The 162,365-nt window shown below is 40.0% G+C and carries 133 protein-coding genes, 1 tRNA gene, 1 other RNA gene and 1 riboswitch; of the genes, 46 read left to right on the top strand and 89 right to left on the bottom strand.

The features are described 5' to 3' along the window. The 7 genes from HMPREF1320_RS04595 to HMPREF1320_RS04625 all read left to right on the top strand — a co-directional run. A partial coding sequence (locus tag HMPREF1320_RS04595) for an IS30 family transposase (protein WP_009417300.1) occupies positions 1-343 on the top strand: 343 nt, incomplete at its 5' end. Positions 344-459: 116 nt separating this feature from the next. Continuing rightward, the gene (locus tag HMPREF1320_RS04600; protein WP_009417595.1) at positions 460-801 is read left to right on the top strand and encodes a TM2 domain-containing protein; all 342 of its coding nucleotides are present in this window, start codon (positions 460-462) and stop codon (positions 799-801) included. Continuing rightward, positions 802-1,209, top strand: a complete 408-nt coding sequence (locus tag HMPREF1320_RS04605) for a DUF2752 domain-containing protein (RefSeq protein ID WP_034554152.1) — start codon at positions 802-804, stop codon at positions 1,207-1,209. Beyond that, positions 1,206-1,637, top strand: a complete 432-nt coding sequence (locus HMPREF1320_RS04610) for a hypothetical protein (protein WP_009417672.1) — start codon at positions 1,206-1,208, stop codon at positions 1,635-1,637. The genes HMPREF1320_RS04605 and HMPREF1320_RS04610 overlap by 4 nt, the downstream gene beginning before the upstream one ends. Further along, positions 1,637-2,449: a M48 family metallopeptidase gene (locus tag HMPREF1320_RS04615; protein WP_009417621.1), complete on the top strand. Its 813-nt coding sequence runs from the start codon at positions 1,637-1,639 to the stop codon at positions 2,447-2,449. The genes HMPREF1320_RS04610 and HMPREF1320_RS04615 overlap by 1 nt, the downstream gene beginning before the upstream one ends. 2 nt (positions 2,450-2,451) lie before the next feature. After that, positions 2,452-2,862: a Holliday junction resolvase RuvX gene (gene ruvX, locus HMPREF1320_RS04620; protein WP_009417678.1), complete on the top strand. Its 411-nt coding sequence runs from the start codon at positions 2,452-2,454 to the stop codon at positions 2,860-2,862. A 5-nt stretch (positions 2,863-2,867) separates the two neighbouring features. Continuing rightward, positions 2,868-4,916, top strand: a complete 2,049-nt coding sequence (locus tag HMPREF1320_RS04625) for a S9 family peptidase (RefSeq protein WP_009417597.1) — start codon at positions 2,868-2,870, stop codon at positions 4,914-4,916. A gap of 86 nt (positions 4,917-5,002) precedes the next feature. Here HMPREF1320_RS04625 and HMPREF1320_RS04630 read toward each other — a convergent pair whose 3' ends face one another. From HMPREF1320_RS04630 to HMPREF1320_RS04650, 5 genes are read right to left on the bottom strand one after another with little or no spacing between them, the layout of a single operon-like run. Beyond that, entirely contained in the window at positions 5,003-6,400 is a 1,398-nt protein-coding gene (locus tag HMPREF1320_RS04630; protein WP_009417593.1) for a BT_3987 domain-containing protein, read from the bottom strand. A 55-nt stretch (positions 6,401-6,455) separates the two neighbouring features. Next, positions 6,456-7,712, bottom strand: coding sequence for a DUF1735 and LamG domain-containing protein (locus tag HMPREF1320_RS04635; protein WP_009417634.1), 1,257 nt, complete (start codon positions 7,710-7,712; stop codon positions 6,456-6,458). Positions 7,713-7,724: 12 nt separating this feature from the next. After that, positions 7,725-9,110, bottom strand: a complete 1,386-nt coding sequence (locus tag HMPREF1320_RS04640; protein WP_009417663.1) for a glycoside hydrolase family 18 — start codon at positions 9,108-9,110, stop codon at positions 7,725-7,727. An 18-nt stretch (positions 9,111-9,128) separates the two neighbouring features. After that, on the bottom strand, positions 9,129-10,787 hold the full coding sequence (locus HMPREF1320_RS04645; RefSeq protein ID WP_009417608.1) for a SusD/RagB family nutrient-binding outer membrane lipoprotein: 1,659 nt from the start codon (positions 10,785-10,787) through the stop codon (positions 9,129-9,131). Positions 10,788-10,805: 18 nt separating this feature from the next. Beyond that, positions 10,806-13,832, bottom strand: a complete 3,027-nt coding sequence (locus HMPREF1320_RS04650; protein ID WP_034554157.1) for a SusC/RagA family TonB-linked outer membrane protein — start codon at positions 13,830-13,832, stop codon at positions 10,806-10,808. 904 nt (positions 13,833-14,736) lie between these two features. Here HMPREF1320_RS04650 and HMPREF1320_RS11510 point away from each other — a divergent pair. Further along, positions 14,737-14,913: a CAL67264 family membrane protein gene (locus tag HMPREF1320_RS11510; RefSeq protein ID WP_002675432.1), complete on the top strand. Its 177-nt coding sequence runs from the start codon at positions 14,737-14,739 to the stop codon at positions 14,911-14,913. 86 nt (positions 14,914-14,999) lie between these two features. Then, complete coding sequence (locus HMPREF1320_RS04655) at positions 15,000-16,574, top strand: NADP-dependent glyceraldehyde-3-phosphate dehydrogenase (protein ID WP_009417614.1); 1,575 nt, start codon at positions 15,000-15,002, stop codon at positions 16,572-16,574. A 61-nt stretch (positions 16,575-16,635) separates the two neighbouring features. On the opposite strand, the gene HMPREF1320_RS04660 is transcribed toward HMPREF1320_RS04655, so the two are convergent. The 6 genes from HMPREF1320_RS04660 to HMPREF1320_RS11515 all read right to left on the bottom strand — a co-directional run bounded on the left by HMPREF1320_RS04660 (position 16,636) and on the right by HMPREF1320_RS11515 (position 19,220). Beyond that, positions 16,636-16,709 (bottom strand) — tRNA-Arg (locus HMPREF1320_RS04660). 19 nt (positions 16,710-16,728) lie between these two features. Beyond that, positions 16,729-17,178, bottom strand: a complete 450-nt coding sequence (locus tag HMPREF1320_RS04665) for a GatB/YqeY domain-containing protein (protein WP_009411286.1) — start codon at positions 17,176-17,178, stop codon at positions 16,729-16,731. 69 nt (positions 17,179-17,247) lie between these two features. Then, positions 17,248-17,814: a gliding motility lipoprotein GldD gene (gldD, locus tag HMPREF1320_RS04670; RefSeq protein ID WP_009417699.1), complete on the bottom strand. Its 567-nt coding sequence runs from the start codon at positions 17,812-17,814 to the stop codon at positions 17,248-17,250. Between the two features lie 81 nt (positions 17,815-17,895). After that, on the bottom strand, positions 17,896-18,198 hold the full coding sequence (locus HMPREF1320_RS04675) for a hypothetical protein (protein WP_002675425.1): 303 nt from the start codon (positions 18,196-18,198) through the stop codon (positions 17,896-17,898). Positions 18,199-18,249: 51 nt separating this feature from the next. After that, complete coding sequence (locus HMPREF1320_RS04680) at positions 18,250-18,939, bottom strand: ComF family protein (protein ID WP_009417648.1); 690 nt, start codon at positions 18,937-18,939, stop codon at positions 18,250-18,252. 11 nt (positions 18,940-18,950) lie between these two features. After that, on the bottom strand, positions 18,951-19,220 hold the full coding sequence (locus tag HMPREF1320_RS11515; RefSeq protein WP_198006261.1) for a hypothetical protein: 270 nt from the start codon (positions 19,218-19,220) through the stop codon (positions 18,951-18,953). Positions 19,221-19,529: 309 nt separating this feature from the next. Here HMPREF1320_RS11515 and HMPREF1320_RS04690 point away from each other — a divergent pair, with 309 nt between their 5' ends. From HMPREF1320_RS04690 to HMPREF1320_RS04700, 3 genes are read left to right on the top strand one after another with little or no spacing between them, the layout of a single operon-like run. Continuing rightward, entirely contained in the window at positions 19,530-21,080 is a 1,551-nt protein-coding gene (locus HMPREF1320_RS04690; protein WP_009411283.1) for a glycine--tRNA ligase, read from the top strand. Between the two features lie 18 nt (positions 21,081-21,098). Continuing rightward, a complete protein-coding gene (locus tag HMPREF1320_RS04695) occupies positions 21,099-21,701 on the top strand; it encodes a PAS domain-containing protein (protein ID WP_009417684.1) in 603 nt (200 codons plus the stop codon). After that, positions 21,698-22,735, top strand: coding sequence for a phosphatase PAP2 family protein (locus tag HMPREF1320_RS04700; protein WP_009417677.1), 1,038 nt, complete (start codon positions 21,698-21,700; stop codon positions 22,733-22,735). Before HMPREF1320_RS04695 ends, HMPREF1320_RS04700 begins: the two co-directional genes overlap by 4 nt. 6 nt (positions 22,736-22,741) lie before the next feature. Here HMPREF1320_RS04700 and HMPREF1320_RS04705 read toward each other — a convergent pair whose 3' ends face one another. The 3 genes from HMPREF1320_RS04705 to HMPREF1320_RS04715 are packed head-to-tail and all read right to left on the bottom strand — an operon-like array spanning position 22,742 to position 25,840. Beyond that, positions 22,742-23,182, bottom strand: coding sequence for a deoxycytidylate deaminase (locus tag HMPREF1320_RS04705; RefSeq protein WP_009417611.1), 441 nt, complete (start codon positions 23,180-23,182; stop codon positions 22,742-22,744). Then, positions 23,145-24,071 carry a bifunctional riboflavin kinase/FAD synthetase gene (locus tag HMPREF1320_RS04710; protein WP_009417594.1) on the bottom strand — a complete coding sequence of 309 codons (927 nt, stop codon included), beginning with the start codon at positions 24,069-24,071 and terminating at the stop codon, positions 23,145-23,147. The genes HMPREF1320_RS04705 and HMPREF1320_RS04710 overlap by 38 nt, the downstream gene beginning before the upstream one ends. After that, positions 24,068-25,840, bottom strand: coding sequence for an AMP-dependent synthetase/ligase (locus tag HMPREF1320_RS04715; RefSeq protein ID WP_009417714.1), 1,773 nt, complete (start codon positions 25,838-25,840; stop codon positions 24,068-24,070). Before HMPREF1320_RS04715 ends, HMPREF1320_RS04710 begins: the two co-directional genes overlap by 4 nt. A 433-nt stretch (positions 25,841-26,273) precedes the next feature. Between HMPREF1320_RS04715 and HMPREF1320_RS04720 the strand changes: the two genes are divergently transcribed. After that, positions 26,274-26,630 (top strand): DUF6567 family protein, encoded by a 357-nt coding sequence (locus tag HMPREF1320_RS04720; protein WP_002675412.1) that lies wholly within the window; start codon positions 26,274-26,276, stop codon positions 26,628-26,630. Between the two features lie 481 nt (positions 26,631-27,111). On the opposite strand, the gene glmS is transcribed toward HMPREF1320_RS04720, so the two are convergent. The 9 genes from glmS to HMPREF1320_RS04765 all read right to left on the bottom strand — a co-directional run bounded on the left by glmS (position 27,112) and on the right by HMPREF1320_RS04765 (position 38,890). Continuing rightward, complete coding sequence (glmS, locus tag HMPREF1320_RS04725) at positions 27,112-28,953, bottom strand: glutamine--fructose-6-phosphate transaminase (isomerizing) (RefSeq protein WP_009417592.1); 1,842 nt, start codon at positions 28,951-28,953, stop codon at positions 27,112-27,114. Between the two features lie 29 nt (positions 28,954-28,982). Next, entirely contained in the window at positions 28,983-29,435 is a 453-nt protein-coding gene (gene coaD, locus HMPREF1320_RS04730; protein ID WP_002675408.1) for a pantetheine-phosphate adenylyltransferase, read from the bottom strand. Between the two features lie 17 nt (positions 29,436-29,452). After that, the gene (locus tag HMPREF1320_RS04735; protein WP_009417707.1) at positions 29,453-30,430 is read right to left on the bottom strand and encodes a D-alanine--D-alanine ligase; all 978 of its coding nucleotides are present in this window, start codon (positions 30,428-30,430) and stop codon (positions 29,453-29,455) included. A gap of 14 nt (positions 30,431-30,444) precedes the next feature. Beyond that, a complete protein-coding gene (der, locus tag HMPREF1320_RS04740) occupies positions 30,445-31,749 on the bottom strand; it encodes a ribosome biogenesis GTPase Der (RefSeq protein WP_009417649.1) in 1,305 nt (434 codons plus the stop codon). Positions 31,750-31,808: 59 nt separating this feature from the next. Further along, positions 31,809-32,732: a DUF4300 family protein gene (locus tag HMPREF1320_RS04745; protein WP_034554187.1), complete on the bottom strand. Its 924-nt coding sequence runs from the start codon at positions 32,730-32,732 to the stop codon at positions 31,809-31,811. Between the two features lie 4 nt (positions 32,733-32,736). Beyond that, positions 32,737-33,282 (bottom strand): protein adenylyltransferase Fic, encoded by a 546-nt coding sequence (gene fic / locus HMPREF1320_RS04750; RefSeq protein ID WP_009417697.1) that lies wholly within the window; start codon positions 33,280-33,282, stop codon positions 32,737-32,739. A gap of 2 nt (positions 33,283-33,284) precedes the next feature. Continuing rightward, positions 33,285-33,812, bottom strand: a complete 528-nt coding sequence (locus HMPREF1320_RS04755) for a GNAT family N-acetyltransferase (protein WP_034554160.1) — start codon at positions 33,810-33,812, stop codon at positions 33,285-33,287. Between the two features lie 110 nt (positions 33,813-33,922). Beyond that, entirely contained in the window at positions 33,923-36,391 is a 2,469-nt protein-coding gene (locus tag HMPREF1320_RS04760) for a M1 family aminopeptidase (protein ID WP_009417620.1), read from the bottom strand. 99 nt (positions 36,392-36,490) lie between these two features. Beyond that, positions 36,491-38,890, bottom strand: a complete 2,400-nt coding sequence (locus HMPREF1320_RS04765) for a TonB-dependent receptor (RefSeq protein ID WP_009417617.1) — start codon at positions 38,888-38,890, stop codon at positions 36,491-36,493. Between the two features lie 782 nt (positions 38,891-39,672). On the opposite strand from HMPREF1320_RS04765, the gene HMPREF1320_RS04770 reads away from it, so the two are divergent. Beyond that, positions 39,673-40,647: a lytic transglycosylase domain-containing protein gene (locus HMPREF1320_RS04770; RefSeq protein WP_009417606.1), complete on the top strand. Its 975-nt coding sequence runs from the start codon at positions 39,673-39,675 to the stop codon at positions 40,645-40,647. Between the two features lie 16 nt (positions 40,648-40,663). Here the strand turns inward: HMPREF1320_RS04770 and murI are convergent, their stop codons facing one another. The 6 genes from murI to HMPREF1320_RS04800 all read right to left on the bottom strand — a co-directional run bounded on the left by murI (position 40,664) and on the right by HMPREF1320_RS04800 (position 47,275). Next, positions 40,664-41,473 carry a glutamate racemase gene (gene murI / locus HMPREF1320_RS04775; RefSeq protein ID WP_009417701.1) on the bottom strand — a complete coding sequence of 270 codons (810 nt, stop codon included), beginning with the start codon at positions 41,471-41,473 and terminating at the stop codon, positions 40,664-40,666. A gap of 101 nt (positions 41,474-41,574) precedes the next feature. After that, positions 41,575-42,108 (bottom strand): OmpH family outer membrane protein, encoded by a 534-nt coding sequence (locus tag HMPREF1320_RS04780; protein WP_009419153.1) that lies wholly within the window; start codon positions 42,106-42,108, stop codon positions 41,575-41,577. 30 nt (positions 42,109-42,138) lie between these two features. Then, a complete protein-coding gene (locus tag HMPREF1320_RS04785; RefSeq protein WP_009417703.1) occupies positions 42,139-43,233 on the bottom strand; it encodes an OmpH family outer membrane protein in 1,095 nt (364 codons plus the stop codon). A gap of 69 nt (positions 43,234-43,302) precedes the next feature. Beyond that, entirely contained in the window at positions 43,303-45,837 is a 2,535-nt protein-coding gene (bamA, locus tag HMPREF1320_RS04790) for an outer membrane protein assembly factor BamA (protein ID WP_034554163.1), read from the bottom strand. A gap of 4 nt (positions 45,838-45,841) precedes the next feature. Then, the gene (locus tag HMPREF1320_RS04795) at positions 45,842-46,564 is read right to left on the bottom strand and encodes an isoprenyl transferase (RefSeq protein ID WP_009411260.1); all 723 of its coding nucleotides are present in this window, start codon (positions 46,562-46,564) and stop codon (positions 45,842-45,844) included. Positions 46,565-46,579: 15 nt separating this feature from the next. Next, positions 46,580-47,275 (bottom strand): DUF6089 family protein, encoded by a 696-nt coding sequence (locus HMPREF1320_RS04800; RefSeq protein ID WP_034554165.1) that lies wholly within the window; start codon positions 47,273-47,275, stop codon positions 46,580-46,582. Positions 47,276-47,562: 287 nt separating this feature from the next. Between HMPREF1320_RS04800 and HMPREF1320_RS11100 the strand changes: the two genes are divergently transcribed. Next, on the top strand, positions 47,563-47,742 hold the full coding sequence (locus HMPREF1320_RS11100) for a hypothetical protein (RefSeq protein ID WP_111973044.1): 180 nt from the start codon (positions 47,563-47,565) through the stop codon (positions 47,740-47,742). Positions 47,743-48,194: 452 nt separating this feature from the next. Next, complete coding sequence (trxB, locus tag HMPREF1320_RS04805; RefSeq protein ID WP_009417680.1) at positions 48,195-49,136, top strand: thioredoxin-disulfide reductase; 942 nt, start codon at positions 48,195-48,197, stop codon at positions 49,134-49,136. A gap of 111 nt (positions 49,137-49,247) precedes the next feature. Here trxB and HMPREF1320_RS04810 read toward each other — a convergent pair whose 3' ends face one another. The 12 genes from HMPREF1320_RS04810 to HMPREF1320_RS04865 form a co-directional block, all read right to left on the bottom strand. Next, positions 49,248-51,170, bottom strand: coding sequence for an LTA synthase family protein (locus HMPREF1320_RS04810; protein ID WP_009417635.1), 1,923 nt, complete (start codon positions 51,168-51,170; stop codon positions 49,248-49,250). A gap of 11 nt (positions 51,171-51,181) precedes the next feature. Beyond that, the gene (locus tag HMPREF1320_RS04815; protein ID WP_009411254.1) at positions 51,182-51,484 is read right to left on the bottom strand and encodes a hypothetical protein; all 303 of its coding nucleotides are present in this window, start codon (positions 51,482-51,484) and stop codon (positions 51,182-51,184) included. Next, the gene (surE, locus tag HMPREF1320_RS04820) at positions 51,472-52,242 is read right to left on the bottom strand and encodes a 5'/3'-nucleotidase SurE (RefSeq protein ID WP_009417643.1); all 771 of its coding nucleotides are present in this window, start codon (positions 52,240-52,242) and stop codon (positions 51,472-51,474) included. Before surE ends, HMPREF1320_RS04815 begins: the two co-directional genes overlap by 13 nt. 100 nt (positions 52,243-52,342) lie before the next feature. Beyond that, a complete protein-coding gene (locus HMPREF1320_RS04825) occupies positions 52,343-54,670 on the bottom strand; it encodes a family 20 glycosylhydrolase (protein WP_034554167.1) in 2,328 nt (775 codons plus the stop codon). Between the two features lie 17 nt (positions 54,671-54,687). Next, on the bottom strand, positions 54,688-56,154 hold the full coding sequence (locus HMPREF1320_RS04830) for an aryl-sulfate sulfotransferase (protein WP_009417655.1): 1,467 nt from the start codon (positions 56,152-56,154) through the stop codon (positions 54,688-54,690). 49 nt (positions 56,155-56,203) lie between these two features. Beyond that, positions 56,204-57,001, bottom strand: a complete 798-nt coding sequence (locus HMPREF1320_RS04835; RefSeq protein ID WP_009417713.1) for a hypothetical protein — start codon at positions 56,999-57,001, stop codon at positions 56,204-56,206. A 760-nt stretch (positions 57,002-57,761) separates the two neighbouring features. Continuing rightward, entirely contained in the window at positions 57,762-59,291 is a 1,530-nt protein-coding gene (locus HMPREF1320_RS04845; protein ID WP_009417619.1) for a hypothetical protein, read from the bottom strand. A 128-nt stretch (positions 59,292-59,419) separates the two neighbouring features. After that, the gene (locus HMPREF1320_RS04850) at positions 59,420-60,919 is read right to left on the bottom strand and encodes a hypothetical protein (protein ID WP_009417654.1); all 1,500 of its coding nucleotides are present in this window, start codon (positions 60,917-60,919) and stop codon (positions 59,420-59,422) included. Positions 60,920-60,937: 18 nt separating this feature from the next. Continuing rightward, on the bottom strand, positions 60,938-62,611 hold the full coding sequence (locus HMPREF1320_RS04855) for a RagB/SusD family nutrient uptake outer membrane protein (RefSeq protein ID WP_009417616.1): 1,674 nt from the start codon (positions 62,609-62,611) through the stop codon (positions 60,938-60,940). A gap of 12 nt (positions 62,612-62,623) precedes the next feature. Next, on the bottom strand, positions 62,624-65,668 hold the full coding sequence (locus HMPREF1320_RS04860; RefSeq protein ID WP_009417674.1) for a SusC/RagA family TonB-linked outer membrane protein: 3,045 nt from the start codon (positions 65,666-65,668) through the stop codon (positions 62,624-62,626). A 295-nt stretch (positions 65,669-65,963) separates the two neighbouring features. Next, a complete protein-coding gene (locus tag HMPREF1320_RS11105) occupies positions 65,964-66,089 on the bottom strand; it encodes a FeoB-associated Cys-rich membrane protein (protein WP_009417601.1) in 126 nt (41 codons plus the stop codon). 8 nt (positions 66,090-66,097) lie between these two features. Further along, a complete protein-coding gene (locus tag HMPREF1320_RS04865; RefSeq protein WP_002675347.1) occupies positions 66,098-66,781 on the bottom strand; it encodes an SIMPL domain-containing protein in 684 nt (227 codons plus the stop codon). Positions 66,782-67,426: 645 nt separating this feature from the next. Here HMPREF1320_RS04865 and HMPREF1320_RS04870 point away from each other — a divergent pair. Continuing rightward, a complete protein-coding gene (locus tag HMPREF1320_RS04870; protein WP_009417637.1) occupies positions 67,427-68,431 on the top strand; it encodes a virulence RhuM family protein in 1,005 nt (334 codons plus the stop codon). 4 nt (positions 68,432-68,435) lie between these two features. After that, positions 68,436-71,192, top strand: coding sequence for an excinuclease ABC subunit UvrA (gene uvrA / locus HMPREF1320_RS04875; protein WP_009417639.1), 2,757 nt, complete (start codon positions 68,436-68,438; stop codon positions 71,190-71,192). 55 nt (positions 71,193-71,247) lie between these two features. Here the strand turns inward: uvrA and ric are convergent, their stop codons facing one another. Next, the gene (gene ric / locus HMPREF1320_RS04880) at positions 71,248-71,973 is read right to left on the bottom strand and encodes an iron-sulfur cluster repair di-iron protein (protein WP_009417691.1); all 726 of its coding nucleotides are present in this window, start codon (positions 71,971-71,973) and stop codon (positions 71,248-71,250) included. A gap of 865 nt (positions 71,974-72,838) precedes the next feature. Beyond that, positions 72,839-74,299, bottom strand: coding sequence for a leucine-rich repeat domain-containing protein (locus HMPREF1320_RS04885; protein WP_009417650.1), 1,461 nt, complete (start codon positions 74,297-74,299; stop codon positions 72,839-72,841). 331 nt (positions 74,300-74,630) lie between these two features. On the opposite strand from HMPREF1320_RS04885, the gene HMPREF1320_RS11520 reads away from it, so the two are divergent. Further along, complete coding sequence (locus HMPREF1320_RS11520) at positions 74,631-74,807, top strand: hypothetical protein (protein ID WP_198006260.1); 177 nt, start codon at positions 74,631-74,633, stop codon at positions 74,805-74,807. 461 nt (positions 74,808-75,268) lie between these two features. Here the strand turns inward: HMPREF1320_RS11520 and HMPREF1320_RS04890 are convergent, their stop codons facing one another. Next, complete coding sequence (locus HMPREF1320_RS04890; protein WP_009417668.1) at positions 75,269-87,436, bottom strand: T9SS type B sorting domain-containing protein; 12,168 nt, start codon at positions 87,434-87,436, stop codon at positions 75,269-75,271. Between the two features lie 1,246 nt (positions 87,437-88,682). Between HMPREF1320_RS04890 and murD the strand changes: the two genes are divergently transcribed. The 8 genes from murD (at position 88,683) to HMPREF1320_RS04930 (ending at position 98,410) form a co-directional block, all read left to right on the top strand. Continuing rightward, positions 88,683-90,017 carry a UDP-N-acetylmuramoyl-L-alanine--D-glutamate ligase gene (murD, locus tag HMPREF1320_RS04895; protein WP_009417704.1) on the top strand — a complete coding sequence of 445 codons (1,335 nt, stop codon included), beginning with the start codon at positions 88,683-88,685 and terminating at the stop codon, positions 90,015-90,017. A gap of 2 nt (positions 90,018-90,019) precedes the next feature. Further along, positions 90,020-91,252 carry an FtsW/RodA/SpoVE family cell cycle protein gene (locus HMPREF1320_RS04900; protein WP_009417633.1) on the top strand — a complete coding sequence of 411 codons (1,233 nt, stop codon included), beginning with the start codon at positions 90,020-90,022 and terminating at the stop codon, positions 91,250-91,252. A gap of 25 nt (positions 91,253-91,277) precedes the next feature. Further along, positions 91,278-92,315: a ferrochelatase gene (hemH, locus tag HMPREF1320_RS04905; RefSeq protein ID WP_009417698.1), complete on the top strand. Its 1,038-nt coding sequence runs from the start codon at positions 91,278-91,280 to the stop codon at positions 92,313-92,315. Between the two features lie 79 nt (positions 92,316-92,394). Continuing rightward, a complete protein-coding gene (locus HMPREF1320_RS04910; protein WP_009417624.1) occupies positions 92,395-92,940 on the top strand; it encodes a CopD family protein in 546 nt (181 codons plus the stop codon). A gap of 175 nt (positions 92,941-93,115) precedes the next feature. Continuing rightward, on the top strand, positions 93,116-94,825 hold the full coding sequence (locus HMPREF1320_RS04915; protein ID WP_009417687.1) for a 1-deoxy-D-xylulose-5-phosphate synthase: 1,710 nt from the start codon (positions 93,116-93,118) through the stop codon (positions 94,823-94,825). Between the two features lie 541 nt (positions 94,826-95,366). Continuing rightward, on the top strand, positions 95,367-96,386 hold the full coding sequence (locus tag HMPREF1320_RS04920) for a DUF3078 domain-containing protein (protein WP_009411224.1): 1,020 nt from the start codon (positions 95,367-95,369) through the stop codon (positions 96,384-96,386). A gap of 3 nt (positions 96,387-96,389) precedes the next feature. Continuing rightward, positions 96,390-96,983, top strand: coding sequence for a thymidine kinase (locus HMPREF1320_RS04925; protein WP_009417664.1), 594 nt, complete (start codon positions 96,390-96,392; stop codon positions 96,981-96,983). A gap of 143 nt (positions 96,984-97,126) precedes the next feature. Continuing rightward, positions 97,127-98,410 (top strand): MFS transporter, encoded by a 1,284-nt coding sequence (locus HMPREF1320_RS04930; RefSeq protein ID WP_009417605.1) that lies wholly within the window; start codon positions 97,127-97,129, stop codon positions 98,408-98,410. Positions 98,411-98,522: 112 nt separating this feature from the next. Here HMPREF1320_RS04930 and HMPREF1320_RS04935 read toward each other — a convergent pair whose 3' ends face one another. Further along, positions 98,523-99,965, bottom strand: a complete 1,443-nt coding sequence (locus HMPREF1320_RS04935) for an arylsulfatase (protein WP_009417705.1) — start codon at positions 99,963-99,965, stop codon at positions 98,523-98,525. A 675-nt stretch (positions 99,966-100,640) separates the two neighbouring features. On the opposite strand from HMPREF1320_RS04935, the gene HMPREF1320_RS04940 reads away from it, so the two are divergent. Next, entirely contained in the window at positions 100,641-102,932 is a 2,292-nt protein-coding gene (locus tag HMPREF1320_RS04940; protein ID WP_009411219.1) for an inorganic phosphate transporter, read from the top strand. A 77-nt stretch (positions 102,933-103,009) separates the two neighbouring features. Here HMPREF1320_RS04940 and HMPREF1320_RS04945 read toward each other — a convergent pair whose 3' ends face one another. Next, entirely contained in the window at positions 103,010-104,200 is a 1,191-nt protein-coding gene (locus HMPREF1320_RS04945; RefSeq protein WP_009417626.1) for a phosphoglycerate kinase, read from the bottom strand. A 186-nt stretch (positions 104,201-104,386) separates the two neighbouring features. On the opposite strand from HMPREF1320_RS04945, the gene miaB reads away from it, so the two are divergent. Further along, the gene (gene miaB / locus HMPREF1320_RS04950; RefSeq protein WP_009417630.1) at positions 104,387-105,835 is read left to right on the top strand and encodes a tRNA (N6-isopentenyl adenosine(37)-C2)-methylthiotransferase MiaB; all 1,449 of its coding nucleotides are present in this window, start codon (positions 104,387-104,389) and stop codon (positions 105,833-105,835) included. A 76-nt stretch (positions 105,836-105,911) separates the two neighbouring features. On the opposite strand, the gene HMPREF1320_RS04955 is transcribed toward miaB, so the two are convergent. The 26 genes from HMPREF1320_RS04955 to HMPREF1320_RS05075 form a co-directional block, all read right to left on the bottom strand. Further along, positions 105,912-106,415: a metallophosphoesterase family protein gene (locus HMPREF1320_RS04955; RefSeq protein ID WP_009417715.1), complete on the bottom strand. Its 504-nt coding sequence runs from the start codon at positions 106,413-106,415 to the stop codon at positions 105,912-105,914. Further along, the gene (gene rnc / locus HMPREF1320_RS04960) at positions 106,412-107,170 is read right to left on the bottom strand and encodes a ribonuclease III (protein WP_009417665.1); all 759 of its coding nucleotides are present in this window, start codon (positions 107,168-107,170) and stop codon (positions 106,412-106,414) included. Before rnc ends, HMPREF1320_RS04955 begins: the two co-directional genes overlap by 4 nt. A 7-nt stretch (positions 107,171-107,177) precedes the next feature. Beyond that, the gene (fabF, locus tag HMPREF1320_RS04965; RefSeq protein ID WP_009417598.1) at positions 107,178-108,425 is read right to left on the bottom strand and encodes a beta-ketoacyl-ACP synthase II; all 1,248 of its coding nucleotides are present in this window, start codon (positions 108,423-108,425) and stop codon (positions 107,178-107,180) included. A gap of 97 nt (positions 108,426-108,522) precedes the next feature. After that, a complete protein-coding gene (locus tag HMPREF1320_RS04970; RefSeq protein ID WP_002675303.1) occupies positions 108,523-108,759 on the bottom strand; it encodes an acyl carrier protein in 237 nt (78 codons plus the stop codon). A 175-nt stretch (positions 108,760-108,934) separates the two neighbouring features. Continuing rightward, positions 108,935-110,023 (bottom strand): beta-ketoacyl synthase N-terminal-like domain-containing protein, encoded by a 1,089-nt coding sequence (locus HMPREF1320_RS04975; protein ID WP_009417671.1) that lies wholly within the window; start codon positions 110,021-110,023, stop codon positions 108,935-108,937. A gap of 17 nt (positions 110,024-110,040) precedes the next feature. After that, positions 110,041-110,898 (bottom strand): NAD-dependent epimerase/dehydratase family protein, encoded by an 858-nt coding sequence (locus tag HMPREF1320_RS04980; protein WP_009417622.1) that lies wholly within the window; start codon positions 110,896-110,898, stop codon positions 110,041-110,043. Positions 110,899-110,999: 101 nt separating this feature from the next. Beyond that, entirely contained in the window at positions 111,000-111,371 is a 372-nt protein-coding gene (locus HMPREF1320_RS04985) for a DUF2809 domain-containing protein (protein ID WP_009417662.1), read from the bottom strand. A gap of 38 nt (positions 111,372-111,409) precedes the next feature. Next, the gene (locus tag HMPREF1320_RS04990) at positions 111,410-112,066 is read right to left on the bottom strand and encodes a DUF2461 domain-containing protein (RefSeq protein WP_009417632.1); all 657 of its coding nucleotides are present in this window, start codon (positions 112,064-112,066) and stop codon (positions 111,410-111,412) included. 295 nt (positions 112,067-112,361) lie between these two features. After that, positions 112,362-112,889, bottom strand: coding sequence for a membrane protein (locus HMPREF1320_RS04995; RefSeq protein WP_009417708.1), 528 nt, complete (start codon positions 112,887-112,889; stop codon positions 112,362-112,364). 52 nt (positions 112,890-112,941) lie between these two features. Beyond that, on the bottom strand, positions 112,942-113,388 hold the full coding sequence (locus tag HMPREF1320_RS05000) for a hypothetical protein (RefSeq protein ID WP_009417604.1): 447 nt from the start codon (positions 113,386-113,388) through the stop codon (positions 112,942-112,944). A gap of 52 nt (positions 113,389-113,440) precedes the next feature. Next, positions 113,441-113,884: a hypothetical protein gene (locus HMPREF1320_RS05005; RefSeq protein ID WP_009417717.1), complete on the bottom strand. Its 444-nt coding sequence runs from the start codon at positions 113,882-113,884 to the stop codon at positions 113,441-113,443. Positions 113,885-113,894: 10 nt separating this feature from the next. Further along, positions 113,895-115,517, bottom strand: a complete 1,623-nt coding sequence (locus HMPREF1320_RS05010) for a C10 family peptidase (protein WP_009417613.1) — start codon at positions 115,515-115,517, stop codon at positions 113,895-113,897. An 82-nt stretch (positions 115,518-115,599) separates the two neighbouring features. Further along, positions 115,600-116,733 (bottom strand): clostripain-related cysteine peptidase, encoded by a 1,134-nt coding sequence (locus HMPREF1320_RS05015; protein ID WP_009417683.1) that lies wholly within the window; start codon positions 116,731-116,733, stop codon positions 115,600-115,602. A 15-nt stretch (positions 116,734-116,748) separates the two neighbouring features. Next, positions 116,749-117,063, bottom strand: coding sequence for a hypothetical protein (locus tag HMPREF1320_RS05020; RefSeq protein WP_009417641.1), 315 nt, complete (start codon positions 117,061-117,063; stop codon positions 116,749-116,751). Positions 117,064-117,112: 49 nt separating this feature from the next. Next, positions 117,113-117,565: a hypothetical protein gene (locus HMPREF1320_RS05025; protein ID WP_009417710.1), complete on the bottom strand. Its 453-nt coding sequence runs from the start codon at positions 117,563-117,565 to the stop codon at positions 117,113-117,115. A gap of 51 nt (positions 117,566-117,616) precedes the next feature. Continuing rightward, on the bottom strand, positions 117,617-118,084 hold the full coding sequence (locus tag HMPREF1320_RS05030; RefSeq protein WP_009417673.1) for a hypothetical protein: 468 nt from the start codon (positions 118,082-118,084) through the stop codon (positions 117,617-117,619). Between the two features lie 99 nt (positions 118,085-118,183). Then, the gene (locus HMPREF1320_RS05035) at positions 118,184-120,346 is read right to left on the bottom strand and encodes a TonB-dependent receptor (RefSeq protein WP_009417625.1); all 2,163 of its coding nucleotides are present in this window, start codon (positions 120,344-120,346) and stop codon (positions 118,184-118,186) included. A gap of 95 nt (positions 120,347-120,441) precedes the next feature. After that, positions 120,442-120,532, bottom strand: a riboswitch (TPP riboswitch). A 44-nt stretch (positions 120,533-120,576) separates the two neighbouring features. After that, positions 120,577-121,881, bottom strand: coding sequence for a branched-chain amino acid transport system II carrier protein (gene brnQ / locus HMPREF1320_RS05040; protein ID WP_009417706.1), 1,305 nt, complete (start codon positions 121,879-121,881; stop codon positions 120,577-120,579). Between the two features lie 39 nt (positions 121,882-121,920). Further along, positions 121,921-122,802 (bottom strand): SDR family oxidoreductase, encoded by an 882-nt coding sequence (locus tag HMPREF1320_RS05045; RefSeq protein WP_009417647.1) that lies wholly within the window; start codon positions 122,800-122,802, stop codon positions 121,921-121,923. Between the two features lie 77 nt (positions 122,803-122,879). Then, complete coding sequence (locus HMPREF1320_RS05050; RefSeq protein WP_009417596.1) at positions 122,880-123,170, bottom strand: hypothetical protein; 291 nt, start codon at positions 123,168-123,170, stop codon at positions 122,880-122,882. Positions 123,171-123,439: 269 nt separating this feature from the next. Further along, positions 123,440-124,243 (bottom strand): CPBP family intramembrane glutamic endopeptidase, encoded by an 804-nt coding sequence (locus HMPREF1320_RS05055; protein ID WP_009417645.1) that lies wholly within the window; start codon positions 124,241-124,243, stop codon positions 123,440-123,442. A 38-nt stretch (positions 124,244-124,281) separates the two neighbouring features. Further along, positions 124,282-124,449 (bottom strand): hypothetical protein, encoded by a 168-nt coding sequence (locus HMPREF1320_RS11470; RefSeq protein ID WP_009417675.1) that lies wholly within the window; start codon positions 124,447-124,449, stop codon positions 124,282-124,284. A 243-nt stretch (positions 124,450-124,692) separates the two neighbouring features. After that, on the bottom strand, positions 124,693-125,865 hold the full coding sequence (locus HMPREF1320_RS05060; RefSeq protein WP_009417600.1) for a helix-turn-helix domain-containing protein: 1,173 nt from the start codon (positions 125,863-125,865) through the stop codon (positions 124,693-124,695). A 188-nt stretch (positions 125,866-126,053) separates the two neighbouring features. Further along, positions 126,054-126,456: a transfer-messenger RNA gene (ssrA, locus tag HMPREF1320_RS11115) on the bottom strand. 542 nt (positions 126,457-126,998) lie between these two features. Continuing rightward, the gene (locus tag HMPREF1320_RS05070; RefSeq protein WP_009417603.1) at positions 126,999-127,775 is read right to left on the bottom strand and encodes an SDR family NAD(P)-dependent oxidoreductase; all 777 of its coding nucleotides are present in this window, start codon (positions 127,773-127,775) and stop codon (positions 126,999-127,001) included. Further along, positions 127,772-127,999: a hypothetical protein gene (locus HMPREF1320_RS05075; RefSeq protein WP_009420217.1), complete on the bottom strand. Its 228-nt coding sequence runs from the start codon at positions 127,997-127,999 to the stop codon at positions 127,772-127,774. Before HMPREF1320_RS05075 ends, HMPREF1320_RS05070 begins: the two co-directional genes overlap by 4 nt. Before the next feature lie 99 nt (positions 128,000-128,098). Here HMPREF1320_RS05075 and HMPREF1320_RS05080 point away from each other — a divergent pair, with 99 nt between their 5' ends. The 3 genes from HMPREF1320_RS05080 to HMPREF1320_RS05090 all read left to right on the top strand — a co-directional run bounded on the left by HMPREF1320_RS05080 (position 128,099) and on the right by HMPREF1320_RS05090 (position 130,005). Beyond that, a complete protein-coding gene (locus HMPREF1320_RS05080) occupies positions 128,099-128,431 on the top strand; it encodes a MerR family transcriptional regulator (RefSeq protein ID WP_009417607.1) in 333 nt (110 codons plus the stop codon). Next, entirely contained in the window at positions 128,431-129,510 is a 1,080-nt protein-coding gene (locus tag HMPREF1320_RS05085; RefSeq protein WP_034554176.1) for a winged helix DNA-binding domain-containing protein, read from the top strand. Before HMPREF1320_RS05080 ends, HMPREF1320_RS05085 begins: the two co-directional genes overlap by 1 nt. A gap of 75 nt (positions 129,511-129,585) precedes the next feature. Beyond that, on the top strand, positions 129,586-130,005 hold the full coding sequence (locus HMPREF1320_RS05090; protein WP_009417659.1) for a hypothetical protein: 420 nt from the start codon (positions 129,586-129,588) through the stop codon (positions 130,003-130,005). 81 nt (positions 130,006-130,086) lie between these two features. Here the strand turns inward: HMPREF1320_RS05090 and HMPREF1320_RS05095 are convergent, their stop codons facing one another. The 4 genes from HMPREF1320_RS05095 to HMPREF1320_RS05110 all read right to left on the bottom strand — a co-directional run bounded on the left by HMPREF1320_RS05095 (position 130,087) and on the right by HMPREF1320_RS05110 (position 132,628). Beyond that, positions 130,087-130,509 (bottom strand): organic hydroperoxide resistance protein, encoded by a 423-nt coding sequence (locus tag HMPREF1320_RS05095; protein WP_009417696.1) that lies wholly within the window; start codon positions 130,507-130,509, stop codon positions 130,087-130,089. A 132-nt stretch (positions 130,510-130,641) separates the two neighbouring features. Next, entirely contained in the window at positions 130,642-131,484 is an 843-nt protein-coding gene (locus tag HMPREF1320_RS05100; protein ID WP_009417642.1) for an aldo/keto reductase, read from the bottom strand. Between the two features lie 9 nt (positions 131,485-131,493). Next, on the bottom strand, positions 131,494-132,351 hold the full coding sequence (locus HMPREF1320_RS05105) for a carboxymuconolactone decarboxylase family protein (protein ID WP_009417640.1): 858 nt from the start codon (positions 132,349-132,351) through the stop codon (positions 131,494-131,496). A 37-nt stretch (positions 132,352-132,388) separates the two neighbouring features. Further along, entirely contained in the window at positions 132,389-132,628 is a 240-nt protein-coding gene (locus HMPREF1320_RS05110) for a hypothetical protein (RefSeq protein ID WP_009417615.1), read from the bottom strand. 189 nt (positions 132,629-132,817) lie between these two features. Between HMPREF1320_RS05110 and HMPREF1320_RS05115 the strand changes: the two genes are divergently transcribed. After that, positions 132,818-133,621 carry an AraC family transcriptional regulator gene (locus HMPREF1320_RS05115; protein ID WP_009417610.1) on the top strand — a complete coding sequence of 268 codons (804 nt, stop codon included), beginning with the start codon at positions 132,818-132,820 and terminating at the stop codon, positions 133,619-133,621. Between the two features lie 90 nt (positions 133,622-133,711). Here HMPREF1320_RS05115 and HMPREF1320_RS05120 read toward each other — a convergent pair whose 3' ends face one another. From HMPREF1320_RS05120 to HMPREF1320_RS05170, 12 genes are all read right to left on the bottom strand, one after another. Next, positions 133,712-134,068 (bottom strand): TfoX/Sxy family protein, encoded by a 357-nt coding sequence (locus HMPREF1320_RS05120; protein ID WP_034554179.1) that lies wholly within the window; start codon positions 134,066-134,068, stop codon positions 133,712-133,714. Positions 134,069-134,074: 6 nt separating this feature from the next. Further along, entirely contained in the window at positions 134,075-134,545 is a 471-nt protein-coding gene (locus HMPREF1320_RS05125) for a DinB family protein (RefSeq protein WP_034554180.1), read from the bottom strand. A 76-nt stretch (positions 134,546-134,621) separates the two neighbouring features. Beyond that, complete coding sequence (locus HMPREF1320_RS05130; protein ID WP_009417638.1) at positions 134,622-135,191, bottom strand: Crp/Fnr family transcriptional regulator; 570 nt, start codon at positions 135,189-135,191, stop codon at positions 134,622-134,624. Positions 135,192-135,298: 107 nt separating this feature from the next. Further along, the gene (locus HMPREF1320_RS05135; RefSeq protein ID WP_009417686.1) at positions 135,299-135,583 is read right to left on the bottom strand and encodes a hypothetical protein; all 285 of its coding nucleotides are present in this window, start codon (positions 135,581-135,583) and stop codon (positions 135,299-135,301) included. A 160-nt stretch (positions 135,584-135,743) separates the two neighbouring features. Next, on the bottom strand, positions 135,744-136,205 hold the full coding sequence (locus tag HMPREF1320_RS05140; protein WP_009417599.1) for a DUF302 domain-containing protein: 462 nt from the start codon (positions 136,203-136,205) through the stop codon (positions 135,744-135,746). 8 nt (positions 136,206-136,213) lie between these two features. Further along, entirely contained in the window at positions 136,214-137,389 is a 1,176-nt protein-coding gene (locus tag HMPREF1320_RS05145) for a carboxylic ester hydrolase (RefSeq protein WP_009417689.1), read from the bottom strand. 7 nt (positions 137,390-137,396) lie between these two features. Beyond that, complete coding sequence (locus tag HMPREF1320_RS11525) at positions 137,397-137,567, bottom strand: hypothetical protein (protein ID WP_009417712.1); 171 nt, start codon at positions 137,565-137,567, stop codon at positions 137,397-137,399. A 167-nt stretch (positions 137,568-137,734) separates the two neighbouring features. Then, positions 137,735-138,955, bottom strand: a complete 1,221-nt coding sequence (locus HMPREF1320_RS05150) for an RNA polymerase sigma factor (RefSeq protein WP_009417658.1) — start codon at positions 138,953-138,955, stop codon at positions 137,735-137,737. 1 nt (position 138,956) lies between these two features. Beyond that, positions 138,957-139,301: a YciI family protein gene (locus HMPREF1320_RS05155; RefSeq protein WP_002666814.1), complete on the bottom strand. Its 345-nt coding sequence runs from the start codon at positions 139,299-139,301 to the stop codon at positions 138,957-138,959. A 149-nt stretch (positions 139,302-139,450) separates the two neighbouring features. Then, a complete protein-coding gene (locus HMPREF1320_RS05160; RefSeq protein WP_009417694.1) occupies positions 139,451-140,455 on the bottom strand; it encodes an MBL fold metallo-hydrolase in 1,005 nt (334 codons plus the stop codon). Between the two features lie 186 nt (positions 140,456-140,641). Beyond that, positions 140,642-141,211 (bottom strand): hypothetical protein, encoded by a 570-nt coding sequence (locus tag HMPREF1320_RS05165; RefSeq protein WP_009417657.1) that lies wholly within the window; start codon positions 141,209-141,211, stop codon positions 140,642-140,644. 296 nt (positions 141,212-141,507) lie between these two features. Next, entirely contained in the window at positions 141,508-142,470 is a 963-nt protein-coding gene (locus HMPREF1320_RS05170; RefSeq protein WP_009417669.1) for a transporter, read from the bottom strand. Between the two features lie 170 nt (positions 142,471-142,640). Here HMPREF1320_RS05170 and HMPREF1320_RS05175 point away from each other — a divergent pair, with 170 nt between their 5' ends. From HMPREF1320_RS05175 to purL, 13 genes are all read left to right on the top strand, one after another. Further along, positions 142,641-143,633: an outer membrane beta-barrel protein gene (locus HMPREF1320_RS05175; protein WP_009417627.1), complete on the top strand. Its 993-nt coding sequence runs from the start codon at positions 142,641-142,643 to the stop codon at positions 143,631-143,633. A 6-nt stretch (positions 143,634-143,639) separates the two neighbouring features. Then, on the top strand, positions 143,640-144,461 hold the full coding sequence (locus HMPREF1320_RS05180; protein ID WP_009417666.1) for a carboxypeptidase-like regulatory domain-containing protein: 822 nt from the start codon (positions 143,640-143,642) through the stop codon (positions 144,459-144,461). A gap of 105 nt (positions 144,462-144,566) precedes the next feature. Then, complete coding sequence (locus HMPREF1320_RS05185) at positions 144,567-145,034, top strand: DUF192 domain-containing protein (protein WP_009417629.1); 468 nt, start codon at positions 144,567-144,569, stop codon at positions 145,032-145,034. Positions 145,035-145,121: 87 nt separating this feature from the next. Next, positions 145,122-145,679 (top strand): RNA polymerase sigma factor, encoded by a 558-nt coding sequence (locus HMPREF1320_RS05190; RefSeq protein ID WP_009417693.1) that lies wholly within the window; start codon positions 145,122-145,124, stop codon positions 145,677-145,679. After that, the gene (locus HMPREF1320_RS05195) at positions 145,666-146,352 is read left to right on the top strand and encodes an anti-sigma-K factor RskA (RefSeq protein ID WP_009417656.1); all 687 of its coding nucleotides are present in this window, start codon (positions 145,666-145,668) and stop codon (positions 146,350-146,352) included. Before HMPREF1320_RS05190 ends, HMPREF1320_RS05195 begins: the two co-directional genes overlap by 14 nt. A gap of 14 nt (positions 146,353-146,366) precedes the next feature. Next, positions 146,367-147,431 carry a membrane protein gene (locus HMPREF1320_RS05200; RefSeq protein ID WP_009417702.1) on the top strand — a complete coding sequence of 355 codons (1,065 nt, stop codon included), beginning with the start codon at positions 146,367-146,369 and terminating at the stop codon, positions 147,429-147,431. A 145-nt stretch (positions 147,432-147,576) separates the two neighbouring features. Then, positions 147,577-147,879, top strand: a complete 303-nt coding sequence (locus tag HMPREF1320_RS05205) for a hypothetical protein (protein ID WP_034554183.1) — start codon at positions 147,577-147,579, stop codon at positions 147,877-147,879. Next, positions 147,864-148,190 carry a type II toxin-antitoxin system RelE/ParE family toxin gene (locus HMPREF1320_RS05210; protein WP_002675218.1) on the top strand — a complete coding sequence of 109 codons (327 nt, stop codon included), beginning with the start codon at positions 147,864-147,866 and terminating at the stop codon, positions 148,188-148,190. Before HMPREF1320_RS05205 ends, HMPREF1320_RS05210 begins: the two co-directional genes overlap by 16 nt. A 491-nt stretch (positions 148,191-148,681) precedes the next feature. Beyond that, on the top strand, positions 148,682-152,923 hold the full coding sequence (gene glgP, locus HMPREF1320_RS05215) for an alpha-glucan family phosphorylase (RefSeq protein ID WP_009417676.1): 4,242 nt from the start codon (positions 148,682-148,684) through the stop codon (positions 152,921-152,923). Positions 152,924-153,127: 204 nt separating this feature from the next. Further along, on the top strand, positions 153,128-154,495 hold the full coding sequence (locus tag HMPREF1320_RS05220; RefSeq protein ID WP_009417644.1) for an OmpA family protein: 1,368 nt from the start codon (positions 153,128-153,130) through the stop codon (positions 154,493-154,495). Positions 154,496-154,593: 98 nt separating this feature from the next. Beyond that, the gene (gene uvrC, locus HMPREF1320_RS05225) at positions 154,594-156,384 is read left to right on the top strand and encodes an excinuclease ABC subunit UvrC (protein ID WP_009417711.1); all 1,791 of its coding nucleotides are present in this window, start codon (positions 154,594-154,596) and stop codon (positions 156,382-156,384) included. A 523-nt stretch (positions 156,385-156,907) separates the two neighbouring features. Continuing rightward, on the top strand, positions 156,908-157,705 hold the full coding sequence (locus HMPREF1320_RS05230; RefSeq protein WP_009417651.1) for a Fic family protein: 798 nt from the start codon (positions 156,908-156,910) through the stop codon (positions 157,703-157,705). A gap of 43 nt (positions 157,706-157,748) precedes the next feature. After that, positions 157,749-161,417 carry a phosphoribosylformylglycinamidine synthase gene (purL, locus tag HMPREF1320_RS05235; RefSeq protein ID WP_009417679.1) on the top strand — a complete coding sequence of 1,223 codons (3,669 nt, stop codon included), beginning with the start codon at positions 157,749-157,751 and terminating at the stop codon, positions 161,415-161,417. Positions 161,418-161,653: 236 nt separating this feature from the next. On the opposite strand, the gene HMPREF1320_RS05240 is transcribed toward purL, so the two are convergent. Further along, a complete protein-coding gene (locus HMPREF1320_RS05240; protein WP_009417609.1) occupies positions 161,654-161,992 on the bottom strand; it encodes a hypothetical protein in 339 nt (112 codons plus the stop codon). Positions 161,993-162,365 lie beyond the last annotated feature (373 nt).

Below are 162,365 nucleotides of genomic sequence, written 5' to 3' on the forward strand. Positions count from 1 at the left end.
GAAAGCTAAATCATTAGCAGATGAACTTATAGATATGACCTTGCCTTACAAAAACTATATAAAGACAATTACTGCTGACAATGGTAATGAATTTTCAGACTTTAAGCGAGTTGAAAAGAAATTGAACCTACAATTTTTCTTTGCTCATCCTTATAGTTCTTGGGAGCGAGGTCTTAGTGAACACACCAATGGTCTTGTACGGCAATACATACCAAAAAACACTGATTTTAAAGATATTACAGATAAAGAAATTAAAAAATATCAATATAAAATTAATAATAGACCAAGAAAAGTATTAGATTTTGAAAAACCTAAAGATTTATTCTATCAGAAAGTAATCTGAAAAATTGCACTTGATGGTGGAATGGGCGGTATAACTTTTTTTGTTAAAATATTAGGCAATATCAAAAAAATGCTGTAATATTGCGCCATAATTTTAATCTCATAATTTTACACACTATGGATGCACAAAAAGTGGATATGTTTATCGTAACTAATGGTAAATTTTTCAGACCTGAAATCGTTCCTCAAATTCGTGAAAAGCTTCTTTCTTTGGACGAATCAAAATGGGTAATGCTACAAACGATACAATTTAAAGACCCTACAACTTCTCTCCTCATTTCTATTTTTGCAGGACATTTGGGCATTGACCGTTTCTACATAGGCGATGTAGGTATGGGAGTTGGTAAATTACTTACTTGTGGTGGTTTGGGTATTTGGACGATTGTGGACTGGTTCCTAATTATGGACGCTACAAGAGACAAAAATGCGGAATTATTAGCTTCAGCACTTAGTTACTAATTGACGACTAAAAAGTTCTATACTTTCATCACACTCCTATGTCTTGCCTGTTGGGGGTGGCTACTTAGCCACTATGTTTTTCACGGACAGGACATAGGGGTTACTGTTTGTGCAATAAAGAATGTTACGGGGTACCCCTGTCCGTCGTGTGGTACCACGCGGTCGGTTGAGGCTTTTTTTGAAGGACACTGGGGAGAGGCGTTACTGACCAATCCGCTTGGGGTATTGGCATCGGTATTACTTATCATTACTCCGTTATGGTTACTTTATGATTTATGCAGAAAGAAAACTACTTTGCAGGGAGCTTACATAAAGTTTGAACAATTCTTTAAACGCCCTTACGTGTATATTCCCTTTTTTATTCTCATAGTGCTGAACTGGATTTGGAATATTTATAAAGGTTTATGATAGAAACTAAACAATTAAACGAACGCATCAGCGATGGTGACAAGGAGCGCGCTGCCAATAGCTATATAATGTCAATAGTGGCTATTATGGCAGGAATGCCTTTGCCTATCATCAATCTACTGGCTACCATATTCTTTCTGGTGGCACATCGCAAAGGCTCTTTTTTTGTGCGTTGGCATTGTTATCAAGCCTTCGTTTCACAACTCTTCTTATTTTTTGTAAACACCACTACTTTCTGGTGGACTGTATCAATAGTATTGGGGAGTAATTTAGTAACTAATGCTTATATTGCTTGGCTGATTATAGCCTTTATCTTTAATGTTTATGAAATTATAGGCACGTTTTATTCTGCCATAAAGATACGCAAGGGCGAACATTTATCGTGGTGGTTTTACGGTGATATTGTGGATTTAATAGTGAAAAAATAATGAATAAAGTAATATCAAGAGGCACTATTTTACTGTGTATTTTCTTTGGCGGTTGGTTTTTACTGCAACAAGTAAACTGGTTGGAGATTTTTAAGATTAACCCGCTGATAAGGAATGAATATGTGAAGAAAATAGAGGTGAAACTGGGTGAAATGATGTTTGAGGACTTCACGAGCAGAAACTCGGTGGTAGACGATAGCCTTGCAGTAGCGACTATCGACAGTATGGTGACCAAAATATGTAATGCTAATAACATCGACCGGAAGGAGCTGAAAGTGTACTTATTAGATAGTGAAGAGGTAAATGCTTTTGCTTTGCCTAATCACCAACTGATGATTTATACAGGACTTGTAAAAAAGACCTCAAGCCCAGAAGCCCTTTGTGGGGTGATTGGGCACGAGCTGGCGCATATTGAAAAGGATCACGTAATGCAGTCGCTTGTAAGAGAATTAGGGATAGGCACTTTGTTTGCTATTATTTCGGGGCGGTCAGACCTTTCGATGATTACAGAAGTAGGCAGAATCGTGTCTTCGAGTGCTTTTAACCGAAATATGGAAAAAGAAGCCGACCTTGTGGGACTTACCTATATACAAAATGCGAAGATAGACCCTAAACCTTTTGCTGAGTTTATAGGGGTGATAGATGATAAAAATACTCCGCCTTCGGCATTTAAATGGGTAAGCACTCACCCTTTCCCAAAGGATAGGAAAGAGTATTTGCTACAAAATATCAGTAAACAGCGAACTAACTACAAGCCTGTTATCTCTTCATCTACTTGGGAGACATTCAAGGAAATCATAGAGGAAGAATAATTATGCGACTCTTAGCTATAGACTACGGAACCAAACGCACAGGCATTGCTGTAACCGACCCTCTGCAAATCATCGCTTCGGGGCTTTGCACAGTAGAAACCCCTACCCTACTGGCTTTCCTAAAACAATACACTGCCGAGGAAGCCGTAGAAGCCTTTGTGATTGGGCAACCTAAACGAATGAACAGTGAGGATTCCAGCGTAGAGGCTGAGATACAAAAGTTTATCAGTAAGTTACAACAGGAGTTTCCAGAGATACCTATCCACCGTCAAGACGAGCGGTTTACCTCCAAACTTGCTTTCCAAACAATGATTGATAGCGGACTTAAAAAGAAACAACGTCAAAACAAAGCATTGATAGATGAAATAAGCGCGACTATTATCCTTCAAAACTTCTTAGATAAACAACATTAAATAATATGACAACTCCTCCTAAAGCTAAACAACGCCCCCATATATTCACCGAATTTGGCAACAAACGCACTGATAATTACTATTGGTTACGCGAGCGCGAAAACCCTGAGGTTATTGCTTATTTAGAAGCCGAAAACGCCTATTATCAGGCGCAAACAGCACACACCAAACCTTTGCAAGAAACGCTCTTTGCCGAAATGAAAAGTCGCATCAAAGAGAACGACAGTTCTGTGCCTTACTTTTACAACGGTTATTGGTATCAAACTCGTTATGAAGAAGGAAAGGATTACCCTATTTATCTGCGCTACAAGGAAACGCTCGATGCTCCAGAAGAAGTGCTTTTCGATTGTAATGTGATGGCTAAAGGCAAAGCCTACTTTCACCTCGATAGCTTTGCCATAAGCGACGACAACCAGTGGGCGGTTTTTGGGGTGGATACTGTATCTCGCCGGCAATATACGTTGCAAATCAAGAATCTCAGCACAGGTGAAATACTGCCCTATAAAATCAAAAATACCAACGGACAAGCGATTTGGGCAGCCGATAGTCGTACCATTTTCTACGTGAAGAACAACCAGCAAACCCTGCGTTCTTTCAAAGTATACCGCCATATTTTAGGTACTGACCCCAAAGACGATGTACTGATTTTCCACGAAAAAGACGATACTTTTGATGTATTCGTCTACCGCGAGAAGTCTCGCAAATACCTTGTGATAGGCAGCGAGAGTACTCTTACATCTGAATATCAAACCTTGAATGCCAATACCCCTCACGAGGCTTTCAAAGTATTCCAACCACGCACACGTGGCTTGGAGTACGATATCGCTCATTATGAGGAGTATTTTTATATTCTCACCAATAAAGACAGTGCGACCAACTTCAAACTGATGCGTACCCCCGAAAGTGCTACAAAATCAGAGCATTGGGAAGAGGTAATAGCCCATCGTCCCGAAGTACGCCTCAACGATATCGAGATTTTTAAAGATTTCTTAGTAGTCGAAGAAGTGTACAACGGCTTAGAACGTATACAAATACGCTCGTGGGATGGCTCAAAAACGCATTACCTCCCCTTTGATAGCGAAACTTATACTGCCTATACTACTCAAAATGTAGATTTCAACACCGAATGGTTGCGCTACAACTACCAATCATTAGCTACCCCTGCCTCTATTATAGAATATAATATGCGCACTGGCGAAGAGCTCCTACTAAAAGAACAAGAAGTATTAGGCGGGAACTTCAACAAAGATAATTATATAGAAGAACGCCTTTGGGCAACTACCCCTGACGGAGTGAAAGTCCCTATTTCGCTCATCTACCGCAAAGACATAGTGAAAAATGGGCAAAATCCTTTGTTACTGTACGGTTATGGATCGTACGGAGTAACCATCAATCCTTATTTTTCTACCACCCGTTTGAGCTTGTTAGACCGCGGTTTTATCTATGCTATTGCACATATCCGCGGAGGAGAGTATTTAGGTCGCCAATGGTATGAAGATGGCAAACTCCTCAAAAAGAAAAACACATTTACCGATTTTATCGCTTGTTCTCAGTTTCTCATCGCCGAAGGCTACACCTCTCCCGAACATCTATTTGCCGAAGGTGGCTCGGCTGGAGGTTTGTTAATGGGTGCCGTAGTGAATATGGCACCACAATTGTATAAAGGCATTATCGCCTCTGTACCTTTTGTAGATGTGGTAACCACAATGCTCGACGACAGTATTCCGCTCACTACGGGCGAATACGACGAGTGGGGGAATCCTAATAACGAGAAATATTACAATTATATGCTCTCCTATTCGCCTTACGACCAAGTGCGAGCCCAAGCCTATCCAGCAATGTACGTGAGTACCGGTTTGCACGACTCACAAGTACAGTACTGGGAGCCCGCCAAATGGGTAGCCAAACTGCGAGAACTCAAAACCGACGACCATCCGCTATATTTAGACACCAATATGGAAGCTGGTCACGGCGGTGCCTCAGGACGCTTTGAAGCCTTAAAAGAAACTGCAAAAGAATACGCTTTTTTATTGGAATTAGAGGAAAATAGATAAACAAAAAAGGAATGTTTGTGTAAACATTCCTTTTTATAAAAGATACTACTCTATTAAAAATAAAATAGCATTTTATTTAATTTTTACTACTCTTCGTAGAAATTAATTTCAGAGAATCCCATCCAATAAGAGGAAGCGTTTTCATCATTAACAAAGTTTCCTACTGATAGACGTATAAGAGGAATAGCTTTTTTAAAGGTTATTACAATATCACCACTACCGTTATAAGTTATAGTTCCTTGATATTGCTCACTTCCTTGTGTCATACCAGCATACGCTGATATATTTTTCACTTGGTTCCCTGATATAGGTTTCAATACTACTGATTTTATAAGTCTTACTTTAGGAAAAGTAAAGTAATAATAAGCGCCATCTCTCACATAAGAATAGGTATTTTCATCTCCATCTAATAGAAATCTTGGAGAGTAATATATGTCTCCATAATAAGAAGCGATAATACCTTTTCTATCTATTATTTTACCTGATGGTTGAGTGCCCACTTCTACATTATCATTTGATGAGACTAACTCTTTAATGTCGAAATTCACAAAGAGTTTGTTATTACTCAATTCTTGTTCATTGCCTGAAGCATCTTTTACTACATATTTGAGAGGTAATGCGTATTCTCCCTTATTAGTAAAAGAATCTTCATTTAGATTGAAAGTAAGTTTTTTGCTTAACGCATCGAAATTATCTTCGGGGAGAGTTCCTTCAACTCCTGCAGGTGCGAGGGTTCTACCACTTAGCACAGCACTATCATCGCGCACTAAGGCTACTTTAAGTTCTGTTGGGAGTTCATAGCTACTCTTTATAGTGAAAGCGACTTCCTTATCACTATTCCCTATATAAACACTACCATTGTAGTAGCCTAAAAGTTTGGAAACAACTTTAGATTCAGCAGTGATTTTTATTTCTTCAGGGAAGACTTTTAGTACAAATACATCTTTTCCTTTAGGAAGTGTAAGACCGCTATCGGTTATTTTTAAGGCGTAAGGCAAAATAACTTTTTTGTTAAAATTAGAGTTATTGCTAATAGTAAGCGTGAAAGTAACAGAAGTTTCACCTTTGCTAAGGGTTTTGGTAGCTTCGCTCAACTGAACAAGGTTAGCATCACCTAATTCAAAACCTGAATAATTAGCTTTTACTTTGTCGTAAGCTGATGCATCGTAAGCAAATGATACTTGAACATCCTTATCATAAGGTTTATCAAGCAATCTTACTTCTACTTCCTTAGTGTAATTTCTATTGATTGTAACATTACCAAAAGAAAGCATTGGCAGTTCGGCCACAGTAGGACGCAAATAGATATAGTTAAGACGAGGGTCATACCCTAATTGGGTACGAATATCATCGTCTTCTATTTTTTTATCAATTTGCCACGTAGTGCTTTCGTTTTTCTCGATAGTAATCTCCTCTTTTTTACAAGAGACTAAAACAGTCAAACAGAGAGCAACTATTAAACTATTGAATATTATTTTTTTCATTGTATTTATTTTTTTAGAGGCTACTCTTTTATAGAATAGTCACATTGTTATTATATTATTCTGTTTCTAAACCTACAGCAGGAAATTTTATATTCTCTTTCCATTCTACAGTAGGTGTAAAGGTTGCTTCATCAATATCGGATACATAAGAAGGACCATCTTGTATTCCATCAGGAGAAGATGCAGTACCTTTTCTATAGATAGTAGTATTGTCATACTTACTCATATCTTTAAAACCTTCTTTTTTGTTGATAGGTAAATAGACTATCAATCCTTTACTATCTGGGTCGGCAGGCAAATATAAACCATCTACGATTTCAGCATCGGTAAGTACTCTGTTCCATACTCTAAATTCACGGAAATAGCGATTAGCAGAGTAAGATGTTTGAGTATTTTCGATATTGATGCGCATACCTGGAGAAACTTTTAAGCTAGGGCGTTGATAGGTTTTGACCAATTTACCATTGATATACAATTTAAGGAAAGAATCCTTGTAAGTAAAGGTGATTTGTACCCATTTTTTTATAGCAATATCAGTAGTTTCTGCCCAGTCGTCGGGGCTATCTCCCCCACCATTTTTCACTTGTATTTTACCAGCATCGATACGAGTATAAGGTAACATTTCGCCTTGGAAAAGCGACATATTTACATTAACTCGATTATAAGCGTGGAATTCTTCAAATAAGAACATCCCTTGTATAGTAAATTCATCACTTCCTTGAACATTGTCGGCTACTTTTACTCCTAAAGCATAACCTTGTTTTATTAAAGCTACTGAAGTTTTAAACGGACGATTAAGGGCTACTACTACATCCTTATTAGAAAGAATAGGCAAAGAGGCAGAAACAATACGTAATGGAATAGCGTATTTAACTCCCATTGGGAAAGTGTTGTCATCCAACGGACGTACTCTCACTCCTACTTGCACAGAGGCTTGCCCTGGTTTCAAAGTAATATTCAAAAGACCATTAGTAGATTTGTTCGCTGTGTTACCTTCTTCATACAATTCGTATTCTGAAGCGGGCAACATTTTGTAATTAGTGGCATTTTTCTCGTTGTATTCGGGAAAAAAGTCGGTAGCAGCAATGGTAATAGTTTCATTGCGTTCTCTTAAGTTAGACATACGCACTTCAAACTTAGTACTACCCGATTCAGTAGATTTAGCAAAGCTCACACTAGCATTGCTGCTATTCATATATACAGCTGAAATACTTCCAAGACTATTATTATTGTTATTGTCTAATTTTTCTTGACAAGCGGTGAGTCCTAAGAATAGAACTACACTCGCTAATTTTATGATTGTATTTTTCATTGCAATAAAATATTAAGGGAGAATAATTGTAGGTTCCTTTTCTTTATATCCTGAGTAATCAGGACGTGGATTAGCTATACGGATAGCTTCACGAGTCCAAGCATAGTGCAAATATTTACGTTTAATATTATTTTCTTCAAGATACTTTCTAAAGTGAGGGTCACTTTCATTAGTTACAGCGTAATCACTTTGTCCGTGGTATGCTGCTAACCCCCATACCTTTCCTGCTCTTACAGCTTTACCTTTACCTATCATTACATTAAATTTACCTGCTTGATAGTTAGCTCCAGCAGAGTTATAATACTTACCACCCAACTCACTTAATACAGGAGTAGACCAACCTGGTGAAGGAGTTTCATCTTCAGAACCATAATTTTGCAAGAAATGCTTGTCAAAATATTTTTCCATAGTTCCTGTTTTGAATATAGAGGCAATGCCTTGTGGAATATCACAACAGAAATAATAACGTTTGGTAAGATAGTTAGCTGGCAAATAAGATTTGAAACTATTAATATACTCAGCTTCTTTAGGGTGAAATCCTGGCGTACTTGCTGTAAATAAAGCTTTAATATTAGCTTCGCGTTCTGCTTGGGTAGTTACTGCTCTATTAGCTCCTATAGGACCAAAGTATTTAGCCATTTCTTTTACGAATTTGGCAATATTCTCGTACTCACCATTAGCTTCTTTTACCATCAAAGGAATTTCTTTTTTGGCAGCTTCTCCTGTAAGAGTGTTATTGTGGTCACCCCCTGTTTCCCAGTCTACATCATAACCATCAAAATCCATAGCGATGATATAGCGCGCTAACTCACGAGCATAGATCTCTGGCCATTGGTTATAGCATTCAGCATAAGGATATTTGTTATGAAAGTCTTGACTACCTGACACTCCTTCTTTGGTAGTGGGTAAGCCTAAACCTACACTTGGAGTTTGCCAACACATCAAGATAGAGCCTCCCTTTTTGTGAAAAACCTCAATATCTTTCTTGTGAAACTCAGTAAGGGTTTCGGGGCGCATATTAGTACCTCCCCAAATAGAAAGCGCTACTATCGAGTCGGGTACAGCTTGTAACCAGCCACGTGCAATGCCTTTTACAGGTTGCCAAGTAGGCCCATCAAACCAAAAATATACCATAGGCACCTGACCGCCAGCTTCACCTGTATTGAGCCACGCTTTTTGTTTGTACTCGCGGAGCTGAGCCCAATAGGCTTCAAGAGCTTTTTTGTTCTCTTCAGTACGTTCGGCTTCAGCGAGCCATTTAGCAGCGTCTCTTTTGTTCTTTAAGTCCTCTAATGCCGCTCTTTCAAAATCTTCGGCATTCGACTCTATTTCTGTCCACTTACTACAGCTTGTAAGTCCGATAGTAAGGGCTAATAGTGTGTATACAAATTTTTTCATCGTATTTTACTTTTAAATTTATTTAGTTTTTTTGTCCCACCATACGTTAGTAGCAGCGTTATCAGTACCACCTAAGAGGCTTTGAGCAGCTGTAACGTTTTCTCTGTTTTGTTTAAATTCATTTTCAGGGAATGGGAAACGACGCATACCGAAATCTTTACCAGAAGCAGGGATATTTTGCACTCCTACATTGGTTCTGTTTAAAGCGGCTGTAAACATACGAGGGTAGCCCGTACGACGCCATTCACTCCAAGACTCGAAACCATTAGGATAGTTAGCGAGGTATTTTTGAGTGATAATTTGCTCTAAATGGTCTTCAGTACTACCGCTGGTGAGCCATTTTTTATCAATAGTGCTCGCTGCACTGATGTTGTAAACAGAGTTTTTAGGGTCGGCATAGTTAGCGGGTTGAGCGCTGCTATTGTAATAGCTTTGCGCTTGAGCAGCAGTTAAACCATTTTCGGCGAAAGATACTTCAATACCTTTTTTGTACAAATTTTCGGCAGTATCGTTAGTATACCATCCTATCAAAGCAGCTTCGGCGAGTAAGAATTGTACTTCGGAAGCGCGCAACCAATAGGTAGGAGTAGTTTGTACTACAGTAGGTACTGAGAAGTTTTTGTAGACAGCTACATCGGTGGTAGGGTCGATACCAGAGCGTACAGCGTAGAAATCGGAGGTTTGAGTATCGGCAGTTGCTTTGGTAAAGTATTTAGCCATACGAGGGTCGTTATATCCTTTTAGATAAGAATAGATAGTCGCCCCCATTTTAAGCTCTCCATAACCTAACATAGTTACCAAGGAATGGTCGAAAATATATTTACTAGAGGTTACTAACTTACCTGCTTGAGAATCGTCTTCAATAAGTCCACCAAGATTCGTAGTAGCTTTGATTACATATTGTTGAGCGAGCGCTTGGTCGGCAAAGCGTACGCGCATTGCTAAGCGCAACATCAATGAATTGGCTAAGCGTATCCATTTAGCAGTATCACCTTGGTAGACAGGGTCGAAGTTTTCTAACACTTTGTTGTTAGCTCCATATTGATTGAGTATGGTTACTGCATCGTCTAATTCTTTTAAGAAAGATTTGTAAACTTTTTCTTGGCTATCGTATTTAGCTTTGATTTTACCAGGTTCCATATCACTATAAGGGATAGGACCAAAGAGGTCGGTAGCGCGATGCATAGCCATTATTTTTACGATTTGTGCTAAAGAATAAGCAGCTTGGCTTGTCAAATCTTTAGGGGTATACACCAATTTACCATTTACAGTTTGGACATTGTGCAAGCGGTTTTTAATCTCAAAATAAGGGTTCATCACTTTTGTAATAAGTGTAGAGAAAGTACCATTGGCACGGAAGTCGGACACATAGTAACTGGTTTGGTTATTACCATTATCCCAGTGATTACGCCCTGGAGAGAAGTAACCTACCCAGTTATCAGTACTCATATTTTGTACTACTTGATAGTCGTTAGCAGGGCCAACACCTACTCCTGTAGGGATCGGGCGTTGTACCAGCTCGGTAAAATATCCACCAGAGGCATAGCCACCACGATTGATATCTTCATCGGTAGGTTGTGTTTTATTAGTATTTACATCGGCAAAATCTTTAGTACAAGCGCCGAGTAATATACCTGATAATGCTACAACTGCTATATTTTTATTGAATATTTTCATTGTTTTGTCGTTTTTGAATTAGAATTTAATTTTCAAGCTCGCACCGTAAGTAGCTGCACTTGGAGTCATAAAAAACTCAGTAGTAGCATAGGTACCTACACCATAAGTAAGTTGAGGGTCGAAAGGAGCTTTGTTGTAAATCATCCAAAGGTTAGTACCAATGGCACCAATTGTTACGCTTTTTACTTTATCCCAGAAGTGTTTACCATCTATAGTATAGTTGAGAGATACTTCTTGGAGGCGTACATTAGTAGCGTCGTAAGAGTAATAACCAGGAAGGTCTTTAATGGTATTGTAGTATTTTTGAGCGTCGTATTTTTTACCGTTCACTACTACCCCACGGTTATCACGAGCATCGGCAGAAGCTTTTGATACTCCATAAGCATCGAGCATAGGTTGTGTACCTGCTAAAACGATACCTCCAAAGCTACCGTTGAACAAGAAGCTCAAATCGATACCTTTATAAGAAAGGGTGTTGCGCCATCCCATTTGGAAATCGGGGGTAGAACGACCTAATTTTACTTCTTGAGTTTTATCAAATTTGTATTGAGAAGCTTCTTCGATAAGATCACCGTTCACATCGCGGAGCAATACACCTCTTACTACAACATCGGACATACTACCTCCTTCGCGCAATACAGTGCTACCTTTGCGCACTTCGGTAATATCAAATAATTCACCTGTGAAAGGATTGTGGTAACCGCGAACTAATTCTTTTATTTCGTTCACATTGCGTGAATAGGTAAGAGTAGAATTCCAGTTGAGTTCTTTGTTAAGGAATTCTTTATTGTAATTTACTGACAACTCAATACCGCGGTTTTCAACGTTACCTGCTTGCAAATAGAAAGAAGAGTAGATAGAAGAAGCGGACAATTGTTGTTCAAAGAATTGATTATAAGTGTTAGATTTGTACAAAGTCAAATCTACTGACAAGCTATTACCGAACAATTTGGTATTTAAACCAGCTTCCCAAGAAGTAGTGCGTTCAGCTTTAAATTCTGGATAAGGATATACCTTATTAGTTTTCAAGCCGTCGGCAGTAAGTTCGTGAGTAATAGTACCTGGAGTAATACCTGTTTTGCTGATAGGAGAACCTACCTCAGTATATGAACCGCGTACTTTCAAATAGTTGATAAACTCAGGCAATTTTGTCATTTGAGAAATCACTGCTGAAAGCCCTACAGAAGGATAGAAGAATGAAGGTTCGGCAGAGTTTACCAGTTGTGAAGACCAGTCGTTACGACCTGTAGCAGAGAGGTATAACATACCTTTATAGCCAAGTTCAGCACTTGCGAATACCGCTACGTTTTTAGCGCGAGAATAGCTCTGACCTGAGCCTCCTCGTTGAGGGTCGAAGTTAGTTGTTGAGAAGAGGTTAGGCAAACGGAACAACACGCCTCTTGCTGAAAGACCTGTGCTATAACGGTCGTTATAACTTGAACCTACGTTAGCTGTTAAAGAGAATTTTTCGCCAAAGTTTTTATTGACGTTAAACATTATATCGGCATAAGTTTGCTCATCTTTAGTTTGGGTATTAGCATAAGAACCGTTGTTGTTAGGCCCCCATTCAGTTTTCCAACCGATTAAGAAGTTGGTAGTGCTGGCATATAGTTTTTCTTCAGCAGTACCGTAGTCGTTATCTAAACGCACACGCCCTGTAACATTCAACCAATCGAGGATATCGTATTTCAAAGAAGCCGACATCATATAGCGTTTCTTGTTGTTCAAAAAGAGTTCTCGGTTCGCCACCCAATAAGGATTTTCGGAGAAGTAACTGTCAACTCTATCAGAATAAGGTTGGTATCTTTCATAAATACCTCTTGAAGGGTTGTAGCGTTCATAAGCTTGTACATCGCGATAATCCATACTGCGTGGCATTAAATACAAACCTACTAAGGGGTTGAAATAACCACCTCCCGCCATCATATTACGGCTACCTTGGCGGATAAAGTTACCACTTACATCTAAGTGCAATTTATCTTTAGCAAAATTAGCAGTATTGCGCACCCCTACATTGTAACGATAGTAAGCATTGTTAGGAATGAGACCTTCGGCATTGGTTTGTGCAGCCGATACAAAAGTTTGGTTTTGAGCGTTCCCTGTAGAGAAGGTAACAGAGTTCATAAAGTTTGTACCTGTATTGAAGAATTTACGAGGTTCGAAAGTAGAAGGTGTTGCTAATTTAGCACCCCAGCTTTTATCTCCATTGCTACCATAAGTATTTTGGAATTCAGGTAATAATATAGGAGTCATCAACTCTACACTGCTAGATAGGTTTACTTCAGTTTTACCCTCTTTACCTTTTTTAGTGTTGATAAGGATTACCCCGTTGGCAGCTTCACTACCGTACAAAGCTGCTGCCGAAGGACCTGTAAGTACGTTGATACTTTCGATATCCTCAGGGTTGATATCTGAAATACCTTCTCCTCCACCTGGGCGACCGAAGTTATTACCTCCGCCATCACTTTGTTTGTTGAAGAGTGGCACCCCATCAATTACATAGAGCACACCGTTATTACCGTCCAATGATTTGAGACCGCGCATTACCACTTTGGTAGAACCACCTACCCCAGAAGAACTACGTTGGATATTCACCCCCGCTACTTTACCGTTGAGGCTATTTACCACGTTCACGTCTTTCACTTTGGTAAGTTCTTCCGACTTCACTTGTTGTACGTTATAACTCAAGGCTTTTTCTTGGCGTTTGATACCCAAAGCGGTTACCACTACTTCACCAAGTTGTTGTGCTTCTTCTTGTAACACCACATCTAAAGTAAGAGTACCGCTCGCTTTCGTAACTTTTCTTTGGAGAGTACTATACCCCAAGAAGCTGTACTCAATAGTTTCATTGGCAGCTGCTTGTAGTTCATACTTCCCGTCAAAGTCAGTTGAAACACCACGTGTTGTACCTTTAATCACAACACTTACACCTGGCAGTGGCATACCATCACTGCCTGTAACCGTACCAGTTACTTTCGTTTGTGCCATTAGCGCACCGCTAAACAATGCAAAAACGAACATTAGCATTGATATTTTTACTTTCATTACTTTATTGAATAAATTAATTTGGGCGCAAAATTAGGAATATTTTAACATAGCGCAAATTTTTTACCTTATTTTTTTTCTTTTTTTTCTCTTTTTCTTTATTTCAAAAACATATATTATTGATAATCAAATAGAATCAAAAGTACTAATTTTATATTTTTCTCCTTCAAAAATCTTCAAAGATTAAAAAAGACTCCTATTTTCGCTTATTTTATTAAAGAGACACTCATCTTATATAGCTACTTTTTAAATATATTTAATTATTACGGTTAAAATAGTTTACACATTAACTTAAAATCTTTTTTCTAAATCAACACTCCATTCTTAATATTTTCTTAAAACAAATGTTAAAGTCTTCTCCCCTTCATCTCAGCGTCATTTCATCACTCCCTTTCAAAATCGCAAACCACTATTCTTCTCCCCTTTTCCCGACCATACACCTTACCAAAGTTTCTAATTGCTTTTCGTACTACAACCTTTTACAAAGTCAAAAACTACCAATAATACTCTTTTTATCTCTACCTTATCTTTAACTCAGCTTCACTTTTTCTTCGTTCATTCTTCGTCTTTGCATCGCTACAATTCCCCTTTTGGAGGTAGCCAGCGATAGCTGGGTATGTGTAAGGAGGAGGTTACCTTTGTCTTTTCTATATCTGTCCGTGTAACTCACTCTGTCTTTTATTCATTATAGACCCACTGTAGACCCACTGTAGACCCACTGTAGACCCACTGTAGACCCACTCATTATTCAATTATTCTATAAGCTTTGTACAATCCTCCCCCAATTCCACCATTAACCACTAACCACCAACCATTAATCATTGACCATTAATTCAAAAATTTGTTCATTTGCTAATTATTTTCTACTTTTGCCTACTGATAACTAATACTTGTAATCATAATAATGAATAAAAATGCTGTATTAGGGTGGGCAACCCTCATAATGATAGTAGTAGGCTTAGGGCTTATCGCCTTAGGAGCCTTCAAATACAACGAAGTAGCAGGCTTTGGATTCGGAGCGGTAGGCATTGGCTTTTTCGCTATTGCTTGGGTATTCAACGCCCTCAAAGGAAGAGTATGACAATTTAATAATTTATTAATGTGATAATTAGCAAATGTACATACCCTACTCATTTGCTAATTTACTAATTTGCTAATTAAAAAATTATGAATATACCAGAACAATTTCAAGTAAAACCCTTTCGCCAAGACACTTACCTTATCGATGGCGAACTCCGTGAGTGGAAAGGTGAGTTCACCAATATCTATTCCACTATTTCTTCTACTGAAAAGTATGAACGCACCCTCTTGGGTAGCGTGCCTTCGTTAGGCAAAGCTGATGCTTTAGAAGCCCTTCATTCGGCTACTGAGGCTTATAACAAAGGTAAAGGTTTATGGCCTACAATGAAAGTAAAAGACCGTATCTCCGCAATGCTTAAATTTGTAAAACAAATGGAAAAGCAACGCGATGAAGTCGTAAAACTGATGATGTGGGAAATCGGCAAAAACCTGGACGACTCGCGTAAGGAATTTGATCGTACCGTAGAGTACATCTACGACACTATCAATGCTTATAAAGAACTCGACAACCAGTCGTCTAAGTTCGTACAACGTGATGGAGTCTATGCCCTTATTCGTCGTGGCCCCTTAGGGGTTGTACTCTGTTTAGGCCCTTATAACTACCCACTGAATGAAACCTTTGCACTGATTATCCCTGCGCTTATTATGGGCAACACAGTGATTTTTAAGCCCGCTAAACACGGGGTATTACTCTTCACACCTCTATTGGAAGCCTTCCAAAACTCCTTCCCTCGTGGGGTGATCAATATTCTTTACGGACGCGGTCGCACCGTTGCACCACCCATTATGGAGAGTGGTAAGGTAGATGTATTGGCACTCATAGGCAACAGCAAGACAGCTATTGCACTGCAAGACCAGCACCCTAAGAAAAACCGCTTGCGCCTTGTCTTTGGGTTGGAAGCTAAAAACCCTGGGGTAATACTTCCTGACGCCAATCTTGATTTGGCAGTAAACGAATGCGTGAAAGGAGCTTTGTCTTTCAACGGACAGCGTTGTACAGCACTAAAAATCCTCTACGTGCACGCCAAGATAAAAGATGAGTTTCTCAAGCGTTTCGCCGAAAAGGTAGATGCGCTCAAGTTCGGTAATCCGTGGGACGAAAAAGTAGCTCTCACTCCCCTACCCGAGGTCGATAAACCTGCTTTCTTACAGGAACTCATAGATGATGCTCTTGCCAAAGGCGCTACTATTCAGAATAAAAAAGGTGGTCAGCGCACTGATAACTTCATCTTCCCTGCGGTACTTTATCCCGTTACCAAGGAAATGCGAGTGTATAACGAAGAGCAGTTTGGTCCCCTTATTCCAGTAAAACCGTTCTCCAATATCAACGAGATTATAGATGAGATTTCCGATTCTAAATACGGACAGCAAATCAGTCTGTTTGGCGAAGACCCACACGAGCTCTCCCCTCTCATCGATATGTTGGTGAATATGCTCTGCCGTGTGAACCTCAACAGCTTGTGTCAGCGAGGCCCCGATGTATTCCCTTTCACTGGTAGAAAAGACTCTGCTGTGGGTACCCTAAGCGTACACGATGCCTTGCGCTCGTTCTCTATCCGCACTTTTGTATCGTTCCAAAACAACGACTACAACGACAGGATAGTAGAGAACCTCCTCCGCACCGGCGCTTCTAACTTCATCAACACCGATTTCATTTTATAAAGTATATTTATAAGGTATATAAAAAAGCAGGTTGCTAATTAGCAACCTGCTTTTTTTTCCGTGACCGCAAGAGGAGTCGAACCTCCAACCTTCAGAACCGGAATCTGATATTCTATCCAGTTGAACTATGCGGCCTCTTTTAAACTATATATTACTAAGACAATAATCTCTTTACAATCTCCGAAATGAGCTTGCCATCAGCTTTGCCTGCCAATTGTTTGGTGGCTACACCCATTACCTTGCCCATATCCTTAGGCGTAGTAGCGCCCACTTGGTTAATAATCCCTCTCAGAGCAGTTTCTACTTCTGCTTCACTGAGTTGAGCCGGTAAGAACTTCTCTATCACCGCCATTTGGGCTAATTCAGGCTCAGCTAAGTCATTCCTACCTTGCTGTGTGTACAAAGCCGCACTGTCCTTGCGCTGTTTTACTAATTTTTGCAACAGTTTAAGCTCATCAGCTTCCGAAAGTTCTTCGGCAGCCCCTGCTTCTGTTTTGGCTAACAAAATAGCCGATTTAATAGCTCTCAACGATTCTAATGCCACTGTGTCCTTGGCTTTCATCGCTTCTTTGAGAGCCTCCATTACTTTAGTTTGTAAACTCATAATTTTTCAGTGTTTTGTGGGGCAAAAGTAATGCTATATTTATAAACTGCCAACTTTTACCTCTATTTTTTATTTCCAACGGAGGCTTTCCATTATCCTCCTCACATCTTTTTCTAAATAATTACTCGCAGGTTGTACCGAATCGTAATTAGGAACCACCCTAAAATACACCGAACCTGATATAAAATGACGCACACTATCGGTAGCGTAAAACTGTGCTTGCGAAGCTGCATTGCCATACACTTGGTAAAACATACCGTATACTTTGGTCGTATCGTTCACAAACGCTGTCGAAACAATATTATCTGCCTTAATCGTATGGTCATAAGTAAACTTCTGTGCATCACTCAGCAACTGACGAATATTGCCATTCACATTTTTATAAGTGAGATAAACCGTAGCCTTCATCGCAGGATATTCTATATTAACATCACACGAATGGGGCTTGTACTTCAATTCCGATAGCGTATTTACCTCAAAAGTAAACGGACAATTAGGCAATTCAGTTACTTTCTGATACGATGCTTGCGGGTATTCCAATCGCAATACCCCCTTAGGCTTAGGCAATATATCAGTACCACAAGCTACTAACAATAGCACTACACTACTCAACAGACTATAAATAAGTTTTTTCATACATCACACTAATACCAAAAAACCTCAGCCACTTATGCTAAGGTTTTTCAGTGTAAAAAAGTTTTTATAATGGGTGAAAAATTATTCTACAGGTTTTTCTTCTGCTTTTACTTCTTTTTTCTCACCGCCTTTTTCGTGGCAAGACTTTTTGCCATCTTTCTTACCGTCTTTTTTGCAACAAGATTTCTTTTTGCCATCTTTATTGCACTCTTTTTTCTCGCCGTCTTTATCGCAAGATTTCTTCACTTTCACTCCTCCGTTACCATCTTGGTCTACGATAAGGCTTTTAGCGATTTGATTTACATTAAGGGTCATAGCCCCTACATTAGTACTAAATGCAAACATTACAAATGCTGCAACAATTAATTTAAAAGTGTTCTTCATACAATTTTATATTTAGTTATTAATTTTCTGTTTATCAATATATTTCCATTCTTATCCCAACATCGCATACCCCATTGTAGCAACGCCTATTTCCACATTAGGTACGGTTTTCAGTAGCTCATAACAGTTTGTGAGCGTAGCTCCTGTGGTCACCACATCATCTACCAAAAGCACCTTCTTGCCTTCTATTCTATGAGTGTTTTGAAGAGAAAATATATGTTCACTCTCCTTCAAACGTCGCCACACTACTTTTCGGGTTTGCGTAGTATTAGCTTCAATTTTCACCAATACATCATCTATATAATCGATGTGTAATACCGAAGCCAATGTCCTGCCAAACAAGGCGACTTGGTTGTATCCTCGCTTGCGTTCTTTACTTTTGTGTAAAGGCACAGGCAACACCACCTCAGCCTGCTGAAATAGGGGCACATTCTTTATCTTTTCACCGAGCCATTGCCCTAACCACTCCCCTATCTGCTCTTCTCCTTTGTACTTCAAAAGATGTATCAAATGTTGTGCCATATTGTCCTTTTTAAAGTAAAATAATGCAGTAGCCGCAAACACTTCGCACTCTTCTGTTAGTCGCTGGGTAAACAAATTTTCCGCCTGCAAATGAAAGTTCGTTTCTTCCAACTTTTCTCTACAATTTACACACAAAAAATGCTCGCCTGTAACCAATAATTTTCCACAACCCCTGCAATAAGCAGGTGATAACACCGAAAGTATATCCGATAAAATCATAATTCTTTTAGCTAATAGGTCGTTAATAGCTTCCTCTTAAATCCGCCTCCTCTCCTTCCGTTCTTCGTTCTTTGTTCGTTCATCGTTCGTCTTTTGTTCATTATCTGCCCGTGCGGCTCGCACCTGCCCGTGTGGCTCGCACCGTTGTTTATTGGTTTATATGTATGAACTTTGCCAAAGTTTGAAACTTTGGCAAAGTTGAAATCCACTAATAACCTTCTTTTTATCTCTGCCTTAGCTTCAACTTTCCTCCTACTTAGGTTCGTTGTTCCTTCGTTCATCGTTCGTCTTTTGTTCGTTGTAGACCCACTGTAGAGCCACTGTAGACCCACTGTAGAGCCACTGTAGAGCCACTGTAGACCCACTGTAGACCCACTGTAGACCCACTCTTTGTCCATCTGTCCTATAAGCTTTGTATAATCCTCTCCCAATTTCACTATTAACCATTAATGATTAACCACTAACCATTAATCTAAAACTTTTTCGGCAAAGATACTCCTTTTTCCAAAAAATAATAGTACCTTTGTCCAATTATTTTTGATCTGAAACAAAACTTAATCTATTTTTACAACTGAAAATCAATTGAATATATGGCAAATACAGACGATCAATTCAAAAAAGTTATTGCTCACGCCAAAGAATATGGCTTTATTTTCCCTTCAAGTGAAATCTACGACGGTCTTGGTGCCGTGTACGATTATGGTCAAAATGGCGTTGAACTAAAAAAGAATATCCGCGAATATTGGTGGCGCGCAATGGTGCAGATGAACGAGAATATTGTGGGTATCGATGCTGCTATCTTTATGCACCCTACTACGTGGAAGGCTTCTGGGCACGTCGATGCTTTCAACGACCCTCTTATCGATAACAAAGACTCTAAAAAACGCTACCGCGCCGATGTGCTCGTAGAAGATTATGTCGCTAAACTCGACGATAAGATTGAAAAAGAAATCGCTAAAGCTCAAAAACGCTTCGGCGATGCTTTCGACCGCGAGCAGTTTATAACTACCAATCCTCGTGTGTTAGAATACAAAAAACGTGGCGAAGAAATATTACACCGCTTGGGTAAATCGCTTGAAAAAGAAGACCTCGCCGATGTAAAAGCCCTTATTGAAGAACTCGAAATTGCCGACCCCGAAACAGGTTCACGCAACTGGACAGATGTAAAGCAGTTCAACCTAATGTTCGGCACCAAAATCGGCGCCTCTGCCGATGCCTCTATGGATTTATACCTACGTCCCGAAACCGCTCAGGGTATTTTCGTTAACTTCCTAAACGTGCAAAAATCCGGACGTATGAAAATTCCTTTTGGTATCGCCCAAACGGGTAAAGCCTTCCGCAACGAGATTGTGGCACGTCAGTTTATTTTCCGTATGCGCGAGTTCGAACAAATGGAAATGCAATTCTTCATCAAACCAGGTACCCAACAACAATGGTATGAGTACTGGAAAGAAACCCGCCTCAAATGGCACCTTTCGTTAGGAATGGGAGAGGAAAACTATCGCTACCACCCACACGAAAAGCTCGCCCACTACGCCGATGCTGCTTGCGATATCGAGTTCCGTTTTCCTTTTGGTTTCAAAGAATTAGAAGGTATCCACTCTCGTACTAATTTCGACCTCGGTAACCACGAAAAGTATTCAGGCAAAAAAATGCAATACTTCGACCCCGAAGAAAACAAGAGCTATACTCCTTACGTACTCGAAACCTCTATCGGGCTCGACCGTATGTTCCTTGCAGTATTCTCCAACTCATTGCAAGAAGAAGCATTAGAAGGAGGAGATACTCGCACCGTATTGCGTTTGCCTTTTGTGTTGGCACCTACCAAAGTAGCCGTATTGCCATTGCTCAAAAAAGACGGACTTCCAGAAGTTGCCGAGCAAATAGTAAATGAGCTAAAATACGATTTCAATGTAGCTTACGACGAAAAAGATGCAGTAGGTCGCCGTTATCGTCGCCAAGATGCGGTAGGTACACCTTTCTGCGTAACCGTCGATCACCAAACTTTGGAAGACAACACCGTTACCTTACGCCACCGCGACACTATGGAGCAAGTGCGCATTGCCATTCCCGAATTGCGTAACACTATTGCCAAAGAAGTGGATATGCGCAATTGGCTTCACAAATTAGATACGAAGTAAGAGATAAGAGGTAAGAAAATGACTGAAACTCCAACAATCAAACGTCCCGTGCCCATAGACGAAGAAGTGTTGTGGGATAAAACCACTACCCTGATGAGTCGTACCAACAAGCACGGACATATAATGGAAACCAATAAGGCATTTCAGGAAGTATCAGGCTATACTGAGGCTGAGTTGTATGACCAGCCTCATAGCCTTATCCGCCACCCCGATATGCCCAAGGTAGTTTTCAAAATACTGTGGGAAAACCTCAAAGGGCATAATAATTTCCACGCTATCATCAAGAATCTCTCTAAAAGCGGGCGCTTTTACTGGGTGATTACTAATTTTGAAATAGTACGCAATGAGCAAGATGAGATTACTGCCTTTGTATCACACCGCAAAGCTTTGCCTAAAGCACTTATCAGCGAGCATATAGTCCCTTTGTACGAACGTCTTTTAAAGATAGAAAAAGCCAATGGTTTGGAAGTAAGTGAACGCTATTTCAACGGCTTTTTAGAAGACCGTAAAACTACCTACGATGCTTTCATTCGGCAATTGCTCAAAGAAAACGCCGAAGAAATCAAAGCCTTCTACAACAACGAAAACACCGATAGCTTTTTAACAGAACTCATTCGATGAAATACTTTTTACTATCCTTTCTCCTTTTCTCCCTATATCCTGTTACAGCACAGGAAAACGACTCTATTCCACAAACTACATTGGATAGCATTGCAAATGCTTTGCAAGGCTCACACCCATCTGAAGCAGATTTATCAGGCAAACAATATAAAATCAATGATAATCTAACCTATGTATACCAAAAACCGCGTTTTGTAGATATCTTCAACAAGATACCACGCAACATAGGTAAATCGGCGGTCGAGATGGTGTCTAAACCGAACTATCCTTACGGATTAGCAGCTATTGGTGCTACTGCGGCACTTATCCCTGCTGACCCTTGGCTCATTAGAGAGAGTAGAAATTTGGGAGAGAATTTAGGTCTAAATGAAGCACATACCTATAAGAAGTTAGGTTTTTTGAAGATTATTCCCGCCGATGTAAACTCAGCAATGTACTTTATTGGCAATGGTACGACTTTTATTATCATTAGTGGGGGAATGGCTACTTATGGTCTTATCACAGGTGATTATCGCGCCAAAAGTACTGCTATGCAGATATTAGAAAGCATTATCGTATCGGGGGCATTTGTACAACCTATCAAGCGACTCACAGGGCGCGAGAGTCCGTTTATAACGGCAGACGACGGGCGTTGGCACAGTCAGTGGACGTTTGCTCCCAGCTTTAAAGCTTACCAAGAGGATACCCCTATGTATGACGCTATGCCCTCTGGACACCTCACTACTGCAATGTCAGCACTCACAGTGATTGCCGAAAACTACCCCGACTACAAATGGATAAAGCCCGTAGGTTACACAGCTTTAGGTTTGATGTGCTACGAGATGATGCAAAGTAAAGTACACTGGGCTTCCGATTACCCTATTGCCCTATTTGTGGGCTATATCACCGGTAAAACGATTGCTAACAGACGCATCACCAAAATAAGAAAAGAAGAAACTTTTTTAGTTAATAAAGTAAAATATAGTTGGGAATTCTGTACCTCCAACACTTGGGAAGGATATCAGCTACTTGGAGTAAATATTAAATTTAAGTAAAGAAGATTATTGACTTACCTCTTCTAAATGGACGACTTCTACACCTGCTTTTTCGAGAAAAGCTAACCCTTCGTTGTCGCGATAGCCTTCCTTATACACCACCCGCTTAATCCCCGATTGGTAGATAAGCTTACTGCACTCTTTGCAAGGTGACATTGTGATATAGAGCGTCGCTCCTTCTGACGATTGAGTAGACGAAGCTACTTTCATTATCGCATTAGCTTCGGCGTGAAGTACATACCAATGGGTATTGCCTTCTTCATCTTCACAACAGTTATCAAAACCAGTAGGCGTACCATTATAACCGTCAGAAATAATCATACGGTCTTTTACTATTATAGCTCCTACTTGCTTGCGCTGTGAATAAGACAATTTTGCCCATTCCATCGCCATACGCATATAAGCTTTGTCATAACGCAATTGCTTTTCTCGCTGTTGTTTCGTCATCTCGTAATTGTTTTTTAAGAAGTGCTACCGAAGAAAACTTTCGTTCTTCACGTAGGTATTTTACAAAATATATTGTGAATTCACGGTCGTAAAGGTCGCCGTTGAAGTCAAAGAAATACACCTCGATAGAAGCCCCTTTGCCTTCGATAGTAGGGTTCTTGCCAATGCTCATCATTCCATATACTTTTCGTCCGCCAATGTAGCTATACACGGCATATACGCCATCTTTGGGAATGAGTTTGTAGTCCTCAGTTACTTGTATATTAGCCGTAGGGTAGCCTAAGGTACGCCCCAATTTGAGTCCGTGTACCACCGTGCCTGTAAGGCTGTAAGGAGTCCCGAGGTAATGCTCAGCAGTAGTCACGTCGCCTTTATTCAACGCTTCTCTGATTTTGGTGGAACTCACCGACACTTCATCTACTTCTTGCACCGATATTTCTTCTACAGCAAATCCATACTTTTCGCCAAATAAACGCATATCGTTTATATTTGCGGTACGATTGCGCCCAAAACGGTGGTCGTAACCAATAATCACCTTTTTTACATTGAGGTGCTGTACCAAAATAGTACTTACGAACTCCTCGGCAGTAAGTTGAGCAAAAGCCTCATTAAAAGGTTGCACCACGAGCAAATCGACGCCTAATTGCTGGAGCAGTTGCTTTTTCTCTTCCAAAGTGTGGATGAGTTTCAAACTTTTGTCGTGTTGCACTACCATTCGCGGATGCGGAAAGAAAGTGAATATTGTTGCTAAAAGTCCTTCTTGGCGAGCTGTTGTTACTACCCTTTCAATGATTTTCTGATGTCCCAAATGCACACCATCGAACGTGCCTATGGTGAGCACCGTAGGTTGGTGGGTAGAAAAAGTAGTAATATCGGTTATTTCTCTCACTTATTGTAGAACTTATTGTAAATATCTATATATTTTTCTTTGATAACGCGTCGTTTAAGTTTGAGGGTAGGGGTGAGATGACCGCCGTCTATCGTCCATTCATCGGGGGTGAAATCAAAAAGTTTTACTTGTTCCCACTTGCCTAAATGATTGTTTACCTTTTCTACCTCTTTCGCAATACGGTCGTGAACGGCTTGATTTTGTATAATCTCTTCGTTGGTCTTTCCTAATTTCACTTTATGACGGCGTGCCCATTCTTTTACAAACGGGAAATTAAGCTGAATAATAGCAGCTGGCATCTTTTCACCTTCGCCTACTACCATTACATTCTCGATGAAACGAGAGAGTTTCAATTGGTTTTCTATTAGCTGAGGCGATACGTATTTACCGCCTGAAGTTTTGAAGATTTCCTTCTTGCGGTCGGTGATTTTAAGGAAGCCATCAGCATCAAGCTCGCCTATATCGCCTGTGTGGAAGAAACCATCGGTGATGTTTTGATCTGTTTGCTCGGGGTCTTTATAGTAGCCTAACATTACGTTCTCGCCTTTCACGAGTATTTCACCGTCTTCGGCGATTTTTACATCTATATTCACAATAGGTTTTCCTACGGTACCTATTTTCCAATATCTACCCGATTCACGGTTTACTGCAATAACGGGAGCGGTTTCGGTAAGACCATAACCTTCCATTATTTTGAGTCCTGCGGCAGAAAACACTTTCGCCAAACGCGGTGAGAGGGCAGCACTACCTGAGACAATCATCTGTATGCGTCCGCCTAAGGCTTCACGCCATTTACTAAAAATGAGTTTGCGTGCTAATTTTAGCTTAAACTGATACCAAGCGCCATTAGCTCCATAAGGTTCGTACTTGAAGCCCAAATTGAGTGCCCAAAAGAAGAGTTTGCGTTTAATACCTTTGAGTTCAGTGCCTTTCGTAAAGATTTTGTCGTAAATCTTCTCTATGAGTCGGGGTACTACTGTAATGATATGCGGTTTTACCTCACGCAAGTTATCACTGATTTTATCGAGAGATTCGGCAAAATAAATGCTTAGACAATCGTACTGATACAAATAGGTGAGCATACGCTCAAACACGTGACACACAGGCAAAAAGCTGAGTGCTGTAGAGCCTTCGGTAATAGGCAAACGGTCTTGGCAGTTCAGTATGTTAGAGATGATATTCCAGTGAGAGAGCATTACCCCTTTTGGGCGGCTGGTAGTGCCCGAAGTGTAGATGATAGTAGCTAAATCGTCTTTTTGTATGCTATCTTTGCGTACCTCCACTTCAGCTTGATTGCTCTCATCGGCGCCTAAATCAAGAATTTCTTGCCAATGGTGGGCATAAGGTACATCGTTGAAGGTAAAAATAGTTTTTAGATGAGGCAATTTATCTTGGATAGAAGAGATTTTCTCCCATAGTTCTTTATCGGAAACGACACAGTATTTACATTCCGAATGGTTGAGAATATACTCGAAATCCTCTAAGTTGATAGTGGGATAGATAGGTACATTCTGTGCGCCTACTTGTAAAATCCCGATGTCGAGCACGTGCCATTCGGTGCGATTAGTACTTGAAATGACCGCTATTTTATCATTTTTTTCAATGCCTAAGCGCAATAAGCCTCGGCTTACGGTATTTACTTTTTGGATATATTCAGCGGTAGAGGTTTTTGCCCACTCACCGTTGTATTTGGTAGCAAAAGCGACCTCTAAAGGATGTTTAGATTGTTGATAATAAGGTATATCGAATAAACGATTTACGGTATTCATTGGTTTAAATTTTTGTTACAGAGGGCAAAAGTAATAAATAATTACGAAATACGAAATACGAATGACGAAAAAAGGGAAAAACTTTATTTTTCTGGAAAAAAATTGTCTTTTATCATTTGTAATTTACAATTAATTCATACTTTTGCACCAAATAAAAACAATTGAGATATAGAAGAATAGAAAAATACACATAAGATTTAAAGAGAAAGTTGTTAATATTCCTTTTAAAAAGAATCTGGTAAATTCAATAAAAAAGCAGAGGTGAATTAACAAATAGTTTCTCGCCCCACAAGGGCGTGAACTGTTTTTGTTACATACCTGTTTTTGGGCATACCAGAGCCTTTTTAAAGTGTGAACAAAACATTCACGCTTTTTTTATGCTCTAAAAGTTGCCCTTACTCATATCGTAACATTAAAATTAAATCAATAACAAATGAAAAAAATCGTTTTATTCAGTGCTTTGGCACTACTGTTAGCGAGTTGTGGAGGTACAAGAGAGTTATCACACAATGTAAACAACCATACTACTCAAGTGGTATTGGCTAAAAATAACTTTAAAGTAGTAGAACACGTGAAAGGAGAAGCTTCTAATCAATATTTTCTTATTGTAGGAGGTGGAAGACGTGGCTTGGTAGAAAAAGCAAGAGCTAAAATGCTTCAAAATGCCAATTTGGTAGGCTCTTCAAGAGCGGTTATCAATGAAACTGTAGAAATACATTCTTTCTTTTTCTGGTTTGGTATGCAATACACAGTAACTGTTTCAGCTGACGTAATCGAATTTACTGAATAGTAAAACACAAAAAAGAAGCTGTTCAAAAAGTTTTATTTTTATAGGGGCGTTTACAAGCGCCCCTATAAATGTAATGTCAATGAGATTGACTATCAATGATTTCAACTTTGAAAAAGTCATAGCAAGACAAGGTGCGAGCTACACGGGAGACGAAAACTTTGGCAAGGTATAACGGCAGTAAGATAAACGAAGAGTGGCTCTACAGTGGCTCTACAGTGGCTCTACAACGAACAAAAGACGAACCTAAATAGGAAGTAAGTTAAAGCTAAGATAAAACTAAAAAGAAGGTAGTTAAGGGATTTCTATTTTGGTAAGGGGCGTAGCGCGAAGAGCGGTTAGAAACTTTGGCAAGGTATATAGTACAAAAGCAAATAAAAAAGAGAATTTTGTTATATCGAGCTCACTTCAAACAAAAAAAGAGTCAATTTGTAAGTATACAAATTGACTCTTTTTTTAATTGAGAAATTAGGAAATTACCAAATTATTCTACGGTTACTGATTTGGCTAAATTACGAGGTTGATCGACATTGCAACCGCGCTTGATAGCGATATAATAGGACAGCAACTGCAAAGGTACTGAAGCTAAAATAGGGGTAAGCGCCTCACTGATTTCGGGTATTTCAATCACGTGGTTTGCTAAGCCCGCCATTTGGGTATCGCCTTCGGTTACTACGGCTATAATTTTACCTTTGCGCGCCTTTATCTCTTGTGCATTAGAAACTACCTTATCATAATGTCCTTTAGACGGTGCGATGAATATCACCGGCATATTCTCATCGATAAGGGCGATAGGTCCGTGTTTCATCTCAGCAGCTGGATAGCCTTCGGCGTGAATATAGGATATTTCTTTGAGTTTTAAAGCCCCTTCCAAAGCGGTAGGGAAGTTAAAACCACGACCTAAATACAAGCAATTGGTAGCTGTTTTATAGCTTTCGGCTATCTCGGCTATCTTGTGATCGACTGTTTTGATAGTGGTTTCGAGCAACTGAGGCACACGTTCTAATTCCTTGCAAAGACGGTGATAGGTTTCCGAACTGAGGGTACCCTTCTTATGTCCTAAATGCAAAGCGATAAGGGTAAGCACCGTGAGTTGGGTGGTAAAGGCTTTGGTAGAAGCTACCCCTATTTCAGGACCTGCGTGAGTGTAAGTGCCTGAATGGGTGATACGCGCAATTGATGAACCTACCACATTGCAAATACCGTAGATAAAAGCCCCTTTTTCTTTCGCTAATTTGAGGGCTGCTAAGGTATCGGCGGTCTCGCCTGATTGTGAAATAGCAATGACGATATCCCCCTTATTGATAATCGGATTGCGATAACGGAACTCTGAGGCGTACTCTACTTCTACAGGAATGCGCGCGTATTCTTCTAACAGATATTCACCTACCAAGCCTGCGTGCCACGAAGTCCCACACGCTACAATAACGATGCGTTTGGCATTGAGGAAGGTCTCTAAATGATTATCTATTCCTGATAGTTTGGTAGAGTGGTTGGGCAAGAGGCGACCGCGCATCGTGTCTTGGATAGACTTAGGCTGCTCGTAGATTTCTTTGAGCATAAAATGGTCGTATCCGCCTTTTTCAATGGCTTCGAGGTTGAGTTTGAGTTGTTGTACAAACGGACTCACCTGCTCGTTACTGTCTATTTTAATCACTTTCAACGGTTTGTTGAGGTGAATGGTAGCCATTTCGCCATCTTCTAAATACACAGCATTTTGGGTATACTCTATAAAAGGAGAGGCATCGGAAGCGATGAAGAACTCTCCATCACCTACCCCTATTACCAACGGACTACCCAAGCGAGCTACTACTATTTCCTCAGGTTTACTTTCCTCCATTACAGCAATGGCAAAAGCACCCACCACCTCGTTGAGTGCATAGCGCACGGCAGTCTCTAAATTGACGTTTTCTTTTTCTTTGAAGTATTCGATGAAGTTTACTAATACCTCGGTATCAGTATCAGAATGAAATACAAACCCCTCTTTGATAAGGTTTTGCTTGATACTTTCATAATTCTCAATAATACCGTTGTGTACAATGGCTATTTTGCCAGAATTAGAGCGGTGAGGATGCGAATTAATATCGTTAGGCACTCCGTGAGTAGCCCAACGGGTATGCCCCATACCGCAACCATAAGTAGGAACATTTTCCCCTGCTTTGGCTACCAAATCGGATACTTTGCCCTTGGTTTTTTCTCCGTAAAACTGGTCAGCGTTTAAGATAAAACCTGCGCTGTCATATCCGCGATACTCTAAGCGTTTTAACCCATCAATCACGATGGGAAAGGCGGCGCGTTTGCCTAAATAACCTACAATTCCACACATATTTTTAAGTTCTTTTATTATTTATTAATTTATACTCTTACACTTTCGGGCACTAATACGGTATAATCACCGTGATTGCGAATGACATCGCGCACAATAGACGATGATATAAACGAAGTTCGCGCTGCCGTAAGTAAAAAGACAGTTTCTATTTGAGATAATTTGCGGTTAGTGTGTGCAATAGCTTTCTCAAACTCAAAGTCGGCTGGGTTGCGCAAACCTCTGAGGATGAACTGAGCATCGATTTCTTTGCAGAAGTCTACCGTAAGTCCTTGGTAAGTAGTAACTTTTACTTTGGGTTCATCGGCAAAGGCTTTTTCGATAAACTCTTTGCGTTGTTCTACCGTAAACATATAATTTTTGTCGCTATTGATACCTATGGCAACCACAATTTCATCGAATAGGTCTAAAGCACGTTTGATAATATCGTAATGACCTAAGGTAATGGGGTCAAACGACCCTGGAAATAAAGCTCTTTTCAATGATTAACGATTAATGGTTAGTGATTCAATACTCGTTCTATTTCGCTTTCGAATAGTTCTTCAAGGCTAATACCTGCTACTTTAGCTTGTTGAGGCAATAAACTAGCTTCTGAAAGCCCTGGTGTAGTATTCATTTCAAGTAAATAAGGTGTGTCGTCTACGATGATGAACTCACTTCGGCTGAAGCCTTCCATTTTCAACAATCGGTATACACGTTCAGCCAAGGCGTTAATTTTAGCAGTCATTTCGGCAGAAAGACGCGCAGGAGTAATTTCTTGCGACTTGCCGTTATACTTAGCATCATAATCGAAGAAATCATTCTCGGATACAATCTCAGTCATTGGAAGAACTTTTATTTTCCCGCCATAGTTGATTACCCCGATAGAGATTTCAGTACCTTTCAAGAAACTTTCGATGAGGATTTCGTCGTCTACTTCAAATGCTTTGTCTATATACATAGGCAGTTGAGCCTCTTCATATACTTTATACACTCCAAAACTACTCCCTGATTTATTAGCCTTCACAAAGCAAGGTAAGCCTACTTTGGCTACAATATCAGCAGTGTTGTAGTCTTCACCTTTGTTGAGATAGTAAGAAGGGGCTGAAAGAATGCCAAAAGGTTTGAGTACTGATAGCATATCGCGTTTGTTGAACGTAAGAGCCGAAGCATACATACTGCATCCTGTGAGCGGTAAGCCAATCAAATTGAAATAGGCTTGCAAATAACCGTCTTCACCTGGGGTGCCGTGAATGGCATTGAAAACAGCATCAAAAGTAATTTTACGCCCGTTTACTGTTACCGAGAAGTCGTTTTTATCAATAAGGTGTTCGTTGTTTTGAGCATCTACATACACCCATTTATCGCGGTCGATACGCACGGGGTAAGGTACATATTTATCTTGGTTGAGATGTTTGGCTACTACTGCAGCACTCTTTAAAGAAACGGGAGCTTCATTAGAGTAACCTCCCATTATGATTGCTATATTCTTTTTCATTTTTTTCAATAGTATTACTTCTGACGGAAATACACATCAATAGGTACCCCGTTAAAATCAAAGTTCTCACGGAGTTTGTTTTCTATAAAACGTCGGTAAGGGTCTCTTACATACTGTGGCAAATTAGCAAAGAAAGCAAACTGTGGCATAGGTGTAGGCAACTGGGTACAGAATTTTATCTTGATGTATTTTCCTTTGATTGCAGGTGGTGGGTAGTTCTCAATAATAGGCAACATCACCTCATTGAGTTTGCGAGTAGGGATACGCTTGGTGCGATTGTTGTAGACTGCTACCGCAGTTTCTATGGCTTTGTAGATACGTTGCTTATTCAATGCCGATACAAACAAGATAGGCACATCGGTGAAAGGTTCTATTTCTTTGCGGATAGAAGCTTCGTACTGTTTAGCCGTGTTGTTTTCCTTCTCTACCAAATCCCATTTGTTTACCAATATCACTATGCCTTTGCGATTGCGTTGTGCGAGCCAGAAAATATTGGCATCTTGGCTTTCAAAACCACGTGTAGCATCAATCATCAAAATGCACACATCGGAGTGTTCAATAGCGCGAATAGAACGCATTACTGAGTAGAACTCTAAGTCCTCTTTCACTTTGGCTTTACGACGGATACCTGCAGTATCAACTAAGTTAAACTCAAATCCAAAGCGGTTATATTTAGTGTCAATCGCATCGCGTGTAGTGCCTGCAATATCAGTAACAATATAGCGGTCTTCGCCTATAAGAGCATTGATAAAAGATGATTTACCCGCATTAGGTCTCCCTACTACGGCAAAACGCGGTAAGGTATTTTCTTCTTGTTGTTCTTTTACTGGTAAGAGCGCTACCAAGTCGTCTAACAATTCACCCGTACCGCTACCATTTACACTTGATAGGGCGTAGAGATGTTCAAAACCTAAGGCATAAAACTCGTGCATATCGTTGCGACGGTTGTTGCTATCTACTTTGTTTACCGCTACTAATATCGGTTTACGGCATTTGCGCAACAACTCAGCCACCGATTCGTCCATACCGGTAAGTCCTTCTTCTACGTTTACCATAAAGATAATCGCATCGGCTTCGTCTATGGCTAAGGCAACTTGTTTGTTGATTTCTTTCTCGAAAGAATCGTCACCTCCCGCTAAGTAACCACCTGTATCAATAACTGAAAAAGAGACCCCGTTCCAGTCGGTTTTACCATAATGGCGATCACGTGTTACGCCACTTACAGCGTCCACTATAGCCTCACGGCGTTTTATCAAACGGTTAAAAAAAGTGGATTTACCTACATTCGGTCGTCCCACAATGGCTACTATAGCACTCATAATACACCTACTTATTTTTTGCAAAGATAGAAATTAATTGACAAATGACAATTATCTTCTTACAATCGCTGTTCTTTTTTATATGGATTGGGGCGATATCCGTCCATTAAAGCATCGTTTTCCATTATAAACGGAATGGCATTGGGTTGCTCCCATTCTACATCATATCGGTTCATTAAGTAATCACTGAGCTGGGTGCGATTCTCTAGTTTTATTACCTGATAGGGTTCTTGAAAAGCGAGTTTTTCGATAAAGAGCAGCTTGCCGTCAAAAGGTACTAGTACCCCTACGTGTCCTACAAAAAGAGTGTTCTCCTCTGGGGTGATTTGGGAATGGAAGACTGCCGAAATAAGCGATGCCTTAGTAGGGTCGTTTTTATAACGGAAATTGATACCGCGTTCTTTCCACGCTTGTTGCATCGCCTGCAAATGAATGTTTACATCTTTGGTATTAGTAGTGGGCACCTCAGTAAAGAGGGTAAAAAAGTTATTTTCTTCCTCAGGGGTAAAGAACTTCTTAGGGGTATTATGCAAGGACTCACGGTCTATAAAAAGCACCTCATCTTCCTCTTTGCTAGCAAACTTTTTATTTGTGGGGAAAGCAATTAAATCACGCAAGAGGGTGAAAGAGGTAAGACGACAGTTATAACCTTGAAACATAGGGTATTTAGCCGTCCAAATGCTTTGTATAGCAACCTCATCATACTTAGGTAGCAAGCTGTCAATAGTAACAAATCCTTTGGGTACTAAGCCTGCTTTATCGCCTACTGTTTGGTTGAAAAGGGCTACACTCTCCAAAAAAGAGGCTACATTTTGCTCAGCTATTCCCGCTGCTGTAAGGGCTTTTTGCACTTCATCTTGGGTAGCGGTATCTACTAAATTAGAATAAGTGAGAGTAACTGCTGTATTTTCAGTTGTTGCTTTCTTCTGCTGGCAAGAAATTGCTACCAAAGAAAGAATAGTTATCAATAGAAGTCTTTTCATTGTTTTAGTCATTACTTTCATAATAATAAGATTGTTCTATACCTTTAAAAATTACTTCACGGTCGTTTACTTTATCAGTAAGGGCAGGTTGCAACAAAAAGCGCAATTCCAAATCGTTGATAGGGCTACGCTCCATTGCTTGGAGATAAGGAGCTTTATCTATCAGTTGCCAATTCACTACTTTGCTTAAGCGTTTTTTGAGTATCAAGTCGAGCCATATACGAATAGCACGTCCATTGCCTTCCATAAAAGGGTGGGCAATATTCATCTCTACGTATTTGGCTACAATTTCTTCAAAAGTATTTTCAGGCATTTGGTCTATTACGGGTAGGATAGCGTGCAAAAACATCGCATTAGCAAACTTAAAACCGCCCTTGCTGATGTTTAGCCGACGTATCTCACCTGCAAAATCGTAAAGCCCCTCAAAAAGATAGCAATGTATCTCGCATAATCCTTTAGTGGTACCTACTTCTATTTGCTCTATAGTCCCACTCTCAAAAAGACGATAGGCATTTTGTAAACTTTGCGCGTCGATTTCTTGAGTATTCATCTTCAATTTTCTCTGTTTAATGTATATATCAAACTTGTATGTCTCTCCCCTGTGAGTGGAAACAAGAAATCTTCAATGGTATGATGGTAACGGAAGCCACATTTTTCAAGTACTCGCTGTGAGGCAATATTTTCCTCGTATGCGCCTGCCCATAGCTGGGTAAGGTTCACCTGTTCAAAAGCATATTGCAGTACCCTTAGGGTAGCTTCAGTAACATAGCCCTTACCCCAAAAGTCTTCTCCAAGCCAGTAGCCTATTTCAGCTTCATTTTCGCTTACAGGAAGATTGCTCTCTCCTTGTAAAAGCAAGCCTATACTTCCTATGGGAATGTTGTTTGCTAAACAAATAGCAAAACTATGAGACTTGCTAAGGACAACCTCAATAATCTTTTGGCTCTCTTCTACACTTTTGTGAGGGTTCCAACCGCACCGCTTGCCTATAATAGGATTGTGCGCTTGTGCGTATAAGGCTTCGGCATCTGTTGTTTTCCAGGGACGAAGCAAAAGACGCATTGTGTGAAGTGCTTCCATAAACTTAAATATTTTATAAATAGACTTTGCCAAAGGTGCGAGCCGCACGGGCAAATAACTTGGCAAAGTTTATCATTAACCATTAACCACTAATCATTAACCACTAACCACTACTTAAACATTTCTTTAATCTCTTCCAACATCTTAATCTGTTTTTTTACCGATTCAGTTTGGTTTAAGCCGCGTTTGATAGTGATTCCCTCGTCCAATACGTTTTTGAGCATCTCTTTAGCAGCAGGGTTCTCCATATCTTTAGCGATTTCTTTGAGTGATTCAGCCAATAGCTCCACGTGTGAAGTATTGTCTAAGTGCATTGCCCACTCATAGCCTTTTTTGAAGTTGACAGCTGTTTCAGGATTGTCCTTTTCAAAGAAAGGATAATATATAAAATAAGGAAGTATCGCAGGGAGATACTGCTCCATTTGGTTGTCTACAATTACTCCTGATAATCCCGCTAATTGGTCGGTATCAAAGTCTTTAACACTTCCTTTTTCAAGTATACTCTTAGCGCGGGCGGGCTCAGTACGAGCTATCCCGTTAATAGCAGCATTCTTAATAGCCCCCGAAGGAGTTTCAAGGTATTTTTCAAATAAAGAAACGTATTTGTTTTTGTCTTTTGAGGTAGCTAATACCCATATCGCTGCCGATTTAGCTAAGTTCTTAGGGTCAGAAGACGCAATCTTTTCTACCATTGCTATTTCTTTGGCATTGAGTTCATAATTAGCGAGTTTTTGTAATGCTTGTATACGCACTTGGAAAAAGGGGTCTTTAAGAGCAGCGAGCAAAATATCTTTGCCGTCAGGAGCCATTGGGGCACTTACCGCTTGCATTCTGCTCTTGAGCGATTTAGCGCGTTGCATTTGGTACAAATACTCTGCCCACGTTTTTTGGTATTGCTCATCTATCAGCACCACACCTTCGGGGTTGATATCTATCAACTCTGGGGCTTTCTTCATTGCGAAAGTAAAAGTATTTTCTTTACGAGCATCTACCCAAACACTATAACGCTCTGCCTTGCCATTTCTGTAAATATCTATATCCAACGGAAACTGAAACAAGAGGTCTTCGCTTTGTGTTTGAATGATTTTTAAGGTCAATTTACCATTACTAAACGTCTTTTCTACATTCACAGTAGGGTTACCATTGCCAAAGTACCATTGGTTGAAGAACCAGTTCAAGTCTTTACCGCTCACTTTTTCTAACGAAAGACGTAATTGGTGAGCTTCCCCCGTGCCGTATTCATTTGTTTTGAGGTAATCGGTAAGCCCTGCAAAGAAAGCCTCATCACCAAGATAATTGCGCAACATATGCAGGATAGCCCCGCCTTTGTTGTAAGATACCAAATCGAACATATCCTCACGTGAATCATAGCCAAAGCGCACCAAATCTTTTGCAAAATCATTGACGCGGTGTTGATATTGAAGGGTGTTATTGCTAAGGTGGTATTCTGCGGCATCTTTGCCGTATTTGTGTAACAACCACAAGTATTCGCTATAGTTGGCAAACGACTCGTTTACGGTGAGATTCGACCAGCTTTCGGTAGTTACCAAATCGCCAAACCAGTGGTGTGCCAATTCGTGTGCGATAATAGGCTCCCAATAGTTTTGGTCAGCCAAAGCTTCTGCGCTCTGATAAGCACTCTCGGCGTGGCTTACAGCCGTAGTGTTTTCCATTGCTCCACTCACAAAGTCGCGCACTACCATTTGGGCGTATTTAGCCCACGGATAATCATAGCCAAAACGCTCAGAGAAGAACGTAATCATCTCGGAAGTATTTCCAAATATCTGTTTTGCAACAGGCTCGTATTCCTTTTCTACATAGTATTCAATAGGCACCTTACTGCGCCAAGGTGTATCTTTTACTACGGCAAACTCTCCTGCCCCCATAAAGAAAAGATAAGGTGCGTGAGGCTTGTCCATCACCCAATAGTCGGTGCGCATATTGCCTTTCTTATCACTGCTTTTTAGCACCCCGTTAGAGAGGGTAACAAAGCTATCGGGCACTGTCATTTCTATTTCTTGAGTAGTCTTTTGGTTGGGCTTGTCGATGGTAGGAAACCAGCACGAAGAGCCTTCCGTTTCACCCTGCGTCCATACTTGGCGCATAGGCTTGTCGGCTTCTCCGTTAGGGTTGATAAAGTAAAGCCCTTTGGCATCGGTAATCGCACGACTGCCCTTATCGGTTACCTTTTCAGGCTGTGCCGTATAGCGAATGTACACGGTATAGGTCTCCCCTTTTTGGTAAGTTTTGTTGAGTTTTATTCTCAACATATCATTCTTATAGCTATAAGAAAGAGGCTGTTGCTTGCCGTTCTGCTCCAAAGCCACCTTGTGGATAAGCATAGCCTTTGCATCGAGGATAAGGCTATCGGTAGCATAAAAATAAGGAGAAGCAGTAAGCCATTCTTCGCCGTTGAGTGTTTGGTTAGTGAAGTTAAAATCTACCTTCAATTTCGTGTGCTTTAAGGCAGTTTTCTTCTCAGGAGTAGCACGATAGAGGCTTCGCCCCGAAGTATCCGTCTGTGCAAAAGTGTAGCCCGAAAGTAATAGGGCAATAATAGTAAAAAGTGTTTTTTTCATTAGCTTATTTTATTGCCTTGAAAAATATATTTCCAAGGGATAATTTCAAATGCAAAGATATAGCTTTTTGCCATTATAGCGAAATAAAACACCAAAAAATCACAAACGTTGTACTTCTTCCAGTTCATTTACGTGTGCCTCTTTAGCTTTTCCAAATTGGTAAGTGAGGTTCAGTCTAAGCTGTCGGCTTTCGCTATTGCCGTAAGCATAAAGGTCTAAGTTAGGCAAATGGCTCTCGCTGTCCCAACGTTGGGTGTGGAAAATATCGGTAAAACTAAAGGTAGCCGTAAGACGATTATTTAAGAAAAGGCGTTGCAAACCGAGGTCTATACCTCCTGACGATTTAGCTATCTCGTTGATGCCTGCTAATCTGCGCGAATTGTAAACTGCCGTGAGTTCACCTTTCAGTTGCCAAGGCAAGCGAAAGTAATTTTGCATCGTTAGGCTATACTGCCAACGATTGAGGTGTAACTCAGTGCCTTCTAACACAGTGCCTTTGTTCTCTATATAACTGAGGTTAGGGGTAATAGTCGTCTGACAGCCTTTGCCCCAGTTGAGTTCTTGATAAAGCGAAAAAAGTAAATGGTGCTGGCTACCTATGTTCTGAGGGATAGAAATAATCTTATTTTGCTGAAAAGGTTCACTAATACTGCTAAAAAAATCAGTAGAATAGCTGTAAGCCATTGTAAAAGATGTCTTTTTATACGAAGCCGAAAAAGTGAGTTTTTGTATCTTCTCAGGGGCTAAAAACGGATTCCCTTTCCAATACGATAATTCGTCTAAGAGGTATTCAAACGGATTGAGATTCTGGTATTCAGGTCGGTTGATACGCGTGCTATAACCTGCAAATAGTTGTAGGTCATCATTGCATTGGTATTGCAAACTCAGGGTAGGAAAGAAATTGGTATAGTGCTTTTTGTGTTCTTGTTGGCTATTTGCACTGCCCGCAACGGGCAATAGCAGTCCCTTAGAAAAAGTGGTCTCGTTGCGCACACCCACCTCAGCATTCAAGCGTTCGGTAATAGGGTAGTGATACTGGGCATATACGGCAAAAATACGTTCTTTGAAATCGAAAGCATTGGAGCGGTTTACATCTATGATATTGTGGGTAGGCAAGTGCTTGAAGAAATGAAAACTATTATCCGAAAATACTTGTGAATATTTAGCACCTGCTGTAAGACTTCCTCCCCATAACGGTAGCTCCGAACGAAAAGAAGTAGCAAAGATATGTATCTTACGGTCGTTTTCGGAGAGGTACATCTCGTGAGAAAGTATAGTACCCTCAGGCGAACGGTAAGTGTTGGGTTGCCAATTGCCCGAGCCCCCATCAAAGAAAGCGTAATCTATGTCCAACTGATAGCGTTCGTTATCCGAAGGAGTAAACGTGTAGTAAACATTGGCACTGTATCGATTGGCTTTTTGCATAAAGTAATCGTTATAGCCCGATAGCGTCTTTTCCAATACATTAGCAGCATTGAAAAAGCGGGTAGTCGTACTGGTAGTTCCTTTGCCAAATAACGTGTTGGCAGAGAGTTGCACCCCTAAGGTATGTTGTTCATCGGGCAAATAATCATAGCCAATATGCCCTGCAATCGTTTTGCGCTTTTCGGTATCATCGGTAGGACTTTCGTAGCGCAAGCCATTTTGTAGGCGCTCACTGCCGTAATCCATTGCGTAATGCCCCAACTGATGATTGTAACCCAAACGCAAGATACCCTTCTTCACGCTGTGTTGCAATTGGAGTTCTGTATTCTGTCGCAGATTCCACCAATACGACACCCCGTTATTTAAAGAGAAGAACGTGCCTTCCACCGTCTTTTTGTCTAATACTATATTCACCGCTCCTGCTCCTCCCTGTGCCTCATATTCGGCTGGCGGATTAAGTAATAATTCCGTTTTCTTGATTTGCGCCATTGGAATAGATTTCAGGTAGTTCGCCAAATCGTCGGGCTGCATATAAGTAGGCTTCCCATTGATGAGCACCAACACATTGCTTTTTCCGCCAATGCTCAGGTGATTTTGGTTGTCTACCACCACATTGGGCGTACTTCTCAGTGCATCAAGTGCCGTACCCGAAGAGTGTGTTAGGCTGTTTTTAGGTGAAAACACTATCTTGCCTTGCTCCATATACACAGCAGCTTTCTTCTGAGTAGCTGTAAGTACTACTTCTTCCAAATCTACCGCAGTGCTAAGTGCAATAGCAAGCATATCAATATTCTTGTCTAACAGAAAAGGCTCTCCCGTATACGACAAATAATCACCCGTACTTTCAATATAAATGCGCAACTTACGAGGAGGAGAAGTAAAGCTAAAGAGTCCGTTAGCTCCCGTAAGAGGTTCGCTTACAATAAGGTTCGTATCAGCATCTAATACTTTAATAGCTACTTTGGGAATTCCCTCAAGCGAAGCGTTATGGACGAAGCCTTTTACAGTGTATTGTGCTTGAGCAGAAAGGGTAAGCTCACAAAAAAGAGCAAGAAAGAAAATAAAACTTTTCATTAAAATATTGTATATGGCGAATAATGGTGCAAATGTAAAATAAAAAACACACTCCATAAAAAGAATTAACTTATTTTATTGTTTTACTTTAACAAAGTTTCACATTCGTCCTTCGTCCCTCATCATTCGTCATTTCTCCTCTTTTCCCTCGCTACATTCCCCCTTTTCTGTCATACTTCCCCCTATTACCTATGCCCTAAGACTCCACACCACCCCATTTTCTCATTTTCAAATTTGCTAATTCTCTAATTTCTCTTCCCCTTTTTCCGTCCCTACATTCCCCCTCTCCTTGGGAGAGGGACGGGGTGAGGATTCTCTTTCTTTCGCCTCGAAACCCCGTTTTTACCGTTTTTAGCCTTGTTGTATTATATTATGAACCAACTATTTACATACCCTTTCTATACCAATCGTCCAAGATTCGTATAAGCTTCCTATAAGCTCTCTATAAGCTAACCCCACCCATCTAATAGCCTTTTTTCATCAAAATTCCTCTTAATCTTCTTCCGAATCTCTCCGTTTTCTTCCGAAAGTTCAGAACTTCTCTAAGATTCTCCAAAAACTCCGACGAACCTCTCTCCCCATTTCACAAGGCGTAGGCTTGATTTTGTTTAAAATTTGTTTAATTTCTGAGGCACAGCCTCATTCCTCTAACTCAAACTCGCACCTCATTTCCTCATTTGCTAATTTTCTAATTCTCCAATTCTCTAATTTTCTCATTTCTAACATTATTTGGTATTAAAGAATTATTTACTATCTTTGCCCCAATCTATACAAAAGAAAAAATGATGAAAAGAACGATACAATATTTGCTCACAGGTGGAGGAGTAGTTTTGCTCTCTGGTTTTTTGGTCAATGCAATGTCAGTTAAAAAAGAAGAAAACAACATCTACGAACAAGCAGAAGCCGAAGTAGCCCAGAACCCTCTTTCAGCTCAAGAAACTCATCATAAAAGCGATTTCTCTAATGATTACAGAGTTTTTGCCATCGATTTACCCGAAAAATTAGACTTTGCTGGTGAAAGAGTACCTTTGGAAGACCCCGATGTACACGAGCGCTTAGACCGAGAGCTTATCGTAAATACCTATTGGCAATCCAATACTTTGTTGGTGCTCAAGCGTGCTAATAAGTACTTCCCTATCATCGAACCTATCCTCAAACGCAATAATATCCCCGATGATTTCAAATATTTAGCCATCATAGAAAGCGGACTCACCAATGCGGTATCACCCTCCGGTGCAAGTGGCTTTTGGCAACTTATGAAACCCGCCGCTCAAGAATACGGCTTAGAAGTAACCGACCAAGTAGATGAGCGTTATCACATAGAAAAAGCTACCCAAGCTGCCTGTGATTATTTAAACAAAGCTAAGCGCAGTACAGGTTCGTGGACGATGGCTGCCGCTGCTTATAATGCCGGTATCTCAGGAATGAATAAGCAAACTTCTTTTCAAGAAACTAATAATTATTATGATTTATGGCTAAGCTCCGAAACTTCACGCTATGTATTTCGTATTTTAGCCCTAAAAGAGATAATGAAGCACCCTAAGAAGTACGGCTTCATCTTCGAGAAGAAACATTTGTATAACGAACTGCTCACTTACAATGTAATGGTAGATTCTACCATCGAAAATCTCACCCAATTTGCCAAGAGCCAGAACATTACTTATAAAGACCTAAAACTATACAATCCTTGGCTACGCGATAAAAGGCTAGATAATATAGATGGCAAAGCGTATTATATCAGGATTCCCAAGAAATAGTTTTTAAGAATAAATATTAGAAAGTAGAAATTTTCAAGTGTTTGACATTCTTGGGCGCAAACTGTTGCAATACTTCTACCTTGCCATTAGCAAGCCAAAGGTGTTGTGTCTCTGCAGTAGCATCATCGTTCAGTAAATGATGTTGAGAAAGTATATTGCGCGTTTGTTTAGCTACCGCATACCCCGAATCTATTACCTTTATGTGTGGAGGAATGAGTTCTTGTATTTGTGGTAACAAATAAGGGTAATGAGTGCAACCTAACACCAAATAATCAATCCCTTCGGCAACCATAGGTAAGAGGTATTTGCGTAATAATAGCGTCATTTCAGGACTTTTTATACGTCCCGCTTCTATAAGGTCTACTAGTCCCTCCCCTACTTGTTCTATAATTTCCACTTGCTCTTCTTGTTTAAGGTGCTCACTGGTTTTAGCAAAAAGGTCGCTGGCAAGTGTACTGCGGGTTGCTAATACCCCTATTTTCTTAGTAACACTCTGCAAACTCGCAGGTTTTATAGCAGGTTCTATTCCTATAAAAGGTACTTCTTTATATTTATTCCTCAAATACGATATAGCATTGGTAGTACCCGTATTGCACGCTACTACTATAATTTTTGCATTATTTTCTAACAGAAAACGCGTATTGGCATCGCATAATGCAATGATTTCTTCCTTAGTCTTCTCACCATAAGGAGCATTTTTATTATCTGCTATAAACAGGGTATTCTCATTAGGCATTAGCGCGTTTACTTCTTTCCAGATAGTAGTCCCCCCTACTCCAGAGTCAAACAAACCAATAGGTGCTGTGCGTGATGTTGAGTGAATCATTTTAAAATAAGGTTCTTTTCAGTTGCAAAAATAAAAAAAAGTGTTCACTTAGCGAACACTTTTCATAAGAAAAAATATCTAATAATTTAAAAATCTACGAACTAAAATCCTAAGTCCTTTTTAACTGTACTGTAAAGGTCATCTCCTGTAGCTACAATCACGCTTGAGCCTGCACTTGAATCCAATACGTACTGAAGTCCTTTTTGCTTAGCAATTTTCTCAATAGAGCTTTTTACCTTTTTAAGCAATGGCTCTACCAATTCTTGTTGCTTTTTCTGTAAATTCTCAGCAGCAGTTTGTTGTGTTTTACGGATATTTTCTTCCATAGTTTTAATTTCCTCTGATTTTTTGAGGAATTCTGCTTCACGAGCTTTAAGTTGTGCCTCTGTAAGAGCAGCAGCTTCATTCTGATACTTTTGAGCCTTAGCTTGCAATTCTTTAATAGCTGCTTGAATATCGTTCATATATCCTTGCTCCATTTTCTTTAATTGTGACTCTATTGATTTTCTTTCAGGCATTTCTTCTAAAAGTTTTTGCACATCAATATGAGCGATTTTCACTTGTGCAGTAAGCATTGTAGTAGCTCCTAAGAATAGAGCCAATGCAATCATCAACGTTCTAATGTTTCTCATCATCTGTTTGTAATATTAGTTATTTAAAAATTTTTACTGATTTGTTGTAGGCGTTTGTGTTCTCGCCTCTTGTTGTTTTTTAAGGCGCTCGGCTTGTTCTTTTTCACGTTGCACCCTTTGCTCTTCAAGTTTCTTTTGGCGTTCAGCTATTTCCTTCTCACGCTGTTCTTTCTGTTCTTGTAACTTCTGTTGGCGTTCGGTTTGTTCTTTGTCGCGTTGCGCCTTTATAGAATCGCGCTGTTGTTGGAACTTCTGCTGACGCTCAGCTTGCTCTTTCTCACGTTGTGCTTTAAGGGCATCGCGCTCTTGTTGGAATTTCTGTACACGTTCGGCTTGTTCTTTTTCGCGTTGCGCTTTAAGGGCGTCTCGTTCTTGTTGGAACTTCTGCTGACGCTCGGCTTGTTCTTTCTCGCGTTTCGCTTTGAGCTGTTCGCGCTGTTGCTTCATTTCTTCAGTCTTGCGCAAACGTTCTTGTTCGTATTGTACTCGGCGTTGCTCACGTGCTTTTTCAGCTTCTTTACGTTTCTTAACACGTTCTTCTACAAACTCAAAATCATAGCTTTCTTTTAAGAGCTGAGCCATATCCTTATTTCTATCTTCGGCATTGTCTTTCTTTTTCAAGGCACGAAGCACTACTTTACTCAAGTTATGTTGTTCATTAGAGAATAACATAGTGGCGTCACTCTTCTCAAAGATAAAGTCGTATTTACGCATCTTGCCTATCTCTTGCACTATATTGAACACTTGGTCTTGGATAGGCTTAGCAAGCATAAACTTTTGGGTGATATACTCTCCTTCCTTAGCATCAAACTTCTGCTGTTTATAGGCATTCAAGTTGTATTCTAACAGAGCTATTTCTTCTTCTTTATCTTTGATAAGCTCGGGAGTAAGTAAAGCTTTCTCAGCTTCTAACTTATCTTTTTCAGCCTTTATCTTTTCTTGGCGTTTGGCTATTTCAGCCTCCCATTGCTCTACTTGTAAGGCAAACTGCTGGCTTGCTACTTTATAATCTTCGAGGTGTGATAATATGTAATCCATATCCACATAGCCAATACGAGATGGCTTTTGTGCATAAGTAAAACAGGCACTACACAATAGTACTATAAATAACGCTTGTAGTTTGTTCATAACATTTATCAAATGTATATACTACTTTTTAGCCTTCTCTTTTCATAAAAGAAAATATCGTGCCAAAAATTAGAATTGTTGTCCAAAAATAAAGTGTGTTTGCCAGCCACTGCGGTTATTGCTATTGGCAGGGTTATCGAAACCATACCCAAAGTCAATACCCAGCATACCGAACTGTGGCATAAAGAGTCGCAATCCTAAACCTGCTGAACGCTTAATCTGGAAAGGATTAAAGTTCTCTAATCCATTGTGTACATTACCTCCTTCGGCAAATACTAAGCCATAGATAGAAGCCATTGGTTTAAGAGTAATAGGATAACGCAATTCCAGAGAGAACTTGTTAAACACAGTCTCGCCATCATCGGCGGAAAGGGCATAGTTTTCATACCCTCGCATTTGTATGTTTTCACGTCCGTCCATCGAGTAATAGCCTAAGCCATCGCCTCCCATAAAGAAACGTTCAAAAGGTACTATACCGCGTTTACTGTTATAAGCTCCCAAATAACCAAAATCAGCACCAAACTTTAATACAAATTTACTGTAAATATTGGTATACCAAGCTGAGGTAAATTTAAGCTTATAAAACTCTAACCAGTGAAAACGCTCTTGGTCTATCTGTGCTATTCTTTCAGAATCGCCGTTATTAGATGCTGTTTCACGTTCTTCAAGCAGTTTGCCATAATCTACCTTATTGAACAATGAGTAAGGAGGGGTAAGCTTCGCACTAATAGTAAAACTACTTCCTGACATTGGATAGATAGGGTTAGGACCACTTGAGTTACGCGATAGCGAAATAGTATAAGCTAATGAATTAGAGTTACCATCTTTAAAAGTGAAGAGTCCTAAATTAGGATAATTCTTCAAATCATAATGCTGATAGCTTAAAGTATGAGCGATTTGGAAATAATCATCGGGGACTCTCAAACGTTTGGCTAAACCTACGCTTATTCCGGTGATATACACACGTTTACTCTTATCTACATCATAGCTCCTGTAACTATACCCGAACTGTTCGGTTCTACTAAATGATACTGAGAACTGCACAGGCTGTTTACCTCCCATCCAAGGCTCAGTGAATGAAAACCCATAAGTACGGTAGTACCTACTTATTTGGAAACTGAGTGATAGTGCTTGACCGTCGCCCATAGGCACTGGGCGATAGGCCTTAGGGTTGAACAAGTTGCGAATAGAAAAGTTATTGAATGAAAGGGCAAGTGTACCTATGAATGAGCCTCCACCGTACCCTCCTTGCAACTGCACTTGGCTTGAACCTGTTTCGGTGAGTTTATATTCTATATCTACGGTTCCTGCATTAGGGTCGGCATTTTTAAACTCTGGATTGATGTTTTGAGCATCGAATAGTTGCAACTGCCCTAACTCACGAACGGTACGCACTACGGCATCTTTGCTATATAGATAACCAGGACGTGTGCGCAACTCGCGATAAATTACATAGTCGTTAGTCTTTTCGTTACCTGTTACTGATATTTTATTAAAATAAGCAGGCTTTCCTTCTACCACGCGTATTTCGAAATTGATAGTATCATTTACCACTGAGGTTTCTACAGGGTGTATTTGCGAGAAGAGATAACCACTATTTTGATATAAATTGGTTATATCTTCGGCATCGGGTTTGGTATTGTCTTGAATGCGTTTTTTGAGCAATACTCCGTTATATACATCGCCTTTTTTGATACCCAATACTTGATTGAGTACACGGTCGTTATAGACTGAGTTTCCTAAGAAGCGGATATCACCGAAATAATAACGCTTCCCTTCTTCTACTGCTATTTTAAGACTTACGTTACCGTCTTTATTTTTAATAAGTGTATCGTTTACCACACGAGCATCGCGATAGCCTTTTTCTTTATAGAAATCTACGAGGTTTGTTAAATCTTCGTCGTAGTCTTTCTTAACATATTTGGAGCGTTTCCAGAAACGACCGAAACGCACTTGTTTTGTCTTTTTGAGCTTCTTGCGCAACTTGGCTGAGGTGAATTGCTGATTGCCTTCAAAAGTAATTTTATCGATTTTTACCTTATTACCCCTATCGATGTGAATGAGCATATCTACACCATTGGCATCGGTAGTATCTATTTTGGTATCGATGGTTACTTTGGTGTTGAGATAACCATCTTTTCGATATTTATTAGTGATATAGTTTTTAGTATTAGCAATAAGGCTTTCGTTTACCTTTACTCCTTTTTTAATTTCGGCATCTTTAAGGAGGGTTTCTGCTTTTTTCTGTCCGATACCTGTTACTTTTACATCGACTAATGAAGGTGTTTCTTTGATAGCTAACTCTAAGAATACGGTATCACCTTCTACGCGCTTGATATAAATATTAATATCGCTAAACAACTTATAGCTCCATAGCTTATGAATGATGGAGCTGAATTTTTCACTGGGGATTTCGATTACATCACCTACTTTCAAACCCGAAGTAGTGAGGATAGTTTGTTCGTTATAACGTTTTGCGCCAGTAACTTCAATGCCACCAATTGTATATTTTCTTCCTTTTCCTAATGATATTCTATCTTCTTCTTGTGCACTTACAAGGCTTACAAAAGCCAAGAAAGCAAGCAATAAAAATTTTTTCAGCATAGTTTTACGTAAGTTGTTCGCTTGTTTTTCCAAATCGTCTTTCTCTATTTTGATAGTTTGACAGGGCTTCTTCTAAATGTTTTTTTGTGAAATCAGGCCATAATACTTCAGTAAAATAGAGCTCGGCATAGGCTATTTGCCATAATAAAAAATTGCTGATGCGCTCCTCACCGCTGGTGCGGATAAGTAAGTCTACATCGGGTAAGTCGTAGGTGTATAGGTGTTTTTGTAGTGTTGTTTCGGTAATTGTATTAGCAATAAGTGTGCCTTCTTTTACTTTTGCTGCAATTTCTTTTATAGCAGTTAGGATTTCTTCACGTGCTCCATAGTTGAGGGCTAAGGTAAGGGTAAGCCCTGTATTGTTTTTGAGTTTATCGATAGAAGCAAGTAGGGCTTCGCGTGGTTTAGGAGGGAAACGGTCTAAATTGCCAATGGTTTTGAGGCGTACATTATTCTTGTGCAAATTATCAACTTCCTTTTTCAGGAACTTTACCAATAGTTCCATTAGGGCTTTTACTTCTAAGGCGGGTCGTTTCCAATTTTCGGTAGAAAAGGCAAAAAGAGTGAGGTATGGAATACGGTGTTCCACACAATATTCCACTACTTGTCGCACAGTTTGCACTCCTTTTTCGTGACCATAGGCTCTGAGCAAGCCTTGTTTTTTTGCCCAACGCCCATTACCGTCCATTATAATAGCCAGATGCTTTGGATAGTTTGTAATCTCCATTGGTTTTAAGTGAAATTATCTACAATAGCAAGGCCATTCGCCGAAGGTGTAGGTAAGGGTAAGACCTGAGAAGGCGTACCAGTCGTAACTTCTTCCTATGTTACCGAATGTAAAGGATTTTCTTTCGGGTGCACTACCATCGACGTTGTTAGTAAGGGCAAAACGGAAAGCTACTTCACCTCCTAAAACAAGCCTTCGAGTGATTTTAGCTTTAAAACCAAAAGCTACGGGCACAGCCACATCGAAGTCGCGACGTGTAGTATCGGTAGCTTCAACGGGTTTGGGAGAGGAGGGGTCGAAGTACAAATCGTCGTGCCAAAGCCCAGCTATACCTACGAACACATAGGGGGTCATAGGCATATCGAGCAAATTGCCGATTCTGTAGCTAAAGAAATTGAACTCGGTGCCTACTGCCAAATCGGTAATATCACTTGAATAAGCGAACCCTCGGTTGCGTTTACCAGGGATATCGGATTGGACGTCGTTAGCTCTAAGTTCGGACTTAGTAACCTGCACACGAACTGCCATACGTTCGTGGAAATTCCATTTATATATCCCACCAAAAGCGATTTTGTTAGGATATAAATAATAGGTTCTACCAACATCTGAAATGGGGTTGCTTCCACCTAAGAAAACACCGATTTCGTGTTGCTGTGCCGATGCCATATGCATCGCCAATAGTATCAATGTAATGTGTATAAATCTGTACATACGCTATTCTATGCAAGGCGCAAATATACGTGTTTTATATGAAATAACATTTATTATTTCCTATTTTTTTATTTTGGATTTTTTAATTAGCTGTTAAAATTCTTTATATATCATTGATTATTAACACGATATAAGTATATTTATTTTTATAAAGAATTATAAGTTATCGGGGCAATTTGTGAAAAGTGGGTAGATGAAAGGTGCTTGTGAGTAGGTAGCGAGAAGTACCTTGTGGTTGCTCTGTGAGACATCTGACGGATTTTTAATAAACCTTAAACGGAACTACAGTGGCTCTACAGTGGCTCTACAGTGGCTCTACAGTGGCTCTACAGTGGCTCTACAGTGGCTCTACAGTGGCTCTACAGTGGCTCTACAGTGGCTCTACAGTGGCTCTACAGTGGCTCTACAGTGGCTCTACAGTGGCTCTACAGTGGCTCTACAGTGGCTCTACAGTGGCTCTACAATGAAGACTAACTGAAGATTAATGGAATACTAACTGAATATTGATTGGACTTATAGTGCTACTATCTGCTCATATCACTGGTTCTACTAGTTAGACTTGTCGGACATAAAAATAAGTAGCGTAAGCTCGATGTAAAATAGCCAACGAATACTCGGAGTGGGGTATGCGAGAGATTGTGTTTCAGAAATTAAACAAAATTGATTTCAAAATTAAAATAGCATCAAGACTGCGCCTTGTAAAATAACAATGCAAGATTCAACTTTGCCAAAGGTCGTAGCACGAGGGGCGATTAACTTTGGCAAAGTGTATACTGCAAAAAAGACTCATCATCAGAATTATTTATCGAACTGATATCAACTTTTAATTTCGTGCATTTGCTCTAATTGACAAATTGGCAGGTTTGTAGATTGGTATTATTTTTGTAGTTTTGCACCCTAATTAAAAGAAAAAATTGCTATGGCAAACATTGAAAAGATAAAATGCCTAATTATAGGCTCAGGTCCTGCGGGCTATACTGCCGCTATTTATGCCTCTCGCGCCAATCTTAACCCTGTGCTTTATCAAGGCGAACAACCTGGCGGACAACTCACTACTACCTTTGAGGTAGAAAACTTCCCTGGCTATCCTGAGGGGGTAATGGGCAGCGAAATGATGATGCAGTTAGAGCAACAGGCTAAACGCTTTGGGGCTGATATTCGCAACGGCTGGGTGACTAAGGTAGATTTTTCGGCTCGCCCACACAAAGTATGGGTAGATGACCAAGAGCTCCACGCTGATGCTGTGATTATCGCTACGGGTGCTTCGGCTAAATACTTAGGTTTACCCTCAGAACAGCACTATTTGCAAACAGGAGGAGGCGTATCGGCTTGTGCTGTGTGCGACGGTTTTTTCTACCGCAATCAACACGTGGCTATTGTAGGGGCAGGCGACTCGGCTTGTGAGGAAGCGCTTTACTTAGCGAACATTTGCTCGAAAGTAACAATGCTCGTGCGTCGCGATGAGTTCCGCGCTTCACAAATTATGAAGGAACGCGTGCTCAATTCGCCAAAAATAGAAGTGCTTTTCAATACTGAAACTGAAGAGATATTAGGTGACGGACAAGTAGTTACGGGCATTAAAGTGCGCAACAACAAGACAGGGGAGATAAGCGAAATAGCTATCACAGGTTTCTTTGTAGCTATCGGTCACAAACCTAATACCGATGTGTTTAAACCTTATATCGACACTGATGAGGTGGGTTATATTAAGAATGTAGCGGGCACTTCGCTCACCAATGTAGCAGGGGTGTTTGTAGCCGGTGATGCTGCCGACACACGCTACCGCCAAGCTATTACGGCAGCAGGATCGGGCTGTATGGCAGCGTTGGACGCAGAGAAATACCTTCTTACTCTTGAATAGGTAAGAGGTAAAAGATAAGAGATAAGAAAGCGCGATGTTTAGAATAATAAACATCGCGCTTTGCTATTTAACCTGCCAGCTATCGCTGGATTTGTTTCTTACTTTTTACCTTTATTTTAAACTAAGCTTATGGTTGATAATTCTATCCATATAGTCTTGCATAAAGGCTTTTAAATCTTTGATACCTTTTTGTATTTCGGCATTGTCTTCTTTGCCCAAGAGATTGTTTTTGAGAGCACCGTCTTCTTTCTTGTACACTCCGTTTACCTTGCCTGTTTCGTCGATGATATAGATGTAATTACCTTGCATCATTTGGTACATAAGCGCATCGGAGATAAAAGCGCGAGGCATTTCATCAGGAAGATTGGCAAACACACTGCGCCCCCAAGAGCGGAAAGGCTTATGGTAACCCATTAGGTCTACTAACGAAGGATAAATATCTATTTGCTGAGTAATATCTGAATTTACCCCCTTTGGCACTAAATTAGGGTTAGGGCTGTAGAACATAATTGCCGCTCCTTTGCCTGTAATAGGCTCTTTGTAAAGGTCGTAATAGATTTGGTTAGGGTGATCATTGACAAAAGCAAAGATAGTATTGTTATACCAAGGTTGTTTTTTAGCACACTCAAAGAATTGTTTGAGAGCGTAATCGGTATAGCCAATACATTGGTGAATTTCTAAGTTGCCTTTAGGGAATTTGCCCTCATATTGCTTAGGAATTTGAAAAGGGTGGTGGGAGGAGAGTGTGAAAATAGTGCCTAAGAAAGGTTGTTTCTTTTGAGAATAAGTCCTGCACATATATTGGAAAAAAGGTTCGTCCCAAATTCCCCAGTGTCCATCGTCATCAGCATCGTTATTGTACTCATTTTTACCATAATAATGGTCGAAACCTAAGATATTAGAAAAACCTAAGAATCCCATAGAACCATTGGGTGCTGAATGGAAGAAAGAGGTATCGTAGCCCATTTCTTTGGCAATAGACACCAAAGACTGTGTGGGTTGCTTCACATAAGGTGATGAGGTGTAAGCGACTTGAAAAGAGGGGATTCCTGCTAGCATTGACGACATTCCGTGTATAGACTGACGTCCTGTGCAATAAGCATTGTCGAGCACAAGTGAATGTTGCGCTAACGAGTCTAAGAAGGGAGTATACGACTTAAAGTCAGGAATATGGGTTTTAGTATTCATACAGCCCCAATACTCTTTACCGAAACTTTCTAAAATAAAGAGGACGACATTGGGCTTGGTAGCTACTTCGCGGTTGTACTGCTTAATAGGTTTTAAACTCTCATTGATGTAGGCTTCATCTACAAAGTGATATTCTTTAAATCCTTTGTTCTTACCCATACTGCGAATGAGACAAAAAGGCGTGTTTAATATCGCATCAGCCTGAGGAGCTGTATTTACGTGTCGGCTAGCATCGAGCATATTGATAGGGCGCGTATCCGAAGTAAAACCACCGCCTCGTATAGCCATCATTATCAGAGTACCGAAGCCTAAGAAAAATACAGCAGACCAACCAAAATAAGATTTCTTTTGAGCAATAGGCACTTCGACGTTTTTCACGCGTTTATAAAGGAAAACCCAAAGAGCTATCAGTAAAAAGAAGCCTACGAACATATACCAATAGCCTCCTAAAAAGCTACTGAATATTTTCATTTTGTTGTTTTCGTGTTCTATAACTGCAAACGATGCCGAAGTAAGGCGAGACTTGCTAAAAGGATAGTATGCCATATCAATAAAATTGGTGGCATAAGCAATCGTATTAGGTATAAAGTACGACCAAAAAACTACTTTCTGAAACTTCTTATGGGTATTTACCCACAAAGGTAGTAAACTGAGCAGTATGAACAGCAAATTAGTGTACATTATAGCACAGTTATCAAACGCCAATCCATAATAGAAAAGGTCGGATGTGTTATAATCACCCATCAGTCCGCGATTCATATAGATAAACAAACCACGTGCAATAGCATAAAATAAGTATACCAAGAAGATACGGTATAAGAAAACTACATATTCTCTGATTCTCATTGTATTTAATTTTAAGTGAATTGTAATAGCAGAATTATAAAGGCTAATACGCACGAAGCGATAAGTACACCACGTGCGCGTTCGTTTTCATAACGATTGATAAAAAAGAAGAAGATAGCAAGGTCTAACAGGGCTCCTAAGAGTATGAGTTTCCCTAAATATCTCTTGTAATAGGCATCTTGCAAGGTAGTAGCAATACTAAATTTAGAGAAAATAAGCACATAGGCTATCACCCCTATCACATTTACAACAATACCTGCTATAAAACCAATGATTTGGTCTTTGCGTTTTTGATTTATATTTAAAAATCCCATTGCTTTAACTCTTGAATATTTTGGTGAGCCGTAAGGTCAAATTGAATAGGCACTACTGAAATATAGCCGTTTTCGAGAGCCCATTGGTCAGTATCAGTACCTTGGTCTTCATTCACAAAAGTACCTGTCATCCAGTAGTACACTCTTCCTTGCGGGTTCACGCGTTTGTCAAAACTTTCTATCCAGCGCGAACGTGCTTGACGGCATACTTTTACGCCTTTTATTTCTTCCTTCTTGATATTAGGTATATTCACATTCAGTACTGTCCCTTTGGGCAACCCATTAGCGAGTACTTTTTGGGCTATATGCTTTATATAGGCACGTGCTTGCGAAAAGTCAGCATTCCAACTGGAGTCTAATAATGAGAAACCAATAGCAGGAATGCCCTCAGTACCCGCCTCGATAGCAGCACTCATCGTTCCTGAGTATATCACGTTGATAGAAGCATTGGAACCGTGATTGATACCACTCACACAGAGATCGGGCAGACGACCGTTCAGCACTTCGTGTTTGGCTATTTTCACACAGTCGGCAGGTGTACCACTACAAGCGTATTCGCGAGTAGCTCCGTTATGTGAAGGCATAGGGTCGCAGTACATAGTAGTATCGAGGGTAACGGCGTGCCCTTTACCACTCTGTGGCGAATCAGGGGCTACTACCACTACTTCGCCTAATTCTTTCATTATGTCTATCAGATAACGGATACCAGGAGCAGTAATACCGTCGTCGTTTGTTACTAATATTAAAGGTTTTTGCATACTAAAAAGTAAAGACGCGTTTTGTAGTCGCGTCTTTACGATGTGCAAAAGTACACAAATTTTAAATAAAAGCAATATTACATATGAAAAATATATATTTTTACATCAGTTGGATTTCATCTACAAACAATAAGGCTGGTGTGCCTTTACCCTCGTGCCATTCAGGGATTACGGTACCTTTGAGCACTACTTTCACATAGCGAGTTTTAGTTTTAGCAAAGTTCAAACTGATAGGCACGCGCTTGATAGGGTCGGTCTTCTGGGCTATCTTCAAAGGTTGCTGAGTGATGAGCTGAAAGTTTTTTCCATCAGCAGAGCTGTAAATAGCAACTTCTGAGGCTGGAAATATCCAGTTAGGCGTATCGGACAAAGAACCTGTTTTGAGATTGCTAATTTCTTCGTCTTTACCTAAATCGATTACTGCTTCTACTCCCACTCGACCAGGAAAGCCCACCCAATGCCCATCGATATAAGAATCTTCACCTATTTGGGCATCTACTAAGGCAGTAGCCCCTCCAAAAGTGTATTTAGGATTAGTTTCAGTGAGTAATTGTATAGGCTTGTAAGTAGCCTTATTAAATAACGACTGGTAGCTAAACACTCCGCTTATAGTATCTTTATGCACAGCTACTGCTTTTAACAGCACCTCGTTGCTGAGTTTGATAGGCTGGGTATAAAGCGTTTTGGTAGCATCAGGAGTAGTGCCATCGGTGGTGTAGTACACCTTGCCATCGCCTACGGTGAGGAGTTCTACCTGAATGCCATCTTTCTTAGGATCGGGCTGAATGACAGGTGTAACGCCCAAGATGTGTTTGGCATAATGATACCCCTCTTTTTGGTAGTAATTGAGTAAGTTGCCTAAACGCTTCAAAAAGTCAGCATAGTTCTTTTTCTCTGGGGCTGTCCATTGTACCTCAGCTAAGGCAGCCAAACGCGGCAAGAGCATATACTCAGCGTGTGCAGGACTCGAGATGTACTCTGTCCACAAATTAGCTTGTGCTCCTAAGATGTATTTACCTTGTTCGGGAGTGAGTTTAGGGTCGATAGGTTCGTAGTCGTACACCTTTTTCACGGGGAGGTATTCACCTATGGACAGTGGTTCTTTACTAGGGTCTTCGCCTTGGTTATAGTCGAAATACAAACTGTAATGCGGAGTCATAATAGCACGGTTGTGGCGTTGAGCAGCGGCTATACCTCCTTCGGTACCTCGCCACGACATTACAATCGCGTCTTGTGAAATGTTATCTCCCTCCAAAATCTCGTCCCAGCCTATTATCTCTCTACCTTTCTTCTTGAGGAACTGCTCTACGCGCGATACCACATAGCCTTGTAGTTTCTGTTCGGCAGTGTGTTCAGCGTCGCCTTTTAAGCCCAACGCTTTAATTTTAGCCTGACATTTAGGGCACTCTTTCCAACGTGTTTTAGGACACTCATCACCTCCTATATGAATATATTTAGAGGGGAAAAGTTCGGTAATTTCGTCGAATACGCCTTCTAAGAACTCATAAGAAGCCTCATTGCCAGCGCAAAGTACATCTTCGAAAACACCCCATTTGGTACCTACTGCATAGTCCTTGCCTGTACAACCCAACTCAGGGTAAGCCGTGAGCACAGCTAAGGTATGTCCGGGGATATCTACCTCGGGAATAATCGTAATATAGCGGTCTTGGGCGTATTTTACAATCTCTTTAATCTGTTCTTGGGTGTAGAACCCGCCATAAGGTTTGCCATCAAATTGGTGGGGTTTATCTTTGAGCAAATGCCCAATAAGCGTTTCTTTGCGTGTTGAACCTACCTCAGTAAGGCGAGGGTATTTTTTAATTTCTATACGCCACCCTTGGTCATCGGTGAGGTGCCAATGGAACTTATTAAGGTTATGAAGTGCGAGTATATCAATGTACTGCTTGATAAAATCTACTGTAAAGAAATGCCTGCTCACATCAAAATGCATTCCCCGATAGGCAAAGCGAGGCGCATCGTCTATCACAGCCGTAGGGAACGCTAAGGATTTAGGTTCTGTTACGTCAATCGACTTGCGCAAGGTTTGTATGCCGTAGAACACACCTGCGGGACTTGCTCCATCGATAGTAATTTGCTCACTTGCTACGGTAAGTTGATAAGCCTCTTGGTTAGTTTTTTTAAGGTCGGTTTTAAGACGAATAACCTTCCCACTGTTCACATTGGGCTCAGTGGTAAGAGTAAGCCCTGTGATTTCTTTAAGATAAGAGGCAAGGAATTGGGCATTCCTTTGTAGTAAGGCATCATCTTGTGGATAGGTAATCACGGTTTGAGCATCGAGCTCAAAAGGTTTCTGATGGGTATAACTAATGGATTGTGGTAGCGGAATTACCTCGTAATGAATTACAGGCTCAGTGCCTTTACAAGCCATAAGACATAGTGTTACTAAACTAAATATAAGTTTTTTCATTGGTGGTGGTTTGATTTTTAATATTTAATAGTTGGGATATATTGTGCTCGATAAAAAGTAAAAGGCAACATAAAAGAACGTTTTATGATGGGTGTTTCGTTGCGGTCGGTAATGATAATTTGTTTTTTGGTACTCAACGTGATTAGTAACAAGTACTCACCTATAAATTGTGCATTGCTACGGTTTGATGAGGCTAAGTCTTTGGGAAGTGCTACTGCCATAGGAACTGTTACTGTTTTGCTTTGTTCATTCACTTTATACAAAATAGCTCTCGAGCCTGTATCGGAATCTGAACGCGCATTGTCAATCACTAACACCTCGTTAGGTGCTTTCGGGTTAGCACAGTGCATTCCGTGAGTAAAGTATTTTTTCTCAGGTTTTATGGTGCCATTTTCGCCTATGCGATATAGTAACTTCCCTGTTTTACCGTCAATTTTCCAAAGTTCTCCATAACGATTAAACGTCATATAGTAATTACCTTCGCTATCGTAGTTAAAGGAGTTGGCGTGTAGCCAATCTTTTTTTACTCCTTGTATTTTTATATTAGGATCGGTAGTGGGGTCTACATAATCAAAACAACTCCATTGCTGGGTGATTTCTCCTCTTCTATTCATAATCACAAAACCATCACCTTTTACAGTATCGGTGGTTGTTCCGCCTTGTGCAGTGAGGTCGAAAGTTTTATCAATATAGGTTACTAATCCTATACTACCATCGGGCATAGGGCGACACTCGTGATGCACTTCCCGTCCGTTAAGTGCAGGAACAGTAGCAAAGTCTTTTTGAAATACTACCTCCCCAAAGAGGTCTATAATTTTAATACTTTTAGCATTGAAAGTATAAGGACTTCCAACAGGGTAAGTAGGATTGGTAAGAATGTAAAACTGCTGACGCTGTGCATCGTAATTTACGACCAAAGGCTCTTCGGGCACTTGCTCATACCATACTACTACTCCTTTAGTATCTGTTAGATAGATGGCTTTTGTACCATTCATACGGGCATTTGCAAAAAAATAACCGCCTATATCTTCTTTTAGGTCGTCTATCAGTAATGTTGCATTAGGAAGAAAAGCCTCCACACTTTTTGTTTTAAAGGTTTTCACTGCCGACTTATCTCCTTTCTCGGTAATGATTTGGCAACTGTATTGCCTATCGGGTTTGAGGAACAATAGCGTTTTACGTTCTATCCCTTTGCCCTGATAGGTATTGGTTTGCTGTACTTGTTCCGGATGGTTCACTTCCCAATAAGCTATATGGAAGGACGTTTCTCCGCTGAAAGTTGCTGTTACTTCCGCGCGAAGGTTATTCGTCTTGCTCAAAGACACCTCAAAATCGGTAAGATTACTCTGATACGGAGGGACAAAAGGGTCTTCTTTTTTAGGGGGAATAGGGTCTTCTTTTTTAGGGATAAAAAGTTCGTCTTTTTTACAAGAAACTAATACCCCCCCTATGATTAAAAACAAAATAATAATCGATTTTCTCATATTTTAAATCTTTCTTGTTCCTATATGTTATTTCAATAAGAAAAAAGCGTTAGTCTTTATCGGGATTTACAGGCTCAATAGCATTACTAAAAGGCTCATATGTCACATAATCCCACAAGGCATAATGGTCTCTGGTAGGAATACGGTCGCCTATAAAATCTATATTTTCTACACTGCAAAAGATACGGAAAGGATACTGCTGCCCATAGTTGAGCTCCGTATGAAGGTGTTGCACCCCATCGATGAGCCACGTAGCAATATAATGGTTGTTCTGCGGATTGATAGCTAATTTAATCTGAAAAGTATGCCATTGGTCGCTGTCTATAAGCACCTCAGCATTTTGCTTCCAAGGATTATTCTGGCTGGTCATAAACACCACTACCTGCCCCTCTTTTGCGCCCAACTTCTTCCTGCGTTTGGCATCACCTGAGCCTACTTCAAAATCTATCTCGTGCCCCTCACTGTTATACAGAAAAGAGCCTATACTTGCCCAAGCACCCGTTTCCATCGGCGGAATGTAAGCACGCCAAGTGTAAATACCTGCCCCGTAACGGTGTACTGTTTTTTGTTTTTTGCGCTGTTCAGTATGAGCTTTCGTCCATATTTTCAGTGCCCAACCATCTTCGGCGTAAGAATCACTTACCACTTTGGCATAAGTTTCTTTGTCCTTCCCTTGTGGGTAATCCTCGTCCTGATTACCTAATAACCAACCGTCAAGCGTTTTAAAATCCCATCGCATCACTTTGGTTTTATCAATGGTCACCTCAGGAATATCACTCGATTGTTTGCTACAGCTTACAAAAGCTGTCCAACACATTGCCATTAAAAATAGATTTACTCGTTTCATATGCTTTTATTTTTTCGTTTTTGCTTTGTTTAAAATTCTCTTTTGCTTTATTGTTTCTTCGCTATTCCTTCTCCGTTTCTTCTCCGTTTCTTCTCCGTTTCTTCTCCGTTTCTTCTCCGTTTCTTCTCCGTTTCTTCGTCTTTCCTTCGTCTTTCCTTCGTCTTTCCTTCGTCGTTTCTTCGTTCATTATTCGTTATTGCATCGCTACACTCCACCTTTTCCGTCATACTTCCCCTAGTGCCTATAACCTAAGACCTCACACTTCCCCATTTACTAATTTTCTAATTTACTAATTTCCTAATTATCCCTTCTCCTTTTCCGTCATACTCCCCCCTAGTGCCTATGGCCTAAGGCCTATTGCCTATTCCTCTTTCTTTCGCCTCGAAACCCCGTTTTTGCCGTTTTTTGCTTTGTTGTATTACAGTATTAATCAATTACTTACATACCCTTCCTATACCAATCGTCCAAGATTCGTATAAGCTTCCTATAAGCTCTCTATAAGCTAACCCCACCTAATTTACAGCTCATCTTTTACCTTTTATCTAAATTCCTCCTTTTGAAAATCTCCGTTTCCTTCCGAAAAGCTCAAAAACTCTTTATCCTAATAATTTTTCACTTTTCACTATACAAACTGGTGTGAGGGTTGTAATGAATACCGTTTTAACTAACAACAAAGCAATTCTATTAATATTCTATAAAGGTAGATAATTACAACCCCTTTACCAGCCATTTATAAAAGCAATATGTAAGTCTCGTTTTATTAGCGAGGTTTATAAGAATAAGGATATGGTTGATAAGTTACATAATCCCATAAGCCTACAACATCTTCTGTAGTAGGACGTTCTCCTAAAAAGTCTAAGTTCTCTACACTACAAAATATATGAAATAATTTTTCTTGTCCATAGTTTAGTTTTGACTTATAACGGTCTACTCCGTCTATAGCCCAAGTAATGATATAGTTCTGACCATTAATAGCTTGATTTATTTCCAATCTTATCTGAAAAGTATGCCACGATCCTTTATTTCTCTCATCAACTGTAACAATCTCAGTATCGTGATGTAGTTCTGGATTATTTTGGCTTGTAATATAAGCTATCAACTGATTGTTTTTCGTTGCGTGAGCTTCTCTTCTTTTTCTAACAGTTCCTGAACCAACCTCAAAATCTACTTCGTGTTGGTCATCATTATAAAGCCAAGAACCTACGCTCACTCTTTCACCAATATTCATTGTAGGAATGAAAACACGCCAAGTGTAAATCCCTGCACCAAACATTTGTTTTGTCTTTAATTTTTTCCGCTCTTTTGTCCCTGCTTTTGTCCATATCTTCAAAGCCTTACCATCGTCACAACCATCTTTATAAACTGATGAACAATGGTCTACATTCTTATTAGGTTCTTGGTTGGCTAAAATCCAATCTGAAAGAGGATAAGAACTAAAGTGCCATCTGTAAGTTCCAACAGGATTATCAGGCTTAGGGTCAGGTGTAGGCTTAGGTGTAGGAACTACAGCTCCACCATTGGGCGTATACTTAACATTATCCCATACACCTGTTGTAGGAGTGGTAGCAGGTTTATCACCTACTTTTGGTAAGTTCTCTACACTACAAAAGATATTGAAAAGGTTGTCTTGACCATAATCAAGTGTTCCTTCCAATTTATCCTTTCCTTCTCTTCCATCTACTGTAAGGATAGCGTGATAATTACCATTCACTAACTTCAATTCTATCTTAAACCTATGCCAATCTTGTTGGGTAATAGCTATCTTTTTAGTTGCCATTCCATAACCACCCAATTCTGCTATTACTTGATTATCAGTAAGTCTCATTTGGGAGCGTTCCGCATTCTTTCCTGAATAGACTTTGATAGCCAATTCGTGATTGTCATCTTTGTAAAGAAAGCAATTCACACTCGTTTGGGCTCCTTTCTCGAATTTAGGGACATACAATCTCCACTCATATACTCCCGCTCCATATTGTCTTACAGTTTTGAGTTTGTTGCGTTGCAAAGTATTCACCTCTGTGTGAATAATAAGTCCACCGTTTGTACAGCCAGGGCTATGTTGTATCTTATAGCAATTAGGCTTACTGTTCTGATTGGCTTCTATCCAATCGTTAGAAGGAGCATCAAACTCCCAAAACATTACCCCTTTTTGAGCCTGTTGTGCAGCATTAAGCGATTGCCCATCGCTTGATGTAGTTGTTGCGTTGCGGGTAGTTTCCTCAGAATCTATCTTACAACCAACATAGATGAACAAGGTCATCACCAATGAAAAAATAAATGTTTTTTTCATACTAAAATCATTAAGTTGTATGCTTTATTCTTAGTTTTCTTTTTAAGAAAAAGAGGCTGTCTCGTTGTTGGAGGTGAGACAGCCTCAGAAAAATCAATTTGCCATTTATAGATAAACATCGATTACTACTAATAGGCGGTATATTCAATAAAGTTAAACTTCGTTTCTAAGTGTTTTGTAAGAGCTTTATCGAGTTTAGCCCATTTCATCCAAGGTCTATTAGCAGCTGCTTCGGCTATAAAGAAGAACTTAAATTCATCTTCACCATAATTTGCAACTAAAGTTTTTAATACCTTACCATCAATAGAGTAAACAATAGTATACTTGTTATTTACTTTTTTAAGGTCGATGGTAAGTTTGTAGTCTTTGTTAGCATCTAATAAGCCAACATATTCGTCTACCGCAGGTTCAGCTCCTTGTATATATAGCAATAACTGATTGGGTTTAGCTCCTAAACGAGTACGATCCTCTTCTGAGCCTATACGAGCCATCATTAAAAAGAGGCGTTCAGTTACTTTCCCTTTTTCATCTTCTGCATAATAATAAAGATTAGCTCCTGATTGGAATTGAGTACCCGCAGGAATGGTTGATACATCGGGGAAGCGGACAGACCACGTATATTTTCCATAGCCCATTTTCATACCCAACTTGTATTGTACCTTAGCAATAGTATTACCACTATCTACTCCTAACACCAATTTACCACTATCTACTTTAGCAATACCCCATTTCAACCAATCGTCGGGGAAGCTGTTGAAAGTCCATTTCTTTACTTCTCCTGTATCTGGTTCTGGTTCTGGGTCAGGTGGGTTAAGTTGGTTTTGAGGTTCTGTAGGTTCCATAGAATATGAGTAGGGAGTATAGGTTACATAATCCCATAAGCCATAATTATCTTTATAAGGCCAGCTATCGCCTACAAACTTCAAGTTCTCAGTACTACAAAAGATATAAAAAGGGTGCTCTTGCCCATAAGTGAGTTGCTGAGCGGCACACTTTACATCATCAATAAGCCAAGTAGCAAAATACTTTCCTCCTGCTAATTTTAGGTCAATTTGGAACGTATGCCACGCATTCTTCTTGATTTTTATTTTTTGGTGTAAAGCTGGGTTATCCTGGCTGGTAATATAAGCAATCACTTCATCATCAGCAACTCCTAAGGCATCACGGTCTTTAGCCGTACCAGAACCTACCTCAAAGTCCAGTTCGTGTTTATCGCTATTCCACAACCAAGAACCTATGCTCACACGTTCAGTAGTTCCTAAATCAGAGATATAGGCACGCCAAGTGTAGAGTCCTGCTCCGTATTGTTTTTTAGTTTTGAGCTTTTTACGCTCTTTGGTACCTGCTTTAGTGAATATTTTCACTACTTTACCATCTTCAGCTTGTGTATTGCTCTCCACTGAAGTTTGTGAAATATTAGCCTGTTCTCCTTGACTGGCATTAAGCCAATCATTGGTATTATCAAAGTTCCACTTCACTTGCTTAGCAGTAACCAAACTGCCTTCTTGTGGAGTTCCTATCTCACTGCGTGGGTTATCGCTAAAACGCCCATCTACATCGCTCTTGTCGCAGCCTATCATACTAAGCATCGCAACAGCCATCAGTATTGGTTTTGTATAGGTTTTCATATGAGTTTACATTTAAGATTATTGTTCTCTAAAAGAACGGTTGTTTTGTAGGTCAGGGAATTTGTTACTATACACCCCTGGTATAGGGTAATACCTACGTTTGTCATAAGGTTTAAACGGATTGCTGAACTTAGGATACACTTTCCATTCAGGACTCAAATCATAAGGATTCTTTACTACATTAGGGTCTCTTCTGGCATTTAAATTGGCTTCTTTAGTTTCCAATTTTTGTTTAACAAGATCCATATAAGCATCTAAGCGGTCTTTCCATAATCCCATACGGATAAGGTCTACACGACGAACTCCCTCCATATTAAGCTCAAACAAGCGTTCATCACACAATTTACTACGCATATCTTCTTTAGAAGCAAAGTTTGCCAAGGTATAATTGTGGTTGCTATTTTCAAAAGCTCTCTCACGGATTTTATTAATCAAATCCACTGATTCTTGAGTAGGTCCATTGAGCTCATTAAGGATTTCAGCCTTGCAAAGCAATACATCAGCATAACGCAATAAGATGAGGTTATTAGGTGTATTATAATTATAGGTTCCTGGTTTCGTATATTTGTATTTTTTAGTATATATCGCATCATTCTCTACTATTTGCGGATTACTTTTTTCATTCCTAAGCGTTCCTACTTCATTAAGTTTAGGAGATATGTACTTTATAGGTTTTCCGTACACGTTGTTGAAAGAAGTTACAATAAGCTCTTTGAGGCGTTGGTCATCACTATCAAACTTCCAGTACAATTCCAGAGGCATATTGATATTGTTCCAGCCCATATCATATTCCCAAGGAGTGAAATACAAAGCTAAATCTGAAGAACCTGAGGGCACTTTATCACTTGCTCGTATAGCAAAGATAATCTCGTTATTATTTAAGGTTTCTGGCTTAGAAGGGTCGAACACATCAAACACTTTAGCTTGTAAGGCGTATTTACCTGAGGTTATCACTTGGTCTGCATACATTAAAGCAGCTTGCCAAGCAGCGGTAGCATCTTTACCTTCTTCACGCAAACGCCCTGCTTTACGCATATTAAGACGCATCAAATAGCCATAAGCCGCGCCTTTGGTAGGACGACCTGAAGCTCCCTCTGTTGTAGTACCCCATTCATCGGGAAGGTTATTAGTAGCAATGAGCAAATCTTGTTCTATTTGGTCATCTAATTCCTCAACAGTAGCCAAAGTAGGGTTAGCATCAGCTTCGTAGAAACCATTTGTTATCAAGGGTACTCGATAAAAAGCATTGGTAAGCTGATAGAAAGCAAAAGCACGCAAAAAGTGGGCTTCGGCTAAAAGCTCTGGTTTCTTATCGGCGGTTTTGAAACGAGATTCAGGAATCATTGAGATATTGTCAATAGCAGTATTGGCACAACCAATCATTTGCCAGTTACCATTGTAGCATCTCGCAAGTTCTACGTTGCCAGAGAGACCATTTTCATTGTATATCTCAAAAGCAATACCATCTTTAAAACAGTCATCAGTAGACATATCGTTGATGTAGAAGTTGCTTGTGTGTGTAGCCCCAAGAAGGTAACGATAAATTCCGTTTACACCTTCTTGTGCATTTTCTTCGGTAGTATAGGCGTTATTAGCATTGTAAACCGAAGTTAAATCTTCTTTGAGTTCACAAGCGGTAAACGAGAGTCCCAAAAGGCCTACCAATATATATAATTTATAATTCGTTTTCATTATTCTTTTGCGTTAAAAAGTTAATTTCACTCCAAAGTTAATAGTTCTGTAAGCAGGATAAGAGTTCAAGTCTAATCCTTGTGCAATAGCACTACTACCATTGGTACTAATATCGGGGTCGAAACCTTGGTATTTAGTGAAGGTAAGCAAATTTTGAGCTCCTACAAACATACGCATTGTTTTAAGAGTTTTCATATTCCATTGACTACCTGTGAAGGTATATCCTAACTCAACATTGCGCAATTTTACGAAATCGGCATCTTCTACAAAACGAGAGTTTACATAAGAACCATATTGCAATTTGGCTGTTTTTTGATAACCATTACGAGGTACACTGTTAGAAGCGTGCGCTTTTGTCCAACGGTCAGCTGAATCTGAAAGGCGGTTATTATCTTCCAAATAAATACGAGTTAAGTTAAGCATCTTGGCTCCTAATGAGGCTTCAAAGAAGAAAGAGAAGTCAAAACCTTTATAGGTAAAACTATTGTTAAGACCTATGATAGTTTTAGGAATACCAGTCCCCAATACGGTACGGTCGTTTTCGTCTATTTTACCATCACCATTGAGGTCTTTAAACTTAGGGTCACCAGGTGCTGAGTTAGGCTGTGGTGCATAAGTTTCACCTTCTTGAAGGATACCATCGAACTCATAACCATAAATAGCACTGAGAGGTTCTCCTTCTTTGAGCATCATATATTCTTTTTCGTCATAAGAACCGTGAGGACGTATATACTGAAAACGTGGTTTTCCATCGTTGAGTTTCAATACCTCACTGCGGTTATGAGAGAAGTTAAATGCTGTAGTCCACACAAAATCGTTTTTATTGATATTGGTAGATTTGATAGCCACTTCAAAGCCTCGGTTTTCAATCTCACCATCGTTTACCATCATTGCGGTATACTCAAAACGGCGACCGTCATTCACATAGTTAGGGAAACCTCCTGAAGGGTGAATAGGGTCAGGGTTTAACAAGTCGTGAGTGCGTTTGATATAATAATCGAAGCTGGCTTCTACTCTACCAACCACTAAATCGATACCGGCATTCCATTGTGCAGTGGTTTCCCAGCGGAGTTTTGGATTGTAGGGATTAGAAGGATACATACCTTTAGAGTTCACATCATTACCAATATACACATCGCGTACAGAGTATTGGTATTGTGACAAACCAAAGCGGATACCATCGTTACCACTAAGTCCATAGCTAGTGCGCAATTTGATACGAGAGAAAAGAGGTTTAGCAAATTTCATAAACTCTTCTTCACCTAAGTGCCAAGCGATAGACCCCGCAGGAAATATACCCCAACGATAGTCAGCTCCAAACACTGATGAACCATCGGCACGAACTGAAGCGTTGATAATATAACGGTTATTGAAGATGTATTCGGCACGACCGAAAACAGAAGCTTTTTTGATTGAGGATTCACCTGAACCTATCCAATCTAAGTGTTGGGCAGCTCCAATATTTTTGAAAGAGAATACATCGGAAGCAAAACCATAGGCTTGCACTTCATCTCCTTTACCTCTTTGATAAATATAGGAAGTACCTGCGGTTACTTTTACATCGTGTTTACCTTCCATTTTAGGGTGATAAGTAGCCACACCTTCTATTTGGTGTTTTACGTTTTCTTCGTGACTGAGAAATGCTTGTCCTTTGTAAGACTGACCTATAGAAGTAGAACGGTCATAATACTTTTCAGTTTTTAAATGGTCATAAGCATAGGTATAACGACCATTGATAGTAAGTGAAGGCAACAAATCAATATCGGCATAGGCGGTTGCATACATTGTATTAAAATGGCGATAGAGTTGTGCTCCGCTCATTTCTTCGAACACAGCAGGACGACGGTCTTTAGTTCCAAACACATCGAAACCTTCTTTATTTTTCCAAGGTTCCAAATTAAAGATACGATACATAATATTTTTATCAGAAGAGACTGTACCCATATCTAAGAATTTCTTTTTAGATTTGGAAAAACTCATATTAGCACCCGCTCTTACTTTCGGACTTATCTTGTACTGCAAATTAATGCGTCCTCCATACCGATTATAATCGGTATTGAGCAGAATACCAGGTTCGGTAAGGTAGTTACCTGACATAAAAGCGGATAAGCGGTCAGTACCTCCTGATACAGAAAGTTGATGCAATACAGTAAAGGCATCGTGAGTGGTTTCTTTGAGCCAATCGGTACCTTTACCGCGATAGGTAGCTTGTTGAGCTGTCCATTTGCCATAAGCGGCATCTTGGGTTTGTTCATATAAGCGACGGGTAAGTGCTATGGTTTCTCCAGCATCGAGCAAATCCCAAGGATTATACATATTCTTATAAGAAGTTTGGTTAGAATACTCTACATTAAAGCTACCTTCTTTACCTTTTTTAGTAGTAATAAGGATAACCCCGTTAGCACCACGAGCTCCGTAAATAGCGGTAGTAGAGGCATCTTTTAAGATTTCGATTGATTCGATGTCGTCTATACTGATTTGCGACATATTATCTGTTTGGAATCCATCGATTACATAAAGTGGTTCGTTATCGGCACTTACTGAAGAAGCACCACGCACACGGATAGATACATTACCACCAGGCTCGAGTGAGTTTTGGCGCACTTGTACTCCTGAGGCACGACCTTTTAACATCTGTGACATATCGGCTACTACCCCTGCTTTTACATCATTGGTTTTGATGGAGGTAATAGCACCTGCTAAATCACGTACTTTGGTAACGCCATAACCTACGACCACTACTTCGTCTAACTTTCTTTGCTCTTCGGCAAGAGCAATATTCAAAGGTGAAGGTGTATTGGCGGTTACTTTTACATTTTGAGTTACATAACCCATAAATGAGACTTCTAAGGTTTGCCCTACCGATACCTCTATGGTATACTTACCGTTCATATCGGTACTGACACCCTTACTAGTTCCTTTAATTACTACCGAAGCACTCATTAGGGGCTCTTTGGTAGTAGCATCGCTGACAGTTCCACGGATAGTGCGTTGTTGCGCATAGCTCCAACTCACTAATAAGAACAACAGAACTGATAAAAATAGATTTCTTTTCATACAATGGTTGTTTGTTCGTTTGTTTTCGTATGGTTTTGATGGTTCAAAAGTACAAAATAGTTGAAGAAATGGGGGTTTAAAATCGTCTATAAAAGGTTTAAAATCGTCTAATGAGTTTTAAGATATTCATAATCAAAGGCTAAAAAGAAGCTCTAAGAAAGTAATAAAAAGAAAAATAGCCTATAACAAATAGAAAAAAGATAAAAACAAAAGAATAAAAGATAAAAAAAGCCCCCAAAAAGAGGGCTTCGCAATTTAAAAATATATTACAATGCCGAGAAAAATCTCGTTATTTTTATCCACACTTACAATCAGTTTCTCCTCCACAACTTTTCTTTTTCTTTTTAAAAAAAAGTGTTTTTACGAGATAGCCTACTGCTATAACAACTAATATATAAGCGATGATTTCTTGTGTATTCATAGAAATATCTATTTATTGAGTAATTCAAAAGCTACATTTATTTGTGCTTCTACCGCTATTTTGCCTATTGCTAAGGTGTCGTCGTTAGCTTCTGCTCCGCTACTACCTAAGCTCACTTTACTGGATCTGAAAGTAGGTTGTACATCGTTAAAGTTTGATGAAAGTTCTTTAACAGCAATGGCTTTGCCTATATTTTGGTCTAAACTTACCGCATAGAGTAGTGCTTTTTTACGAGCATCTTCAATGGCAGCTACACGAGCGTCTTGTAAATGCTTTTCTTTATTCTTCACATCGAAACTTACACTGTTGATACGGTTTACGCCTGCATCGAAAATAGCGTTCATTAAACTATCGTATTTGCTAATATCTTCTAATTTGATAGTAATATTTTGTAAAACGCGGTATTTATTAATCTTGTTATAATCGTCTTTATAAAGTGAAACATAGCTGGTTTGGAAGTTTTCCTTTGGCAGTTCTTTACTCAAAGTCTCCAAGACTTTGGCTACTTCTTCACTGTTTTTTTGTCGCAAATTTTTAAGGTCAAGTCCTTCTCTTTCTATACTGATGGAGATGTTTACGACATCGGGGGTAACATATACAATGCCTTCACCCACCACTTGCACTGAAGGCGTTTGGGTTTGTGCTATTGCCATTGTAGAGACCAATGAGAATAATAAAATGTACTGTTTCATATGTTTGTTTTTAGTTTATTATATGCAATTTATATGCCAAAGGTGCGAGGTTGTAGCACGACAGGCAGGCGGATAATTTGGAAATTAGCTAATGGTTAATGATTAATGATTAATGGTTAATTTGGGAGAGGACTATATAAAGCTTATAGGATAGATGAATGAAGAGTGGTTCTACAGTGGCTCTACAGTGGCTCTACAATGAAGACTAACCAAAGATTAACTGAATACTAAGTGAATACTGATTGAGTTTAGAATGTTACTAATAGCAATCAAGGGTTGAATTAACCTATTGATTATAAATATTCCCCTTACAATACCTTTCTCTCGCTGGTTATCTTCAAAAAAAGACCGTACAAAGCACACGAGGAGGTATAAAATTAGCAAATGAAACAGAAAATTAATTGAAGAAGCTCGGAGGCACGAGCTACAAGAAACGCATTAGCGGAGGGATTCATTTAATTCACGGATTTTAGTAACAAGTTGCTTAGGTTTTACAAAGACATTCTTCAAAAGGATACTGTAAATCAGAATTATATATAGAAATGATATTAACTTTTAATTTTGTATGTTTGCTATAGTAAGAATTTTTCCTATTAGCCTATTTGTTAATTATTTTGTACCTTTGCCCCCTCGATAGATAAAACAATGAACACACAACAAAAAATCATCATTTATAAGACCGAAGACGGCAAGGTGAAAATCTCGCTTTTTGCCAAAGACGGCTCGGTGTGGTTGAACCAAAATCAGCTTGCTGACCTTTTTGACACCTCTGTTCCTAATATCAGCATGCACATATCTAATATACTAAAGGATAATGAATTATCTACAAATTCAGTTATTAAGAATTACTTAACAACTGCCTGTGATGGGAAGAATTATGAAGTTACTTTTTACAGTTTGGATATGATTCTCGCTATTGGATTCAGGGTGCGTAGTAAGCGAGGAGTTCAGTTCAGGCAATGGGCAAACCAGTACTTGAAAGAATTTATGGTGAAGGGATTTGTGATGGACGATGAACGGCTGAAAAACCCCGATGGGCGACCTGATTATTTCGACGAATTACTCGCCCGTATTCGCGACATTAGAGCTTCGGAAAAACGCTTCTACCAAAAAATAAGAGACTTATTTATGCTCAGTAGCGATTATGATAAAACCGATAAGGCGACCCAGATGTTTTATGCACAAACTCAAAATAAAATTCTATACGCTATCACAGGTCAAACGGCTGCTGAACTGATTGTCAGTCGTGCTGATGCTTCGCAAAACAATATGGCACTTACCTCGTGGGAGGGAAACATAGTGAGGAAAGGGGATATTTACATAGCTAAGAATTACCTTACTGATGATGAGATTGATAGCTTAAATCGCTTTGTAATGGTATTCTTGGAATCGGCGGAATTAAGAGCTAAAAACCGACAAGACATTACTATGGATTTTTGGCGTGAGAACATCAATAGGATTATTGAATTCAACGATAAAAAAGTACTAAAAGGCAATGGTTCGGTGAGCAACGAACAAATGAAAACGATAGTGAGAAAAGTGTATGACGAGTTTGAAGTGAAACGGAAACAATATGATGCTCAGCAAGCTGACTTAGAAGATTTAAAAGAAATAGAAGAGTTAGAAGCGCATATAAAACTGCTAAAATAAACAAATGAAAACCAAAGAGATACTTATAAAGGGTGCGAAATTGCACAACCTTAAAAATATAACTGTAGGAATTCCTCGTAATAAGTTAGTGGTGATTACAGGACTTTCGGGCTCGGGTAAATCATCATTGGCGTTTGACACGCTTTACGCCGAAGGACAGCGCCGTTATGTGGAGAGCCTATCGTCGTACGCGCGTCAGTTTTTGGGTAAGTTAGACAAGCCCAAAGTAGATAATATCATAGGAATTGCGCCTGCCATTGCTATTCAGCAGAAAGTAAACACCTCGAACCCACGTTCTACTGTGGGTACTTCTACCGAGGTGTACGACTACTTGAAACTACTCTTTGCTCGTATCGGGAAGACGTATTCGCCAATCTCGGGACAAGAGGTGAAAAAACATACGGTTACCGATGTGGTTGATGTGGTGATGCGCTATCCCGAAGGCACAAAACTGTTGCTTTTAGCCCCTGTGAGTATCCCCAAAGACCGTACCGTAGAGCAAGTGCTCAAACTCCTATTACAACAGGGCTATGCACGCATTCTATACAAAGAAGAAATCATTCGTCTTGAGGAAGACAACTTGCCTAAGAATCTCGACAATTTCCAATTGGTAATAGATAGGGTGATTGTGCGTCACGACGAAGACTTTCAGCACCGCCTTGCCGATGCCGTAGACACGGCTTTCTTTGAAGGGAAGGGTGAATGCTATATTCAAGAAATGGACGGAGTGGTACAAACGCATTTCAGCAATCGGTTTGAGTTGGACGGTATCACTTTTTTAGAGCCTAACGTACACTTATTCAGCTTTAACAACCCTTATGGAGCTTGCCCAAAATGCGATGGTTATGGTGATACTATCGGACTTGATGAAGACCTTATCGTACCTAACACAGGTCTTTCGGTCTACGAGAATGCTATCTATCCTTGGCGTGGCGAGACGATGAGTTGGTTTCGTGACCAATTGGTGAATAATGCCTATAAGTTCGATTTCCCGATACACAAGCCTTGGTTTGAGCTCACTGATAAGCAAAAACAATTGGTTTGGGACGGCAACAAGTATTTCACAGGACTCACCGATTTTTTCAAAGAGTTAGAAGACAAAAGTTATAAAATACAAAACCGAGTGCTCTTGGCACGCTATCGCGGAAAAACGCGTTGTCACGAATGCCACGGCAAGCGTTTGCGCAAAGAGGCTAACTACGTGAAAATAGCAAGCAAAAGCATTTCGGACTTGGTAGAATTGCCTATTGAAGAACTACAAGTCTTTTTCAAAGAACTCAAACTCACCGACTATGAGCAAGAGGTAGCCAAACGATTGCTTTTAGAAATTAACAACCGCTTGCAATTCCTCACCGATGTGGGCTTAGGTTACTTAACGCTCAACCGAAAATCGAATACGCTCTCAGGGGGGGAAAGCCAGCGCATTAACTTAGCAACCTCGTTGGGTAGTAGTTTGGTAGGCTCTATGTACATACTCGATGAGCCCAGTATCGGTTTGCACCCGCGCGATACCGAACGACTGATAAGCGTACTAAAATCCTTACGCGACTTGGGCAATACGGTGATTGTGGTGGAGCACGACGAGGATATTATGAAAGCTGCCGACCATATTATTGATATAGGTCCTGAAGCCGGTACGCACGGTGGCGAAGTAGTAGCGACAGGCACTTACGATGAACTCCTAAAAGCCAACACCCTTACGGGGAAATACCTTAGTGGGCGCTTAACAATTGAAGTACCCAAAAAGCGACGTACTTCGCCTCACTACATTACTTTGGTAGGCTGTCGCGAGAACAACCTTAAAAATATAGATGTTACCTTCCCTTTGGATATGCTCACCGTAGTTACAGGGGTATCGGGTAGTGGAAAATCGACTTTGGTGAAAAAGCTACTCTATCCTGCTATTCAGAAAGAATTAGACTTAGGGGGAGAGAAAATCGGTCAGTTTACTAAGATAGAGGGCAAATACAAGCACTTGCAAAGTGTGGAGTTTGTAGACCAAAACCCTATTGGAAAATCCACCCGTTCAAATCCTATTACCTATATTAAGGCTTACGACGATATTCGCGCCCTCTTTGCAAGTCAGAAGTTGGCAAAGATGCGCAATTTCCAATCTAAACACTTCTCATTCAACGTTGATGGGGGGCGTTGTGAAGTATGTAAAGGAGAGGGTGAAGTAACTATAGAAATGCAATTTATGGCTGATGTGCACCTCACTTGTGAGGCTTGTGGAGGCAAACGCTTCAAAAAAGAAGTGCTTGAAGTGATGTACGAAGGCAAAAACATAGATGACCTGCTGAACACTACTATTGACGATGCCGTAGCCTTTTTCCAAAAGCACAAACAAACCAAAATAGCCGAAAAGCTAAAACCTTTGCAAGATGTAGGTTTGGGGTATGTAACACTGGGGCAATCCTCCTCTACTCTATCGGGTGGGGAAGCCCAACGGATAAAGTTAGCGTCGTTTCTATCGAAATCGGACAGTAAAGAAAAGGTGCTTTTCATCTTCGATGAGCCTACTACGGGGTTGCACTTTCACGACATTCGAAAGCTCTTAGACTCGCTACAAGCTCTTATAGAAAAAGGGCATTCGGTAATTATTATAGAGCACAATGTAGAGATGATAAAATCGGCTGACTACGTGATAGATTTAGGTTTAGAAGGCGGTGCCAAGGGAGGTAAGCTCGTAGCGACAGGCACGCCCGAAGAAATCGCTAAAAACAAAAAGAGCTACACAGGAAAATACTTAAAACTGAAATAAAAAAGAGTTCGGTATTCTTACCGAACTCTTTTTTATTGATAATCCTAATAATAAACTACGCTTGACGAAGTTGCTTTTCCAAAGCAATAGCTTTAGGGAAAAGAATATTGTTTTCGAGGTGAATATGACGATTTAAATCGGTTTCAAACTCTTGCAACATTTGATAGGTTACCTTGTAAGTATTACAAGCGTCGGCAGGAGGCGTATAGTTATTGGTAAGCTTTACTATTTCCTCGAAACGCTCACCTTCTGCACTGTGTTCGTGCATCATCATTGCAATAGGGTTCTCTACCGTACCGAAAGGTATATCGCCAAGAGGTTGCCCTGATTGTTGTGCTTTTACGAGGCTTTCGATAAAAGGGAAAAGCACTCCTTCTTCTTTTTTAAAATGCGACTCGAGGTCACGAGCACTCTCATTAAAAATACGATTGATTTCAAAGAGTTCAGGATGACGCTCGCCGTGCACACGACATAGCTTATCGAGAAACTGCAAAAGCATAGGGGTTTTGTCGCGCACGTATTGGTGATGAATGCGCACAATATAGTTAGCAAGCAAGTCGAGAGGCCAATCGCGTACATCGACCTCGTTACCATTGCCTTTGGGGAGCGCTTCTAACTCACTGATAAGTGCGTTTTTCTCTACTCCTTTTTTCTCACAGGCTTCGTCGATAGTACGACCTCCTTTGCAGCAAAAATCAATACCGTGTTTTTTAAATATAGCGGCAGTGCGAAAATCGTCGGCTACGATTTCGCCAATGGTTTTGTTTGTTGTTATACTCATAATGATTTAATTTGAGAGGGCAAAGGTATGAAAAATATTTGGATAATAAAAGTGTATTATATCTTTTTTGTTTGTTATACAAATACTATCTCTTAGAAATAAAGTAGTTTTTGCTTTTAACATTCCTTTTACATTAACAAATATTTAAGACCTTCATTTTAACATTAAGAAGATGCTTAAATCCTTTTATCGTTCTAAAATGAATAAAGGAAAAGGTAACACAATAGCTTTTTTATAGGGATTTTGGGCGTTTTAAAGAAGATAATATTGTCTTAAAAGGGCAAAAATAAAACTTTAACATTCTTTGCGTTATTCTCGGGATTTTAACATTTTCTTTGCGTTTTATCTGTTAAAAACGGTTTTTTAACAGATAAAACGCAGTGTTTTTAAAGATTTAGTGTGTAATTATTAACAGTAAAATAAGAATTTCAGCGACGATAGTTATATTTTTTTGCATATTTTTTTGAATATTTTTTGGTAGTTACATTTTTTAACGTATCTTTGTGCCATCAAAAAAGATAAGAGACTTTTTCATAACCAACAACAAAGAAATAAACGAACTACAAGTTGTGTATAAAAACAAGAATGTAATTGTAAACAAAAAGTTTTTTTCATAATTTTTATTTTTAAGTTTTCTTTTTTATTATTAAATTCAAGAGGCTTCTAAGGGGTTAGAAGCCTCTTTTTATTTGAGTCGTAGCACGACAGGCACTTTAAACTAAAAAGTGAAAACTATGCCTCAGAAAGTAGTAGCACGACGGACAATTGATTTCAGAATTGGAGTGCTTGAAAGATTATACATAAAAAACCGTTATAAGCTATACTTATAACGGTTTTTTATAATTATTATTTTAAATATTTATTCTTATGGGATAGGATATGGTGTATAACCATTGTTTTGTAATCCTCTAAAATTAGAGGTTAATTCACCACTCCAAGCTGTTTTATAGGCTTGTATACTTGAAGCTGGCACATATAGAACTAAGTTTTGAGCTGTTCTTATACCGGCAAAACTACTATCAACAACAGGAGGAGTTGTAGCTCTACAAGTTACTTTTACAAGGCTTGTACCTGAAAAAGCAGCTCTTCCTATTTTTTGTAAAGTAGCAGGAAGGTCTACTTCTTTTAATTGTGTATTTTGATCGAAAGCTCGTTGTCCTATAATTTTCACATTAGACATTTCTACTCTACGTAAATTGAAAGTTCTTTGAAATGCGTTTAATTCTATTTCTTCTACATTATTTAAGTTGATACTTTCCATCACGCTTTGATCTTTAAAGGCTTCTGTAGCTATTTTCTTTACATTTGCAGGGATAATAACTGCTCCTGTAAGTGTTACTCCAGCTTTCACACCTTTAAGTACATCTCCTTCGATAATAAAGTTAGAGGTATCTACTTTGCTTACTGTAATAGTTAGGCTAAGTTCACGACCTTTACCGTTATCACCATCACTATTAGTGAGTTTAAATGTAAAAGTACCCTCTTTTTTACCTGTTACTTTTATACCTGTAAAATTACCATTAGAAAGTTCTTTTCCTACACCGTCTAATTCTTTTGCATACTCAACAGTGGCAATATCATTATTTACACCTTCGAAAGTAAAGGCATTGTTATAGATATTGGCTAAATCAATACGTTTGGTTTGCCCAACTCCTACTTCACCGCTTTGTACTGCAAGGAAAGGAGCTCTTACGTGTACAATAAAACTTCCTTGGGGAAATTCACCTTTGTCATTTTTCTCACCTGCGGTATCTTCAAAGTATACTTCACCGGTTAGTCCCTCGCCTATTCCTTTTACAAAAAATCTATTACCATCTTTGCGTACTTTTGCCAAAGCGGTAGATGTAGATTCTATATTTACTTTATCTATAGTACCATTGTATTTTTTGAGCAAATTGGTAACTTCTACTTCTTGGTCTCTATCAACAAATACGGTTTTACCCAAAACGGCTATACCTCTATCTGTTTTCATTTCGTCTTTTACAGTTACATTGATATAGGCAACTCCATCACCGTTTTTACTTTCTATTTTCACACGGGTTTCGCCTACTTTACCGCCTACTTTTTTGCTAGAAATAATAACATTAATATCTCTTCCCATATTGGCGATAGCCACGTCTACATCTTCAGATTCGGGCTTTTTGATACCGTCGGGGGCAGTTACTTTCACGGTTGTTTGCCCTCCTAAGTTAAGGGTCACAGCCGTTTTCTCTAATATGATATTAGAGTCTCCCTCTTTATCGTCTTTTTTGCAGCTAAACAGGGTTGCTGAAGCCAACACTGCTAAAGCTAACATCATTAGTCTAGTTTTCATTGCTAAATACATTTAATTAAATTTCGCTACAAAAATAGGTATTTTTACAATACAAAACAAGCTTTTAGAGATAATATTATCTATTATTTTGTGTTATTTGTAACATTTTACACTTAAACATCTGATAATCAGGTAACGTTATAAGAATTTTATTACAACAAAATTATTGTTTAATAAGAGAAGTATAGATTAAACGTACGAGGTTTTCTTTAAAGAAAATCAAACAAATAGGTAAAAGTCTTTTCAATTGACAATTGATAATTGATAATTGATAATTGACAATTGATAATTGACAATTGATAATTGATAATTGATAATTGACAATTGACAATTGACAAATGTGATGTGCACGGAACTACAATGGTTTTATAGTGGTTCTACAGTGGCTCTACAGTGTGGTTCTACAGTGGCTCTACAGTGGCTCTACAGTGGCTCTACAGTGGGTCTACAGTGGGTCTACAGTAGGTCTACAGTGGCTCTACAGTGGCTCTACAGTGGCTCTACAATAACGATTAATTAAATTATAATCGAACATTAATTGAGTTTATAGTGTTTTAAGTTAATGTGAGATTGGTGTAAGAAAAAAGTGTAGCTTACGCTACAGAAATTTTACAAATCTTAAAATAATCAAACAAATAGGTAGCAAGCCTGGAAGTCTGGCGTAGATTTCACGGAACAGTAATGAATAAATTGTAACTGACGTTAATTATGATGCATAAGATAGGGGATAAAACTGATAACACCAAAATAAGCCAATAATACCAGAAGTGAGGAAATGAGAGAATGAGGAAATTAGCAAATGGGGAGTGTATAAGATAAAAATAAAAGGCAAAAGATAATAAATAAAGTGAAGGAAAATACAATGACCATTACAGCTAGGATAGCAATAAAATTTTTAAGAAATGAAAAAGGGCTACCCTTAACGGATAGCCCTTTTGAAATAAATATTAATTAATGTATAACCTATGAAGCAAACAAATCTTAACGATATAGTGTGAAGTTACCGTTGAAGGTACGAGTATCGTGTTCGTCGCTAAGTTCTACGAGGTACCAATAGTCGCCTGTTGGCATATCTCTACCGTCGTACTTACCGTCCCATTCTTCGCCTGCTCTAAGTGTTTTGAGGCGACGACCGTAGCGGTCGTAAATAGTAGTACGGATGAACGGATACTTATCTACCCTGCGTGGAGCCCACGTATCGTAGTTGCCATCGCCGTCAGGAGTAAAGAAGTTCGGTATGAATACATCGAAGTATTCTTCATAGAACGTTTTGGAGAACGTACAGCCTGCTGCATCGTGTACTACTACATCTACAATTTTGAGTTTCTTACCGCTCACTGGATCGGTGTATTCACGGTCGTTCATTCTCAATTCGTAGACGTTATTGGTATCGTAATCTTCGCCATTGAACTCATAACGATAAGGTTTCACACCGTTTACACCTTCTACTTGTAGTGTATTGATAACGGTAGTAGGTGATTTCACGATATTGTTCAACTGGCGATACTCTACCACAGTTACTGATTTGGTAGCCATTTGAGTACATTGTTTAACAGCTCCGGTAACTGAATGGACATCGGTATAGATAATCTCTAAGGTTTGAGTTGCTATACTCATATTAAACCTGTTCTGGTCGATATAGCCGACATTCACACCGTTGTTACGCGAGAAGGTTTGTGGTGTAGTAGCTCCGTTGAGTTTGTAGGTTATCTTATTGAAATCTACTTCGTCTTTGAAGCGTACTTCTATCCAAGTTGTGAAGTCGTTATTATCACAACTGAAGCCTTGCTCGGTAGTTGGGTCGAGGTCAGGAGCTGAGTAAACGCTGAACTTATAAGTAGGTGACATCACACAGCCGTTGGTTGTACTGCTTACGCTATCGGTTACCACAATCTCGTAATTGCCTTCGGTTAAGTTAGAAGCGCGGATTACGGTTGCTGACGAGGTAGCATAATCGGTATGTGCAGGAACGTTAGAGCCTTCTTTCATTATAGCGATGTCGTAGTTAGGACGACCGCCATCAACGGTGAACTCTATCCAAGCGTCGTTACCTTTGTGGCATACGAGCAAGTTAGAATCGGTTACATTCACTACGATAGGCTTAGGTTCTTTTACTTCCAATTGCCGAACGATGAGGTTACAACCCCAAGTATCCCAAATTTCAACGGTGTACATACCAGGGAGCAAGTTGCTAAAGGTAGTTCCCGATTGAGTGAAAGCATTTAAATTGGAATCTACAATAGTATAAACATAACTACCAGAACCTCCTCTAACGCTTGCTGGGTCGATAGTAATTTCACCATCGTGGTCACCTTGACAGGTAACATCACGAGTTACAGAAACGGTAGCGGTAATTGGGTCGGGTGATTTCAAGCCTACTTGTGTAGTACCTGAAACTACTGAACAGCCCCACGCATCGGTAACGGTAACGGTGTAGGTTACTACACCACCAGGAGTACCGGTAGATACTAAACCTGTGAACAAGGCACTATCGCCATTGAGAGCTATAATTTTCCTACCTGTAATAGCACCTCCTTGGATATTGACCGTATAAGGAGCCCAACCACCTGATACGGTTACAAGTATCTCACCAAGGTTGTTATCACAAGTTACACTGTGTGTTTCCTTAGCAAAAGCAGTTATAGGAGCTTCGGCTTGTACTATCTCGAAGGTAGTTTCGGCTTTACAACCTGAAATAGCCGAGATAGCTTCTACCCTGTACTTGCTTGCTGGCAAGCCTGCGTGTGCTATGGTAGCACCTGTAGAGTTACCTGTAATAGGAGTACCTACTGGCAATGGATAGATAGTATAGCTAAATCCGTTAGCCACTTGGTCGCCGTCAGAAAGACGGGTATCGGTAAGTTCTAAGGTAATAGAACCTGTACCGCCGTAGCAAGTTACCCTTTGTGGGTTCTTAGCTTCTAACAACAAGGTGTTAGGATCGAGGACGGTATAGTTGGTACTTACCTCACAACCTGTAATCATATTCTTAGCTCTTATCACATAAGCGTAAGGTTCGGTAAGGGTGAGAGTATAAGTAAGTGAGTTAAGCGTTACTGGAGGTATTACGGTAATAGTACCCCAACCTACTTTGCTCACTGAGTACTCGATAGGTTCGCCACTGTATACGGTGGTAGTGCTGAGGGTTACAGAGATGTTTTCATCTACATTACAAGTCTTCGCTTGTAACTGAGTAGCGGTAAGACCGCTCATCATAAGTGTAGGTGAAATAGTCACTGCGGTAGTAGTTGCACTACAACCATTGGTATCGTACACCTGTGCATAATAACTATTAGCGGTAGTTAAATAGCTTGGTAAGGTGTAGCTATAAGAGGTTACTCCCGGAGTTACTTGCTGTTGATAGAGCAAGGTACCTGAGGCAAGCTCTCGGTATTCAATGCGTGTATAAGACTCAGTACCACCTGTTACATTATTCAAATCGAAATGCAATTGTGGATTAGTAACTTCACCGGTATCAGCATCGCAAGTGTACTCTTTTTTGCTAAGGGCATTGGTAGTTGAGATTACATCAGGAGAGGTAACCGTTACTTCAATGGTTGATGAACAAACTTGTGCACTTACAGCTGTAATACGGTAGGTAGCACCACCTAAGATGGCTGCACCTGATGGTACGTTATTAAAGGTTACATAATTACCATTTAGAACCTGAGTAACACCTGGTACTGCTACCCCTGCATTATCGGTGATTGTGAAGGTATATGGAATACCATCAACAGGGTTTGCTTTTATACGTACGGTAGCAGTTTCGGCATAACAAGTAGGTGTAGTAACCGAAAGGACTTCGAGTCTAGGTATTTCAGGAGGTCTTACTATGAAGTCTAACGACTTAGCACATTCGGCAGGAGTACCCCAAGTAGCTGCATCATAGATATTGATGAGATAGCTACCTATACCTCCATTGGTTATTACACTGTGTGCATTACCTGTAACATTAGCCCCTGTAACCACTGGTACAGCACGTTCGTTGGCAGTACCTTTGTTAATCACACGGTAGAGACTAAACTTATAAGTACCTGAACCACCTGTGATATTAGTTACATTGATAGTTACTGTATTAGTAGCACCACAAGGCAACAATGGTAAGTGACTTGCATCAAACTTAATCATCTCGTGTACTCTAAATGTAGTACTAGTTTCGCAACCATTAGCATCTTTAAATGAAATGGTGTACGGATTTGGATTTGGTGCTAAGCGTATTGGTAAAACAGTTTCAGTAGCTACTGTTATGTTTTGCCAGTTCACAATACCGTCTATCTTGTATTGATGTTGACCAATACCTATGCTGTTAAATTTCACTATAATAGGATAATCGGTATTATCGCTACAAGCGTCATCGACAGTAATTGAGGCAACAGAAGGTTGAGAATCGACGGTTACAGTAACTGTGTTTTCTCTCCGACAGCCAGAAGTATCTCTGACGAATACTTTCCAAACACCTGCTTCTACGTCTTTTGATTCGTTATCAGTAGAAGTAGTGAGGGCAGTCTCTAAGGCAGTACCGGTAGGTGCTGCTGATATGGTTGTATTGTGATAGTAATACTGATAAGGGGCTGTACCACCTGCGGCATCTACTACTATCTTACCGAGACCTTGTGGTTGCGGTGCTTGACAGTTTGCTTTACGGGTAACCGTAGCAGTCATTGTCAATAAAGACGCTGACTTACCTATGGTAAAGTTGGTAGTACCTTGTGTACAGTTAGTACCACCCTCAGTAAAGAGGACAAAATATCTACCTGCTGGAACATTTGGTATTACTATATCTTGACCCACTGCTGGAGTTGCTGTTAATGGTGGCGTAACAGGACCACTAGCTACAGCAGTTCCTAATGACGGATAAGTAGGTGTATAACGGAATACTTGATAGGTAACATTTGGATTTGTCCAGTTCTTCAAGCGAACGAACACCTTACCATCATTGGCATCGGCACAAGTAGTAGAAGCAACACCTGTGATAGTAGCTTCCAAGTGCGATTGTGTAGGTACAGGTATATTAGCTTCCTTGATAAAGGCACACTTGCTACTTGCATCGTACACGATAAAGGTATAGGTTACCCCTGGTGTAACACCTGTAAAGGTGTAAGTAGAGGCGTTTTTAACACTACCATCGGACAAGAGAGTAGGTACCACAGCACCACCGTGGAACCAAATATCGGTACCACCAAGAGGGTTAGCCACTGTTTCTTGTACACTGGTAGTGGCTCCATAAGGAGGAGTAATACCTTCACGATATACGGCGATGTATTGGTTAGCACCAATAGTTCCTCCTGATTTATCGTATACTGAGATAGCTATTTCACCGGAGTTGGCTATACAACCTATGGTGGCTGTACCTCGTGCGTCTAAGCCATTAGCATCGGATTTTACAACAAAGTCATAAGTATACTTACAAGACTTAGCATCTTCTACCACTATTTGGTAGTTACCAATGTCTAAGTTCATAAAGGTTTCTCTTGAACCAGTAGCTACATTAGTACGAGTAGCATTCACCACGCCGTTCTTATTTAAAGTAACAGTGAATGGTGCAGTACCTCCTTTATTCACCCAAGCGCTTGCCTGAGCTTTCTGAGTACCCGTAGTAGAGCACTCAAGGTCAGTATGGGTAACAGAGACTACCATTGCAGGTACTTCGGTAACAGTAAGACCTAATGGGTCGGATTTACAGTTTGAAGCATCTACAATTGTAAGAGTATAGATTCCTTTTGCCAATCCGGTAATATCACCTACTGGACGTGTAACGGTGGTAAGACCATTATTAAACTCTATAGTATAAGGAGCTACTCCTCCTGAAATATTAGCATTGTTGAAGAGTATCTTACCTGAATTAACGCCTGCGCAGTTAATACCTTCAACAGTAGGCGTAACTACAAAAGCAGGAGCATCTTTCTTGATTTCTTGTTTAGGCGAAATCACTTCGCAGTAGTCACCATTGGTCATTTGGTAACGTATCTTAAAGTAGTAATCACCTGGTATCTTAGTTTTGAAAGTATAAGTATTACCAGACTGGCTAATAGCAATACCTGTAGGGGCTGCTACTGTAAAGTTGGCAGTAGGTGAATTGCTCCACAAGAACTGACGAGCACCTCCTGCTTTACCACCAGAGTAAGTAATATCATACTCGGCTTCGCTATTAGGTACACAAGTTAAAGCTGCTTTAGAGATTACTTGCATACGCAATGGGTTGTCTATAGTATAAGAAGTGCTTGTACGACAGTCGGCACCATCTTTTACTTCAAAGTTATAAAGACCAACCGATAGGTTTTCGTAAATGATAAAGTTCGTAGCGCTGGACTCAAAAGTTGCGCCTCCGTCTTTACTAAACTGGTAGCTACCATTGCCATTTATTACCTTCACTTGCAAACGACCTGTAGCACCACCTTTAAAGCAAGGTTCTAAGTCTACTACTTCTATTTGCAATGGCTTAGGCGCTGGCACATCAAGAGTAGCCGTCATTGTACAACCATTGTTATCCTCTACTTCAATTACATAAGTTCCTACCTGTAAGTTAAAGTCAGCTTCGTTATTTACAGCCGCTTGTGAGCCTGATGGTGTAGCACCTGTTATAGGAGTAAAGCGGAATGTTTTATAAGGTCTTGCACCTCCTTCGGCAGTAAAGCGTACTGTCGCAAAGGTATTGAAGCAAGACACCGGAGCTACAACTGTAGCCGTAACCGTTAAAGGTACTGGCTTGTTAATAGTATAGTTAAAGGCTGTTTGGCAACTGTGTTCATTAGCTTTGCGCACCAATAACGTACCATTATTTACTGCTGGAATTCCTGTAAGGGTAGCCACCCCTTGAGCAGGATTAAGCTGTGTAAGGGTAACACTCGTCCAAGTAGTAGTACCCGCTATTTGATATTCTACTACAAATGTAGAAGGTGGATTATCAACTGTCAAGAAGATAGAACCATCATTCTTACCACATTTTTCATCGTAGGTAGTACCACGTGCTTTAAAGCCTTTGTTATTGTCAATCTTCACTGAAAGACCTTCAGCGCGTACTTGGCATATCTTAGTAGGTTGTGTAATCACAATATCGTCCACTGCTAAATCACTACCCACAGTAGAAGCAGCTGCTATATTTCTAATCTCAAATATATAAGCATTAGCAGTTATATCAGTAGTTGCAAAGGTTACTTTCTTATTGAGCCAAGCTCCTGTACGAGGAAGTTCACCTAATGACCTTTCAACGTATTGTGCTGGGTTACCAGGATTGTACAATCGTACTACCAAGTTAGGGTTAGTACCACCTATGTAAGTAACAGGTAATAAGTTGAACAGGTTCACTGATACACTCATTTCTTGACCGGCTACTACGTCTCTAATCGTGCGCTTGTAAACAATACCATTGTCATTATCAGGGCTACTTCCGTTGATTGCTAAATAGCGACCATCAGTTACTCCCGAAGCGTCTGACGGTGGTGTAGATACCCAATAAGTTCCTGTGGTAGGTACTTGGCGTGTAATCATATACTGGTTATCACCCAAAGTAGTACCATTGGCATTACAAGTAATAAATACCGACTCGGAGTCGCAAGTATTCTTACCTTTACCAAAGTCTTCTTTAAACAACACATTAGGAGTTGTGCCCGTAGCTGTCTTCGGTGTATACCGCACATAAACACTATAAATACCTGGGTCTAATGTAAAGACATTAGAAGTACGTGTTTCGCTGAGGGTACCATCGTCTTTTACAATGTCATATTCGTAGTTACCTGCTGGGTTCGTAGTTACCGTAAAGGTACCTTTACCCTCACAGTCATAAGTAACAGTAGAAGCACTTACGGTAGCAGGTACTATTGGTTTTATGGTAATAGGTATTTCAAGAGTACATTTATTACTATCGCGTACATATACCACACTTGCTGTAGAGCCTACACGCAAAATAGGCACGGTAGTAAACGATACATTATTAGTACTAAACTCATAACCTGTACCAGTACCTCCTGACACATTGTTAATATGTACTATATACTCTTTGGTAGGACTTGAAGTATCACAAGAGATATCCTCAGCCACTCCTGCATAAGCACGCAAAGTGCTTTCTATATCTTTAATTACAATATTGCGGTTCCTATAAGTACATATATTAGTAGTAGATAACTGTATTTGTATTTCTACTTCATACTTACCAGCTTCTAGGTTATTAAAGAAACCTGTAGAGTTGGTACCCATATTTTGTACTCGTGCTCCTGTGTCGTCTAACTTGTAAAGGGTAGACTTCACGTTTTGCTGTGTGTTATAAGTAATAGACACCTGTCCTGAGTTATTAGCAAAGCCACACAAGATATCGCGAGTTTTGATTGTATAGCCTAAGAGTCCTTCTGGATAAATATCCACAGGAGCAGTAAGAGCATAAGCTGAGTTAGCATCTTTGGCAATGAACACATATCTACCAGGTTGGTCTATATGTATATCACGCTCTACAAAGCTACTACCCGCAGGTATAGTAGCTATGAAAGCTGAAGCAGGTACATCGGAGTAGTCTGTATAGCCGTTTTGTACTACGCCGTCAATACTCCAAATAGCAAACTGATAAGGATTCTTACCTCCATCGGCTTCAAAGCGAGTAGTAAGTGAGTTACAGTTCTTCCAAGCCTTAGGAGTTACTTTGGCTGTAAGAGTAGTTTGTTTTTCTATTTTTTGTATAAAGGTTGCCTTACAAGTGCTTGGCAAAGCAGGTGAAGTAACCTCAACAGTATAGGTATCAGGGGCTATGGTTATAGGCACTCGATATTCTGAATTAGTAGTAGTCACAAAAGCTTGTCCGTTTTGGTTCACTACATTACCTGCTGAGTTTTTCAACACATATTTATAAGCAAGACCTGCCGTAGCCATACGTATAGTAATGAAACCTTGCTGATAGCTAGTTACATTGGCAAAGTCTATTATTTCACCTGAAAGTGAATTGGTAAATACATCAAAATAGAAGTATTTCTCACAGTTGTTATTCTTGTCTGACACACGCAAACGGAAATGACCTTGTGCGTTGGCAACAAAAGTATTGTTGCTATGTACATCTTCCCAAGCGCTATCATCTAAGTTCGGACAGTTCAAGCTTGATGGCGAAGAGCCTGCTTTTAGCTTTTGCCACATTATATTGCTATCGCGGAAGTTCACCACTATATTACGTGAAGGCTGATTACACAATATAAAGTGACTTACCCATAAGTTGTTACCCGCACACACATCGCCTCCGTTAGCTTGAGGTCTGATAGGGTCTGGTAGGTTATTGCTGGATACAAATTTTATTTCTTCACTGGTAGTGTAGGTTACATTACCACATTTCATCAATTTATCTACTCTATAAGTAGCAGGGTCGCTTACCTCTATATAGTTATGGTTTAACGGGTTTGGTATCTGTGTACCGTTCTTATACCAATTATAAGCAGTAAAACCATCAATAGCAGTAAGTCGTGTATTTATGCCAGAACAAGCAATCTCAGTACGTGAACACTCTTGCGTAGATATCGCAATAGTTTTAGAGCCTGTGCTAGTTTGTTCAGGAATAGTACAAGCTGCCATTCCTCCTGAGTAAGTTAAAGAGTAAGTAGCTTGCAACACATTCATACAAGGCTTACCGATTACTGAACACTCTCCTTTTAATGAAATAGGAATAAGTATGGTACGCACATTACCCCCTGCTGTAAGTGTTTGCTTAGGCAGTGTAAAAGTAATCACATTACCCGATTTAGTAAAGGTAGGCTTGAAGATAGTAAGGGAAGCCCCCGTAACATCAGGAGTACCTATGGTAATGTTAGGGTGATTAGGCAAAGTAACCTCCAAGGTCGACGATACTACCCCTGCAGTTCCTTTATTTCTATAAGTAATGCGATAGTTGAAGTTCTCAGTAAGTGATAAATCGCGGTTGATAGGAGCTCCTGTACCATCTACAAAATCATTGATAACCTCCATATCTACAGCGCGCGATTTTACTACCACGTTAAAGGTACAAGTAGCTGCATTACCTGAGGTATCCTTAAACACATAGGTTACCGAGGTCGTTCCTATCGGGAAACGCTCTCCACTTTGGTGAGTCTGACTCCAAGAACCTATACGGCAGTTATCGGTTGCCGTTACCACTCCCCAATGTGCTATTCCGTAACATTGGTTAGCTACCGCAGTTACTTCAATATTTTGAGATGGGCAACCTGTAATCACAGGAGGTATGGCGTCAGGAGCAAAGTTTACAGTGATAGTATGACTGCCCGAGTTAGTAGTACACAACCCGAGGTCTTTCAAACTGTAACGCACCACATACTGGGTATTGCGTGTTACCGTATCACTAATAGTTTGTTCACTACCCAAGAAAGTTTCAGTGGCATTAGCTTCTATACGGAACCAATCTATATTGAAGAGTTGCGCCGAACCACCAAAGGTAAGGTCTACCACGTCACCATTACAAGGGTTCGTGCTTCTTGCCACATAAGTAACTCCTGGTGAAGTATAGTTATTTGCCGCTACCAAAGCCGAATCAGGGTAATCACCACAAGCGTGAGAAGTGGTCACAGCATAAGTACCGTCCGGTACGTTCTTAAATACGTACCCCGTAGCGGTAGAAGTAGCTCCAAATACTGGCGATTTAGTTTCTACTCCTGTAACCGTATTCTTAATACTGAATTGTAATGGATAACGGATATACTCAGGATTTGTAACGTTCACCGCTATAAGTCCTGTTCCCGATGCCGCACTACACGAAGTACCTACCACATCGCGTTTGAGTTCTCCCGTAGGGCTCACGGTTAAGTACACACGACTGACGTGAAAAGCTCCTGTACCATCATTCACTGGGTCAGAAGGTTTATGAGTGTCAGAAGAAGGTATTACACTATACAAATTCAGACAATCAGCTGGATCCGTAAAGCGTTCTTCTCTCTGTGAAGCTTCTCCTACACTCCATAGTTGTTTTATACGTGCGTAATAGAAATAAGTAGACTGTAACAGATACTCTCCTGCTGATAAGTTATTAAAGGTGTGTGAACGGTCGTTACTTCTCCCTACTACTTGGTCATAGCCTGTAGCAGTCTTTTTTAATAAAGTATATTGTGCGTAACGAAGTGTCCCTACAGGAGCCGCCTCTATTTCATACGAAATCTTTGCTGCTCCCACACATCCTTGCTCTACTTTCACCTCATCTTTGTCATACTGCATTGGGGTGTCTAAGTTGAGTTCTTTGGTAGCTTCATTGCCACAACGGTCTTTAATAGTAATATTATATCTACCTTGTGGAAGGTCTCCAAACTCAAAACGATACGTTTCATTAGCAGTATCAGGGTTTCTCACCTCTTTTACCATAGGGAAAGTATACGTTACTTTGTGTAGTGGTTCAAAAGGTAAAGCGGTTTGGAAGTCAAATGTACGAGTAGTACCACTGTGCCCATCGTCTAAATAATCAACAGTCACAGTGATAGGGTAATTAAATTGGTTTCCTGCTACCCATTTGCGTATAGATACAGTACCTTTAAATATCCCTCTATTAATTTCTATCCCGTCAAAACGCTCACCTATCTTATTAGGCAGAGGAGCCATATTCACAATACGCTCCGGCTCATAACACTGAGTAATCCCTACAGTTTTAAACTTCACCTTATAGTAGCCATCAGCTTGCAAAGTTAAATCAGCATACAAACTACCGTTGTTGTTTATCCAAGTATAGTCAGTTCCTGGTATAAGAGGTTTCCATTTAGTAGGGTCGCTTATTTCTGACTGTGTATAGGTAGCATTCCAACTGGGGTCGCTTGCACCTATATATTTATATATTTCAAAGTAAAATCCTTTGGCTCCTGGTGCTGATGGATTTTTTACCCAGTCTGCTGGAGTAAAGTTCTGCCAGTTGTAGAACCCAAAATACATCTTATCAGAAGCATCATCTGGGTTAGGCAATTCTATTTTTTTCCAATTAGCCTCTACGTACAGATATTTAGCTGAAGAACCACTGGGGCAAGGATTAGCAGGGTCAGCGTTTAGGTCTGAACGGTTTACTGCTGCTATCGCTGTCGAACCTGATCTGTCCATATATATAAATGGATCTCTTGAGGTCGTAGAGTTCAATTTGTTTCTTAGAACATTTACTAAGTCCTTATCAAGTTTGAACTTCTTAACTATAGGTGTTTTCCCTAACTTAATAATCAGTTCAATGATATCTCCTTCTTGAAAATGTACTCCAGCTATATCATTGGTAATAAAAGAATAAGCACTGGATTTTTGTGGGCGAGCTCCTGTGCGATAAGAAGAGGTAATATCATAAGTATTTTTATAATTCCCTGCTGAGTCATAGTGTTTTATAACAGCGGTACCAGGTTTCCCTTTAATTTCATTCTCTAAACTTTGTTGTATACCTACATTATCTTTTCGTTTTATACGAAATGAAAAATTAAACTTACAATCAGCTCCTACGCGTATGCCTGAATTCTCATTGTCGAGTTCAAACTCCATACAGTCAATATTCAATGAAGAAGCCGCTACTGAAAAAGTAGTCTTATTGGTTTCCCCACAATTCGGAGTTCCATTCATTGTATCTTCTACGGTAAGCTCATAACCACTTCCCGTAGTAATTGGTTTAGCATTAGTCCCCTGAATAGTGATTTCCAAGTCTTGCCCCACAACAGCATTATGAGTGGCATTATACAGCTCAGTACCCCCTTTAGTAAGGCGCACTTTAAAAGGTCCTTTGGCTCCTTTCTGTATACTGAAAACTACGCTACCGTCATTACCATTCCCTGTACAAGACGGCGGTACCGATTTAAAACTTTTAAAAGTTGGTGGTACGTACGAAGAAGTAACCGTTACCACTTTAGGTAAAGTAGATTTCTGGTTATTAGCTACATTCACCATTGTAACAGTATACGTACCCGCTTTAAGCGTAGTAAACTCGTGTTCATTTTTACCTGTCACTCCTATTTCCATAGGCCACGTACGACCACTCGGGTCACCAGGTACATCGAGTTTTACCTGCAACTTGGTACCTACAGGCCCCATAGTAGTAGGAAGTGTTACCTTAATCTTCCCATCTGAGGCACATTGCCCTGGTGTTGTGGAAACATTAAAGTTGTTTAAGTTCAGCGGTGTTTGAGCCGAAAGCCCGAAGACCGTGATTACTATAAAAACAATTGTTAGAAAAAACTTTCTCATAATGCTATATATGCTATTTTGAAACAATAGTATCACTATACTTTAATGCACAAAAGTATATATTTTTCTCGAAACAGCAAAACTCTTTTATTGCGAATGTTAAAACAAATGTTGCTCTTCTACCCCTTCCCTACCCCGCTCTTCCAACGGAAAAACCTTACACAACTACAACATTATTAGTTACATACAACTGTGAAAAAGAAAAACAATCCACCCTTTTAGCCCGCTATTTTTTAGCTATATTTTAACTTTTTGTATACAAAAATTTAACATTTCCAAGACGCTATTTTGGTAAAAAACACCCTCTTTTTTCACTCTTTTTTTACCTCCTTTACACAGATAATTGGAAGTTTTTACACAAAAACTTTTATCACCTTATTTATATTATGTATTTTATCTCAAATTCATCTTCGTTTAATGTCTATCCAATCTATATAGTTCAATGCTTATCCAATGAGTCCTACACTTTGCCAAAATTTCTGTTCGCCCGTCGTGCTACGACCTTTGGCAAAGTTGAAAATCACTCACCCATACTCTCTGAGAGTTACCCGTAGTAGCCGAATAAGTGAATAAAGAGAAAAGTTTTTCTGAGTCCCTCCAACTAATCTCCAAATTTTCTAATCCTCTTTTTGTAGCACATCCCCTCTAAATTCCTCCCAAAAAATTACTAATCTCCAAATTTTCTAATTTGCTAATTCCCCTTTCTGTCACACTGCCCCTATTGCCTATGCCCTAAGGCCTAGCACCTCTTCCTCTTTCTTTCGCCTCGAAACCCCGTTTTTACCGTTTTTTGTATCGCTGTATTATATTATGAATCAATTATTTATACACCCTTTCTATACCAATCGTCCAAGATTCGTATAAGCTTCCTATAAGCTCTCTATAAGCTAACCCCACCCTCCTTACACCCTTTTTTCATCAAAATCCCTCTCTCCTCTCTTCCGAACTTCTCCGTTTCCTTCCGAATCCTCCTAACACTCCCCAACACATCGCTTTTTCATCCCAAACTTTGGCAAAGTTTAAAACTTTGCCAAAGTTAATTATTAGTATTTCTGGCATTATTAGCATCTACCCCATTTTCTAATTTTCTCATTCTCTCATTTCCTCATTTCCTCATTCTCTCATTTCCTCATTTCCTCATTTCTGTCATTATTTATTTTTTTTCGCTTTCTCCCTTGCTAATTCCTATTTGTTTTGTACCTTTGCCCAAAAATAATAAGCACCTCAACAAAACGAGGTTTTATCAATGAAACGTTTAGTAATATTAGGAGGTGGTGAAAGTGGTGTAGGAACTGCCATTCTCGGTAAGCAAAAAGGCTGGGAAGTATTCCTTTCCGATAAAGGCTCCCTAAAACCTCACTACCGCGAAACTCTTAACAAAGAAGGCATTCAGTGGGAAGAAGGCACACACACCGAAGAGAAAATTCTCTCAGCCGATGTGATTATGAAAAGCCCAGGTATCCCCGATAAAGCACCTATCATCAAAAAAGCCCACGAAAAAGGCATTGCTGTGATTTCTGAAATAGAATTTGCAAGCCAATATACCGATAGCCTCATTGTAGGCATCACAGGTAGTAATGGTAAAACCACTACCACCTTGCTCACTTATCACATTTTCAAAGAAGCGGGATTGCAAGTGGGACTTGGTGGAAACATAGGTTATAGCTTCGCCGAATTAGTAGCTACCGAAAATCCACTATATTATGTACTCGAAATCAGTAGTTTTCAGTTAGACGGCATAGAGCATTTCGCCCCCCATATCGCCGTGTTGCTTAACATAACTCCTGACCATCTGGATAGGTACGACTATAAGTTCGAAAACTATATCAACTCTAAATTCCGTATCGCGATGAACCAAACTGAAAATGATTACCTTATCTATGATGCCGACGACGAGGTAATTACACAGTGGCTCAGCACCCATACTATAAAATCTAAACTCATACCTTTTTCTATAGAGAAAGAACTCCCACAAGGAGCTTTCTTAAAAGATAATAAAATATACATTATGTTAGAGAATCAAACTACTGAAATCGACGTTGAAGAAATTAGCCTTCGTGGCAAGCACAACATTAAAAATACAATGGCAGCAAGTGTAGCTGCCCGCTTGGTAAATATCCGCAACAACTCATTGCGCGAAAGTCTCAAAGGCTTTAAAGGTGCTCCCCACCGTCTCGAAGAGGTGAAAGTAGTAGATGGCGTTACTTACGTAAACGACTCTAAAGCTACTAACGTAAATTCAGTATTCTACGCTCTCGACACCATTAAAACTCCTATCGTGTGGATAGTTGGCGGACAAGACAAAGGCAACGACTATAACTCTCTTTTGCCTTATGTACACGAAAAAGTAAGAGCTATTGTATGCCTCGGAGTCGATAATTCCCCTATTATTCAATCGTTTTACAACACAATAGGCACGCTTGTCGAAACCCGCTCAATGGACGAAGCTGTAAAATTAGCACAAGGTTTTGCTCAAGAAGGTGATACAGTACTATTATCCCCCGCTTGCGCCAGCTTCGACCTCTTTAAAAACTACGAAGAACGCGGAGACCTCTTTAAAGCAGCCGTTCAGAAACTGTAATAATGCGCGAATGGATAGCCTCACATATCAAAGGCGATAAAACCCTTTGGGCGCTCATACTCGTCTTTACCCTCTTCTCCTTCTTGGCGGTGTACAGCACCAGTACCAACTTAGTGTATGTAGTGGGTAAGGGTACTCCTTTTGGCTACCTCATCAAGCACTTGGTGTTTGTAGGGGTCGGCTATCTCACTCTTTATATCGTGCATCGTACACCTTATCGTTTTTTTCGTCCTGCTTCTAAACTGGGGCTTATCTTAGCGGTGCTCCTGCTCATCTTTGCAAACCTTTCAGGAAGCACCATCGAAGGAGCAAACGCCAGCCGATGGCTCAGCGTAGGGGGTTTCTCTTTTCAGCCCTCCACCTTTGCAATGGTAATGCTGATGGCTTATGTAGCTTCTTATTTAGCTAAAAACTACGGCAAAAAACTCTCTTTCAAAGAAACTATCTTACCCCTGTGGATGCCTGTAGGAGTGATTGCAGCCTTAGTGCTTCTTTCTAACCTATCTACCGCAATGCTAATCCTCAGCTCAGTGCTGATGCTCACTTTCTTGGGTCGTTTCCCAATGAAACATATCTTTTCAGCTATAGGCATTGCAATTGTTTTCCTTGCACTTTTCTTATTAGTAGTAAAAGCCTTCCCCGAAGCTTTCCCCAATAGGGTAGATACTTGGATGAGTCGTATCGAATCGTTTATGGGAGGCGAGGACAACAAAGAAGGCTATCAGATAGAGCGTTCCAAAATGGCTATTGCCAAAGGAGGTATAATGGGACAAGGAGCAGGCAAAAGCACAATGAAAAACTTCCTCCCTCAAAGTTCCTCCGACTTTATTTATGCTATCATCACCGAAGAATATGGCTCATTAGGAGCTATCGTTATAATGGTGCTTTACATACTACTACTCATTCGCATTGTAGTCATCTCACAAAAAGCACCTACCCTTTACGGACAGTTATTAGTATTAGGCTTAGGTTTCCCAATACTCTTGCAAGCAATCATTAATATGGGAGTAGCAGTAGAACTCTTTCCCGTAACGGGGCAGAACCTACCTCTCATCAGTAGTGGGGGTACATCACTGTGGATGACGTGCTTAGCCTTAGGGTGTATTCTCTCCGTAAGTGCCCAAAAGCGCAAAGACGGTAAGATGGAGAAAGACAAACCCGAAGCCGACGTAGAGGAAGAACTCGCTGAAAGCGCTCTCAGACAAATGAAAAATGCGAACCGCACAGGCAATTAACTTTTAACTTTTCACTTAACTAAAAATGCCCAAAGGAGTATTACTTGTAAATTTAGGATCACCCGATTCCTTTGCAATAAAAGACATCAAACGATATCTAAAAGAATTTTTAATGGACGAACGCGTCATCGACCTGCCTTACCTATTGCGCTATGCTTTGGTACACGGGGTTATTCTCAATACGCGTCCACCTAAAACCAGTAAAGCCTATCAAAAAATATGGTGGAGCGAAGGTTCTCCTCTTATTGTCATTAGTCGTTGGCTTACTGAAAAAGTACAGCGTAAAGTCTCTGTACCCGTAGTATTAGCAATGCGCTATGGCAATCCAAATATCGCCAATGCACTAAAAGAATTACACAGCAAAGGAGTCGATGAAGTACTCCTCATTCCTCTTTATCCTCAATACGCAATGGCTACTACCGAAACCATTGAAGTCCTCACCGAAAAACTCATCAAAGCCTCTTATCCTAATATGCGCCTCACCAAGTTTCCTGCTTTCTTCCATCGCCCCGAGTATATCGAGGCTTTAGCAAAGGTCGTACGCGCTCATTTAGGGACAGCTCCTTTCGACCATTTGCTCTTTTCTTATCACGGTGTACCCGAGCGTCATCTCTACAAAACCACACCTACCCCTGCACACAAACACATTGTAGAAGGTGTAACTTGTTGCGACCCTTACAGCGAAGAAGGAACGCACTGCTACCGCAGTCATTGTTTTGAGACTACTCGCTTATTGGCAGAAAAGTTAGGATTAGAAAAAGGAAAATACTCACAAGCGTTTCAATCGCGTTTGGGGAAGGATAAGTGGATTACCCCTTTCACTTCCGATAAAATTATAGAACTTGCCCGAAATGGTGTAAAGAAATTAGCGGTCATCGCTCCTGCCTTTGTCGCCGATTGCGTAGAAACTCTCGAAGAAATAGAAATAGTAGGAGGTAAATCTTTCCGCAAAAATGGTGGTGAAAATTTTAAAATGATTCCTTGCCTCAACGACTCCGACCTATGGGTACAAGCTCTCTCCTCTTGGATTAATGAAGAGACAAGAGATGAAAGATCAAATTAAAACTTTTCAGACGACTTCTTTTTTTATCTTAGATAATTAATTTCTATCTTTGTAATCTGAAACGTTTAAAATATTTCTAATGACCGATTACCTTATTGCTAAAAGCATACATATCATCTTTGTTGTGAGCTATTTCGCAGGGCTCTTTTATATGGTGCGACTATTTATCTATCACACCGAAGCCTTGGAAAAAGATGACCCCGAACGCTCAATTCTCCACAAACAATTCAGCTTTATGGAAGAGCGCTTGTGGAACATCATTACCGTGCCGGCGTTGTTGCTGATGACTCTTAGCGGACTCTATATGCTATACGACGATGGCGAGTGGACGCTTATTAAACAAGGATGGTTTCACGTCAAACTGCTATTCATCGTCTTTTTGTTTGTATATCATTACTATTCTTGGCGCATAATGAAACGACTCCAAGCGGGTCGTGCCTCTCTTACTTCGGTACAACTGCGAATGCTTAACGAAGTAGCGACAATTATCCTCTTTGTGGTGGTATTCGCCGTGATACTAAAAGGCTTGTTCATCTCCTATTGGTATTTTTCTTTAATAGCTTTTGTAGCAATGGGGGCTCTGATAATGTTAGTAGTGAAATTGGTCAATAAAGGAAAGAATTAGCATATTTGAAAATTAACATTTTAGCCAATGAGTGCGTCGCAAACTTAGCCAAAGTTTCAAATACAAGCTACACTTCTTTTTTAATTGTTTGATTTGAATAGATTTGTTTGATTTCTAAGGCACAAACCTTATCCTTTTTAATTTCTTTGTTGAATTTCTATAGCGTAAGCTTAATATGCAACAACTAAAAAATACTCCTATAACCTCTCTTCCTGCTCTGGCACAACAAATCCGCAACCGCATTATAGAGGTTATTGCTACACGAGGCGGGCACTTAGGTGCAAGTCTCGGAGTGGTAGAGCTTACTATTGCATTGCACTATGTGTTCGATACTCCTCACGATATACTAGTATGGGACGTAGGGCACCAGAGTTATGCTCATAAAATCCTAACCGGTAGAAACGAGGATTTTACACATATACGCGAGCGTGGAGGTATCAGTGGTTTTCCTAAACGTGCAGAAAGTCAGTACGATGCTTTTGGTACGGGACACTCATCTACCTCTCTTTCTGCTGTCTTGGGTATGGCAATGGCATCAGCTTTGGCAGGCGATAAAGAGCGACAACATATAGCCGTGATAGGCGATGCTTCTATTGTGAGCGGTATGGCTTTCGAGGCACTGAACTATGCAGGCACCACCGATGCCAATATGCTCATTATACTGAACGACAATGCAATGGCTATCGACCCCACCATAGGAGCGTTCTCTCATTACCTTGCCCAACTGAAAACCGAACACGCTACACGCAGTGCTTTTTTTAGTGCTTTGGGGATTACCTACAAAGGTGTAGTAAACGGGCACAACTTCCCCGCGCTTATCACGGCACTCAAAGCCGAAAAGCAAGCCCGTGGAGTGCGCCTCTTACACGTTGTTACCACCAAAGGTAAAGGATACCCCAAAGCCGAAGCCTCACAAGTGTTCTTCCATTCCCCTTCACAATTCGATAAAATCACAGGCAACCCTCTGCCTGAAAATTCTGCTCTCCCTGCTAAATATCAAGACGTAGTAGGGCAAACCCTCACCGAACTCGCCCAGCAGAACCCCAAGATAGTTGTCATTACGCCTGCAATGAGCAGTGGTAGCGGACTCACGGCTATGCAAAAGGCATTCCCCGATAGGGTAATGGACGTGGGTATTGCCGAACAACACGCGGTTACCTTTGCTGCCGGCTGGGCTACACAAGGTTTTATACCGTACTGTGTGGTATATTCCACATTTTTACAGCGCGCTTACGACCAGCTTATTCACGATGTAGCCCTCCAAAACCTGCCCGTAATATTCTGTATAGACCGTGCAGGACTCGTAGGCGAAGACGGTGCCACCCATCACGGAGTGTTTGATATGGCTTTCTTGCGCCCTATTCCTAACCTCATTATCGCTTCACCGCGTAATGCTACCGAGTTGCGCAATTTGCTTTATACCGCCCAGCAATCGCTCGAGCACCCTATTGCCATTCGTTATCCTCGTGGTCGTTGTACACAAACCGATTGGCAACAACCTTTTCAACAGCTAATTATAGGCAAAGGCGAACAGCTAAAAGAAGGTAGCGAGATAGCCGTACTCACCATTGGCGCCATTGCGAAAAATGTACAACAACAGCTCACTCAAACTGCTGAACCCGAAAAATATGCCCATTACGATGCCCGTTTTCTCAAACCTTTGGACGAGGCGATGCTACATCATATCTTCCGTTCTTATAAAAAAGTAATCACAGTAGAAGAAGGAAGCACAGGCGGTTTAGGCAGTGTCGTAGCCGAATTTGCTACCCAGCACAGCTATACCACTCCGCTGAAAATCATCACTCTTCCTGATAGTTTTATTCCTCACGGCAAAGTAGAGACGCTCAAAGAAGAGTTTTTAACAATTAGAGATTTAACAGATTGACAAAATAAGCCAATGTGTGAAAGAACAAAAACTGCTTTTTCTTCAACCATTTCACGTTTTTAACACTTTTTCCTCAACAGTTTTAAAAGCCCTTTCTTCCTATTGACATTCAACTAACTAACATCTTTCCTTCGTCTTAGGTTCGTCTTTCCTTCGTCTTAGGTTCGCTCTTCCTTCGGTTAAGCTTCGGTGAAGAGACAAGTATGATAAATCTTTTATTTAACTGAATAATAACATTTTAACTCTTTTTACAGTGTAAGAGACTATGTTGTATTTTTCTTTTTAATAATTGAAAAAAATACATACATTTAACAAACATTAAGATTTTTTCAGCAATCTGTCAATCCTCTATTTTGCTAATCTGATAATTACTTCTCATTCTATACCTCTCCCCTACTATTACATTTTCATTACGCTTTGTCTGTCAAGTATCCAACAGCTATATTCATTCCATTTTACATTTATTAGTTCATTTGCTAATTGCCAAATTAGCAAATTATCATTACCTTTGCACCCTGAAATATTTAGCACGATTCTCTGTATGAAAAAACTCATTGTTCTACTGTTTCTTACCTCCTTTACCGCTTTTGGGCAAGTGCGCAAAGCAAGAACGTACGAAGCCCCTGTAAAGTCCGATACGGTAAAAGTAATGAAAGATACCGAAGCGTTAAAGTTCACTTTCAACCGTTTTAAATTAGCACAACAAAAATGGTTCAAATTCAATCAAGTGAGCCTTAATATGAGCGAGGTAGCTTTTTCTAATTGGAGTGCAGGAGGAGAAAGTTCTATTTCGGGGATATTTAATGCCAAATTCCGTCGCCGTTATACCGAACGCACTTTCTTTTGGGACAACGAATTAGAAATCAACTACGGTATTAATGCTCAAAAAGGACGCGAAGTGCGCAAGACCGACGATAAACTCTCACTCATCTCATCGTTTGGCTATCGAGGCGACTCACAGTCGTTTTGGTATTACACGGCGCGCTATCAGTTTCTTTCACAAATCAGCAACGGGTACAACTATCCCGATGTAGAAAAGCCTATCTCCAAATTCTTTGCCCCTGCTTATATCACCTTTGGTTTGGGTACTGAATATGCTCCTTCAAAGATAAAATTCAGTATTTTCCTTTCGCCTATCACGCTTAAAACTACTGCTGTACTCGACCAACGTTTAGCCGATGAAGGTGCTTTCGGGGTAGAGAGAGCCCAGCGCGCTCCTGACGGTACTATTCTGAAGAAAGGTAAGCGTACCCATAACGAACTGGGTTTTTCAGTGTCCGGTCGCTGGGACAAGAAAGTGATGGAGAATATGATACTCAATACTTCCTTCAACTTCTATGGCGATTACCTTAAAAACTTCGGAAATATAGATGTAGATTGGGAAACTAATCTCAACTTGAAGGTAAATAGTTACGTGCAAGCGCGTATAGGGGTGCATATCAAATACGACGACGATGTAAAGTTTTATTCCTACAAAGCACCTAATGGTGAAGTGCACAACTATGGAGCACGCACTCAGTTCAAGCAAGTATTAGGAGTAGGAGTACTATATACTTTTTAAGTGATGTTTTTAGAGAATACAGTAAACGACAACGAAAAGACAGGCTGGATAGAAGTGATATGCGGGTCGATGTTCTCAGGCAAAACCGAAGAACTGATTCGCCGATTACGTCGTGCCCAATTTGCAAAACAGAAGGTAGAGATATTTAAACCCAGTTTCGACACGCGTTATGATGATACCAATATCGTATCGCACAACGCCAATGAAATTCCTTCTACACCCGTAGAAGCCGCCGCCAGCATTATGCTTCTTGCCGATGGTTGCGATGTGGTGGGGATAGACGAAGCACAGTTTTTCGACGACGAGATAGTACACGTGTGCAATGAGCTCGCCAATCGCGGGGTACGTGTAATCGTAGCAGGACTCGATATGGACTATAAAGGAAAGCCTTTCGGACCTATGCCCTTCTTGATGGCTACTGCCGAGTATGTTACTAAGGTACACGCTGTTTGTACGCGTACCGGCAACCTCGCCAATTATAGTTTTCGCAAAGTTTCTAACGACCAGCAACGCTTGTTAGGAGAAGCCGATAGCTATGAGCCTCTCAGTCGCGCTGCCTTCTATAAAGCAATGAATGCTAAGAAAACAAAAGAATAATAACTGCACTTAAAGTACTTAATTGATAAGTTTTTTTGGTATATTAAGGGTATTTTCAAACTTGCTAATCTGCTAACTTGCCAATTTGTAATTATTTTGTACTTTTGTCTGATTTTTAAAATGAAGTAATATAAACAACCATTATGAAAAAGAAAAATCCTATTACTTGGGTGCCTACCACCTATTTCGCTATGGGGCTTCCCTTTGTGATGCTTTCATTAGTTTTTCCTATTATCTTCAAAGGATTAGGTATTCCTGACGACCAGAACGCTTTTTGGACTTCTTTACTCATCTTACCTTGGTCATTAAAACCTATTATCAGTGTAATAATGGAGCTCTATGGTACTAAAAAACAATACATTGTCATTACCGAATTAGTATCAGCAGCTTTATTCGGTTGTATTGTCTTTTCGTTACCTCTGCCCAACTTTTTCACTGTGTGTTTAGCCTTATTAGGAGTGATTGCCCTTAGCGGTTCTACTCACGATATTGCAGGTGACGGAATGTATATGGAACAATTGGACACAGCTACCCAAAGTGTATATTCTGGCTGGCAAGGTGCTTTCTACAACTTAGCAAAAGTGCTTGCCAATGGTGGTCTTATCTTCTTAGCAGGTTGGCTCGTAAAAGCAAAAGGTATGAGTGTAATTGCTTCTTGGCAACTGATTCTTAGTATTTGTGCTACTATTTTAGGTCTCGTAGGTCTATATCACCTTTATGCTTTGCCAAAAGATACTAAACCTCAGCAAGCTGGTGATTTTAATGTAAAAATGAAAGAACTATGGGGTATTTTTGTAGCTTTCTTCCGAAAGAAATATATTTTTTATTATTTGTTTTTTATCTTCTTATACCGTTTTGCAGAAGGATTAGCAATGAAGATAGCTCCTCTTTTCCTTATTGCTAAAACTGATAAAGGAGGCTTAGGGCTCACCGAACAAGAATATGGCTTAGTATACGGTACTGCGGGAGTTATTGCCTTTATTGTAGGCTCAATTTCAGCTGGCTATTTCGTCTCTCGTGTAGGATTGCGCAAAGCTCTTTTCACTTTGGCGTGTGCTTTTAATATTCCATTTGTAGTGTATCTACTTTTTGCTTATTTCTTGCCCTCTCACTTACCTACTATCGCTTTAGGAATTGTAGGTGAGTACTTTGGTTATGGCTTCGGTTTTGTAGGTCTTACCCTCTTTATGATGCAACAAATAGCTCCTGGTAAATACCAAATGGCTCACTATGCTTTCGCCAATAGCCTGATGAACTTAGGAGTGATGGTTCCTGGTATGATTAGTGGTTTCCTCAGTAAATATTTAGGATATCAACACTTCTTCTTATTGGTAATGATTTGCACTATTCCTGCACTATTAATCACTTGGAAAGTACCTTTTACTTATGACTCGAAGCAGCATAAGATTGATGAAAAAGCTTTTTAAACCTACTTCTTAGAGCATTTTTAAGGTCTATAATACCCATACTTAAAAGCCTTTACCTAAATACTGATTAGGTAAAGGCTTTTAAGTTATCATTCTTCCTCCTTAGTAAGTTTTATTTCTTTGCCTCCCAATCAAAAGGAAAGAGCTCTGAGCGTGTATGGCTTTGTTCCATAAATCGCTCTATTTTCTTCACTATCTTAGGATATTTCTCGGCGAGGTTGTGCTGTTCAGCAGGGTCAGTAGTAAGGTCGTACAACTCAATAGGAGCTTTTTTATCTTTATTCACGTTTAGGCGTACTCCTTTCCAGTTTTTATAACGCACTGCTTGTCTACCTCCCATTTCGTGAAACTCCCAATAAAGGTATTTATGCTGTTGCTGTTGTTTCTTCCCTAAAAGCGTAGGTAAAAACGACACCTGATGCCTATCAGGCACATACTTCTGATGCGTAATCTCAGCAAAGGTAGGCATCATATCCCAAAAAGCCCCTATGTGGTCGCTTACGCTACCTGCCTTTATCTTGCCTTTCCAATACACAATGTAAGGGGTACGTATACCGCCTTCGTACAAGTCGCGTTTAATACCCCTCAATCCTGCTGAGGAGTTGAAGAACTTAGGGTCAGCACCTCCTTCGCGATGTGCCCCATTGTCGCTCGCAAAGATGATAATGGTATCCTCATCAAGCCCTTTAACTTTAAGGAGCTTGCGTATTTCTCCCAAATACTTGTCTAACCGACTCACCATAGCCGCATAAGTGGCATAAGTATGCGGTTGCGACATATAACCTGCCCAGCCAAAAGGTTTAGGAGTAATCTTGTCGTAATCCACCCCTTGATAAGGTTTCTTGGGAAGATATTCGTACGAAGCGTAAATACTGTCGTGAGGCACTACTAATTCGGCGTGTGGGAGTGTATAGGTAAGCCACATAAAGAAAGGCTTATCAGCTGTTTGTTTGCCTATATAATCCAATATTTTTTCTTGTATGAGGTCTTCGCCATAAACCTCTTGGCGCTCATAGTTTCCGTTTTCGGGAATGAGCACCTTTTCATTGTCGTGCCACAAGAAAGCAGGATAACGGCGATGAGCGCGGAACTGCGAGTTATAACCAAAAAAGGTATCAAACCCTTGTTTTAGCGGATTCCCTTCGGAAGGAACGATACCTAAACCCCATTTACCAAAACAACCCGTATTATAGCCTGCTTTCTTAAAAAGTTGTGCTACTGATGGGTCGTTGGCAAGTAAAGGTGCTTGCCCATCTACTGGCTCACGCACTTCTTCATTACCACGTATGTGCGTTTCACCCGTAGTTTGTCCTGTAATAAACGAAGCGCGAGAGGGCGCACACACAGATGTACCCGTATAAAACTGAGTAAACTTCATTCCTTCATCAGCGAGTTTGCTGAGTTGGGGTGTTTTGATAATTTGCTGACCGTAAGGCTCTATATCGCCGTAACCTAAATTGTCAGCCAAAATAAAGATAACATTAGGAAGTTTTTCTTGCGCCTTGACTCCTATGGTACATAAGGAAGCTAAAAGGCTGAATAGTAAATATTTCATAATAGTTAATGATGAGTTGTAAATGGTTAATCATTAATGCGACAAAGATACAAAACAATTTACAATTAGCAATAAAATAGACTATCAAACTCACATTAATCAACGTTAGTTCGATATGATCATCACCACAACTCCCCCTTGCGTCTCTATTGTCCCTCTCCCGCAAGCCTCTCCTAAACATCTGATAACTCCGCTTTGGTCGCTACACTTCCCCTTTTTCTCATTTCCAAATTTGCTAATTCTCTAATTTCTCTCCCCCATTTTCTCATTTCCAAATTTACTAATTCCCTAATTATCCCTTCTCCTTTCCGTCACAACATTCCCCTTCTCCTTGGGAGAGGGACGGGGTGAGGATTCTCTTTCTTTCGCCTCGAAACCCCGTTTTTAACATTTTTAGCCTTGTTGTATTGCACTATTTATCAACTACTTATATACCCTTTCTATACCAATCGTCCAAGATTCGTATAAGCTTCCTATAAGCTCTCTATAAGCTAACCCCACCCTCCTTACACCATTTTTTCACCAAAACCTCTCTCAGCTCTCTTCCGTTGTCTTTCGGTATCTTACGATGTCCCAAAAAATCCAATTACCAACCCCCAATTAGTAAAACCTAACCCCCATTTTGCTAATTAAAAAATGTTTCGTACTTTTGCGTCGTAAAACTGATATAGTGTTATGGAACAGGTGTACATCTTTATGCTGTTCGTGTTCTTGGTGCTCGCCGTTATCGATTTGGTGGTGGGTGTGAGTAACGATGCAGCTAACTTTCTTAACTCTGCCGTAGGCTCCAAAGTAGCCACCATTCGCACCATTATGATAGTCGCCAGCGTGGGGGTAGCCATTGGTGCCGTCTTTTCTAGCGGAATGATGGAAATCGCACGTAAAGGCATCTTTAACCCTCAGCTCTTCTATTTCGATGAGGTTATGGTTATCTTTATGTCGGTTATTCTTGCTGATATCCTCCTCTTCGACCTCTTCAACTCTATCGGTCTACCTACTTCCACAACCGTTTCTATCGTATTCGAACTCTTGGGCGCTGCGATGTGTGTCGCCACTATCAAAACGTTTATGAGTGACGAATCGCTTTTTAACGCTTTCAACTATATCAATACAAGCGAAGCAGGCAAAATTATCACCGGTATTTTCACCTCGGTAGCCATTGCCTTTACAGTCGGTACGATTGTACAATACTTAGCCCGATTAGTATTCTCATTTAAATATCAAGAAAATGTAAAATATGTAGGAGGCGTGTTCGGCGGGCTCTCGCTTACGGGGCTTTCCTACTTCATTATCTTTAAAGGACTCAAAGATGTCGCTTTCATTCCTAAAGAAGCCATTGCGTGGATAGACACGAATATAGTGCCGCTACTCATAGGCTGTTTTATTTTCTATTCGGTGCTCTCACAAGTGCTTATCCGTATGAAAGTAAATATTTTTAGGGTAATTATCCTCAGCGGTACTTTTGCTTTGGCAATGGCTTTTGCGGGTAATGACTTAGTGAACTTCATAGGGGTACCCGTAGCGGCTTATCAGTCGTATGATATATGGCATAATTCAGGAGTAGCTCACGACGGCTTGCTAATGGGTGCTTTAGCCGATGGGCAAATCTCTACCCCTACCGCCTTGCTATTGCTCACCGGTTTTGTGATGATTCTCACCCTTTGGTTTTCCAAAAAAGCACGTCACGTAATCGATACAGGCGTCAATCTATCTCGTCAAAACGAAGGAGGTGAAGAGAAGTTTTCTTCTAACTTCTTATCCCGATTCTTGGTGCGTATTACAGTGATTTGTGCCAATGCCGTGAACTTCATAATGCCAAAGTCTATTAGCAACAAAATAGATCACCGTTTTGAAAAACCTGAACCTGACCCTAATGTAAAAGAAGAAGACCTTCCTGCTTTCGACCTCGTACGTGCTGCTATCAACCTCGTGGTATCCAGTAGTTTGATTGCCATTGGTACTTCCTTTAAGCTCCCACTTTCTACTACCTATGTAACCTTTATGGTGGCAATGGGTTCTTCCCTTGCTGATAGAGCTTGGGGTCGCGATAGTGCTGTATATCGCGTGGCAGGGGTACTGAACGTAATCGGCGGTTGGTTTTTAACGGCTATTGTTGCCTTTATCGGGGCATTTTTAGTAGCAGGCATATTGTATTACGGAAGCGTGATTGGGCTTATTGTGATGATAATGGTAGTAGGCTTTGTGCTCATTCGCAACGCAATTATCTACCGCAATAAACAGAAAGCCAAAGCACAAGGCAAACGCTTTGAGCGCGCCGACTTGGCTACCATTGGCGGTGTCATCAAAGAAAGCTCTAACTATGTATCCGAAACGATTTTCCGCATCGACCAGCTTTATAGCAAAGTGGTGAAGAATCTCGGCACTCAAGATTTAGGCAAACTCACCAAAAACAAAAAGAATGCTAAAAAGCTCGAAAAAGAACTCGATGAGCTGAAAGGTAATGTATACTACTTTATCAAATCGCTGAATGAAAGTTCAGTAGCGTCCAGCAAGTTCTATATCCTTATTTTGGACTGTTTGCAGGATATGGCACAATGTCTCACGGCTATTACACTCAATAGTTATGAACACGTAAACAACAATCACAAGAACCTCAAATTTAATCAGCTACGTGACTTAAAATACATTTCCGATAAGATGGAAGATGTGTTTAAGGCTGAAGCCGAAATATTCAAAGGTTCAGACTATAACAAGTTACACGTAATTTTCGAAGATTGTAAGGTGTTGAAAAACGAAGTGTCAAAGATGGTACAAAAACAAATCGACCGTATTCGCACTACCGAAACCAGTCATAAAACTACTAAATTATATTTTAGTATTTTATTAGAAACCAATGCGCTCATCCGTGCTAATAACAACTTGTTAATGCAGTTCGATGAATACCAAAAACAGCAAAATAAGAAGAAGAAAATGAACCTTATCACCCAAGTAACAGGGAAGAAATAATGAAGATATAATGAAGATATAAAAAGAGGCAACTAAGTTAATTTTTAGTTGCCTCTTTTTCTTTTTCTATATTTTAACTATTCGTTAATAGCTGCAATACCAGGAAGTACCAATCCTTCAAGGCTTTCAAGCATCGCTCCACCACCAGTAGAAACATAACTTACTTTATGCTCAAAACCAAATTGTTTTACAGCAGCTACCGAGTCGCCACCTCCTACGAGTGAGAAAGCTCCTTTTTTAGTAGCTTCAACCACATAATCACCTACGGCAATGGTACCTTTTGCGAAGTTAGGCATTTCAAATACTCCGATAGGACCATTCCACAAAATAGTTTTCGATTTAAGCAATACTGATTTGATATTTTCAAGAGTCTTAGGTCCTGCGTCCAATCCTTCCCAACCATCGGGAATAGCATTTACAGGTACTATTTGTGTTTTGGCGTTGTTATCGAAAGCGTCAGCAGCTACTACGTCTATAGGCAAGTGTACTTCTACTCCTTTAGCTTTGGCTTTGGCAAGAATATCGAGTGCAAGGTCAAGTTTATCGTCTTCGCAGATAGAACTACCTACTTTTCCGCCTTGTGCTTTGATGAAAGTATAAGCCATACCCCCACCTATGATAAGGTGGTTCACTTTATCTAAGATATTTTCGATAATAGTGATTTTAGAAGAAACTTTTGAACCACCAAGGATAGCAGTTACAGGCTTTTCACCGTTTTTCATCACTTTATCAATACTTTCAATCTCCTTAGCGAGGAGGTAACCAAAGCATTTGTGGTTAGGGAAGAATTTCGCTACAATAGTGGTCGAAGCGTGAGCGCGGTGAGCGGTACCAAAAGCGTCGTTCACATAGATATCGCCGAGTTTAGCAAGCTGTTTAGAGAATGCTTCATCTCCTTTTTCCTCTTCGTTATGAAAACGCAAGTTTTCAAGTAATACCACACTACCAGCAGGAGCAGCTGCTACCGCTTTTTCGGCTACTTCACCTACGCAATCATCTACAAAAATCACTTTTTTACCTAATACTTTTTCCACTTCACTTACGATGTGACGCAAAGAATACTTGTCGTTGCGTTCCCCTTTTGGGCGACCTAAATGGCTCATAAGTACTGCGGTTCCTCCATCTTTGAGGATTTTCTCGATAGTAGGTTTCGCAGCCTCAATACGAGTGTTATCGGTTACTTTAAAATTTTCGTCCAATGGCACATTAAAGTCCACGCGAATAAGGGCTTTCTTGCCCGCAAAATTAAAATTGTCTATGGTTTTCATATATCTAAAACTACAATAATTTTATTCAAGCCTCAAAGGTACAACAAAAAAGTGACATACACAAAACTTTTTGACAATAATTTTATTTCACCAATTGCTCTTGATAGTAGAATTGGCGAACTGACAAATTGGCTAATTGCCAAATTATCTTTATCTTTGCGCCCTCAATTAAGTAAGAAAACCTCTATGGCTAAAGAAATAGACGAAAGTAAACAAGGACAAATCCTTGTTTTACAAGCTGATAATAACAATTCCAAAAAACTATATATCGAGAGTTATGGTTGCCAAATGAACTTCTCCGACAGTGAAATCGTAGCTTCTATTCTCTCCAAAGCGGGATATAATACCACTGATACTGTTGATGAAGCCGATTTGGTACTTATCAACACCTGCTCAGTGCGCGAAAAGGCAGAACAGACCATTCGCAAGCGTTTGGAGCAGTTTAATGTGTACAAACGCAAGAAACCCGCTATGAAAGTGGGTGTATTGGGCTGTATGGCCGAAAGGGTAAAACACGCTTTTCTCGAAGAAGAAAAAATAGTGGATATGGTGGTAGGACCTGATGCTTATAAGGATTTACCTAACCTACTTGAAGAAGTGGAAGAAGGGCGTGAAGCGGTGAATGTGATTCTCTCTAAGGACGAAACCTATGCCGATATTGCACCTATCCGTCTCAATAGCAACGGTGTAACAGCTTTTGTGTCGATTACGCGCGGTTGTGACAATATGTGCACTTTCTGCATCGTACCTTTCACTCGCGGACGTGAACGCAGTCGCGACCCTTATTCTATCCTCAACGAAATCGCCGACCTCCAAGCGCGTGGATTTAAAGAGGTTACCCTACTGGGGCAGAATGTGGATAGTTACCTTTGGTATGGAGGCGGACTCAAAAAGGATTTCAGCAAAGCAAGTGAGATGCAACAAGCCACCGCTATCAACTTTGCTAAACTCCTCGATATGGTGGCAACAGCTCAGCCTGAAATGCGTATCCGCTTTTCTACCTCCAATCCGCAGGATATGACCCTTGATGTGATTGATACGATGGCAAAACACCCTAACATCTGCAAGTATATCCACCTGCCCGTACAGAGCGGTAGCAATCGCATCTTGAAAGCGATGAACCGCCTCCATACTCGCGAAGAATATTTCGCGCTGATAGACAGCATACGCGAACGCATTCCTGAGTGTGCTATTTCGCAAGATATGATTGCTGGTTTCCCCACCGAAACTGAAGACGACCACCAAGATACGCTTTCGCTAATGGAATATGTGAAGTATGATTTTGGGTTTATGTTTGCTTATTCGGAGCGTCCTGGTACATTAGCAGCACGCAAAATAGAAGATGATGTACCCGAAGAAGTAAAGAAACGCCGTCTTGCTGAGATTATCGACTTGCAACAAAAACACAGCTTGTACCGCACTCAAGCACAAATAGGCAAAACGGTAGAAGTGCTTATAGAGGGGAACTCTAAAAAATCGGATAAAGAGTGGATGGGACGCAATAGTCAGAATACCGTAGTTGTATTCCCCAAAGAAGATTATAAAATAGGCGATTTTGTAATGGTAAAAATTACAGATTGTACTTCTACTACCCTAATAGGAAAAGCAGTGAAAATTAGTAATGAAAGACAATAGAGAAGAAACAAAATAGGCTGTCCGGTTAAGGGACAGCCTATTTTGTATTACTTTTAGTTGTGATAATATTAGTAACTTAATTACCTGTCGTGCTACGAGCTAACTCTATAATCTCTAAGTTTTTAATCTCTCCTGCTTCTATCTCAAAACGAAGCATCGTACGCACGGTTTGCCAACCATAAAGACCAGCAGCTCCTGGGTTGAGGTGTAACAACTGAAACTGTTTATCGTATTGCACTTTTAGAATATGTGAATGCCCCGAAATGAAGAGTTTAGGAGGGCAGGTTAGGATTTCTTGTTTTGCCAACGGACTGTATTTATTAGGGTAACCGCCTATGTGTATCATCAGTACCTCCACGCCCTCACAAGCAAACCGATTTACTTCAGGGAACTGCTGCCGTATCTCTATGCCATCGATATTACCATAAACCCCACGCAAAGGTTTTACGGCTTGCAATGCCTCTATCACTGCCAAATTACCAAAGTCACCACAATGCCACACTTCGTCTGCCTCGCTGGCGTAGTGCAATATACGATCGTCTATATACGAATGAGTATCGGAGAGGAGAAGGATTTTCATTGTACATCTAATTTATGATGTTGTTTACCCTGAATCTTATAACAAGCGCGTTTGGCAGCAATCTCTTCAGCTTTTTTCTTAGACGTAGAACGCGCCCGAGTTACCGAAAAGCCTTGTACGTGCACTTTAGCAACGAAAAACTTAGTCTCAGAACAATCTTCTATATCTTCTTCAGCCTCAAAAGCAAAGTCTAACTTATGTTTTTGACACCATTCTATCAACAAACTCTTATGGCTAATAACCTTTCCTTCCAAATTCTTGATGTTGATATACGGCAAAATGAGCTCACGCTCAATGAACTTAAAACAAGCCTTATAACCTCTGTCTAAATAAATTGCCCCTATGAGAGCCTCGAAGAGGTTACCAGTGATATTATTACCTAACTGTCGCGGAGTAAGTTTAGTGCGCAAGAAGTCCAAGAGCCTCATATCCTTACCGAGCTGATTGAGGTTACGGCGCTCTACGATTTTAGAGCGCATTTTGGTGAGATAACCCTCATCTTGCTCGGGGGCATTGGTGAAAATATAGTCGGCTATCACGGCGCCGAGAATCGCATCACCCAGAAATTCAAGGCGTTCATAACTCTTACGCGTTGCTTTTTGGAATTGGTAAGAAGGGTGTGTAAAAGCCTCGCTGTAATACGATAAGTTTTTAGGAGGGAATCCTAAAAGTTCTTTAATTTTAGTATAAAAAATCCCGTCTTTCTTCTTAGGAATAAGACGGGGGAAAGTTAATATTTTCTTTAAGCCGAACACTTATAGTTTATATCTTTTTGAATAATAAGCACGCATTGTGTCCACCGAAACCAAAGGTGTTGCTCATCGCTACTTTCACGTCGCGGTGTTGCGCTTTGTTGAAGGTGAAGTTCAGGCGTTGATCTATTTTTTCATCGGGGTGTTCAAAGTTGATGGTTGGAGGAACGATACTGTGTTTGATAGCGAGAATAGACGCTACTGCTTCTATCGCTCCCGCAGCTCCGAGCAAGTGCCCCGTCATCGATTTAGTAGAGTTGATATTGATATCGTAGGCGTGCTCACCAAATACATCTAATACTGCCTTAGATTCAGCGATATCTCCTAATGGAGTGGAGGTGCCGTGCATATTGATAGCATCTACTTCGTTCACTGATACTCCTGCGTCTTTAAGACAGTTAATCATCACGTTTTTAGCACCAAGTCCTTCAGGGTGAGGCGCCGTCATATGGTAAGCATCAGCAGAGAGACCTCCTCCTGCTAATTCGCAGTATATAGTAGCCCCACGAGCCACTGCGTGGTTGTACTCTTCAAGTACTACTGCTCCCGCTCCTTCGCCTAATACAAAACCATCGCGATTGGCATCAAACGGACGAGAAGCCTTAGCAGGGTCTTCGTTGAAAGTAGAAAGAGCGTGCAAGGCGTTGAAACCGCCGATACCAGCAATAGTAACTGCCGCTTCCGAACCACCTGACACCATCATATCAGCATAGCCAAAGCGAATGTAGTTTAGCGCATCTATCATAGCATTAGCTGCAGAGGCACACGCTGAGACTGTAGTGAAGTTAGGTCCTCTAAAACCATAGCGTATAGAAATCACACCTGCTGCGATATCAGCTATCATTTTAGGTATAAAGAATGGATTAAAGCGTGGCGTACCATCGCCTTCGTTGAAGTTGATTACCTCATTTTGGAAAGTTTCTAACCCCCCAATACCTGAGCCCCAAATTACCCCTATGCGGTCTTTATCTAGTGTATCCATATCAAGATGGGCATCTTTTACGGCTTCATCAGCAACCACTAAGGCATATTGAGCAAATTTATCGAGTTTACGTGCTTCTTTTTTGTCTATAAAATCCTCGACATTAAAGTTCTTTACTTCGCAAGCAAACTTTGTCTTAAACTTTGAAGCATCGAAATGGGTAATAGGCGCAGCACCGCTCTTGCCGGCTACGAGTCCTTCCCAAAACTCTTGGGCGGTATTACCTATAGGGGTAAGAGCCCCTATACCTGTAACTACAACACGTCTTTTCTCCATATTAGTTTCAACTTTTTAGCATTTAGGTTTAGAGCAAAAAGCATTAAGCAGTAAGCTACCAAGTATATACGTTGATAGCCTACTGCCTATGAGCCAATTATTGTTTAGCGTCTTCAATATATTTGATTGCTTGACCTACAGTTGCAATGTTTTCAGCTTGGTCATCTGGAATTTGAATATCAAATTCTTTTTCAAACTCCATAATCAATTCAACAGTGTCTAATGAATCAGCTCCTAAGTCGTTAGTGAAGCTCGCTTCTGCGGTTACTTCATTTTCGTCTACGCCTAATTTATCAACGATAATGGCTTTAACTCTTGATGCAATGTCTGACATAATTTTCTTTTTTTATAATTTGATAATAATTACTGCCGGCAAAAGTAACACTTTTTTTTTGAAACACAATCTTTTTCGTACAAATATTCTTCTTTTTTACTTTTAAAAAGTACAAACCTACTTATTATCATAGATTTATCATTTTATAAATATTCTACTTTTTACTTTGCTTTTTTCACTTTTTCACTATCACACTTATTCCATTTCCGCCAAATCCTACGGCATTAATTAATATATGTTCGAGTTTATCGGGTACAGATTCGGGGTAACTAAGGTAAGGCACTCCTTCAAAACGGTTATTCTGTAACATTCGTATTGCCATTGAGAGGTTCAGTGCTCCACTCGCCCCATAGGTATGTCCGTGTTGCCATTTATTATTGGTGAGTAGAGGTTTTTCTTCGCCAAAAACCGCTTCTATGGCGTTGAGTTCAGCTTGGTCACCTTTGATAGTACCGGTACAATGGGTTACAATCGCATCTATCTTAGGGTTCCCAGCACTTGTCAAAGCACGATGCATAGCATCTTGCAAACACTGTCCGTTTTTGGAGAGTGATACGCTATGGGTGAGCTTTTCAGTAGCAAAGCCTACCCCTACGATATAGGCTAAGGCATTAGCACGCTCTCCTTTTTCTAAACAGAAACAACCTGCCCCCTCCCCTAACACCATAGTACTTTGTTTTTTGCTCATATCCATTGCCCTGCAAGGATAAGGCAAGGGCAGACTACTGTATATTTTCAGAGCTTTCACTTGTGCAATAGTAAAAGGGGTAAGAGGTGCCTCGCTACCACCTACCAAGAAGCGGTCTTCCATACCACTTTCCAGCCACGCAATGGCATTGGCAACGCCGTGTAAAGCGGTAGAGCAAGTAATAGAATGTGAGAGCTCAAAACCCTCATTGCTCAAATCCTGCGCTACCCAAGTGCTGATATTGCCTAAGGTAGTAGTAGGCGAAGCTAAGGTTTGGCAACTGCCTTCTTTCAGAAAATGACTAAAATGCTTTTCAAACAACATTGTTGCTCCTCGCGACGACCCTATATTGATGCCAAAACGGACTCCTTGCCAGCCTGCTTGTGCAACGGCTCGTCGTGCAGTATGTAAGGCATAAAGAACGGTAGGGTCTAAGGGCTCATAAGCAGAATTAGAAGCTCTGAGTTGTTCTATAAGTTTTTGGTCACGGTCAGAAAGTCGCCCTTGTGGAATATTATTGTAAAGAGAGAGTGCCTCAGCTGCGAGGGTACTCGCCCCTGTAATAGCTATTTTCATTTCCCGCTTGCTAATTGTTAATTATCAATTGACAATAGTTCTATATATTCTTTAATATGCTTCTTCGCTTGCCAGCCTAAGGCTTCTGTTTTTTGGGTAATAACTTCAGCAGTCATACGGTTACCTTTGCGCTCCGGTAGCATTTGTATCTCGCCCCCAAAGAGCTGAGCAATTTCTAAAACTGTATAAGTCTCCGGACTGCCAATACCATAGCCATCGCCTTTACCTTTTTCACCTACCAAGAGTAAGCCCGCTACTATATCATCTATATGCGTAAAATTGCGCTGTTGAGTACCTGGAGCTACTACTGTTAGGGGCTCACCTTTCTTCTTCTTCTCTATAAAGAGTGCTATAAGCGTCGCATATTTTCCCGTGCCAACTTCTCCTTTGCCATAAACATTGTAGAAATACACAATAGCATAGTTGACCCCATACCACATACCGTAGTTCTTGATAAGCTCTGTATTCGACGATTTGCTCCAAGCATACGGACTTTGGTCTTTCCCTAAACCGCCGTCACCAAACTTGGTGCTACTGCCCGCATATACGAGTTTAGCTCCGTGTTTTCTGCAGAACTCTAATACTTTCAGCGTACCTATTTTGTTAAACAACAATACCTTGTCGATATCCTCAAAACTCTGTTCCACCCGTGAGTATTCACCTAAGTGATAAATAATATCAGGTGAAAAACTGATAAGCTCGAAGATATGTTCGGTACTTCCTTCGATATATTGCACCCCTTCTACGTGATTTTCACGCTTACCGGTGAAATAATTGTCTAACGAATAGACCTCGTTGTTAGGGTCTTTGGCAAGAGCTTCACAAAGGTTAGAACCTACAAATCCTGCTCCTCCGGTTACTAATATTTTCTTCATTTATCCTAATAATACAACCTTAGTTCAATATAATACTATCCCGATTTTACAATTGCTTTGCATTACATTATGTAGGGGCGAAATAACCTTTCACCTTCATTTTATTTATTCTTACTTGTGAATTGCAAAATAAGACAACCAATGGCGTAACACACCACATCTGCCCACGAAAAGTGATTACCTAAGAGGATATACCCCAAGCTCCCTCTCGTGAAGCCCAAATAAGTAGCCACACCCAAGTACTGCATCACTTCTACGGCTACCGCAAAGGCAAATATACCCCAGATGAGTTTATCCTTATGCTTCACTTTCACGAACGAAAGCACTAAGTAGTACAGCAATATCACCACCAGTACATCGCCTATATAGCCTCTAATAAAGCCCATACTGCTAAACACTGTCGCAATAAGCAGTTCTGCCCCCAACAGTGCCAACGCCCATATAAAATACTTTTTGTTAAATGTTAGTTTCATATCACACTTACCTAGCTGTCGCTGGCTTTACCTCTTAGCTAAAACAAACTTTCTCCATTCAAATCCGTCGTCAAAGCTTCTGTCATAAAGTCTAAAAACGGACGCATTGCCAAAAGTCCCTGCACTACTTTCTTATCAAAGTCCTTCGCTGTGGCTTCTTGTCGTGTATAGTCGTGTTTTAAGAGAAACTGCTTTTTGCGCAAATAGGCAATCATCGGGTCGTCTTTCTCAAAACCTTTGGGGGCAGTCTTCACCTCGTCACCCCATAGTTTCGCGTCAAATTCTTTCTTTATCCCCTCACTATTCATCACTTTTTGAAAATCCCCAGCATTGAGAGAAATTTCCTGACGCATACGCAATAAATCTTCTTTGTTAGGGTCGAAAAAACCTCCCCCTATAAAGGTCTCTTGCGGACTAATATGCACGTAATACCCACCGCGGTAATGCGGTTGTTTGCGTTGTATATAGCAACCGAAGTGCGTCTTGTAAGGTGTTTTGTCTTTAGAAAAGCGCAAATCGCGATAGATGCGGTATATTTTCAGTGGTGCAAGGGTGTCGTGCTCAGCAAGCCCAGTATAAATATAATTGAAAAGCAATGTAGCTTCTAATTTAGCACATTCATAAGCCTCCTTATGAGCATCGAACCACTCTTTATTATTGTTTTTAGCGAGGTCTGTAAGAAAAGAAAAAATCATAATACTAATTACAAATGACAAATAACCAATAAGGATATCTTTGTTGTTAGAAGTGCAAAGATAGTAAATAATTGTAAATAGAAGACAATTAAATAACGATTTTTTAGTTTAGAGATTTTTACTAAAATTAAGAAATCATATAGTTTTCCCTTAAAAATTTTAAACTTATAAAAGTATGAAATTCAATGTTTTATATACCCTTTCTATACCAATCGTCCAAGATTCGTATAAGCTTCCTATAAGCTTTCTATAAGCTAAGCATATCTACCCCTATATATAAAAAGTCTTAAAATTTTCAGATTTTCACACTTACCCCCACTTTAAATGAAAGAGCATTCCCAAAAGCCACTTGTCCGTTGAGTCCTACGTTTTTGAAGATGAAGTAGCGAAAACCTAAGTGGGCATTCCACAGTAGAAAATTATTAGGGTGTTCTCTTCTGAATTTTTCAGGGATAGGAGTAGAAGAACTATCACAACCACCTGAACTATGTCCGTCAGGAGTATCACTTTGCCAAAAACAATGCCCTATTGAAAGCCCTGTATACCAATCGGTAGTCATACGATGGTCAAAATGGAAGTCCACACTGAGCTCAGGCACGTAAGCAGTTTCGTATTTACTTTTAAGATTAAAACTCTGGTTAGAAAAGTTAGCTCCCACCGAGAAACGAGGCGTAGCCCCATAGTGTACCCCTCCGCCTATAATACCTCCTATAAACGAAGCACCTGTTTGCACATCAATAAATACATCGCCTTTAGTATAGGCTTCTTGAGCACTTATTTGCAATGCAAAAAGCAATAGAATAAAGAGTAAGAAGTTTTTCATATTGATTATTTTTTTATCCTTTGGCAAAGAACTCCCTGCCAAAGGGTTAAGGTTATTTCACTAAGATAAAATCGTTGTTTTTCACCCCGTTGATATACATTTCTTGAAAGTAAGCATATCCACATTTACCTATATATCCTAAAAACTCTATTTTATAAATCTTAGCCTTATTTTTAAGATAAAGTGTTTCTGTTTTTCCTGTATATAGAAATATTGCACTCTCAGTTGCTACTTCGGCATAATCTTTATTTTTAGATTTATTAGTAAACAAGGTACGATATTTCTTCTCAGTGTTATTCTCTGTGATTTGGTAGAAATACACATTTTCTTTATCAGCCTCTCCTTTGTCGCTTAAGAAATCTTGATATTCAGAAGCTGATTTAGCTATAAATAATTGAAAATTAGGAGGTGGAAGCATACATTCGTTTTGTATCTCTGAAGACTTTTCACAAGATAAAAAACTAATGAGTAATGATATTAAGAATAATATTCTTTTCATAATACTTATTTTATTACCCTTTGGCAGGGAGTACCCTGCCAAAGGGCTAAGGTTATTTTGCTAAGTAAGGTACTTCTATTTTAGTGCCATCTACACAAATTTCATTAGTAACTGCATACTCCCCACATTCACCACTTTTCATATAACCATTTACTTCTATTTTATAGGTTTTAGAAGCGTTTTGAAGGTAGAGGGTTTCTGTTTTTCCTGTATATACATCGTTTGTGAACCAAAGTTGGGTTGTTACTACTAAATAATCATTATTAGCAGTATAGTACAACCTAACATCATACGGTTTCTTTGTGCTATTCACTTGTTTGTAGAATGCAATATGAGCCCTGTCAATCTCTCCTTTTTGATTGAGAAAATCCTTGTATAACTCAGATGATTTATTTATGAGTAAATAGAATTCAGGAGGAGGAGTTGAACAATCTAAATCTCTTTTGCAATAGGTTAATGTTATTAACATTATTGCTAAAAATAAAAACTTTTTCATAGGACAATGATTATTTAATATACATAGTTTTTATGTCGTATTGGTAATTCCCTTCGGAACCTGATTTATAAGTATTTGAGGAACTGTGACGTTCTTTAGTGTCAAAAATACCAGCGTGATACCAACCTGTACTACCACTATAGCCATAAGTACTACCTCCCCAACCGAAATTATTATGTATTAATTCTATAGACTTAGAATCCGTTTGAACAACTACTTTTGTAGTTTTTTCTAAGCCTCTCCATATAGGACATTCAATATAATAGGTAATTCTTTCATTCTGATATACATACCCATCAAGTAACCAAGCGTGTCCACCATCGTAGGTGTTGTAGAAGTTTATGCCTAAAAGGCGATGTTCTTTCTTTTTACTTTTGCCCCTTATATAAACAGGATTGTTATTTACTATTTGTTGAACAACTAAGTCATTGTTATAATCACTTTGCTGAGCTACTATATACCCTAATTCTATAAAGGTTTCAATAGCTTTTACTATATTTGAACCACTACTACCACAGCCATAATCCATATTCAAGAGATCACCATCACCTAAATAAGCTAACAAGTGTTGAATATCTTCTACAGCAGTTGGGTTACTTCCCACGCTATAGTTATCAATAGAAGAAAACATAGCGCCAGCATCCACTTTGGTCATATCGTTCCAATGCATTGTTCTACCTTTGAAAACAGCTGGTTTTTTATAATAGGCTAACATTTGTCCTACAGCTACAGCTACACAGCCTACTGGAGCTTCTTCATTTTTAGTGCATTTTACTGGTACTTTATCATTATAATCTCTACTTTGTTCCCATAGCGTTTTTATTAATGGAGCTTTAACTACATTTGTTTTCAATCCGGTAGATTCTGTTTTTAGCAGTACCCCTCTATGGTCATCTTCGTCTTGCTTTTCATCCAGACCTGTTGAAATACGTCTAGGTCCCACATAAGCACAAGTACGAAGAAGGTCAGGAGTGCCTTTGCTCATTATCCTTTTCCCGTTTTCATCAAAGTAGCCTTCTTTAATCAGTTCTGCTTGTCGTTCTTTAGAAAGCTGTTTGAAGATAGCTTCTTCGGCTTCGGTAGCGAGTTTTTCTTTATTAGCTTCAAAGGTGGCACGCTGTTCTTCTATATACGCCTGCATATAGCTAAAGAGTATCGCTTGTCCTGGGTTACTAATAGTGTCGCCTAAATGTCCGTAAGAGTTATAAGCTAATACACTAGGGATACGCCTATCTGCTGAGGTAATTACATAGCCTTGGTTGTTGGTAAAGTTTACAATGTAGACATCGGCTTGTTCGGGCTTTGCGTTGCCTTTGGTGGGTACGTAAGGCTTGCGAGTGTCGCCTTTTACTACCTCAATCGAGCCAATTTTTAAGGGAGCCTTGGTAACAATACCCTCTACTTCACGCATTTGTATTGCGGTAGCGAGAGCAGTTTCTTGGGCTTCTTCTGCCGAAATATGGGTTTGCCCTGTGAGAGCTACCCAGCCTAAAAGTCCGTTGTCAGAAGCCTTCGTTTCAGTACTGGGTAATACTGAAATATCAGTGTCGGTTGCGAACGGGGCGTCTGCCTCTTCGCGTTGGCAGGAAAAGAAGAGTCCTGCTACAATAAAAATAGGTAAAAACTTTTTCATATAAGGTTTGTTTTTTGAATTACGCAACAAAAGTAGGGAAAAATTAGCAAATTAACAAATTTGAGAATTAGAAAATTATAAGCTATTTATACGAGAAATGAAACCTTGTAGTTCTATACCACGACAATTGTTTGTAATAGTTGTTCAGTGTTTCATTCTTGCCAAACAAATAAACACTCAGTCCGTTGCAATGTGTCAGCGCAATATTAGCAAATCTCGGTGTGTGTCTTTCAACCTTACAGAGTTGTTGCCAAATAGGTTCTATAGCCACACTGGCTTTGCTCTCCGAAAGCACTTGTTTGAGGTCAAACAAATACTTTTCGTTATTCCTACTGTATTGTTGCAAATGGGCTAAAGACAACTCAGAAGTGTTGAGTTGTTTGCAGAAAGAAGCTAATGCTTCCAACTGCTCACTATCTACCAAAGTAACCGTTGCCGACTGTCGTGCGCCCTCCAAAGCATTGTAATAGCTGTAGTAAGCTTCGGTTGCTTTTTCTAATTGTAATTTCCCTATAAGGTAAGGCAATAGGTGATGATAAGGAAAACCATCGGCAAGAATTTCGGCAGGCGAAGCAATAAAATAACGGGCAGAATGACGTAATTCATAGAGCACCTCTACCGACCCCATAAAGCAAGCGTCGAAAAGGATATAATCAAAACGATAAGGGCTTAAAACGTCCGCAAGGTCAGGAAGCTCCATAGCCCCCTCTCGCGGACTCATATCTTTCCCAAACGATTTTACAACCACCCCTGATTTGTTTTCGGTTTCTATATGATAACCTTCCGGCAGCCACGCATTGCCGTGCGACCAAAGCACGAGTCCTTTATAACGATTGTCGCCTTTGTAATAGCTCAAAGCATCTCTCAACACATTGCTCATTACGGTTTTATCAGTTGAATTTTGTTCGGGGTAAGAAGCGATGATTTTAGAGGCTATTATCTCGGTGGTATCGTGTACAATTTCTAAAAGTACAGGGTGTGAAGGCAAAGCGGTAGAAGTATTACTATCGATATACACCAAGAGTTTGTCTCTTCCGTTAGGCACAAACCCGCGTTCTATTTCGTTGAGGTCTTTTAAGGCATAGGGAGCGAGGTCGTTATCAGCAACCATATACACCAGCGTAATTTCGTAACGAGGTAAAAGGTCAAGGGTTGGACTATCTTTTTGACAAGAAAGTAACCCCAAGCTAATAAGAAGCAAAGAATAATAACGCATAGTTTAGCAAAATGGTTAATGAGTAATGTAGATTTTTCCTTTAGGACAGATTTCAATAGTGAGCTCAGCCGTACTGCCTTGTATCTGTACCGTGCTTTCTAATCGTAGGCGTGAAGCCGTAATGGCTACTACTTTATAAGTAGCTTTAGGCAATGTAAATGCCTTAGAGACGGTATTAGGTGATAGTTTTTCAGAAAAATGCTCGCCTACTGAAACGGTTACTGCTTCAAAATAGCGGTTTTGAATACGAAGGGTATAGTTTTCGGGCTCTATAGCTTCCTTAGAGCAAGACAGGGCAACGACTGCAAATAGATATATAAGGTAACGCATAGAAAAATGGTAAAAACCTCTGGCAGGGTTACTGCCAGAGGAGTTAAGGTTATTTTATTAAGATAAAATCGTTGTTTTTCACACCGTCTATATACATTTCTTGGAAATGAGCAGAACAGCATTCTTCAATAGTACCTAAAAACTCTATTTTGTAGGTTTTAACCTTATTTTTAAGGTAAAGAGTTTCTGTTTTTCCTGTATATAGAAATATTGCACTCTCAGTTGCTACTTCAGCATAATCTTTATTTTTAGAATTATCAGTAAGTAGCAAAGTGTGGTATTTCTTTTCAGTATTATTTACTATTTGGTAGAAATACACATTATCTCTATCACCTTCCCCTTCATTGTTCAAAAAATCTTGATACTCAGGAGCAGATTTAGGTATAAACAAGTGAAAAAAAGGAGGAGGAGAACAGCAAGGAGCTGGTGTTTCATCTTCTTTTGTGTTTTGGTTACAAGCTAATACAATGAATAGCATTGTAAAGAATACGAGATTTTTCATAACATACTTTTTATACCCTTTGGCAGGGAGTCCCCTGCCAAAGGATTAAGGTTATTTTGCTAAGTAATGGTATTCTACTTTTACACCGTCTACACGGATTTCATTTGTTACAGCATACTCTCCACACTTATCGCCTTCCATATAACCATTTACTTCTATTTTATAGGTTTTGGAAGCATTTTGAAGGTAGAGAGTTTCAGTTTTACCAGTATACACATCGTTTTTAAACCAAAGCTGAGTTCCTATATGCAAATAGGTATTTCCTCGAGGGTCTGTTTCATAAAGGAATCCTATTGGATACTCTTTTTTTGTATTACCTGCTTGTTTGTATAGGGCAATATGAGTAGAGTCAATATTTCCTCTTTCATTGATAAATTCCTTATGAACCTCAGAGTTTTTGTTTATCCACATACTAAAAGTAGGAGGTGGTGGAGAACATATATAATCTTCCTTATTTCCTTTACTTTCTTTACAAGCTATTAGAAGAAATAATGTTGTAAGGCATAATATTTTTTTCATATAAGGTTAGTTTTTAGGATTACGCGACAAAGATAATAAAAGAAATGGGAACTTCAAAACAAAGTAACAAAAACTATAGCGGACTTTATCTTTTATCTCCTAAAAACTGAGCGTTACCCCTGCTAAGTAATTGGCTTCAGCAGCGGGGATATACACCATTCCGTAGCCGTTATCGCCGTAAGGAGTGTATTTGGTATTGAAAATGTTATTCCCCATTACCGAAAACAATACTGATTTGAAAGTGTTTTTAGGCTTCCACTCGTATTGCAAACTGAGATTATTCACGAAATAAGCATCGAGCTTTGCTTCTTCTCGTTCGGTGTTATCTACATATTGCGCACCTACATATTTAGAAATCAACCCTATTTGAAAACCCTCAATAGGCATAAAAGTAATCGTATTACCGAGCACTACATCGGGAGAATAGGAAATACGAGTGTCGCCCCAGCTAATGGTACGAGTTGCTACATCAGCATCTTGACTCTTATAATCTTTGTTTATATTTTTGCTAAAAGCTACATTAGGTGACCACAACCAACGCTCTGAGAGTTGCACCATCGCATCGGCTTCAATTCCTGCACGATAGCTCTTGCCTACATTCTCACGGATAGGATAACCGGTGCTATTAAGTTTCCCTGAAAGCACTAATTGGTCTTCATAGCCCATATAATACCCATTGAGATTCAAACGTACTTTGGGGGTGGTGAGTCGCCAACCGAGTTCGATATCGTTGAGCTTTTCGGCGATAGGTTTTTTAGCATTGGGGTCGTCCTGTAAGGCTTCGTAATAACTCTTGTAATCGGAGCGGTTAGGCTCTTTGGTAGCACGAGCATAAGAGAGGTAAAGGTCGTTATGTGCATTCAAGAAGAAGGTAATACCTGCCTTAGGATTAAAACTGTTAAGGCTTTCGTCTACTTTGTATTTATTCGCCTTATAACCTACGTGACGGAATTGCAAATCGGCAAATAAGCTCCATTTAGGGGCAAATTGCCAAGTGAGTTTGCCATAACCTGCCGCTTCTTCTTTGGTGTTGAGTCCTTCATAGCTATAACGATTGCCATACACAAAAGGTGCTTTTTCTGCCCATAACAAGTCTTTGTAATGCGACCCTTCATAGCGATTGAGCAATCCTCCAAAGAGCAGTTGCACGCCATCTTTCTGATAGTTCGCCGAAAAAGTAGTACCCCAGAAATCGTTGTTCAATCCTTGTTGGTGAATGATGTATGCTTTTTGCTCCTTGCCTGCCCCGTCGAGCACTTTGGGCAAGCCTACCTTAGAATATTTTTTCTTCTCATAGTTCTCCCAATAGCCTTTACCTTTGGTGTAGTGGAAGGAAAGTTGCGTATGCCACGCTGTATTCCACTGTTGCGTCCAGTGTAATTGCGCGTGGTCTTGCTGATAGTTATCGGTTTCGTTATCGTAGAAACGTTTGTTACCAGCGGTATCTTTGTATTCACCCGCAGGATTATAACGGCGATTGCTATTCAAAGTTTCTTTATCTACTCCCAAATAAGTGAGATAGACACTTTGTTTGCCACCAAATACCAATCCTTTGATGAGCGTCCCCCCGTGGCTATAAGCGCCTTGTAAGAAGTAGGATTTAAGGTCGGAGGAAGCGCGGTCGCGATAGCCATCACTCTTGATAACAGAAAAGCGTCCGCTGAGCTCAAAACGGTCGTTGAGTTTTCCGGTGGAAAGTTTAAGGCTGTGTTTGTGAGTGTTATAACTGCCGTAGAAGTTAGCGAGTTCCCCTGATGCCTGCTCTTGTACAGCATCGGTAAGAACGTTTAGGCTTGCGCCAAAAGCTCCTGCTCCATTAGAAGAAGTTCCTACCCCGCGTTGCAACTGTATGCTCTCGGCAGAAGAAGCAAAGTCGGAGAGATTATACCAGAAAACCCCTTGTGATTCGGAGTCGTTGAGCGGTATGCCGTTGATAGTAACATTGGTACGGTACAAGTCGCTCCCACGTACAAACATATTGCTACTACCAAAGCCCGAACCATCTTCGGAATAGCTCACCACATTAGGTAACTGACCTAACAACAAAGGCAACTGCTGACCGAAATTTTTGGTCTTGATTTCCTCTTTAGAGAGATTAGAAAAGGTTACGGGAAGTTTTCTGGTAGCCCTCACGGACGATACTAATACTTCGTCTAACTGAATGGGCTTAGGTGAAGGGACGATAGAGTCAGGCTCTATTGTCTGTTGTGCCATTGCCGATGTAGTAAGGCAAATAGCAGTGTACAAAAGTACATTTTTCATTGTAAAATAAATATTTACAAATAAAAGAGGCTATTATTTGGTGTGTTAATAAAATAAAAAAGCCTGTTTATGCTACCCAAAAGCAAAAACAAGCTCCAATTGCTTAGTTTCATTCCTTCAACGGGATTATCCGTTCAAGTTCAATGGGTATAATCTCAGCCTGTTACAGCACCCCTTATGAGACGGCGCAAAAGTACAAATAAATATCAAAACCGCAAATAATACGCTAATTATTTCTTCTGAAAGCCTTTTATGAAAGCTGTAATAATAAAAGTTAGCAAAGCAGGTAAAAACCATTCTAAACCGTAATCGCTCAAAGGTAATAGGCTTTTAATTTCATAAAGCTTATCAAAGGGAAGTCCTAATGTTTGACAGCTATCAATAGTGGAAATAATAGCAGTGACCAATACGCTTAAAATATAGGGTAATTTGCTATTTACAAAGCGGTCGAAGAATAAAACGATTATAATGAGAGTAGAGACTATCGGGTATATAAATAGCAGAATATAAATCGCATAATTGATAATATTATCCACCGTATTAATTGATAATACTAATGAAATGAGCGTACAGGCTATAGCACCTACTTTGTAAGGGATACGTTGGTGAGTTACTTCTTCAAAGAACAAGCCCACTGCCGATGTAAGAGCAATAGCGGTAGTAAGACAAGCAAACCCAATAGCTAAGGCAATAGTAATAGTGCCCCATTTCCCTAAAACAGAATGAGAAATGTGTAACAGAAGTTCAGTGCGTTGTACGCTATCAGTTAAGGGGTAATCGGTAGTGGCGCCTAAGTAGATAAGCCCTCCATAAATAAACAACAAACAGAGCGTAGAAAGCATTCCAGCCGCAAAAGTAACAGAAACACGCTCATTGCGTGAGGTATATCCACTATCTATTACTGCTGCAATAACAATACCTGCAAAGATAACCGAAGCCAGTAAATCCATTGTTTGGTAGCCTTCTATGAACCCTAACGAAAAGCTTTCGGTGGCGGTAAATGCCGTAGAGGTAATACTATCGGGGGGAAAGCATACGCCTAAAACAATAAGCAGTACTAAAACTATCAGCAGAAAAGGAGTGAGAAACCTGCCTATAATGCTTACAATCTTGGATTTCGATATAGATAATGCAGTTACAACGGCAAAGAATAGAACGATAAACCACACCTTGGGAAAAGCAGGTAATAAGGGTTGTATGCCTACCTCAAAAGTAGTAGCAGCGGTGCGTGGGATAGCTACCAAAGGACCTATGCATAAAATAACTAATAACGTAAGGATTTTAATGAGCCAAGGGTGCGTTTTCTTCCCTAAATCAGTGAAGTGAGTGCCCGTTTTAGCCACCATTAACACCCCTAAGAAAGGAGCTAAAATAGCGGTGATAAAAAAGCCTAACAACGCCATACCCCATTCCCCTTCCGTTCTTAAACCTATGAACGGAGGTAATATAAGATTACCCGCCCCAAAGAACATCGCAAATAAAGCGAAGCCTACGGTGGTAATAGTTTTCCATTTGCTTTTACGAATATGATGCATAGAGGTAGAGAATAACTTTGCAAAAATAGTAATTTTATACTACAAATGCAAATATTTATTTCGAAGTTCCTCAAAAAATACCTTCAACCTATGTTTTCCTACCTTCATTGGCGCTACCGAATCCATTGCCATTACGGTGAAAACGAATTCTATAGTGCCGTAAGCACTTTTAGGCAAGAGATATTTGCCTATTTTCAAAACGGACTTCCGTACCCAATCAGGCAAAAAACCGACCTTCACAGGCTTATGTAACACCTCGAAAGCCAAAGCAGCGATTTCATACTGGGTGAACACCTCAGCCCCTCCTACATTCACTTCTTTTTCGGAGCTCTCTAATTGCGCTACACACACTTCGGCTAAATCCTCGCCGTGAATAGGATTCATAGCGTATTGCCCCTTGCCAAACAGGCGCACTTTACCTTCTTTTGCCATTGAAAAGAAGGTGGCTATATCGCTGTAAAAAGCCGATGGACGCACGATACAGTAGTCCATTCCACTGGTTTTAAGGGTATCTACAAAACGCTCTTTGGCAGCCCCAATGGCAATAGGACGCATTGCTTCGCCGTTTAATACGGAAATATATACGAACTTACGTACCCCTGAGCGCAGTGCTTCGTCAAGCAAGTTCTTGTTAGCTGCATAATCTACTTGCTCGTAGGTGAGTTTGTCTTTCTGCCGAGTAATCCCGACAGCGGAAATCACTTGGGTAACCCCCTCGCACACACCGAGTAAAGTATTGGGTTTTGTTACCTCAGCCTCGACTACTTCTAATAGCGGGTGGGTAAGTAAGGCGGGTGCTATTTTCGACTTATTGCGCACTATAATGCGGGTAGGGTATTCTTTTTTTAAGAGTTCAGCTAATATAAACTGACCTAAATAACCGGTCGCTCCGGCTAATAATATTTTTTCTGATGATTTCATACTGTTTTAATAAATTGATTTAAGACTTTCAACTTAGCTAATGTTTAAACTTTGGCTAAATTTGCGACGAAAAATAACTAATCAAACACAATTTTTCCTACGATTTTAGCACCTTCATACACGTTGAGCTCGTGAAGTTCGTCTAAGATATAAGCGGGGGCGTGACCTACAAGAAACCTCACTTGGCACAAAGCACTGTATTCACTTTCTTTCATAGGCTCTTCAAATTCAATAATAATGCTCCAATTTGGTTGAGGCAATTGCTCGATGTAAGTGCTGGCATAATAAACCTCACCGGTAGGAGGGTGTTGTCGTCCGCCTTCTTCTTTGGTAAGAAAATGAATGACACCTAATTTTGATTTCTTCATAGTCAGAATACAATTTGGTTTAACAAAAGTACTTCTTTATTTACTAACCGCCAAATAAAATAATAAATAACGAATGACGAATGACAGATAGATATATTTTAACTATACACTAAACGAATTTAGAGTGGCTCTACAGTGGCTCTACAGTGGCTCTACAGTGGCTCTACAGTGGGTCTACACAGGACACTAATTATAGATTCACCGAACACTACCTGAATATCAGCGATTTCTTACCTTTGAGGATTGGCTTTTTCGGTGGGATGAAGGCTTTACCTACTAAAAAACAATCGTCTCTCTTTTATGAGGATATACCCAACGAGTAGAGCGAATAAGCCTGTTTGTATCAGTTTGCTATCGGGGTGGGTGGCGAAGATTTCGTTGGAAATATTGGCTACCAAATGGAATAATATGGCTACTAGCACATTGCGCCCTGATTTGTAATACAGCCAGTTGATGATAAACACAAAGGCAAACAGACTCACAAAAAAGTTAGCTGTATAGAGCCACCCCTCAGCTTGTACATTGCTTTGGTAATAGTTCTTTACGAAGAACAAGGGCAAATGCCATAACCCCCAATACACAGTAAAGATAAGCGATGAGGTGAACAAGCTCCACCTGCTACGCAAAGCATCAGTGCCATAAGTATGCCAAGCCAATTCTTCGAACACCGGTGCCAAACAGAGCACAAACCAAGCGTTGAAAGGGGCTGAACTGAAACTAGGCTCTCCCGAAATGTAAAACTGGTCGAGACTATGCCCTAAATCAAGCGAAAGTAGTTGTGCCACCACAATGGAAAGGGGTGGAAACAAGAGAGTAATCCAAAAATAGCGGTTGGTGAGCAAATTTTTGCCTATAAAACGCGTTTTGAGGTCGGATAAGAGCTCTTTATTGCGTGTAAATAGGTAGGTAGCCACCCCCACAGGAGCCAATAAACCTGCCAATTCAAAAAAGCCTGTCCAAAAAGCATTAGGTGCTTTGGGTTGGTGACTCCAATAAGCCACCACAAACCACAATACCCAAGGAATTACAAGGGAAAGGGTAAAAAACAAAATAGGATGATTATATTTTTTCATTTTATTTAGATAAGAGATAAGAGGTAAAAGATAAGAAGTTAGATTTCTATTTTATAACTGATATTAGGGATAACCAAAGTAGCTTTGCTGAGCTCTATTTGTCTGCTTTGGTCATAAATAGTACCCCTAAGTGTTTGGGTAATATCTTGTGCGTGTGCTACAAGCGGAAGCACTAAAAAAAGAACGATGTTCAAAAAGGTTTTCATTGCGTAATACGTTTAAAATTCTGGGGCAAAGGTATGGTGGAAAACAAGGTGCATCGCCCAAGCGTGAGGGAATGGACGCTTTTTTAATGATTAATGTTTAGTGATTAATGATTAATTGGTAGTGAGGCAAGGGGTTAGGGAGATTTTATTCGCCGGAAGAATTGTGCGGGGCGGACAGGTCGGAGGAAGTGAAAAGAGGGGGTAGCGTGAGAGTTTGGACGTGCTAAACTGTGCTTCTCGCACCTAATTCACAAATTCACTCGGTGTTTTACCCGTAATCTTCTTGAAAACTTGGTTGAAAGAGGACTTAGAGTTAAAGCCCGCTTCATAGGCAAGCCCCAAAAGATTAAAATTCTTATCAATGTCTTTCTTCGCCAAAGTGATAAACTCTTCGACACGATAGCTGTTCACAAAGTCATAAAAATTCTTTTCTTCGTATTGGTTGATAATTTGTGAAAGGTGATTAGGAAGTACACCTAACATTTCAGCTAATTGAGCTAAGGAGAGTTTAGGTTCGAGATAAGGTTTCTCAGTAGTCATTAGTGTGAGCAGCTGTTGGTGTAAGCTAGTTGCGTCCTCGGCTTTCAATCCGGATTTGCGGTATTCAGGAGTTTTGGAGAATGAAGAAGGTTCAATATTGTCTGACCTATGAGAATTGTCAGACAAGACTAAATTCTTTATAAAAGGCTTTTGTTTTTCAACACTAAAAATTCCCTGATGCCGTATGCCCCAGAAGCCAATAAGCCCTATAAGTAAGACAAAGAGAGCCAAGAAAATAAGTTCTATATTAACTCCTATCTCAATTTCTAAGAGAAATTGCACTACATATCCCACTATCATCACTGAGAAGATCACCCCGAACCCAATGAGCAACAGTCGTAGCCATTGCAAACTAATACCTTCGTTATAGCCAAAATTGTCGTCTATTACCCGCTCATACTGATTGATTTTCTGATAAGCCAATACAATATACACCACACTCACAGTCACAAAAGCTACAAACGAAGTTGTAAATAACCATTGATACGGGCTATGGTAATCGGCTTGGTCTATTATTGCTTTTTCAGTCGCCGAATAGCCAAAAAGAAAGGGAAACATCACAACGTAGGTGAGCAAAAAAGGTAAAAAGTGCAAGCTATCGCGCCAATGAAAATGTTGGTCTTCACGTGAACACACCAACACGTACAAATATACAAAAGGAGCAAACAAAAGCGGAAAAGGGTGCGTCGCTCCTACTAAATGAGGATATTTCTCCCAATAACCCAAATAATGCAGGTAGTAATTCAGCAGATAAATACCAATGCACACCAACCATATCGCCAATACCTTATCCGATAAGGCTTGAGGGTGTTTGGTAAAGAGCAATACAGAAAGAAAAAAGCAAAGGAAAATACCGATAGTAAAGAGCGTATTCATTATTATCTTTGTTGTTATTAAAGGCGCAAATATAAAGATAATACAAGAAAACGCCAATAACTTTACTACTTAATGATAAATAAATGAAAAAAAATAACAAATATTTAGCGAACAAGACTTCTAAAATGAATAAAAACGAGAACTAAATAGGTTTTTCTATTTAGTTCTCGTTCTATAATGAGATTGTAATGTGGAGTCGGAGAGAATCGAACTCTCGTCCAAATAAGTCATCAAAAAGCTTTCTACATACTTAGTCCTCGTTTGATTTTCGTCGCAAAACTGACCGAGCACCGCCCATTTTGCGCTTAGCTTCCTTTGCTTAAGAACCGTTAGCAGAAGCGTACCGCAGGTTCAATGTTGACTTTTATGGTGCCTCTATACGAAACGCCGTCAACAAGGGCTTTTCAGAGACATCTCGCTTCCCTACCTTGTAGGGACTTAGCCAGCAATCTTACTAAACTTCAGATTAGGCAGCAAGAGCGTAGTTATTCTCGCCATTTAAAATTTTGAAATAGAGATTATCGAGCATTCATTTCACAGCTCGGTATGCTTACTATTTAATGCCACTTACTGTCAAAACCGGTCGACCCCAAGTGTTCATTTCTGTAATTCGGTGCAAAGGTACAAAAAATAATCATACTCACAACAATTGCCCATCTTTTATTTTATACTTTTGTAAAAAAAAGAGGATTTGGAAACCAACTTCGGGAGCAAAGTAATAGGGGAGAAATTCAGTTGAGGACGCAACATTAGCACAGGGATATCTATAAAACCACTGTGAGACTCATCGGTTCTTAGCCAAGCAGAGAGTTGTGCTTCAGGGATAGCGACTAATCTGTTTTCCGAACGAAAGTTGCCCGCAAGTCCCACTAATAGCGCAAACTTTTTGCTGTCATAACAGTTGAAATGTATTCCTAACTGTCCGTAACTACTACCTTGTTTGAGGTAACTTACATCTATGATCAGGATTTTGTCGTCGGAGATTTGCGCTACAGCGGGGAGTGCTGCCCATACACATAGCAGTAAAAAGAGTTTTTTTATTTAAATTATTGTATTTTTTAAGTACATATTCTACTGCAAAAGCTATCATTGGGCAAAGATAATAATTAGCAAATTAAGAAATTGACAATTTTTTAATTTGTAGTGAGTCCGCCATCTACAGCAAGCACAGTGCCTGTAATCCACGAAGCATTGTCGCTGGCTAAGAATACACAAGCTTTGGCTATATCTTCAGGCGTGCCAATGTGTTGCAACGGGTAGATTTCCTTTACCATAGTCTCAAAAGCGGCTTGTTTTTCGGGAGTAAGAGCTTGCAAATTGCGGTTGAATTGCGGGGTAGAAATACTTCCAGGGGCAATGGCATTTACGCGTACACCCAACTGTCCTACCTCAAAAGCTAAAGCCTTGGTAAAAGAGTTCAAAGCTCCTTTAGTAGCCGAATAGACGGTGGTCGCGCGGTTAGGAAGCATTCGGTGTGCAAAATACGACGAGATATTAATGACATTTCCTTGGCTTTTTACCAAAGCAGGAAGCAGACTTTGGGTAAGAAAATAAGGAGCTTTTACATTCAGGTTGAAGTGGGCGTCGTATAAGGCATCGTCCACTTGCTCAAAAGGCACGAACTTGCCTAAACCGGCGTTGTTTACTAAAATATCTACCGTAGATAGCAGTCGCTCAATGTCTTTCACTACCTCAGTTACTGTCTCTGTTTTTGATAAATCAGCAGAGAGGGTGTGTACTTGCACGGCAAACTCATTTAGTAGTGCTTGTTGGGCTTTTTGTAGTTTCTCAGGGTCTTTACCTATGAGCAATAGGTTCGCGCCCTCACGGGCAAAGGCTCTGGCTATTCCTAAGCCAATACCATCACTTCCGCCGGTAATCACGGCATTCTTGTTGTTTAAGTTTTTCATTTTGATATTTGTTTATTGATTTTACATTTTCTTCTTTTATACCATTTTACTAAGGAAACATAAAGTACTGCCTGAGGAAATGATATTGCGTAAGAGGTTAAAAACTTCAGTCCCCAATCATTCCAAAGATTAAACTTATCGCTTGTAATAAAGCTGTTTACCAAGCAAAGCGGTGTTGCTATAAAAAAGACAAATTGCAGAGTTTGTTTAAGTTCTGTATTCATTTGTTAATTATCTTCTTTGATTGTAGATTATTTACAAAATGCAAAGGTAAAGTATTTATTTGTATATTTGCAACTTATTTCGTAATTTATTTACAATCTATGGCAAAAGAAGTACAAAAAGAACTCTTGTTAGACTTTGATTTTCTGCGGAAATTGGTAGTGGGCATAGGGGAAGTATCACAAATCACTGGTATCCCTACCCGACAAATACGCTATTGGGAAGAGAAAAGAATTATCAGCAGTTTGACAGAAGAGGAAGGAAAAAACCGCCGATATGATTACCTCAATATCAAAAAAATACTCCTCATCAAAGAACTCCTTGATGAGGGGTACACGTTAGATGCTTCGGTAGAGAAAGTAAAGAAGCGTATGGCGATGATAGAGGAAACACTCTCCAAGATGAATCAATTAGTTAATAAGCAGATGAATTGATGAGAACAATAAGTAGGCAAGAGGCTATTACACTGAGATTGTTACACCAGCAACTGCTTTCTCCTCAATATGAGAAACCTGAGAATGTTGTAGTGTGGCAAGGAGCTATGCAGGCACAGGATTATAACTATTTTCGTTGGGCGATAGGTATACGGCAATGTACTCCGCAATTAGCTCAACTCCAAGAGGCTTTTGCTAAGGCTGAACTTTTGCGCCTTCATCTCTTGCGCTGTACGGTGCAAGTGGTGAGCAAAACGGATATAGGCTGGTTACTTCCTTTATGCAAGGAACGCAATCTGAGTACTTTGCAATCTTGGCAAAAGAGTATCAGTACAGTGTTTGCCCAAAATTACTTTGAGGAGGTAACCCACGCTCTACGTGAATTGTTCGTTGGTGGTAAGTCATTGTCTAAAAAAGCTATTGCTAACAGACTTACAGCTTTGGGAATTTTACCTGATGACAAACTGCTCAACCCTTTATTATTGCGTGCTGAGATTGAAGGGCTTTTGTGTTCGGGGGTGATGCAAGGCAAGGAGGCTACTTGGGCTCTATTGTCGGAAAGAGTGCCTACAACAGCTATTATTACCCTTGATGAAGCTTTGAAACGACTGGCACAGAAGTATTTCAGGAGTCATTCGCCTGCCTCATTAGAGGATTTCACGTGGTGGTCGGGATTGCCTAAAATGCAATGTAAAAAAGCTATTGAAGGAATTGCCTCTGAATTAGAAGAAGTTTTGGTAGAAAGTACTCCAATGTATCTGTATCGCAATAACTTTGAAGCTACCGATTACACAAAAACAATGCATTTGCTTCCGCCGTACGATGAGTATCTGATAGGTTATAAAAGCCGTTGGGTAGCTCTTGACAAAAAGCACGAAGCAAAGGCACACAATAAGTTTGGTATATTCAAACCAGTTATTCTGCACGAAGGCAGAGTTGTAGGCAATTGGAAAGCGAGTATTGATAAACAAGCAACTAACTTAACTACCGACCTTTTTACTGAGAAAACCAAAGTAAGGAAACGGAGTTTGCAAGAGGCTACTGAGCAACTTGTAAGGTTTTGTAAAAAAGATAACTAATTTTCTACTTAAAAAATTTGCTCATTTGTTAATTATATATTACCTTTGCAGCATTAAAATATTAATAATATAATTATGAAAAAAGTACTTTTAATGGGAGTGTTAGCTTCCTTTATGCTAGCGAGCTGTGGTACAGCTAAATCACCAGAGATGAAACGCTTGGAAAAACAACAACAAGCCTTGAAACTCAATACCGAGCTCAACGAATTGCAAATGAAACTCACACAAGAGCAAACCGATAATCAGTCGTTGCAAACTGAGGCTGCACAAGCTAATGAAGAAGCTACCAATCGTACGGATGCTTTTAGTGATGCCAACTCAGCTTCGGCAAGTGCTAAAAAAGCGAACAAAGCTGAAAAGGCTTTGCGCAAAGCTAGTAAAGCTAATAAGCAATTAGCCAAAAGTAATCGCCGTATTGAGAAATTGCAAAAAGACATCACTAAATTGCAAGAAAAGATAACTAAACTAAATGCTGAAGTAGAATTTAGCAAATAGATGCAAGTTAGATGTTTTATTAAAAAATCCTTGTATGGTTACCACACAAGGATTTTTATTTATTGCTTGTCGTGCTACGACCTAATTATTACTTACTTCAAAGGTTACTTCTATATTCCCACGAGTAGAGTTAGAATACGGACAAACTTGGTCGGCTTTTGCTACAAGTTCCTTAGCTTGTTCAAGCGACACATTAGGTATATTCACTTGTAAGGTTACGCCGAAAATAAAACCGCCGTTGTTCAGCTTTCCAATAGATACGTGTGCTGTTACAGCGGTCTCACCAGTGGTTATTTTAGTTTGTCTAATAACCAAATTCAGTGCGCTGTCGAAACAAGCAGCATAGCCAGCGGCAAAAATCTGCTCAGGATTGGTATAATCGTCGTTAGCTCCGCCTAAGGCTTTAGGAGAACGTATTTCTAGGCTTAATACGCCATTGTCAGAAGTTACTTTTCTGTTGCGACCACCTGTTGCGGTGGCCACTGCTGTGTACATTGCTGTCATCTGTCTTTTTTATTTATGATTAATAATTTGTTTACTAATGTCCTAAGTGTTTCGAGCTATTCCTCACTTAGGGGTATTCTTCACACGGGGAGTTTTTTTTATTGCTTATCGTGCTACGATTCGTGCTACGACCTAATTACCATATTGTAGTATCATCTCTACAAAAGCAGGGTCTCGGTGAGAAGAGAAAAGCGTTTGCTGGGTGTCGAGAGCGACTATTAGGCTCATATCCTCTGCTGAGAGTTGGAAGTCAAATACATTGAAGTTCTGCTCCATACGCTCCTTGCGCACCGACTTAGGAATGCAGATAATATCCCGTTGCAAAAGATAACGCAAAGCTACTTGGGCAGCACTTTTGTGATACTTTTCACCAATAGCATTGAGCGTAGGATTGGCAAAGAAATCGTTTTTACCCTCAGCAAAAGGTCCCCACGACATTAACTTGGTGTCATATTTTTTCATTAGCTCTTGGAGGTCTTGTTGTTGGTAGAATACGTGTGTTTCCATTTGGTTTACAGCAGGTTTTATCTCGCAGTGGTATGCCAAATCGAGGTATCTATCGGCATAGAAGTTGCTCACCCCAATAGCGCGCACTTTGCCTTCTTTGTAGGCTCCTTCCATAGCGCGATAAGAGCCGTAATAATCGCCAAAAGGTTGGTGAATGAGCAAGAGGTCTATATAATCAGTTTGGAGTTTATGCAAAGAGGTTTCGATAGAGGCTTTTGCCTTTTCATAACCTGCATTGCTTATCCACACTTTGGTAACGATAAAGAACTCTTTGCGGTCGATACCACTTTTCTTAATAGCATTGCCTACGCCCTCTTCATTGCGATAGATTTGGGCAGTGTCAATCATTCGGTAGCCTACCGAAATAGCATCGCTTACGCAACGCTCACATTCTTCGGGGTCTACTTGGTATACACCGTAACCCAAGAGGGGCATTTGTACCCCGTTGTTTAATTGGATATTTTTCATTTGTGATTCTTATTTTGTTAATTGAGTATATTCTTTTTCAGTTACAGGTTCTTTCCATTCGGTTTTAGCTTTTTGCACATCCATTATAGCCAAATGGGCAAACCAACTTTGAGCGGTAGCCCCGTGCCAGTGTTTTACCCCTGCAGGAACTACTACTACATCGCCTTTTTGCAGTAGTTGGGCAGGCTTGCCGTACTCTTGATACCAACCTGTACCCTCGGTAGCCAAGAGTATTTGTTCGGCACTATGCACGTGCCAATCGTTGCGGCAAGATGGTTCAAAAGTAACATTGGCAACCAATATGTTGTTTTTCTTATCGGGGGCAACCAATACATTCAAATAGCTTTTACCAGAAAAGTGCTTGCTGTTTTCGGGGGGATTAGCCTCTCCAAGTTCAAAGATATATCCTGCACTGCCATGGCTTGGGTCGGCAGCGATTTCATTAGCGTAGACTTCTTTGGCAGCAAGGAAAGCACCCCACGCCTTAGGCCAGCCCGCATAAAAGGCAATATGAGTAATCATCTCGGCTATTTCATCTTTGCTGATGCCGTTTTTCTTGCCCTCGGTAAGGTGCGACTTGATAGTAAATTCAGGTGCTCCACTCCCTATTAGGGTAGCGATGGTTATCACACTGCGATCACGTGGAGAAAGTTTCCCTTCACGACTCCACACTTGCTCAAAAAGAACATCATCATTGAGTTCAGCGAATTTAGGTGCAAAATCACCGAGGTGGTCTCGTCCAGCAGTTTGTTTTTTAGCTTCTTTTTTCATTGTATCTTGTTGTTTTACTATTGTATCTTGTTGTTTTACTTGGGCACTCATTGCTACTGTTAAGAGTAGCATTGCAAAGGTAATAATTTTTTTCATACGATTTTGCAAAGGTAATAATTTTTTTCATACGATTTTAATTTGCTAATTTCTTACTTTCTAACCATTTGTAGATATGTTCAAAAACTTCTTGGTTATTGAGGTCTTGAAACATAAAGTGGGTATTGCCAGAGATGCCTGCCTTAGGCAAATCGATAACTTTGCAATCACCTCCGTTGGCATTGATCACTTCAGCAAATTTGTAAGCCAATTCGCGCACACCACTCCAGAAGTTTTGAGCGGGTAGCTCGGCAGTCTTATCGAAATAGGCTAACATTAGGGTTCTTTTCAAGGGTTTTGATTACTTCGGTAGCCAAAGAACCTGTGGCTCCTATAACGAGTACTTTTGTCATAATGTTTGTGTTTTTAAGATTCTGGTGCAAAGGTACAGCGGTTTTGCCAAAGGATTGTTACACAAAAGTCGGTAGTTTTTACATTTTTTTCTTATCTTTGTCGCATTATGAGTATGGATAATAAAAATATCATTATTGAAGACAGCCTTCACCGCTTGGGTAGTGAGGAGTTGCGACATTGTATAGCCCACGTGCTGTGCGAGGCGGGTAGTTATGTTTTTCAGTATAACGGAGAAAATTTTACGCTTGAAGCTGGACAAACGATGATTATCCCTTATCAGCAGTTTATAGAGGCTGTTGTGCCCTCACCCTACTTGCAAGCTACTTGTATCTACCTCACCCCTGAATATGCCGAATATTGTAGTCCGCGTAGCAATTACGGTATACGAGGAGCGTTGGCGCTGTTTGCTAACCCTATTATGCCTCTCACCGAAAAGCAATTTACCCAATTGCAATACGATTTTCTGCAAATAAAACACCGACTGACAGATACTACTCACGATTTTCAAGAGGAAGTGCTACACAGTGCGGTGCAAATGCTTATTTTAGATTATTTTGATATTCACACCTCGCTGTTTGGGAAGCAGAAGATATCCTTTCAGGATAACGATCTTATAGTGCGTTTTATGGCATTGTTAGAACAAGAAGAATATGTGCAACATCGCGAAGTGGGGTATTATGCCGATAAGCTCTTTGTGTCGCCCAAGCACCTATCGGAAGTGAGCAAGCAGGTAAGCGGGCGCAATGCCCTCTTTTGGATTAACCACTTTACTACCATACATATACGAAGACTGTTACAGCAAAAAACGCACTCTATTACCGAGCTCACCGACCTTTTTGGTTTTTCTTCTACCGCCTATTTTTCTCGCTTTGTACAACAACATTTAGGGGTAAATCCGAGTGAATTTTATCAGTAATAATAAACTCCCCGCGATGCGAGCCGCATAGGCTGTTTGCACCACGGGGAGTTTTTTTATTGCTTGTCGTGCTACGACTCGTGTTACGACTTAATTAGCTAAATTCTTTTTCTTAGAACTCTTTGCTTTGCTGTTGAACTCTAAACAGAGTTGTAACCAAAAGTCAAAGTCTTTTTTTTGGTTGTACCCCGTAGGGTCTACATAGCAATAGCCAGAGAGTTCTTTGCCTCTCATTACCACTGGCGAGAAGCCCTGCCTTTCGGCAATTTCTTCTGTCTGCTCAGGATCAAACCTACACATTAAGGAATCCTTTCCTATATTGATGCACATCTTGTCATTCACCAAGAAAGCCAAACCGCCAAACATCGCTTTTTCTTCCACCGTAATATGGGGAATTTTTGCTAAATATTCGCGAACTCTATTCGCAAGTGTTATACTATAAGCCATTTTTTATTAGATTTTTGAGCTAAAATAGTTTAAAGCTACTACAGTTCCCAAATGTCTCGACTCGTGCATATTGTTTACATACATAGCATCTTCTATAGTATCAATAGAAAATAAACCTACCTTAACCGTTGGAAACTCATTGAATAGCCTTCCTTGATAATCTTCTTTTAATTGATTTGCCGTACTGAGTAACAATTCCTTTACTTGGTAGATTTCTTCTTTTGAAGGTGTAATCTTTTGAGGAAAGGTGCCACGATTGTATTTCTCTAAAAAATCAGTGCTGATTAGCAGTTTATTTCCACTGAGCTGATAACATAAGAATTGTTGTACAGCAATACAATGTGCTATATTCCAAAAGATGTTATTAGAAAAACCTGTTGGGATATAGCCTAATTGTTCAGGGGTAAGACTATCTAAGTAAGTCAATAGGTTTTTGCGAATGGATAAAAGAAAGTCAAAGTGTTTTGTTTTTGTCATTTTTAAATATTTTTTAGAAATCGGGGGCAAAAGTACTGCCTTCAAACTAAAAAAATCTTGCCATAAGACAAGATTTTCACATTTCTTTCCTGATACGACTCAGTGAAGTATCTGTAATGCCTAAATAAGTAGCTATATGTTTTAAGGGGGCGTACTTTATAGCACTGGGTTTTTCCTTTATAAACTGCATATAGCGTTCTTTGGCGGGGAGTATAATCATTTCGAGGGAACGTTTCTTTGCCTCAAACAATTTCTCTGCCATAAAGAGTCGCCCCCATTCCGAATATCCTTTCAAACTGTGATAAAGTTCTTGAAAACGGTCATAATCTATATGCCACCCCTCACAATCGGTAAGGGCTTGGATATTTTCAGCAGAAGGTAAATGTTTAAAAAGAGAAAGTTCTTGCACGATAATTTCACCTTCACAAAAGAAGTCGGTAGTGATATCATTTCCTTCATAGTCATACACAAAGGCGCGAGCAACTCCTCTCTGCAAGATGAGATAACCACGAGCTATTTCGTCCTTGCGCAAGATAAAATCACCCTTGCGAAAAGCAATAGGCTGATGGGCTTTTTGTATCTGTTGTAACTCTTGAGCCCCTATAAGAGGGTGTTTGTAGATATTTTGAAATAAGTTATGTGGCATTATTATTCTTTGATATTAGCTAATAAACTCCCCATAATTACTGCCTGTACGACTCGTCCCACGAGGAGTTTTATTTACGCTTGTCGTGCTACGACTTGCCTGTCGTGCTACGACTCCTCGATTTTAAGGTAGTCTTTAGCTTTATCAGTAAGTCGCATTTTACCATCAGCAGCTTCTAATTTCAATTGGTGACAATTTGACACCGTTTCATTTCCCTCTTTTTTGAGTCGTTCTTTTAGTTTGTTCCAATACTTTCGAGCAGTAAGAAAATCTTTACTATCCGCAAGTATAGCCACTACATCTACAATAGAGAAATACCATTTCTCGTGAGTGTCGTCCCAAATGGTACGCACCTTGCGCTCTTCAAATAATTTGATAGCTTCTTTTTTCATATCCGATAAGGTTTTTGTGCTTTTTCAAACAACAAAAGTACAAAATAATTAATAATTGACAATTAACCATTGATAGTTTACAAAAACTCCCCGTGGTTACTGCCTATGCAGCTCGCACCACGGGGAGTTCATTTTCTAATTTTCTAATTCTCTCATTTTCTCATTTGCTAATCGACGATTTTATCAACTGTAGTATTGCTGCATCTATTTTCTCTGCTGTGCTGAAGTTTTGTTTTATATGGTATTTTTCAGCGATAGCAGTAATTTTCTCGTAGCGTATATTTACCGTTTTACCCTCCTCGTAGATGAGGATTTTCAAAGGGAGTTCAATAGCCAACCGAGGGTTTTCCTGCATTAGGGCGGTTCCTACTTTGGGGTTACCTACTATAAGCACGGTGGCAGGCTGCATACTTTCGCCTACTGCCTCAGCCGCTTTGTGATGTTCAATAGTAGCAAAAATGATAATTCCTTTGCTGTTCAGTGTTTTCTGAAGTGCCGCTACGGTCTCTTCAAAAGCTAATGGACTTTGGAAGTCTCCATAAGGTTTTATCACATCTTTACAACTGATAATATGTGCTGCTACTAAGAACGGGAATAATAAGAAGATAATAAGGTGTTTCATATAGTTTATTACAAGTGTTTTTCAAAGAAAGTAAGGGTAAGTTCATTTAGTTTGTGGTGGGTTTCCTCAATAGAGGTTTTGCCACTAAATCCCAAAAGATGAGGAAAAGGCACCCATAAAGGTGCATCGGTAAAATCTACGTGGAAGATATCAGGGATTTGTACAAATTCACTCTCAGCTGTATTTTTGCATAGGTTTTCCATTGTGCTGAGGTGCTCTTGAATATCGCTTTCTGTCCACCCCCCTGAGCGTTCTCTTTCTGTGCGCATAGCTTCTGCAGGACGTGTGATCACCATTGTAGGAACACGCAAGCCTGTTTGTGCTATTTTTAGCGGAATCTGTGATTCCATAATCAAATTAGCTTTGATACGAGGGGCTTTCCACGAGGCTTCCGATACGATAATTCCTCCGAGAGAAACCCCAAAAGCTCCTAATCTATCCAAGTTGAGTTTGTTGTAAAGAAGATGGTTAGGATCGTTTGTATTGAGCGCAGTAAGGAAATCTATTACTCGCAATACATCTTTGGCGAAGTAGGCTATCAATCCCCCTTCAAAGGTTTTTCCGTTATAGTTCAAAAGAGGATTTTCTTCTGTTAAGCTCTCATTGAGCATAGGGTCGATGAGTGTTCGCGGCAGGCTTTGGAGCGTACTACCGTCGGGGAAAGTTGCTAAGGCTACCGCCATAGGGCAATCAATACCCACCACTATATAGCCTTGAGAAACTAACTCTTGTATCTGAAAAGTGCTTATACATCGGTGACCATAAAGTCCTGTGAGGTACAGAAGTACAGGATATTGCGCTTTTTCCTTGTTTACAGGAGCTTTTTCTAAGGCATTAGAACGCTTGAATTGCAACGAATAAAGCAACGCCTTTGGAATATGCAAAAGCTCTGAAATAGCCTCGCTCACCTTTGTAGCTTCAGGGATATAAGGGGCGTAATCGTGGTGAGAGGTATTTTCGGCAGGGTACCACACTTGTATGGGGATTTGTCTGGCTTGGTGTTTATCCGTGATAAAAATCTCCTCCCTATCAGGGTCGGTTACCCAATAACTCACTGTGCCAACGGCATACTTGCCCATAGGTTTTGCAAAAAGCGCAGGACGGAATATATAGTAAGCCCCTCCTACGAGCAAGAGCAAGAACAATAGTATGGTGATAAGGATATACATCTTTTTCTTTTTCATTTGCTAATTATATTGAGGTAGTGGCAAAGATGTGCAATGAACCATCTGTTTCTTTGCGCTGTATATAGCCTTTGTGGGTCATTTGGTGTAATTGTTTCTTTACTGCTGCGGTGGCTATCCCAGCTTTTTTTGCATTTAAAGGTAGCCTGTGGCTACCTTTAAACGGTATAATATGCAAAAGTACATATTATTTTTTACTTAACCTACTAAATTTGTAGCTTTTGTATCAGCCACCCATTCCACCATCAGTGGCATCTAATTTTAACTGGTGATAATTTGACACCGTTTCATTTTCCGTCTTTTTTGAGTAATCCCCAAAGATGTGCATTTTGAGTTCTTTAAATCTTATTTCACTAATTGTTCTATCTGTTTTTGCAGTGTTGCTCGCTCGTTAGCCGATTTAGAAAGAGCAATCGCTTTTTGGTAGTGAGCAATTGCTTTTTGGTTATTGATATCAGTATACAAATATCCTAATAACTCGTGGTAGTAACGATTGTCTTGTAGTCCTAATTTTTCAGCTTCTACAATAGCTTTTTCTTTGCCGTACACCTTGCCGTAAGCAAAAGTCCTGTTTAAGGCTATTACAGAAGAATATTCAATGATAATGAGTTGGTTATATAGGCGGAGAATATACTCCCACTTATTTTCATCGGTAGGGGTAGTATGCCAATAGGCAATACCAGCTTCTAAGTGATATTTAGAGATTTGAGAGTCTTCGCAGGCTTTTACTAAGTAATAGTTGCCTCTGTGTATGAGTTCTTTGTCCCATTTGCTTTTATCTTGTTGTTCATAAAGGGTGTTTTCACCTGTGGTATTGATACGAGCTTCAAGTCTGGAACTTTGGAAACACATCAGCGATAAAAGAGCATTCACTTGTGGTGTATCAGTTTGAGGGTGCTCGGCAAGTAAGAGCGTAAGACGTAAGGCTTCTTTGCAGAACTCCTTTCGTATAAACTGATTGTTAGTTTCGGAAAAATAGCCTTCATTGAAAAATAAGTACAAACAGCGCAGTACAGTTTCTAATCGGGCTTGTATATCGGATGGGCTTACGGTTTTGATTTGAAAATGATGCTCTCTAAGCTTGTTTTTAGCCCTAAGAAGTCGTTTTTTTATAGTTTCAGTATTGGTGAGTAGGGCATTGGCAATCTCTTCTACTGTAAAACCACAGAGTATTTGCAAAGCCAAACTTATTTGTGATTCTACAGAAATAGAAGGGTCACATATATTGAAAAGCATTTCTAACTGACTGTCGTTTATTTCAGAAGTTTCAAAGGTAAGTTCTTCGCTTTTCTCAGTAGGTGTAAGTGTCTTTTTTACTTTATCTTCAAATATAGCTACGTGTTTTTCATAGTCCCTAGCTTTGTTTTTAGCGACAGTGTAAAGCCATGCAGTAGGGTTAGCAGGCAAGGGCTGTATTTCCCATAATTCATAGGCTTTTAAGAAAGTATCACTCGCAATATCTTCAGCAATCTCCAAATGAGAAAAGCCAAAATGGCGACATAACACTGCCACCATTTTAGCGTATTCTTTTCGAAACAAATCGGATAAAAGTTGTGAGTGAGGCATTTTAATCTCTTTTTAGCACTTCACGTACTTCAATACTGCCACCTACTTGTTCAAAAATAGGGTTGGCTTTAGCCATTTCCACTGCTTCATCAATGTTTTCAGCTTTTACTACCACATAGCCACTGATAAACTCTTTAATTTCGGTAAAAGGTCCATCGGTTACAACCTTATCGGCTTTGATAGTTTTGGCACTACCAGCGATAGGCAAAAGGGTATTGCCTTTGTCGGCTAATTTGTTTTGTGAAGCGATACCTGCAAGCCAGTTCATACGTTCTTGCATTTGCTCGGGAGTAGGTTTGAAATCAGCGATGTTGTTCAAACGAAAAATTAATACAAAATCTTTCATACATTTTTAAATTTAATATTATACCCCTATAACGATTGAATTTCCTCTATGGGGACAAAGATAGTAAAAATTAACAAATAAAAAACTCCCCGTGATGCGAGCTACATAGGCTGTTTGCATACGAGGATTTTATTTGTAATATGTTCTCGTTAAATGATTACATCTTCAGGAGAAGCATAAGAAAAAGGTACCCATCGGTAGTCCTTCTCTTTGCCTATATATCCCAAACCAGGGAAAGGTAAATGCCCTGCAAGAATAAGCGTATGCTCTTTGTAGCAGTTTTCGAGTACGCGTAGGCGTGTGTGAATACCTTGCTGATAATCAGTATCCCACAACACACCCCAATCGGGTTTAGCAATGAGCAAAGGCGAGTGAACCGTATCGGCTAAGTGCTTTAACGAACGTCCCTCTGAGATGATAGTTACAAGCGTGTGTCCCGGCGTATGTCCTTCGGCTAACTCAGTTTTTAATATCCCAAAAAGAGTATCACCTGCGCTGAAGAAGTGCAGATGATTGCCAAGAGCTTTGAGAATATTGCGCGAATAGTTTAAGTATTGTTCTAACTGCTGGGGCGTTCTCTTATATTTAGTTTTAGAAAAATCGGGATTAGGTGATAGCCAAAAGTCGTATTCCTTTTTGTTGATATAACATTGCGCATTAGGGAAAGTAAGTTTGCCATCGGGAGTGGTAAGTCCCCCAATATGGTCGCCGTGAGCGTGAGTGATAAATACATCAGTAATATCAGAAGGAGAAACACCTATCCTTATGAGATTTTCGGGGAGTCTTCCTATATTGGTTTTTCCAGAATGCTTTCCATTACCAGCATCAATCAAAATATACTTATTAGCCGATTTTATAAGCAATATATTCACCGACATCTGCATCAGTTCGGGGTCGAGATACAGCTTTTGCATCTGATTTACAAAGTCCTTTTTAGGTATTTGAGGGGCAAAGATAGATTGAGGAGGAGTGACATTCATATATCCATCAGATAGGAGAAAGAGCTCCAAATCTCCCAATGTAATTTTAAGGCTACATCCTGTTGCTACAACATTGCTGTCAGTAGTTTTTTCAGGTAAGAAACTCATTAGTGACGGAACTGCTAAAAGTCCCCCACTGAGGGCAGTGGTTTGAAAGAATTTACGTCTATTCATAATATCGATTAGCTTTACTTTATTTATTGATGACACAAAGATATAAAATAATTGACAATTAACCATTGATAGTTTACAAAAATCCCCGTGGTGCGAGCCACACAGGCTGTTTGCATACGGGGATTTCTTTTTCTCATTTGCTAATTCCCTAATTCTCTAATTCCCTAATCTGCTAATTTCCAATCCTTACCTTTTACCTAAAAATTTCTCTTTGGTAACTCTATTATTGGGTCTATCGAGGGCTGTAACTACTATCTTACTACCTAAAAGGGCAGGGTTTAGGGCGGTAGTAGCGTATTGCCAAATGTCAGCGGTAAGTATGGCATTGCCTTCTTCAACGGTTCTCTCACCGTGCGATATCGTTACTTTCACCTGAATAACCTTAAAATTATCACTTACTTCAATGGTTATAAGCTCTCCTTTTTGGGTACCTGTATAGGCTTCGGCGTCGATGTGCCTAATTTCAGGAGCTTTAAGATAGTCGGACACTGCCATATTATAAGCGTTGATAACACCACGTCGTTTAGCTTCTGCCGTATATAAGTCTTTCAGAACAGGGTCTTGCAAAGCGTTTTTGGCATAGGTGCTAGCAAGCCTAAATCGGTTATTTTGCGAGATGAGAGTAGGGTGAGTAGTAGGCTTTCGGCGGGGTTTTGCAACAACAATAATCTTATCGCCTACTCTGCGATATACTACTTGGTTGCCGAGTTTCCCCGAGATGCCTTGCATTGCTAAGTTGTCTTTTATTTTAGCCATAGGTTTATTAGTTAATTTATCTATTTGTTAATTAGTACTGCAAAATTATAAAACATTTTCTGAATTAGCAAATGTGCCCATCTGCTCTCCGGTTTAAGACTGTTTATCGTTCGGTGTAGAGCCACTGTAGACCCACTGTAGAGCCACTGTAGACCCACTGTAGACCCACTGTAGAGCCACTGTGGGTTCGGTATAGCTTCGGTGTAGATAGCAATAAAGTTCTCTGTATGGTTTCAATAAGTAAATATACGAAATTTCATTTTTATAAGACGTTTACTTAACCTTATTTCAAAGGGTTAAGCCTTATACTTTCCTCTTTTCCAAATTTCTACTGAGTTAATAATGTTCTGCCACAAAATATAACAACCAGGACCTACGGTGGAAAGAGGGTGCAGGTAGGTGGTAGCTATCCAAATGGCAAAAGCCGTATTTTTTTGCCCTAAGGCTTGTCCTGCCTCAATCGAAGCTTCAAAAAACCGACCTATATACCGTCCAATAGCGTATTGCATTAGGCATAATAGTAACCCCAAAAAAGCAATGAGCAATAAAAAACCTATCCCCGATTGTGCGTGGAAAATATTTTTAAGAGTCGTACCGGTAACAATCATCAGTGAACAACCCCAAAGGTAGAAGGAGAGGTCAGGAATGTTTATCAGCCATTGGTGAAAGCGGTGAAGTTGTGGTACACTCTTAGTAAGTAGTGCTAAGAGCATAGGCACAACCAACACCAAACACACTTTCTGCATTATGAGCGAGAAAGCAGTCCAAAAAGTAAACTCCGATGCAGGTTCTATCAGCGGAAAACAAATCGGAATCAGTAGGGCGCAAAGCAGATTAGAGAGGAAAGTGTAGGTGGTCATCTGTTCCAAATTGCCCCCAAGTTTTAAGGTTACTACGGCTGCAGCCGCGGCACAAGGGGCTATCACACAAGCAAGAATGCTCTCCAAGAGTATCAACTCCTTGCCTCCAATCCGAAAATAAAGAATCACCCCTACAATCGCTGCTACCAAAACGATTTGGAAGAGACTTGCCCAAAAGTGCCATCTCACGGGCAACAACTTCTTAAAGTTTACCTTGCAGAAAGTAACGTACAGTATCAGGAACATAAACAGAGGCAGTATAGTGTCGAACGTAGGAGCAAGTTTTTGTGAGAGAGCATCCAATGCAGGCACGTAGTAAAATATGAGATATACCAAAGCGCCTATGCCCATAGAAATAGGCAGTGTCCAATTCTTTATAAAACGAATGAGTGTAAGCATTTTAAATTTACCGATGAGCTAATGATTTAAGGCTACAAAAGTACAAATAATTTGCTAATCAAACTGCTTGTACAACTCGTATTTAAAATTTCTAATTTGTCAATTTACTGATTTCTCCCTATCTTTGCCCTCAATATACCAATTGTTAATGAACAAATTAAGACATTTCTATGAAACAGCTTTTATCACTTATTGCTTTTCTTTCAGTATCAGCTCTTTTGGCTCAAAATCCTTTTGAAAAAGAAATATTGCAATCTAAGTATACTATCGATTCTATAGTAGCTACCGAAAAACTACTTCTTTACAAGAAAGAAGCAGCCGTTCAGCAGTTGCTAAAAGAGGGTAAGATTACCAAAGAGCAAAGTGCAAAAATACTCAAAGAAATTAAGGAAGCAGGCGAACTGAGCACTAAACAGAAAACCTATAAAGAAGGCTTACGCCTATCTGCTCTTATCCAGCAAAAGGCTACTGAACTCAGTATGGACACCCTGCAAAAAAACGCAACGCTCGATAGTCTTATATCTACTGAGCCAAAAGAAAACTATATACAAACTGTTCAACAGTTAGATTCATTGCCCAATAAATATAATGAAAATAAACACGGAGTTACAGTAGCTATTCATTTGGCTATCGGATTACAGTCTGTAACCAATGATAAAACTTACTTTAACCCCTATTTAAATACAGAATTAGGACTTGCTTTTACCTCTCAATTGTATAAAAAGAAACAACTTTCCCTCAATTACGGCTTAGTGTGGCAAAGCAATAGACTGAACATAAAAGGTAATAATTATCTCATTTCAGAAAATGGCGACACAAAATTAGTACCTTTTTCTAAGCCTTTAGACCGAGCTAAACTGCGTGTTAATTACCTCATCTTGCCTATTGAATTACAAAAGAATTTTAAGTCAAAAATACATATAGGAGGAGGCGCTTACTTTGGCGCACTCATCGATGTAAACCAAAAGATAAAATACACTGAGGGAGACGACCATTTAAAACTATTTCTTCGCAATGGTTTGAAAGTAAATAAATTCACCTACGGACTATCAGCTCAAGTGGGCAACAAATGGTTTTCGATTTATGCTAAATACAGTTTAGCTCCCTTATTCGAAAATAGCCCTAACAATATACACCCTTTTTCAATAGGTATAAAATTTTAGTAGAATATGGCAAAACGTTTCCTCTTTTTCCATCTGATACTTTTTGCGCTCCCTTGTTTTGCTCAACAAAGGGTGGTAAACAAGCATCACGAGTCTGTTGAATACGTAAATATAGGCATAGTAGGTACCAATAAAGGTATTATTAGCGATGAAAATGGTTACTTTTCGCTTGAAAAGCTCGGGGCAAAGCCCACTGATAGCATTTATTTTTCACATTTGAGCTATCAACATAAAGTATTAGCTTATCGTGATATCAAAAAAGAAGTGCAACTCACCGAAGCAGTAATTAACCTTCCCACTACTACCCTAACAATGAAAACACCTAAAATACGCTATGTAAAAAGTAAAGGAGTAACTACCCCTTTTACTCTTTACGGCGAAATGAAACAGTATTTTCAGCAACACGGCGGCGTCCTCTCAGAATTAGGCGATTTCATTTCGCTTTCTAACGACACTCAGCTTACCGAGTTCAGTATTGAGATTAGGAAAAGTACCTTTTATATGGCAGTCTTGCGCGTAGTAGTGTACCAAACCGATAAGGAGCACAAAAACTTCACTCCGCTTATCAAAGAACCTATTTACATTCATTTATTCCCTTCTGATAACCCACAAACTTTCACTCATAAGCTATCAGTATTAGTACCCAAAGGCGAAATGTGGGTAGGTGTACAGTTTGTGGAAGTGAGAGGTAAAGATGATGCTACTATTACCTTCAACGCCACTACCAACAAGTGCTGGTTACGCTTCCCTGATAATACAATCAGGCAAGTGAATGGAGGCTTCGGAATTCCCTTTACTGTAAAAGGCTACGACATTATCAAACAATAAAGGGCAACTTTGCCAAAGTTAAATAATTTGCTAATTAGCAAATTTTCTAACTATTTTCCAACCTTTTTATTTTTTCTTCGTTTATAAGGGCAAATTGGAGGACTTATGAAAAAGAAAATATTTACATCTGCCAAACTATTGCTGATGGGAGTTATCCCATTGTGCTACCTTGTTTTTAGCGCTTGTTCAGCTCTCACGCTTGAGTTTGAAGAGAGGGACTTGACCATTACAAATCTTGACGGCAAGACCATTCCCATAAGAGTTGAGCTTGCTCGCTCCATACGAGAGATGTCAAAAGGCTATATGGGGCGTGAGAATATTCCCGAAGGAACGGGTATGCTTTTTATCTTTAAAAGAGACGAAAAGTTAAGCTTTTGGATGAAAGATACGCCTACTCCCCTTTCTATTGCGTTCATTAACTCGAATGGCGAAATTCGCGAAACACGCGATATGACACCGTTTAGCCATCAAAGTGTGGACTCATCGGAACCTGTGCGTTATGCTCTTGAAGTGCCTCAAGGATGGTTTAAAAAAAACAACATAGGAAAGGGCTGTACAATCAAACTGCCGTAACCGATGAAGTTGAACAATCTCCTGTTTTTCTACATCGTACTTAATTTGAACCTTAAAAAGAATAAATCATTCATCATTTAAAGAAAAATGCAAATCGACCATCGTCTCATCGAGAAAGCTCAGCGCAACGACCGCTTAGCGCAAAAGCAGTTGTACGACCAGTACGCTCCTGCTTTGCTGAGTGTGTGCAGGCTGTACATTAGTGATTTGCAATTCGCCGAAGATGCCCTACTGAAAGCCTTCTTCAAGATATTTACCAGTCTCTCTAAATATGAAGAACAAGAGCACTTCTATGCGTGGATACGCAGGATTACTGTAAATGAATGTATAGATTTTCTCAAAAGCAAAGCCCAAAAGCTATCCTTCACCGATTGGAGCGATACTTACGACACTATCGACGAGAGTGATTTAGATAATGAATCTTTTAACGATGAGCAGATACAAGCCTTTATAGATAAACTTCCTTCTGCCTGTCGTACCATCTTCAATCTTTATGTGTTTGAAAATGAATCTCACAAGCAGATAGCAGAGAAGTTAGGTATTAGTGAAGGCACTTCTAAATCGCAATTGGCTTATGCCAAAAAACTTTTACAACAATACGTTACAAACTATAAAAAAAAGAGCTTAAAAAATGTGGAAAGATAGCATACAACGCCTATTTAGGTATCGGAAAATCAACCCCTCGCCTACTCTATGGGAACAGTTAGAGGCGCAATTAGCCGAAAGTGAAGCCCAACAAGCAAAGCACAAAAGCCGAAAAGTGTGGTATTACGCCATAGCTGCCTGCTTGCTATTGTGCCTCGGGATAGGGTATTTGTTACAACAGCAACAAACCAATACAAGCCCTGAATATCAATCGCAGAAAGTAGTAGTTGTAACCACAGAAAAAGAAAACGTATCATCTGTTGGTACTACTTTCACTCCTACTACGATAACCGAGACTCCCAAAGTTCCCATAGTCCACAGGACTCTTAGAGCTTTGCCAGCTGCTAAGAGTTCCATAGTTTCTCCTGCCCTCCTCGATATCAACGAGGTAGATACTCTTTTTGCCCAGTACACTGCCGATGCTATTGAAACCAGAATTACAAAACAGATGGAAAAGCAAATAACAGGGGATTTACAGCAACTATCGGCAGAAGATTTAGCTCTTATCGCTACTACTCAAGCTCAACTCAACCAATATGTAAATCAAAAATACGAGCAAGATGCTACTTTTAACAACATTGAAAGGGACTTGCTTAGAAACAGGGTAAAACTATTAGCTGAAAGGCTATTAAAAGAAGTAGGAACACGCGTTGTTTTAAACAATAAAGACTAAAAATAAATATCAAAATGAGAACATTACATTTTTTATGGGTGATTTGCTTGTTGGCGACAAGCGTCACCTTCGCACAAGACCATTCCAAAGAAGCTATCAAAAAATCGAAATACACGATAGACTCTATTGTATTTGCAGAAAAAGAAACGCTCAAAAAGAAACTTTCAGCCGTAAATCAGTTGCTCAAAGAGAAGAAAATCAGTGAAGAACTGAGTCAGCAGATGAAAGAAGAGCTCACGGCTACTACCGAGAAGAATATTAAAGAAAAGACGGCTGCTGAAGCCGAACATTTAGCGAAACTCATACGTGAAGGAGCGACATCAGCTTCCACAGAAACCCAAACCAATACGCTTACCACAGCTAAATCGGATGCGTATAAGCGCGCAATGGAAGAATTAGAAAATATTTTCCGCAAGAAGGAAGAGAAAAAAGTGAATACCAATCGTGCCTTAGACGAAATAGGGCTTTATATGGCAATAGGGTTTCACAACCTAAACAGTAGCAATGGCTTTGGTGACAATCGTTTTAAACCCTTAGGTTCTAAATCGTTTGAATTGGGCTTTACATCAGGGTTTCGCTTGCTTAAAACGAATAATTTGTTGCATATCAACTATGGAATTGCCTGGATGCACGACGGGCTTAAATTCAAAGAGAGCGAGTACTTTGTAAGAGAAAACGGCGTAACAAAATCGGTGGAGTATACTGCTAATAAACTTAACAAATCGAAATTGCGCACCAATTACCTCATCGTGCCTGTGGACTTCGAATTTGATTTTACACCTCCTAAAACTAAGAACGGAGTAACCATTTACCCTGTTCACGACAGTTTCAGAGTAGGTTTTGGGGGTTATGTAGGGGTATCCATAGGCAACAGTCAGAAAATAAGATATGACGATGGTTCTATTCATAAAAATGTTATAAGAGAGGACTTAAATATCAGTCCTTGGGTATATGGACTTTCGGCGCATTTAGGATATAAAAGTTGTGTGCTTTACGCTCGATATAGCCTCGCTCCTCTTTTCCGCAACAATCCTGTAAACGAGTATCCTTTTTCTATAGGGATACGTTTTGGAGATTAAAAGATTTGTTTTATATCTCTTAGCTGAAATTTATTTTCCTAAAAATAGTATTATAATCAAAAAAAACTTTGTACCTTTGCAACGTTGCTTGTAAAGGTACTTTTTTTGTTTGGTATAAAAAGTAGCCTTTTTAAATGATAAAAATATGAATACAATCTTAGAAGAAAAAGACATAGACACTCAAGATAAACAGAAGCTTATGGAGGCACTCGAGACGATGAGTGCCGAGGAGTCTGCTGGTTATAAGTTGTGGATTTCAAAAAAGCTTAAAGAGAGGTTTCATAATGCGACTGATTTAGAAGAAAACAATGAATATGCCTCAGCTAACTATCAGGATAAAGAAGAAAGTATTACCAACTTAGAAAATCTTGTAAGAGACGCAAGAGCGGAATATAAAGCGGGTAAAACTACCCAAATAAACCCGTTTGATATATGGGAAAATCTTTAACTGAAACTGAAGAAAGCTCAAGCTCAACCTATACAATTGAATTAACTCAAGAGGCTTTAAAACAACTAAAAGAGATAAAGAAAAATGGGTTACCCTCTGTAAAGAAACGCTTAGAGAGGATTTTTGCAGAAATAGCGATTAATCCTATGGATAGTAATGGGTTTGCTTCTGCTGAGAAATTAAAACATTTCCCTAATAATGAGATTTGGAGCAGAGAGTTAAGCAAAAAGGATAGAGTAGTGTATGAAGTTTTTGAAGATGAGAAAACAGTACTTGTTTCCCGATTGTTAGGGCATTATTTTGACAAATAAGTCGTAGTACGACGACAGTACGAGCCGTATAAGTAACCGTAGTACGGTGGACAGGGGAAGAGTCGGGAGAGCGAAAGATAACGGAGGATTTCAGAAGTGGTGTGAAAGGATTTTTGATGAAAAAAGGGTATTGGAAGGGTGTACTTAGCTTATAGGGAGCTTATAGGAAGCTTATACGAATCTTGGACGATTGGTATAGAAAGGGTATATAAGTGATTGACTCATAATACAATACAACAGTGCTAAAAATGTAAAAAACGGGGTTTCGAGACGAAAGAAAGAGGAATAGGCCTTAGGCACTAGGGAGGAGTATGACGAAAAAAGGAAGAAATGACGAGTGACGATTGACGAATGACGAATAACAGATGAAGAAGATAATATTATAAGGGGAACTGAAATGAGGGGAAAGCGATTGAGAAATGGTATTGTTTGAAACTAATGATACTTAAAACATCTAAAAATTGACAACTAACGACTAAACACTAAATATAATGAGTAATACAAAGAAAATTAATCCCGACTATGTGTTTGAAACCAGTTGGGAAGTATGTAACAAAGTAGGAGGTATTCACACGGTGATTACCACGAAAGCTCCGAGTATTGCGAAACAATTCAGAAGGAAATATATTCTGATTGGTCCCGATATTTGGCAACACAACGAAAATAAAGAATTTGTAGAAAACCCCGAACTCTTCAAATCGTGGCGTGCTAAAGCAGCTTCTGAGGGCTTGCGCGTGCGTGTGGGGAATTGGAAAATAGAAGGCAACCCCATAGTAATTCTGGTAGATTTCTCTCATTATGTAAGTGCCAAAAACGAGATTTTGCGTTATTATTGGGATAATTACAAGCTCGATTCTTACAATAGTCCGTGGGATTACGTGGAGTCGGTGCTTTTTGGTTATGCAGTAGGGAAGGTGATTGAGAGCTTTGTGAAGTTCAACACTGCTTCACGCGAAAACGTGATTTGCCATTTCCACGAATGGATGACCGGTAGTGCGCTACTCTATTTGGAAGAAGAAATGCCTAAAATAGGTTCGGTATTCACTACTCACGCTACCGTAGTAGGTCGTGCGATTGCCGGCAATGGTTATCCGCTCTACAACGATATGAAGAACTACAAACCCGAAGAAATGGCCTATCGGTTTGGGGTACAACACAAGCACTTCCTCGAAAAAGAAACTACCAAAGTAGCCGACTGCTTCACTACGGTAAGCGAAATTACTGCCCAAGAAGCGTTGCACTTCCTCAGTAGAAAAACTGATATCATCACGCCTAATGGCTTCAACGACGCCATAGTACCAGCTGAAAAAGATTTTGATAAGAAGCGCGCAGAAGCTAAACAGCGTCTTATCAGCGTGGCACAGGCTTTGGTAACCCAACCTATTAGCAAGGATACCAAAATTGTAGCTATCAGCGGTAGATATGAGTTCCGCAACAAGGGTATCGATGCCTTTATTGATGCCTTGGGAGCACTGAATCGGAATTCTAATAACAAGAAAGAGCTTTTGGCTTACATCTTAATTCCTACAGCTCACGATGCGCCTAACCAAGGATTGCTAAACAATTTGCACAACCCTCAGCAAACTACCGAAAACGAACAAAAGCACCTTACCCATATTCTCCCTGATGTGTATCACGATGCGATAATGACTCGTATTTATGAGCAACAGCTCTTCAATAGGAAGGAAGATAAGGTGAAAGTGATTTTCTGTCCAAGTTATCTCAATGGCAACGACGGGGTGTTCAACCTTTCTTATTACGACTTGCTCATCGGGTTGGACGGCACCGCTTTCCCATCGTACTACGAACCTTGGGGCTATACACCACTTGAAAGTTTGGCTTTTAAAGTACCTACTATTACCACTACTTTGGCAGGTTTTGGAAAGTGGGTGAACGATTATTACCCCGAAAAACAAAAAGCGATAGAAGTAGTACCGCGCACCGATAGCAACTACGGTGAGGTAGTAGGCGCGATTGCTAAGAATATTCAGAATTTATTAGACAGGAAAGAACAAGACTTCCAAGAGCTTCGAGAAACAGCAGGTAAAGTATCAGAAATCGCTCTGTGGAAGAACTTAGTACAATACTACATAAAATGTTATGAACTCACTCTTGAAAATATAGAGGACAGAGTGGAGAGTCTGCCTCCGGTAGAAACTGATGGAGTGGCATATTTAGAGAAATCGAAGGTGGTGAACACGCCTAACTGGCGCAGTGTGATTATCCACCGTGCAATTCCAGAAGCCTTGCAACCGCTCGAAGAACTCGCTAAAAACCTTTGGTGGTGCTGGAATGACGAGGCTTACGAAGTTTTTAAATACATCGATAAAGCCCAATGGATAGAAGTGCGTAAGAACCCTATTGCCTTGCTGGACAGCATCTCACTTACTCGTTATAAAGAATTGGAGCAAGATGCGGTATTTATGCGCAATCTTTCGAAAGTATATGGTGATTTCCAAGCCTATATGGCTAAGAAATCGGAGATGGTAAGTCCGTCTATCTCTTATTTTAGTATGGAATACGGCTTACATTCTTCCTTGAAGATTTATTCAGGAGGTTTGGGTATCTTGGCAGGCGATTACCTAAAAGAAGCCAGCGACAAGGCAACCAAAATCACTGGGGTAGGGTTGTTATACCGCTATGGTTATTTCACTCAAAAACTATCTTCAGCAGGTAACCAAGAAGCTGACTACGAAGCACAAGATTTCTCGAAGATACCTGTAACGCCTGTAACAGATGAGAGTGGAAAATGGTTGATTATATCAATAGATTTACCAGGCAGAACCCTATATGCACGTGTATGGCGTGTGGACGTAGGTCGTATAGAGCTTTATCTTCTCGACACCGACTTTGAGAACAACCGCGAAGACGACCGTTCTATCACCCACCACTTATATGGAGGCGACTGGGAAAACCGTCTTAAACAAGAAATGTTATTAGGTTTAGGAGGTATTAAGATGTTGCGCAAGCTAGGTATCGACAGTGATATTTACCACTGCAACGAAGGGCACGCTGCCTTTATAGGTTTGGAACGCCTCAGCGAGTATATACAAAACGAGAACCTTACTTTCTCGGAAGCGATGGAAGTGGTGCGCGCTTCGTCACTCTTTACTACTCACACCCCAGTACCCGCAGGTCACGATGCTTTTGAAGAAGGGCTATTACGCTCTTATTTAGGAAATTATGCCGACATATTGCACGTGAATTGGGAACAAATACTCGCTTTAGGTAAAATAAACTTGCAAAACCCACACGAGAAATTCTCGATGAGTAACCTCGCAGCGAACCTTTCGCAAGAAGTAAACGGTGTGAGCTGGCTACACGGTGAGGTAAGTAAAGAAATCCTCAAAGACTTGTGGCCAGGTTATATGCCCGAAGAACTTCACATTAGCTATGTAACCAATGGGGTACACCAACCTACGTGGACAGCTGGCTTGTGGAAAGAAGTAGAAAACGAGGTGTTTGGCAAAGACTACAAAACACACCACTACGACCCTAAGAGCTTTGAGGGCATCTATAAGGTATCTGACCAACGCGTGTGGGAAATCAAAACGGCTCTTCGTTCTAAGCTATTGCGCCGTGTAGAACAAAAGCTACGTTTAGAGAAGAACACCCCTTATTTCTCTCCACGTCAGTTAGTGGAAATCAAAGAGAACTTACGCGAAGATATCCTTACCATTGGTTTTGCACGTCGTTTTGCGACCTACAAACGCGCTCATTTGCTCTTTACCAATATAGAGCGTTTGGATAAAATAGTGAACAATCCTGAGCGTCCTGTACAGTTCATCTTTGCCGGTAAAGCCCACCCTGCCGATAAAGCAGGACAGGATTTGATTAAGAATATTGTGGAAATCTCGAAATTACCACAGTTCTTAGGCAAGATATTATTCGTTCCTAACTACGATATGGAGCTCGCGCGCCATATGGTACAAGGGGTAGATGTATGGATGAATACCCCTACACGTCCGCTAGAAGCCTCAGGAACCAGTGGAGAAAAAGCTGCGATGAACGGGGTAATGCACTTCAGCGTACTTGATGGTTGGTGGGTAGAAGGTTATCGGGAAGATGCCGGTTGGGCTCTCCCTATGGAACGCTCCTACGAAAACCAGCAGTATCAAGACGAAATGGATGCAGAGACGATTTACAACATTATTGAAGACGAGATAGCTCCTATATTCTATGATAAGAATAAAGATGGTATCTCATCGCGCTGGTGTGCGCTCATTAAGAATACCATTGCCAAAGTGGCGGTAAACTTTACCACTACTCGTATGCTCACTGATTACGAAAAGCAATACTATTACCCAATGACTGAGCGCGTAACCAAGATTAAAGACAATCACTTTGCAATCGCTATTGAACTTTCGAACTGGAAACGCAAAGTAACTCAAGAATGGGATAACATAAAGGTAGTGAGCTTTAAAGTGCCTAATCGCAATGAGCAACTCATTTCTATTGGCAAAATATACAAAGGTGAAATTACCTTAGAATTAGGAGAATTACGCCCTGAAGACGTAGGAGTAGAATTGGTAGTAGCCCAACATAAAGACGATAAGTTTAAAGTACTCTCGACAAGTGAGTTTACGGTAGTGGCTCAAGAAGGAAACAAAGCTACCTATCAATTGGAAATTGCCTCAGAATATCCAGGTGCTTTGCACTTAGCAATAAGAATTTTCCCAAAAAATAATTTATTGCCACACCGCCAAGATTTCGCTTTGGTAAAATGGTTGTAACAAATAAATAAGTATTTCATTTTAAAGTATATACGAAGAAAATAAGCAAATATATAAAGGTTAAAAAACCTCTATTTTGGAGAGATTAAAAAGAATAAGAAATGTTAAAATTAATAAAAAAATATCTCTAAAATGATTTTGTATTAAAATAATACTTATATTTGCACCAAAATTAAAATAGTAATCAAAATTCATTTTTTAAGTATGAAGAAAATCAAAGTAACTTTATTTGCTTTAGTTGCTACTTTTTCAGTGGCAGTTCAAGCACAAGATGAAGACAGTCCTTGGCAAATAGGATTTGGAGTGAACTCCGTTGATATTCGTACCCCTGATGCATTCGGGGAATTAATGAAAGACTGGGGAGGTCCAAGCGATATCAATATCCTTCCAGCAGTTTCTCGTCTTTCAGTAGGTAGATATATCGGAGCTGGTTTTTCTGCTGAATTATCAGGTTCTTTAAACAAAATCGAAAAAGGATTCGGTTATGTTAAAGACGGAGAAAAAGTAGATTTTTCTTTCTGGTCTGCAGACTTAGCGTTGCAATACCACTTTAAATCTCTTTGGAACAAAGAGAAAGTAAAATGGTTTGACCCATTCTTACAAGTAGGTGGTGGTTATGCCGCTATTGACAACGAAGGTAAATTCCGCGCCTTAGGTGGTGGTGGTGTAAACTTTTGGTTTACCGAAAACATCGGTATTAACTTGCAGACAGCTTACCACCCTACTTTCCAATCTGATTCAAAAGAGGATTACTTCCAACACGCTGCCGGTATTACCATTAAATTTGGTAAAAAAGACCGCGATAAAGATGGTGTAGCTGACAAAGATGACCTTTGTCCTGATGAACCAGGTAAACCAGAATTGAAAGGTTGTCCAGACCGTGATAATGACGGTGTAGCTGATAAAGACGACGCTTGTCCTGATGAAGCTGGTAAACCAGAATTGAAAGGTTGCCCAGACAGAGACAATGATGGTATCGCTGATAAAGATGACGCTTGTCCAGATGAAGCTGGTCCAGCTGAATTTAACGGTTGCCCTGATACCGATGGTGATGGTGTGCCAGATAACGTAGACCAATGTAAAGACGTAGCTGGTCCTAAAGAAAACAACGGTTGCCCTTGGCCTGATACCGATGGCGATGGTGTACTTGACAAAGACGACGAATGCGTAGATGTACCTGGACCTGCTTCTAACAATGGTTGCCCTGAAGTAACTCAAGAAGTTCAAAAGAAATTGAACGACTTTGCACGCACTATCTTGTTTGACGTAAACAAAGCTACTATCAAACCTCAATCAGCAACTGTATTGAACCAAATCGTTGACGTATTGAACCAATACAAGAACGCTAAATTCTCTATTGAGGGTTACACTGATATCAGTGGTAAGAGAGATAAGAACCAAAAATTATCAGAAGATAGAGCTTACTCTGTTAAAGCTTATTTGATTGAAAAAGGTATCGATGAAGGTCGTTTGACTGCAAAAGGTTTCGGTCCTGATAAACCAATCGCTTCTAACAAAACTAAGAAAGGTAGAGAGCTCAACCGTCGTGTTGAAATCAACTTAGTAAAATAGTTGTTTCTCTAACCCTTTTGTTACACATAAAAAGAGGTTGCCCGTAAGGACAACCTCTTTTTAATTATTAATTGTCAGTTATTAATCACTAATTGTTTATGTTTCCTTCTATCGAAATTCAATTGCAAACCTTACCTACTAATCCTGGTGTCTATCAGTTTTACGATGCTACGGACACGCTTATTTATGTAGGGAAAGCCGTCAATTTGAAAAAGCGCGTTTCTTCTTATTTTCAAAAGGAACACGACAATGCCAAAACACGTATTTTGGTGAGGAAAATTGTGCGTATAGAACACATAGTTGTAGCTACCGAGAGTGATGCATTACTACTCGAAAACAACCTTATCAAGAAATACCAACCGCGCTATAACATTCTCCTAAAAGACGACAAGAGCTATCCGTGGATATGTGTGAAGAAAGAGCGTTTCCCACGTGTGTTCTCTACGCGTAGGGTAGTAAAAGACGGTTCGTTGTACTTTGGCCCTTATACCAGTATGAAAACTGTACACACACTTTTAGATTTGATAAAAGAGCTCTTCGCTTTGCGCAATTGTAATTACGATTTATCTCCGCAAAACATCGCTAACCACAAGTTTAAAGTGTGCTTGGAATATCATCTGAAAAATTGTAAAGGGCCTTGTGAAGGATACCAAAACGAAGCAGATTACAACCAGAATATTCAGCAGATTGTAGAAATCCTCAAAGGGAATTTCAAAGATGCATTACATCAGTTTAAGGAGGAGATGATGGCACTGGCTTCGGAAATGCGATTTGAAGAGGCACATCTCATCAAGCAAAAGATACAGAGTTTAGAGAACTATCAGGCAAAATCGACCATCGTAAGTAGTAAAATTAGCAATGTAGATGTATTTTCTATCGTTTCGGACGAAGAGTACGGCTATGTAAATTTCCTACAAGTAGCCTACGGAGCGATTGTGAGAGCTCATACTTTGGAGATTAAAAAGAAATTGGAAGAAACCGATAGAGAGCTCTTGGAATACGCTATTATTGATATTCGTGAACGTTTCTTCTCTAATTCCAAAGAGATTATTGTGCCTTTTGAGGTTACTCTTTCAGAAGGACTACAAGCGACCATTCCTAAGGCAGGTGAGAAAAAACAACTCTTAGACCTATCGATGCGCAATGCCAAACACTTCCGTCAAGATAGATTCAAACAGGAGAAAATAGTAGACCCCGAACACCATACGAACCGTATTCTCACCCAGATGCAACGCGACTTGCACCTTTCTGTCCCACCGGTACATATAGAGTGCTTTGACAACTCGAATATTCAGGGTACAAATCCCGTATCGGCGTGTGTAGTATTTAAGAATGCGAAGCCGAGCAAGAAAGATTATCGTCATTTTAACGTGAAAACCGTAGAAGGGCCTAACGATTTTGCCTCGATGGAAGAAGCCGTGTATAGACGTTATCGAAGATTGTTGGACGAGGAGCAACCTCTGCCACAACTGATTGTAATAGACGGCGGGAAGGGACAATTGTCTTCGGCATTAAAAGCCTTAGAGCAATTAGAACTGCGCGGAAAGATAGCTATTATAGGTATTGCGAAGCGTTTGGAAGAAATATATTTCCCTGAGGATAGTATTCCATTGTATTTAGACAAGCGTTCGGAAACCTTGCGAGTGATACAGCAGTTACGTGATGAAGCTCACCGTTTTGGGATTACCTTCCACCGGCAAAAGAGGAGTAAATCGGCTATTGTATCGGAGCTTGATGGAGTAGAGGGCATAGGAGAAAAGACTAAAGAAACACTCTTGCAACATTTTAAATCGGTAAAGCGCGTAAGAGAAGCTACTTTAGAGGAGCTTACCCAAGTAGTAGGTTTTAGAGGTAAGAAAGTATATGAATATTTCCAGAGTCATAAATAAAAACGAAGGCTTTATCTGTTGCTAATTACAATTTGTTTCATACCTTTAGAGCAAGTTCTATTATAGAAATAATCTATGGCGAAAACAGTAAACAGCTCAGCTGTAATAGCTTTATAATCAAACGTTATCCAGAGCTAAGACGAACAAAAGACGGTGCGAGCCACACGGGCAGATAAAAAATGAAGGAACAAAAGACGAAGAAAAGACGAACAAAAGACGAACAAAAGACGAAGAACAGTGGTACAAATCTGGGTTCTTAGAGGTGTATAATGAGTACTTTTGCTATAAAAATAATTTATTCTTTTAATTAGAAAGTTTTTAATATATTATTCATAATTATTTTGTATCTTTGTCGCAAGTTTCATCTTAGAAAAAGCCCCTATGAAAAAACTAAGTATGGTAACCCTTTTGGCAATGGCAATGGTAGCTTGCAACAACAGCACCAACACAACGCAAAGCACTGAAAAAGAAACCTCTATTATTATATGATAAAGTAGCGGATAAAGGGAAAGAATGAATAACTATGAAAGTCTCTGAAGCAATTAGTATCACAGATAAATTATTTGAGCTCTACAAAAAAAAGATAGAGGTAAACATTCCTCTATTTCTCTCAAAAATAAAAGAAATACCTCTTACAAAGGAGAGTTTTCAGTTCTATACGGCTGTTTCTTCTATGGCTTCTTCGAAAATTGAAGGAGAAGTATTAGACATCGATAGCTATTTGAAACATAAATTAAATGGAGTAATTTATCAAAAAAACTTAGTTGAAAAACCTAATGATGTGTTTGCTGCCTACACTTTTGCTCAGAACTCTCCCCTTACTGTTGCTAACTTACTGAAAGCACATAAAATTATTACAAAGAATTTGCTAACCGCCAGTTCACAAGGAAAAGTGCGTACTTCGGATATGATTATACGCGATGTAGCAAAAGGAATCGTTATCTATGAAGCCTGCGCTAAGGAAGAAGTGAAAAGTGAGTTTGACGCTTTTTGTAATTTCTTAGAAGAGCTCATAAAACGAACATTATCTGTACAAGAAACGTTCTTCTGTGCCTCATTATTACACTTATTTTTAGTAAAGATACACCCTTTTGACGATGGTAACGGGCGTACAGCGCGCTTGCTCGAAAAATGGTTCTTAGCTGAAAAAATAGGTGAAAATGCTTGGTTTATACCCTCTGAAATCAATTATTGGGAACAGCGTGAAACTTACTACAAGAATATAGCTCTGTTAGGGTTCTTTTACGAAAAACTGAATTATAATAACAGCATACCTTTCTTACTAATGCTACCTAACTTTTTGAAAAATACTACTCAATAACTGAATTATTAATTGTTAATTGCTAATCGTTAATTGGATAATAATGCTTCTTTTCTTTAAAAACCCCAAAAACACTATTTATGTGGTAGCTACCGAAGTTGCCCTTACTGAGACTGACCTCAACAAACTGAAATGGCTGTTTGGCAATGCCCAGCAACTCTCCTCCCCTACCCTTAGCGGTACTTTCATCGGACCTCGTGCGGCGATGATTACCCCTTGGAGTACCAATGCGGTGGAAATTACCCAAAATATGGACATTCACGGGATTACCCGTATCGAGGAGTTTCACGAGGTAACCGACCCTAATACCCCTTTCGACCCTATGCTCTTTGAGCGATACAACGGTCTTACCCAAGATAGTTTTACTATCGACATTCAACCGCAAACAACACTCGAAATCGATGATATTGAAGCGTATAACCAGCAAGAAGGACTTGCGCTAAGCGGCGAAGAAGTTGCCTATTTAGAAAATCTCTCTCAACAATTGGGGCGCAAACTCACCGACTCGGAAGTGTTTGGCTTCTCGCAAATCAACTCCGAACACTGTCGCCATAAAATCTTCAACGGCACTTTTGTTATCAATGGTGAGGAAAAACCTTCTACCCTCTTCAAACTCATTAAAAAGACTTCACAAGAACACCCTAATAGCATTGTTTCGGCTTATAAGGACAATGTAGCTTTCATCAAAGGGGCTACCGTCGACCAGTTCGCACCCAAAAGTGCCGATAAACCCGATTTCTACGAGGTAAAACCTTTTGAGGCAGTACTCTCACTCAAAGCCGAAACCCACAACTTCCCCACTACGGTAGAGCCTTTCAACGGGGCGGCTACAGGTTCGGGAGGTGAAATACGCGACCGTCTCGCGGGCGGACAAGGTTCTTTGCCTTTGGCAGGTACAGCGGTGTATATGACGGCTTACCCCCGATTAGAAGAAGACCGCCCTTGGGAAAAAGGAATGGCAGAACGCCAATGGTTGTACCAAACGCCAATGGATATCCTCATCAAAGCCTCCAACGGGGCAAGTGATTTTGGTAATAAATTCGGGCAACCGCTCATTACTGGTTCACTCTTTACCTTTGAACACGAAGAAGGCGGACGCAAATTAGGCTTCGATAAGGTGATTATGCAAGCAGGAGGCGTGGGGTATGCCAAAGCCTCACAAGCCATAAAGCACACTCCCAAGGAAGGCGATAAAATCGTTATCTTAGGCGGTGAAAACTACCGCATCGGTATGGGAGGTGCTGCCGTATCATCTGCCAATACTGGCGCTTTTGGCGCAGGTATCGAGCTCAATGCCGTACAGCGTTCTAACCCCGAGATGCAAAAACGCGCTGCCAACGCGATTCGCGCAATGGTAGAATCGGACGAGAACCCTATCGTTTCTATACACGACCACGGGGCTGGCGGACACCTCAACTGCCTTTCAGAACTCATAGAAGAAACCGGTGGTAAAATCGACTTAGACCAACTGCCCGTAGGCGACCCTACCCTATCAGACAAGGAAATTATAGGTAACGAATCACAAGAGCGTATGGGATTGGTATTGCCCAATTCGGCTATTGCCAAACTAAAAACCATTGCCGACCGCGAGCGTGCGCCTATGTACGAGGTGGGCGTAGTTACCAACGACAAGCATTTTAGCATTGCTTCTGCAAAGAAAGGTACCCGCCCAATGGATTTAGACCTCAGCGCGCTCTTTGGCAGTTCGCCAAAAACTGTAATGACCGATGAAACAGTAGTTACTAATTACGAAGAGTTACACTACTATGCAAGTCAGTTACAGAACTATTTGGTACAAGTACTGCAATTAGAAAGTGTGGCTTGTAAAGACTGGCTTACTAATAAGGTAGACCGTTGTGTAGGGGGCAAAGTCGCCAAACAACAATGTGCAGGCGCACTACAACTCCCTTTGAACAACGTAGGGGTGATGGCTTTGGATTACAATGGCAAAGAAGGAATCGCTACCAGCATAGGTCATTCACCTCTTACGGCACTCATCAGCCCTAATGCAGGCAGTCGCAATGCTATTGCCGAAGCACTGACTAACATCGTTTGGGCGCCACTAAAAGACGGCTTGCAAAGTGTATCGCTATCCGCCAACTGGATGTGGGCGTGCCGTAATAAAGGAGAAGATGCGCGTTTGTACGAAGCTGTAGAAGCCGCTTCTAATTTTGCGATTGAATTGGGTATCAATATCCCTACTGGTAAAGATTCCCTATCAATGAAACAAAAATACCCCGACGGTGGTGATGTGATTGCCCCAGGTACGGTGATTATTTCGGCGGCTGCCCATTGTACTGATGTGCAAAAAGTAGTTGAACCTATATTCAAACGCAATGGAGGCAACATTTATTATATCAACTTCTCAGGCGCTCATTTTGAATTAGGGGGTTCGGCTTTTGCCCAAGTATTAAACAAAATAGGCGACAAAGCTCCTACTGTAAAAGATGCCGAAGGCTTTAAAATAGCTTTCAACGTATTACAATCACTGATAAAAGAAGGAAAAATACAAGCAGGACACGACATTGGTAGTGGCGGACTTATCACAACGCTTTTAGAGATGTGTTTTGCCGAAAACGACTTAGGAGCGACCATCGATTTGAGCGGACTTTCAGCCGATGAAGACCTTATCAAAACCCTTTTTGCCGAAAACGCAGGGGTAGTAATTCAAGCCGATAGCAGCATTGAAGCTACTTTGGAAGAAAACTTCTTAGAATGGGCTAATATAGGCGAAGTAACTACTTCACAAGAACTTACTATTCACCATTTCGGAAAATCGTACCATTTCAACATCCCCGAATTGCGCGATGTGTGGTATCTCACTTCTTACCTGTTAGACAAACAACAAACGAAAAATGACAAGGCGACTGAGCGTTATCAAAACTACTCCGAACAGCCTTTACAATACACTTTCCCAGCGCATTTCACGGGCGAAAAACCCATACGCCCCGCAGGCAAACGCCCTATAGCGGCAGTGATACGCGAAAAGGGTAGTAACTCCGAGCGCGAAATGGCAAATGCCCTATACTTAGCAGGCTTTGATGTGAAAGACGTGCATACCACCGACCTTATCAGCGGACGTGAAACCTTAGAAGATGTACAATTTATAGGGGCTGTGGGCGGTTTCTCTAACTCCGATGTATTAGGCAGTGCCAAAGGTTGGGCAGGAGCTTTACTCTACAACGAGCAAGCTAAAAAAGCGTTAGACAACTTCTTTGCTCGCCCCGATACCCTTTCAGTAGGCATCTGCAATGGTTGTCAGTTGTTTATGGAGTTAGAAGTCATCAACCCTGAGCACGCAGAGCACGGCAAGATGTGGCATAACGATAGTGGCAAGCACGAAAGTGGCTTTGTATCAGTAACCATTCCTGAAAACAATTCGGTGATGCTCTCCACCCTTGCAGGTAGTACCTTAGGGGTATGGATTTCGCACGGCGAAGGGAAATTCCACTTGCCATTGGCAGAAACCGAATATAATATCGTAGGTAAATACGCTTATCAGGAGTACCCTGCTAACCCTAATGGCTCTGATTACAACACGGCTATGTTATGCGACAAAACAGGGCGCCATTTGGTAACGATGCCTCACATAGAGCGTTCAGTTTTCCCTTGGCAATGGGCATACTATCCAGGTGAAAAAACAGCGGTTAGCCCTTGGTTAGAGGCGTTTATCAATGCCCGCAAGTGGATTGAAGCACGTAATGCCAAATAAAAATGGTAAATAAAATCTTAAAAAAATAAGTGCGCAAGTATTAAATTTACGCTAAAAAGGGGCTTATGGAGCCCCTTTTATATTAAACTTTTGTTAAACTTAAAAATACGCTTGACAGGTACTGTTTTATTCGTACCTTTGCGTCGCAATGAGGGTGGTAGCTCATTGTAAACTTCAAATAATAGTTTTCATAATTTAAAGTTTTGGTTGGTTAATGAAGAAGTCCGATAATTCTTTTATCGGACTTTCTTTTTTAATTCTTGTAACACTTCTTCTAAATCAACAGAAAAAGAAGGTAATTGTATTGTAATAGTACTGAAAGGGCAATTACCTTTTAGCTTCTTTGTGATATGAATATGCAAGGCATTGGCTTTCAATTCAAACACTACATCTTGGCACAAGGCATAAATATAATGAGTTTGCTCATTGTATTCAAAATAAAGTTCTTCTTCACAAGCTAATCTACTTATACAAAAATATTGCTTCTTATTTACAAAAGCTATTTGCAAAAGCTCTCCCCAATATGCGCGAGGGTTGAGGTCTATTTCTTCAGAGGTAAAAAGTAAGGTGTTCATTATGTCTTAAACTATTTTTTAGTTTCCCATACTATCGGTCGGTTATAAACTGAATATTTGGATTCTGTGTTCATACTGCAATACTCATAATTCTATTATTTCTTTTTACAAAGATACTGATTCTTTCCTGAAAAGCAAGAAGATTTTTAAATTTTAGACTTGAGGAATCTCAAAGAGACTTAGAAAATATCAGAAAAACTTTGAGATATCAAAAATGAATTTGAACTTCCGGAAGATAACGAAGAAGTTCGAAGGAGGTAAGTTAGGTAAAAGGTAAAAGATGAAAGGTAAAATGAGTATGCTTAGCTTATAGAGAGCTTATAGGAAGCTTATACGAATCTTGGACGATTGGTATAGAAAGGGTATATAAATG

Source organism: Capnocytophaga sp. oral taxon 335 str. F0486, assembly GCF_000277665.1.
Lineage (GTDB): Bacteria > Bacteroidota > Bacteroidia > Flavobacteriales > Flavobacteriaceae > Capnocytophaga > Capnocytophaga ochracea.

Bases quoted from the DNA above. Each gene is read 5' to 3' on its own strand.
- HMPREF1320_RS04925 (WP_009417664.1), top strand. From the start codon at position 96,390: ATGTTTTTAGAGAATACAGTAAACGACAACGAAAAGACAGGCTGGATA.
- HMPREF1320_RS05055 (WP_009417645.1), bottom strand. From the start codon at position 124,243: ATGAAAAAATATAATCATCCTATTTTGTTTTTTACCCTTTCCCTTGTA.
- HMPREF1320_RS05090 (WP_009417659.1), top strand. From the start codon at position 129,586: ATGAAAAAAGTACTTTTAATGGGAGTGTTAGCTTCCTTTATGCTAGCG.
- HMPREF1320_RS04900 (WP_009417633.1), top strand. From the start codon at position 90,020: ATGCGCGAATGGATAGCCTCACATATCAAAGGCGATAAAACCCTTTGG.
- HMPREF1320_RS05085 (WP_034554176.1), top strand. From the start codon at position 128,431: ATGAGAACAATAAGTAGGCAAGAGGCTATTACACTGAGATTGTTACAC.
- trxB (WP_009417680.1), top strand. From the start codon at position 48,195: ATGGCAAACATTGAAAAGATAAAATGCCTAATTATAGGCTCAGGTCCT.
- HMPREF1320_RS04810 (WP_009417635.1), bottom strand. From the start codon at position 51,170: ATGAGAATCAGAGAATATGTAGTTTTCTTATACCGTATCTTCTTGGTA.
- HMPREF1320_RS05200 (WP_009417702.1), top strand. From the start codon at position 146,367: ATGAGAACATTACATTTTTTATGGGTGATTTGCTTGTTGGCGACAAGC.
- HMPREF1320_RS04690 (WP_009411283.1), top strand. From the start codon at position 19,530: ATGGCAAATACAGACGATCAATTCAAAAAAGTTATTGCTCACGCCAAA.
- HMPREF1320_RS04845 (WP_009417619.1), bottom strand. From the start codon at position 59,291: ATGAAAAAAACATTTATTTTTTCATTGGTGATGACCTTGTTCATCTAT.
- HMPREF1320_RS05050 (WP_009417596.1), bottom strand. From the start codon at position 123,170: ATGAAGAAATCAAAATTAGGTGTCATTCATTTTCTTACCAAAGAAGAA.
- HMPREF1320_RS05020 (WP_009417641.1), bottom strand. From the start codon at position 117,063: ATGCGTTACCTTATATATCTATTTGCAGTCGTTGCCCTGTCTTGCTCT.
- HMPREF1320_RS05205 (WP_034554183.1), top strand. From the start codon at position 147,577: ATGAATACAATCTTAGAAGAAAAAGACATAGACACTCAAGATAAACAG.
- HMPREF1320_RS05180 (WP_009417666.1), top strand. From the start codon at position 143,640: ATGGCAAAACGTTTCCTCTTTTTCCATCTGATACTTTTTGCGCTCCCT.
- HMPREF1320_RS05100 (WP_009417642.1), bottom strand. From the start codon at position 131,484: ATGAAAAATATCCAATTAAACAACGGGGTACAAATGCCCCTCTTGGGT.
- bamA (WP_034554163.1), bottom strand. From the start codon at position 45,837: ATGCTGAAAAAATTTTTATTGCTTGCTTTCTTGGCTTTTGTAAGCCTT.
- HMPREF1320_RS05220 (WP_009417644.1), top strand. From the start codon at position 153,128: ATGAAGAAAATCAAAGTAACTTTATTTGCTTTAGTTGCTACTTTTTCA.
- HMPREF1320_RS05170 (WP_009417669.1), bottom strand. From the start codon at position 142,470: ATGCTTACACTCATTCGTTTTATAAAGAATTGGACACTGCCTATTTCT.
- fabF (WP_009417598.1), bottom strand. From the start codon at position 108,425: ATGGAGAAAAGACGTGTTGTAGTTACAGGTATAGGGGCTCTTACCCCT.
- HMPREF1320_RS04615 (WP_009417621.1), top strand. From the start codon at position 1,637: ATGAATAAAGTAATATCAAGAGGCACTATTTTACTGTGTATTTTCTTT.
- HMPREF1320_RS05035 (WP_009417625.1), bottom strand. From the start codon at position 120,346: ATGAAAAATGTACTTTTGTACACTGCTATTTGCCTTACTACATCGGCA.
- HMPREF1320_RS04850 (WP_009417654.1), bottom strand. From the start codon at position 60,919: ATGAAAACCTATACAAAACCAATACTGATGGCTGTTGCGATGCTTAGT.
- HMPREF1320_RS05005 (WP_009417717.1), bottom strand. From the start codon at position 113,884: ATGAAAAAGTTTTTATTTTTAGCAATAATGTTAATAACATTAACCTAT.
- HMPREF1320_RS05045 (WP_009417647.1), bottom strand. From the start codon at position 122,802: ATGAAATCATCAGAAAAAATATTATTAGCCGGAGCGACCGGTTATTTA.
- miaB (WP_009417630.1), top strand. From the start codon at position 104,387: ATGGCTAAAGAAATAGACGAAAGTAAACAAGGACAAATCCTTGTTTTA.
- ruvX (WP_009417678.1), top strand. From the start codon at position 2,452: ATGCGACTCTTAGCTATAGACTACGGAACCAAACGCACAGGCATTGCT.
- HMPREF1320_RS05025 (WP_009417710.1), bottom strand. From the start codon at position 117,565: ATGAAAAATCTCGTATTCTTTACAATGCTATTCATTGTATTAGCTTGT.
- HMPREF1320_RS04915 (WP_009417687.1), top strand. From the start codon at position 93,116: ATGCAACAACTAAAAAATACTCCTATAACCTCTCTTCCTGCTCTGGCA.
- HMPREF1320_RS05015 (WP_009417683.1), bottom strand. From the start codon at position 116,733: ATGCGTTATTATTCTTTGCTTCTTATTAGCTTGGGGTTACTTTCTTGT.
- HMPREF1320_RS04930 (WP_009417605.1), top strand. From the start codon at position 97,127: ATGAAAAAGAAAAATCCTATTACTTGGGTGCCTACCACCTATTTCGCT.
- HMPREF1320_RS05175 (WP_009417627.1), top strand. From the start codon at position 142,641: ATGAAACAGCTTTTATCACTTATTGCTTTTCTTTCAGTATCAGCTCTT.
- HMPREF1320_RS04855 (WP_009417616.1), bottom strand. From the start codon at position 62,611: ATGAAAACGAATTATAAATTATATATATTGGTAGGCCTTTTGGGACTC.
- HMPREF1320_RS04995 (WP_009417708.1), bottom strand. From the start codon at position 112,889: ATGAAAAACTTCTTACTCTTTATTCTATTGCTTTTTGCATTGCAAATA.
- HMPREF1320_RS04630 (WP_009417593.1), bottom strand. From the start codon at position 6,400: ATGAAAAAAATAATATTCAATAGTTTAATAGTTGCTCTCTGTTTGACT.
- HMPREF1320_RS04665 (WP_009411286.1), bottom strand. From the start codon at position 17,178: ATGAGTTTACAAACTAAAGTAATGGAGGCTCTCAAAGAAGCGATGAAA.
- HMPREF1320_RS04700 (WP_009417677.1), top strand. From the start codon at position 21,698: ATGAAATACTTTTTACTATCCTTTCTCCTTTTCTCCCTATATCCTGTT.
- ric (WP_009417691.1), bottom strand. From the start codon at position 71,973: ATGAGTATAACAACAAACAAAACCATTGGCGAAATCGTAGCCGACGAT.
- HMPREF1320_RS04680 (WP_009417648.1), bottom strand. From the start codon at position 18,939: ATGATTTTATCGGATATACTTTCGGTGTTATCACCTGCTTATTGCAGG.
- HMPREF1320_RS04830 (WP_009417655.1), bottom strand. From the start codon at position 56,154: ATGAGAAAATCGATTATTATTTTGTTTTTAATCATAGGGGGGGTATTA.
- HMPREF1320_RS04695 (WP_009417684.1), top strand. From the start codon at position 21,099: ATGACTGAAACTCCAACAATCAAACGTCCCGTGCCCATAGACGAAGAA.
- HMPREF1320_RS05145 (WP_009417689.1), bottom strand. From the start codon at position 137,389: ATGAAAAAGAAAAAGATGTATATCCTTATCACCATACTATTGTTCTTG.
- hemH (WP_009417698.1), top strand. From the start codon at position 91,278: ATGCCCAAAGGAGTATTACTTGTAAATTTAGGATCACCCGATTCCTTT.
- HMPREF1320_RS05210 (WP_002675218.1), top strand. From the start codon at position 147,864: ATGGGAAAATCTTTAACTGAAACTGAAGAAAGCTCAAGCTCAACCTAT.
- brnQ (WP_009417706.1), bottom strand. From the start codon at position 121,881: ATGCATCATATTCGTAAAAGCAAATGGAAAACTATTACCACCGTAGGC.
- HMPREF1320_RS05105 (WP_009417640.1), bottom strand. From the start codon at position 132,351: ATGAAAAAAATTATTACCTTTGCAATGCTACTCTTAACAGTAGCAATG.
- HMPREF1320_RS11510 (WP_002675432.1), top strand. From the start codon at position 14,737: ATGAATAAAAATGCTGTATTAGGGTGGGCAACCCTCATAATGATAGTA.
- HMPREF1320_RS04765 (WP_009417617.1), bottom strand. From the start codon at position 38,890: ATGAAAAGTTTTATTTTCTTTCTTGCTCTTTTTTGTGAGCTTACCCTT.
- HMPREF1320_RS04825 (WP_034554167.1), bottom strand. From the start codon at position 54,670: ATGAAAAAACTTATATTTAGTTTAGTAACACTATGTCTTATGGCTTGT.
- HMPREF1320_RS05140 (WP_009417599.1), bottom strand. From the start codon at position 136,205: ATGAAACACCTTATTATCTTCTTATTATTCCCGTTCTTAGTAGCAGCA.
- HMPREF1320_RS05240 (WP_009417609.1), bottom strand. From the start codon at position 161,992: ATGAACACCTTACTTTTTACCTCTGAAGAAATAGACCTCAACCCTCGC.
- HMPREF1320_RS05190 (WP_009417693.1), top strand. From the start codon at position 145,122: ATGCAAATCGACCATCGTCTCATCGAGAAAGCTCAGCGCAACGACCGC.
- HMPREF1320_RS05120 (WP_034554179.1), bottom strand. From the start codon at position 134,068: ATGGCTTATAGTATAACACTTGCGAATAGAGTTCGCGAATATTTAGCA.
- HMPREF1320_RS04890 (WP_009417668.1), bottom strand. From the start codon at position 87,436: ATGAGAAAGTTTTTTCTAACAATTGTTTTTATAGTAATCACGGTCTTC.
- murI (WP_009417701.1), bottom strand. From the start codon at position 41,473: ATGATTCACTCAACATCACGCACAGCACCTATTGGTTTGTTTGACTCT.
- HMPREF1320_RS04600 (WP_009417595.1), top strand. From the start codon at position 460: ATGGATGCACAAAAAGTGGATATGTTTATCGTAACTAATGGTAAATTT.
- HMPREF1320_RS05165 (WP_009417657.1), bottom strand. From the start codon at position 141,211: ATGGCTAAAATAAAAGACAACTTAGCAATGCAAGGCATCTCGGGGAAA.
- HMPREF1320_RS04835 (WP_009417713.1), bottom strand. From the start codon at position 57,001: ATGAAACGAGTAAATCTATTTTTAATGGCAATGTGTTGGACAGCTTTT.
- HMPREF1320_RS05160 (WP_009417694.1), bottom strand. From the start codon at position 140,455: ATGAATAGACGTAAATTCTTTCAAACCACTGCCCTCAGTGGGGGACTT.
- HMPREF1320_RS05230 (WP_009417651.1), top strand. From the start codon at position 156,908: ATGAAAGTCTCTGAAGCAATTAGTATCACAGATAAATTATTTGAGCTC.
- HMPREF1320_RS11105 (WP_009417601.1), bottom strand. From the start codon at position 66,089: ATGAATACACAAGAAATCATCGCTTATATATTAGTTGTTATAGCAGTA.
- HMPREF1320_RS04980 (WP_009417622.1), bottom strand. From the start codon at position 110,898: ATGAAGAAAATATTAGTAACCGGAGGAGCAGGATTTGTAGGTTCTAAC.
- purL (WP_009417679.1), top strand. From the start codon at position 157,749: ATGCTTCTTTTCTTTAAAAACCCCAAAAACACTATTTATGTGGTAGCT.
- fic (WP_009417697.1), bottom strand. From the start codon at position 33,282: ATGAATACTCAAGAAATCGACGCGCAAAGTTTACAAAATGCCTATCGT.
- HMPREF1320_RS04720 (WP_002675412.1), top strand. From the start codon at position 26,274: ATGAAAAAAATCGTTTTATTCAGTGCTTTGGCACTACTGTTAGCGAGT.
- HMPREF1320_RS04885 (WP_009417650.1), bottom strand. From the start codon at position 74,299: ATGTATTTAGCAATGAAAACTAGACTAATGATGTTAGCTTTAGCAGTG.
- HMPREF1320_RS04800 (WP_034554165.1), bottom strand. From the start codon at position 47,275: ATGTACAGATTTATACACATTACATTGATACTATTGGCGATGCATATG.
- HMPREF1320_RS05150 (WP_009417658.1), bottom strand. From the start codon at position 138,955: ATGCCTCACTCACAACTTTTATCCGATTTGTTTCGAAAAGAATACGCT.
- HMPREF1320_RS04940 (WP_009411219.1), top strand. From the start codon at position 100,641: ATGGAACAGGTGTACATCTTTATGCTGTTCGTGTTCTTGGTGCTCGCC.
- HMPREF1320_RS04795 (WP_009411260.1), bottom strand. From the start codon at position 46,564: ATGGAGATTACAAACTATCCAAAGCATCTGGCTATTATAATGGACGGT.
- HMPREF1320_RS04970 (WP_002675303.1), bottom strand. From the start codon at position 108,759: ATGTCAGACATTGCATCAAGAGTTAAAGCCATTATCGTTGATAAATTA.
- HMPREF1320_RS04625 (WP_009417597.1), top strand. From the start codon at position 2,868: ATGACAACTCCTCCTAAAGCTAAACAACGCCCCCATATATTCACCGAA.
- HMPREF1320_RS04910 (WP_009417624.1), top strand. From the start codon at position 92,395: ATGACCGATTACCTTATTGCTAAAAGCATACATATCATCTTTGTTGTG.
- HMPREF1320_RS05125 (WP_034554180.1), bottom strand. From the start codon at position 134,545: ATGACAAAAACAAAACACTTTGACTTTCTTTTATCCATTCGCAAAAAC.
- HMPREF1320_RS04985 (WP_009417662.1), bottom strand. From the start codon at position 111,371: ATGAAACTAACATTTAACAAAAAGTATTTTATATGGGCGTTGGCACTG.
- HMPREF1320_RS11520 (WP_198006260.1), top strand. From the start codon at position 74,631: ATGTGCACGGAACTACAATGGTTTTATAGTGGTTCTACAGTGGCTCTA.
- HMPREF1320_RS05110 (WP_009417615.1), bottom strand. From the start codon at position 132,628: ATGTTAGCCTATTTCGATAAGACTGCCGAGCTACCCGCTCAAAACTTC.
- HMPREF1320_RS04735 (WP_009417707.1), bottom strand. From the start codon at position 30,430: ATGAAAAAGAATATAGCAATCATAATGGGAGGTTACTCTAATGAAGCT.
- murD (WP_009417704.1), top strand. From the start codon at position 88,683: ATGAAACGTTTAGTAATATTAGGAGGTGGTGAAAGTGGTGTAGGAACT.
- HMPREF1320_RS05030 (WP_009417673.1), bottom strand. From the start codon at position 118,084: ATGAAAAAAATATTATGCCTTACAACATTATTTCTTCTAATAGCTTGT.
- HMPREF1320_RS04650 (WP_034554157.1), bottom strand. From the start codon at position 13,832: ATGAAAGTAAAAATATCAATGCTAATGTTCGTTTTTGCATTGTTTAGC.
- HMPREF1320_RS05000 (WP_009417604.1), bottom strand. From the start codon at position 113,388: ATGAAAAGAATATTATTCTTAATATCATTACTCATTAGTTTTTTATCT.
- HMPREF1320_RS05070 (WP_009417603.1), bottom strand. From the start codon at position 127,775: ATGAAAAACTTAAACAACAAGAATGCCGTGATTACCGGCGGAAGTGAT.
- glmS (WP_009417592.1), bottom strand. From the start codon at position 28,953: ATGTGTGGAATTGTAGGTTATTTAGGCAAACGCGCCGCCTTTCCCATC.
- HMPREF1320_RS04865 (WP_002675347.1), bottom strand. From the start codon at position 66,781: ATGAAACAGTACATTTTATTATTCTCATTGGTCTCTACAATGGCAATA.
- HMPREF1320_RS11470 (WP_009417675.1), bottom strand. From the start codon at position 124,449: ATGAAAACCTTTTTGAACATCGTTCTTTTTTTAGTGCTTCCGCTTGTA.
- HMPREF1320_RS04770 (WP_009417606.1), top strand. From the start codon at position 39,673: ATGATGAAAAGAACGATACAATATTTGCTCACAGGTGGAGGAGTAGTT.
- HMPREF1320_RS04655 (WP_009417614.1), top strand. From the start codon at position 15,000: ATGAATATACCAGAACAATTTCAAGTAAAACCCTTTCGCCAAGACACT.
- HMPREF1320_RS04675 (WP_002675425.1), bottom strand. From the start codon at position 18,198: ATGAAGAACACTTTTAAATTAATTGTTGCAGCATTTGTAATGTTTGCA.
- HMPREF1320_RS05155 (WP_002666814.1), bottom strand. From the start codon at position 139,301: ATGAAAGATTTTGTATTAATTTTTCGTTTGAACAACATCGCTGATTTC.
- HMPREF1320_RS04645 (WP_009417608.1), bottom strand. From the start codon at position 10,787: ATGAAAATATTCAATAAAAATATAGCAGTTGTAGCATTATCAGGTATA.
- uvrC (WP_009417711.1), top strand. From the start codon at position 154,594: ATGTTTCCTTCTATCGAAATTCAATTGCAAACCTTACCTACTAATCCT.
- HMPREF1320_RS05095 (WP_009417696.1), bottom strand. From the start codon at position 130,509: ATGACAGCAATGTACACAGCAGTGGCCACCGCAACAGGTGGTCGCAAC.
- HMPREF1320_RS05115 (WP_009417610.1), top strand. From the start codon at position 132,818: ATGGATAATAAAAATATCATTATTGAAGACAGCCTTCACCGCTTGGGT.
- HMPREF1320_RS04635 (WP_009417634.1), bottom strand. From the start codon at position 7,712: ATGAAAAATACAATCATAAAATTAGCGAGTGTAGTTCTATTCTTAGGA.
- HMPREF1320_RS04870 (WP_009417637.1), top strand. From the start codon at position 67,427: ATGAACACACAACAAAAAATCATCATTTATAAGACCGAAGACGGCAAG.
- HMPREF1320_RS05060 (WP_009417600.1), bottom strand. From the start codon at position 125,865: ATGAATACGCTCTTTACTATCGGTATTTTCCTTTGCTTTTTTCTTTCT.
- HMPREF1320_RS04860 (WP_009417674.1), bottom strand. From the start codon at position 65,668: ATGAAAAGAAATCTATTTTTATCAGTTCTGTTGTTCTTATTAGTGAGT.
- HMPREF1320_RS04945 (WP_009417626.1), bottom strand. From the start codon at position 104,200: ATGAAAACCATAGACAATTTTAATTTTGCGGGCAAGAAAGCCCTTATT.
- HMPREF1320_RS04745 (WP_034554187.1), bottom strand. From the start codon at position 32,732: ATGAAAAGACTTCTATTGATAACTATTCTTTCTTTGGTAGCAATTTCT.
- HMPREF1320_RS05195 (WP_009417656.1), top strand. From the start codon at position 145,666: ATGTGGAAAGATAGCATACAACGCCTATTTAGGTATCGGAAAATCAAC.
- HMPREF1320_RS04755 (WP_034554160.1), bottom strand. From the start codon at position 33,812: ATGGAAGCACTTCACACAATGCGTCTTTTGCTTCGTCCCTGGAAAACA.
- HMPREF1320_RS04785 (WP_009417703.1), bottom strand. From the start codon at position 43,233: ATGAACAAACTACAAGCGTTATTTATAGTACTATTGTGTAGTGCCTGT.
- HMPREF1320_RS04760 (WP_009417620.1), bottom strand. From the start codon at position 36,391: ATGAAAAAAACACTTTTTACTATTATTGCCCTATTACTTTCGGGCTAC.
- HMPREF1320_RS05010 (WP_009417613.1), bottom strand. From the start codon at position 115,517: ATGAAAAAGTTTTTACCTATTTTTATTGTAGCAGGACTCTTCTTTTCC.
- HMPREF1320_RS04705 (WP_009417611.1), bottom strand. From the start codon at position 23,182: ATGACGAAACAACAGCGAGAAAAGCAATTGCGTTATGACAAAGCTTAT.
- HMPREF1320_RS05080 (WP_009417607.1), top strand. From the start codon at position 128,099: ATGGCAAAAGAAGTACAAAAAGAACTCTTGTTAGACTTTGATTTTCTG.
- surE (WP_009417643.1), bottom strand. From the start codon at position 52,242: ATGCAAAAACCTTTAATATTAGTAACAAACGACGACGGTATTACTGCT.
- uvrA (WP_009417639.1), top strand. From the start codon at position 68,436: ATGAAAACCAAAGAGATACTTATAAAGGGTGCGAAATTGCACAACCTT.
- HMPREF1320_RS04610 (WP_009417672.1), top strand. From the start codon at position 1,206: ATGATAGAAACTAAACAATTAAACGAACGCATCAGCGATGGTGACAAG.
- HMPREF1320_RS04640 (WP_009417663.1), bottom strand. From the start codon at position 9,110: ATGAAAAAATTTGTATACACACTATTAGCCCTTACTATCGGACTTACA.
- HMPREF1320_RS04955 (WP_009417715.1), bottom strand. From the start codon at position 106,415: ATGAAAATCCTTCTCCTCTCCGATACTCATTCGTATATAGACGATCGT.
- HMPREF1320_RS04990 (WP_009417632.1), bottom strand. From the start codon at position 112,066: ATGATTTTTTCTTTTCTTACAGACCTCGCTAAAAACAATAATAAAGAG.
- HMPREF1320_RS05185 (WP_009417629.1), top strand. From the start codon at position 144,567: ATGAAAAAGAAAATATTTACATCTGCCAAACTATTGCTGATGGGAGTT.
- HMPREF1320_RS05130 (WP_009417638.1), bottom strand. From the start codon at position 135,191: ATGCCACATAACTTATTTCAAAATATCTACAAACACCCTCTTATAGGG.
- HMPREF1320_RS04975 (WP_009417671.1), bottom strand. From the start codon at position 110,023: ATGAAAATAGCTATTACAGGGGCGAGTACCCTCGCAGCTGAGGCACTC.
- glgP (WP_009417676.1), top strand. From the start codon at position 148,682: ATGAGTAATACAAAGAAAATTAATCCCGACTATGTGTTTGAAACCAGT.
- HMPREF1320_RS04935 (WP_009417705.1), bottom strand. From the start codon at position 99,965: ATGAAATATTTACTATTCAGCCTTTTAGCTTCCTTATGTACCATAGGA.
- HMPREF1320_RS05075 (WP_009420217.1), bottom strand. From the start codon at position 127,999: ATGAATACAGAACTTAAACAAACTCTGCAATTTGTCTTTTTTATAGCA.
- HMPREF1320_RS05135 (WP_009417686.1), bottom strand. From the start codon at position 135,583: ATGAAAAAAGAAGCTATCAAATTATTTGAAGAGCGCAAGGTGCGTACC.
- HMPREF1320_RS11515 (WP_198006261.1), bottom strand. From the start codon at position 19,220: ATGAACGAAGGAACAACGAACCTAAGTAGGAGGAAAGTTGAAGCTAAG.
- HMPREF1320_RS04715 (WP_009417714.1), bottom strand. From the start codon at position 25,840: ATGAATACCGTAAATCGTTTATTCGATATACCTTATTATCAACAATCT.
- HMPREF1320_RS04815 (WP_009411254.1), bottom strand. From the start codon at position 51,484: ATGGGATTTTTAAATATAAATCAAAAACGCAAAGACCAAATCATTGGT.
- HMPREF1320_RS04920 (WP_009411224.1), top strand. From the start codon at position 95,367: ATGAAAAAACTCATTGTTCTACTGTTTCTTACCTCCTTTACCGCTTTT.
- HMPREF1320_RS04780 (WP_009419153.1), bottom strand. From the start codon at position 42,108: ATGATGAGAAACATTAGAACGTTGATGATTGCATTGGCTCTATTCTTA.
- der (WP_009417649.1), bottom strand. From the start codon at position 31,749: ATGAGTGCTATAGTAGCCATTGTGGGACGACCGAATGTAGGTAAATCC.
- gldD (WP_009417699.1), bottom strand. From the start codon at position 17,814: ATGAAAAAACTTATTTATAGTCTGTTGAGTAGTGTAGTGCTATTGTTA.